The organism is Glutamicibacter sp. X7, from assembly GCF_054889245.1.
On sequence record NZ_CM142678.1, the window covers coordinates 2,902,670 to 3,129,423 of the forward strand.

Annotated in this window: 217 protein-coding genes, 2 tRNA genes, 4 pseudogenes and 1 riboswitch (2 of these 224 running past the window's edge); of the genes and pseudogenes, 124 read left to right on the forward strand and 99 right to left on the reverse strand. The window is 61.4% G+C overall.

What is annotated here, in order from left to right:
* On the reverse strand, positions 1-1,835 hold the 5' portion of the coding sequence (locus ACYU0X_RS13825; RefSeq protein ID WP_461901261.1) for a S9 family peptidase. The gene continues 121 nt to the left of window position 1, outside the view; 1,835 of the gene's 1,956 nt are visible here — the first part of the coding sequence; it begins with the start codon at positions 1,833-1,835; its stop codon lies off the left edge, out of view.
* Between the two features lie 75 nt (positions 1,836-1,910).
* Between ACYU0X_RS13825 and ACYU0X_RS13830 the strand changes: the two genes are divergently transcribed.
* Together ACYU0X_RS13830 and ACYU0X_RS13835 are read left to right on the forward strand one after the other, a co-directional pair.
* A complete protein-coding gene (locus ACYU0X_RS13830) occupies positions 1,911-2,432 on the forward strand; it encodes a DUF1697 domain-containing protein (protein ID WP_461901263.1) in 522 nt (173 codons plus the stop codon).
* A gap of 47 nt (positions 2,433-2,479) precedes the next feature.
* Positions 2,480-3,133 carry a trimeric intracellular cation channel family protein gene (locus ACYU0X_RS13835; RefSeq protein WP_309410515.1) on the forward strand — a complete coding sequence of 218 codons (654 nt, stop codon included), beginning with the start codon at positions 2,480-2,482 and terminating at the stop codon, positions 3,131-3,133.
* On the opposite strand, the gene ACYU0X_RS13840 is transcribed toward ACYU0X_RS13835, so the two are convergent.
* Together ACYU0X_RS13840 and ACYU0X_RS13845 are read right to left on the reverse strand one after the other, a co-directional pair.
* Complete coding sequence (locus tag ACYU0X_RS13840) at positions 3,130-4,389, reverse strand: MFS transporter (RefSeq protein WP_461901265.1); 1,260 nt, start codon at positions 4,387-4,389, stop codon at positions 3,130-3,132. The genes ACYU0X_RS13835 and ACYU0X_RS13840 overlap by 4 nt on opposite strands.
* 17 nt (positions 4,390-4,406) lie before the next feature.
* The gene (locus ACYU0X_RS13845) at positions 4,407-4,958 is read right to left on the reverse strand and encodes a TetR/AcrR family transcriptional regulator (protein ID WP_461901267.1); all 552 of its coding nucleotides are present in this window, start codon (positions 4,956-4,958) and stop codon (positions 4,407-4,409) included.
* A 117-nt stretch (positions 4,959-5,075) separates the two neighbouring features.
* Between ACYU0X_RS13845 and ACYU0X_RS13850 the strand changes: the two genes are divergently transcribed.
* From ACYU0X_RS13850 to ACYU0X_RS13860, 3 genes are all read left to right on the forward strand, one after another.
* Complete coding sequence (locus tag ACYU0X_RS13850; RefSeq protein ID WP_461901269.1) at positions 5,076-6,593, forward strand: MFS transporter; 1,518 nt, start codon at positions 5,076-5,078, stop codon at positions 6,591-6,593.
* A gap of 284 nt (positions 6,594-6,877) precedes the next feature.
* Positions 6,878-7,081, forward strand: coding sequence for a cold-shock protein (locus ACYU0X_RS13855; protein ID WP_309410511.1), 204 nt, complete (start codon positions 6,878-6,880; stop codon positions 7,079-7,081).
* A gap of 119 nt (positions 7,082-7,200) precedes the next feature.
* The gene (locus ACYU0X_RS13860) at positions 7,201-8,184 is read left to right on the forward strand and encodes an LLM class flavin-dependent oxidoreductase (protein ID WP_461901271.1); all 984 of its coding nucleotides are present in this window, start codon (positions 7,201-7,203) and stop codon (positions 8,182-8,184) included.
* Positions 8,185-8,433: 249 nt separating this feature from the next.
* Here the strand turns inward: ACYU0X_RS13860 and ACYU0X_RS13865 are convergent, their stop codons facing one another.
* Positions 8,434-9,684 carry an MFS transporter gene (locus tag ACYU0X_RS13865; protein ID WP_461901272.1) on the reverse strand — a complete coding sequence of 417 codons (1,251 nt, stop codon included), beginning with the start codon at positions 9,682-9,684 and terminating at the stop codon, positions 8,434-8,436.
* Positions 9,685-9,889: 205 nt separating this feature from the next.
* On the opposite strand from ACYU0X_RS13865, the gene ACYU0X_RS13870 reads away from it, so the two are divergent.
* The 6 genes and pseudogenes from ACYU0X_RS13870 (at position 9,890) to ACYU0X_RS13895 (ending at position 14,093) form a co-directional block, all read left to right on the forward strand.
* Positions 9,890-10,354: an Lrp/AsnC family transcriptional regulator gene (locus tag ACYU0X_RS13870; RefSeq protein ID WP_309410508.1), complete on the forward strand. Its 465-nt coding sequence runs from the start codon at positions 9,890-9,892 to the stop codon at positions 10,352-10,354.
* Between the two features lie 111 nt (positions 10,355-10,465).
* A complete protein-coding gene (locus ACYU0X_RS13875; RefSeq protein ID WP_418907392.1) occupies positions 10,466-10,699 on the forward strand; it encodes a hypothetical protein in 234 nt (77 codons plus the stop codon).
* A gap of 33 nt (positions 10,700-10,732) precedes the next feature.
* Positions 10,733-10,888, forward strand: a pseudogene (locus tag ACYU0X_RS13880) (helix-turn-helix domain-containing protein); the annotation flags it as partial.
* Between the two features lie 24 nt (positions 10,889-10,912).
* Entirely contained in the window at positions 10,913-11,626 is a 714-nt protein-coding gene (locus tag ACYU0X_RS13885; protein ID WP_461902812.1) for a LysR substrate-binding domain-containing protein, read from the forward strand.
* On the forward strand, positions 11,595-12,662 hold the full coding sequence (locus tag ACYU0X_RS13890; protein WP_461901274.1) for an enoyl-CoA hydratase/isomerase family protein: 1,068 nt from the start codon (positions 11,595-11,597) through the stop codon (positions 12,660-12,662). The genes ACYU0X_RS13885 and ACYU0X_RS13890 overlap by 32 nt, the downstream gene beginning before the upstream one ends.
* A gap of 270 nt (positions 12,663-12,932) precedes the next feature.
* Entirely contained in the window at positions 12,933-14,093 is a 1,161-nt protein-coding gene (locus ACYU0X_RS13895) for a hypothetical protein (RefSeq protein WP_461902833.1), read from the forward strand.
* A 38-nt stretch (positions 14,094-14,131) separates the two neighbouring features.
* Here the strand turns inward: ACYU0X_RS13895 and ACYU0X_RS13900 are convergent.
* The 4 genes and pseudogenes from ACYU0X_RS13900 to ACYU0X_RS13915 all read right to left on the reverse strand — a co-directional run.
* Positions 14,132-15,055 (reverse strand): annotated as a pseudogene (locus ACYU0X_RS13900) (choice-of-anchor A family protein); the annotation flags it as partial.
* A 594-nt stretch (positions 15,056-15,649) separates the two neighbouring features.
* Positions 15,650-17,407 carry an FMN-binding glutamate synthase family protein gene (locus tag ACYU0X_RS13905; RefSeq protein ID WP_461901276.1) on the reverse strand — a complete coding sequence of 586 codons (1,758 nt, stop codon included), beginning with the start codon at positions 17,405-17,407 and terminating at the stop codon, positions 15,650-15,652.
* Positions 17,408-17,447: 40 nt separating this feature from the next.
* On the reverse strand, positions 17,448-19,190 hold the full coding sequence (locus ACYU0X_RS13910; protein WP_461901278.1) for an amino acid ABC transporter ATP-binding/permease protein: 1,743 nt from the start codon (positions 19,188-19,190) through the stop codon (positions 17,448-17,450).
* Positions 19,187-20,950: an ATP-binding cassette domain-containing protein gene (locus tag ACYU0X_RS13915; protein WP_461901280.1), complete on the reverse strand. Its 1,764-nt coding sequence runs from the start codon at positions 20,948-20,950 to the stop codon at positions 19,187-19,189. The genes ACYU0X_RS13910 and ACYU0X_RS13915 overlap by 4 nt, the downstream gene beginning before the upstream one ends.
* Positions 20,951-21,023: 73 nt before the next feature.
* Here ACYU0X_RS13915 and ACYU0X_RS13920 point away from each other — a divergent pair.
* Positions 21,024-21,980, forward strand: a pseudogene (locus tag ACYU0X_RS13920) (acyl-CoA thioesterase); the annotation flags it as partial.
* A 24-nt stretch (positions 21,981-22,004) separates the two neighbouring features.
* A pseudogene (locus tag ACYU0X_RS13925) lies at positions 22,005-22,592 on the forward strand (phosphoribosylanthranilate isomerase); the annotation flags it as partial.
* On the opposite strand, the gene ACYU0X_RS13930 reads toward ACYU0X_RS13925, so the two are convergent.
* Positions 22,589-23,137, reverse strand: coding sequence for an acyl-CoA thioesterase (locus ACYU0X_RS13930; RefSeq protein WP_459274039.1), 549 nt, complete (start codon positions 23,135-23,137; stop codon positions 22,589-22,591). The pseudogene ACYU0X_RS13925 and the gene ACYU0X_RS13930 sit on opposite strands and share 4 nt — an antisense overlap.
* A gap of 143 nt (positions 23,138-23,280) precedes the next feature.
* Here ACYU0X_RS13930 and ACYU0X_RS13935 point away from each other — a divergent pair, with 143 nt between their 5' ends.
* From ACYU0X_RS13935 to ACYU0X_RS13955, 5 genes are all read left to right on the forward strand, one after another.
* A complete protein-coding gene (locus ACYU0X_RS13935; RefSeq protein WP_461901282.1) occupies positions 23,281-24,651 on the forward strand; it encodes a sensor histidine kinase in 1,371 nt (456 codons plus the stop codon).
* Positions 24,648-25,304: a response regulator gene (locus ACYU0X_RS13940; protein WP_461901284.1), complete on the forward strand. Its 657-nt coding sequence runs from the start codon at positions 24,648-24,650 to the stop codon at positions 25,302-25,304. Before ACYU0X_RS13935 ends, ACYU0X_RS13940 begins: the two co-directional genes overlap by 4 nt.
* Before the next feature lie 87 nt (positions 25,305-25,391).
* Positions 25,392-26,273, forward strand: coding sequence for an ABC transporter ATP-binding protein (locus ACYU0X_RS13945; protein ID WP_461901285.1), 882 nt, complete (start codon positions 25,392-25,394; stop codon positions 26,271-26,273).
* A complete protein-coding gene (locus ACYU0X_RS13950; RefSeq protein WP_461901286.1) occupies positions 26,270-27,436 on the forward strand; it encodes an ABC transporter permease in 1,167 nt (388 codons plus the stop codon). Before ACYU0X_RS13945 ends, ACYU0X_RS13950 begins: the two co-directional genes overlap by 4 nt.
* Positions 27,437-27,459: 23 nt before the next feature.
* On the forward strand, positions 27,460-28,059 hold the full coding sequence (locus tag ACYU0X_RS13955; RefSeq protein ID WP_461901287.1) for a hypothetical protein: 600 nt from the start codon (positions 27,460-27,462) through the stop codon (positions 28,057-28,059).
* 8 nt (positions 28,060-28,067) lie between these two features.
* On the opposite strand, the gene ACYU0X_RS13960 is transcribed toward ACYU0X_RS13955, so the two are convergent.
* Positions 28,068-28,319 (reverse strand): hypothetical protein, encoded by a 252-nt coding sequence (locus ACYU0X_RS13960; RefSeq protein WP_309409229.1) that lies wholly within the window; start codon positions 28,317-28,319, stop codon positions 28,068-28,070.
* Positions 28,320-28,642: 323 nt separating this feature from the next.
* Positions 28,643-32,164, reverse strand: coding sequence for a proline dehydrogenase family protein (locus tag ACYU0X_RS13965; protein WP_461901289.1), 3,522 nt, complete (start codon positions 32,162-32,164; stop codon positions 28,643-28,645).
* 338 nt (positions 32,165-32,502) lie between these two features.
* On the opposite strand from ACYU0X_RS13965, the gene ACYU0X_RS13970 reads away from it, so the two are divergent.
* From ACYU0X_RS13970 to ACYU0X_RS13980, 3 genes are all read left to right on the forward strand, one after another.
* Positions 32,503-33,411, forward strand: coding sequence for a LysR family transcriptional regulator (locus ACYU0X_RS13970; protein WP_461901291.1), 909 nt, complete (start codon positions 32,503-32,505; stop codon positions 33,409-33,411).
* Positions 33,412-33,513: 102 nt separating this feature from the next.
* Positions 33,514-35,019 (forward strand): sodium/proline symporter PutP, encoded by a 1,506-nt coding sequence (putP, locus tag ACYU0X_RS13975; protein WP_461901293.1) that lies wholly within the window; start codon positions 33,514-33,516, stop codon positions 35,017-35,019.
* 106 nt (positions 35,020-35,125) lie between these two features.
* Positions 35,126-36,544, forward strand: coding sequence for an NAD-dependent epimerase/dehydratase family protein (locus ACYU0X_RS13980; protein WP_461901295.1), 1,419 nt, complete (start codon positions 35,126-35,128; stop codon positions 36,542-36,544).
* On the opposite strand, the gene ACYU0X_RS13985 is transcribed toward ACYU0X_RS13980, so the two are convergent.
* Genes ACYU0X_RS13985 through ACYU0X_RS14000 form a run of 4 tightly spaced genes read right to left on the reverse strand, consistent with a single transcriptional unit; the run spans position 36,541 to position 41,681 of the window.
* Positions 36,541-37,494 (reverse strand): AsnC family transcriptional regulator, encoded by a 954-nt coding sequence (locus ACYU0X_RS13985; protein ID WP_461901297.1) that lies wholly within the window; start codon positions 37,492-37,494, stop codon positions 36,541-36,543. The two genes, ACYU0X_RS13980 and ACYU0X_RS13985, sit on opposite strands and share 4 nt — an antisense overlap.
* A 28-nt stretch (positions 37,495-37,522) precedes the next feature.
* Positions 37,523-39,043, reverse strand: coding sequence for a carboxyl transferase domain-containing protein (locus ACYU0X_RS13990; protein ID WP_461901299.1), 1,521 nt, complete (start codon positions 39,041-39,043; stop codon positions 37,523-37,525).
* Positions 39,040-40,251, reverse strand: a complete 1,212-nt coding sequence (locus ACYU0X_RS13995) for a CaiB/BaiF CoA transferase family protein (RefSeq protein WP_461901301.1) — start codon at positions 40,249-40,251, stop codon at positions 39,040-39,042. Before ACYU0X_RS13995 ends, ACYU0X_RS13990 begins: the two co-directional genes overlap by 4 nt.
* A complete protein-coding gene (locus tag ACYU0X_RS14000) occupies positions 40,248-41,681 on the reverse strand; it encodes an amidase (protein WP_461902813.1) in 1,434 nt (477 codons plus the stop codon). Before ACYU0X_RS14000 ends, ACYU0X_RS13995 begins: the two co-directional genes overlap by 4 nt.
* 215 nt (positions 41,682-41,896) lie before the next feature.
* Between ACYU0X_RS14000 and ACYU0X_RS14005 the strand changes: the two genes are divergently transcribed.
* The 6 genes from ACYU0X_RS14005 (at position 41,897) to ACYU0X_RS14030 (ending at position 49,739) form a co-directional block, all read left to right on the forward strand.
* Positions 41,897-42,643, forward strand: coding sequence for a DUF5058 family protein (locus ACYU0X_RS14005; RefSeq protein WP_461901303.1), 747 nt, complete (start codon positions 41,897-41,899; stop codon positions 42,641-42,643).
* 18 nt (positions 42,644-42,661) lie between these two features.
* On the forward strand, positions 42,662-43,411 hold the full coding sequence (locus ACYU0X_RS14010; RefSeq protein ID WP_461901305.1) for a hypothetical protein: 750 nt from the start codon (positions 42,662-42,664) through the stop codon (positions 43,409-43,411).
* A gap of 30 nt (positions 43,412-43,441) precedes the next feature.
* Positions 43,442-44,647, forward strand: a complete 1,206-nt coding sequence (locus ACYU0X_RS14015; RefSeq protein WP_461901307.1) for an amidohydrolase — start codon at positions 43,442-43,444, stop codon at positions 44,645-44,647.
* Positions 44,648-45,732: 1,085 nt separating this feature from the next.
* On the forward strand, positions 45,733-47,361 hold the full coding sequence (locus ACYU0X_RS14020; protein ID WP_461901309.1) for a biotin carboxylase: 1,629 nt from the start codon (positions 45,733-45,735) through the stop codon (positions 47,359-47,361).
* Positions 47,362-47,443: 82 nt separating this feature from the next.
* The gene (locus ACYU0X_RS14025) at positions 47,444-48,631 is read left to right on the forward strand and encodes a serine hydrolase domain-containing protein (RefSeq protein WP_461901311.1); all 1,188 of its coding nucleotides are present in this window, start codon (positions 47,444-47,446) and stop codon (positions 48,629-48,631) included.
* Between the two features lie 76 nt (positions 48,632-48,707).
* Positions 48,708-49,739 carry an LLM class flavin-dependent oxidoreductase gene (locus tag ACYU0X_RS14030; protein ID WP_461901313.1) on the forward strand — a complete coding sequence of 344 codons (1,032 nt, stop codon included), beginning with the start codon at positions 48,708-48,710 and terminating at the stop codon, positions 49,737-49,739.
* A gap of 53 nt (positions 49,740-49,792) precedes the next feature.
* Here the strand turns inward: ACYU0X_RS14030 and ACYU0X_RS14035 are convergent, their stop codons facing one another.
* Entirely contained in the window at positions 49,793-50,371 is a 579-nt protein-coding gene (locus ACYU0X_RS14035) for a nitroreductase family protein (RefSeq protein ID WP_461901315.1), read from the reverse strand.
* 93 nt (positions 50,372-50,464) lie between these two features.
* Between ACYU0X_RS14035 and ACYU0X_RS14040 the strand changes: the two genes are divergently transcribed.
* The 4 genes from ACYU0X_RS14040 to ACYU0X_RS14055 are packed head-to-tail and all read left to right on the forward strand — an operon-like array spanning position 50,465 to position 52,988.
* Positions 50,465-51,415, forward strand: a complete 951-nt coding sequence (locus ACYU0X_RS14040) for an aldo/keto reductase (RefSeq protein WP_461901317.1) — start codon at positions 50,465-50,467, stop codon at positions 51,413-51,415.
* 54 nt (positions 51,416-51,469) lie between these two features.
* Entirely contained in the window at positions 51,470-52,042 is a 573-nt protein-coding gene (locus ACYU0X_RS14045) for a hypothetical protein (protein WP_461901319.1), read from the forward strand.
* Positions 52,043-52,083: 41 nt separating this feature from the next.
* Entirely contained in the window at positions 52,084-52,293 is a 210-nt protein-coding gene (locus ACYU0X_RS14050; protein WP_418907417.1) for a hypothetical protein, read from the forward strand.
* A gap of 8 nt (positions 52,294-52,301) precedes the next feature.
* On the forward strand, positions 52,302-52,988 hold the full coding sequence (locus tag ACYU0X_RS14055; RefSeq protein WP_461901322.1) for a hypothetical protein: 687 nt from the start codon (positions 52,302-52,304) through the stop codon (positions 52,986-52,988).
* Positions 52,989-53,005: 17 nt separating this feature from the next.
* Here the strand turns inward: ACYU0X_RS14055 and ACYU0X_RS14060 are convergent, their stop codons facing one another.
* The 3 genes from ACYU0X_RS14060 to ACYU0X_RS14070 all read right to left on the reverse strand — a co-directional run bounded on the left by ACYU0X_RS14060 (position 53,006) and on the right by ACYU0X_RS14070 (position 55,801).
* Positions 53,006-53,818, reverse strand: coding sequence for an ROK family protein (locus tag ACYU0X_RS14060; protein ID WP_461901324.1), 813 nt, complete (start codon positions 53,816-53,818; stop codon positions 53,006-53,008).
* A 103-nt stretch (positions 53,819-53,921) separates the two neighbouring features.
* Entirely contained in the window at positions 53,922-55,079 is a 1,158-nt protein-coding gene (locus ACYU0X_RS14065) for an ROK family transcriptional regulator (protein ID WP_461901326.1), read from the reverse strand.
* Entirely contained in the window at positions 55,076-55,801 is a 726-nt protein-coding gene (locus tag ACYU0X_RS14070) for a tyrosine-protein phosphatase (RefSeq protein WP_418907421.1), read from the reverse strand. The genes ACYU0X_RS14065 and ACYU0X_RS14070 overlap by 4 nt, the downstream gene beginning before the upstream one ends.
* A gap of 138 nt (positions 55,802-55,939) precedes the next feature.
* On the opposite strand from ACYU0X_RS14070, the gene ACYU0X_RS14075 reads away from it, so the two are divergent.
* A complete protein-coding gene (locus ACYU0X_RS14075) occupies positions 55,940-56,974 on the forward strand; it encodes an alcohol dehydrogenase catalytic domain-containing protein (protein WP_461901329.1) in 1,035 nt (344 codons plus the stop codon).
* An 8-nt stretch (positions 56,975-56,982) separates the two neighbouring features.
* Here ACYU0X_RS14075 and ACYU0X_RS14080 read toward each other — a convergent pair whose 3' ends face one another.
* The 3 genes from ACYU0X_RS14080 to ACYU0X_RS14090 form a co-directional block, all read right to left on the reverse strand.
* A complete protein-coding gene (locus ACYU0X_RS14080) occupies positions 56,983-57,441 on the reverse strand; it encodes a universal stress protein (protein WP_461901331.1) in 459 nt (152 codons plus the stop codon).
* 68 nt (positions 57,442-57,509) lie between these two features.
* The gene (locus ACYU0X_RS14085; RefSeq protein ID WP_461901333.1) at positions 57,510-58,721 is read right to left on the reverse strand and encodes an NAD(P)/FAD-dependent oxidoreductase; all 1,212 of its coding nucleotides are present in this window, start codon (positions 58,719-58,721) and stop codon (positions 57,510-57,512) included.
* A 189-nt stretch (positions 58,722-58,910) separates the two neighbouring features.
* The gene (locus ACYU0X_RS14090; protein ID WP_461901335.1) at positions 58,911-60,770 is read right to left on the reverse strand and encodes a BCCT family transporter; all 1,860 of its coding nucleotides are present in this window, start codon (positions 60,768-60,770) and stop codon (positions 58,911-58,913) included.
* Positions 60,771-61,251: 481 nt separating this feature from the next.
* Here ACYU0X_RS14090 and phoA point away from each other — a divergent pair, with 481 nt between their 5' ends.
* The 5 genes from phoA to ACYU0X_RS14115 all read left to right on the forward strand — a co-directional run bounded on the left by phoA (position 61,252) and on the right by ACYU0X_RS14115 (position 65,831).
* On the forward strand, positions 61,252-62,703 hold the full coding sequence (phoA, locus tag ACYU0X_RS14095; protein ID WP_461901337.1) for an alkaline phosphatase: 1,452 nt from the start codon (positions 61,252-61,254) through the stop codon (positions 62,701-62,703).
* Positions 62,704-62,831: 128 nt separating this feature from the next.
* The gene (locus ACYU0X_RS14100) at positions 62,832-63,728 is read left to right on the forward strand and encodes an EamA family transporter (RefSeq protein ID WP_461901339.1); all 897 of its coding nucleotides are present in this window, start codon (positions 62,832-62,834) and stop codon (positions 63,726-63,728) included.
* Positions 63,729-63,809: 81 nt separating this feature from the next.
* Positions 63,810-64,955 (forward strand): S8 family serine peptidase, encoded by a 1,146-nt coding sequence (locus ACYU0X_RS14105; protein WP_461901340.1) that lies wholly within the window; start codon positions 63,810-63,812, stop codon positions 64,953-64,955.
* Between the two features lie 8 nt (positions 64,956-64,963).
* Entirely contained in the window at positions 64,964-65,557 is a 594-nt protein-coding gene (locus ACYU0X_RS14110; RefSeq protein ID WP_461901342.1) for a dihydrofolate reductase family protein, read from the forward strand.
* 22 nt (positions 65,558-65,579) lie between these two features.
* Positions 65,580-65,831, forward strand: a complete 252-nt coding sequence (locus tag ACYU0X_RS14115; protein WP_461901343.1) for a hypothetical protein — start codon at positions 65,580-65,582, stop codon at positions 65,829-65,831.
* 5 nt (positions 65,832-65,836) lie between these two features.
* Here the strand turns inward: ACYU0X_RS14115 and ACYU0X_RS14120 are convergent, their stop codons facing one another.
* Positions 65,837-66,226: a VOC family protein gene (locus tag ACYU0X_RS14120; RefSeq protein ID WP_461901344.1), complete on the reverse strand. Its 390-nt coding sequence runs from the start codon at positions 66,224-66,226 to the stop codon at positions 65,837-65,839.
* Positions 66,223-66,510 carry an ArsR/SmtB family transcription factor gene (locus ACYU0X_RS14125; RefSeq protein ID WP_461901345.1) on the reverse strand — a complete coding sequence of 96 codons (288 nt, stop codon included), beginning with the start codon at positions 66,508-66,510 and terminating at the stop codon, positions 66,223-66,225. Before ACYU0X_RS14125 ends, ACYU0X_RS14120 begins: the two co-directional genes overlap by 4 nt.
* A 102-nt stretch (positions 66,511-66,612) precedes the next feature.
* Between ACYU0X_RS14125 and ACYU0X_RS14130 the strand changes: the two genes are divergently transcribed.
* From ACYU0X_RS14130 to ACYU0X_RS14155, 6 genes are all read left to right on the forward strand, one after another.
* Positions 66,613-66,685 (forward strand) — tRNA-Ala (locus tag ACYU0X_RS14130).
* 263 nt (positions 66,686-66,948) lie between these two features.
* Positions 66,949-67,386: a hypothetical protein gene (locus tag ACYU0X_RS14135; protein WP_461901346.1), complete on the forward strand. Its 438-nt coding sequence runs from the start codon at positions 66,949-66,951 to the stop codon at positions 67,384-67,386.
* Between the two features lie 201 nt (positions 67,387-67,587).
* Complete coding sequence (locus ACYU0X_RS14140) at positions 67,588-68,688, forward strand: serine hydrolase domain-containing protein (RefSeq protein ID WP_461901347.1); 1,101 nt, start codon at positions 67,588-67,590, stop codon at positions 68,686-68,688.
* Positions 68,689-68,933: 245 nt separating this feature from the next.
* On the forward strand, positions 68,934-69,488 hold the full coding sequence (locus ACYU0X_RS14145; RefSeq protein WP_461901348.1) for a TetR family transcriptional regulator: 555 nt from the start codon (positions 68,934-68,936) through the stop codon (positions 69,486-69,488).
* A complete protein-coding gene (locus ACYU0X_RS14150; RefSeq protein WP_461901349.1) occupies positions 69,481-70,197 on the forward strand; it encodes an ABC transporter ATP-binding protein in 717 nt (238 codons plus the stop codon). The genes ACYU0X_RS14145 and ACYU0X_RS14150 overlap by 8 nt, the downstream gene beginning before the upstream one ends.
* A gap of 32 nt (positions 70,198-70,229) precedes the next feature.
* Complete coding sequence (locus ACYU0X_RS14155) at positions 70,230-70,967, forward strand: ABC transporter permease (protein ID WP_461901350.1); 738 nt, start codon at positions 70,230-70,232, stop codon at positions 70,965-70,967.
* A gap of 250 nt (positions 70,968-71,217) precedes the next feature.
* Here the strand turns inward: ACYU0X_RS14155 and ACYU0X_RS14160 are convergent.
* Positions 71,218-71,290 (reverse strand) — tRNA-Ala (locus tag ACYU0X_RS14160).
* A 193-nt stretch (positions 71,291-71,483) separates the two neighbouring features.
* Between ACYU0X_RS14160 and ACYU0X_RS14165 the strand changes: the two genes are divergently transcribed.
* Both ACYU0X_RS14165 and ACYU0X_RS14170 read left to right on the forward strand, forming a co-directional pair.
* Positions 71,484-71,909, forward strand: coding sequence for a VOC family protein (locus tag ACYU0X_RS14165; protein WP_461901351.1), 426 nt, complete (start codon positions 71,484-71,486; stop codon positions 71,907-71,909).
* 174 nt (positions 71,910-72,083) lie between these two features.
* Positions 72,084-72,680 (forward strand): VOC family protein, encoded by a 597-nt coding sequence (locus ACYU0X_RS14170; RefSeq protein ID WP_461901352.1) that lies wholly within the window; start codon positions 72,084-72,086, stop codon positions 72,678-72,680.
* On the opposite strand, the gene ACYU0X_RS14175 is transcribed toward ACYU0X_RS14170, so the two are convergent.
* Entirely contained in the window at positions 72,677-73,870 is a 1,194-nt protein-coding gene (locus ACYU0X_RS14175) for an MFS transporter (protein WP_461901353.1), read from the reverse strand. The genes ACYU0X_RS14170 and ACYU0X_RS14175 overlap by 4 nt on opposite strands.
* 142 nt (positions 73,871-74,012) lie before the next feature.
* Between ACYU0X_RS14175 and ACYU0X_RS14180 the strand changes: the two genes are divergently transcribed.
* From ACYU0X_RS14180 to ACYU0X_RS14200, 5 genes are all read left to right on the forward strand, one after another.
* Positions 74,013-74,954 (forward strand): endonuclease/exonuclease/phosphatase family protein, encoded by a 942-nt coding sequence (locus ACYU0X_RS14180; RefSeq protein ID WP_461901355.1) that lies wholly within the window; start codon positions 74,013-74,015, stop codon positions 74,952-74,954.
* Between the two features lie 14 nt (positions 74,955-74,968).
* Entirely contained in the window at positions 74,969-75,439 is a 471-nt protein-coding gene (locus tag ACYU0X_RS14185; RefSeq protein ID WP_461901357.1) for an SRPBCC family protein, read from the forward strand.
* Positions 75,436-76,212, forward strand: coding sequence for an IclR family transcriptional regulator (locus ACYU0X_RS14190; protein ID WP_461901359.1), 777 nt, complete (start codon positions 75,436-75,438; stop codon positions 76,210-76,212). Before ACYU0X_RS14185 ends, ACYU0X_RS14190 begins: the two co-directional genes overlap by 4 nt.
* 121 nt (positions 76,213-76,333) lie before the next feature.
* Complete coding sequence (gene cobA, locus ACYU0X_RS14195; RefSeq protein ID WP_461901361.1) at positions 76,334-77,128, forward strand: uroporphyrinogen-III C-methyltransferase; 795 nt, start codon at positions 76,334-76,336, stop codon at positions 77,126-77,128.
* A complete protein-coding gene (locus tag ACYU0X_RS14200) occupies positions 77,125-78,249 on the forward strand; it encodes a uroporphyrinogen-III synthase (protein WP_461901363.1) in 1,125 nt (374 codons plus the stop codon). Before cobA ends, ACYU0X_RS14200 begins: the two co-directional genes overlap by 4 nt.
* A 78-nt stretch (positions 78,250-78,327) precedes the next feature.
* Here ACYU0X_RS14200 and ACYU0X_RS14205 read toward each other — a convergent pair whose 3' ends face one another.
* Positions 78,328-79,305, reverse strand: coding sequence for a GNAT family N-acetyltransferase (locus ACYU0X_RS14205; protein WP_461901365.1), 978 nt, complete (start codon positions 79,303-79,305; stop codon positions 78,328-78,330).
* 217 nt (positions 79,306-79,522) lie between these two features.
* On the opposite strand from ACYU0X_RS14205, the gene hutU reads away from it, so the two are divergent.
* Both hutU and ACYU0X_RS14215 read left to right on the forward strand, forming a co-directional pair.
* Positions 79,523-81,196, forward strand: coding sequence for a urocanate hydratase (hutU, locus tag ACYU0X_RS14210; RefSeq protein WP_461901367.1), 1,674 nt, complete (start codon positions 79,523-79,525; stop codon positions 81,194-81,196).
* A 158-nt stretch (positions 81,197-81,354) separates the two neighbouring features.
* The gene (locus ACYU0X_RS14215; RefSeq protein WP_461901368.1) at positions 81,355-81,870 is read left to right on the forward strand and encodes a hypothetical protein; all 516 of its coding nucleotides are present in this window, start codon (positions 81,355-81,357) and stop codon (positions 81,868-81,870) included.
* An 81-nt stretch (positions 81,871-81,951) separates the two neighbouring features.
* Here ACYU0X_RS14215 and ACYU0X_RS14220 read toward each other — a convergent pair whose 3' ends face one another.
* Positions 81,952-84,522 (reverse strand): aminotransferase class I/II-fold pyridoxal phosphate-dependent enzyme, encoded by a 2,571-nt coding sequence (locus ACYU0X_RS14220; RefSeq protein ID WP_461901369.1) that lies wholly within the window; start codon positions 84,520-84,522, stop codon positions 81,952-81,954.
* 496 nt (positions 84,523-85,018) lie between these two features.
* Between ACYU0X_RS14220 and hutH the strand changes: the two genes are divergently transcribed.
* The 5 genes from hutH (at position 85,019) to ACYU0X_RS14245 (ending at position 89,926) form a co-directional block, all read left to right on the forward strand.
* Positions 85,019-86,563 (forward strand): histidine ammonia-lyase, encoded by a 1,545-nt coding sequence (gene hutH, locus ACYU0X_RS14225; RefSeq protein ID WP_461901371.1) that lies wholly within the window; start codon positions 85,019-85,021, stop codon positions 86,561-86,563.
* Positions 86,564-86,740: 177 nt separating this feature from the next.
* Positions 86,741-87,163, forward strand: a complete 423-nt coding sequence (gene panD, locus ACYU0X_RS14230) for an aspartate 1-decarboxylase (protein WP_309409301.1) — start codon at positions 86,741-86,743, stop codon at positions 87,161-87,163.
* A gap of 115 nt (positions 87,164-87,278) precedes the next feature.
* A complete protein-coding gene (locus ACYU0X_RS14235) occupies positions 87,279-88,346 on the forward strand; it encodes a GTP-binding protein (protein WP_461901372.1) in 1,068 nt (355 codons plus the stop codon).
* Positions 88,343-88,465: a type B 50S ribosomal protein L36 gene (ykgO, locus tag ACYU0X_RS14240; RefSeq protein ID WP_309409303.1), complete on the forward strand. Its 123-nt coding sequence runs from the start codon at positions 88,343-88,345 to the stop codon at positions 88,463-88,465. Before ACYU0X_RS14235 ends, ykgO begins: the two co-directional genes overlap by 4 nt.
* Before the next feature lie 264 nt (positions 88,466-88,729).
* On the forward strand, positions 88,730-89,926 hold the full coding sequence (locus tag ACYU0X_RS14245) for an IS110 family RNA-guided transposase (protein WP_418908024.1): 1,197 nt from the start codon (positions 88,730-88,732) through the stop codon (positions 89,924-89,926).
* 350 nt (positions 89,927-90,276) lie between these two features.
* Here ACYU0X_RS14245 and ACYU0X_RS14250 read toward each other — a convergent pair whose 3' ends face one another.
* From ACYU0X_RS14250 to ACYU0X_RS14260, 3 genes are read right to left on the reverse strand one after another with little or no spacing between them, the layout of a single operon-like run.
* Positions 90,277-90,912 (reverse strand): class I SAM-dependent methyltransferase, encoded by a 636-nt coding sequence (locus ACYU0X_RS14250; protein WP_461901374.1) that lies wholly within the window; start codon positions 90,910-90,912, stop codon positions 90,277-90,279.
* Positions 90,902-91,714, reverse strand: coding sequence for an oxygenase MpaB family protein (locus ACYU0X_RS14255; protein ID WP_461901375.1), 813 nt, complete (start codon positions 91,712-91,714; stop codon positions 90,902-90,904). The genes ACYU0X_RS14250 and ACYU0X_RS14255 overlap by 11 nt, the downstream gene beginning before the upstream one ends.
* An 8-nt stretch (positions 91,715-91,722) precedes the next feature.
* The gene (locus tag ACYU0X_RS14260) at positions 91,723-92,499 is read right to left on the reverse strand and encodes a GntR family transcriptional regulator (RefSeq protein WP_461901376.1); all 777 of its coding nucleotides are present in this window, start codon (positions 92,497-92,499) and stop codon (positions 91,723-91,725) included.
* Positions 92,500-92,646: 147 nt separating this feature from the next.
* Here ACYU0X_RS14260 and ACYU0X_RS14265 point away from each other — a divergent pair, with 147 nt between their 5' ends.
* From ACYU0X_RS14265 to ACYU0X_RS14305, 9 genes are all read left to right on the forward strand, one after another.
* Positions 92,647-94,083 carry an MFS transporter gene (locus ACYU0X_RS14265; RefSeq protein WP_461901377.1) on the forward strand — a complete coding sequence of 479 codons (1,437 nt, stop codon included), beginning with the start codon at positions 92,647-92,649 and terminating at the stop codon, positions 94,081-94,083.
* A gap of 6 nt (positions 94,084-94,089) precedes the next feature.
* The gene (locus ACYU0X_RS14270; protein WP_461901379.1) at positions 94,090-95,061 is read left to right on the forward strand and encodes a nucleoside hydrolase; all 972 of its coding nucleotides are present in this window, start codon (positions 94,090-94,092) and stop codon (positions 95,059-95,061) included.
* Positions 95,062-95,097: 36 nt separating this feature from the next.
* Positions 95,098-95,778: a metal-dependent transcriptional regulator gene (locus ACYU0X_RS14275; protein ID WP_461901380.1), complete on the forward strand. Its 681-nt coding sequence runs from the start codon at positions 95,098-95,100 to the stop codon at positions 95,776-95,778.
* A 331-nt stretch (positions 95,779-96,109) separates the two neighbouring features.
* A complete protein-coding gene (locus ACYU0X_RS14280) occupies positions 96,110-96,496 on the forward strand; it encodes a hypothetical protein (protein ID WP_461901382.1) in 387 nt (128 codons plus the stop codon).
* Positions 96,489-98,006, forward strand: coding sequence for a sensor histidine kinase (locus ACYU0X_RS14285; protein ID WP_461901384.1), 1,518 nt, complete (start codon positions 96,489-96,491; stop codon positions 98,004-98,006). Before ACYU0X_RS14280 ends, ACYU0X_RS14285 begins: the two co-directional genes overlap by 8 nt.
* 17 nt (positions 98,007-98,023) lie before the next feature.
* The gene (locus ACYU0X_RS14290) at positions 98,024-98,683 is read left to right on the forward strand and encodes a response regulator transcription factor (protein ID WP_461901385.1); all 660 of its coding nucleotides are present in this window, start codon (positions 98,024-98,026) and stop codon (positions 98,681-98,683) included.
* Positions 98,680-100,161 carry an SLC13 family permease gene (locus ACYU0X_RS14295; RefSeq protein ID WP_461901386.1) on the forward strand — a complete coding sequence of 494 codons (1,482 nt, stop codon included), beginning with the start codon at positions 98,680-98,682 and terminating at the stop codon, positions 100,159-100,161. The genes ACYU0X_RS14290 and ACYU0X_RS14295 overlap by 4 nt, the downstream gene beginning before the upstream one ends.
* Positions 100,162-100,171: 10 nt before the next feature.
* The gene (locus tag ACYU0X_RS14300; RefSeq protein ID WP_461901388.1) at positions 100,172-101,383 is read left to right on the forward strand and encodes a glycerate kinase family protein; all 1,212 of its coding nucleotides are present in this window, start codon (positions 100,172-100,174) and stop codon (positions 101,381-101,383) included.
* A gap of 40 nt (positions 101,384-101,423) precedes the next feature.
* Positions 101,424-102,854 (forward strand): mycothione reductase, encoded by a 1,431-nt coding sequence (locus tag ACYU0X_RS14305; RefSeq protein ID WP_461901390.1) that lies wholly within the window; start codon positions 101,424-101,426, stop codon positions 102,852-102,854.
* A 1-nt stretch (position 102,855) separates the two neighbouring features.
* Here the strand turns inward: ACYU0X_RS14305 and ACYU0X_RS14310 are convergent, their stop codons facing one another.
* The gene (locus ACYU0X_RS14310; protein WP_461901391.1) at positions 102,856-104,061 is read right to left on the reverse strand and encodes a cation:proton antiporter; all 1,206 of its coding nucleotides are present in this window, start codon (positions 104,059-104,061) and stop codon (positions 102,856-102,858) included.
* A 181-nt stretch (positions 104,062-104,242) separates the two neighbouring features.
* On the opposite strand from ACYU0X_RS14310, the gene ACYU0X_RS14315 reads away from it, so the two are divergent.
* The 3 genes from ACYU0X_RS14315 to ACYU0X_RS14325 are packed head-to-tail and all read left to right on the forward strand — an operon-like array spanning position 104,243 to position 107,252.
* Positions 104,243-105,313 (forward strand): efflux RND transporter periplasmic adaptor subunit, encoded by a 1,071-nt coding sequence (locus ACYU0X_RS14315; RefSeq protein ID WP_461901393.1) that lies wholly within the window; start codon positions 104,243-104,245, stop codon positions 105,311-105,313.
* Positions 105,313-106,020 carry an ABC transporter ATP-binding protein gene (locus tag ACYU0X_RS14320; protein ID WP_461901394.1) on the forward strand — a complete coding sequence of 236 codons (708 nt, stop codon included), beginning with the start codon at positions 105,313-105,315 and terminating at the stop codon, positions 106,018-106,020. Before ACYU0X_RS14315 ends, ACYU0X_RS14320 begins: the two co-directional genes overlap by 1 nt.
* Entirely contained in the window at positions 106,017-107,252 is a 1,236-nt protein-coding gene (locus tag ACYU0X_RS14325) for an ABC transporter permease (protein WP_461901395.1), read from the forward strand. Before ACYU0X_RS14320 ends, ACYU0X_RS14325 begins: the two co-directional genes overlap by 4 nt.
* A 90-nt stretch (positions 107,253-107,342) precedes the next feature.
* Here the strand turns inward: ACYU0X_RS14325 and ACYU0X_RS14330 are convergent, their stop codons facing one another.
* From ACYU0X_RS14330 to ACYU0X_RS14350, 5 genes are all read right to left on the reverse strand, one after another.
* A complete protein-coding gene (locus tag ACYU0X_RS14330; protein ID WP_418907463.1) occupies positions 107,343-108,215 on the reverse strand; it encodes a metal ABC transporter permease in 873 nt (290 codons plus the stop codon).
* Positions 108,212-108,952, reverse strand: a complete 741-nt coding sequence (locus tag ACYU0X_RS14335) for a metal ABC transporter ATP-binding protein (RefSeq protein WP_461901397.1) — start codon at positions 108,950-108,952, stop codon at positions 108,212-108,214. Before ACYU0X_RS14335 ends, ACYU0X_RS14330 begins: the two co-directional genes overlap by 4 nt.
* Entirely contained in the window at positions 108,949-109,866 is a 918-nt protein-coding gene (locus ACYU0X_RS14340) for a metal ABC transporter substrate-binding protein (protein ID WP_461901399.1), read from the reverse strand. The genes ACYU0X_RS14335 and ACYU0X_RS14340 overlap by 4 nt, the downstream gene beginning before the upstream one ends.
* 92 nt (positions 109,867-109,958) lie before the next feature.
* Positions 109,959-110,906, reverse strand: a complete 948-nt coding sequence (gene hutG / locus ACYU0X_RS14345; protein ID WP_461901401.1) for a formimidoylglutamase — start codon at positions 110,904-110,906, stop codon at positions 109,959-109,961.
* 68 nt (positions 110,907-110,974) lie between these two features.
* Entirely contained in the window at positions 110,975-111,628 is a 654-nt protein-coding gene (locus ACYU0X_RS14350) for a peptidyl-tRNA hydrolase (RefSeq protein WP_461901403.1), read from the reverse strand.
* Positions 111,629-111,698: 70 nt separating this feature from the next.
* Here ACYU0X_RS14350 and ACYU0X_RS14355 point away from each other — a divergent pair, with 70 nt between their 5' ends.
* Positions 111,699-112,175: a hotdog fold thioesterase gene (locus ACYU0X_RS14355; RefSeq protein ID WP_461901405.1), complete on the forward strand. Its 477-nt coding sequence runs from the start codon at positions 111,699-111,701 to the stop codon at positions 112,173-112,175.
* 33 nt (positions 112,176-112,208) lie between these two features.
* Here the strand turns inward: ACYU0X_RS14355 and ACYU0X_RS14360 are convergent, their stop codons facing one another.
* Complete coding sequence (locus tag ACYU0X_RS14360; RefSeq protein ID WP_461901407.1) at positions 112,209-112,982, reverse strand: hypothetical protein; 774 nt, start codon at positions 112,980-112,982, stop codon at positions 112,209-112,211.
* A gap of 88 nt (positions 112,983-113,070) precedes the next feature.
* The gene (locus ACYU0X_RS14365; protein WP_461901409.1) at positions 113,071-113,730 is read right to left on the reverse strand and encodes an SDR family oxidoreductase; all 660 of its coding nucleotides are present in this window, start codon (positions 113,728-113,730) and stop codon (positions 113,071-113,073) included.
* A 386-nt stretch (positions 113,731-114,116) separates the two neighbouring features.
* Here ACYU0X_RS14365 and ACYU0X_RS14370 point away from each other — a divergent pair, with 386 nt between their 5' ends.
* Positions 114,117-114,893 (forward strand): MerR family transcriptional regulator, encoded by a 777-nt coding sequence (locus ACYU0X_RS14370; protein WP_461901411.1) that lies wholly within the window; start codon positions 114,117-114,119, stop codon positions 114,891-114,893.
* Between the two features lie 67 nt (positions 114,894-114,960).
* On the opposite strand, the gene ACYU0X_RS14375 is transcribed toward ACYU0X_RS14370, so the two are convergent.
* Positions 114,961-115,170 (reverse strand): helix-turn-helix domain-containing protein, encoded by a 210-nt coding sequence (locus tag ACYU0X_RS14375; RefSeq protein ID WP_309409349.1) that lies wholly within the window; start codon positions 115,168-115,170, stop codon positions 114,961-114,963.
* Positions 115,171-115,374: 204 nt separating this feature from the next.
* On the opposite strand from ACYU0X_RS14375, the gene ACYU0X_RS14380 reads away from it, so the two are divergent.
* A complete protein-coding gene (locus tag ACYU0X_RS14380) occupies positions 115,375-115,854 on the forward strand; it encodes an Lrp/AsnC family transcriptional regulator (protein ID WP_309409351.1) in 480 nt (159 codons plus the stop codon).
* A gap of 13 nt (positions 115,855-115,867) precedes the next feature.
* Here ACYU0X_RS14380 and ACYU0X_RS14385 read toward each other — a convergent pair whose 3' ends face one another.
* The 6 genes from ACYU0X_RS14385 to ACYU0X_RS14410 form a co-directional block, all read right to left on the reverse strand.
* Positions 115,868-117,055 carry an MFS transporter gene (locus ACYU0X_RS14385; RefSeq protein WP_461901412.1) on the reverse strand — a complete coding sequence of 396 codons (1,188 nt, stop codon included), beginning with the start codon at positions 117,053-117,055 and terminating at the stop codon, positions 115,868-115,870.
* 10 nt (positions 117,056-117,065) lie between these two features.
* Positions 117,066-117,473: an arsenate-mycothiol transferase ArsC gene (locus ACYU0X_RS14390; protein ID WP_309409355.1), complete on the reverse strand. Its 408-nt coding sequence runs from the start codon at positions 117,471-117,473 to the stop codon at positions 117,066-117,068.
* Between the two features lie 58 nt (positions 117,474-117,531).
* Positions 117,532-118,278, reverse strand: a complete 747-nt coding sequence (locus ACYU0X_RS14395; RefSeq protein WP_461901414.1) for an ATP-binding cassette domain-containing protein — start codon at positions 118,276-118,278, stop codon at positions 117,532-117,534.
* Positions 118,275-119,042, reverse strand: coding sequence for an ABC transporter permease (locus ACYU0X_RS14400; RefSeq protein ID WP_461902815.1), 768 nt, complete (start codon positions 119,040-119,042; stop codon positions 118,275-118,277). The genes ACYU0X_RS14395 and ACYU0X_RS14400 overlap by 4 nt, the downstream gene beginning before the upstream one ends.
* 50 nt (positions 119,043-119,092) lie before the next feature.
* Entirely contained in the window at positions 119,093-119,875 is a 783-nt protein-coding gene (modA, locus tag ACYU0X_RS14405; protein WP_461901415.1) for a molybdate ABC transporter substrate-binding protein, read from the reverse strand.
* Positions 119,876-120,091: 216 nt separating this feature from the next.
* Positions 120,092-121,513 carry a flavin monoamine oxidase family protein gene (locus ACYU0X_RS14410; protein WP_461901416.1) on the reverse strand — a complete coding sequence of 474 codons (1,422 nt, stop codon included), beginning with the start codon at positions 121,511-121,513 and terminating at the stop codon, positions 120,092-120,094.
* Positions 121,514-121,611: 98 nt separating this feature from the next.
* On the opposite strand from ACYU0X_RS14410, the gene ACYU0X_RS14415 reads away from it, so the two are divergent.
* Positions 121,612-122,256, forward strand: coding sequence for a TetR/AcrR family transcriptional regulator (locus ACYU0X_RS14415; RefSeq protein ID WP_461901417.1), 645 nt, complete (start codon positions 121,612-121,614; stop codon positions 122,254-122,256).
* 9 nt (positions 122,257-122,265) lie between these two features.
* On the opposite strand, the gene ACYU0X_RS14420 is transcribed toward ACYU0X_RS14415, so the two are convergent.
* The 9 genes from ACYU0X_RS14420 to ACYU0X_RS14460 all read right to left on the reverse strand — a co-directional run bounded on the left by ACYU0X_RS14420 (position 122,266) and on the right by ACYU0X_RS14460 (position 127,739).
* The gene (locus ACYU0X_RS14420) at positions 122,266-122,454 is read right to left on the reverse strand and encodes a hypothetical protein (protein WP_459274129.1); all 189 of its coding nucleotides are present in this window, start codon (positions 122,452-122,454) and stop codon (positions 122,266-122,268) included.
* A 118-nt stretch (positions 122,455-122,572) separates the two neighbouring features.
* Positions 122,573-122,902 (reverse strand): hypothetical protein, encoded by a 330-nt coding sequence (locus tag ACYU0X_RS14425; RefSeq protein WP_461901419.1) that lies wholly within the window; start codon positions 122,900-122,902, stop codon positions 122,573-122,575.
* A 228-nt stretch (positions 122,903-123,130) separates the two neighbouring features.
* Positions 123,131-123,373, reverse strand: coding sequence for a hypothetical protein (locus ACYU0X_RS14430; protein WP_309409382.1), 243 nt, complete (start codon positions 123,371-123,373; stop codon positions 123,131-123,133).
* A 220-nt stretch (positions 123,374-123,593) separates the two neighbouring features.
* Positions 123,594-123,878, reverse strand: a complete 285-nt coding sequence (locus ACYU0X_RS14435; RefSeq protein WP_461901421.1) for a DUF1540 domain-containing protein — start codon at positions 123,876-123,878, stop codon at positions 123,594-123,596.
* Positions 123,879-124,006: 128 nt separating this feature from the next.
* Positions 124,007-124,495 carry an Lrp/AsnC family transcriptional regulator gene (locus ACYU0X_RS14440; protein ID WP_309409386.1) on the reverse strand — a complete coding sequence of 163 codons (489 nt, stop codon included), beginning with the start codon at positions 124,493-124,495 and terminating at the stop codon, positions 124,007-124,009.
* 47 nt (positions 124,496-124,542) lie between these two features.
* Positions 124,543-125,022, reverse strand: coding sequence for a DedA family protein (locus ACYU0X_RS14445; RefSeq protein WP_461901423.1), 480 nt, complete (start codon positions 125,020-125,022; stop codon positions 124,543-124,545).
* Positions 125,022-126,278 (reverse strand): MFS transporter, encoded by a 1,257-nt coding sequence (locus ACYU0X_RS14450; RefSeq protein ID WP_461901424.1) that lies wholly within the window; start codon positions 126,276-126,278, stop codon positions 125,022-125,024. The genes ACYU0X_RS14445 and ACYU0X_RS14450 overlap by 1 nt, the downstream gene beginning before the upstream one ends.
* Complete coding sequence (locus ACYU0X_RS14455) at positions 126,275-127,420, reverse strand: NAD(P)/FAD-dependent oxidoreductase (RefSeq protein ID WP_461901426.1); 1,146 nt, start codon at positions 127,418-127,420, stop codon at positions 126,275-126,277. Before ACYU0X_RS14455 ends, ACYU0X_RS14450 begins: the two co-directional genes overlap by 4 nt.
* Position 127,421: 1 nt before the next feature.
* Positions 127,422-127,739: a bifunctional 3-phenylpropionate/cinnamic acid dioxygenase ferredoxin subunit gene (locus ACYU0X_RS14460; protein WP_461901428.1), complete on the reverse strand. Its 318-nt coding sequence runs from the start codon at positions 127,737-127,739 to the stop codon at positions 127,422-127,424.
* Between the two features lie 129 nt (positions 127,740-127,868).
* Here ACYU0X_RS14460 and ACYU0X_RS14465 point away from each other — a divergent pair, with 129 nt between their 5' ends.
* On the forward strand, positions 127,869-128,303 hold the full coding sequence (locus ACYU0X_RS14465; protein WP_461901430.1) for a MarR family winged helix-turn-helix transcriptional regulator: 435 nt from the start codon (positions 127,869-127,871) through the stop codon (positions 128,301-128,303).
* Here ACYU0X_RS14465 and ACYU0X_RS14470 read toward each other — a convergent pair.
* Positions 128,284-128,415: a hypothetical protein gene (locus tag ACYU0X_RS14470; protein ID WP_461901431.1), complete on the reverse strand. Its 132-nt coding sequence runs from the start codon at positions 128,413-128,415 to the stop codon at positions 128,284-128,286. The two genes, ACYU0X_RS14465 and ACYU0X_RS14470, sit on opposite strands and share 20 nt — an antisense overlap.
* Positions 128,416-128,559: 144 nt before the next feature.
* On the opposite strand from ACYU0X_RS14470, the gene ACYU0X_RS14475 reads away from it, so the two are divergent.
* A complete protein-coding gene (locus ACYU0X_RS14475) occupies positions 128,560-129,810 on the forward strand; it encodes an ATP-binding protein (protein WP_461901433.1) in 1,251 nt (416 codons plus the stop codon).
* Between the two features lie 81 nt (positions 129,811-129,891).
* On the opposite strand, the gene ACYU0X_RS14480 is transcribed toward ACYU0X_RS14475, so the two are convergent.
* Positions 129,892-130,479: a helix-turn-helix domain-containing protein gene (locus ACYU0X_RS14480; RefSeq protein ID WP_461901434.1), complete on the reverse strand. Its 588-nt coding sequence runs from the start codon at positions 130,477-130,479 to the stop codon at positions 129,892-129,894.
* Between the two features lie 95 nt (positions 130,480-130,574).
* Between ACYU0X_RS14480 and ACYU0X_RS14485 the strand changes: the two genes are divergently transcribed.
* On the forward strand, positions 130,575-131,693 hold the full coding sequence (locus ACYU0X_RS14485) for an aminotransferase (protein WP_461901436.1): 1,119 nt from the start codon (positions 130,575-130,577) through the stop codon (positions 131,691-131,693).
* Positions 131,694-131,823: 130 nt separating this feature from the next.
* Positions 131,824-133,188 (forward strand): FAD-binding oxidoreductase, encoded by a 1,365-nt coding sequence (locus ACYU0X_RS14490; protein WP_461901437.1) that lies wholly within the window; start codon positions 131,824-131,826, stop codon positions 133,186-133,188.
* A gap of 21 nt (positions 133,189-133,209) precedes the next feature.
* On the opposite strand, the gene ACYU0X_RS14495 is transcribed toward ACYU0X_RS14490, so the two are convergent.
* The 8 genes from ACYU0X_RS14495 to ACYU0X_RS14530 all read right to left on the reverse strand — a co-directional run bounded on the left by ACYU0X_RS14495 (position 133,210) and on the right by ACYU0X_RS14530 (position 141,548).
* Positions 133,210-133,761 carry a hypothetical protein gene (locus ACYU0X_RS14495; RefSeq protein ID WP_461901439.1) on the reverse strand — a complete coding sequence of 184 codons (552 nt, stop codon included), beginning with the start codon at positions 133,759-133,761 and terminating at the stop codon, positions 133,210-133,212.
* Between the two features lie 724 nt (positions 133,762-134,485).
* Positions 134,486-134,902, reverse strand: coding sequence for a hypothetical protein (locus ACYU0X_RS14500; protein ID WP_461901441.1), 417 nt, complete (start codon positions 134,900-134,902; stop codon positions 134,486-134,488).
* Between the two features lie 315 nt (positions 134,903-135,217).
* The gene (locus ACYU0X_RS14505) at positions 135,218-136,264 is read right to left on the reverse strand and encodes an NAD(P)-dependent alcohol dehydrogenase (protein ID WP_461901442.1); all 1,047 of its coding nucleotides are present in this window, start codon (positions 136,262-136,264) and stop codon (positions 135,218-135,220) included.
* Between the two features lie 124 nt (positions 136,265-136,388).
* Entirely contained in the window at positions 136,389-136,850 is a 462-nt protein-coding gene (locus ACYU0X_RS14510; protein ID WP_461901444.1) for a MerR family transcriptional regulator, read from the reverse strand.
* A gap of 167 nt (positions 136,851-137,017) precedes the next feature.
* Complete coding sequence (locus ACYU0X_RS14515) at positions 137,018-137,725, reverse strand: hypothetical protein (protein ID WP_461901445.1); 708 nt, start codon at positions 137,723-137,725, stop codon at positions 137,018-137,020.
* Positions 137,722-139,104: a flavin monoamine oxidase family protein gene (locus ACYU0X_RS14520; protein WP_461901447.1), complete on the reverse strand. Its 1,383-nt coding sequence runs from the start codon at positions 139,102-139,104 to the stop codon at positions 137,722-137,724. Before ACYU0X_RS14520 ends, ACYU0X_RS14515 begins: the two co-directional genes overlap by 4 nt.
* Positions 139,088-140,020: an alpha/beta fold hydrolase gene (locus tag ACYU0X_RS14525; RefSeq protein WP_461901449.1), complete on the reverse strand. Its 933-nt coding sequence runs from the start codon at positions 140,018-140,020 to the stop codon at positions 139,088-139,090. The genes ACYU0X_RS14520 and ACYU0X_RS14525 overlap by 17 nt, the downstream gene beginning before the upstream one ends.
* Entirely contained in the window at positions 140,013-141,548 is a 1,536-nt protein-coding gene (locus tag ACYU0X_RS14530; RefSeq protein WP_461901451.1) for a flavin-containing monooxygenase, read from the reverse strand. The genes ACYU0X_RS14525 and ACYU0X_RS14530 overlap by 8 nt, the downstream gene beginning before the upstream one ends.
* 171 nt (positions 141,549-141,719) lie before the next feature.
* On the opposite strand from ACYU0X_RS14530, the gene ACYU0X_RS14535 reads away from it, so the two are divergent.
* The 3 genes from ACYU0X_RS14535 (at position 141,720) to ACYU0X_RS14545 (ending at position 146,247) form a co-directional block, all read left to right on the forward strand.
* Complete coding sequence (locus ACYU0X_RS14535) at positions 141,720-142,952, forward strand: PucR family transcriptional regulator (protein WP_461901453.1); 1,233 nt, start codon at positions 141,720-141,722, stop codon at positions 142,950-142,952.
* A 303-nt stretch (positions 142,953-143,255) separates the two neighbouring features.
* Positions 143,256-144,605: an NAD(P)/FAD-dependent oxidoreductase gene (locus tag ACYU0X_RS14540; protein WP_461901455.1), complete on the forward strand. Its 1,350-nt coding sequence runs from the start codon at positions 143,256-143,258 to the stop codon at positions 144,603-144,605.
* A gap of 256 nt (positions 144,606-144,861) precedes the next feature.
* Positions 144,862-146,247 (forward strand): flavin monoamine oxidase family protein, encoded by a 1,386-nt coding sequence (locus ACYU0X_RS14545; protein WP_461901456.1) that lies wholly within the window; start codon positions 144,862-144,864, stop codon positions 146,245-146,247.
* Between the two features lie 539 nt (positions 146,248-146,786).
* Here ACYU0X_RS14545 and manA read toward each other — a convergent pair.
* Genes manA through ACYU0X_RS14575 form a run of 6 tightly spaced genes read right to left on the reverse strand, consistent with a single transcriptional unit; the run spans position 146,787 to position 154,608 of the window.
* Positions 146,787-147,980, reverse strand: coding sequence for a mannose-6-phosphate isomerase, class I (manA, locus tag ACYU0X_RS14550; RefSeq protein WP_461901458.1), 1,194 nt, complete (start codon positions 147,978-147,980; stop codon positions 146,787-146,789).
* Positions 147,981-147,991: 11 nt separating this feature from the next.
* Complete coding sequence (locus ACYU0X_RS14555) at positions 147,992-148,954, reverse strand: N-acetylglucosamine kinase (protein ID WP_461901459.1); 963 nt, start codon at positions 148,952-148,954, stop codon at positions 147,992-147,994.
* Positions 148,954-151,431, reverse strand: a complete 2,478-nt coding sequence (locus ACYU0X_RS14560) for a glycoside hydrolase family 2 protein (protein ID WP_461901460.1) — start codon at positions 151,429-151,431, stop codon at positions 148,954-148,956. The genes ACYU0X_RS14555 and ACYU0X_RS14560 overlap by 1 nt, the downstream gene beginning before the upstream one ends.
* 43 nt (positions 151,432-151,474) lie before the next feature.
* The gene (locus tag ACYU0X_RS14565) at positions 151,475-152,284 is read right to left on the reverse strand and encodes a carbohydrate ABC transporter permease (protein WP_461902816.1); all 810 of its coding nucleotides are present in this window, start codon (positions 152,282-152,284) and stop codon (positions 151,475-151,477) included.
* A 5-nt stretch (positions 152,285-152,289) separates the two neighbouring features.
* Positions 152,290-153,231, reverse strand: coding sequence for a carbohydrate ABC transporter permease (locus ACYU0X_RS14570; protein WP_461901462.1), 942 nt, complete (start codon positions 153,229-153,231; stop codon positions 152,290-152,292).
* Positions 153,232-153,285: 54 nt separating this feature from the next.
* A complete protein-coding gene (locus ACYU0X_RS14575) occupies positions 153,286-154,608 on the reverse strand; it encodes an ABC transporter substrate-binding protein (protein WP_461901464.1) in 1,323 nt (440 codons plus the stop codon).
* Positions 154,609-154,865: 257 nt separating this feature from the next.
* On the opposite strand from ACYU0X_RS14575, the gene ACYU0X_RS14580 reads away from it, so the two are divergent.
* From ACYU0X_RS14580 to ACYU0X_RS14595, 4 genes are all read left to right on the forward strand, one after another.
* On the forward strand, positions 154,866-155,870 hold the full coding sequence (locus tag ACYU0X_RS14580) for a LacI family DNA-binding transcriptional regulator (protein WP_461901466.1): 1,005 nt from the start codon (positions 154,866-154,868) through the stop codon (positions 155,868-155,870).
* Between the two features lie 199 nt (positions 155,871-156,069).
* Positions 156,070-157,266 carry a cellulase family glycosylhydrolase gene (locus tag ACYU0X_RS14585; protein WP_461901468.1) on the forward strand — a complete coding sequence of 399 codons (1,197 nt, stop codon included), beginning with the start codon at positions 156,070-156,072 and terminating at the stop codon, positions 157,264-157,266.
* Positions 157,267-157,475: 209 nt separating this feature from the next.
* The gene (locus ACYU0X_RS14590) at positions 157,476-158,543 is read left to right on the forward strand and encodes a glycoside hydrolase family 5 protein (RefSeq protein ID WP_461901470.1); all 1,068 of its coding nucleotides are present in this window, start codon (positions 157,476-157,478) and stop codon (positions 158,541-158,543) included.
* 112 nt (positions 158,544-158,655) lie between these two features.
* Complete coding sequence (locus ACYU0X_RS14595; protein ID WP_461901472.1) at positions 158,656-159,663, forward strand: LacI family DNA-binding transcriptional regulator; 1,008 nt, start codon at positions 158,656-158,658, stop codon at positions 159,661-159,663.
* A 152-nt stretch (positions 159,664-159,815) separates the two neighbouring features.
* Here the strand turns inward: ACYU0X_RS14595 and ACYU0X_RS14600 are convergent, their stop codons facing one another.
* Positions 159,816-160,898 (reverse strand): LacI family DNA-binding transcriptional regulator, encoded by a 1,083-nt coding sequence (locus ACYU0X_RS14600; RefSeq protein WP_461901474.1) that lies wholly within the window; start codon positions 160,896-160,898, stop codon positions 159,816-159,818.
* 162 nt (positions 160,899-161,060) lie between these two features.
* Here ACYU0X_RS14600 and ACYU0X_RS14605 point away from each other — a divergent pair, with 162 nt between their 5' ends.
* The 6 genes from ACYU0X_RS14605 to ACYU0X_RS14630 all read left to right on the forward strand — a co-directional run bounded on the left by ACYU0X_RS14605 (position 161,061) and on the right by ACYU0X_RS14630 (position 166,736).
* Positions 161,061-161,927 carry an ABC transporter substrate-binding protein gene (locus ACYU0X_RS14605; RefSeq protein WP_461901475.1) on the forward strand — a complete coding sequence of 289 codons (867 nt, stop codon included), beginning with the start codon at positions 161,061-161,063 and terminating at the stop codon, positions 161,925-161,927.
* A gap of 60 nt (positions 161,928-161,987) precedes the next feature.
* Positions 161,988-162,767, forward strand: a complete 780-nt coding sequence (locus tag ACYU0X_RS14610; RefSeq protein WP_461901476.1) for an amino acid ABC transporter permease — start codon at positions 161,988-161,990, stop codon at positions 162,765-162,767.
* The gene (locus ACYU0X_RS14615; protein WP_461901477.1) at positions 162,764-163,510 is read left to right on the forward strand and encodes an amino acid ABC transporter ATP-binding protein; all 747 of its coding nucleotides are present in this window, start codon (positions 162,764-162,766) and stop codon (positions 163,508-163,510) included. The genes ACYU0X_RS14610 and ACYU0X_RS14615 overlap by 4 nt, the downstream gene beginning before the upstream one ends.
* Positions 163,511-164,548: a Gfo/Idh/MocA family oxidoreductase gene (locus tag ACYU0X_RS14620; protein ID WP_461901478.1), complete on the forward strand. Its 1,038-nt coding sequence runs from the start codon at positions 163,511-163,513 to the stop codon at positions 164,546-164,548.
* 54 nt (positions 164,549-164,602) lie between these two features.
* The gene (locus tag ACYU0X_RS14625; protein WP_461901479.1) at positions 164,603-165,778 is read left to right on the forward strand and encodes an NAD(P)/FAD-dependent oxidoreductase; all 1,176 of its coding nucleotides are present in this window, start codon (positions 164,603-164,605) and stop codon (positions 165,776-165,778) included.
* A gap of 266 nt (positions 165,779-166,044) precedes the next feature.
* A riboswitch (SAM riboswitch) is annotated at positions 166,045-166,166 on the forward strand.
* 33 nt (positions 166,167-166,199) lie between these two features.
* Positions 166,200-166,736 carry an OsmC family protein gene (locus ACYU0X_RS14630; RefSeq protein WP_461901480.1) on the forward strand — a complete coding sequence of 179 codons (537 nt, stop codon included), beginning with the start codon at positions 166,200-166,202 and terminating at the stop codon, positions 166,734-166,736.
* A gap of 65 nt (positions 166,737-166,801) precedes the next feature.
* Here ACYU0X_RS14630 and ACYU0X_RS14635 read toward each other — a convergent pair whose 3' ends face one another.
* Both ACYU0X_RS14635 and ACYU0X_RS14640 read right to left on the reverse strand, forming a co-directional pair.
* Complete coding sequence (locus ACYU0X_RS14635; protein ID WP_461901481.1) at positions 166,802-169,996, reverse strand: SNF2-related protein; 3,195 nt, start codon at positions 169,994-169,996, stop codon at positions 166,802-166,804.
* 123 nt (positions 169,997-170,119) lie between these two features.
* The gene (locus tag ACYU0X_RS14640; protein WP_461901482.1) at positions 170,120-170,827 is read right to left on the reverse strand and encodes a FadR/GntR family transcriptional regulator; all 708 of its coding nucleotides are present in this window, start codon (positions 170,825-170,827) and stop codon (positions 170,120-170,122) included.
* Between the two features lie 161 nt (positions 170,828-170,988).
* On the opposite strand from ACYU0X_RS14640, the gene ACYU0X_RS14645 reads away from it, so the two are divergent.
* The 4 genes from ACYU0X_RS14645 (at position 170,989) to ACYU0X_RS14660 (ending at position 174,433) form a co-directional block, all read left to right on the forward strand.
* Positions 170,989-171,753, forward strand: coding sequence for a (Fe-S)-binding protein (locus ACYU0X_RS14645; RefSeq protein ID WP_461901483.1), 765 nt, complete (start codon positions 170,989-170,991; stop codon positions 171,751-171,753).
* Between the two features lie 17 nt (positions 171,754-171,770).
* Positions 171,771-173,222, forward strand: a complete 1,452-nt coding sequence (locus tag ACYU0X_RS14650) for a lactate utilization protein B (RefSeq protein ID WP_461902817.1) — start codon at positions 171,771-171,773, stop codon at positions 173,220-173,222.
* Positions 173,219-173,851, forward strand: a complete 633-nt coding sequence (locus ACYU0X_RS14655) for a LutC/YkgG family protein (protein ID WP_461901484.1) — start codon at positions 173,219-173,221, stop codon at positions 173,849-173,851. Before ACYU0X_RS14650 ends, ACYU0X_RS14655 begins: the two co-directional genes overlap by 4 nt.
* A gap of 93 nt (positions 173,852-173,944) precedes the next feature.
* On the forward strand, positions 173,945-174,433 hold the full coding sequence (locus ACYU0X_RS14660; RefSeq protein WP_461901485.1) for a MarR family winged helix-turn-helix transcriptional regulator: 489 nt from the start codon (positions 173,945-173,947) through the stop codon (positions 174,431-174,433).
* 26 nt (positions 174,434-174,459) lie between these two features.
* Here the strand turns inward: ACYU0X_RS14660 and ACYU0X_RS14665 are convergent, their stop codons facing one another.
* From ACYU0X_RS14665 to ACYU0X_RS14680, 4 genes are read right to left on the reverse strand one after another with little or no spacing between them, the layout of a single operon-like run.
* The gene (locus tag ACYU0X_RS14665; RefSeq protein WP_461901486.1) at positions 174,460-175,242 is read right to left on the reverse strand and encodes an IclR family transcriptional regulator domain-containing protein; all 783 of its coding nucleotides are present in this window, start codon (positions 175,240-175,242) and stop codon (positions 174,460-174,462) included.
* A 45-nt stretch (positions 175,243-175,287) separates the two neighbouring features.
* A complete protein-coding gene (locus tag ACYU0X_RS14670) occupies positions 175,288-175,941 on the reverse strand; it encodes a 3-oxoacid CoA-transferase subunit B (RefSeq protein ID WP_461901487.1) in 654 nt (217 codons plus the stop codon).
* Positions 175,938-176,612 carry a 3-oxoacid CoA-transferase subunit A gene (locus ACYU0X_RS14675; RefSeq protein WP_461901488.1) on the reverse strand — a complete coding sequence of 225 codons (675 nt, stop codon included), beginning with the start codon at positions 176,610-176,612 and terminating at the stop codon, positions 175,938-175,940. The genes ACYU0X_RS14670 and ACYU0X_RS14675 overlap by 4 nt, the downstream gene beginning before the upstream one ends.
* Positions 176,613-176,644: 32 nt before the next feature.
* Positions 176,645-177,853 carry a thiolase family protein gene (locus ACYU0X_RS14680; RefSeq protein ID WP_461901489.1) on the reverse strand — a complete coding sequence of 403 codons (1,209 nt, stop codon included), beginning with the start codon at positions 177,851-177,853 and terminating at the stop codon, positions 176,645-176,647.
* A gap of 237 nt (positions 177,854-178,090) precedes the next feature.
* On the opposite strand from ACYU0X_RS14680, the gene ACYU0X_RS14685 reads away from it, so the two are divergent.
* From ACYU0X_RS14685 to pcaC, 8 genes are all read left to right on the forward strand, one after another.
* A complete protein-coding gene (locus ACYU0X_RS14685) occupies positions 178,091-179,302 on the forward strand; it encodes an MFS transporter (RefSeq protein ID WP_461901490.1) in 1,212 nt (403 codons plus the stop codon).
* Positions 179,303-179,312: 10 nt separating this feature from the next.
* Positions 179,313-180,062 (forward strand): IclR family transcriptional regulator, encoded by a 750-nt coding sequence (locus tag ACYU0X_RS14690; protein WP_461901491.1) that lies wholly within the window; start codon positions 179,313-179,315, stop codon positions 180,060-180,062.
* A 156-nt stretch (positions 180,063-180,218) separates the two neighbouring features.
* A complete protein-coding gene (locus ACYU0X_RS14695) occupies positions 180,219-181,415 on the forward strand; it encodes a 4-hydroxybenzoate 3-monooxygenase (RefSeq protein WP_461901492.1) in 1,197 nt (398 codons plus the stop codon).
* Between the two features lie 35 nt (positions 181,416-181,450).
* The gene (pcaH, locus tag ACYU0X_RS14700) at positions 181,451-182,299 is read left to right on the forward strand and encodes a protocatechuate 3,4-dioxygenase subunit beta (protein ID WP_461901493.1); all 849 of its coding nucleotides are present in this window, start codon (positions 181,451-181,453) and stop codon (positions 182,297-182,299) included.
* The gene (gene pcaG / locus ACYU0X_RS14705) at positions 182,300-182,878 is read left to right on the forward strand and encodes a protocatechuate 3,4-dioxygenase subunit alpha (RefSeq protein WP_461901494.1); all 579 of its coding nucleotides are present in this window, start codon (positions 182,300-182,302) and stop codon (positions 182,876-182,878) included.
* The gene (locus ACYU0X_RS14710; protein ID WP_461901495.1) at positions 182,878-184,266 is read left to right on the forward strand and encodes a lyase family protein; all 1,389 of its coding nucleotides are present in this window, start codon (positions 182,878-182,880) and stop codon (positions 184,264-184,266) included. The genes pcaG and ACYU0X_RS14710 overlap by 1 nt, the downstream gene beginning before the upstream one ends.
* Entirely contained in the window at positions 184,248-185,054 is an 807-nt protein-coding gene (locus tag ACYU0X_RS14715) for an alpha/beta fold hydrolase (RefSeq protein ID WP_461901496.1), read from the forward strand. The genes ACYU0X_RS14710 and ACYU0X_RS14715 overlap by 19 nt, the downstream gene beginning before the upstream one ends.
* A complete protein-coding gene (gene pcaC / locus ACYU0X_RS14720) occupies positions 185,051-185,449 on the forward strand; it encodes a 4-carboxymuconolactone decarboxylase (RefSeq protein ID WP_461901497.1) in 399 nt (132 codons plus the stop codon). Before ACYU0X_RS14715 ends, pcaC begins: the two co-directional genes overlap by 4 nt.
* On the opposite strand, the gene ACYU0X_RS14725 is transcribed toward pcaC, so the two are convergent.
* Complete coding sequence (locus ACYU0X_RS14725; RefSeq protein ID WP_461901498.1) at positions 185,403-186,353, reverse strand: EamA family transporter; 951 nt, start codon at positions 186,351-186,353, stop codon at positions 185,403-185,405. The two genes, pcaC and ACYU0X_RS14725, sit on opposite strands and share 47 nt — an antisense overlap.
* A 79-nt stretch (positions 186,354-186,432) precedes the next feature.
* Here ACYU0X_RS14725 and ACYU0X_RS14730 point away from each other — a divergent pair, with 79 nt between their 5' ends.
* On the forward strand, positions 186,433-187,314 hold the full coding sequence (locus tag ACYU0X_RS14730; protein WP_461901499.1) for a LysR family transcriptional regulator: 882 nt from the start codon (positions 186,433-186,435) through the stop codon (positions 187,312-187,314).
* Between the two features lie 290 nt (positions 187,315-187,604).
* On the opposite strand, the gene ACYU0X_RS14735 is transcribed toward ACYU0X_RS14730, so the two are convergent.
* Together ACYU0X_RS14735 and ACYU0X_RS14740 are read right to left on the reverse strand one after the other, a co-directional pair.
* Entirely contained in the window at positions 187,605-188,693 is a 1,089-nt protein-coding gene (locus ACYU0X_RS14735) for a hypothetical protein (RefSeq protein ID WP_461901500.1), read from the reverse strand.
* Positions 188,694-188,725: 32 nt separating this feature from the next.
* On the reverse strand, positions 188,726-189,388 hold the full coding sequence (locus ACYU0X_RS14740; RefSeq protein WP_459274170.1) for a LysE family translocator: 663 nt from the start codon (positions 189,386-189,388) through the stop codon (positions 188,726-188,728).
* A gap of 129 nt (positions 189,389-189,517) precedes the next feature.
* Between ACYU0X_RS14740 and ACYU0X_RS14745 the strand changes: the two genes are divergently transcribed.
* Positions 189,518-189,949, forward strand: a complete 432-nt coding sequence (locus ACYU0X_RS14745; protein ID WP_461901501.1) for a hypothetical protein — start codon at positions 189,518-189,520, stop codon at positions 189,947-189,949.
* 64 nt (positions 189,950-190,013) lie between these two features.
* On the opposite strand, the gene ACYU0X_RS14750 is transcribed toward ACYU0X_RS14745, so the two are convergent.
* The 4 genes from ACYU0X_RS14750 to ACYU0X_RS14765 all read right to left on the reverse strand — a co-directional run bounded on the left by ACYU0X_RS14750 (position 190,014) and on the right by ACYU0X_RS14765 (position 194,283).
* Entirely contained in the window at positions 190,014-190,562 is a 549-nt protein-coding gene (locus tag ACYU0X_RS14750; RefSeq protein ID WP_461901502.1) for a YceI family protein, read from the reverse strand.
* An 86-nt stretch (positions 190,563-190,648) separates the two neighbouring features.
* Positions 190,649-192,283, reverse strand: a complete 1,635-nt coding sequence (locus tag ACYU0X_RS14755; protein WP_461901503.1) for an amidohydrolase — start codon at positions 192,281-192,283, stop codon at positions 190,649-190,651.
* Between the two features lie 11 nt (positions 192,284-192,294).
* Positions 192,295-193,539, reverse strand: a complete 1,245-nt coding sequence (locus tag ACYU0X_RS14760; RefSeq protein ID WP_461901504.1) for an MFS transporter — start codon at positions 193,537-193,539, stop codon at positions 192,295-192,297.
* Between the two features lie 117 nt (positions 193,540-193,656).
* A complete protein-coding gene (locus ACYU0X_RS14765) occupies positions 193,657-194,283 on the reverse strand; it encodes a TetR/AcrR family transcriptional regulator C-terminal domain-containing protein (protein ID WP_461901505.1) in 627 nt (208 codons plus the stop codon).
* Positions 194,284-194,482: 199 nt separating this feature from the next.
* Here ACYU0X_RS14765 and ACYU0X_RS14770 point away from each other — a divergent pair, with 199 nt between their 5' ends.
* Complete coding sequence (locus ACYU0X_RS14770) at positions 194,483-195,346, forward strand: fumarylacetoacetate hydrolase family protein (RefSeq protein ID WP_461901506.1); 864 nt, start codon at positions 194,483-194,485, stop codon at positions 195,344-195,346.
* Positions 195,347-195,349: 3 nt separating this feature from the next.
* The gene (rraA, locus tag ACYU0X_RS14775) at positions 195,350-195,817 is read left to right on the forward strand and encodes a ribonuclease E activity regulator RraA (protein ID WP_461901507.1); all 468 of its coding nucleotides are present in this window, start codon (positions 195,350-195,352) and stop codon (positions 195,815-195,817) included.
* Between the two features lie 45 nt (positions 195,818-195,862).
* Here rraA and ACYU0X_RS14780 read toward each other — a convergent pair whose 3' ends face one another.
* The 4 genes from ACYU0X_RS14780 to ACYU0X_RS14795 all read right to left on the reverse strand — a co-directional run bounded on the left by ACYU0X_RS14780 (position 195,863) and on the right by ACYU0X_RS14795 (position 199,271).
* A complete protein-coding gene (locus tag ACYU0X_RS14780; protein ID WP_461901508.1) occupies positions 195,863-196,435 on the reverse strand; it encodes a GNAT family N-acetyltransferase in 573 nt (190 codons plus the stop codon).
* A gap of 148 nt (positions 196,436-196,583) precedes the next feature.
* Positions 196,584-197,429: an HpcH/HpaI aldolase/citrate lyase family protein gene (locus ACYU0X_RS14785; protein ID WP_309409479.1), complete on the reverse strand. Its 846-nt coding sequence runs from the start codon at positions 197,427-197,429 to the stop codon at positions 196,584-196,586.
* A 70-nt stretch (positions 197,430-197,499) separates the two neighbouring features.
* The gene (locus tag ACYU0X_RS14790; protein WP_461901509.1) at positions 197,500-197,883 is read right to left on the reverse strand and encodes a DUF4262 domain-containing protein; all 384 of its coding nucleotides are present in this window, start codon (positions 197,881-197,883) and stop codon (positions 197,500-197,502) included.
* Positions 197,884-198,101: 218 nt separating this feature from the next.
* A complete protein-coding gene (locus ACYU0X_RS14795; protein ID WP_418907532.1) occupies positions 198,102-199,271 on the reverse strand; it encodes an NAD(P)-dependent malic enzyme in 1,170 nt (389 codons plus the stop codon).
* A gap of 368 nt (positions 199,272-199,639) precedes the next feature.
* Between ACYU0X_RS14795 and ACYU0X_RS14800 the strand changes: the two genes are divergently transcribed.
* Together ACYU0X_RS14800 and ACYU0X_RS14805 are read left to right on the forward strand one after the other, a co-directional pair.
* Positions 199,640-200,026 carry a helix-turn-helix domain-containing protein gene (locus ACYU0X_RS14800; protein ID WP_461901510.1) on the forward strand — a complete coding sequence of 129 codons (387 nt, stop codon included), beginning with the start codon at positions 199,640-199,642 and terminating at the stop codon, positions 200,024-200,026.
* A gap of 128 nt (positions 200,027-200,154) precedes the next feature.
* On the forward strand, positions 200,155-201,393 hold the full coding sequence (locus tag ACYU0X_RS14805) for an aminotransferase-like domain-containing protein (protein ID WP_461901511.1): 1,239 nt from the start codon (positions 200,155-200,157) through the stop codon (positions 201,391-201,393).
* Here ACYU0X_RS14805 and ACYU0X_RS14810 read toward each other — a convergent pair whose 3' ends face one another.
* Genes ACYU0X_RS14810 through ACYU0X_RS14820 form a run of 3 tightly spaced genes read right to left on the reverse strand, consistent with a single transcriptional unit; the run spans position 201,394 to position 204,902 of the window.
* Positions 201,394-202,167, reverse strand: coding sequence for an IclR family transcriptional regulator domain-containing protein (locus ACYU0X_RS14810; RefSeq protein WP_461901512.1), 774 nt, complete (start codon positions 202,165-202,167; stop codon positions 201,394-201,396).
* A gap of 18 nt (positions 202,168-202,185) precedes the next feature.
* Positions 202,186-204,027, reverse strand: a complete 1,842-nt coding sequence (locus ACYU0X_RS14815; protein WP_461901513.1) for a bifunctional sugar phosphate isomerase/epimerase/4-hydroxyphenylpyruvate dioxygenase family protein — start codon at positions 204,025-204,027, stop codon at positions 202,186-202,188.
* 2 nt (positions 204,028-204,029) lie between these two features.
* Complete coding sequence (locus tag ACYU0X_RS14820) at positions 204,030-204,902, reverse strand: shikimate dehydrogenase (RefSeq protein WP_461901514.1); 873 nt, start codon at positions 204,900-204,902, stop codon at positions 204,030-204,032.
* 157 nt (positions 204,903-205,059) lie between these two features.
* Between ACYU0X_RS14820 and ACYU0X_RS14825 the strand changes: the two genes are divergently transcribed.
* The 6 genes from ACYU0X_RS14825 to nikE all read left to right on the forward strand — a co-directional run bounded on the left by ACYU0X_RS14825 (position 205,060) and on the right by nikE (position 212,520).
* Complete coding sequence (locus ACYU0X_RS14825) at positions 205,060-206,400, forward strand: MFS transporter (RefSeq protein ID WP_461901515.1); 1,341 nt, start codon at positions 205,060-205,062, stop codon at positions 206,398-206,400.
* Positions 206,401-206,765: 365 nt separating this feature from the next.
* Positions 206,766-207,374: an NAD(P)-dependent oxidoreductase gene (locus tag ACYU0X_RS14830; RefSeq protein WP_461901516.1), complete on the forward strand. Its 609-nt coding sequence runs from the start codon at positions 206,766-206,768 to the stop codon at positions 207,372-207,374.
* A 122-nt stretch (positions 207,375-207,496) separates the two neighbouring features.
* Positions 207,497-209,164: an ABC transporter substrate-binding protein gene (locus ACYU0X_RS14835; RefSeq protein ID WP_461901517.1), complete on the forward strand. Its 1,668-nt coding sequence runs from the start codon at positions 207,497-207,499 to the stop codon at positions 209,162-209,164.
* Positions 209,165-209,183: 19 nt separating this feature from the next.
* Entirely contained in the window at positions 209,184-210,116 is a 933-nt protein-coding gene (locus tag ACYU0X_RS14840; protein ID WP_461901518.1) for an ABC transporter permease, read from the forward strand.
* Positions 210,113-210,919 (forward strand): ABC transporter permease, encoded by an 807-nt coding sequence (locus tag ACYU0X_RS14845; RefSeq protein ID WP_461901519.1) that lies wholly within the window; start codon positions 210,113-210,115, stop codon positions 210,917-210,919. Before ACYU0X_RS14840 ends, ACYU0X_RS14845 begins: the two co-directional genes overlap by 4 nt.
* Complete coding sequence (gene nikE / locus ACYU0X_RS14850) at positions 210,916-212,520, forward strand: nickel ABC transporter ATP-binding protein NikE (RefSeq protein WP_461901520.1); 1,605 nt, start codon at positions 210,916-210,918, stop codon at positions 212,518-212,520. Before ACYU0X_RS14845 ends, nikE begins: the two co-directional genes overlap by 4 nt.
* A gap of 8 nt (positions 212,521-212,528) precedes the next feature.
* On the opposite strand, the gene ACYU0X_RS14855 is transcribed toward nikE, so the two are convergent.
* The gene (locus ACYU0X_RS14855) at positions 212,529-213,383 is read right to left on the reverse strand and encodes an AraC family transcriptional regulator (RefSeq protein ID WP_461901521.1); all 855 of its coding nucleotides are present in this window, start codon (positions 213,381-213,383) and stop codon (positions 212,529-212,531) included.
* A 145-nt stretch (positions 213,384-213,528) separates the two neighbouring features.
* Between ACYU0X_RS14855 and ACYU0X_RS14860 the strand changes: the two genes are divergently transcribed.
* Both ACYU0X_RS14860 and ACYU0X_RS14865 read left to right on the forward strand, forming a co-directional pair.
* Complete coding sequence (locus tag ACYU0X_RS14860) at positions 213,529-214,086, forward strand: mycothiol transferase (RefSeq protein ID WP_461901522.1); 558 nt, start codon at positions 213,529-213,531, stop codon at positions 214,084-214,086.
* 130 nt (positions 214,087-214,216) lie between these two features.
* Positions 214,217-215,167 carry a beta-ketoacyl-ACP synthase III gene (locus ACYU0X_RS14865; RefSeq protein WP_461901523.1) on the forward strand — a complete coding sequence of 317 codons (951 nt, stop codon included), beginning with the start codon at positions 214,217-214,219 and terminating at the stop codon, positions 215,165-215,167.
* A 97-nt stretch (positions 215,168-215,264) separates the two neighbouring features.
* Here the strand turns inward: ACYU0X_RS14865 and ACYU0X_RS14870 are convergent, their stop codons facing one another.
* Positions 215,265-215,582, reverse strand: a complete 318-nt coding sequence (locus ACYU0X_RS14870) for an EthD family reductase (protein ID WP_461901524.1) — start codon at positions 215,580-215,582, stop codon at positions 215,265-215,267.
* Positions 215,583-215,838: 256 nt separating this feature from the next.
* Here ACYU0X_RS14870 and ACYU0X_RS14875 point away from each other — a divergent pair, with 256 nt between their 5' ends.
* The 7 genes from ACYU0X_RS14875 (at position 215,839) to ACYU0X_RS14905 (ending at position 222,206) form a co-directional block, all read left to right on the forward strand.
* Complete coding sequence (locus ACYU0X_RS14875) at positions 215,839-216,402, forward strand: hypothetical protein (protein ID WP_461901525.1); 564 nt, start codon at positions 215,839-215,841, stop codon at positions 216,400-216,402.
* 153 nt (positions 216,403-216,555) lie between these two features.
* Positions 216,556-216,723 carry a hypothetical protein gene (locus ACYU0X_RS14880; protein WP_461901526.1) on the forward strand — a complete coding sequence of 56 codons (168 nt, stop codon included), beginning with the start codon at positions 216,556-216,558 and terminating at the stop codon, positions 216,721-216,723.
* A 147-nt stretch (positions 216,724-216,870) separates the two neighbouring features.
* A complete protein-coding gene (locus ACYU0X_RS14885; RefSeq protein ID WP_461901527.1) occupies positions 216,871-217,482 on the forward strand; it encodes a hypothetical protein in 612 nt (203 codons plus the stop codon).
* Between the two features lie 60 nt (positions 217,483-217,542).
* Positions 217,543-218,247: a FadR/GntR family transcriptional regulator gene (locus ACYU0X_RS14890; RefSeq protein ID WP_418907548.1), complete on the forward strand. Its 705-nt coding sequence runs from the start codon at positions 217,543-217,545 to the stop codon at positions 218,245-218,247.
* Positions 218,244-219,224, forward strand: coding sequence for an asparaginase (locus ACYU0X_RS14895; protein WP_461901528.1), 981 nt, complete (start codon positions 218,244-218,246; stop codon positions 219,222-219,224). The genes ACYU0X_RS14890 and ACYU0X_RS14895 overlap by 4 nt, the downstream gene beginning before the upstream one ends.
* Positions 219,225-219,258: 34 nt before the next feature.
* Complete coding sequence (locus ACYU0X_RS14900) at positions 219,259-220,665, forward strand: aspartate ammonia-lyase (protein WP_461901529.1); 1,407 nt, start codon at positions 219,259-219,261, stop codon at positions 220,663-220,665.
* Between the two features lie 20 nt (positions 220,666-220,685).
* Positions 220,686-222,206 carry an amino acid permease gene (locus tag ACYU0X_RS14905; protein WP_461901530.1) on the forward strand — a complete coding sequence of 507 codons (1,521 nt, stop codon included), beginning with the start codon at positions 220,686-220,688 and terminating at the stop codon, positions 222,204-222,206.
* Positions 222,207-222,295: 89 nt separating this feature from the next.
* Here ACYU0X_RS14905 and ACYU0X_RS14910 read toward each other — a convergent pair whose 3' ends face one another.
* The 5 genes from ACYU0X_RS14910 to ACYU0X_RS14930 all read right to left on the reverse strand — a co-directional run bounded on the left by ACYU0X_RS14910 (position 222,296) and on the right by ACYU0X_RS14930 (position 226,055).
* Positions 222,296-222,643: a DUF202 domain-containing protein gene (locus ACYU0X_RS14910; RefSeq protein ID WP_461901531.1), complete on the reverse strand. Its 348-nt coding sequence runs from the start codon at positions 222,641-222,643 to the stop codon at positions 222,296-222,298.
* Complete coding sequence (locus ACYU0X_RS14915) at positions 222,640-223,020, reverse strand: YidH family protein (protein WP_461901532.1); 381 nt, start codon at positions 223,018-223,020, stop codon at positions 222,640-222,642. The genes ACYU0X_RS14910 and ACYU0X_RS14915 overlap by 4 nt, the downstream gene beginning before the upstream one ends.
* A 28-nt stretch (positions 223,021-223,048) precedes the next feature.
* On the reverse strand, positions 223,049-223,762 hold the full coding sequence (locus ACYU0X_RS14920; RefSeq protein WP_461901533.1) for a hypothetical protein: 714 nt from the start codon (positions 223,760-223,762) through the stop codon (positions 223,049-223,051).
* 140 nt (positions 223,763-223,902) lie between these two features.
* On the reverse strand, positions 223,903-224,439 hold the full coding sequence (locus ACYU0X_RS14925; RefSeq protein WP_461901534.1) for a methylated-DNA--[protein]-cysteine S-methyltransferase: 537 nt from the start codon (positions 224,437-224,439) through the stop codon (positions 223,903-223,905).
* Positions 224,436-226,055 (reverse strand): DNA-3-methyladenine glycosylase 2 family protein, encoded by a 1,620-nt coding sequence (locus ACYU0X_RS14930; protein WP_461902819.1) that lies wholly within the window; start codon positions 226,053-226,055, stop codon positions 224,436-224,438. The genes ACYU0X_RS14925 and ACYU0X_RS14930 overlap by 4 nt, the downstream gene beginning before the upstream one ends.
* Before the next feature lie 161 nt (positions 226,056-226,216).
* Between ACYU0X_RS14930 and ACYU0X_RS14935 the strand changes: the two genes are divergently transcribed.
* Positions 226,217-226,754, forward strand: the beginning of a protein-coding gene (locus tag ACYU0X_RS14935; protein ID WP_461901535.1) for a S9 family peptidase. 1,487 nt of this gene lie beyond the right edge of the window; 538 of the gene's 2,025 nt are visible here — the first part of the coding sequence; its start codon is at positions 226,217-226,219; its stop codon lies beyond the right edge, outside the window.

Below are 226,754 nucleotides of genomic sequence, written 5' to 3' on the forward strand. Positions count from 1 at the left end.
TCCCCCTTGAACAGTACATATGCGTACGGGATACCTCGCTCGGCGAGCGCGTCTGCCACCACCTGGGATTGAGCCGGCGGTACCACCTTGTCCTCATCTCCCTGCAACAACAGCACCGGGCACCCGATCTGCGCGACGTGGTTAATTGGTGCACGTTGCGCATATAGGTCGGCGGCTTCGGGGTAAGGGCCCACGAGCGAGTACATATAGTGCGACTCAAAGTCGTGAGTATCCTCGACAAGTCCTACCAGATCGGAGACCCCATAGCGGCTGATCCCGGCGGTGAAACGCTGCGTATTGGTCAACGCACTCAGCACGGTCCAGCCGCCGGCGCTGCCGCCTTCGATGCCGACGCGGTTGGGGTCTGCAATCCCTTGTTCAACCAGCGCGTCGATGACGGCAACGGTGTCGTCGACGTCCACCACACCCCATTGGCCACGTAAGCGATTGCGATAGGCCCGCCCATAGCCAGTGGAACCGCCGTAGTTCACATCAACCACCCCGATACCGCGCGAGGTGTAGTAGGCGATCGCAGTGGAGAGTTTGGCTTGAGCTTGAGCGGTAGGGCCACCGTGAACCATGGTGACGAAAGGCGGTAACTCGCCGTCGAGTCCGGTATACCCGGCATTGCGCGGCCGGTAGAGCAGTGCGTGTACGGGCTGGCCGTGGGCGTTGCGGCACTCGAACTCTTCCACGGCGGGCAGCAGGGAAGGCTCAGGCAACCGCTCAATGCTGTGCGCCAGCGGTCGGTGCTCGAGGGTTTCGAGATTGAGCAGGGTGATTTGCTCGCCAGCTGACATCGATGAGGTGGCCGCTAGTAACCAATTGTCGCGAACATCTAACGGGCGAAGGCCGGTGAACGGCAGCGGCAGCTCGTGCAATCCGCCGGTGTCCACATGCAACCTGGCCAGTGCTCCGGTGCCGCGCCCATAGGTACACAGCAGTTCATGACGAGACTCCACCAGATACCAGCGTGTGCCGACCTGCCACAGCGGTCCGGCGAATTCGCTATCGCGAGCAATGAGTCGCGTGGTTCGCCCGCTGGAAACTTGGTAGAGGTACGGGTTCCACCAGCCGGACATGTCGGAGATGAAACCGATACGATCGGCGTCGACCCACTCGGGTTGCATAATCGATTCGGCCGGGCCTCCGGCGATCACGGTATCGGGAAGCACTCCCCCATCCGCCCACTCCGCTAGGTGTAGCTCGGTGCCGTCCCAGGGCATGTTCGGGTGCTCCCAGCTGATCCAGCAAATCTTTTCACCGGTGGGGTTCAGGCGTGGATAGGCTACAAATCGCGCCGGGGCGCTGAGCCTGCGTATTTGCTCGACCTGATCGGAGGCACTCCCATCCAGTGGTAGCTGAACGATATGGCGCACTGGTTCGGAAGATTGATCCTCCATGATGGCCAGCACGCTTCCGCTGGGGCCAATACTGAAGTCGGCGAATCGCAACAGTGGTTCCCCGTCGCGTCGACTCTCGGGAGTGAGCACCTGTGTGGTTCCATCGGCCAGAGAGAGACGGTAAACCCGCTGGTCAGCGAAATTACTGAAGATAACCGCGTTGGCCTCGTCAATCAGCAACCAGCTGGCGCCGCCATATTCGTGGACCCGGCTACGTACGTTGAATGGTGCGGGCACCAGTTCTTTTTCGGTGCCGCCTTCGGCCAAGGGCTGCTGCACCAGGGTGACACGCCCGCCCTCGCTGGGGCGCCCTTGTTGGATGATGGCGGAGTCTTGGTAGAAGCATGCGCCACCGAGCGGGATGGTCCCGGCAGCTACGTCGGCGGCGGTGATGGTCGATGGCCATGAGCCATATGGGCGCTGAGTGAGCATAGTCCCGATCCTAGCGAGTCTTCGGACCGTCATGGAATCTCGACAAACCCCGGGGCATCGGCTTCGATGGGACTCATGGAAAGCTATGTGGTGTTTTTGCGCGGTATTAATGTCGGTGGAGTGAAGGTTCTCATGAAAGAGCTGGCACAGCTTCTGAGCGACGGTGGTTTCCACTCGGTACGTACCGTGTTGGCCACTGGCAACGTGCTACTCGAGAGTTCACTAGCCACGGCGGCCGAGGTACAGGATCGCTGCGACCAGCTGCTGGCCGAGAAGTACGGGCGCCCGCTGGAAACTCTCGTTTTCGCAAGCTCGCAGGTGTTGGACTTGGCGTCGGACTTTCCGCTGTCGGCCGACGGCACAGAACACCGGTACTTAACCTTGTGCGCAGAAGATGCCGAAGTACTAGGCGAGTTTCTGCCCCCCGACAATAGCTGGCAGGCGAACGGACCATACTTGTACTGGCTGGCGCCCAAGGGCGGCACCACCGATGCCCCGGTGTCCAAGGCACTGACAAAGGCCGCCCGGCGTCACCTCGTCACCACCCGCAATTTCAACACTATTGAGAAACTCGCCGAACTGATCCGTCAGCAATAGGCGCAGCCACTGTCCATACATTTTCTCTTACGCCAGGATATTCAAGCATGATGATCACCATGGAACTCGTGGGCATTTTCTTCTTTGCCGTCGCGGGTTCGTTGATGGCTGCACGCCGCGGTTTCGACATTCTCGGTTCGGTATTTCTTGGAGGGGTATGCGGTCTCGGAGGCGGTGTAGTGCGCGACCTGATCCTGAATCAGGCACCGGCAACGTTTCAGAATCCGGTGTATTTCACCCCTGCTATATTGGCTGCGCTCTGCGTTTACGCACTGACACCGTCGGTACAACGGCTCCACCGTCTTATCCTCGTCTTCGATGCCGGAGGCCTGGCGCTATTCAGCATGACCGGCACCCTCAAGGCCTTAGACAATGGCGTCAATCCAGTCACGGCAATTTTGCTCGGAGTGATCACCGCCGTGGGCGGTGGACTGTTGCGAGATGTGATTTCCAATGTGACACCGGATCTTTTCAATCCCGGTGATATCTATGCGATTCCCGCGATTCTCGGAGCCGCACTCTCGGCGCTGGCTTGGCACCTTGAAATTTTTCAGCCTGCGGTGGCGATTGCCATCGGCAGCACCACATTCCTGTTGCGCCTCTGTGCCCTGCGCTTTAACTGGCGCATTCCGATGGCAGCCGGGCACTGGTATCGCCAGCAATCACCACCACCGATGGGTGGGCCGCAGCGGCACTTTTAGTCAATCTCCTGCAGGCTGGGTTCGCGCTGAGCACCCTCTGCGACATCCTCAATGGTGCGCGGCGCGTTGATCATGAGAGCCCCGGTCAGCATGACAATAATGCACAGCCCCATCATGGCAAACGCTACCGCCCAGGACCCAGTCGCCTGCTGCACAATACCGAAGAGCAGGGGGACGATTCCGGCCCCGGCGTAGCCGATACCCTGCGCGAAACCAGAAAGTACGCCGGAGCCGTAGGTGGTACGCGAGCGAAGGTTCATCATCAACAACGCAATAGCGAAAGTTCCCTGCCCAAGCCCCGCCATCACTACCCACAGCGCAGTGCCTTGTGTCGGTGAAAGGTAAATCCCAAAATGCCCGATGATCCAGCAACAGGTGAAGATCAGCACCGCAGCAAGCGGTCGCTTAAGCCGTGGTACCCACAGCGGCACGAGCAGGCTTACCGGGAGTCCAAGGATTGCGAAAAGAGCCAGCATGTTCCCGGCGGTCGCTTCGCCCACGCCCATGGTGTGCAGGTAGGGAGGTAGCCAGGTGAAATACACGTATGTCTGTGCGGAGTTTCCCGCTAAGTAGATAGCCAGTCCCCAAGCAACCTTGTTGGTCCAGGGATTTATGCGGCGTTCCGGTGCTACCACTTGGGCGGTGCCAGCTGCTGGATTCGCGACGCGCGCGTGCTGTCGATTGGCGGCGAGTTGAATGACCCAGGGCACCAACACCATGGTCGAAAGCAATGCCCATGCTCCCACCGAATACCGCCAGTTACTGGCATCGGCCATCGGCACGGAAAATTGCGGTGCTACCCATGTCCCCACCGCGATCAGCGTGACATACCCGCTCGTGACGAGCCCAATGTGGTCGGGAAAGTACTTCTTAACCAACGGTGGTAAGACGACATTGCCAATACCGTAGCCGCAGAGAGTCACAATCGACAGCGCCAGAAACGTGTACACGTCGGCCATGAACGCGCGAGCTACTTGCCCGAATACCGCTAACGCCACGGAGAGCAGTAGCGTGCGCTCAAGTCCCAGCGCCCGGATCAAGCGCGGGGTCAATAGGCCAAAGATGGCAAAGGTTAGTGGGGCCAGCATGGCCAGTAACCCAGTTGTGAACTCGGTGAATTCTAGGTCTACCCCGATCCTGCCGAGCAGCGGGGGAACCGAAACGACGGCTGCACGAAGGGACAGGGCCATGAGCAAGATTCCCAACAGTGCTCCGATACGCCCACGCATCTGCCCGGAAGATCTAACTGCGCTCACGTGCCACGGTCCCTTAACTAGTTGCCACGACCCAACTTTTTGAGTTCTGGGATCAACTCTAGTAACTCCCCTAGCTGCCCTTCCAAATTCTTTTGGTACCAGCCGCCCGGCATTGCGCAATGCGTATAGAGACCTTCACCAATCAGCATGACCATATTGGCAATACGCTCATCCCCGAGATGCTTGGTCAGCATTTCGTACCAGCGTTGCTGGACCGTACCCAAGTGAGCGATGGCCGCCTCATTGCCGTCCTGCGCCAGACGCTGGACAGCGATGAATTGACGATCGAATTCGCCATTCACGGTCGCGGAGGTTCTTACGTAGTATGTGGCCGCACCTTCAGGCGCCTCGTCCATAAGGCGCAAATCTTCTTGGATGACTTCTTCACTGAAGTCGATGACGGCTTGGGCTAGCGATTCCTTCGAAGCAAAGTGATAGAGCAGGCCGCCTTTGGAGACACCAGCTCGGGCCGCCGTGGCCTCCATGGTGGCCGAACCTACCCCGTCCGTGCACAGCAGATCAATGTAGGCTTCCAAAACTTTCCTGCGGGCTAGCGCCGGGCGTGCCATGCGGGCTCCTAAGCAAACGAGTATCAGTGATCAACTGAACAATACTTCAATTGTAACTGTACCGTCCGGACGGTATAGTTATGATCGTTCCTACAACACTAAAGGCTGATATCCATCATGAGTTCCCCTACCATCGACGCAATCCCCACCCTGGGCCGTGCCCGTCGCTGGGCGGCCTTGGCCGTTCTCATGTTCCCGGTCCTCTTGGTTTCCGTGGACAACACGGTCCTGTCCTTCGCCGTCCCCGCCATTTCCGCTGCGCTGGCACCCACCGGCACGCAATTATTGTGGATTATTGACATTTATCCACTAATCCTTGCTGGTCTATTGGTTCCCATGGGCTTCTTCGGGGACCGTATCGGCCGCCGAACTGTCCTGCTCATCGGCGCCATTGGGTTCGCCGCAGTTTCAGCGCTGGCAGCATTTGCCACGGATCCAAATCAATTAGTGATCGCACGAGCCCTTCTGGGTATTTTTGGCGCCATGCTCATGCCGGCCACGCTCTCTTTGATCCGCAATATCTTCCTCGACGACCGGGAGCGTCGCGTAGCCATTGCCATCTGGGCTGCCGCGTTCTCTGGCGGCGCGGTCCTCGGCCCCATCATTGGCGGTCTACTGCTTGAGCATTTCTGGTGGGGTTCGATCTTCCTCATGGCCGTGCCGATGTTGTTGCCCTTGCTCATCGGCGGGCTACTGCTACTCCCGAATTCCAAAGACCCAAAGCCAGGCCGTGTCGACCCGGCGTCTATTGCCCTCGTGGTGCTGACGCTGCTGCCGTTCGTCTTTGCGATCAAGTCCTTCTCGAGCGACGGGTGGTACGTTTCCGTCGCCGCCATCGCCGTGGCGGTACTTTCGGGCACTGCATTCGTTCGACGCCAGCTGGCCACGGAGAATCCAATGTTCGATGTTCGACTTTTCACCAATGGCGCCTTTTCCGGCGCACTGTTGGTGAACCTCATCGGAGTTTTCTCCCTAGTTGGATTCATTTATTTCGTCTCTCAACACCTGCAGCTAATCGCCGGATATAGCCCGTTGGAAGCCGGCCTGATGATGACTCCTGGCTTGGTGTTGACCATGGCCTTCGGCCTGATCTCGGTGTACTTCTCAAACCGCTTTGGGTCACCGAACGTCATGATCTGTGGGCTCTTGCTCTCGGCGACCGCTTATGCACTCGTGATGTTTGCCGGCTCCAACGGTAACGTCGCCTGGATTATGGTCGCATTCTGCGTTCTTGGTTCCGGCGTGGGTATGACCGAGACGCTGTCTAACGACATGGCCCTCGGGGCGGTTCCACCAAGCAAGGCCGGTGCCGCATCGGCCATCAGCGAGACCGCTTATGAAGTCGGCTCCGTACTTGGCGTTGCAGTGCTCGGCACGATCTTGAACGCGGTCTACGCAGCCCGCGTGGTCATTCCGCAAGGCGTCAATCCGGACCAGGATTCCGCCGCTCGTGAAACCCTGAGCGGCGCGCAGACCCTCGCCGAACAGCTCCCGGAAGCTCAAGCTCTATCGCTGATGGAGTCGGCGGCACACGCGTTCGATTTTGGGGTACTTATCACATCGTTGATCGCCGCCGCACTGGCCGTGCTCGCCGCGCTCCTAGTGGTACGTGTAATCAAGCCTTCACTGCGGTAAACGTGTCCCAACCCTTTACCAAAATTTAGATTAACTAGGGAAAAGTTATTCCCAAGTGGCTTGGGAGCAAGTAAGCTAGAGACTGTAGTTCCTAAGTAATTCGCGAAGTACCCGTTAGAAGTTTGTGAATGTCCAACCTTTCCGGTTGACGCTAGCCCCTTCTATGACGTGAAGTGAATGACTTGGCTGCTTCTCCAGTTCGTCAAGATTTCTTGATGAGCTGAAACAGAGTCAACCAAGATCACCGTCAGGTGGCAGTACGTCTGAAAGGACACCCTATTAATATGGCAACCGGAATCGTCAAGTGGTTTAACGCTGAAAAGGGCTTCGGCTTCATCGCTCCGGACAGCGGCGACCCCGATGTATTCGCACACTTCTCCGCCATCCAGACCAATGGTTTCCGCACCTTGGACGAGGGCCAGAAGGTTGAGTTCGAGGTAGTCGAGGGCCCGAAGGGCCTGCAGGCTTCGGACATTCGCGCACTGTAACTTACACAGCGCTTAGCTAGGCCGGGGCAACCGTACGGTTGCCCCGGCCTTTGCATATGCAGCCGCGGGTGTGACCTGATTATCGGAATACCGCGGCGTACTTATGGGTTGTCAAAAGTGTGAAGCTTTCGATCTTAGACCTAGCCCCCATTTCCCCCGAGTCGACGATCGCCGATTCATTTCATTCCTCGGTGCGGCTAGCCCAGCTGGCCGAACGTTCTGGATACGAACGAGTTTGGTACGCCGAACACCACAACATGTCGACGATTGCCTCGAGCGCCACATCGCTGCTCATCGGCCACGTAGCGCACCACACCGAGCACATCAGGCTCGGTTCCGGAGGCGTCATGCTTCCAAACCACTCCCCACTGGTCATTGCCGAGCAGTTCGGAACACTCAAGGAACTCTTCGGCGACCGCATAGACCTTGGGCTGGGCCGCGCCCCCGGCACCGACATGAACACTCTGCGCGCATTACGTCGGGACCCGAGCGCCGCAGATTCATTCCCCCACGATGTTCTGGAACTTCAGGCTTACCTGGCCGGCGAATCACGCATCGCCGGCGTGCGCGCCATCCCCGGGGATGGAACGAAGGTACCTCTCTATATTCTGGGCTCGTCTCTCTTTGGCGCGAAGTTGGCCGCGCAGCTTGGCTTGCCCTACGCCTTCGCCTCTCACTTCGCCCCGGCGGCATTACATGATGCAGTCGCCGCGTACCGCTCTGAGTTCCGCCCATCCGCGCAGCTGGCGGAACCATATGTCATCGCCGGAGTTGGCGTCATCGCAGCAGATACCCCAGAAGACGCTCACCGACTACGGACAGAGGCTGAACGTCACCGAGTAGCAGCGTTCCTTAACCGCAATAAGGATCGTTCCCTGAGTGAAGCAGAAATCGACATGCTCATGCAGACGCCGCAGGCCGAGCAGATTATCGACATGATGCGGTACACCGCCGTGGGAACAGGCGAAGTCGTCGCTGACTACCTCCGACACTTTGCCACCACAGCCCAAGCCGATGAGTTGATCACCGCGCATCACCCAATTCGGGAAGAGGATCGGCTTAGGTCGGTGCATGTAACCGCTCAGGCTTGCGCTCTGGCTTAGACGTGGGACGTTGCTCGTGAAGCTTGCCGGAGGCTCCGGCAAACTTTACGAGCAATACCAAGTCCTCTGCGCTGGCACGATATCTGGCCGGATTCCGGATTTCCGTGTGGACCGAGATCGTCTGCTGGTAAGTTTCGCGTCAATTAGTCCGCACTGCCCTGATGAGGCAGTGAACGTGGACGGCTTGAGCCGTGGCTCTGGCTGTCTGGGGCCGGTGCCGATCCGCCCCCAGTATTCTGCTCTTAGGGCTTAACTCTGACGCACTTTTTCGGCCGAAAGCTGACGCTTCGCTGCGATTGCTAAACCTAGCGCCAATACGGCACATGCGACAGAGAATGTCATAGTGCTGGGGACTAATCCAAAGACGCCAGCTGCCCAGCCCAAACCGATCACTGGAACCGCACTGCCGAGATAAGTCACCACGTAAATCGTTGACACAGTGCGTGCATGCCATGAGGTTTCGACAGCGTCAACGGCGCGGGAAAAGGCCGCTCGGAAAGAAATACCTTGTCCAACACCAATCAAGATCATCGCGAAAACAGCCAACCCTAGGATCTCGGCTTCAGCGGCAAATGCCAAGAGAATAACGCCGCCTCCGAGGATCAACAATCCGCCCGGTAGTTGCCTGTCGCCACCACGGACGAACACCTGCGTTAACGCTGCAACTCCCAACGGAAGGCCGGCAAGCAGCCCGATCGCCGGGAGCGAATGTAGCCCAAACGCCTGGGCCATGTAACCTGGGGCCAGCGACAGCACGAATCCAAACACCGCGAAGCTCAGGAAACCCACCATGCAGGCGATCACGGCGCGCGGACGAGCCTCAGCCGGGACGCCTAAGCCTCGTGGGGCCAAGGCACGCTTACGCTCCCCTGCCGAGGCTATGGCAATCGCCGGTCGTGCCTGTAAAAGACTTAGTGGCACCAAGATAAGTAGCAGTAAAACTGCCTGCACCATAAACACTGAATGACGGCCTCCAGGAAGCAACGCAAGCAGGCCTCCGAGTAGCGGGCCAACGGCTACTCCACCGGAGGATGTCAGCAGGGTAAAACGTGAGGCCCACTGAGGCTTGGAAGGCAATAGCTCGCGGAGCGCTGCCGAGCTGGCTCCGGTTGCCAGCGCTACACCCGCTCCTTGCAGACCACGCCCTAGACACAATTCGGTCAATGAATCAGCCGAAGCAAAAACCAAGGTACCGGCCAACGAGAGCGCCACCGCTAACACAAGCGCTGCTCTGCGTCCGATGTGATCCGACCAGTGTCCAACGGTGCAAAGAAAAAGGATCAGACTACATACGTAGCTGGCGAATGCGACAGTCGTGCCCATGGGCCCAAGCGACAGTTGGCTCTGCAACTGCGGATAAAGCGGCGTAGCCAGGTTGGCGCCAATAAGGAGCAACGACATCGCCGACATAGTGATCACCAGTCGGGTCGTAAAACCAGGATTCCAGGTGAGGTTACGCGGCACGGCAGGGCGCATACGCAGTTCACTGATGACGGACACAGCGGCTCTTCCATGATGGTGAGTGGAACGGGAACCCTCTGAACCGGATAGGCCAAAGGATTTGAGCGTTCTGTTTCGAATGATGGCTCGATACAGATCTTTCTCTCACTAATATGCGTGATAGCCGAGCAATGAGGCATAATCTGATGCTGTACTTGAGCACGATAGTCAAAATAGCTAGCTTGAACGGTGTGTGATTGGGCAGATGTTGCGATTGGACGCAGTCGACCGAAAGATCCTTCTGGCGCTCATCGAAGATCCGCGGATCCAAGTTTCGGAGCTTGCGGACAAGGTAGGAGTCGCTCGTAACACAGCACAAAGCCGACTTCGACGCCTTGAAAATGCGTCGGTGCTTCGCCACGGAGGCCGAGATGTTGATCTCGCCAAACTCGGCTATGACGTACTTGCCTTCGTCACCTTGGAAGTCAACCACCGCGAACTAGACTCAGTAATTACCGCACTGCGCCATATTCCCAATGTCTTAGAGATTCATGAGACCTCCGGCCAGGGCGACGTGTGGGTGCGCCTAGCGACAACCGATACACATCAGCTGCAGTCCGCGTTGCGCCACATTCTACGAATCAAGGCAGTGACTCGATCCTCAACGACCTTGGCGCTGCACACGCACCTTCCCTACCGCACAGCTCCACTCCTAGAAAATGCCCCCTGAAAATACCTTAATGTCAATGCTTTAACTTCCGCTTCGCGAGGCCTACTGTAGAGCTAACGAGAACCCGTGGGGCCTTCTCCTAGCCGGTCCCACTTGGCAAAGGAGAACGCCATGAGCAGGGAATTTGAACCATTGGACTTTGCCCCGCAGTACGGCAACGACATCTATGAGCCGGATGACGGACGCGACTCACAGGCTTATGAAGGATCCAGCGACATGCCCGAAACCATGCGCAATATCGATCCATTGTCCACGCGTAGTTACCTCCTCGATGACGAGCTAGAGAGCGAAACCGATCTAGACAATGAATTTACCGAGGAAGAGAACAACGATGTCGATGAATGATGCCTCGTTAGACTTGTACACGTGATTAATCCCGTGCACCTGCGCACACTGCTTGAAGTAGTTGCCCACCGGTCCTTCGCCACCGCCGCCACGCGGCTGGGATACACCGCGAGCGCGGTGTCCCAGCAAATGACTGCGCTAGAACGCAGTGTCGGTACCACCCTCTTCGTTAGAGGTGCGCGTTCTATTAGTCCGACCCCCGGGGCCCTACGCATGGTCCGCCATGCCAAGCGCGTTCTCACCGATCTCGACGCTCTTATGGCGGACGTGGCCACAGCCGCTCACGGATCGCAGGACCGGGAAGAGATCAAGCTCGGTATCTTTCCGTCGCTGGCAACCTATGCACTTCCTCAAATTCTCACGGCCGATGATTGGCCGGGCTTGGGAATCAATTTGCGCCTGTGGATCGGCGAACCCCAACAAACCGTCGCTGGCTTGGGCAGCGGAGGCGATCTAGACCTCGCCCTGATCTTCCAAGTTGGACCAGGCGGTTTAACCTGGCCAGCGTCGCTCGAACGCACTTGGCTGGGCGATGACAATTTCCGAGTTGTAATCCCTGCGTCATGGCCGATAGGCGACGATTCCCAACTCACGGTAGATCAGTTGGCCGAATGGCCATGGATTCTGCATCACCCGGGAACCTCAGACGCTACGCTCATCGCGCGACTTTTCGCTTCCTATAACATCCATCCCCAAGTAGCCGCCTACTGCGATGATTTCAACGCGTCTCTACATCTTGTTTCTTCTGGTTTAGGTGCAGCACTCGTACCAGATCTAGCAATGGCTCAAGCACCTGCGGGAATTCGCGTCGTAGACGCCCCGGAAATCCGATTGGCGCGATCGATCTTCGCGCTGAAACCCGAAAACTCCAAGAAGCCAAAGGCCAATCTGGTGCTTGACCGCTTGGCTCAAATACTGGCTAATTAACGAGAGACGAATATTGACTGACTTGGTGCGCGCTACCGTCCGTGACCGTATCGGACACTGCGAATTGAATCGTCCACACAAACTCAATGCCTTGAACTTCGAGATGTTGCAGGCACTCGACGAAGTACTGCATCGCTGGGCTGATGACAGTTCAGTCGAGATGGTAGTTCTAACTGGCGCAGGAGAACGTGGGTTCTGCGCTGGCGGGGACATCGCGGATTTTCACAGAGCTGTGACGACGGGACACCACTCGGATTTTATAGAGCTCCTGGCCCTAGAGTTCAAAGTTGATCTGCTTCTTTCAAAGTATCCAAAGCCACTTGTAACGGTGGCTCACGGCATAACCATGGGCGGAGGAATCGGTCTAGCCAGCCACGCTCCAGTGCGCCTAGTGACTGCCACGGCACGAATGGGCATGCCCGAAGCCAAAATCGGATACACCCCTGACGTTGGAGGAAGCCATCTCCTTGCTATGGCACCAGGTCACATGGGCGAGTACTTTGCGATGACAGCAAACTCATTTACTGGAGCCGATGCGCCCTATCTTGGCTTTGCTGATGCGGTTGTTAGCGAAACATTTGCCGAGAATGCGCTGGACGAGCTAAGTGACTTTGTGGGTCTTGGCAGCGCAGAAATTACTGCAGCCGTTGAAGTCCTCCACGGTGCTCCGGAATCACATCGCATGGACACGGAGTTGGGATGGATCGATCATGCTTTCAGTGCCGAAAGCCCTGTCGAAGTGGTTGACCGGCTTAGGGACATGGCGCATCCCAATGCCGCTAAGGCGCTGGCTATGATCGAGGCGAACTCTCCCACGAGCGTGTCATCGGCTTTCTACTCCGTCCGTGCCGCCCGTGAAGAAGCTAATCTGCAACTCACGCTGGATCGTGAACTCCGCCTAGCTGGCTACCTCATGCATCTACCTGATCTCGCCGAAGGTATTCGAGCACAAGTAATCGACAAGGACAGGAACCCAGCGTGGACTCCTAGTTCGTTACAGGAAGTCGACCGCGAATCCCTCATGCAACCAATGTAATCTCGCGCTGCCACCACTAGGGCTTTAAACAAAGGCGCCAACCGACTTTTACACATCCTCTGGCGGCTTCGACTAGCCAAAAGGTTGATCGTGAAAGTATAAATGCGACAAAGCTGACAGGCACCGAAGATGCCTGCCAGCTTTACTATCTACAGTCGTGATTTCTTACGATGACGCACTACCGTCACAATCCCCGCGGCAAAGAGCAGAAGTCCGGCTCCGAGAATCGGCAAACCAGACATGCCAGTGTCGGCTAGGCCTCCGCTACTAATGCCATTCGAGCTCCCCGCGTTCGGGTTTTCCGAAGGTACTGGCGACTCCGAAGATTCAGGCGAGTCGGTCGGCTCAGGCGAATCAGTCGGCTCAGGCGAGTCGGTTGGTTCCGGCGACACCGACGGCTCAGGCGAATCAGTCGGCTCAGGCGACTCCGACGGCTCAGGAGACACCGACGGCTCAGGAGACACCGACGGCTCAGGCGAATCAGTCGGCTCAGGCGAATCAGTCGGCTCAGGCGACTCCGAAGGCTCAGGCGAGTCGGTCGGTTCCGGCGACTCCGAAGGATCCGGCGAGTCGGTCGGCTCAGGCGACTCCGACGGCTCAGGAGACACCGACGGCTCAGGAGACACCGACGGCTCAGGCGACACCGACGGCTCAGGCGAATCAGTCGGCTCAGGCGAATCAGTCGGCTCAGGCGACTCCGAAGGCTCAGGCGAGTCGGTCGGTTCCGGCGACTCCGAAGGATCCGGCGAGTCGGTCGGCTCAGGCGACTCCGAAGGCTCAGGCGAGTCGGTCGGTTCCGGCGACTCCGAAGGATCCGGCGAGTCGGTCGGCTCAGGCGACTCCGACGGCTCAGGAGACACCGACGGCTCAGGCGAATCAGTCGGCTCAGGAGACACCGAAGGCTCAGGCGAATCAGTCGGCTCAGGAGACACCGAAGGCTCAGGCGAATCAGTCGGCTCAGGCGAGTCGGTTGGTTCCGGCGACTCCGAAGGCTCAGGCGAGTCGGTCGGTTCCGGCGACTCCGAAGGATCCGGCGAGTCGGTCGGCTCAGGCGAGTCGGTCGGCTCCGGCGACACCGAAGGCTCAGGCGAATCAGTCGGCTCCGGCGACACCGAAGGCTCAGGCGAATCAGTCGGCTCCGGCGACACCGAAGGCTCAGGCGAATCAGTCGGCTCCGGCGACACCGAAGGCTCAGGCGAATCAGTCGGTTCCGGCGAGTCGGTCGGCTCAGGCGACTCCGACGGCTCAGGCGAGTCGGTCGGCTCCGGCGAGTTCGTTGGCTCAGGCGACTCCGAAGGCTCAGGCGAATCAGTCGGCTCAGGCGAGTCGGTCGGTTCCGGCGACTCCGAAGGATCCGGCTTTTCAGTTGTTTCTGGCGTTGGAGGCTCGGTGCAGGTGGATGTCGGATCGCCTATAAACGGGAAGTTGTGAAACTCGGAGCCCGCACGATCCTGCACGAGGTTACCCGCAACCCAGATACGGCCGTTTAGGCCAGCTGCAGCCATGGTGGTCGTAGCGGACGAATTAGGAACGATGACGCTACCGGGCACCTGTGCCCCTTCGAGTCGCACATCCTGAGCATCGGGGAAAACCCAAAGAATCTGCGCGGCGAGTTGGCCGAAACGCTGAGAATTCTCCAAGATCAAGCCATTGGCGCTGTCGAACAGGCCTTGGATATTAATGCGCGGAGAGGCTCCCCGGACCTTGATAATGATCGGATCAGCTGGCTCGATGTTGTCACCGATCTGCAACGAGAACTGTGACAAGTGCTCAGCATCGATATCAAACAAGTGGCGTGCAGCGCCCGCGGCACCGTTGAGGCGTAGCGTTCCCCACGAGTTCGTGTACGTACCCTCGGTGTTCAGCTCATGGTTGACATTGTTTTCCGCGAATTGGCGAAGCACCGAGAAGTTATTCTGTGGCCATCCAGCGAAATTCGGCGAGTCCAGCGCACTCTCTCGACCCAGATCTGATTCGACTGTACTGCCGGGTCCTGTCGCAGTGATTTTGCCTGCACCTTGCTGCGCACCGCCAATCGCAACATGTGTCTCAAGGAAGTCACCGCTTGAGTTAATTAGCGACGCTTCGAGCTCACCTGGTCCGCCAAATACGGCCGATCCGCCTACGCGAATGACATCTGAACCAGCGGACGGCATCATCCCCGACCCTGCTCCAACACGGCCTACCGAGTAGGCGCCACTTCCGAAGTTCGCGTCGCCGTTAACAACAAGCTGCCCTTCCAATTCGGCACCTTTGACACGGGAAAAATTGCCGCCAGCATAGACGTTTACGTTCTTGTCGATTGGCTTCGGTTCAACTGTGCCGTTGCCTGCGACAATCCCTAGGCCGCCGCTGGGCATGCACTGCCCGGTCCCTCCACTAGCAGGATCCATCACGGGAACTGCATAGCTCGGGGCTACTGATATGACTAAGGTACTGGCGGCCACCAACGCCGCCAAAGTGCCCCCTAGCAGTTTCTTCGGGCTCACTAATTTAACTCCTTGAGAACGCTCATCTGGGAAAACCTACTGATCGGTAGGAAAGAATGCTAGAAACACTAACAGATCGGTTCTAAGGGAGCCTGAGAGGGCGCTAGTCGACCGGAATTCACTCGGGCCGTTAATTAGCGCCGATCTTTAGATTCCGCGGGGCCTGGCACAAGAATTTGAGGTCACCCCGGAGGTGAAAATAACTCTTGACTAGTTGTTTTAATGACGAATGGGTCACTGATCAGCAGGCGAGCAAATCGCACTTGGACGCGAAGAATCCAACCAATGACTAGTGATGTGGCGTCGATAACGTGGCCAACTACACTCGAATCGTTCGCAGAACGATAAAGAAACTAATCGTGATTAATGCACCCTCGAAGTGCATTTTCTCGCCACTTTTAAGTGCTACTGTGACCGTATTGTTACTTTCGAACAATTCGGTATGCCGAATCATTGAGATGGAGTGATGGCCGTCGCGATTCAGCTGGCCGGGTCGGCTCACTTCGCACCAGGTTTACTCTCCGGTCGAGTTGCATCGGAGGAGATAGGTACGACCTTCGTGGAGTCTTTCGGCTCGATGCGTGTGATTCTTGCACCTCGGTCTGGCTGCTCTGGCGGAACAATGGCCACGGACAGAGGCATGCCGTGTCGGACCGGCGGAAACTCTCCAAAGTGGTCTGGATCCGCCTCGTCCCAATCTTCCTGCCAATGAACTGGTGGATCGGTAAGCAGTTGACCCGGCGTAAGCCAGTGGAAAAGGCTCGCATACGAACGCGTGTTTTGCATGTTCACGCGCCTGCGCAACATACGGCTCGTCAACTGATGCGGGCTCGTCAGACCCATCGAAGCAATGATTTGCTGGGCCTCGGTGACCGTCAAGCGATGATAGTTATAGACCCGATGTCCCTTGTCGGTCACGTCCAACGCACGCATGCGACGCTTGGACTGGGTCGCCACACCCACGGGACAATGGTTCGTATGGCAGCGCTGGGCTTGAATACACCCCGTCGCCATCATCATCGAACGCGCAGCAAAGGTGAAATCCGCTCCCTGAATGAGTCGCTTGACGATGTCCGATCCGGTGGCGACTTTCCCGGCGGCGGCCAGGCGCACCTCGTCACGTAAGCCAGCTCCCACTAGCGCGTTGTGCACGATCATCAGACCTTCGGTAAGTGGCGTACCGATGTGATCTTCGTATTCGAGCGGTGCAGCTCCCGTGCCTCCCTCGGCACCGTCTACCGTGATGAAGTCTAAGAGGATCCCTGTTTCGATCATTGCCTTACAGATGGCCAGAACATCGGTACGTGAGCCAACGCAGAACTTCACCCCCACGGGCTTGCCGCCTGACAATTCTCGAAGTCGCGCAACGAATTCCAAAAGCTCTCGTGGGGTCGAGAACTCGCTATGGCTCGCGGGCGAGATACAGTCCTCGCCCATGGGCACGAGCCGCGTCTCTGCAATTTCAGCGGTAACTTTTGCACCTGGTAGCACGCCGCCGAGACCGGGTTTGGCGCCCTGCGACATCTTGATGGTGATGCCCTTGATCTGCTCCAGCGTAGCCTTCTTGGCGAATGTCTCGGGATCAAAGCGACCCTCTTCGGTCCGGCATCCGAAGTAGCCTGACCCAATTTCCCAGAAGAGGTCTGCATCGCTGGCGAGGTGATATTTGCTAAGGCCCCCTTCACCTGTTTCTTGCACGAAGTCGCCCATCCGAGCTCCGCGGTTCATTGCCAGTACCGCGTTAGCCGAAAGCGCCCCGAAACTCATGGAAGAAATGTTGAGTAGCGAAATATCGTAGGGCTCTGTGCATTGGCTCGATCCCACACGCACCTTGAACTGGCTGGAGACCGGCGCAACGGGCGCCGAAGAATGGAGTAAGTATTCGTGCCCTTCTTCGTTGACCAGACGCTCGGTACCGAAGGCCTTGTGGCTGTCGACACCCTTTGCTCGCGCATAAATAAGGGAGCGTGTGTCACGATCGAAGGGGCGACCGTCGGTGTTGCGTTCGATGAAGTACTGCTGAATTTCGGGTCGGATAAATTCTAGGAAGTACCGGGCGTGGCCCAGAATGGGGTAATTGCGCAGGATTGAATGGCGCTTCTGAACCATGTCGTAGATTCCTACACTGGCCAACCCCACGGTCAGCAGCAACAACACCCACCATGCGGCGCTTCCGTATTGCGAAGCAAGCACCGCGGTTAGTATCAGGCCAGTGGCGAGGGCTGTTAGAAATAGAACTACAACTAAACGCACCATGGTGCGAGCCTAACGCGAGCACCTCGGTGAATGTAAGAGCTCACAGGTTTCCAGCTTCACGCTGAATCATGGCTCGCAACATCGAGTCGGAACGCGCAATAAGAGTCGGTGGTGCCGCGGTTTCGACGACGCGTCCGTCGTGCATCACGAGCGCCGTGTCAGCGTATGGCAACACCGAAAGTCGATGGCTGATCATGATGGCCGCCATCCCGCTGTGTAGTCGGCGCTGCAGGGCTTGGAACACTAGGCTCTCGCTCTCCGCGTCGAGTGCGCTCGTAGCTTCGTCGAGGATCAGCACCTGCGGTTGGCGTAGTAGCGCCCGGGCGATCCCCAACCGTTGTCGTTGCCCGCCGGAGAGCCGGCTCCCACGCTCGCCCAACCGCGTATCGAGCCCGGACTTTTGCGCGGCGAGCCAGGAGGCCAGTCCCAGTTCCTGTAGCACCTCTCGAAGTTGCTCCTCTGCTATGTCATCCCTGCCCAGGAGCAAGTTCTCACGTACGCTACCGCGAATGAGCACGGGTGTCTGAGCCACGAGAAGAATTCGCTCACGTAGCTGGTCCAATGGCAGAGCTCGCAGGTCGACTCCCCCAAGCTGCATCTGTCCGTCGGATTCGATGCTGCGGACCAGAGCCGCGGCAACGGTCGACTTGCCACTACCGGATCCGCCGAGAACCGCAAGCAGGCCGCCGCCTGCTATGTGGAAATCGACATCCTGCACGACCGCGCCTTGTGCGTATCCAGCGCTGAGCTGTCGCACGACAAGGCTTGTACCCTCGACGGCAGGGGCCTCAGTACCCTCGCTGATCGTCACCGGCGCCGTGTCAACGTCGTAGAGGCGGCGCGCACTGGCCAGTGAATCTTGCAGGCTCAGCACGAATCCTTCGACGGCTCGCACCGCTTCAAACGAGGGAACGCACAACACCAGTACCAGCACCAGCTCCCCGGGCTGCACGCTGCCAGGTCCAACCGCCAAGACAACGATCGCGCTGAGCCACGGCACGATGGCCACCAGCGCCGATCTCACACCGCTCATCCAGGCGGCTTTGGACGCGATCAGGCTATCCGGTCCGCGTTGCATCACCCGGCGTAGCATCGCTCGCTCGGCCCCATAATCAGCAATCGTCTCGGCTCCGCGCAGCGTCTCCGCCAGCGCTTGGCTCTGCGCCGTGCGCGCACGTGCGGTATCAGCTACCGCCCGCTGCACGGTGCGTAGGCCTAGTCCGGGTACGACCAAGCCCAACATGATGTACCCGGCGGCAAGGGCCGCTGCGGGTGTAGAGCCGGCAATCGACCAAACGAATAGGCTCGAACCCACACTGACCACAAGGGCCGCAACGGCCGGCGGAAGCGTGTGAGCAAAGAACACCTCGACCCGGTCGATATCGCTGGTGGCTTTCGACAGCATCGCCCCCGAGCGCCGGTTACCGCCAAAGGGCGCCTGCCGCTCATAGGCCCGGTACATCACCGAACGCAGCCGAGAGAGCGCAAGGAAGGCAACCCGGTGACCCACGTACTGTTCGGCATAGCGCACAAGACCTTTGAGCAGGCCCAGGCCAACCAATAGCGCCGCGGACAGAACCAGAGTCGGTTGAGGAAGCCACGAGGCCACGGACAGGCCCAGGACCCGAAGTAACCCGAGGCCAGCTACGAGATACATCGCAAGCGACACGAATCGGGTGATGCACGCCAGCAGGCAGGCCAGCACCATCGCTGAGCGAAGCCCCGAAGCGACGCCGAGCAACCAACGAGTGACGCCCGGAGGCGAAGTGTGCAGTTCGCTCACTGTTCTCCTCCCTGGGTGCCGAGGGCGCGGTAGAGCTCGTTCGTCTTTCGCTGGTAGGCGTCCATTGCGGACTTCAAATACCCCGGTGTCGCCAGGAGTTCTTCGCGCCGGCCGGCTTGAACAACGTGCCCGTTCTCAAGCACCGCCACGTAGTCATAGTCTTGCAGAAGGCCCAGTCGGTGCGTCACGGTGACGGTGGTCAGCCCGGCGGTGACCCGTCGGATCGTGTCAAGAACCTCGGCCTCGGTGCGCACGTCGAGTGCGCTGGTCGGTTCGTCGAGGAGCAGCACCGACCGGCGAGCCAATAGTGCCCGGGCGAGTGCCATGCGCTGTGCCTGTCCTCCGGATAGCCGGGCACCGGCCTCCCCGAGCTTGGTATCTAGTTTCCGCGGTTGGTCCGCGAGCCAGGGACCCATTCCCACTGCGGAGAGGACCTCGATCATCTCCTCATCGCTCGCCTGTGGTCGGCCCAGCCCGAGGTTGTGCCGCACGCTGCTTCCAAAGAGCTCGGCGCCCTGGTCGAGTACCGCGGTGTTGGCCCGCAAGGTGGCCGGGCCCAGGGTGCGGTGTCCGTCGTGGATGGTGCCCGAGGATATTTCGAGCTGTCCCTGCAGTACCCGCAACAGCGTGGTTTTTCCACTACCGGAGGGGCCGATGATCGCCGTGCGCGACCCGGCGGGGAAGCTGAGCGTGATCCCGCTAAGCGCCGGTAGCGCGTCCTCGTCCTGGGCGTAGTGGGCGCTGATCTCTTGGAGTTGTAGTGCGTGATCTCCCAACGACGCCCGTGCGGGATGCAGCGAGGCACGGTGGATGGGCTCACGCAGAACTTGGGTAATTTTTTCCTCCGCGGCACGCCCGGTCATCCCCACGTAGAAGAAACTGCCAACGTAGTTCACCGGTGCCAAGGTCAAGAAGCTCAGCGCGATCAATGCCACGGCCGAGCCGGGGCTGATGGCCCCGGTGGAGGTGCGCCACCAGGCCAGCAACGCCGCGCTGGAGAGCAGCAGGACGGCAAAGCTGGAATCAATGACCAGAAGCACCAGCTGGTTCCGCGACAACAGCTTCATTACCTGTTGCCGCACCCGCTCTGAGGCTCTGGCGATCCGTTGCCCCATCCACTGCGAGGCGCCATTGAGTTTGAGCATATCCAGCGAGCGTAGGGCCTCGAGGAAGGTTGCGGCCAAGATCCCCTGGGACCGTCGGTATTCACCGGAGGAGGCTCGGAAGCGGCGCTGGAAACCGATCACGATCAACGGCACCAAGGGTGTCAGAATCAGCAGGAGCAGGGCGCTGAGCGGGTCGATAAACACGGCGATAAACCCGAGGACGAGTAGTGGCGTGGCTACCGCGGAGAGCGCCGGACCAATGAATTCGGTCCGGTAGCGTGCCGCGCGTTCCACGGAGTCCATGGCGATGGACACGAGTTCGCCTTCGCCTAAACGGCGCAGCCGCAGCGGGCCGATGGCCAGATAGTGTTGCAGGAGGTTTTCGCGTTGTTCGCGGGTGGAGATGTCCATATCGCGAGCGATCACTACCGGCGTGAGCACGGTACTGAGCACGATCACGAGGGTTTCGGCGGCCACCGGCCAGTACCAGTTGCCGGGCAGGCTGCCGCCGGACAGGAGCAGGTCGAGGCCTCGGCCAAGCATGATCGCTAATCCCGCGGTGGCCGAGGCGGCCGCAAGGCTCAGTACGATCACTAGCGTCGTCGCTACCGAGAACAAGCCGAAGAGTTTACCCACGGTATACATCGTAGTCATCAGGGTGCCTCTTGCCAGCCGGGTGTACGTCGCAAAGTTTGTTTGACCTCGCCCGCTGGCGGAGACTAGCACCATGAGCACTAGCACCCGACGCGATTCGATCACCCTGCGATTTCTTGCCGCCCCCACAGATGTAGGCGTTTCCGGCACGGTTGAGGCCGGCACCGTCTTGGAGTGGGTGGATAAGGCGGCCTATGCCGCAGCGGTGGGCTGGGCCGGGAGCTACTGCGTCACCGCCTACGTTGGCAACATCCATTTTGCCGACCCGGTGCACTCCGGGGACCTCGTGGAAGTCACCGCCTCGGTCGTATACACCGGCACCTCCTCGATGCACATCCGAACCGAGGTGACCTTCAGCGATCCGCGCGAGCGTCGCTCGGTCACCTCGACAACCTGTTTGGTGATTTTCGTGGCCGTCGACGAGCAGGGTAAACCCACGAAAGTGCCCTCCTTCGAGCCGCGCACGGCATGGCAGCTGGAAATGCGCGAACGTGCCATTGCGCGCATCGGCATCCGCGAGAAGATCGTGGCGGCGATGAAGGATCAGGAATATACCGATGCGGGAACCGCCGAGCGCGTGGTGTTGCGATTCCTCGCCGCACCGACGGATGTGAACTGGGGCGGCAAGGTGCACGGCGGCATCGTGATGAAGTGGATTGACGAGGCCGCCGCACTTTGCGCCGCACGCTATTGCCAGCGTGAGACGGTCGCGGTGTTCTCCGGTGGGGTGCGCTTCTACCGGCCCCTGTTTATCGGGGATCTGGTCGAGGTGGAGGCCCGCTTGGTCTATACCGGCACCAAGGGCATGCATGTGGCCGTGCACGTGCGCTCGGGTGACCCCAAGGGAACCGAAATGAACCTGACCACCTACTGTCTGACGGTGATGGTGGCACGCGATGAAACGGGCACCGCGGTACCGGTACCGCCATGGGTACCGGTAAGCGCCGAGGATCAGCGGCTCAGCGAGCACGCTCGTGAACTGCTGGCCATCCGCGCCGACGCCCCGGGTGGCTACCAGCCGAAGCACCTGCGTAGCCCGTTTGCCAAGATTTGCGGCCTGAGCACCGAGGCCGACGTGCAGGTGGCCGTCGAGCACGGTGCCCGAGCCGTGGGGTTTGTGCTCACCGAAAGCCCCCGCCAGGTGAGCGTCGAACGTGCCCGGCAGCTGGCCCAGGGCCTGCCGGAGCATGTCCCCGGGGTTGCAGTCTTTCGGCATGAGGAGGTTCGGCAAGCCATTGAGCAGACCAAGGCGGCGGGGCTGACGTGGATTCAGTTGCACGGCGAGCGCACCTCCACCGAAGTAGCGCAGGCACAGCGAGCCGGGTTGACGGTGGTGCGTGCGGTGCGGATCTCCGATGCCGCCCAGGTGTTTGAAGATCGTGGCGAGGATTGGCTTCTGGTCGACGCCTCGGTGCCCGGCAGTGGTGAGGCGTGGGACTACGCTGCGGCGCGCAAGTTGACCGCGGGGCGTTCGAATATTCTGCTGGCCGGCGGTTTGGATCCCGAGAATGTGGTGCAGGCTTTGGAGCTATCGGGTGCTGCGGGCGCCGATGTGTCCTCGGGGGTCGAACGCAGCCGTGGGGTAAAGGATCCGCAGAAGATCGTGGCCTTCCTCGACGCGGTTCATGCCTTAGAGGTCTAGCGTCCGAGCCAGGTGTGCGGGGCGGGTTTGCGAGCTCCAGGGAGGGCACTGGCTTCGCGCCATTGACTCACCCATTCGGGTACCACCCGATCCTCGGGGACCGTTAGGCCCACGGCCTGCATAATCTCCTCATTGGATACGGCGCCCTTGCGACCGCGCATCCGCGTGGCGATATAGCCCTGTGCGTAGATTTCCCCGTCGCAGACGATGCGCTGTTCAAAGTAGATGCACTTTTCATCCAGGCCAAGTACGCGGGTCTCTTGGGTGAATTTGGCGCCTAGTTTGACCGACTTGCGGCAGGTGATGGTCTCGGCCTGTACCACCGGAGTCCACTTGTTCTTGCGAATCACGTCCCAGACTCCGGAGCGGAACATCAGGTCGAAGCGCCCGAGATCAAAGATGGAAAAGTACATGCCATTGTTGATGTGACCGGCGAAGTCGATATCCGTCAGCGTGGCGCGCATGGGTAGCGAACCGGTGTCGAACATGGAGAGCTTCGAGGCTTTCTTGCTCCGCAGGTAGGTGAGCAGAATTCGGAAAATCATGTGCATGCCATCACATTACCGGCTAGTAACTTGTGCTGCCAAGCACGGCATCGCGCACCCACAACGATCGCGTAGCCACCTGTTACCTCCGAGCGGGTACAGTCGAAGACACCGAGCGTGCACCGCCGAGAAAGGACCTGCCCATGAGCCGCATCGTGGACCTCGTGCACCGGCATATGCCCTCGCTGCCGCCCAAGGACTGGGAACGACCGTCCCCTAACCGCGTCGGACTGCGCCGCGATATCGTCGCGGCCTTGGGGTTCTTGGTGCTGGCCCTGGCCCTGCAGGAGCTCGTGCTCTCTATGGTCGAGCGCGACGAGATGGCCGATCGGCCGGTAGCCTTTGCGCTCATCGTCGCCCTGATCGTGCCGCTGATGTTTCGCCGTCGCTGGCCGGTGAGCATGATGCTGATCGGTTCGGCGGTCTTCATGCTCGGTGGGAGTCAGCCCACCGCATCGGTGCTGATGCAGTTCTGCCCGCAGGTGGCCTATTTCCTAGGCCTCTATACGGCGGTGGCTTGGGCCCGGGACCGCCGGGCGTTGTGGACCGCCATGACCCTGGTACTGCTTGCCATGGCCGTATGGCTGATCGTCTCCTTCTTCACCAGCGACCTGCTTGAAAGCATGGACGTACCCATGGTGGAGAACTCGCTGGGTTCGGTGGAGCCGCGGGTAGCCTTTCCGCTCTATACCTTCGCCATTAATATTCTCTATTTTGGCGGGGCGATCTTCCTCGGGCTAACCAGCTGGTCCAACGCCTATGCCGGCGAGCTGGTGCGAAGCCAGGCACAGCGCATCGCCGAACAAGCCGACCAATTGGCCGCCCAAGCGGTCAGCGAAGAGCGTCTGCGAATTGCCCGCGAACTACACGATGTGATCGCCCACCATATCGCCTCGGTGGGCGTGCAAGCCTCAGCTGCCCGGATGGTCCAGGGAAGAGATCCCGATAAGGCCAGCGAGTTGATGCGTGGCATCGAGTCTTCGGCACGCAGCGCCGTTTCCGAAACCCGTGCCCTGCTCGGGGTGCTACGCTCCACGGAGCATGGTCAGGATGCCGATCCGGCGGACGGTGATCGGCACCCCGAGCCCTCGCTCCAACAGCTCGATCGCCTGATACAGCAGAATGCGGATCTGGGGTTGCGCGTTGAGCTGTCCACCGCAGAACACCGTGCGCAGTATTTCTCTGGGCTGCCTTCTGGACTGTCGCTGGCGCTTTACCGTATTTGTTCGGAGGCTCTGGCCAATGTGCGCCGGCATTCCACGGCACGTAGCGCGCGTCTATCCCTGCGCTCTGGCACCGATGAAGGTGGCACCTGGGTGGAGGTCGAAGTCACCGACGAAGGAACGGCACGTCCCGACAGCGCCGGTGGCGGCTATGGGTTACGCGGCATCCGCGAGCGTGCGGCATTGCACCACGGTCTGGTCGAGATTGGGCCACGCACTCCGCGCGGTTGGCGCACCCGAGCGCGACTTCGCGACGTTTCTGACAGCACACCAGATAAAGTTCAGACATGACCCCAATAACCGTGGTGATCTGCGACGACCAACCATTGATTCGTTCGTCGTTGCAATTGATTCTGGAAACCGACCCGCAAATTCGGGTGCTGGGGACCGCCGCCGATGGGGCCGAAGCGCTGGAGCTGGTCGAACGGCTCGATCCCTCCGTCGTACTCATGGACATCCAAATGCCCCGCCTCGATGGCATCGCGGCCACCGCCCGGCTGACCGCACAGAGCCCGCGCAAGATCATCGTGCTCACCACCTTCGATCGCGACGACTACCTCTTCGAGGCGCTCGACGCCGGGGCCAGCGGATTCCTGCTGAAAAATACGGACCCCGAAACACTGATCGCCGCCGTCCATCAGGTAGCCGCGGGGTACGGGTTGCTCTCTCCGGAAGTCACGCTGCCACTGATTCGTCGTCATGTCGCCGAGCAGAGTACCCGCCCACGCGCCGAACAGCAGCGGCTCCTCGAAGGCCTTTCCGAGCGAGAACTGCAAGTGCTGCAGGAGCTCGCCACGGGGAAGAATAATCAGGAAATCGCCGTTGCGCTTGGCCTGAGCGAACCGACGGTGAAGACGCACCTATCGAATCTGATGGCCAAGGCCGGACTTCGCGACCGGGTGCAGGCGGTGTTGTATGCCCACCGCGCCGGGCTCATCCAATAGTTTCATTCTTAAGAGCGAGCCCACCGAGGAAAAAGCTCCCTAAGCTGGTGCACAGAACATGCGACCGTCACCGGAAAGGACCTCGAGATGCTTGAACTTGAGAACATCACGCGTGCCTTCGGTGACCGCACGGTGCTCGACGAGGTCAGTTTTTCGGTGCCCGCTGGAACCCTCACCGGATTCGTCGGAGCCAACGGTGCGGGAAAAACCACGACCATGCGCATCATCATGGGCCTGTTGGCAGCACATGGTGGCTCGGTGCGCCTAGATGGGCGCAGCTTGCCGGTATCGACCCGGCCTGAGTTCGGCTACATGCCCGAAGAACGTGGGCTGTACCCAAAGCAACCGGTGTTGCGTCAGTTGATGTATCTGGGCCAACTCCATGGCCTTTCGCGCGCCGACTGCCGCAGGCGAGCCTTGGAGCTGCTGGACCGCTTTGGGCTGGCCGAACGTGCCACAGCGAAACTCGAATCGCTGTCATTAGGGAATCAGCAACGCGTGCAGGTGGTCGCCGCCTTGCTACACCGCCCTAAGGTATTGGTCCTCGACGAACCATTTAGCGGACTCGACCCCTTGGCGGTGGACGCCATGAGCTCGATCCTGCGCGACTACGCGGCGCAGGGCGTTCCGGTGCTCTTTTCTTCGCACCAGCTGGATCTGCTCGACGCGCTGGTCGACCACCTGGTGATTATCCAAGAGGGTCGCATCCTGGCCGACGCCCCGGCCGAGCAACTACGCGCCGAACAAGCACATCGCCACCGGCTACATTTGGGGTCCGATGCCGGGTGGCTGCGCGAAGAGCCCGGAGTCGAGGTTATCGACCTCTCCGGCCCCGAGGCACTGGTAAGTTTTGCCAACCCCCAAGAAGCTCAACGAGTACTCGGCTGCGCGGTGCGGCGCGGGGCCGTGCACGAATTCGCCGTGTACCGGCCGTCGCTGGCCGATATCTACCGAGAGGTTATCCAGTGAACCCACGCACCGGGTGGCGCCTCGTGGCGCTTCGCGAAATCGAAACCAAAGTACGAGATAAGGCCTTCGTTCTCACCACCTTGGGCACCCTCGCTCTGATTATCGGCTCGATCGTAGTCGCCGGGGTGCTATCGTCCCGGACCGCAAGCTATTCGGTGATCGCCACCGACGAAACCAGTTTCCAGGTGCTCACCGAAGCCCGCGATACCCAGCCGGAGGGGATTGACCTCTCCATTCTTCGCATGGCGCAGTCAGCCGCCGAGCAGCGACTCGAGCAGGAGCAGGTCACGGCGTTACTCGGCACTGATGACCAAGGGCGCTACACGCTCACGGGCAAGGACGCGGTACCCGGCGAGCTACGCGCACTCATTGGCGACTCGCTGAGCACCGTACTGACCGAGCAACTACTCCAGCAGCAGGGCGTTGCGGATGCCGAGTTGCCGCGCGCCTCGGACCTACGCGTTGCGCAACTGCATGGTGATGCCGACCGTAGCTCGATGGTGCGCGCCATGGCGCTTATTTTCTCCTTCCTGTTCTATATGGCCTCGCTGATGTTTGGTATGCCCATCGCCAACTCGGTGATCGAAGAGAAACAGAACCGTGTGGTGGAAATCCTCGCCAGCGCGATCCCGTTACGACAGCTATTGGCCGGGAAAATCCTTGGCAACGTGGTCCTGGCGTTGCTGCAACTATTGTTGTTCCTCGCGATCGGACTCGCGGCGGCCTACCTCTCCCCCATCGAGCTACCATTCCTTGGCGTGGTCTCGCAGGTAGCCGGCTGGTTCGTGGTGTTTTTCCTCGGTGGGTTCCTGTTGCTGGCCGGTGTCTGGGCCGCACTGGGATCCTTGGCCACACGCACCGAGGATCTTCAGCAGTCCTCCGGCCCGATCATTGCGGTGCTCATGGCGGTGCTGTTCCTTGGACTATACGCCTCGGGGCAGTTGTTGGTCATCGCCTCCTATATCCCCATTGCCTCGTCGGTGGCCATGCCAATTCGCTTGCTCTCCGGCGAAGTTCCGTGGTGGGAACCGGCCCTCTCCTTAGGGATCATGGCGCTAAGTTGCTGGGTCGTTTTACGTTTCGCCGAGCGCATCTACCGCCGCGCGGTGATGCATACCGAAGGCACCCTGTCGATTAAGAAGGCCCTGCAAATACAGCTCTAAGGAATGCTGGCTAAACTTCTATGGTGACCGAAAGCCGTAACCGCATTCACCTGCCCGCAGCGACCGTCATCGTCTGGCTCGCGACATTGGTTGGGTTAGCTGGCTCAACCATGCTCGCCATGGCCCACATCGTCTATGGCCCGAGCCCACTGATCATCGGTTCCCTCTGGACGGTGCGCTGTCTAACCTTGGCCGCCATGTGGCTCTTACCTGCCAGCCGCACCCAGAAAATCGCCGGTACGGGTCTGATCCTGCTGTCGTTGCTACTCGATATCGCGTTGAAGGCACCGGTGCTTGGCACCGTGGAATACGGTGACTGGTTTGTGGCCGCGGCCTTGGATCTGTCGGGGGCCTATGGCGGCTACTTCACCACCTGGGGCCTGTTGCTTCCACTGCTGAGCTTGACCGGATGGTTCATTGTGCGTGGACGATCGCTGGCCGGGTGGCTCACGGGCCTGGCCAGTGGACTGGGCATGGGGTTCGTTGTGCTGGCGCTGACCGCTTCGGCCGGAATGTCCTTGAGCACCTTCACGCTGATCACGATGGCTCGTTACATCCTGCCGGCGCTACTGGCCGGGTTGGCTGACGCGCTGGTACGTCGCCGAACCACCATGCAAGAGTAGCCGGCCGGTTACCGTCCGACCCGGTTCTCCGGTCCCAGGTTGGGTTCATTGGCGCTGTAGGCAACCTTTTTCCATCCGCAGGTCGGGCAGCTCCACAGCATCTCACGCATCGTCACACGCAGATCTTGACGCTGTTCGGCGTCGTGCTGAGCATGTTGATCCCAGCGCTGGTCTTGGTTCTCGTCGTCAATATAGCGTCGGGTTTCGGTTTCAACGATTGGCTGTCGGTAACAGCGCGGGCACTGGGTGGGCTTGTCCATGGTTCCTTCTTCATCGCGGCGGCGTTCACCGTGGCCACGCGAGTGACGGACTCATCGGTGCCCGGCGTACGCCGCTGGCCCAACAGATCGTCCAGTCGCCAGCCGTCGAATACGGTTCACGGAACGAAAATAGTGGTCGGTGTGGTCGATCCAGCACGACCTTCCCTTCTTCAAGGCCAGTGGAACCACCTAGTCGAAGTGTACGCCCGTTACCCACTAAAAGATGTAGGGCGTAGGCAGAAGACAAAAGCCGATCTCCGGCCGGTGCGTAACCGGCCGGAGATCGGCTTTCAGCAAGTGCGCGCGAGGCGCAGTAAGGGAACCTAGATCAGCTCATCGCTGAGGTGGTTCGGGGTACCGAAGCGGTGCGCGGTGATGGATACGGCCTGCTCGTGCAGGAACGGAAGCATTTCCACGCGGCCGGACCCGGTGACCGGCGAAGCGTAGACGGCCACATCTGGCTTGCCGTCGGTCGCCTCGGCCACCGCAGCGGCGGAACCACCGATGAGGCGGATCCGGGCGGCCGAGTCCGGGCCGGTCTTCGCGGCCAGGCCGGCGGCGCGGGCGGCGAATGCCTCGGCATCCTCGACCACCACGGTCACCGAATGCTCGCTCAACAGGTTACGTACCGTGCCCGGCAGCTCGGTGGAGCTGGAGAGCACGACCTGGGAACCTGCCTGCACACCGGCGGCGGTAACGCGCAGGGCCTCGGCGATACCGTGATCGCTGCTGGCCTGCTCGTAACGCACGGTGACGTCCATCGGGCGGTAGCGGAAGACGTTGCGTTCGGCCAACAGTCCGGAACGGTCCTTCGCGGTGTTGAACTCCTCGGCCCACCACTTGGCATCGCTGCCCAGAGCGGCACGCAGCCAGGCCTCGTCCTCGGCCGGCAGTGCGGCGACCTCGAGCAGGCGCTGGGCGAAGCCGGAGAGCGCGGCGGTTTCGGTCACCTCGGCGTCGCGCCAGCTACCCATACCGATCAGGTAGTTCGGGCCACCGGCCTTGGTGCCGGCGCCGATGGCCGACTTCTTCCAACCACCGAAAGGCTGACGCTGAACGATGGCCCCGGTGATTCCGCGGTTCACGTAGAGGTTACCGGCGTGGATGTGCTCTAGCCAGTAGCCGATCTCATCGGCGTCCAGCGAGTGCAGGCCACTGGTCAGGCCGAAGTCGACCTCGTTGACCATCTCGACGGCTTCTTCCAGGGTCTCGGCGGTCATCACACCGAGGATCGGTCCGAAGTACTCGGTCAGGTGGTACTCGCTACCGCGCTTGACGCCATAGCGCACGCCCGGGGAGTACAGCTTGCCCGAATCGTCCAGGGCGCGAGGCTTCAGTTCCCAACGCTCCCCCTCGCCGAGGGTGGTCAGCCCGCGCATCAGCTTCTCGCCCGGCTTGTCGATGACCGGACCCATCTGGGTTTCCGGGTTCCACGGGTAGCCGACCTTCAGCGACTTGACCGCGTCGATGAGCTGGCTGTTGAAACGGCGCGATTCGGCCACGGAACCAACGAGGATTACCAGCGAGGCGGCCGAGCACTTCTGTCCGGCGTGGCCGAAGGCAGATTGCACCACGTCTTTGGCGGCGAGATCCAGGTCGGCGTTCGGGGTCACGATCAGCGCGTTCTTGCCCGAGGTTTCCGCCAACAGCGGCAGATCCTTGCGGAAGGAGCGGAACAGTTCCGCGGTCTCGTAGCCGCCGGTGAGGATCAGGCGGTCCACACGCTCATCGGCCACCAGCTGCTTGCCCAGGTCGCGGTTGGCCACGAAGACCAGCTGCAGCACGTCCTTAGGTACGCCGGCGTCCCACAGTGCTTGCACCATCATGGCGCCGATACGGGCCGCCTGGCTGGCCGGCTTGATGATCACGGCGGATCCGGCGGCCAGCGCGGAGAGCGTGGAGCCGGCTGGGATGGCCATCGGGAAGTTCCACGGCGGGGTCACCAGGGTCAGCTTCGAGGGCACGAAGGTGGCACCGTCGACCTGCTCAAGTTCGCGGCCACGCTCGGCGTAGTAGTGCGCGAAGTCGATGGCCTCGGAAACTTCCGGGTCACCCTGGTCGATGGTCTTGCCGCACTCGGATCCCATGACCTCGAGCATCAGCGAACGACGCTGCTCGAAGATGCGTCCGGCGTTGTGCAGGATTTCGGCGCGGCGGTGCGCACCGAGCTCCTGCCAGTCTGCCGAAGCATCCACACCCATGGCGATGGCTTCATCCAGTTCGGCGGCGTTGTCCAAGGTGTTGGCCTTGACCAGGTCGGCACCGAGGGTGGAGTTTTCCATCTTGGCGAGGATTTCGCGGCCCCAGGCACGGTTAGCGGCCAAATCCGGATCAGTGTCCGGGGTGTTGAAGAAGGCACCTTCGCCGGCGGCCAAGGCGTCGACCTTAGCCTCGATGATCTCGTCACGGGCGTTGCGGTTCTGCACGCGGTTGGAGCTTGGCACCCGGGTGGTCAGCGCGGCCAGCGAGGAGCGGAAGCGGTTCTTCTCGCGCTCGAACAGGGCCTCGTTCTTTTCCAGTTCGAACACGGCCGACATGAAGTTCTCCTGGCTGGCGCCTTCCTCGAGGCGGCGAATCAGGTAGGCGATAGCCACATCGAACTCGTTCGGGTGCACAACAGGGGTGTAGAGCAGGAGGTCACCGACGTCGCGGCGTACGGCTTCGGCCTGGCCGGTAGCCATACCGAGCAGCATTTCGAATTCGATGCCGTGCTGTACCCCGCGGGCCTTGGCCAGCAGCCAAGCCAGCGCAATGTCGAACAGGTTGTGCCCGGCGACGCCGATGCGCACGTTTTCCACGTGGCCCGGGCGCAGCGAGTACTCCAGCACGGCCTTGTAGCTGGTGTCGGAATCCTGTTTGGTGCTCCAGGTGGCCAGCGGCCAACCGTGGACGTCGGCTTCCATGGTTTCCATGGGCAGGTTGGCGCCCTTGACCACGCGCACCTTGATCGGGGCTCCTCCATCGGCCACGCGGGCGGCGGAGAATTCCTGCAGCTGCATCATTGCGCCCAGCGCATCGGGCAGGTAGGCCTGCAGGACGATGCCGGCCGATAGCTGCTTGAATTCGGGCAGCGAAAGGATCTTGGTGAACACGGCGATGGTGAGTTCAAGGTCCTTGAACTCTTCCATGTCCAGGTTGATGAACTTCTTCTTCGGGTGGTTGTTGGCCAGCTCGTAGAGCGGGCGCAACTTCTCCACGATGTGCTCCACGGCTTCGTTGAATGCCCAGTGGTTATGCGGGGCCACGGTGGAAGAAACCTTGATGGAGACGTAATCCACGTCGTCACGCGCGAGCAGCTTCTTGGTGCCCTCCAGACGGCGGGAAGCTTCGCCCTGGCCCAGAATGGCTTCGCCGAGCAGGTTCACATTCAGGTTCACGCCTTCGCGCTTGATCTTGGCGATGGACTTGCCAAGCTTTGCGTCCGAGGCGTCAATGATCAAGTGCCCGACCATTTCGCGCAGCACCTTGCGGGCGATCGGCACGACCACGCCGGGCATGATCGGCGCCATGGCGCCTCCCAAGGCCACGGCCTTACGCATGTACCACGGCAGGAAGCCCGGTACCTTCGGAGCCAGAGCCTTCAGGTTGGCCGCGGCCACCTGCAGGTCCTCCGGGCGAATGACCCCGTCGACGAAGCCGACGGTGAAGTCCAGTCCATTCGGGTCCTTCAGCACGCCAGCCAACCGGGCGCCCGAGGCGTCGGCGGGGATCTTGGCGGCTTCGGTGAGCCAATGGCGAACCAGTGCGATGGCCTCATCGGCCAACTCGGCGGGAGCGGTCAATGGGTTGCCCTCGGCGTCGAGGGCCGGGGGAACGCTCTGGTTCTCAGCGGAGGTCGCGGACAATTATGCGCCTACCTTTCTTTGCGTATTCGGGATCTGTGGCACCGGGGGCGTCTTGCGTGACTGGCGGGTTTCGATTGCCGTGCATGTGCCGTGCTGATGACCGGTATCCATCGTGGGCATCCCGGTTTTTCCTTGGCCATCAACTGCAAAGAAGCTGTGTGCTGATAAGAGTATGAACCCCATGCTAGGTTTAGGAAAAGTGAACAAACCTGAACGATTTCGTTCGGGATTGCTAAAGTGTTTGACCTAGGCGTGTTGCCCCGCGAATCTGCGCCAAATTCGCGCCATCGAAGCGCTAAATTTTGCCAGTCCGACTAGTAAAAAGAGGTATAGATCACATGCTGGAGTTAAGACGCCTGCGCCTTCTGCAGGAGCTGAGTGTCCGCGGAACTATTTCCGAGGTGGCCGACGTGCTGAGCTATTCCCCTTCCTCGGTCTCGCAACAGCTAAGCCTGCTCGAGGCCGAAGCCGGCGTTCCACTTCTGCGTCGCGCCGGACGCACCCTGCAGTTAACCCCGCAGGCGCAGGTTCTCGTGGCGCACACCGAACAGCTGCTGGATTCCATGGAACGCGCCGAGTCGGATCTGGCCGCCACCCTCTCTTCGGTGGCCGGTACGGTACGCCTCGCGGCCTTCCAGACCGCCATGCTGGCGATCATGCCCCCGGTGCTGACCCAACTGGCGATCGACCACCCCAATCTGCGGGTAGAAATGACGCACCACGAGCCAGCTAAGGCAATGCGCGAAACCAGTGCGCGAAATTTCGATCTGGTGATCGCCGAGCAGTACCCGGCCCATGCCGCACCGCATTTCGAGAATCTGGATCGACGCACGCTGACTCACGACCCCTTGCGTCTGGCCCTGCCACCGCAGGCCTCGGCTGCCAAGATCACTTCGCTGGCCCAGGCCTCTGGCATGCACTGGGTTATGGAGCCGCGCGGCACCTCTAGCCGACACTTCGCCGAGGAGGCTTGCCGCACCGCGGGCTTCGAACCGGAGGTGCGGTATGAGACGGCCGATCTGCAGGCACATGTGCAGCTGGTCGAGTCCGGACTGGCCGCCGCTTTTCTGCCCGACCTACTGACCGCGCACCGGCCCGAAGCAGTGGGTCGGCGCCCGGCGCGGCTCGTGGATTTGCCCGGCGCGCCGGTGCGTACGATCTTCACCGCCATGCGCCATTCCTCGGAGCGCTCCCCCGCCATCCAGGCGGTACGCGAAGAGATCCACAATCAGGTCACGAAATGGTAACGAAGTATCTCCCTCGGCGAGACATTCGCTGTGATTGGTGCCATAGTAGGTTCTCGCACACTTTTGCGGCGTGCCTCACGCTATCCGCCAACAGAGGGAATCATGTCCGACTCCACATTCCAGATGATTGCGATTGTCATCTATATGGCCGCAATGCTCGGCATCGGCTACATCGCATATAAGCGCACCAACGACATTGACGACTACATGCTCGCCGGCCGTGGGCTCAGGCCTTCGGTAGCAGCGCTGTCCGCTGGCGCCTCCGATATGTCCGGTTGGCTGCTCATGGGTCTACCCGGCGCGGTCTACCTTGGCGGCATGCACGCCGCCTGGATTGCTATCGGCCTGATCATCGGTGCCTGGCTGAACTGGAAGTTCGTCGCCCCACGGCTGCGTTCCTACACCGCTATCGCTCAGGAAGCCATTACGATCCCGAGCTACTTCGAAAAGCGCCTGAAGGATCGCTCGCACCTGTTGCGCATCACCTCCTCGTTGGTCATCTTGGCCTTCTTCACCTTCTACGTCTCCTCCGGTATGGTCGCGGCGGGCAAATTCTTCGAGTCCACCTTTGCCTGGCCCTACCTCTCGGGAATGTTCTTCGTCGCGGGCATCACCTTGCTCTACACGCTCTTCGGTGGCTTCCTCGGTGCCTCGCTCACCGATATGGTCCAGGGCATTTTGATGTTTGCCGCCCTGATCGCGGTGCCGGTCGTGGCCTTCTTCCGCAGCGGCGACATTGGTTCGCTTGCCGATCGCATCACCGGTGCCAACCCGATCGCCTTCGATCTGTTCTCCTCCTTCCATGACACCAACGCCCTCCTTGCCGTGGTGGCGATCTTCTCCACCGCGGCCTGGGGCTTTGGCTACTTCGGTCAGCCGCACATCCTGGTGCGTTTCATGGCATTGCGCACCCCGGGTGAAGCAAAAACCGCACGCCGTATCGGTATCGGTTGGATGCTCCTGACCACCCTGGGTGCCGTGGTCACCGCTCTGGTCGGTATCGCGATCTTCTCCGATGACCCGCTCGACAAGAGCAGCAGTGAGACCGTCTTCCTGTTGCTCTCGCAGACTTTCTTCCACCCGTTCGTGGCCGGTTTGGTGCTGGCCGCGGTGCTCGCCGCGATCATGTCGACCATGTCTTCGCAGCTAGTGGTCTGCTCCTCGGCTCTGGTCGAGGACCTCTACAACATCGCCGGCCGCAAGGCGAGCCAGAAGACCCTGGTGCTCATGGGCCGCGCCTGCGTGCTGATCATCGCGGTCATCGCCGCACTGCTGGCGTTAGATTCAAGCTCCTCGATTCTGAAACTTGTTTCCTTCGCCTGGGCCGGATTCGGCGCCGCCTTCGGACCGATCGTGCTGCTGAGCCTCTACTGGCGCAAGCTCACCGCCGTGGGCGCCTTCGCCGGTATGATCACCGGTGCCGTGGTGGTCTTCGTCTGGGGCAATATTGCCGCTCTGTCCGGGGCGATGTACGAAATCGTTCCGGGCTTCGCACTGAACCTGTTGGTCACCTGGCTGGTTTCCAAGGCCACCTGGCGTGAAAACGCAACCATCGACGAGGAGTTCTCGGCTATGGAACGCGAAGTCAATGGCACCGTGCGCGTCTAGTACGTAACGCACACTGCAACGATTCGGCCTCGGGGAGCAATCCCCGAGGCCGTTTCTGTTCCTGCACAGTAGGCTAGGCAGTGGACCTACGATGAGGGATGGTGACATGCGATACCAGCTACCCGAGGCGCTGAATTCCTTCACGCGCACCGCTACACAATTTGTCGCGCTCGAGCCCGATGCGGTCTTTGCCGTGGTCGGGGACCTGGCACGCACCGGTGAATGGATGAAGAGCTTCAATGGCTTCGTGGTCCATGACGCCGGGCATCTGGCCGGCAACAAGGTCGATCTGCTTCCTCCGGGGCGCCTTTTCGGTCCGCTCCATACGTCCACCGCCCCGTCCGGCTCCATTACCCGGCGCAATGAACGCGAACGCCTGGTGGAATTTACCCAGCCGCAGCCCGGCGGACGGATGATTTTGCGCTGGCAGGTAGCCGAGGAAACCGGTGGCGCACGGCTGTCCTTCACCGTGGCGCTGTCCGGTCCGGGCACCAGCGTCTTCAAACTCACCGTGGCCAACGCCCTGTGCCGCGACTTCTCCGTGGCGGCCGCCCGGCTCTACCGCATGGTGCCCTCGGCGGCGCGTACCTCCACCGACGGCGAGCAGGTGGTCATTGCCGGGGGCCGTGGCTTCCTCGGGCGCAACCTTGCGGCGGATTTGATCTGCCGCGGGCACCAGGTTCGAGTACTCACCCGAAGCCTCGAAGAGAATTTTCCGGCCGAGCAGCTTCCCTGGGATGGAGCGCACCTCGGTCCGTGGGCCCATGCGCTACATGGCGGAGTGCACCTGGTTAATCTCGCCGGCGCCCGCGTGGATGTGGCCAATACGGCGGAGAATCTCGAACTTCTGCGCAACTCGCGCGTGCGCGCGACACGCGTCTTGGCTGAGGCTGCCGCGGCCGCGGAGCAGCCGTTGCGCACCTGGGTGCAGGCCAGCACCACCGCGATCTTCGGCAACGGGAAACAAAACCGCTACACCGAGCGGTCGACCCCACCGCGCACGGCGGCCGAAGGCGCCCTCGACGAGATGACCGAAGTGGCCCGCGACTGGGAAGCGGCCTTCAGCGATGCACGGATCAACGCGGAATCAAAGCACATTGTGCGCACCTCGCTGGTGATGCACCCCGATGCCCCGCTATTGACCCCGCTGCAAGCCCTGGTGCATACCGGAATGGGCGGCGCCCTGGGCACCGGCGAGCAGTGGATGAGCTGGATCAGCCTGCCCGACTGGTTGCGTCTGATCCGCACCCTGCTCGGGCTTCAATCCACCCGGATCGAGGCCGAACTGATCCACGCCGCAGCCCCGGAGCCGGTGCGCAACGAACAGCTGATGCGGGTGCTACGCGAAGCCGCCGGACTACCGGGATTGCCGGTCCCGGCCGCGCTAGCCACGCTCGGGGCCAAGGTCTTGGGCACTAACCCACGGATCGCTCTCACCGGGCGTTATGTCACCAGTGAGGTACTGTCCCCGGCCGATTTCGCCGATACGACCTTGGAGCAGGCGCTGGGCTTAGGCGCGAACTAGACCAGCTTCCGGCCACCGCGCTTGCGGGCTTGGACCACCATCGAGGTCTTCACCTGGGCGAGTTGCTCTCCCCAGGTAGCGTGCGAGATGAAGCGATACAGGTCGGCCTGCGACCGCACGGTGACATCCACGATGAGCTGGCAGTCGCCGGCCACGGCCGCGGCGTAGCGCACCTCGGGGAGCACGGCCAGACGCTGACCGAGATCCTCTAAGTGGCGCGGCGAGGTCTGCACCCAGAGCAGGGCCTCGACCGGACGGCCCAGCAACGCCGGCTCCACGAGTGCGCGAATGCTCAATTGTCTGCTGCGCAACAGCCAATCCAGGCGCCTCGAGACGGTGGATTCACCGAGTTTGACCTGCCGAGCGATGGACTCGATGCTGGCCCGCCCGTCCTGCGCCAAGGTGGAAATAATGAGGTTGTCGGTGGCCGAGAGTTCTTCGAAGTCCGGTAGGTTGCGGGGCTCGCCGGTAACCTCTGGCGCCAGCGCACGGCGCTGCGTTTCGGTCAGGTCCCCGGCCGTCCACGCGCGGATGGTTTTGAAGAACTTCAGTACCGGGTAGGCCACGTACTGCCTGACCCCTGGTGTGGCAGGCAGTTGCAAGGTCAGTGTTTCGGTCACGTCCCCGTCGTAATGCAGTTCGGCCACCACGTCGTTCTGCCCGGTGAGCATGTAGCTGTAGCTCGTGTCGTTACGCTGGGCTAACGATTCGCACGCCAGCTGGGCGGTGCCCGGGGCGCATTTGAAGGCCACGATCATCGCCGAAGAGTGTTGCCGCATGGCCGCGACGACCACCTTGCGTTCGGCCAGCAGGCTTGCCCCGTAGCGGGCCACGGTGCGTTCAGGTTCCCCGAGTACGGTGGCAATCTTGCGCCAGGTGGCCCGGCCATCGACCTGTAGCGCGGCAATAATATTGCGTTGCAGGTCGTTCAGTTCCGGCTCCCGGGGCATGCGTTTCACCTTTCACCACCACTGCGTGCTATCGCACCGAAGCATACTTCAGTGCACGCGCCGGGGCCCGCATTGCCGCAGGAGTTGCTGCGGCATCGGCCAACGCTCCGGCCAGCGCGGCCCCGATGCGCTGCGCGAAGTGGCGTGGGTAGCGGGTGGCCGGTTCCGGCTCGGCAATAATGCGTTCGACGATGCCGGCCCGGCGCAGGGCGAAGGCATCGACTTTTTGTGCGTGTGCCAGTTCGGCGGCATGCTCGGTGTCGCGGTAGAGGATCGCGCTGGCCCCTTCCGGCGGCAACGGGCAGAGCCACGCGTGTTCGGCCGCGAGGGTGATGTCGGCCGGGAGCACCGCCAAGGCGCCGCCACCGGTTCCCTGCCCGAGGAGCAGGGACACGCTGGGTGCCTCGAGTCCGATCAGTGCGCTGATCGAACGGGCGATCTGCCCGGCCAGGCCTTCTTCCTCGGCCTGTTTGGATAGTGCCGCACCCTCGGTGTCGATCACGGTCAACAGCGGTAACCCCAGACCACTGGCCAGCTCGGCCCCGCGGCGGGCCTCACGCAGGAAGGCGGCACCCAAGGGTGCGGCGGTGCTCGGGTCGCGATCCTGCGCCACCAGCACACAGGGTTGCCCATCGAATCGGGCGAGCCCCAAATACATCCGGTCGTCGTGCTTTCCCTGCCCGGTGCCCGAGAGTTGCAGGGCGTCGCTGGCTGCGTATTTGATGACATGGCGCACGCCCGGTCGTCGCGGGTGGCGGGTGTGTCCGACGCTGCGCCACACGGCGTCCTGATCCAGCTCCCGGTCCACGGATTCGTCAATCAGCAGATCCGCCGGGTCCTGCCCGCTGCGGGCCGTGGCCGGGGCGAGAATGCGCAGGATTCCGCGCACGATCTCGGCCAGCTGCTCGACCGGAAGCACCGCGTCGATCAGCCCCTGTGCGTAGAGATTCTCGGCCTGCTGCACACCGCTTGGGAATGGCTCATGGTAGATGGTTTCGTATACGCGCGGGCCGAGGAAGCCCAGCAACGCCCCGGGCTGGGCCACGGAGATATGCCCCAGGGTGCCCCAAGAGGCCATTGCCCCGCCGGTAGTCGGATCCCGCAGATACACGAGGTAGGGCAACGAAGCCTGCTTATGGGCGCGCACGGCCGCGCAGATACGCACCATGGCGACAAAGGCCGGGGTGCCCTCCTGCATCCGGGTGCCGCCCGAGGCCGGGGAAGCCAGCACCGGCAGACCCAGCGAGGTTGCCTTGTGCAATGCCGCGACGATCCGATCTGCGGCGGCGTTGCCGATCGAACCGGCTAAGAAGTCAAAGACGCTGAGCACCACGGCAACCTGCTGCCCGGCGATACGCCCGGTGCCGGTGATTACCGATTCGTCGTGCCCGCTCTTGGCAGCAGCCGCGGCCAGCTGGCTGGCGTACTGACTATCCGCGTAAGAATAATCCGCGGGAGCATCCCAGCTTTCAAAGGACCCAGGGTCGAGCACCGCGTCGATCATGTCCCGGGCGCTAATCCGCCGAATGCGCTGGCTGGTTGCGTTCATGACCGCTCCCCCGGCCGGTTGCCCACCGCCGCGGTGCCAGCGAGCCACTGTTGGATCTGGGCGGCATGTTCGTTCAGGCCGGGAGGTGGCGTGTGCTCACGACGAGTTTGCTCTTCGCCGTCGCGGAAGAAACGCAGTGGTGGACCCGGCAACTGCACCTGTCCGAGAACCGGGTGGGCCACATCCAGCAGCAATCCCTGGCTGCGGACCTGATCCCAGGCGTAGACCTCATCGAGGCTACGCACGATTCCGGCGGGAATGCCCGCGGCGCCCAGCCGTTCGAGCAGCGTCGCGGTGTCGAGGGTCATGAAGACCGCTTCCACCGCCTGAATCAGCTCGGCACGCCGTGCTACACGGTCGGCGTTGGTTTCGAACCCGGCGGTAGGGATCTGGAATTCGGTGGCAAAGGCCGCCCACAGTTTTTCGCTACCCACCGAGATCTGCACGAACCCATCGGCGCTGCGGAATAGTCCGTAGGGTGCGATCGAGGGGTGATGATTTCCCTGCGCTGCCGGGACTTCACCGGCCACCGTGGCCCGCGTACCTTGGAAGGCGTGGACACCGACAACGGCGGCCAGCAGCGAGGTGCGGACCACTTGCCCGCGCCCGGTGCGTTCGCGCTCGAGTAGCGCGGCGAGCACCCCGAAGGCACCATACATGCCGGCCAGCAGGTCGGCGATGGGTACGCCCACGCGTTGCGGGTCCTCGGGTGAGGAACCGGTCAGCGACATCAAACCGGCCTCACCTTGCAAGATCTGGTCGTAGCCACTTCGCCAGGCCTCGGGCCCGTCGTGGCCGAAGCCGCTGATGGAGAGCACCACGAGGCTCGAGTTCAGCTCGGTGAGGCGTTCTTCGGTGAATCCGAGCCGGTCCAATACCCCGGGACGGAAATTCTCCAAAAGTACGTCGGCGCGGCGCACCAGCTCGGCCAATTGCTCGCTGCCCTCGGGTGACTTCAGGTCGAGGGTGATCGAACGCTTATTGCGGTTGCAGGACATGAAGTACGTGGAGATGCGCTCATCCTCGGGCCCGACGAAGGGCGGACCCCAACCTCGAGTGTCATCGCCGGTGGCCGATTCGACCTTGATGACATCGGCGCCGAGGTCGCCGAGCATCATCCCGGCGTGCGGTCCGGCGAGCGCCCGGGTCAGGTCGATGACGGTGTACCCGCTCAGTGGCCCGCTGTTGTTGGTCTTCTCCGGGTTCATTGGGCGGCCTCCGTATCGAGCTGGGCTAGCGCCGGGGCGCGATCGGCAAAGTGGGTGGCTTCTTCATAACCGGCGGCGGCATTGAGAAGTTCGACATCGCGGTAGTGGTTTGCGGCCAACTGCCAGCCCACCGGCAAGCCGGAGGCCGTGAAACCACCGGGCATGGCGATCACCGGCAGACTCGTGGCCGAGAGCAGGCAGGCCGAGCGCATCCAATCCAGGTATGTTTCCGAAGGGACCGAGGCGATCTGTTCGGGGTATCGCCAGCTGGCGTCGAAGGGCAGCACCTGGGCGGCCGGCGAGAGGAAGAAATCGAAGCGTTCGAAGTAGCTGCCTACCGCCTCGCCCAACCGGGTGCGAGCCGCGGCTGCGCTGATCATGGCATCTGCATCCAATGCCAGCCCCTTGTTGACGTTCCAAATCACCTCGGGCTTGACCAGCTCCGGATGCTCGCGCACCAAGCTGCCCAGCCCGGTGGCGAAGTCGAAGGCTCGGGTGACCGAGAAGACCTCGTCGGCATCGCTGAAATCGATGGTGGCTTCCTCAAGGATGGCCCCGGCCTGTTCGAATACGGCCAGTTGGCCGCGCAGCACCTCGATGACTTCCGGCTCCACCGGGACGTTGAGACCGAAGTCGAAGCTGTACCCGATCCGCGCGCCCTTGAGTTCGGGGTGAAGGGCGGCAAAGTCTTGGCCGCTGAGGGTGTTGCCCGTGTGGATCTTGTCGTTACCGGCGCTAGCTTGCATGAACAGTGCCACGTCGGCGACCGTGCGGGCCATCGGGCCGGAGCGGGCGAGCCAGGCATGTGCGTTATTCGGTGCGCTCAGCGGGATGACGCCGTAGGAGGGCCGGAAGCCGAAGACGTTGCAGAAGCTGCCCGGGATACGCAGCGAACCGCCCATATCCGATCCATCGCCCAGTGGTTGGATCCGTGCGGCGATGGCTGCCGCCACGCCTCCGGAGGAGCCGCCGGCGGACTTGTCGGTGGCGTAGGGGTTGGTGGTCGTGCCGAAGACCTCGTTGAAGGTGTGTGAGCCGGCGCCGAACTCCGGGACGTTGGTTTTACCCGTGCGGATGGCCCCGGCGGCCTTGAGCCGTGCGATTTGCAGGTCATCGCGTTCCGGTACGTTCTCGGCGAGGGCGGGCGAGCCCTGGGTGCTGCGCAGCCCGGCGGTGTTAAAGGTGTCCTTATGGGTCATGGGCAACCCATGGAGCAGGCCAAGTTCTGCGCCGCGGGCTTGGGCCTCATCGGCGGCGGCGGCCGCCTCGGCGGCACGCTCGAAGTCCGTGATGACCACAGCGTTGATCGGCTCGTTGACCTTCTGAATCTGGTCGATATGACTGGCCAATGCTTCTCGGGCCGAGAGCTGGCCGGAGCGGATCAGCGAGGTTATTTCCACTGCGCTTAGCGCCTGAAGCTGGGACACGATGCCTCCTGTGGTCTGTGGGTTGTCACACCATCGTGAACCCGGGTGACCACAAATGGAATAAGGACCGGAGAAAACTCCCATTTTGGGGGATCTGGCCAATTTTCTGTCCAAAACCACCAGTCCTTGCCGTTGCCTGCTGCATGAATCATCGTAGAGACACGACGTGAGCCACCTCACACCGCAACCATCGATCCTCACGATCAGGAGCATCCGACATGCAGACGCCATCGATACTGGCGCAGGCCAACCCGTCTTCCACAGACATCTGGGCCGTCGCCAACTCCCCTTTCCTCTGGATCTGCGCGCTGGGCGTTTTCGCCACCATCTTCGTGCAGACCGTCCTCTACGTGCGGGCCGCCAAGGCGGCAGCACCGCATGTCGATATGCCGCTACGTGAGGTCAAGGAATCCTTCCGCGCCGGCGCAGTGGCCTCCATCGGACCGTCGCTTGCCGTGGTGCTGGTCGCCATCGCACTGCTGGCCCTGTTCGGCACCCCGGCGGTTCTGGTACGCATCGGCTTGATCGGCTCGGCCTCCACGGAGACCGCCTCGGCGAGTATCGCCGCCCAGTCCATGGGCTCGACCCTCGGCGGCGACGACTACACCCAGCAGGTTTTTGCGGTCGCTTTCATGGCCATGACCCTGTCTGGCGGCATGTGGATGCTGGCCACCTTGATCCTGACCCCGATTCTCAAGCGCGGCGGCAAGACGCTGGCCAAGCGCAACCCGGCCGCCATGGCGTTGATTCCCACCGCGGCCCTGCTCGGAGCATTCAGCATGCTCACCGTGGCCGAGATGCCCAAGTCCCAGATCCACTTGATTCTGGTGCTGACCTCGGCCGGTGTGATGGCCCTGTGCCTGCTCCTGGCCAAGATCCTGCACGCTCACTGGCTCAAGGAATGGGCCCTGGGTTTTGCCATCGTCATTTCCATCACCGTCGGCTACGTGCTGCACACGGCCTAAGCACCACGGGAGATCACCATGAACACCCACACACCAGTCACCAGCAATTCCGATGCCTCGATGGCGCGCTTCGAAAAACAGACTACGCGCTACGGTTCGGCCACCATGGCCGCCGGACTTCTCTTCTCGCTGCTTGGCCCGCTCTACCTCTTCTTCTTCACCGACCTCGAACTCACCGGAGATATGATCTGGGTGGCCTTCTTGGCCGTGGCCGCAACCTTCGGCGTCTTCTGGGTAGTTGAACCGCTGACCTACTTCCCGATCCTCGGCTCGGCGGCCATGTATCAGGCCTTTATGATCGGCAACATCTCCAATAAGTTGCTGCCGGCCGCGATCGTCGCCCAGTCCTCCATCAACGCCAAGCCGGGTACCAAACGCGGGGACATCGCCGCGGTGATGGCTATCTGTGGTGCCGCGACGGTACACCTCAGTAGCCTGTTGATCTTCGTCGGCATCTTTGGGTCCTGGCTTGTGGCCCGCATCCCGATGGAGGTCATCGAGGTCGCCCGCCTGTATATCCTGCCCTCCCTGATGGGTGCGGTGCTCGTTCAGGCCATCGTGGCCATGAAGCAGTTGCGTACCACGATCGTGGCCATCGCACTGGCGCTGATCATGTACTTCCTGATCATTCCCGTTGCCCCGTCCCTGGCCCTGTACAGCACCGCCTTGGTCGTGGTGGGATCGATCATCATCTCCTGGTTGGTTCGGGATCGTAAGGCGCACGTCGCCGAGCAGCCGGCCACCGAGAACGACATCGAGCCCAACTAGTTCCGCCCAGTAACCCCAAAGGAGCCGAGCATGGTCACCACCACCTTGAACGACCACCAGACAGAACGCCTACACGCCACCTACAAGCACCTGCACACGCACCCGGAACTGTCCATGCAGGAGCACCAGACGGCCGCCTTTATCGAGGCCAGACTGGACGAGTTGGGGCTCGAGCACTTCCGGTGCGGCGGAACCGGTGTCGTGGCGCTACAGCGCAACGGTGAGGGACCGGTGGTCGCCTTCCGTGCCGACACCGATGGTTTGCCGATCGCCGAAGATACCGGGGCCGACTACTCTTCCACGGCCACCGGGAAACTTCCCGACGGCACCGAGGTTCCGGTCATGCATGGTTGCGGGCATGACACCCATGTGGCGGCGGCGCTGGCCGCCATCGAGGCTCTCGCCGGCCAGCCCAGCGCATGGGCCGGTACCATCGTGTGGATCTTCCAGCCCGGCGAGGAGACCAGTCAGGGCGCGGCGGCCATGGTCGAGGACGGGTTGTGGGATCGCGCCCCGCGCCCAGAGGTGGTCTTTGGGCAGCATGTCTTCCCGTTCCTCTCCGGGGCGTTGGCCTTTACCTCAGGCAATGCGATGGCCATGGCGGACTCGTTGAAACTGACCCTGTACGGCAAACAGTCCCATGGATCGCAACCGCAGGATTCGGTGGATCCGATCGTGCTGGGTTCGCACATCGTGACCCGTCTACAGAGCATCGTCTCGCGTGAGGTCTCACCGCTGAGTAGCGCGGTGGTCACCTGCGGTAGCTTCCATGCGGGCCTGAAGGAAAACATCATTCCGGACCGCGCCGAGCTGACATTGAATGTACGCACGTTGACCCCCGAGGTGCGCCAGCAGGTGTTGGCCGCGATCACGCGCATCGTCAATGCGGAGGCCGCCGCTTCAGGCGCTCCGCAGCCGCTGATCGAGGAGCTCTACACGTTCCCGCAACTGTATAACGATCCCGAGCACACCGAGGTTGTCGCCAAGGTACTTCGCGAAGAACTGGGCGAGGCGCAGATCCACGAGGTACCCCCGGCCATGGGTTCGGAAGATTTTGGTGCGCTCGCTTCGGCCATTTCGGTGCCCAGCGTGTATTGGTTCTTCGGAGGCACCGCCGCCAACGATCCAGCTCCGGCGGTCAACCATTCCCCGCATTTCCTTCCGACCCTCGAACCCACGCTGAGCACCGGCGTGCGGGCCATCCTAGGTGTACTGGGGCACTACATCGGGAAGTAACATCTCCTAGCCGGAGAAGAACTAGCGGCAACCAGTCCCCCGCAGTGCCTGCCGCACCCCATGGTATCCATGGGGTGCGGTCGGTTGGTTAAGCCGCTCCTACCATCGCACTCGCACGTTCACCGTTCCTGCGCACTGATCGGCCTAATAGTCGTTGAAGCGACACCTTGTCCCAGGGTTCCCGGCCTTGCGATAGTAAAATATGCGCCCACCTCGATTGGTTCAGCTCCTCGGAGGGATTCTTTTGGTCCTTGCGGGAATCCTCGTCATGAGCGGGTTCAAGGTGGGGACGTGCTTGGACGGGCCCACCTACAGTTCATGCACCAGCACCGCGGATCCGGGGGCTCTCGCACTCGGCCTCGTTTGCATAGCGCTGGGAGCACCGATGGCGTTCAGATCTCTTCGTCGTGGCGAGCAGCGTCGGTGATGCTCAGCAAAGGTCGGTAAGCATCGCCCCCTTGGGCGCAACCCTGCTCTGCCGTGCCGCAGCGGCAGGATCCAAGCATCTTTGCCAGCCGGCCCGCAATCTTTCCACACGTGCCAGACTTACTGCCGACCCCGGCTCCTCCACTGCCGCAGGTAACAGCGGTGCCTTGCGCCTGCGGCCCTCAGACTTTCAGCCTAGTGAGAATCGAACTCACGCATGATTCGAGCGCCTCAACAAAGCGGATCAAATACGATTTCATAATCGCATTATTTGTTGAAAAATTTCACAACCACGAGCAATCTCGATGACACCTCAATTACCCCCGAGTATCTATGTGCTTTTACACGAAATCTTCTTAGAATTCACATCCTCCGAACCACTTCTCGTCATGTGCAATTAAGTATCGCAACATTCGTCCATGGATGTGGATTTATTGCCTGCGGCTCATATGATCGATGCGTGAGCTACATCACTCGAGCGTGACCTGCCTGTGCAAGCGGTGCAGCACCGGTCGTTTGAAAAATGTTCACAGCGCGTTCAAGTCGCCTTGATGGCTACCTCACCGGCAAGAGCGACGATGGTTCGGGGCGAAAATCGCACCGAATCGTCAGCACGCGACAGACCGAATATTCTGAGTATTTTCCGTGAGGGTTGAACAATGGCCAAGACTGTGGAATCCATAAAGAAACCAACAAACCGCATACCGAAACCCAGCGATCTAAATCCTCGCCGTGCGGCGAAGGCCGAGCTGGAGGATATGACGGCCAACGGGGCCATTGACGCCGCCTACAATGACGAAGACGACGTCGACACCAACAACACGCGACGCGTCGACTTTACCGGTCAAGGTCCACTGAAGAATATGAGCGAGGTGCGTCATTTCTTCCGCACCAATTCGACCCCCATCTACTTCTTTGGCGCCACCCCAGTGAACCTGCTGGGCCTTGACCGCTGGGTTCGTAAATTCAGTTACATCAGTTACTACGACGGCTGGGACGGGCACCACCCGCGAGTCTTCACTCCTAGCGAGAAGCCGTACATCGAGTTCCAGTCGGCCGAAGAAATCAATAACTGGTTGCTGGAAAACCCCGAGGTGCGCGAGTACATCGATGCGCGACGAATTCCCGGTGGACCGCGCCCCAAGGTCGCCATGGTGTTTTTCGACGAGGAAACCGAGGCGATCTGCGAGGAGCTTGGCTACGATCTCATCCTCCCACCGGCCTCCTTGCGCAATCACCTCGACTCGAAGATCGTCACCACGGAGCTCGGCAACGCAGCCGGTGCCCCATCCGTCCCCAATGTGCTGGGGACCGCCGATAGCTACGCGGAACTGCAGAAGCTCGCCGACGAGGCCGGGCTTGGCGATGACCTCGTGGTACAGACCCCCTATGGCGATTCGGGTAAAACGACCTTCTTTATCACCAATGAGTCCGACTGGAATCAGTACGCCAAGAACATCATTGGCGAACAGCTCAAGGTGATGAAGCGAATCAACAACCTGCCGGTGGCCGTCGAGGCCGTGCTCACCCGTTGCGGCACGGTGGTGGGTCCGATCCTGACCGAATTGGCCGGCTACAAGCAGCTCACGCCATACAAGGGTGGCTGGTGCGGCAATGAAATGCATCCCGAGGTGGTTACCGAGACGCAGCGGCACCGCGCTATCGAGCTCGTCAAGGCCGTCGGCGACGGTCTGAATCAGGCCGGGTACCGAGGCTTCTTCGAAGTAGACGTGCTCATCGATACCGACACCGACGAGGTGTACCTCGGCGAACTGAACCCACGCATCTCGGGCGCCAGCGCGATCACCAATGTGACCGCCGGAGCCTACGCCGACGTGCCGCTGTTCCTCTTCCACCTGCTCGAATACCTCGATGTTGACTTCAAACTCGATGTCGACGAGATCAACGAGCGTTGGGAGCGACTTAGCGGGGTCGACATCTGGAGCCACATGATCATCAAGGAAACCGATGACATCGTGCAGTACATCACCCACGCCCCGCGCACAGGTAACTACTATCTCGATGCGCGTGGCAAGCTGCAATTCTCCCGCCACGCTCTGGACTGGCACCAATTGCAGAATCACAAGGAAGTGTTCTTCCTGCGGATCTATGGTGCCGAGGACTACCGCTGGAAGGGTGCCGACTTGGGTGTACTCGTCACGAAGGCGAAGCTACAGTACGAGTCCAAGGGCAAGAAGCGCCTGTCGATCGATGCACGGCACTTCATCTCCTCCATTCGCGCACTCTACAAGGGCATAGATGTGCCCCCTGCGAGCTCGGGCGAATAGCGCGAAATCAGGGATGCTCAATTGAATGGTATTCTCCATACTTTGAGCATCCCTGACTTCATCTCTCGAGGAGACCCCGTCCATGAACAGTGAGCAACCGGTAGCCGCCGTTACGGCAGCGAACTGGCAGCTACCCGAAAACATTCGGTACAGCTTCCAGAACCTCGCCGAAGTTCTGCCCACTGTGAAGGTCTCCCGCGGCGACGACCACATCGCGAAGCTACCGCGTACCGAGATGGACCTGGGCTCGATTCAACTACCGCGCCGCATGGGCGAGCCCTCGATGACGGTGCGTGGTGTCATGAATTCCACGGATACGGATGCCTGGCTCGTGATGCAGGACGGACGCATCCTGACCGAGAAATATCTCGAGCCGATGACCGCGCTGACCGATCACCTGCTGATGAGCGTGAGCAAAACTCTTGTCGGCACGGTCGCCGGCACCTTGGTTGATGCCGGGAAGCTCGATGTCAATGCGCCGGTCACCGACTACGTCCCGGCCCTCTCGCGGAGTGGCTATAACGGGGCCACGGTGCGCCACCTGTTAGATATGCGTTCCGGCATCAAGTACTCCGAGGAGTACTTGGATCCCGCCGCCGAGGTGCGCCTGCTGGAGCAGGCCATCGGATGGGCCGAGCTCGAGGGCGATATGAAGCCCATCGGTCTCTACGACTACCTGCTCACACTCAAGGCCGAAGGCCCCCATGGCGGGCCCTTTGACTACCGCTCCTGTGAAACCGATGTCCTCGGCTGGGTCTGCGAGGCCGCTGGCGGGGCTCGGATGCAGCAACTGCTCTCGGAGAACGTGTGGGCAAAGATCGGTGCCCAACAGGACCTGGTCATGGGTGTCGACCAATTCGACACCGGCATGTTCGACGGTGGCTTCAACTCGACGTTGCGCGACCTGGCCCGCTTTGGCCACCTGTTCATCAACAACGGTATTTCACTCACCGGCGAGCGCGTGGTCTCTGAGGCCTGGCTGGCAGATGTCTTCACCGAGGATGAGGAACTCGTCGAGGCCTTCGCGGCCTCACCGGGAGACAATATGATGCCCGGTGGCCACTACCGCAATCAGATCTGGTTCCCCTACCCGGGCACGGGTGTTGCCCTAGCCCTGGGTATTCACGGTCAGATGATCTACATGAACCGCGCGACCGGCATGGTCGGAGTAAAGCTCTCCTCATGGCCATTGCCGCAGGACGCAGGGAAGTTATTCCCGACCATCCGGGCCTTCGACGCCATTGCTAATCACTTGGCGGATCTGGACTAGTCGCTCCGCCACTGGGTTGGGGGTTGTAGCGTAGCTGGCCAGGAATAAATCCCTGTCCAATATAGTTGACGCGTACATGAACTCACCTAAGCGCATCGGCTTCCTGTCCTTTGGACACTGGACGCCGCATCCCACCTCAGCGACCCGCTCGGCCTCCGACGTCCTGTTGCAAAGTATCGATCTGGCGGTGGCGGCCGAAGAACTAGGCGCCGATGGGGCCTACTTCCGAGTCCACCATTTTGCCCGCCAGCTCGGTTCTCCCTTCCCGCTGCTCTCCGCGGTGGGTGCGAAAACCGACCGCATTGAAATCGGCACCGGCGTCATTGACATGCGCTACGTCAATCCCATGACCTTCGCCGAGGACGCCGGAGCCGCGGACCTGATCTCCGCAGGTCGCCTGCAGCTCGGTGTTTCGCGAGGTTCGCCCGAACAGGTCATCGACGGCTGGAAGCACTTTGGGCACACACCCTCCGCCGGACAGAGCGACGCCGATATGGCACGTCAGATCACCACACAGGCTTTAGAGCTGATCTCCGGGATAAAGTTTGCTCAGCCCAACCCGCGGCCGATGTTCCCGAATCCCCCGGGGCTTCTTGGGCTCGAACCTCAGTCGCCGGGTCTGCGCGAGCGCATCTGGTGGGGAGCCGGCTCGGACGCCACCGCAATCTGGGCGGCACAGCACGGTATGAACCTGATGTCTTCGACCCTAAAGAACGACGAGTCCGGTGAACCGCTGCATATCCAGCAGCGTAAGCAGATCGAAGCGTTCCGCGCCGAGTGGGCCAAACACGATCATGGCTTCACCCCGCGCGTTTCCGTCTCGCGTTCCATCATGCCGATCGTCAATGATCTGGACCGCCGGTACTTCCTAGGCAGCGGAGAACGACGCGATCAATTTGGAAATATCGACGAAACCACCCGTGCCGTTTTCGGACGTAGTTACGCCGATGAACCCGACGCCCTGATCGAGCAACTTGCCGCCGACGAAGCCATCGCCGCGGCGGACACGATCTTGCTCACCGTCCCGAACCAGCTCGGCGTGGACTACAACGCACACCTACTGGATTCGATCCTCACCCACGTGGCCCCGGGTCTCGGCTGGCGCTAGAGACTCGACGTCAGGAAGCATCTATTGTCAGTACCCAGCGGCCTCACGACGCCTTAGTGAGCGTCGCGGCTCCAGACGAGTTCCTCGGGGCCAAGCCGTTCACGGCTCGTCCCGGCCGATGCTACTTGGCCGGGACGGTGGGCCGCGATGCCGAAGGCCGTCATTGATGTGACCTGCCAGTGCGCCGGGACGTCGAACTCCTCGGCCACTGCTTCGCGGTCGAAGGCTCGGAACTGGTGCGCATCCAAGCCAAGTGCTAGGCCTTGGACGGTCATATGCGCGACAGCCTGACCCAAGTCGTAATGGGCGAACTCCGAGTACTCCCATCCCGGCGCGTCGGCGACCCCGATTTGGGCCAGATTAACCACAAGTAGCGAAGCATCTGGGACCCACTGCGCGGCGCTACGCCTTAGATGGGGCAGAATCCGTGCGTGCACGTCTCCCCCGCGCTTCCCCACAATGAATCTCCACGGTTGCGAGTTACCAGCGGAAGGGGCCCGGCGGGCCGCCTCGATCAAGGTTTCCACCTGTTGCTTCGTGACCACCGCATCGGGTTGGAACCGCACGGGGCTAAACCTTCGGAGTAGGGCAGGATGCAACGACTGGTCACTAGGGGCCTCGCAACTTGTCATGAACCCATTATGGGCCGGTGCACGGAAGGGGCACGGGTTGCTCCAATATTGGGACTTGCCTGTGCGCGCAATACCCTATGAGAGGATTCACCCATGAAAACCGTGCAGCTGGGCCCCAGCGAAATCCAAGTCCCCAACGTCATTTCCGGCATGATGCGCATCGCCGATGCCAGTGACGCCAAGATTCGCGAACTCTATGACACCGCCCGCTCCTCCGGAATCGACTACTTTGACCATGCCGACCTCTACGGCTTCAACCATCCCGGCGGCGGGACCCACTGGTGCGAACATCGCTTCGCCCAAGCCTTGGGGCTCTCGGCCGCGGCGCGCGAGCAGATCATGTTGCAGTCCAAAACCGGAATCACCACCGACCCGCTCAGCTACGACCAGTCCTACGAGCACATTGTGTCTTCCGTTGAGGGCTCGCTGCGCGCGTTGAACACCGACTACCTCGATGTCTTGCTCCTGCACCGGCCCGATGCCCTCGTGGAGCCCGAAGAGGTCGCACGGGCCTTCGATGATCTGGAATCTCGCGGCATGGTCCGTGCCTTTGGCGTGTCGAACCATACGCCGCGACAGATCGATCTGCTCAAGACCGCGGTTCGCCAGCCGCTGGTCGTAAATCAGGTACAACTTTCGCTCACCCATGCCTCACTGATCACCCAGGGCATCACCTCGAATACGGCAGGGGCCGACAATGCGATAACTCGTGATGGCGGCGGGTTGGTGGATCATGCCCGGCTGAATAAGATCACCTTGCAGGCGTGGAGCCCCTTCCAAAGCGGCACAGCTGCCGGCGTCTTCTTGGATTCGCCCGACTACCCCGAGCTCAACGCCGAACTATCGCGCTTGGCCGAACGCTACGGGGTCACCCCGCTAGCAATTGCGGTCGGCTGGATCACTCGGCACCCGGCAGGTATGCAGGTGATTTTAGGCAGCACCACTACGCAACGAATCATTGACGCGAGCGTCGGCTCCGAGGTGCCGTTGACTCGTGGCGAGTGGTACGGGCTACTCCGCGCCGCCGGTCATCACATACCGTAAGTGGGAGCGTAAGCTCCTAGCCCTTAGACCACTGCGTGAATTAGGCTCATCGGTGTGAAGCACCAGCAAATTCTGGACAAGCTCGCCCTCGGCGTGATTCCCTCGTTGATTCAAGACGAGACGCATATGCTCGCCCGGCAGAGTTTCTACGAGGCCAAACACGCTGGTCACCGTGGTGCCAGACATTCGGAGGTCGTCCCACCGCTGCTTCGTCGCTGGGGTCCGCTCATGGAGCGTCATGGCGACCGATGCGAGCTGATGACCGGGCACCGGGTCGCGATTGCCTTAGCGACCTGCCTGCACAAGGTAGGTCTCGCCGACCCTAGTCTCACCGAGCGGGCCCTGCGTGGGATCGACGAGCTAAATGACGCCGTGTGGCTCAGTGATGAATTTGCCCGTCAGTCCCCGGCTTACTCTGATCTGCTGCGTTCCACGCCGCCTGCTCTGGGCAAAACTCCAGCGGTGCGTGAGCCGGTGACCTTCACTCGGCCCGGAGATTTGCTGGCATCCACACCGCTCGTGGCTATGTGCTGGCCCACGTGCACGGCGATACTGGCACAAACGAAGCGCCCATACTTGAGTTGTATCGGCAGATTTACCAGGTCCTACCCGCGGCTGATCAGGTAGTTGGCACTCAGGCTGCCGGCGAACAACTCGGCAACGGGCCGGTGACGAACAGCCACATCGCGGTCGTCGGTCTACGGCATATCCCCGACCCGGCGGAACAGATTGTGCTCCTTGCCAGCGGCCAGAACCGCGCGCCAGATACCTCGCACCTCGCCGCGAAGGATTATCTGCACACTCGGATGAGGCTTTATGAGTTTCTCGACTACATCGAATCGCCGGTCGCCCGATTGATACCCACCCCTACCGCATAGGACAAGGCATGCCGAGCAGTCGACCCGCGGAGCTTATCGCCGCACAACAGCGAGAGTTTCGCGAGCTATGGCGGTCAGGCCCGTTGCCCGACTTACCGGGCCTGACCGCGCGAGGCACTTCCCGTGCCATCCGCTACGCGCACGCCGGCCAGCTCGCCGTGAGCGTCGAGGTCAGTTTCGTCAATAATCAGCGACTTATGGAATACGGGGCTCTCTGGGCTCTTGAGCTGATCGGAGAATGTCACCACAGCATCTTCGACGCATGCCTGACGTCGTTGAATGATGCCCTTGGCCCGGTCCACACGTCAGAGGGCCAACCCGCGCTTCTCCGGGTGGCTTCGCGCCACGATCCGCAGTACATGCCGCCCCTACGCCGCGATGGAACCCTGAGCTTCGTCGCGGACAGTGACATCGCGGTAGCGCACGCTCAAGTTCTCACCTGCCTGAACCAGCAGGTGCTTCCACTTCTCACTCGGCTGCACCGGGCTGAGTCGGATGCCATCGAGGACATCTTGGGCCGCGACGGGCAGGGATATCAGACACCGGCGCGACTCGTTGCAGCACTGTGTGCACACGCTGGCACCCCGGACCGCTTCGACGAATTAGCCGCAAGTGGACGTCTGAAGAAACTGGCGCGGCGTGAAGACACCTCGGTAGCGCGGCTACGCGACTGGGTACATTCGTACTGCGCCTAGCCGCCGACTAGCAGCTCCTAATGCGCCAGTAGAGCGCGGTGGGCAGCGCCCAGCACACCGGCAGCGTTGTTATTTTCGGCCGGGATGATCTTCGCGCGCAGCTCTAGGCCGGGCAGGAATTTCTCGTGCTCCACCGAGATCGCCCCGCCGATGATGATCAGATCCGGGCTGCACAGGAACTCAACATGGGACAGGTAGCGCTGTAGACGCTCGGTGTACTGCTCCCAAGTCAGATTTTCTTCACGGATCACGCGTGCTGCGGCAGCCAGTTCGGCGGACTGCCCATCCATGATGAGGTGGCCGAACTCCACATTGGGGAATAGCACCCCGTCGCGGAACATCGCCGAACCAATTCCGGTACCCAGCGTCAACACCAGGGTGCTCCCCGGAGCCGGTAGCCCGTCCGCGCCTCGCCCTGCCCCGGCGTAGACTTCGGCGATACCGGCGGCATCGGCGTCGTTGAGCACATGCACCGGGCGTCCGAGGGTTTCGGTGAGCAACGCCTCGGCGTTAAGCCCACGCCACTGCGGGTCAATATTTGCTGCCGAGTGCACCACACCGTTGGTTACGATGCCGGGCACGGTGACGCCTACTGCCGCGCCGTCCAGTGCCGATCCAAATTGCTCATTCAGGGTGGCGAGAACGCCCGCCATGGCCTTGGCGACCGCCTGCGGCTGAGCGCCCTCTGGGGTGGGCACCTGCCCAAAGGATGATTCGATCAGGGCCCCGGATGCGTCGATAACACCGAATTTAATGGCAGATCCGCCCAGATCCATGCCAATGGCCTGCGGATTGGTGGCACCGGACGTGTCAGTGATGTTAGCGAGCATGATTCCCCTGAAGCTCAGCGTTCTCTGCACCATCACGCGGACAGCACGACAGAACGCACATTAATTTAGGATTCTTTACGATAACTTTTGCGGGTGCACCGCGTCAATGCTGTGACGCTCCGGTGCGATACTTCTGGAAGATCACCTCGGCCGCCGCAGAGCGGGCGGCAGCCACCGCTCCAAAGAGCTGTGCCTCATCGCCCAGTTGCGCGGCAAGGATTTCATCGGTCCCCACGCTGCGGTGAGCCGAAAGTCCTGCGCGCACCTGCTCAACGAATCCAGGCACCTGCGCCACTGGCCCGCCGATAAGTATTCGTTGCGGGTCGAGGAATCCGGCGGCGTTGCCCAACACCTCGATCACCGGCGAGAGGAACTCAGCGCGCCGTGCGGCCTGCTCTTGGTTGGCCGGCTCCCCTTCGAAGAGCTCTATCACCTCGGGCACCGCCACACGTCCCTGTCCGGGAACCGTGAATCCAACCTCCATCAAATGCTCAATGAGGTTGCTCTTGCCATAGGCCTGATAGCTCAGCTCCGCCGCGGTGCCACGATATCCGCGGTACACGGCGCCATCGAGCACTAGACCGGCGCCAATGCCCGGCCCGAAATAAACCAGCAAGAGGCTTGAGGCCTGCTGGCCCGCACCAGCCATATATTCACCCAGCGCCATCCAGTTCACGTCGTTGTCGACCAGTAGCGGGGCGCCGGTGACCCGTTTGCAGACCGTGGCCAGGTCAGCCTGGGCCGCGGGCAAGACCGGGTTAGGTACCGTCAGCGTGCGATTGCTGTCGCGCAATACCGGGGCGCTGACGCTGAGCGTCGCGTAAATGCAGCGACTACCGACCCGCCGGATCATCTGCTGCAACTCGGTCTCGAGCAGGGCTTCAAGTTCATCGGCGGATATATCGGCGGGCAACGGCGCGGCCGCACGTTCGAGCTTCGCTCCGGCCACATCGCTGGCTTGCAGCACCAGCGAGCCGGCATGCACGAATACCGAGAGCAGGTGCCCATACCCGGGGTTGAGCGCGTAGTACTCGGGGCTGGGCCCACGCTGGGTGGGCACATCGGCCGGTGCCGGCACCACATGAACCAGTTGCGCGTCGAGCAAACGCCCCATGGCTTGGGAGGCGGTGGGTTTGGAAAGCTTTAGTTCACGAGATAGTTCGCTACGGCTACAGGTGCCTTGCTCGAGCAAGTGTTGAAAAATCAGCCGGTCGGTCATGACAGCCACGGTTTGGGGCCCCAGCGGCGCTGCGGGATTCATCGGCTCACCAGCTTCTGCTCGAGGGATCGTAGATCCGCGGCGGATAGACCATGGTCGCGAAGGTAGCCAACGACGCTTCCATGTTGTGTTTCAATGCCTTCAATCGCGGCATTCAGCCCGGCAATGGTGGTGCCCACCAGCAACTCACGCGACCGTTGCCCAAGGGTGATGCCCTGCGCCTTGGCGTTCTTGGTGACCAGACTGAACCACGCGCCGGAGAGTTCATCGGTGGAGCGGGCGTAATCGGCAAAGACGGCGTGACGGTTCGCGCCCACGGCGAGCAACAGCAAGGCAACGGCCACTCCGGTGCGGTCCTTGCCGGCGGTACAGTGCACGAGGGTCGGTCGCTCGGCGTGAGCGACATGTTCCGCGATCCGCACCCACACCGGTCCGTGCTCGTGAACTAGGGTGAGGTAGATTTCCTCGAGGCCCGGCATGTCTGCCGGATTGCCGATCGCGGCTTCCAACAGCGGGATGCGCGTACGGGTGCTGTGATTCAAGGTTTGCGGAAACCCGGGAAAATTGGAGGCTTCGGATTCGCTGCGAAGGTCAAAGATCTCCCCGACCCCTGCGGCGCTCATCCAGTCGGTTAGTGACTGGTCGATGTGAAAGGGTGCGGCGCTGCGAAACAGTACATTGTCGCGGATGACTCCCCCTTGCACGGGTATGCCACCGGCTTGGCGCAGATTGGCGATAACCGGCATCGTGGGCAGGGGTCCCATCGCACTCCTTCGCTCTAAGAATGGTCCCTTCCACATTAGTGCACCGTCGAGGCCGGCGAATATAACCCAGCCACGGACAGAGCTCGATGACAGTGACCCGATGTTAGAGTCGCAACAAGCCAATCTCAGGGAGTGAGCATGAAAGCAACATTTCTGCACGGTCAGGGTGATATCCGTGTCGAAGAGGTCCAGGACGCACGGATTGTCGAACCCAGCGACGCACTGGTACGGGTGGTGCGCAGCTGCATCTGCGGCTCTGATCTGCACCCCTACCGCAGCGACCGGGCGCTAGAAGAGCCAGCGGGCATTGGGCATGAATTCATCGGTGAGGTCCTCGAAACCGGCTCCGAGGTTTCTTCCCTGCGCGCCGGGGATCTGGTAATCGGTCCCTTCATGGTCTCGTGCGGCAACTGCGAAATGTGCGCGGCCGGTCTGTTTACCTCCTGCCTGCACGGCGGCGGCTACTCGTCAATGACCGGCAACGGCTGTCAGGCCGAACTCATCCGGGTACCGTTGGCCGAAGGCACATTGGTCCCGGTGGAACCCGGAATTTCGCCCGAACACTATGCCAGCTTGCTCACCCTGTCCGATGTCTACGGCACCGGTTTCCATGCCGCCCACACCGCAAAGGTGTCCGCCGGTGACACGGTGGCTGTTATCGGTGACGGTGCCGTGGGACTTTTGGCCGTGCTGAGCGCCCAGCAGCTCGGGGCCGAACGCATCATTTTGATGGGACGTCATCAGGCGCGCACCGACTTAGGGCGCCAATTTGGTGCCACCGATGTGGTGGAAGAGCGCGGCGCGGAGGGCATCGCCCGCGTGCGTGAGCTCGCCGGCGGTCTCGGAGTGCATGAGGTGCTCGAGGCGGTGGGTCATATGCCGGCCTTTGAACAGGCGCTCGGGATCGTGCGACCGGGCGGAACCATCAGCCGGGTGGGCGTGCCGCAGTATTCGCAGGGCCATGTGGGACGCAAGTTCTTTGGCAATAACATCACGCTGACCGGTGGAGTCGCGCCGGTGCGCGGCTATGTCAAGCGCCTGCTGCCGGGCATTCTCGATGGCTCGGTCAACCCCGGACTGGTCTTCGATGCCGAGTTACCGCTGGAACGTGCCGCGGAAGGGTATGCGGCCATGGATCAGCGTCGCGCCCTGAAAGTCATGCTGGTGCCCTAAGCGTGCGCTCAGGGCGCGGGGGTGACCTCCTGGGGCACCACCATCACCGGGATCGGCTGGTGGTGTGCCAGGTAGACGGCCACCGAACCGTCGAGTAGTTCGGCGAACCGGCTGCGCAGCCCCGCGTGCCGGGTACCAACCACGATCACCCGCGCGCCAACCTCTTGGGCCACGGCCGCCAGGGCTTTCCCTGCATCGCCCGAGACCATCCGAAGTTCGGTGGGCACGGAGGTCTGCTCGGTGACCGCGGTGATCCGCTGGGCCAGTTCAGCATCGAATTCCGGGGGCTCGTCGAACGGGTGCGCGGCCGGTGGGTTGACTAGGCTATCGGCCACGAGCCGGCCGGTCTGCACTTGAACGCACAGCAACCGGGCGGAGAGGCCCTGCGCAAGGCTCAGCGCCTGCTCCAGTACAACCGGTGCTTGATCCGAGTCGATGCCCAGCAGGATGACGTCGGCGGTGTCCATCTTCGGCCCTCACTTTCGCAGGCTTGGTACCTCACAGTATGGCAGACAGACACCGCCGCGCCCAGAGCCTAAAGGGACTCGAGATCGATCTGCGGATCGCGGAGTCGTTCGGGCTCAATGGAACGTCCGATCAGGCCCCGCAAGGTGTCGTTGACATCCCACAGGTTCACGTTCATGGCCGCACGAATCACGCCTTCACGCAGGTAGAACACGATGAATTCGTCGTCCCCACCGCGGAAGACCGCCTCATCGCCGGACTCGGCCTGCCCGACGAACTCCATGCCCAGATCAAACTGGTCGGTGAAGAAGTACGGGTACCAGTCATACTCATCATCGCCGCCGGTCAATGTGCTGGCCGCTAGGGCGCCCTGGCGGGCCGCGTTATCCCAGTGTTCCACGCGCAGCTGGCGCCGCAGGGTGGTATTGAAGGCCTGAGCCACATCACCGATAGCCAGAACGTTCGGGTCGCTACTGCGTAATGATGCATCGACAACGATGCCGGATTCGGTTTGGATCCCGGCCGCGACGGCCAACTCGGTGTTGGGCACGGCACCGATGGCCAACAGAACGTGATCGGCACGGACCGGTTCGGCGTCCGTATCGACCAGTAGTTCCCCATGATCGGCATGGATCGAGCGAACCTTGGTCTGCAACTTGAAGTCGACTCCCTGCGCCCGGTGCATCTTCAACAGGTGCTCGCCGAAGCGCTCGCCGAGCACGGCAGCTAGGGGTACGGCATCCGGGGTGATGACGGTGACCTTCGCACCCAGCTGGGTGGCGGAGGCGGCGACCTCCATCCCGATCCAGCCCGAGCCGACGATGGCCAGGGTGCTCCCCTCGCCAAGGTTCTCACGTAGGGCCTGGGAATCTTCGATGCTCCGCAGCAGGTGCACCCCGGGGAGCTGGGCCCCTTCAATCGGAGCGGATCCCCCGGTATTCGGCCGGGCACCGGTGGCCAGCACCAGCTGGTCGTAGCCGAGGCTCGTTCCGTCCGAGAGACGCACCACCCGTTCGGCCCGGTCTAGGCCGGTGACGGTGACCCCGCGCTGCAGGGTGATGTCGTGCTCGGTGTAATACTCTTCCTCGCGCACGGTGAAATCCTTGACCGCGCTCTTGCCCTGCAGAAAGTCCTTGGATAGCGGCGGACGCTCATAGGGAAGATGCTCTTCGGAGGATATGAGGGTGATTTGGCCAGCGTGGCCGCGCTTGCGTAGTTCGATGGCGGTGGTCGCGCCGGCTAGACCGCCACCGACAATCACAATATGTTCGCTGTGGCTCATGTTGCTCTACCTCCTAGTTATTGGTTCGAGGCGTCACAATCCCGATCCAAACATCCATTGGGCCTTACTGGCAATGCCTTGGCGGCACATGACGTAGCACAAGGGCAACCTGCCCAGCCCCGAACGAACAAACGGGCCGCTTGCAACACTTCGTGGTGTTGCAAGCGGCCCGTTGGCGTGTCCGCGGAACTACTTCGTGGGTTTCTTTCCCGTACCGGTGTCGCGGCGCAGACCACCGCGGGTGCGTGAAATGCGGTAGTCGATACGGTCATCGACGTAGCGCCGCAGTTCGGGCATGTCTTCCACGTTGTTCATCAGCTCGCCGGAGACGTGCTCGGTCAGCGCATCGAGGTGACGGCGCTGGTCGTGGTAGTCCAAGACCCGCGACTCGTAGCTCAGTCCGCGAATCGTCGCGATCGCCATCAGGATCATGATCACGCTGAAGGGCAACGCGGTGGCCAGCGAACCGGCCTGCAGGGTACTGAGACCACCGGCCAGCAGCAGCCCGATAGCGAGCAGACCCTCGAGGACAGCCCACAGTACACGCGACCAGGTCGGTGGGTTCGGGTGACCACCCGAGGCGAGCATGTCCACCACCAAGGAGCCGGAGTCGGAGGAGGTGATGAAGAAGATCGCGACCAGGATAATGGCCACCACGGAGAAGATCTGCCCCAGTGGTAGGCCGTGGAGCACGGTGAACAGCGAGCCTTCGGCCGACACCTCTCCGTCCTGAACCAAGTCGCCCTCGCCGAAGAACTGACGGAAGATACCCGAACCACCCATGATGGAGAACCACAGGAAGCCCACCAGGGTCGGCACCAGAAGGACGCCGAAAACGAACTGGCGCACGGTTCGACCTCGCGAAATACGGGCGATGAAGATGCCGACGAACGGTGCCCAGGCGATCCACCAGCCCCAGTAGAACACGGTCCAGGAGGAGAACCAGCTTTCGGCCGCTTCGCTGTGCTGGAAGGCTCCAACGTCGAAGGTCATGTTGAAAATGTTGGCCAGATATACGCCTAGGGACTGCACGAAGTTCTGCAGCAGGAACAGCGTCGGCCCGAGGATGAGCACCGAAATCATCAACAGACCGGCCACGGACAGGTTGATGTTCGACAGCCACTTAATGCCGGCGCCCAGACCACTGATCACCGAAAGCGTGGCGAGGAAGGTAATCACGACGATCAGAATGACCAGCAGGGTGTTATCCGCGGTCTCAACGATGCCGATGGCCTTCATACCGGAGCTGATCTGCTGAACGCCCAGGCCCAGCGAGGTCGCCACACCGAAGACGGTGCCGAAAATGGCTAGCACGTCGATGACGTCACCGAGCCAACCCTTGACGCGATCGCCCAGGATTGGTTCCAACGCCCAGCGAATGGACACCGGACGACCGCGACGGTGGATGGCGTAGGCCAGGGCCAGACCGATGACGGCGTATACGGCCCACGGGTGCAGGCCCCAGTGGATGAAGGTCTGTGCCATGGCCAGACCGGTCATTTCGGCTTGGGATCCGTCCCATCCCGGCTTCGGGTCGACGGTGGCGTAGATCAGCGGTTCACCGACGCCGTAGAAGACCAGGCCGATGCCCATACCGGCGGCAAAGAGCATGGCGAACCAGGAGATCAGGCCAAATTCGGGTTTCTCGTGATCGTGTCCGAGGGTGATTCGCCCCAGCTTGGAGAAGCCGATGACCAGCACGAGGGCCACGAACAAGCCGATAATCAGCATGTAGTACCAGCCCAGGTTCTTCACGATCCAGCTCTGGGTGGTGGAGAAGACGGTGCTGGCCCCGGTCGGGGAAAGGATGGCAAAAATAGCCACGCCCAGGATCACGAGCAAGGCAGGCCAGAAGACGGCCGGGGCGATACCGCCCTTGCCAATGCGCACACCTTGACGACGCAGCTTGGCGGTGATCTGCGCATCGCTGTCGTCCTCGGCGATATGCATATGCACCGGAATTGGTGCCGTGTGTGGATGGGCAGGCTCTAGCAGTAAGCCCTGCTCATCTGCGCGGGGTTCTTCCCCGTTCGTCTCTATATTCGTCATTGTTCACAATCTTTTCGTTATGACCACTCTCGTTCTTTCTTTAATAGCCTTGTCGCTCGTCGTTGATCTTTCAACCTGAGAATGCGAAAATATGGATTTTTTCTAGGCTAAGGGCCGCCGGTCCGCGCGAGACTATCGCGGGCAGTTTTTTGCGCACGGCACCTCCAGCCAAAAATCGCAGAATCGACATAACCTCAGTTCATCCGCGTTATATGAGCCGATTCGAGGCGGCTCCAGCGCTCTTCGAGTCAGCCTGCATAGCCAACGGCAAGCCCTCTAGGTCACAAATTGTCCCTTGAGACCTATTTCACGAAGATCTGTTGCGCCCCGCAACCATGCGGAAGCCTGACACAAGGCCCCCTGCGGTTCACCCATCGGTCGCTTTAGCTTCACCAACCGGAAATCATCACAGGTCAACCTCGGGATCAAGCGACGCTTTAGAACCTGTGAAGCGAGACTTCGACCCTCGATAGGACTGATGATGACTGCACGGATCAAGAAAATTCTGCCTGCTACCGCGGCGCTCGCCTTGGGCCTCGGCGCGCTGAGCGGATGCGCAATTGCCGCGGGAAACGCCGCCGCTGAGCCAGCCCCATTACTCGACCGCCCGGCAGCTGGTGAACTGGCCGAACACGGCGGGGCCCGCCGCTTAGGTGGCGACACCACGGATGCCGTGCGCCAGGCGGTGCAAGACTCGGGTGCCAAAAACGTCATCCTGCTCATCGGCGATGGCATGGGAGACTCGGAAATTACCGCCGCACGCAATGTGGCCAAGGGCGCCGGTGGATTCTTTGCCGGCCTCGACGCATTGCCACTGACCGGTCAGTACACCCACTATTCGCTACACAAGGACGGCAAGCCTGACTATGTCACGGACTCGGCGGCCAGTGGCACTGCATGGGCTACGGGTACCAAAACCTACAACGGCGCCATCTCGGTGGATATCAACGGCGCCAAACAACCCACGCTCCTGGAACTAGCCAAAGAGAAGCAGCTGGCCACCGGGGTGGTCACTACCGCCGAGATTCAGGATGCGACCCCGGCCGTGCAACTGGCGCATGTCACCGAACGCAAGTGCTACGGCCCCGAGGTCACGAGCACGAAGTGCGCATCCAATGCCCTCGAAAACGGGGGCGAGGGTTCAATCACCGAACAGTTGCTGAACACGCGCGCCGATCTGGTCTTCGGCGGCGGTGCCGAAACCTTCGCCGAAAAGGCCAAGGCAGGGCCCTACAAGGGCCAAACGCTACGCGCACAAGCCGAGTCTCGTGGCTACACCACCGTGGATGATGCCCAGGCGCTGCAACAGACGACGGTCGCGAACCAAGAATCCCCGGTGCTGGGCCTTTTCGCGCCCGGGAACATGGAGGTGCGTTGGACCGGTGAGCACGCAACGAAGAATGGGATCGAAAAACCAGCGCAGAAGTGCACCGAGAACCCGGCACGCGATGAAAGCAAGTCCCCGGATCTCAAGACGATGACGGCCAAAGCCATCGACCTACTCAAGGGTAATGAGCAGGGATTCTTCTTGCAGGTCGAAGGCGCTTCCATCGACAAACAAGACCACGCGGCAAATCCCTGTGGCCAGATTGGCGAAACCGTTGATCTAGATGAGGCGGTGCAACAGGCTCTGGACTTCGCCAAGCAGGACGGTCAGACGCTCGTCGTGGTCACCGCCGACCACGCGCACACCAGTCAGATTGTCGCACCGGATACCGAATCCCCGGCCCTGACCTCCAAGTTGGTCACCGCTGACGGTGGGGAAATGGCGATCCTTTACGGCACCGGCGAGGAAGATGCCGCACAGGGACACACCGGCACGCAGTTACGGATCGCCGCCTACGGGCCGGGGGCAGCCAATGTCGTTGGGCTCAGTGACCAGACCGACCTGTTCTTTACCATCCGCGACGCGCTCTCCCTCAGTAAGGGCTAGTGTGCACGTGCGCTCCGCCATCATCAGTAAACAGAAGGCGGAGCGCACCGGCTCCAACCCTCATAATGGACGGTAGCGGCGAACTGAATCTCGTTCGACCGCTCAACCGACCCTCGAGGAGTAGCTTCGTGCCCGAGACCGCCCGCGGCACCTCAATTGGTGTGGCCCTGTCATTGGGTGCTTCGGCGCTATTCGGTCTGATCTTCCTGGTCTCCGGTTGGGTGCACGCCCCGGCCGAAGTCGTCTTAGCCTGGCGCGTGGTAATCACCTTCGGTTGCTATGCGCTCCTGTTGCTCGGACAATCGGGCCGAAAGGCCCTGACCGAATACTTGAATGTTGTGCGCTCGATACGCGGCGGACCACTACTGGTAATTGCCCTGGCGCTGATGGTCTCCAGCCAGTTGTGGGTATTCGTCTGGGCCCCGGCCCATGGAATGGCGCTGGATGCTTCGCTTGGCTTTCTGCTATTGCCGATCACCCTGGCGCTCGGTGGACGGTTCATCTTCCACGAACCGATCTCTCGGGTGCAGTGGGTGGCCATCGTCGTGGCCTGTCTTGCGGTGACCCTCAAGGTACTGCTCGTGGCCGAGTTTTCATGGGTCACCGCGCTGATCTGCTTTGGGTATCCGGTCTACTTCATGACCCGTCGCCACACCGGCCTAGGTCACCGGGCGGGCTTCGGTGTAGAAATGGGGCTGCTCACGCCGGTAATGGGGTTGCTGCTTCTCACGACTCCGACTGGGAGTCCCGCCCTGACAACCATTGCCGGTGTTGGCATCATTGCTTTCTCAGGAGCGGCGGCCATGGCGGCCTACCTTGGAGCTTCGACCCGGCTGTCGCTCCCGGTCTTCGGTTTGCTTTCCTATGTCGAGCCCTTGTTGCTCGTGGCGGTTTCGCTGTTGCTGGGCGAATCACTGACCGTAAGCGACTACTGGATCTACGGCCTCTTGGCAGTCTCGCTGGGCATTCTTGGGATGGATGCGATGCGCGCCGTGCGACGCACGCGTGGTTTACGAAATACATAGACGCGCCTGCGGCCCGGCGATAGTGTCGGTACTACTTCATACACTGGCACCACAAAGTGAAGCCGTTCGAAGGAGCAAGCGATGTACCAGCCAAATACTCTGCACACGACCGAAGCCAGTAGCAATCGCTTTGTGGTGCTGTTCGATACGACCGACGACGAGCAACGCAATGTTTACGCCCCGCGCCTGCTCAGCGCGCAGGGTTTCACCACAGACACCTATTTTCCGCGGCTGGGAATCGGCGTTGTCGACGGTGAACCCACGCAACTGCAGGCGCTTCAAGTACGCGCCAGCGACGAACGTGCCGCGCTACGTTTCGTTCCCGAGCTGACCTACCACGTGCTTTCGGAAGCGCCTTCGACCTCCTTCGCGGATACCGACGAAGCAACATGGGGCCTACAAGCCGTGCGGGCCCTCGATTCCGAACTAAGCGGCAAGGGCATCAGGGTCGCGGTGCTAGACACCGGTTTCGATGCCGCGCATCCAGATTTCGCCGACCGTTCGGTGACGACCAAATCCTTCGTTTCCGGTGAGGACGCCAGCGACGGACACGGTCATGGAACGCATTGCATCGGTAGCGCCTGTGGACCGCGGACTCCACAGACCGGTCCGGGCTACGGCGTGGCCTATGAAGCAGATATTTTCGCTGGAAAGGTGTTGGGGACGAATGGATCGGGTACCGATACCTCGATCCTCGCCGGAATCGACTGGGCAATTGAAAACGAGTGCCACGTCATTTCGATGTCCTTGGGCGCCGACGTCCGCGATGTTCATCCCCCTTATGTACAGGCCGGTAGGCGTGCCCTGGATCAGGGTTCGCTCATAGTCGCCGCGGCAGGCAACAACGCACGTAGGGCCCAAGGAGATCCAGGTTTCGTCGGCACCCCGGCCAATAGCCCCTACGTTATGGCTGTCGCCGCGCTGGACAGCGACCTACAGATCGCGGATTTCTCGGCCCAGTCGCTGGCTGCCCGGGGCGGGCAGATCGACGTGGCGGCCCCGGGGGTCAACGTATATTCCTCGTGGCCCGGCCAGAAACGCTACAACACCATTAGCGGCACCTCGATGGCGACACCGCATGTGGCCGGTCTCGCCGCGCTATTGGCCCAAGGCACCGGTTCGCGCGGTCGGGCGCTGTGGGCTGAACTGGTACAAGAGGCCCAACGACTCGAACTATCCTCGCTCGATGCCGGTACCGGGCTAGGTATCGTCGCGGCCAAGCTCTAGGACGAATCATGGCGGTTATCGCAGACATCTCAGTGTCACTAGACGGCTTCGTCACCGGACCAAACCCCGGCCTCGAGAACGGTCTTGGTGATGGGGGCAGTGCTTTGCACCGCTGGGCATTTTCCGATAACCCACAGGAACAAGAGCTTGTGGCCCGGGCGACCGAACGCTCAGGGGCCGTGGTGCTGGGCCGCAAGCTCTTCGATATCGTCGATGGTCCAGGCGGCTGGAACGAGGACGTTGGCTATGGAGCCTCGCTGGCGGCCACCCCGCCATTTGTGGTGGTGACCTCCCAGCCCCCTCGGTCGGTACGTTTAACGCAACTCGATTGGACCTTTTCCACCGGGGGTCTTGCCGAGGCGATATCCATGGCCGCCTCCCGCGTCAAGGATTCGGCCCAGGATGTGGTGTTGATGGGCGGCGGACTGCTCATCGGCACGGCACTTCAGGCGGGCCTCATCGATCAGTTACACCTGCACCTGGCGCCCGTACTGCTCGGGGCGGGCACCCCGTTGTTCTGCGGCGGCGGACTGCAGCACTTTGCCCAGCGTGAAGTACGGGCGACCGAGAATGCGACCCATTTGGTCTACGAGCCGGTCTAGACAGGCGGCGTATGCTGGGCATATGGAACACGAAGCTGGACTAGTGACGTGGATCGTAACCGTTGAGGAACGAAAAATCGAAGTCATCGACGCGGTGGCAGCCGAACTAGGATCGCAAGGATTGCATGTGCAATCGATATTGCGATCTCTCGGTCAGGTCTGCGGTCAAGGCTCGTCAGAATGCCGGGCCCGGCTGGCCGCGGTCGATGGCGTGCAGTCGGTGGACGCCGAACGCGAGTTCCGACTCCCACCCCCGCACAACGACATTCAGTAAAGCTGCTACTTCTTGGTTTCGATCAGCTGAATAAGATTCCCACAGGTGTCATCGAGCACGGCGATAAGCGCCGTGCCGATGTCGGTTGGTGGTTGCGTGAAACTCACGCCCAGACCAGTCAGGCGCTCATGCTCGACAGCCAAGTCGGTCACCTCAAATTGGGCCAGCGGAATTCCGTCGGCCATAAGCGCGTCACGATACGGTTTGACCGCTGGATGATTCGACGGCTCCAACAACAGTTCCGGCCCGTCGGGCATTTCCGGCGAAGTAACTGTCATCCAGAAAAATTCGCCAAGCGGGATGTTGTGCTTGGGTTGGAACCCCAAGACCTCCGTATAGAAACGCAGTGCCGTCTGTTGGTCGTCGACAAATAGCGAAAGCATGTTAATTTTCATGCCTGATCTCCTTCGATTGTTTGCGGCCAACGCCGCGTAATTTCAGCCAACGGCCCGGGAGTGAAGTAATGGAATTTCACGCGTCCTGCACGTTCGACCCGTATCAGACCCGCTTCTTCAAGTAGTGCCAAGTGCTGCGAAATTGACTGTCGCGATTGGCTTACGCCATGGTTCATGGTCAATGTCCCGCACAGCTCAAAGAGCGACTGGCCGTCGCGCTCGGACAGCACATCAAGAATCTTCCGTCGCGTTGCATCGTCCAACGCCCGGTAAATATCGGTCACAAGAACATGATATGCAAGTGTCTACTTGCATATCTAGGCATCTCGCGGGAAAGTTCTGAAATTTTGCAGTCTGTTCCTAAATCAGTAGGCTGAGGTGTATTCGGGGCTATAGCTCAGTTGGTAGAGCGTTTCGTTCGCAATGAAAAGGTCAGGGGTTCGATTCCCCTTAGCTCCACAAAAATTCCCGGCCGATCGACAATCTCACTTTGCCGATTCAAACACGCACTAAATCCCTATAACTGGCTTCCGCCCATACTTTTCATGAACGCTCGATGAAGAACATTGCGGTCGCTTCCCCCTGCGGATCGCTCCCGGCCAACTATCTTTCATCCCGTGTTGAAGTCTCGGCTGCGTTCAAAGAAAATTCGGCCGCGTGTGCCCCAGCAGGTGGAACCCAACGAAGGTACACTCAGACTGTCCAAGGGAAGGGACGCTGACATGATCTCGCGTAGCTTGCTCGCCGGCAGTAGCGCAGTTTTGCTGACTGTGTTGGTCGGTTGTGCTCCAGTCAGCGTCGAAGAGCTGCAAGAGACTGCCCCCGGAAGTGAGCCTAGCGCCTCGAGCACCGAAGACTGGCAACCATGGGCCGATAGCGTCATGAAACCTTACCTGCGCCAGAACCCCGACCTCTCACGCATGACGACCCCCAATGCCCCGCACCGGCAAATCCTTGGATGGGGCGCTCTCGCCCACGGCGAGTTGCAAGTCATCGTCTCCGGCGAGCGCTGGCAAAACGGAACGGATCTCGATGCGGTTGCCACAGGGATTCTGGCAGATCTTGAAGGCAATCACTCGGTCGTTTCGGTCGAGGTCTGGACCATTGCCCGGGACGCCAAGGGTGAGGCCTCGGGAGCGGACGCGCAAAGCACTGCCTAGCCTTCACTTGCCGCAAACTCTCCCTCCAACTATCGCATCCAGAGTCTTTTGCGGAAGATCTGCGCATCCTACGGATGCTCGATGGCACCTGTTTATGTAGCGTATCGAACGAGTTGCGACCCCGTGAGATCGAGGCATAGATTCGGGGACCTGTCACTTTAGGCCTAGCTGTGCGTACATCTGTCGTGTTAAGGTCACGGCATGACCTCCGAGTTACAGCGCGTCATCGACCGCCACGTTGCACAGGGCACGGCTCCAGGAATTGTGGTTGCGACGGGCAACACGGAGGAGCCTACACGCTTTCTGCGTGCCGGCGACTTGTCGATTGATGTCATCGCCCGAATCCAGTCGATGACTAAACCCGTGTTGGCCGTAGCCACCCTGCGGTTGGTCCAGAGCGGGATGCTGACCCTCGATGATCCGGTTGAACGTTGGGTCCCCGAGTTGGCCAACCGGCGCGTCCTGCGTAGCCCCGCCGGGCCTCTTGAAGATACGGTTCCAGCGGAACGATCCATCACGGTACGTCACCTCCTGACCAATACCTCGGGCTACGGCATGATGACCAGCGATTGTCCACTGCAACGTGCGATGATCGCTAACCAGACTCAAGCCGGGCAGGAGCCGGTCGCCTTGGGAGCGCAAGAGTGGGTAGCGGCACTGTCCGACTTACCTCTGGCATTCCAGCCGGGCAATGGGTGGCGTTACCACCACTCCTTCGGCCTGCTCGGGATACTACTTTCTCGATTGGTAGGCGGAGATCTCGAGAGACACCTACGTGAAGACATTTTCGCGCCCTTGGGGATGCACGACACCGGCTACACCGTGCCTGCCGCGCAGGCTCACCGTTTACCGGCGGCTTATCGCCACCTGCCCGATGGGCCACTTGTCGAAATCGAACCGGCGGGGTCGGGCTTCTACGTTGCGCCAGCAGACTTCGATCTGAGCCACGCGGAGTTGGTCTCCACGGTTAGCGACTATGCCGCATTTGCCCGAATGCTAGCCGCATCCGGATGGCATGGTGGGCAGCGTCTGCTCGAACCAGAATTGCTAGAGCTAATGCGTAGTGACCAGATTCCGGAGGAACTCAAAACCGCGGACAGTTTCTTCCCGGGCTTCTGGAACGAGACCGGCTGGGGGTTCGGCGTGGCGGTACAAACCTCCGGCGCGCAAGCTGGCCGATACGGTTGGTCCGGAGGCCTAGGCACCAATGTGCACATCGACCCCGACGGTTCGTTTCAGGTGTTGTTTACCCAAGTAGAAATGGGACCTGAACTCATGGGTCTGCTGGCCGATGTGCAGTAGCGTCGGCCACGAACTGTACCGGATCGGCTGATCCTCCGGGCGTTGAACGTAGTTCCCAGTACAAAGGGACCGCGCATTGGCGGAACCCAGTAGTATTCGGCGTTCTCCTGCAGAAGATATTCGGTGAGGCGTCTTCGATCAGGTTAGAACCAGCACGTCGCTTCTTCACCGACCCAGATGCGCCCTTGGAATTATCACGAGCATATACATTGACCCACGCAAATGTTAGTGACTAACATTCTGGTATGTCATCCAGGCGAGAACGTACCCACCAACGGCTACTGGAATATGCACTAGATCTTTTCGAGGAGCGCGGTTTCGAGCAGACCACGGTCTCTGATATCGCCACCGCCGCGGGCGTAACCGAGATGACGTTCTTTCGCCACTTCAGTAGCAAGGACCAGGTGGTCCTCGCTGATCCGTACGACCCAGTCATTGCGCAAATGATCGCCACGCAGCCCGAAAACGCCCCAGCGTTGCTTAGGGCTACTGCCGGCATACGCTCGGCACTGGGCCAGATGCCGGATGCAGAAACAAAGATGCTCCGACGTCGAATCCAAATCATCGCTGGCTCAACGTCCCTGCGCGCCTCGACCCATGCCTCCAACATAGCCACGGAAGTACGTATCGCTGATCAGCTTCATGCCGACGGTGCGCCGGCACTCATCGCCCGCGTCGCCGCGGCCGCCGTAATGTCGGCGCTCACTGCAGCGCTATTCGAATGGGCCGAAGCGGAAGGTCTTGCCTTGCCCGAGGCCCTAGACGTAGCCCTTGACGTTTTAGAAGGAAACGATGGCTGACCTACTCAGCGTTCGCGGGGCAACACGCGACTTCGGGGATTCTCAAGGCATTTTTGGGCTCGATCTGAGCGTTGCTTCCGGGGAGATACACGCCCTCATCGGCCTGAACGGCGCCGGCAAAAGCACGCTCATGCGCGTGATCTTGGGAATGCTAAATCTCGAGGAAGGATACGTTCGCATAGCAGGGGTCCCAGTTGATCACATGCCAAACGACGCGTGGCGCGGCGTCGGGCATCTGGTGGAACGCCCCTTTGCTTATCCCGATCTCACCACTCGCGCCAACCTCACTCTCGCGGCACGCCTTCACGGGGTTACTCGCGCTCGCATCAAGCCAGTTGTCGAAAACGCACTCTCTGAGTTTGCACTAGACCGCTACGAGAAACTACGGACCCGTCACCTGTCCCAAGGCAACCGTCAACGCCTTGGGATCGCTTCAGCGGTGCAACATGCGCCCGCGCTAATCCTGCTCGACGAACCTACCAACGCGCTCGACCCCGCCGGGGTGATTCAGTTGCGCGAACTCCTACGGCAGCGCGCGGCGCAGGGAGCGGGCGTGCTTATTTCTAGCCATTTCCTGGACGAAGTGGCGCGTGTGGCCGATCGGATTTCCGTCCTCAATCATGGCAGGATCATTGGTGCCCTACGCCCGAATGGCCCTGACCTAGAACGCGCCTTCTTCGAGCTGATCCGAAACGACGACGAACTATGAACACCATGCACCCTCTAGGAATTGCGTGTCTTGTGGAGCTTGGCAAAGCCTTGGCATCGCGAACATTGCAGGTCACCACGATTTTACTCATCGGGGGAATCTCACTCCTAGCGTGGTCCATGGTCGCTGCCGCGAACGCTGGCAATGAACGGATCATCGCTCAGCTCGGACCGCTCGCCGATGAGTCGAGCTGGAACTTACTGCTCGGCGTCACCGCACAAATCACGGCCGCAGGAGCTCTCATAGCCTTCGGAGTAGCGACAAGTTGGGTCATTGGACGAGAGTTCTCCGAAGGAACAATTTCGGGTTTGTTCGCCCTACCTGTTCCGCTGGCCACCATTGCGATGGCCAAACTACTTGTCTACCAGCTGTGGGCTTCCTTCATCGCGCTGGCACTTACCGCAACCTTATTCGTCACTGGCCTTTGGTTCGACCTTGGACCCGTCGACTCCTACGTGCTCCACGAATTGGCACGCCAAACGATCCTGACGTTTTTGACCGGACTACTTGCTATTCCCGCCGCTTGGGCCTCAACAGTGGGGCGCGGACCACTTGCAGGCATTGCGGTGACCCTGATGCTCGTGGTTTCGGCACAAGTGACCGCCATTGCATATCCCCTGCTTGCCCCGTGGCTTCCCTTCTCAGCACCGGCACTGTGGGCCCTCCAACCGGAACTAGTGCACCCCGGGCAGCTGGTCACCGTTTTGGTCATTCCACTCACCTTCGGTCTCCTTACCGCCAGCGCTTGGAAGAGATTGCAACTCACCTAATGGACACTGTCCTCGTCGCGCGCTTCCACGCGACCTAGGAGTAGTTTCGAAGTGCTGACATTCAGCCTGTAGCGGCAGGTTTCCGCGAGCCGCCAAATTGGTCAGGCAGTTATCGCCGGGCATATCGCGTCAATTGGCTCGAATGTCTCCCTCATGCCGCGCACCAAATGACTGCGTTGAGTGCTGCAAATCTTGGCCCGACGCAAAAATCCCGAAGCATCAAAAGTCGATGCTTCGGGATTTTAATCTGTGGAGGTAAGGGGATTCGAACCCCTGACCTTCTGCATGCCATGCAGACGCGCTACCAACTGCGCCATACCCCCAGATGAAGGTTTGGTTTAGGGCTTCTTTCGTTCCCCTGAACCGATATAAAACTCTACACGAGGGTTGTTGGAAAAAGCTAATCGACAAGGGGGTGACTCTGTTCACACAGGCTCTTCCATTGTGTCGGCTCATGCTGGAACAATGCGACGTGGGCCCACTTCAAGCCCGCGAACCCTAGAAAGGTGATCGACAATGGCTATTGGTTTGACCCCATACCTACGCTTTGCCGGTGTAGCCCGCGAAGCAATGGAGTACTACCACTCCGTGCTGGGCGGCGAGTACAGCGCCATGACATTCCGTGAGGGCGCCGGAGAGGAAAATCCTCAGTTCGCCGACAACATCATGCATGCTTCGCTCTTCGTGGAACGTGGCGTGCATTTCATGGCCTCCGACGTGCCTCCTACAATGAACGCGACGCCCAACGGCGTCATTGCGTTGAGCAACGACGGCAATGGTGACGGCGCGGCGGATGCAGACACCCTGCGGGGATGGTGGGATAAGTTCGCCGCCGACTCGACGATCGACATTCCGTTGGAAACCGCCCCATGGGGCGATTCGTTCGGCCAGCTCACCGACCGCTACGGCGTCACCTGGATGTTCAACATCGGCGCACAGTAGTTCGTACGAAGAGATATTGCGGTCCCGGCAGCGGTGACGATTTCCGTTCGCCGGGCACCGCGCTGTGTAGCCAGCCAGAGGCATTCGCTCTCAGCGCCGCATCGCCGGCAGGGAGCGGTCTGCCCGCAATATTTGCCAACCCATAGTCCTCGACCTGTAAGTAGCCTAAGTTCCATGACAACCATTGAGCAGATTCAGATTCGCACCGACGATGCCGAACAGGCCATGACCTTCTACAGAACCGTATTCGGTGAAGAGTCTCCCGTCTCCGCCATCCCGGGAGGAGTACGCCCCGGAGGGTTCGACGGTTTCGCTCTGTCTGCTCTCACTGCCCAACCAGGGGATGTCGATCTAGTGATCGCCCATGCCGCAAACAGCGGGGCCACAGTTCTAAAGCCAGCCAAAAAGTCCTTGTGGGGATTCGGTGGAACGCTCAGCGCGCCCGATGGCACCATCATCCATGTTGCCTCCGAAACGAAGAAAGACAGCTCCCCCGCGCGCCGGAATATCACCGCTCTAGTCCTGCAGCTTGGTGTCGCAGATGTGCCTGCCAGCAAGAACTTCTATGTTTCGCAGGGACTGGACCTGAGTAAGAGCTACGGCAAACGATATGCCGAGTTCGCCACACAGAACGTGAGCGTCATCCTCAACCGACGTAGCGACGCCGCCAAACAGGCCGGGGTGCCCGACGTTGCACCACAAACCCATCGCCTCGTGGTTTGCTCCGACGCAGGTAGCTTCACCGACCCCGACGGTAATGAGTGGCGTTAGCCGATCTGCAACCCGGTCCGCTTCGCGTTCCATTGTGCGAGCAAGGCCAGAATCAGCCCCAAGGCAGCCAACAAGGCACCGACGAAGGCCGGCGCCTGATAGCCAAAGCCCATGGTGATGACGGCCGCGCCAAGGGCGGCACCCAACGCGTTGGCCACGTTAAGCGCCGAATGATTAAGCGACGCCGCCAATGATTGTGCGTGGGGCGCGGAATCCATGAGGAGCGTTTGTAGCCCCGGAATGAGCAACGATCCGGTCGCACCCATCACGAACACCATAATCAGCGTCGGAATGAACCACTCGGAGATCAACCCGAAGGTGAGCATCACGACGATCATGATGGAGGTGGCCAGCTTGATCGCGCCAAATACGGACCAGTCGGCCAGCCGGCCACCGATCAATGAGCCGACCACCATACCAATGCCATAAAGTGCCAAGACCAGCGGAACCAGGTTGATATCAACACCAGTCACATCGGTTAACGTCGGGCTGATGTAGGAGTACACGGCGAAAAACCCGCCAAAGCCAACAATGCCGGTCAGCATGGCCAGCCACACTGAGCCGCTACGCAGGGCCGATAGTTCGCGCCGCATGGACGCTCCCTCGGCGGCCTTATGCCATGGCACGAAGAACGAAATCAGCGCCAAGGTCAGTAACCCGATAACGCCCACGACGATAAACATCGAGCGCCAGCCTAGAGATTGGCCCAGTCGGGTCACCAACGGCACACCGACGACATTTGCCACCGACAGGCCCAGCATCACCCACGCGATGGCTCGTCCACGCATGGTTGCGGGCACTAGTGAACCGGCCAATACGCCGGCCAACCCAAAGTAGGCACCGTGCGGCAGCCCGGAGAGGAAGCGGGTGAGGATCATGGAGCCGTAGTCCGGGGCGAAGGCCGATGATAGGTTCGCGATGGCGAAGAACACCATCAGATACTGCACAGCGCGCTTGCGCGGAATCTTGGCGGCCAGTGCGGTCAGCAAGGGTGCACCGACAACCACACCAATGGCATAGGCACTAATCATCAAACCCATCGCCGAGTTTTCTACGCCAAGGTCGGCGGCGCCTTCCTGCAACAAGCCCATGATCGAAAACTCGGTAACGCCGATACCAACACCGCCCATGGCAAGGGCAATAACGGCCCAAAATAGCGCACGGCCTTCTAAGTACTTGGAGGTGCTCATGAAATCCTTTGAGGTGATGAGTGCGGGGTTAGGACGATGCGGCGTCGCTGGCACCCTCTAAGCCTACGGTTCGAGAGTTTCCAGATAAAGGCCGTGGCACTGCCACCTTGCTCACAGGACACTGTGGCAATCTTAGAGCCTGATGTCTCTGAATCCCGTTGCCCGGGTGGGCCTCGGGCGACGTATCGCCCGAGTCGTTTTCTCGCTTGCTCTGCTCGCACTCGCAGGCTTACTCATTTTTCATCATTGGGTACCTGATGTTTTCGGGCTGGGACTGATTGCCGATAATCTCGCACCGTGGCTTGGCGTCCTCGTGTTGTTAGCCATCGTGCCGCTAGCGCTTATTCGTGGAAAACTAGCACTGGTCAGTTGGTGTGTTCCCGCCATTGCGTGGACCCTGATGTTCGGAACCGCAGTGCTCCCCGCTACTACCCCACCGGCAGATTCTTCCCTCATTATGGCGACTCAGAATGCCTATGTGACCACCAACGGGCTGCTGGAGTCCGAACTCGCCGGCGGGTCGGTGGATGTGCTCTCGGTACAAGAAATCTCCCCCGAGCAAGTCGACGATCTGCAACGTGAGCTGTCCGATGTTTTTCCGCACTACGTCCATGTCGGCACCGTGGCGGTGTTCAGCAAGTACCCGCTACGCAATACCCAAGCCTTGGATTTGGGGCTGGGTTGGAAACGCGCCTTGCGCACGGATGTCATCACCGACCAAGGCCCGCTTCGTCTTTACGCGGTACACGCGGCCTCGGCCCGGCCAGCGGACCATGCCTCACGTGACCGGATGCTGGATCAACTGGAATCAACCATTGCGGCAGACTCCGCTGCCCGGATTGTCGCGATGGGCGATTTCAATGCCACCTCCACGGACCGCAATATGTCAGGGCTCCTCAAATATCTACGCGACACCCCAAGCAGTCACTGGGGGCTGGGCATGACGTGGCCGGACCGCCCCTTCCCCGTAATGCGCTTGGATCATGTACTTATTTCGGACTCGCTGACCGGCTCCTCGCGGACCATTAGCGTCAAGGGCAGCGACCATAGAGGCGTCATCGCCACCCTTGCACCTGTGGAATAGGCAATACTGGTGAGATGGCCGTCCAATTTCAATGCGTTACGAGAAGCGCACTTCCCATCCAGGAACTCTTTGACCGGTCGCTGAGCATTGACGCGCACACCGCCTCAATGCGGCATTCGGCGGAGCGGGCCGTCGCCGGCGTCCGAAGCGGCCAAATTGGTTTGGGCGAGCAGGTCACCTGGCAGGCACGACACTTTGGCCTCCCAATCCGAATGACCTCGCGTATCACCGCACTGGAGTCCCCACGATTCTTCATAGATGAACAAGTGACCGGGCCCTTTGCCACCTTTCACCACTTACATGAGTTTCGTGTTGAGCAAGGGCAAACCGTCATGGTGGATACGGTTCGTTTCCGCGCCCCCTTCGGAGCCTTGGGCTGGCTGGTCGAAAGACTTATTCTGGGCAAGTATCTGCGAAAACTAATCGAAATACGCAACCAACATCTGGTGTCCAATGAAGCCGCAGGCGGGAAGGAGCCCCGATGAACGTCAAGGTGCCCGCAGCCCAACATACGCTCCGCATCCTGACCCTGCTGGCCAGCAGGAAATCGCCGACCCCAGCGGCCATGATCGCCAAACTCCTCGATATTCCACGCTCGAGCGTCTATCAGATTCTCGCCATCATGGTGGAGCAAGGCTACGTAGCGCACTACCCCGAAGAACAGTCCTACGGCCTAGGTATTTCCGCCTTCGAGCTCTCGAGCGCTTTCACCAGACAGGAACCACTGGCACGTCACGGTGCGCCACTTCTTGCCAATCTGGTGGACCGCATTGGCGAAAGCGCCCACCTGGCAGTGCTCCACGGAAATGACGTGCTCTATATTGTCGAGGAGCGCGCGAAAGGCCGTCCTTCGCTGGTTACCGACGTCGGGGTGCGTCTACCGTCTCACCTAACAGCCTCGGGACGCGCCATTCTGGCGGCCCTGCCCAAGTCTCAGGTGCGAGCGCTCTACCCGCGTGCCTCAAGCTTCACGGTACGCGAAGGGGCAACGACGTCAATGCGTAGCTATGCAACGCTACGCACCGAGCTGGAGCACACCGCAACACGCGGGTACGCGCAGGAAACCGGGGATGTTACCCCCGATTTCCACTCGATTGCCGTGGTTGTGAAAGACACCCGAGATTGGCCCGTTGCCGCAATCGCCGTGACGTTCCTGGCTGGACGATTCACCGAGGAAAATATTCGCGAGCGTGTAATTGAGCCACTGCAGGAGACCGCCGGTGCTCTGGCGGATCGCTTTTCAGGACGTCGCCGCTAGCCCGGTCGGGCCAATAGTCCGATTTATCATGCTTGAAACATTCAAGAAACTCGGGGGCAAAGACCCTTGCATAGGGTTTTTTTATTCCCAGATTTCACGAATGAAAGCCGAGTTGGTTCCCATGAGCACCGAACCCTCTAAACAAAGCCGCGGAGGTCGCCCTTCTGGGCGCATCTCCCTCGTCGGGGGTGGCCCCGGCGCATTGGATCTACTCACCCTGCGGGCCGCGCGGGTACTGTCCGAGGCCGATGTGGTGTTCTTTGACCGGCTGGGACCGGGCAAGCACCTCTCCGAATTGGCGCCTCAGGCGCGGCTGGTGGATGTCGGGAAGACCCCCGGCCACCACAAGGTCTCGCAACGCGAAATCGAACAGCGAATGATTGAGGCGGCCAGCGCTGGGGCTCATGTGGTCCGTCTGAAGGGCGGTGACCCCTACGTATTCGGCCGAGGCTACGAAGAAGTTCATGCCGCACGCGCCGCTGGGCTGGAAGTCGACGTCATCCCCGGGCTGAGCAGTTCCATCGCGGTTCCTGCCGCCGCCGGAATCCCGGTGACTTCGCGCTCCGTAACGACCTCATTCACCGTCATCTCTGGGCATGACCCGCTATCCGACGAGCAACTAACTCACCTCGCCGCGCTGGGCAGCACGATCGTGGTCCTCATGGGCATGGGTACCTTGGAGCACACCTGCGCCGGTTTGCTGCGCCGCGGTCTTGTAGCGAGCACTCCCTGCGCCATCATTGAACAAGGATGCACCGAATCGCAGCGAACGCTGCACAGCACCCTAGGCTCGCTGGCAGCAGATGCTCGCGCACATCACTGCGCTAACCCCGCCGTCATCGTCATCGGTGAAGTAGCAGCGCTTCCCTTAGCATTGCCAGAGATCCAGCCGGTCCCAGCCATGGAGGTGGCATGAACGCCCCGAGTCCGCAGTCCACGCTTCAGGCGGCGCCCCTTGCCGGCTTTCGTATCGCGGTGACCAGCGACCGACGTTCTCAGGAACTTGTCGAGGCGCTGGAACGACGCGGCGCACTGGTTGAACACACGCCTCTGCTCAAGCTCGCTCCGCTCGATAACGAAGAACAGCTTCTGTCCCAGACGCGACAGGTAATTGCCCAACGACCTCACCTTCTTCTGGTAACCACCGGTTACGGCTTTCGCCGGTGGTTCGACTCAGCCGAAGCCGCCGGTCTCGGCGAGTCCCTGACTCGAGTGTTGAGCGACGCGCAGATTCATGTGCGTGGTGCAAAGGCGCTCGGGGCGGTGCGTGCACTGGGATTCACGGCCGCATCGGTGGGATCGGACGGCCTTACCTCCACACTCTTGCGCGACCTTGCCAGCGACATCCGGGGCAAGAAGGTGGCGATCCAGTGGCACGCCGATAGCGACCCGGACCTTATTGGTTCGCTACACCGGCTAGGCGCCCGCGATTTGGTTGAGGTCGAACCCTACCGCTGGGTGGACTCGGCGCGCGAAGAATCGATGACCGAACTGGTACATTCGCTGATTGCTGGTCGTCTTGACGCCGTCACTTTCACCAGTGCTCCGGCGGTGCATGCGCTATTTGCGGTGGCTCGCTCCCGAGGTTCCTTCGACGCCCTTACCCGCTCGCTGCGTGAACGGGTGACCGTCGCTACCGTCGGACCGGTGACCGCCGCCCCCTTGCAGTCCGCTGGCGTAGAACCGCTCATTCCCGAACGTCACCGCATGGGTGCCATGATTTTGCAATTGATTGAGCACCTGGGCACGCACGGAACCTTGAGTTGCCAGACCGCGTTGGGGGCCTGCCAGCTTCGTGGGCACACGCTGTATGTTGAAGATCAGTCCATCGAACTCGGGCAGGCCCAAGCCGAGGTCTTCCGTCGCCTGCTCGATGCGGGCGGTGCCGTAGTTTCCCGCGCCGAACTGGTGTCATTGCTTCCATCGGTCAGCTCCAACCACGCCTTGGATATGGCCGTGAGCCGACTGCGCAAATCACTCCCCGATCCGACGTTGGTCTCGACTGTCATCAAGCGCGGTTACCGGCTGAACGTCTAGGGAAGGCTTGGGATCCCGCGTGGCCACAGCCTAGGCCACGCGGGCCCGTCAACTACTTTGAGGCACGCTCTGCAGCGGTCATACGACCGCCGTGCCCTTGTGGAATATTGCTTCGGTCTCAACGGGGAGAAATCCCAGCGCACTATTGATCCGACGCATCCATTCGTTCTTCTCATCGCTACTGGTTCGCACAGTGGCTACCGGGGTCGTCCGTGCTGCCTGAGCAAGATTCTCCTGTTTCACGGCCTTCCCGAGCCCTTTTCCACGGTACTCTGCACGCACGATAGTCCCTTCGATCTGTGCGGGACGATCGGGCTCCGCGGGAACGACGAGACAGGTCAAAGCGACCACGGTGCCGTCTTGGGTTACCGCAATAGATTCAACGACCGTGGCACCTCGCGCGGTCCAGTTTTCAATTTCGCGGACGTACTGAGCGGGAGTTACCGGGGCGTCTTGCCAATCCAGTGCACCGCTTGGCGCTTCCGAGTCGACTAGACCCTTCAGATAGCCAATCTGCTCCTGAAATCTCTGCGGGACCCCGTTAAGGAAACTTGCGATGGTGTACCCGGCAATCTCTCCCGGCGTGAACGGCCCCGCGCTACGAAGGTCCAATTCAACGACCGTTTCCGTGGTTGCCACGGCATACCCTAGCGGTAGGGCGAACCGCTGTGTCAGCACATCTATTTCGTGGGTTGTCGCACCATACGCACTAGCAATCAGGCGGCGTGTGTCGGCAGGGCTGGTGGCTTCCACTGCGCGCACGAGCGAGCTGCCAATCCCCCTTCGCTGGTACTCGGGTGCGACCCAAACCAACACCCACCGCTCCGCGGCGGAAGCTTCCTCATGCAATCCAGCGGCGAAGCCGCAGAGCCGCGTCCCGTCCCACATCCCGACGAGATCTTTATGCCAGCCATCATTGGCGCGCCACGTTGCGATGCGGTTTTCCGCAGAGGGTGCGATCCAGCCGGTTCGTACTGCCGAGGTTGCTGCAGTTTCGACCGCATATGCCGAGATCATGTGCCGTTCGTCAGCAAGATCGAGGGAACCCATATCCATAACGTCATACTAGTCGCCGAGGGCCGTCTAAATTCCCTCGCTGACCGGTGGTTTCCCAGATTCTGCCCGGCGCGGATGCCGCGAGATCAGCACGAGAGAACCCTTGAATCTGAAATACCAGACACATCGAGCAAAATTGCGCTACCGCCCGAGCCTTGAGTGACGAATCATTAAATCAATCGCAAAACACTGCTTGATTCCACCCAAGGAGCCACACATGTCGACCTCGACCTCACGTGTAGTCCGCGCCCCACGCGGCACCGAACTAACCGCAAAGTCCTGGGCCACCGAGGCCCCGCTGCGCATGCTGATGAACAACCTCGACCCCGAGGTTGCCGAACACCCCGAATCGCTGGTCGTCTACGGTGGCACCGGCAAGGCCGCCCGTAACTGGGAAGCATTCGATGCCATCGTCGAGACCCTGAAGGACCTCGAAGAAGACGAGACCTTGTTGGTTCAGTCCGGCAAGCCGGTCGGCGTCTTCAAGACCAATAAGTGGGCACCGCGCGTACTGATCGCCAACTCGAACCTCGTGGGCGACTGGGCCAACTGGGAGTACTTCCGCAAGCTCGAGGCCGAGGGCCTGATGATGTATGGCCAGATGACCGCAGGTTCCTGGATCTACATCGGCACCCAGGGCATTCTGCAGGGCACCTACGAAACCTTCGCCGCGGTCGCCAAGAAGCGCTTCAACGGCACCCTGGCTGGCACCCTGACCCTCACCGGTGGTTGCGGTGGCATGGGCGGCGCCCAGCCACTGTCCGTCACCTTGAACGACGGTGCTTGCCTGATCGTGGACGTCAATGAGTCGCGCCTGCGCCGCCGCGCCGAGAAGCGCTACCTCGATGAGGTGGAGCTGGATCTAGACAAGGCCCTGGAGAAGGTACTGGCCGCCAAGGCCGAAGGCCGCGGCCTGTCCGTTGGATATGTCGGCAACGCCGCCGAGGTCTTCCCGGCACTGCTCGAGCGTCACAAGGCCGGCGAGTTCACCATCGATATCGTCACCGACCAGACCAGCGCCCATGACCCGCTGTCCTACCTGCCGGTGGAATACACCATGGAGCAGTGGGATGCCGAGGCGAAGTCCGATCCGGTGGGCTTCACGAAGAAGGCCCAGGCTGCCATGGCCGCTCAGGTTCAGGCCATGGTCGAGTTCCAGGATGCCGGCGCCGAAGTCTTCGACTACGGTAACTCGATCCGCGACGAGGCTCGCAAGGGCGGCTACGAGCGTGCCTTCGAATTCCCGGGCTTCGTTCCTGCCTACATCCGCCCGCTGTTCTGCGAGGGTCTTGGCCCATTCCGCTGGGTTGCTCTTTCGGGTGATCCCGAGGACATCCGCGTCACCGACGAGGCGCTGAAGGAACTGTTCCCGGAGAACGAGCACCTGCACCGCTGGTTGGACGCCGCTCAGGAGCGCGTGGAGTTTGAGGGCCTGCCGGCACGTATCTGCTGGTTGGGCTACGGCGAGCGCCACAAGGCCGGTCTGCTGTTCAACAAGTTGGTCGCCGAGGGCAAGGTCTCGGCTCCGATCGTTATCGGCCGCGACCACTTGGACTCGGGTTCGGTGGCTTCGCCGTACCGCGAGACCGAAGCCATGAAGGATGGCTCGGACGCCATCGCTGACTGGCCGTTGCTCAACGCATTGACCGCAACCAGCTCGGGTGCCTCGTGGGTTTCACTGCACCACGGTGGCGGCGTTGGCATCGGCCGTTCCATCCACGCCGGACAGGTCTCCCTGGCCGACGGCACCGAGTTGGCCGCGGCCAAGCTTGAGGCGCTACTGACCAACGACCCGGGCATGGGCGTTATCCGTCACGTGGATGCCGGCTACGACCGCGCGGTCGAGGTAGCCAAGGAGCGCGGTGTGCGCGTTCCGATGATGGATCAGTAAGCACTGCCACCACTCGAGGGTGGGTACCGGCAATGGCGCCGGTACCCACCCTCAACTGGTTAAGCCTTGCCAGTGCCATTATCGAAGCGTCGGCGTTTAGCCATTGCCACGGCTGCGGCCTAGGGTGGGTAGTTGGCAAAGAAACCGAAAGGATTCTGATGACGAACACCATGCGATCCCTTACCGCTTCCGTGGCACTGAGCCTGTCTCTCCTAGGGCTATCTGCCTGTGCCGGGCCGGAGGTGTCATCCGAGCCGCCGCAGGGCGAAGGCTCAACCCCCAGTGCTTCGGCCAATAATGCGTCACCTTCCATGGACGGTGATGGGCTAAAGGCGGCCTTCACCCAGATCACCACACACGGCCGGAAGGTAACCTGCTCCGAAGGTCCTACCGTCATTCGTCGCGAAACCAGCGGAGAAATCGTCGAACTCACCGGCGACTGCACCGAGGTCGTAGTCAAGGCCAATGGACTGAAGTTGGCAGCCGAAGAAATCGGCACACTTCGCGTGCGTGGCCATGGAAACATCATTGCCCTCGGGACTGTAGAGACCCTTGAACTATCCCGCGATGGAAATATGGTTGGCTTTTCGCAACCACCACAGACAATTAGCGACACCGCGCACGGCAACCAATACGGCACCGACGCCCTGGCTAATATTCATTTGAATTTCTGACTTCAATTACCGTGAATACGTACGCAAAACAAATGCTCGGCACATCCATTTAGGAACGTGCCGAGCATTTGACTTTACGAACTATTTCTCGAGAATCTTGGCAATCGCGGCAGGGGTAAATACCTGATATCCACGACGGCGGTCATAGCCGTGTATCTCACGGGTATCGAGCACGTCCATGTAGTCCAAGATCTCCGCGGTAATAACTTGGCCCGGCACGAGCACTGGGAATCCTGGCGGGTAAGGTGTCACGAAGGCCGCCGATACCACTTCTTCGCCTGCCGCAATGCGTTCACGGATCTGCCTGGAGAACAGGAAGTGGCTCGAGCCCTCTTGGTAGGTCAAGTAATAGGCCGTGCGCATGTCACCACTGCCCCCGCCCCCGCTAAATGCTTCGGAGAAGTAGCTGAAGTCCGGCATGGGAATGCCCGCCGCCGGGTCAACCACCGGCGCCATGGCACCGTTTAGTCGGCGTTTGTGGTCAAGCTCTTCAGCGATCTTCACGAGCACCTCAATGAGGTGTGCCACGGCGGAACGATTAGTACCGATATTGGTCATCAGCAGCACGGAAGTGCGGCTGGTCTTGTTGACCTGGATTGCGTGCCCGTCCATCAGGTAGGTGTGTTTGAACGTATCCCCGTCCACACCGGTGGCACTGATGTCGAGGGTCAGACGGCTGGGGTCAACCACGAACTCGTCTTCGGCCCAGACCGTATCCCACGTCCCCAATCCGTCCCGAACCGGATCTGGAACCCTGGCACTACGAAATTCTTTTGGAATCAGATCGAAGGTGTTCAAGACACGGAAGTACTTCCGGAGCAGCTGATGACGGTTGACTGCGCGAGCTACTGATTGCGCCAAGTCCACCTGGCGTTGGATCAAGGAATAACCCTCGAGCTCGACCTGTCGACGCCCGATGTCCAGCGACGCCAGAATTTGGTAGTTCGGCGAGGTTGAGGTGTGCGTCATGTAGGCCTCACGGAACGCGGCAACGTTACGCGTGGCGAAGTCTTGATCGTAGACGTGAATCATCGAGCCCTGACGTAACGAGGTCAGGGTTTTGTGCGTGGACTGCGTGGAGTAGACGCGCAGGCGCGCCTTGTCCGGGTCCGGAATCAACCGGGTGTCGAGCCATGCCTGATCATTATCGGGACTCTGCGCCGATCCGGGAGCCGGAAGCCGATGCGTCTGATCACGGTAGGCGGCACGGTACTGTGCGGTCTCGAAGTCGGCCTCCATACGCGCCGCCGAAGCCATACCGGTGCGCTGCCGGTAGATCGGGTGGAATCCGGCGAAGGCAAACCACGCTTCATCCCACAAGAAGACCAGGTCGGGCTTGATGGCCAGGCACTCTTCCATCACGCGGCGAGCGTCATAGACGATGCCGTCAAAGGTGCAGTTGGTCAATGCAATCATCTTGACCTTATGCAGCAAACCTTCGCGACGCAGCGCCAGCAGACGTCCCTTGATTTCGCGGAGCGACACGGCCCCATACATGGAATGCTCATCGAGCGGGTAGGCCTCTAGGTACGAGACGTTTGCACCTGCCAGCACCAGCGAATAGTGGTGCGATTTGTGGCAGTTCCGGTCCACCAAAACGATGTCACCGGGCGCGATGATCGACTGGTGCACGATCTTATTCGCCGTGGAGGTGCCGTTGGTGACGAAGTAGGTGCGGTGGCTCCCGAAGGCTCGGGCCGCCAGCTCATGGGCCTTCTTGATTGACCCGTGCGGGTCGAGCAAGGAGTCAAGACCGCCGGAGGTAGCCGACGTCTCGGCCAATAGGAGGTTCATGCCGTAGAAGTCGACGAGGTCGCGAGCCCAAGGCGAGTTTTGCACGGATCCGGCCCGCGAAATGGGCATGGCGTGGAAGACACCGCCGGGTCGTTTGGCATAGCGTTGCAGCGCCTTGAAGAACGGCGTGTCATAGCGCCCCATGATCTCGGCAATCAGCGAGAGGTGAAGATCTAGCCCATCGTTGCGGGAGAAGATGCGCTTGAACCGCCCGGTGATTTCATGGGCGAGCGATTCGAGTGCCACCCCGGCAATCAGGTACACCGGAATCTCAGGTCGAATTTCGTCCAGCGCCTCTTCGAGGTCGAGGATCTGCTGGATCTGACGGGCCGAGGAGAAAAGCCTCTTGGTCCGACGGTCAATGTACTGCCGCAACTTGGAGCTGAGCTTACGGCGCGTGGAAAGTTCGAATCGCGCGGTGATCACCACGGCTTGGATACCGGGGTTAATCACCACGGCGGCCAATGCATCTTCGACGCTTGGCACAACAACGAAGTTGTAGTTAAACGGATCGGTCCGCACCCGCATTGACAGCATTTCTTCTTTGAAACGCGCAATCTCATCTGCCGGTCCATTATCGACCAGAAGAATTTCGACGTTCGGCGTGTGCGAACCGTGCTGATGCTCCTCGTCGTGCTCACTGCCATTATGGTGACCCTCTAGGTCAACGTATTGCGTTTGTGTACGAAATGATTGGTTGGCCTGATAGATCTTCTCTAGGGCCTCGGGGAATCGCTCCTCGAGTATGAGGTCAAGCACTCCGTGGAAGTATTCGATACCCGGATTGGCCCAGTAAGGCTCCATGCTCTCGAGCAAGCCCAGAAGCCGACGCACCTCACTGCGGTGCAGTTTGCACACTTCGGCTTCCTCCGACTCACGGATAATTTCCCCTAGTACATAGCCCAGGTGTTCCCATGCGTCTTTGCGCTTTCTCCATGCGCTTTCTGGTGTCGCAGTCTGCGGCACATCTTTCGTTACTATTCCCGTGGACACCTTGGGTGGTCTTCCTCTGTGTGGTGGCGCTACGCCGTTAACCTTGCGGACAACGGTCATCGGGGCACATCGTCGTGACCCATTTCTCGAGGGTATTCCACTTCGACAGAGAATTGATCAATAGTGAGAGATGTTACAGAAATCCGCGAAATATTGGCCCACAATGCGCCAGGCTCGCGACCTTTGCATTAAATCTTTTCAAACTATTCACGCGCCAAGCAAGCAAAATGAATGCCATTCAATAGCAAATGCCGGGCTGTCTGAAATCCCGGATACCAGCTCGTGGAGACCCTAGGTAAACCCGCCCGCGTACCCAACAATGGATGGTAGGAACCGAACTGACTCAACCAAAAGGATTGTCATGACTGCTACCACCACCGGCGTGACCTTGAATGTCACCGGCGTCACCGCCGAAGACGTCATCAACGTGGCCCGCCACAACGCGCAGATCACCATCGCCCCGGCTGTTATCGAACAGCTCGCAGAGGTCCGCGCCCACATCGATGCCCTCGCCGCTCAGGAAACCCCGGTCTACGGCGTTTCCACCGGATTCGGCGCACTGGCCACCCGCCACATCCCGCACGAGGACCGCGCTAAACTGCAGCGCTCGCTGATCCGCTCCCACGCCGCGGGTATGGGCACTCCGGTGGAGCGCGAAGTTGTTCGCGCCCTGATGTTCCTGCGCGCCAAGACTCTGGCCTCGGGCCGCGCCGGCGTGCGCCCCGTCGTGCTGCAGACCATGGTCGACCTGCTCAATGCCGGGATCACCCCGCTGGTCCGCGAGTACGGTTCGCTGGGCTGCTCCGGTGACCTCGCCCCGCTGTCCCACTGCGCCCTCGTGCTCATGGGCGAAGGCGAGGCCGTAGACAAGGACGGCGTACAGCGCCCGGTGCCCGAACTGCTCGCCGAAGCCGGCATCACCCCGGTGGAGCTGCGCGAAAAGGAAGGCCTCGCACTGGTCAACGGCACCGACGGCATGCTGGGCATGCTGGTCATGGCCCTGGCGGACCTGAACGAGCTGGCAGATCTGGCCGACGTTACCGGCGCTATGAGCGTCGAGTCGCAGTTCGGCACCGATCAGGTGTTCCGTGCCGAGCTCCACGAACCGCTGCGCCCGCACCCGGGCCAGAAGACCAGCGCCGCGAACATGTTCAAGGCCCTGGCCGGATCCGAAATCGTCGCCTCGCACCGTGACGGCGACGGCCGCGTACAGGACGCCTACTCGCTGCGCTGCTCCCCACAGGTCACCGGCGCGGTCCGCGACACCATCGCCCACGCCACCACCGTGGCTACGCGCGAACTGGCCGCCGCTATCGATAACCCAGTGGTGTTGCCAAGCGGCGAAGTTACCTCCAACGGCAACTTCCACGGCGCCCCAGTGGCCTACGTGCTGGACTTCTTGGCCATCGCCGTCGCCGACCTCGGCTCGTTGGCCGAGCGCCGCACCGACCGTGCGCTAGACCCGGCCCGCAACCGCGATCTGAACGCCTTCTTGGCAGACGACCCGGGCGTGGACTCGGGCATGATGATTGCTCAGTACACTCAGGCCGGCCTGGTGGCCGAAAACAAGCGTCTGGCCGTCCCGGCCAGCGCCGATTCGATCCCGTCTTCGGCCATGCAGGAAGACCACGTGTCGCTGGGCTGGCACGCCGCCCGCAAGCTTCGCACCGCCGTGGCGAACCTGCGTCGCATTCTGGCCATCGAGCTGGTGGTATCGGGCCGCGCACTGGATCTGCGCGCTCCGTTGAAGCCAAGCCCGGTCACCGGCGCCGCCCTCGAGGTGCTGCGCAGCAAGGTTGCCGGCCCGGGCCCGGACCGTTTCCTCTCGGCCGACCTGGAAGCGGCCTATGAGCTGATCGCTTCCGGCGAGGTTACCCGCGCCATCAAGGACGCCGCCGCTAAGTAGTTCTGCGTTTCTGGCCTAACCGCCGTAGCCCGGTAAACTCGGGCTGCGGCGCTTTTGCTTGTCCGCTGTCGCTGCGGGCGCTTTGTTATCGTCGTCTCCACACGCCCACTGCGCTGAGCGACCGGCGTACACTGGATGAGCGTAAGACCCCGTAGATACCCTCAGGACGGTCACCCCATGCAGCGGACCATGTTCAAGTCCAAGATCCACCGTGCCACGGTCACCCAAGCCGATCTGCACTACGTTGGCTCTGTCACCGTTGACTCCACCCTGCTCGAAGCAGCTGACATCCTGCCTGGCGAGTTGGTCTCGATTGTTGACGTCACCAATGGCGCCCGCCTTGAAACCTACACAATTGCCGGCGAGCCCGGCAGCGGCGTGATTGGCATCAATGGTGCCGCCGCCCATCTGGTGCACCCCGGCGACATTGTGATTCTCATGAGCTACGCCCAGATGGAGGATGCCGAGGCCCGGACCTTCACCCCCTCCGTCGTCCACGTCAATGAAGACAACGCCATCATCCACTTGGGCGATGACCCGGCGGTGGCCGTCTCCGATTCGGTAATGACCCCGCCTTTTGCTCAGGTCACTGGCCACTAATCCAATAGACTCGGCGCGGCCGCGTACTTCCCTTCGGAGGTACGCGGCCGTTTCGTTAAGCCGATACGTGACCCAGACTTGCTAATGCGAATGATTCTCATTTAGAGTTCTCTCGATGGAACTTCTAGTGATTTCAGCTCTCGAACAACAGGCGCGTTCTGCAGCGCTGACCCATGCGCGAGCCATCTACCCTGACGCGACCGTCGCGACCTACGATGCGCTCGAGGGGCCGCGTTTGCTGCGCCAAATTCAACGCCCGGGTGGAGCAGGCGAACGCGCCGAAAGCACCTTCGAGCACTGGTGCCAGGGCTGTGCCTTTCGCTATGACATCCTGCCCACGCTCTTACGCCTACGCACCGAGGGGACGCGCTTTATTCTTGCGCTCCCCACCGGATGGTCCCTCGCCACCGTGGAGCACTATGTCGGCTCCGAATTGCGAGCCAAGGATATTCGCGTGCGGTCGGCCATTCTCGGCCTCGATCCCGCCTCTTTCGAGGATCATCTTTGGGACACCCGACTGCTATCCGAGGCGGGCTTTGGGGTCGACGACAGCGACCCGTCACGTCCCGGAGAATTCTTGGTACAGGATGCCGCTTGGGCCGATACGCTCGTACTCGCCCACGGCTTGGACAGCGCCTTGCTCGAACACGACGCTGCTGAGCATCACGAGTGGATGACCGGGCGCCATCTCGTGGACTTGCTCGCACCGCACGCCGTCCGCGTTCAGGTCGGCCACGATCTCACGTTGGGAAACTTTGACCTGCCCTCCGCCCTGAAACGCACTCGGCCCGGCCAACTACCGGCGCTTAACGCACAAGCCACGATTCCGGGAGCCGGTGGACATCGTTGCCTCCGACTCCAGGCCGAGCGCCCGTTACACCCTGAGCGCTTCCGCGAGGCCTTGCCGCATCTCGCTTCCTCATGCGCTTGGATTCGCGGCACGCTCTGGATGGGAAATTCGCCCGGATCACGCATTGCTCTCGGCGGAGTTGGCCCGCGCGTCTGGATGCAATCCACGGGTAGTTGGGGTGCCGAGACGGCATGCACGCAGCTCGTGCTGACCAGTGACGAACATGAGGCCGAGGAAGTCAGTGCGCTCTTGCGGCACTGTGAACTCAACGATGCCGAGCTAGCCGATTTATCAACCGGTTTAACGCCACACACAATGGAGGAAAACTCATGAAAGTTCGCAAGTCGATCCGCTCACTGAAAAATCAGCCCGGCGCTCAGGTGGTGCGCCGCCGGGGCAAGATCTATGTCATCAACAAACAGAATCCGCGGATGAAGGGCCGACAAGGGTAGTCCCGTTATCTTTTTGATAGCCCCCAACAAGAGGATCATGGGGGCTGTCGGCCGACCAGCCTCGGCATGGTGTCTTGCCCCTGTCTAATCAATGATCCGGGGGGTGTTGCCACCGAGGCTGGGAGGGCAGTGAGGTGATTGCTAATTAGGGGCACGACGCCACGCACCACCGGTGCACGGACGTCAGTCATAACGTGGATGTAAGACTTTGCTCCCGCAGGTTGGCCGACCGAATGAGGGACCAAGCGCAAAGGAGCCAGCCTCATGAAAACCGACGACATCCAGATCTTCCTCGGCCTCGATGTCGGCAAGACCGACCACTGGGCCTGTGCTGTCTGCACTGACGGCACCAAGATCTGGAACAGAACGTTGCCCAACGACGAAGCCAAGCTCACCAAGGTTTACCAAGAACTCAGCGCCAAGGGCACCATCCTGGTCGTCGTAGATCAACCGGCAACCATTGGCGCCCTGGCCGTCGCTGTCGCCCAGAATCTCGGTATTCCGGTGGCCTATCTGCCCGGACTTTCGATGAGGCGTATCGCAGATATGTATCCTGGCGCGGCGAAAACAGACGAAAAAGATGCCTTTATCATCGCTGACGCTGCCCGCACCATGCCGCACACGCTACGTAGCATCCAAGTCTCCGACGAGGACGAAGCCACCCTGGGCATGCTCACCGGCTTTGACCTGGACCTAGCCCGTCAGATCACTCAAACCAGCAACAGGATCCGCGGGCTATTCACCCAGATCCACCCGCCACTAGAACGGATCCTCGGTCCCTGGCTGGAACACGACGCGATCTTGGAAGTCCTCGCAGCCTGGCCCACCCCAGCTCAACTGAAGCACGCAGGCAAAGCCAGGATCGATGCGAAGTTCAAGAAGCACGGAGCCCGCCGCCACACCGCCTGGGCTTCAACCATCATCGCGGCCCTAGATGAGCAGACCGTCGTCGTGGTCGGCACCGACGCCGCAGGTCTGGTCATCCCGCATCTGGCCCGGCAACTGATCTCGTTGCATGCCCAGCGCGTGGACGTGGCCACACATTTGGAGGCCATGGTGGAGGCCCACCCTCTTTACCCGGTCCTGACATCCATGCCCGGGGTTGCCGTCAGGACCGCTGCGATCATCATTGCCGAGACCTCCGGCAAGACCTTCACCAGTGCTGCATCCCTGTCTTCTTACGCCGGCCTGGCACCAACCACGCGCCAGTCGGGCACGTCGATCAAGTCCGAGCGCGTTAGTCATTCAGGTAACAAGAGATTGAAACGAGCGCTCTTCCTCTCGGCGTTCGCCTCGATCAGGTTCGATCCGACTTGCCGGGCCTATTATGACCGGAAACGGGCTCAGGGCAAACGCCATAACCAAGCTCTGATCGCGTTGGCTCACCGGCGTCTCACCGTCCTGTTCGCGATGATCCGTGACGGATCGCTCTATGACGTTCCGGAGCTGAAAATTGCTTGACACAGAACATAGGGGCACCCCCCGGTCCTCCGCCGACATACTCGAGCACATTCTGTGGGCCGCGCTGAGCTTCCCTTTGAAGCTTAGCGCGGCGCCGTATTACAGCCCCTGTGCACTGAGTTGTTGGCCGATCACCTGCGCACCGTGTATGAATCCCGCGGGGTCGGTTCCAGAGTAATTCAGCCGCAGGTAGCACCCGGCCGGCTCCGCAGGGAACCACTCGTCGCCTCCAGCGATGGCCACTTGTTGAGTTAGGCATTCAACACGTGGTCCGCCGAGCTTGCGGCACATATTCATGCGCGGCCACGATCAGCTGGTCTCGCCGATGCCACAAGTCAGCCCGAACTCCTTTAATGCGAGTTGTCCGCCCGGGCCGGGTCACCACAATCTACCTTCTGCGCGATCAGTGCCGCGTGGGCTCGCACCGCCGGGTCTTGGCGCGTCTCGCTGTGCGACACGCGAAATCCGGCGCGCTCCAATCTCACGGTGAGATCTGTGACCCGGTGGTAGTAGGCCAAGGTGACGGCATGTTCGAAGGGCTCCCCCTCCGGCCCATCGAAGAACCCCATCAACAGAGAGCCACCGGGGCTCAAACAACGATTAAGCTCCCTGAGCATTTGATCCAGGGTGGCCGAGTCTGCGTGGATGAGGGAGTACCAGGCCAATGCGGCCCCAAACGACCCGTCTGGGAACGATAGCTCACGCAGATCTGCGCGTTCGAAGGCTAGCTCGGGGTGTCGCTGCCGCGCGGAAGTAATAAAGCGCTCGCTGACATCCACTCCCAGAGTTTGGTGCCCCTGCGCGGCAAGCCATGCCGACCAGTGCCCTGGGCCGCAACCGGCATCGAGGATCCGCCCGTGGCATTCCGCCGCCCAGAAGCTAATCAGCCGACGGTCCTCGGCGGCCAGTCGTTCGACGTCCCCGAAGAGTTCGGAGTAGCGTTCCGCGATGGCGCAGTAGGCCGTGGATTGTTGTTCAGCGCTCACCGTTGACCTCCCTAAATGTTCGGTGCACGTACCGCAACGACAGAAAGAGTGGGATCCTCCGGATCCTACGCGGTAGCCATCTGGTGGCCCAGCGAGCGCCGGCAAGGCAGGCCCTCGCCCGCCGCTGGGTCGCCCTCGTGCTGCGCAACCCGAAGCCTAGGGCCAACGCCGGTGGAAGAGTTTCGATGGTCACGGCCCGCACCGTGGGCATTGCTACACGAATCCACCACGGAGCGTTCTGGGCTGCGAAGAGCTGCTGGGCTAGGTGCCGTGCCTGCTCAGATACCTGCACGGAGTGTGTGGTGGCGCGCAGGTAGTCTTCAAAGGTGCGACGGGACTCCGGCCAGTTCTGTTCGGGCATTTGCAGCGCCGAGCCCAGCCGATGGTAGAAACGATAGATGCTTTCCTCGGCGGCAGAACTCAATGGCGGCAGCACCTGCTGGGCCACCGTGTGGGCCGAGTCGTACAGCGTGGCGGCCACCCACAATTGCAGGCGGGGGTCACGCGCGGAGTAGGCCGCCTGCCTACCATTCCGTGAGCCGCGAACCGGCCGATGCTCGGCATTTACCCGCTCAATTACCCAAGCGCGTTGTTCGGTGGTACCGGCCAAGACCGCGTAGACATAGCACAGGGTGTGAATCAGCCGCCGCTCGGGATGCTCGTCAAAGGCCGAGTGCCGGGCGATAGCTCGCGCGATGTCGGGATGGGCCAGTTGCATCAAAATGGCCCGGCCACCACCGAGCAAAAGCGCCCCTTCGGCCACAAAATCCTGAATGACCTTGTCCTCATCGTTCACGGTCATTACGCTACCTAGGTTTGTTTCAGTAGCAGGTGCCCGGCCCGGGCTGGCACAACGCATTTCGCGACATAGCGAGGCACCGAGGAGAAGGCGACACTCTGGGTGAGTACCAGAATTGGATCTTCGACCTCCAGCTCTAAAAGCGGTGCGCGCGTTTCACGGGCCTGTGAAACAGAGATCTCGCATTCGCCAGGGCCAAAGTCGGAGCCCAAACGCTCCTGCAGGCGTGTCAATAAGGTGCCAGTGGGCTCCGTGGCAGGCTCGTCGCTTAGTTCCCGTGCCAACTGGCCGATCTGCTCATCGCTCACCGCCACATGCTCCTGAAGGAGAGCCACCGGCTCGCCCTCGCGAAGAAACACGGTTTCAAACAGATGGGTCGGTGCGTCGATGTCCAGGCCGAGGCGCGGGGCAATAAATTCGGAGGCCGGCTGCTCCGAGACACTGGTACGGCGCAGTTCTAGCTGTTGATTCGGCGCGGCCAGCAAGCGTTCATAGGGCTGGATTTTCTCGATGCCGATGCGCGGTAGTTCATGGGACACGAACCGCCCAACCCCTCGCCGAGCCCGCACCAGACCATCTTCTTCGAGCAGCATCAGCGCTTCGCGTACCACGGTGCGTGAAACATGAAGTAGCGTCCCCAGCTGACTTTCCGTGGGCAGTAGCGCACCGGGTGAAAGCTGGCCGGCGCGGATCGCTTCGGCAATGCGTGAGTAGGCGGCCACCCTTAAGGGCACGCCAGGGCGCGATTCGACTTGGGTAGCCCACGGCCACTGCGTGATCTCCTGCATGAACATCCACCTTTGGATTAGAAACGCTCCTGCCGCGATTCTACAGGTTCGTCACATTTACCTATTGTATTCAGTTGTCATTCATGGTTGTATAACAACTCGTAACCAAGGGCTGCCCATCACCTGCAAAACAAGGGAGTTTCTGTCGTGACTGCTCTGTCCTCTGACGCGCCACAAAGCGTCTCTGCCGCGCCCACCGGGGCACGCCGCCCCGGCCCGATCCTGCTGGTCACGGTGCTTCTGCTCGGCGTGATCTCTTTCCAGCTCAACGCCTCGATGCTGACCCCAGCCCTGCCCGCCATCGGCGCGCATTTCGGGGTGGATGCCGGCCAGGTGGCCCAGGTGCAATCCTTATTCTTTCTCGCCGGCGCCATCTCCGGCCCACTGATGGGACGCTGGAGCGACTTCATTGGTCGACGCACCGCACTGCTCATCGTCATCGGCATTATGGCCACCGGCACGGTGCTTTGCCTGCTGGCACCAAGCCTGCCAATCCTGCTCACCGGGCGCTTTATGCAGGGCACCTCCAGCGCGATCTTTGCGCTGAGCTATATCGTGCTCCAAGAAAATCTCTCGCGCGCCGCCTTCGGCACCGCGGTGGGTGTGCTCGCCTCGATCAATGGCGGCGTCGCCGGATTCGACGGCTACCTCGGTGGCCTGATGACCGAGAAGCTCGGTTTCCACTCCATCTTCTGGGTCGTGCTGGCCCTAGCCCTCGGTGCCGCCCTGGCAATTCTGCGTGTGGTTCCTGCCCGGCACGCGGCCGTAGCCACCGGGCGCATGGACTGGTGGGGCGCCGCACTGCTCTCGACCTTCTTGGTTCTGCTGACCTACTTCGTGCAATCGGGCTCCGAGGCAGGTTGGGCAGCCGTGCCAACCTTGCTCCTTGGGGCGGGAACGCTGCTGAACTTCGCGGTATTCTGCCTCGTGGAAAAGCGCCGAGCCACGCCTCTGGTTGCCGTGCACCACCTGCGCTCGCGTCCGGTGCTGACCGTGATTCTCTCCACCGTACTCACCTTGGCCGGCGTCTTTGCCGTCATGAACTTCACCGTGATCGTGCTGAGCCAGGACAGCGAACACGGCTTCGGCCTAGATCCTTCGCTTTCCGCGCTGCTCTATCTGACCCCCGCGGCACTACTGGGCGTGCTATGCGCACCGTTGGCCGGCTGGCTCACCGGAAAGATCGGCTGGCGTCTGGCGCTACGTATCGGTTCCGCCTGCTCGTTGCTTGCTCTGATCGGCGCGGCGTTCTTCGTCGAGAACCGCTGGCTGGTGCTCGCGATGATCGCATGCCTCGGGATCTTCTACAATGGATTCTTCCTGACCTCCATCAATGGACTGTCGGTACTGCTCTCCCCTAAGGAAGCACCCGGCACGCTACCGGGAATCAACGGAGCCTCCTTTGGCCTCGGCGCCAGCCTCGGCGTGGTGCTCGTCGCCCCGTTGGTGGCCCGTGCCTCCGAGATTGGCTACGCAACCGGACTGTGGCTCTCGGCAGGAATTGCCGCCGCCGCGCTACTGGTCAGCCTCATGGTCCCAGCACCCACCGACGACAGCACTACCACTACTCCCGAAGGGAACTAACACTCGATGTCTGCACGACCCATCTACTTCGACTGCGATACCGGCGTCGATGATGCGCTGGCGCTGGCCTACCTCATCGCCAGCGACAAGGCCGAGTTGCGCGGCATCGGCACGGTCAGTGGCAACACGGACTCTGCCACCGCGGCACGGAACACCCTGGACCTACTGCAGTTGGCTGGAGTGACGAACGTGCCGGTCGCCATTGGCGAACGTGATTTCATGACACGCAGTTATGATGGCGGCGCTCCGCACGTGCACGGTGCAAACGGCATCGGCAACATCGTGCTGCCCAAGTCCACCACCGCGCCCAGCACGGAATCCGCTGTCGATCTGTTGCTTCGGCTGGCTCACGAGGCAGAGGGAAAGCTCCATCTCATCGCGGTCGGTCCGCTGACCAATATTGCCCGGGCGTTGGAGCGTGAGCCCCGACTTCCGGAGCTGGTCGACGGGATCACCATCATGGGTGGCGCCGCGGAGGTGCCGGGGAATATCACGCCGGTGGCCGAGGCCAACATCGCCAATGATCCCGAAGCAGCGGCCGCCGTATTTGCCGCAGGCTGGACGGTCACCATGGTGCCCTTGGATGTCACGATGACTCAGGTGCTCGAGGCCGAAGACCGCGAGCGTTTGGCCGCCTCCGGGAGCGAGTTCGAGCAGGCGCTTGCCCAAATGCTCGGCCACTACTTCGAGTTCTACCGGGAAATCTATGGTCGTGCCTGCTGCGCCATGCACGACCCATTGGCCGTCGCCGTGGCCCTGGGCGATGTCGAGATCACTTCCGCCCCGTTGGTGCGGGCCCAAGTCGACACCACCAATGGTCCGGGCCGCGGACAGACGATCTGCGATCTGCGGGCCAAATACCGCGGCTACCCCGATCAGTCGCGCGCCAACTGCCGGCCGGTACTTGGCATTACCGGGGACTTCCCCAACCAGTTAACGCAACTGCTACTGGAGCAAAAGGCGCAGGTCCTTTCCTGAGTCGACGAATCCAGCATGGGGGCGTGGCCGACTAAGATGGATACCGTGTCGATCTCAGAGCTTTCGGATAGCGCACAGAACTACCTCAAGATCATCTATGGTCTGCAGGAATGGTCCAGCGACCCGGTCACCCCCAGTAGCATCGCGCAACGCGCCGGCATGAAATTGTCGACCGTCTCCGGTGCGTTGGCCAAATTGCGTCAACAGGATTTGTTGGATCACTCGCCCTACGGCGAAGTGGCCCTGACCGAACGCGGCCGCGACTTTGCCGTGCAGATGGTGCGCCGCCATCGGTTGATCGAAACTTTCCTCGTGAAGATGCTCGGCTACCGTTGGGATCAGGTTCATGAAGAGGCAGACAGTCTCGAACATTCCGTCTCCGACTTCATGATTGAGCGTATGGATCAAACCCTCGGGTACCCCACCCGCGATCCACACGGTGACCCGATCCCGGCGGCCGACGGAACGATCAGCTTCCCCGAGGCCTACCTATTGGCCGATGCCGTGGTGGGCAGCTCGGTAGTTATCGAGCGCATCTCCGATGCGGATTCTGAGCTGTTGCAGCACCTGCAAGAAAATGGTGTGGTGATCGGCGCGGAAGTCGAAATTTCGGGGATGGATAAGTTTGCCGAAACCGTCGAGGTACACGCGCAATGCGGCAATACCGTGGCCCTAGGAGTGGCTGCTGCCCAGGCGATTTGGGTCTCTAACCCCTAGCGCTACGGGGCCGGAAACCGGATACCCCACGTCAGCGCCGTGTAACTATTGAGTTTTACCAGACGTGCAAAGTCCGCGCCCGCACCCCGGTCGAATGCCTGAGCCGTCATTGCTGGGTGCGGTTGCCTAAAGTTGGCACCTGCCATGTCATCGAATTTCCGCGCCTGAGGCTATCTGCATCTATTTCTCCGGCAGATGGCCCTCCCGGGCATGAAGTGAAAGAAATTCGAAACTTATCCTGTCCTTCGAAACGGCCGATGACCTGTAACTATGAAGAAACCCTTAGACGTCCTTCACATCGGTTTCACATTCATCTACCAAGATGAATTCTGTGAGGAAGAAAGTAACGACCGCGCTTGTCATCGGGCTATTGCTGATTCCGGTGACATTCCTTGTCGGGAGCCAGCTACTACAGGTCAGCGACCAGAATCCGGCTGTGCCGCAGTCCCCGGTAGTCGTCGAGAACACCCCGCACCCCTCGGTGCGCCCCAGCCAGTCGAGCACAAGCCAACGCGAAAACTCTGAGAGGCGCAAGTCCGATCCGGTGACGACAAGCGAGTCGGCGAAACCATCGAAGCCGGCCAAGGAGCAGTCGAAGACGTCAGTGGAACGCGTGTCTCCCTCCCTCCAGCCGAGCAAGACGCCAACCCACAAACCGGCACCGAAACCAGGAGATGGGTCCGTCGACGAGGACGACGAGGATGATGACGATGACTAAGCGCCGTTTCCGCTTCCCCGCTCTCTCCGCCCGGCTTCGCATCACCGGCTGGATCCTACTCACGACAACTGTCGCCCTGGTCGCTGTCTCCACGACCGCGCGTAGCATCTCTCAACTCGAAATCGCCCAGAGCGCGAACGAAGCGGTGACCCAAGAAACCCAAGAGTTTGTGCGCTTCGCCGAAACCGGAAGCAACCCACGCACGGGTGGCCCCTTCGAGACCGTGGCTGACCTTCTCCGTCAATATATCCATCGCCAGTCACTGACCACCGGCGAAAGCCTTGTAGCCATCGTGGGTGACACCGTAGTGTCGGCCGAAGGTGCATCCACCGCATCGGTAGAGGCTGGCACACCGGTCTCCGCGCTCTCCCTGCCGCTCCGAGAAGTGGCAAACGCGTCCGCTACCTCTGGGATTACCGCAACGTCCGATGGCGCTCTGCACTGGGCCCGCATCGATGTAGCCTTTGGCGCACAGAACGCCACCCTGGTGATCACCCAGGCCACCGACCAGGCGGTGGCCTCGCTACAGCGTTCCACTCTGGCCATGGCGTGGGTGGGCCTAGCCGGACTCGTGCTGACCTGTGGAATCGCATGGCTGGTCGCGGGGCAGATCCTCAAGCCCATCCGTCAGGTCCAACGCGTCGCCCAGGACATCTCGACCAAGGACCTCTCGGGTCGAGTACCGGTGAATGGCAATGACGATATTGCAGCCGTGGCGACCACATTCAATCTCATGCTCGATCGACTGCAGGCGATCCACGATACCCAGCAACGTTTCGTGGATGATGCCGGGCACGAGCTACGCACTCCCATCACTATTGTGCGTGGCCATCTGGAATTGCTTAGCGAGGACCCGGCCGAACGCGCCGCAACGTTACGCCTTGTCGACTCCGAACTGGCACGCATGGGACGCATCGTCTCGGACCTGCTGGTTCTTGCACGCTCCGAACAGCCGAACTTCGTGAACCCCGCCGAGGTGGAGCTGACTGAGCTCATGCTCGATATCGAGGCCAAGGTGCAGGTACTGGGCGACCGTCGTTGGCAGCTAGTGCAGATCGCTGAGGGCGAGCAAATGCTCGATGCTCAACGCATTACCCAGGCATTCCTGCAGCTGGCCACCAATGCCGTGCAGTACACGCAGCCCGGTGACAAAATCCGCATGGGCTCGAGCCTCGAAGTTGACGGCCACGGTCAGATCCTACGTTTCTGGATCCACGACTCGGGCCCCGGTGTTTCGCAATCCGACGCCGCCCATATTTTCGAGCGCTTCGAACGCGGCGACGGCCACCGCTCGGGGACCTCGCCACATGAACGGGCCGGCGCGGGATTAGGACTGGCCATCGTTCGAGCGATCGCCCACGCCCACGGCGGAAGTGCATGGGTCTCCAGCACCAAGGGAGACGGGGCGCGCTTCGGCATTGATCTTCCGGCGGAATTCCCAGATCGCAGCGAGTCCTCCGGCGAAGAACCGGTCACCACCACCCCGCTCCATGTCCTTCCCTCAGCATAAATCCGAGAGGATCACCCATGCATATTTTGATTTGCGAGGACGATGCCCACATCGCCTCTTTCGTCAGCCGCGGCCTGCAGTCGGCCGGCTACCAGACCAGCGTCGTGGGCGATGGTGCCTCCTGCCTGCTGATGGCCCGCCAGGGTGAAATTGACATGATCATTCTGGATATTGGGTTGCCCGCCATGAACGGCTTCACCGTGCTCGAAACCCTGCGCGGCGAAGGGGTGCGTACCCCTGTGATCGTGTTGACCGCCCGCGATTCGGTGTTCGACACCGTGGCCGGGCTGGAAGGCGGAGCCAACGACTACATGACCAAGCCCTTCCAGTTCGCCGAGTTGCTGGCTCGCGTAAAATTGCGCATCGGCGACTCCCCGGTTGAAACCGCCGGCACTTCCCTACTAACCCACCGCGACCTGAGCGTAGATATACGCTCGCGCCGTGTCACCACCGCGACCTCTGAAGTGGACCTGACCACCCGGGAATTCTCGCTGCTCGAGGTCTTCATCGAACACCAGGGCCAGGTGCTTTCACGGGACCAACTCATTGCCCATATATGGGGGCTGGATTTTGATCCGGCGTCCAATGTTGTTGACGTGTACGTGCGCAGCCTGCGCAGCAAGATCGGTGCCGATCGCATCGAAACCATACGCGGGGCGGGATACCGGTTGAAATGAGCCAGGTTTTCTACTCAACACGCCCGGCACCGAACGGTCCGCAACCTCCACAGCGCAAGGCCTCGCTTCGCTGGCTGTGGCCAGCTTCCATCATCGGTGCCACGGCACTGCTGGTCCTTGCCCCGGGCGGACCCGGAGCCCTGGGAGGAGCCACCCTCGGTATTTTCGCACTCGCGGTATGGGCGTGGGTGGGCACTAGGCTCTCCGACACCTACGTGGCCCTCTGCGCGTGTCTGCTCTTACTAGCGGTGGGTTCGCTACAGACCACTGAACTGTTCTTGTCGCTCGCCGACCCGACCATCTGGTTGCTTATCGGTGCTTTCCTCGTGGCCGCCGGGGTGAGTGCGAGCGGCCTTGCGAACTACGTGGGTCTGCGCATGGTGGCCCGGGCCCGCAGCGTGCGACAGCTGTTCTATCTGCTCACCTTGGCACTGTGCGTCACCGCCTTTGCCATCCCGGCCACGAGCGGACGCGCGGCCTTGGCCTTGCCGATTTTTACAGTACTAGCAGGAATATTCGCCGCACAGCGATGCATCGTGGTGGGGCTGAGTCTGCTAATCCCCTCGGTGGTGCTGCTCTCTGCGGTCGCCTCACTGATCGGTGCCGGCGCCCATCTGGTGACCAACCAACTGCTGACCACCGCCGGATACGCTCCGATCGACTTCATGTCCTGGCTGATTCTAGGTACCCCGTTGGCGTTGCTAAGCTCCATTGCGGCCTGCGAGCTGATCCTGCGGCTGCAGGTGCCATCAGCACAGCGTGGACGTCTGGAACCAGAGGTGCGGACGCAGTTGTTGCAGCGTGCCACGGGCGGCATGAGCCCGGCTATGTATCGCGCCGGAGGCGTCCTAGTGACGGTCGTGCTAGCCTGGGCCGCTGGCCCGCTTATCGGAATGGACCCTGCGATTGCCGCGCTCGGCGGAGCTGCCCTCATGAACTTCCCCGGGCTGACTGGGGCCAAGCTGTCCACTAGCGTGAAGAACACGCCGCTGAATATCCTGATGTTCCTGGCCTTCACCTTGGCGCTGGGCACGGCGTTGAGCAATACCGGGGCGGCCAACTGGCTGACCTCGTTGCTGTTCGCACCCATAAAATTGCTCGGGACGGGCGCCTCGGTTATGACTCTGGCGCTCATCGCGGCCCTCTCATTGGCAGCGCATCTTCTCATCCAGTCCCGATCAGCCCGATCGGCCGTACTAATCCCGTTGGTCATTCCGCTCGCGATTGAGCAAGGAGTGAATCCGGTCGCCGCAGCTTTTCTCTCGACCGCCGCAGCCGGCTTCTGCCACACGCTGACCAGCAGTGCCAAACCTGTTGCGCTTTTCAGTGACTTGCCCGATACGCCCACATTTACCCCTGCCGACCTGCGTCGCTTCGCGATCTGGTTCGCCCCGCTGATGTTCGTCCTACTAATGATCTTCCTCTGGATCGTCTGGCCAGCACTCGGCCTTCACCCATTGATGACCCACCAAAACTAGGAGCACCACCATGAGCATGATCGTTCCGCAACGCATTTTGATTGCCCCCAGCGGGTTCAAGGAATCGCTGGACGCGGGCACCGTCGCCTCAGCCATCGCCGCGGGCGTGCGCCGTATTCTTCCCGGTGCCGACCTGTTGCAGCTACCCATCCCCGACGGCGGGGAAGGCACTGTCGCTGCCATCGCCGCCTCCGTCGGCGGCACCGTGCACACCACCATGGTCACTGGACCGGTTGGCCAACAGGTCGCCGCCGGTTGGATCATGATCGAACGCGACCAACAGCGCACCGCCATATTGGAGATGGCCTCGGCCGCAGGGCTATCACTGGTACCCGTCGATCGGCGCAACCCCACCGCAACCACCACCTACGGAGTAGGCGAACTGCTTATCGCTGCGCTCGAAGCCGGGGCAGAGCACATCATTCTCGGCTGTGGCGACTCGGGGACCAGCGATGGCGGCGCCGGTGCGTTGATGGCTCTGGGAGCTACGGTCCTCGACGAAAACGGCAAACCAATCGGACTCGGTGGCCGCTCGCTACGTCGCGCGGCCCGTCTCGACATCACTGGCCTGCATCCCTTGTTGGCCGACGTGCCGATCACTCTGGCCTGCAATATCCACAACGTACTGTGCGGCGAGAAGGGTGTGGCCCGCGTCTTCGGCCCTCAAAAAGGAGCGACTAGCAAACAGGTCGCCAAGCTCGAAGCTGGGCTGGAAAACTGGGCAAAGCTACTGAACGAGCAGGCACCCCACGCGGCAGGCAAAGACCTTCGTTTGGGCCCGGGAACCGGGGCTTCAGGAGGACTCGGTGCAGGACTGACCGCGGTGCTCGATGCCCGTTTAGGCAGCAGATTTGAGGTGCTATTGGATTCAGGCATGGCCGGCATCGATTTGGACGCTGCAATGCGTGCTGCGGACCTGGTGATCACCGCCGAGGGCGCGATAGATTTCCAGACGCCTCACGGGAAGGTACCTGCAGAAGTCGCTGCCCGCGCCCAACGAGCCGGCGTGCCGGTGCTAGCCATCGCAGGTTCACTGGGGCAGGGCGCACCCAGTGTGCACGAGATTGGAATCTCGGGGCTGGCGTCAATTTTGACTGTTCCAATGCCGCTGTCGCTGGCCGTGGAACGCGGTGAGCAACTGTTGATCGATGCTGCCGAGCGCACCATGCGACTAGTTCTCCTCGGTTCCGCAGTGGCGGCGCGCAGCGCGCGAGTTGCATGAGCTGTTATGGTGTGGCCCAGAGCAACCTAGAGGAGCGAGCGTGGAGCATTTCGATCTGATTATCGTCGGTACCGGTTCGGGGAATTCGATCCTCGACGACCGCTTCAAAGATCTCAAGGTGGCGCTGGTCGAGCGCGGAACATTCGGCGGCACGTGCCTGAATGTCGGGTGCATTCCCACCAAGATGCTGGTTCATACCGCCGATCTGGCACGCACCCCGTCGCGGGCTGCGGACTTCGGGTTGAGCGAACGGCTAGAGCAGGTACGTTGGGCGGAGATTCGTGAACGGATCTTTGGCAAGCGCATTGATCCGATCTCCACGGCAGGACGCGAGTACCGGGCTGCGCACGCCGACAATGATCACGTTCGTTTGTTCGAGGCCACGGCGCATTTTGTTGGGCCGCGCGAGCTGGCGTTAAACCCCAGCGATGGTGGGGCGGAACAGGTCATCAGCGGCGATCAGATCATTCTCGCCGCAGGTTCGCGCCCCAGCCTGCCACCGATCGACGGGCTCGATGACGTCGCGGCGCACACCAGCGACACGATTATGCGTCTGGATTCACTCCCCGTGTCCATGACCATTCTGGGCAGTGGCTTCATCGCCGCAGAGTTCGCCCATGTTTTCTCCGCGCTCGGGGTGTCGGTTACGCAGATCGCCCGTTCGGGAGCGCTGCTCCGCTCGGAAGATCAGGACATCTCGCAACGCTTCACCGACGTAGTTTCCGCTCGGTGGGATGTGCGGCTCAATACCCAAGTCCATCGCGCCGAGACACTCTCGGACGAGTCCATTCGGCTACATGCCAAGACGCCACAGGGCCCGCAGACCATTGACGCAGAGGTCTTGCTCGTCGCCACCGGACGCACCCCGAATGCCGATATCCTCCAGGTGGCGGCCGCTGGGCTGTCCACTGATGAGGAGGGGCTGCTCCACGTCGATCAATACCAGCGGGCCTTGCGCGGCGGACAAGTAGCCGAAGGTATTTGGGCCCTGGGTGACCTGTGCTCGCCCTACCAGCTGAAGCATGTGGCAAACCACGAGCAACGGATTGTGCAGTACAACGTGCTGCACCCGGCGGACCCAAAGCCTGCCGATCACCGGTTTGTACCCCACGCGGTGTTCTCCTCCCCGCAGATCGCCTCGGTGGGCCTGACCGAGGCCCAAGCCCGGGAACAAGGCGTGAATTATTCCGTAGCCCACCAAGACTATGCAGACATCGCGTACGGATGGGCCATGGAGGATTCCAGCGACTTCGCCAAACTCTTGGCCGACAAAGACAGCGGACTACTCATCGGCGCCCACATTATCGGACCGCAGGCGTCCACACTGATCCAGCCGCTAATCCAAGCTATGAGTTTCGCTCAGCCCGTCTCCGAATTGGCCCGCGGACAGTATTGGATCCATCCGGCCCTACCGGAACTGATTGAAAATGCGTTGCTGAAGCTCGAGGTACCCGGTCCACGTCCGCTGTAGTTTAGGCGGCCGTGGAGCTCGGTTTGCCTCCAAGAAGTTTCGCCACGGCCGGGAAGACCAGCACCGTTAGCGCCCCGCCGGTAACCATCACGGAGACGGCGACCTCCGAGAGGATGCCACTGGATCCGGCGATCTGCGTGACCGCAACGATGATTGGCAGACCCGTCGCGGCGTAGAACCCTAGGGCCAGGCGTTCACGTACGCTACCGAGCTCGGATGACTGTGCAGCAAACTGCTCACGCAGAAAGACCGGTAGTCCACGCACGAGGATGATCAGCCCGACAAAGGCCAACAGCAGTGGCCATTGGGCAATGACCTGCGAGAGATTGATGTTCATGCCGCTAGTCACGAAAAACACGGGGATCAGGAAACTGAAGCCCAGCACCTCGACCTTATGCATGACCTCGCTTGCGTGTTCTGCTTTGATGGCCTTCAGAACCGCGTTGGCCAGAATACCGGCGGCGAAGGCCCCTAGGGCCACATCCAGATCGAACACGGCGGTGACCAACATGAGCGTCACCAACAACAGCACGGTCATGCGCATCATGGTTTGCATCGTGGAATTCGATGCCTGGGATAGGGCGCGGGCCAACAACGGCACCCGGCGGAAGAAGCGCGCTGGGACGGCAATGGCCAGTACGGCCAACACCGCGAAAAGCACCAAAAGTGCCGCCGAAACACCGGTGCCACGGGTCGAGAGCAACAGCGACATCGCCACAATGGGTAGCAGCTCTCCGTAGGCGCCGTGAACCAACACCGCCTTGCCCAACGGTGTGCTCATCGTCCCAGAATCCTTCAGGATGGGCAGTAGCGTGCCCAAAGCCGTCGAGGTGGATGCAATACCGAAGGCCACGGCGGCCTGCCACTGCCCGTGCACCAAGAAGAACGACGCACCGATGCCCAAAGCCGCACAGATCAGCCACGTCCATGCCGCACGGCGACCGGCTTTCGCCCGCATGTCGGAGGTATTCACCTCAAAACCAGCGAGCAAGAACAGGAAACCCATGCCCAGTTCACGCAGGAACTCCACGGCTTGGGTTTGCTCGGCGAGACCCAGAAGATTTGGTCCGATCAATGCGCCAAAGGCCAACAGCCACACCACATCGGGTACGTAGCGCCGGGTGATCAGTGCCAGGATCGGCGCTAGAGCCGCCACTGCGGCAATCCACCATACGGATACGAGGTTTTCGACGAGCTGATGATGCATATCGCCAGCTTAAGCGATTCTCCTTCGTTCCATGCAGATTCCGTTTGTCCAACTATCTCCTTGCGGCCTCTTGGGAAGTAAATGTCCAATAAATTTCAATTAATTGTGAGTGTTAGCGGAAAATAAGCTTGGTATTAGCTGAGTGGTTTGATAATCATGGAAGGATGAAAAGAGTCACCACATGAGCCAACGCCGCGTATTCCGCCGCATCGTCCTTCCCACCGCCTGGCTAGTGATTGGCGCACTGATCGCCATCAGCCTAGTCAAACTGGCCTTTGCCGGGAGTAATTCCGTAGCCGACGATCAGCTACACCCGACCGGAGAGATCCCGGCCGAAACCATTCTGGCGGAAACCTCCACCGTGGAGAACACCCTCTCGCTCTCCGGCTCCATCAAGCTCGATGACGCGCAGAGCGTCAATGCTCCGCTAGACGGCGTGGTGAATTGGTCCTTCGTCAAGCCGGGAGACCATGTCAGCAAGGGTGACCGGATCTTCCAGATTCGCGCCGAGAGCCAGCCCGAGGCCGATCCGGTGACTCGCTCAACCGAAGACAGCACCGCAGACAGCGAGCCGATGCCAGCGGCCCAACCGGTTGTGACCTACCACGACGTCCGTTCCCCGGCCACCGGAAAAGTGGGAACTTTCGCCATTGAACTAAATGACGAGGTCACCAAGGGCGCAGATCTGGTCAAGGTGCAACCACAGGAGTTCAAGGCTGTCGGCACCATCAGCCCGTTGGATCGCTACCGCCTGGTGGATGAAACGCTCGAGGCCACCATCAGCATCGAAGGTGGCCCCGAACCCTTTACGTGCAAGGGGCTGAGCGTCGGAGACGTCGCGTCGGAAACCGTGGATTCGACAACGGACGAACAGGAAATGAATATGGGCATGGGGCCCATGCCGGGTGAAGAGCAACCCGCCTCCGGCTCCGGTAGCGAAATTTCCTGCACGGTCCCCGAGGACATCACCGTCTTTGATGGATTGCCTATGAGCATGGACATCGACGCTGGCACCGCCGAGAACGTTGTGACCGTGCCGGTCACCGCGGTCCGCGGCCTGGTGGGTCAAGGTACGGTTTGGACGCTCAACGAAAACGGCGAGCAAATCAAGACCGAGGTCAAGCTCGGAATCACCGACGGCAAAGTGGTTCAGATACGCTCCGGTCTGAAGGAAGGGGCCGAGGTCCTGCGCTATGTACCTGGCTCGGATCCTCAGCCGATGCAGGAACCGGGTATGGAGATGTACCCCTGATGAGTGGGGCCCAGCTACTACAGCTTGAAAACGTCACCCGTAGCGTCCTGCTACCCGATGACAGTGAACTTCATATCCTCAACGGGATCGACCTGACGGTCTCCGAAGGCGATCACATTGCCATTGTCGGACGCTCAGGTACCGGAAAGTCCACCTTGCTCAACATCCTCGGGCTCTTGGATCGCCCCACCTCGGGCACCCTGAGCTGGCGGGGAAAGGATGCCACTCGGCTCAGTGCACGACGGGCGGCGCTGGCTCGCGGACGTGATTTGGGCTTCGTCTTTCAGCAGTTCAACCTGCTGCCCGGACGTACCGCGCTCGAGAATGTTATGGCGCCGCTAATGTACGCCTCGGGCCGCGACTTTTGGCAGCGGCGTCGGCTAGCGGCCGAATCCCTCGAACGCGTGGGACTTGGCGCCCGCCTAGACTCCATGCCGCAGACCCTTTCCGGCGGCGAACAACAGCGGGTTGCCATTGCCCGTGCCCTGGTACGGCGTCCCCGCGTGGTGCTCGCGGATGAGCCCACCGGTGCGTTGGATGTGACCACTGGGCGCGCCGTAATGGAGCTCTTAGACGCGGCGACCGTCGAATCCGGTGCCGCGCTGATCACCATTACCCACGACGCGAATGTGGCTGCGATTGCCCGCGAGCAGTTCCGCCTCGAAGGAGGACGGCTACAGCCACTTATGCAGGAGGTTGCGCGATGAACGGACTCGGAGGATTGGCCACCGGCTTCGTCGCCGCGCTACTCGAAGCGTGGCAGGAACTGCGGATCCACAAGTTACGCGTCCTGCTTTCGCTGATCGGCGTCACCATTGCAGTAGCCTCGCTAACCACCGCGGCAGCTGGTGCCGGAATGGCCGAGCAACTTGTTAAGGAAAGGCTCGAACGCCAAGGGCGGCCAGCGATGATCAGCACCTACGTCATCGATAACTCCAGGCAGGGACCGCCGCAGAGCTCAGACCTGATCAGCAAGGCCTTTGAAAAGACCAGTCAGCGCTTCAATATCGAGTACACCTCAATGGTCGGACGGACCTTCGGTGCTCATGCATCCCGTCAGGGGATGAGCGTGGATGCCGATATGCAGATTGTCGACCCTGACTATGCGCCCATGCATCGCATCTTCGCCCAGCGGGGACGCTGGTTGGAAGCCGCTGACGCCGAGAATCTCTCGCCGTCGGTCGTAGTCGATAAGACCGCGATCAACGCGTTGGGCCTGAAGGACGAGTCGCTACCTGCCACCATCGAGCTTCGCAACGGTGCTGAGAAAGTGTCGGTCACCGTTATCGGTTCCACCTCGACACAGGATTATGGAAGCACCGGCCAAATGTGGATGTTGCCCGAAACCTACGAACACTGGTTCGCGGCCAGTAACCCGCTCAGTGACGTCACCTACCTGATGTGGGTGCCCATCGAGGGGTCCGAAGAACTCGCCAGTCATTTTGCGCGGCAATTACAGGCAGAATTGCCGGGATTCCACGTTGAATCGCAGCGTCAGGATTATCTGGCGTGGGGCGCAGAGACCGGATTGAAGGAACTAGCTCTCGTCGTCGGCGGCATCGCGGGAATCATCTTGCTCCTCGGTTCGCTGAGTTTGCTCAACGTCGCCATGGTGACTATGAAACAACGCATCCGCGAGGTGGGTATTCGGCGTAGCTTTGGAGCCACCACCGGACGGGTGTTTTTCTCCGTCATGATGGAAAGCGTGGTCGCCACCGCCGTCGCCGGTGGCCTAGGCGTGCTTATCTCGGTGGCGCTGGTCTCCAACCCAACTCTGATCAATATGGTGGTGTCCGCCGGCCTGGATGAAATGCCCGGCTTCCCAGTGGGCGCCGCACTGTTGGGCATGGGAGTCTCTGTCGCGGTCGGGGCACTGACCGGCGTGCTGCCGGCGCTGGTGGCCGCGCGAGTGCGTATCGTGGATGCGATCCGCGTCTGAGCCTAGACAGTGGAAGGGGCCGGCACCGATGGTGGCGGCCCCTTCGTGGTTCCTGCGCTAGCCGGCCCCCAATACCCGGCCAGCGCAGCCTCAGCGTGCTGCGAGTGCCACACGCCGCCGACGGGCCGCCCAGCGGGTGGCCAGCTGTCCATGTTTCGGGCTGAACAGGTAAACCAGTACGAAGAGGATACCCTGAGCGAGCACCACCATGCCGCCGGTCGCAGCATCGAAAAAGTAACTGGCGTAGACCCCGGCAACAGCGGCGACTGCGGCCAAGATCGGTGCGATCAGCAACATCTTGGAGAATCGATCGGTCAAAAGGTAGGCGCTCGCCCCCGGGATGATGAGCATGGCCACCACAAGGATGACTCCCACCGCCTGCAGCGCCACGACGCTGGTCATGGCCAGCAGACCCAACAGGACCGCCCCGATTAACCGGGGGTTCATCCCCAGCGCGTGGGCATGGGTGGGGTCAAAGGCGTACAGCGTGAAGTCCTTGCGTTTGGCGATGAGAATCCCCAAGGTCAGGGCGCCGAGGATCAGTACCTGCCATAGGTCGGCGGTGGAGACGCCTAAGAGATTGCCGAAGATGATGTGGTTCAGATCCAAGTGGCTCGGCGTCACCGAGATTAGTACCAGTCCCAGCGAGAACAGGGTGGTGAACACGATTCCGATCGCGGCATCTTCCTTGAGCTTGGAGGTGTCACGTACCCCTCCGATCAGCGCCACCGCAAGCAAACCAAAAGCCACCGCACCGACGGCGAAGGGCACGCCGAGAATATAGGCGAGCACCACGCCGGGAAGTACCGCGTGCGAGACGGCATCGCCCATGAGCGACCAGCCGATGAGAACCAGCCAACAGGACAGCACCGCGCAGAGCACCGCGGCCAGTACCGTCACCGCCAGCGCCCGAAGCATGAATTCGTAGCTCAACGGCTCGAGCATCAGATCGATCAGGTTCACGCTGCATCTCCTCGGTTCATCGGGTCCAACCCGAAGGCTAGGGCTAGGTGTTCGGGGCGAAGCACTTGGTGTGGGTCGCCGTGCATTAGCACCCGGCGCATGAGCAACACCGCTTCGTCGGCGAGTTCGGGTAAGCCATGCAAGTCATGAGTGGAGACCAGCACGCTGCCGCCCTCCGCGCTTAGCTCGCGTAGCAGGCGGGTGATAGTTGCTTCGCTACGCTTGTCGACCCCGGCGAAGGGCTCATCGAGCAGGAGGATGTGTGCACCCTGAGCCAGCCCGCGCGCCACGAAGGCGCGCTTTTTCTGTCCGCCGGACAGCGCCCCGATCTGCCGGTGGGCATAGTCGGTCAGTTCCACGCGCTCCAGTGCCTCGGCCACGGCCTGCCGGTCGGCGCTGCGTGCCCGGCGTGTGAAACCCATATGTCCGTAACGACCGGTCATGACGACTTCTCCGACGGTAATCGGAAAGTCCCAGTCCACCGCCTCGTTCTGTGGCACATACCCAACGAGTCCACGCTTGCGTGCCTGCTGTGGGTCCATGCCACCGACCCGTACGCACCCGGTGTCGGGTTTAAGCAGCCCCATAATCGTCTTGAACAGGGTCGACTTGCCCGAGCCGTTCATGCCCACCAGGCCGCAGACCCGCCCCGCCTCAAGTTTGAGGCTCGCCCCGTCCAGGGCGCGCACCGGGCCATAGTGTACGGTGACGTTCTGCACGTCGACGCTGAGGTTCATGGTGTGGCTCCGTTCAGGGCGTTGGCGATGGTTTCGGTGTCGTGGGTGATCAGCGTGAGATAGTCGGGCACCGGGCCGTCGGGCTCGGAGAGTGAGTCGACATAGAGGGTACCCCCGTAGCTCGAGTTAGCCGATTCAACGACCCGCTGCATGGGCGCGTTAGAGACGGTGGACTCGCAGAACACGGCGGGAACGCGCTGTTCACGGACCTCGTCGATGACCCGTGCAACGGCGCGCGGAGCGGCTTGACCGTCGGTGTTGACTGCCCACAGGTAGCGCTCGGTGAGTCCGGCATCGCGCGCGAGATAGGAAAAGGCTCCCTCGCAGGTGACCAGGTAGCGTTGCGCGGCAGGCACCTCGTTGATCTGCTCGAGCAGTCGCTCGTGAACCCGTTGCAGCTTGCGCTGATACTCCTGCCCATTTCGTTGGTACTCGGCGGCATGTTCCGGGTCCAACTCGCTGAAGGCCTTCACCATATTTTGGACGTAGACCTTGACGTTGAGCGGTGACATCCAAGCGTGGGGGTTCGGGTGTCCCCCGGCTTCACCTTCGGCGATGGCGATGGGTTCTATACCTTCGCTGACGGTGACGTGGGGAGCGCGGATATCGCGCACGAATTTTGCGAACCAGGCTTCGAGGTTCAGCCCGTTATCGAGGATGAGGTCGGCGCCTGCGGCCCGTCGCAAGTCGTCCGGGGTTGGTTCATAACCGTGGATCTCCGCCCCGTATTTGGTGATGGATTCGACGCGCAGGTGATCACCGGCCACGTTCTGGGCAATATCGGCGAGCACCGTGAAGGTGGTGAGCACCATTGGGCGCTTATCGGCTACCGGTTGCGGATCCGTTGCCGAACAACCAGTAATTAGCACCAGCAGTATTGCCGCCAGCGACGCGGTAACCGCGCGAAGTTTCATTGACCCGCTCCATTGCATGATGAGGTGACGCCGAAGAATTCTTCGACGTCACCTCATCATAATGTTTGTGGGGTCAAACATTCAATTCCGAGCTACCCAACACTTGCCAGGGTGTGAATCAGACGCGCCGCGCTCCGTGCGGTGCGCGCATCCACATCGAAGTGCGGGTTCAGCTCAACCACATCCACGAGCCCCAACTTGCCGCTGGCAGCCACCTGTCGGCAAATACCGTGGATGACTTCATAGGGCACCCCATAGCCCGCCGGTGCACTGACTCCTGGTGCCACGCTGGCCGGCAACACATCAAGGTCGATGGTCAGGTAAAGCACGTCGATCTCCGCTAGGAAGTCGGCGACGAATCCGCTGACCTCGGACAAACTCTGGCTCTCTTCGTCCAGCAGGTAGCGCACCGAAAGCTGCTCGGCCTTATCGAAGAGGATGCCGGTGTTATTCGGGCGGCTAATGCCTACAATCGCGTAGTTGAACGCCTCACCGGTTCCCTGCAGGTGCTGGGCGATGTCCAAAAATGGGGTGCCGCTACTGCGCTGAGGGGCGCTACGCAGATCAAAGTGGGCATCAAGGTTCAGGATGCCGATCCGCGCTCCGTCTACCGCGGCATGTAGTCCCATGAAGGACCCGTATGCGGTTTCGTGTCCGCCGCCGAGCACAATCGGTAGCGTGCCACGACGGTGCAACGCCGTGACTGCCTCGGCCAACCGGTGCTGCCCGGATTCCAATTCATCGCCCTGCACCACGACATCACCGGCGTCGACGATTCCTCGTGGGACGTGAATAGCCATCGAACCCAGTGCGGCGCGCAATGCGGCAGGCCCCTCGGCGGCGCCGGGGCGCCCTGCGTTGCGCTTCACCCCGGCATCCGAGGCAAATCCCAGCAGCGCCACGGCGCCCTGGGCGGTGTTTTCGTCCAGCGCGGCCACCTGCTGATGCCAGCGCAGGTGCTCGGCGGTATCGCCATCGATACGCCCACTCCACTGGTTAGGGGCACGATCAACATTCACGGGTGCGGCAAAGTTCTCCATAGTTCAAGAACACCAGCAACCGCGCGGAAATAGGGGCCCGCGACACACCCAGCGTCCGAAATCCCGGATCAGGTCTCGGTCTGCAGTACGTAGGCGGTGGAAGAGCCAGGCTCAATCTCGGTGCGCCCGGCATCTTGGATCACCGGCCCCACGGCTCGTGAGGCGACCGCGGCAAACTCCCGGCGCTCCAGCCACAAGATCCCCACCGGCGCGTGTGCTTTCAGCCACGCTTCTACTTGGGGTGCTGGCGCCTCGGCGAGCCATGCGAACAGGGCGTGGGCAGCTTGAGCCGCCGCCTTGCCGGTCGACATCCCCAAGCCGAGATTCAGCGCAATCGTCACCGGGGCGCGAAGTCCTTGTTCATCGGGCTCTAGTTGCGTACCGGAAACTTGTAGCTTGGAAATCAGCTTGGGCAACCCCGCCGCGGGTAATGGCAACAGCCCAACGGCTTGGGCTTTACCGACCTCGCTGATCATTCCATGCTCGGTTTCCTCAAGCACTCTCGCGAAAAACTTCGGATTGGCGCGGCGTACCGACTTCGCGAAGGCCTGCTGCGCCCAGAGCTGCCAGCGTTCGTCTTGCGGCGCCGAGAGGTAGGCCAAGACCGCAGCCCGCGCCACGGCGCTAATTGCCTCCTCGGCGGAAGGCGGATCTTGCTTGTCGATACGCAGAATAATGGGCTGCACTAGTTCCAGCGGGTCACGCTCGTTCTCGGAGATCACCCCAACAGTGTAGTGCCCATGCCAGAAGCTAGGATTGAGCCAACGGGTTATCTCTCGAAAGGCAGCAAGTATGGCTGATCGGCAAGACTCCATATGGTTCTCACCGGAGGCGGCCGCGCACCTGGCCACCATCAGCGGTGGACTGGGTGAACAGTTGGGCATCGAAATCACCGAACTGAAAGCCCAATCGATTCACGGACGCATGCCGGTCGATGAACGCACCATCCAGCCAGCCGGCGTACTGCACGGCGGCGCCTCCGTAGCCTTCGCCGAAACGTTGGCTTCCCTCGGCGGCCACCTAGTCGTGGACAGCTCGATCTACCAGGTCATGGGTCAAGAGATCAACGCGAACCATTTACGTCCCGGCATTCGTGGCGAATGGGTTTATGGTGCGGCCAGCCCGGTCATGATCGGACGCCGCTCACAGGTATGGTCCATTGAGATCAGCAATGAACAAGGCAAACTCATCTGCCTCTCGCGCTGCACACTAGCGGTCATCGAGATCCCATCCCGCCCGCTCACCGCGTCGGATACGCGCGCGCAGTAACTGCCCGGCGGCGCGGGCCCTCCGGCTCGTGCCCTAACGCCGTGCCTTGACCTTGCGAACGATCAATAGCATCACGCTCAAAAGCATGGCCACCGCCAAGGTGGTCACCGCTGGCCACAAGGGTTCTTGGTCGCGGACGAGCTGCGCGCCGGTGTTCCACAGCCGAGCAATGCCCACATCCTGATGTTCGGTGGCGCCACGTAGCACCCAGAGGGTGGCACCAAGCACGCCGGGCATCAGCCACTGGATAAGCAATGCGAGCGCCCAGATGACGAGGTTGGCTACGCGAAGGAATCCCAGCACGCCCAGCGCGATCCCCAGACACAGCGGACCGGCCAGCTCCAAGTAACCCTGTACTCTCACCGGCGCGTGCAGCACGGTACCCATTGCTACAGCCCAATAGCTCGGGGCGAATCCCAGCACCGCGACGGCCAACACGAGAGAGATCATGGTGCCACGTGCGATAGACCACAGGGCAAGTTGACCCAAGAGCAGACACACCCCGACGGTCCATAATTGCACGGCGCTCAACACCGGCAAGGGTGAGGCCAGCGCCTTGGACGAGGCACCCAGTAGCGCACCAAATGTCAACGCCAGCACGCCAAGGCAGAACACCACGTCCACCACCACGGTGAAACGCAGAACCCCATCGCCCACGGTCCGGGCGAGTACGGCCACCAACAGAAGGGCCATGCCCATGGTGCCGAGCAGAGCCAGCGGCGCGGTGACGGCATGCGGCCAACTCTGAAATTGTGCGGCGCCGCCTTGAGCCAGCCACCACGGGCCAAGGGCCACAACTAAGGACATGAGCGCTGCCACGACTTGGACCCACCAAGAGTGCCATGCGCCGTGCGCTGAGTACGAAAGCGAAGCTGTTCCCACGCGCCTTATTCTGTCAGAAGGACTCGATGAGCTCACGCATCGCGGCGGACACTGGCTTGTCCCCGTCCACCAGCTCGATGACGCGGCGACGCAGGGCAGGGGTATAAATAGCCTCATGGATGAACTCGGCAACGTTATCCCGGGACACGGTCCCGTACTGAAGCGCCGGACCGGCGGCCACCAGGCCGCTACCCTCACCATCGGTCAGTCGACCGGGCCGCACAATCACCCATTCCAGATCTGTGGCGGCCAAATACACGTCGGCTTCGCGTTTGACGCGTATATAGTTCTCGAATCCGTCCGTGGATTGCGAGCCCCGATGCGCGTCCATAAACACCGAGACCAGAATGAAGCGACGCACCCCGGCACGCAGGGCAGCGTCCACCGCTTTTTCTAGACCTTTTCCGTCGATCAAATTGGTTTGTTCCACGCCGGTTCCATGAGCGCCCGCCGAGAAGACCACGAGGTCGTGCCCTGCAATCAGTTCCGCCAAGCGTTGCACCGAGTCTTCAATCAGGTCACCGCGCACGGCAGCCGCCCCGGTGCCCTCAATAACGGCGGCCTGTTCTGCCCTGCGGTGCATCCCCGTAACACGAGCCCCGGACCTGACGAGCATTTCGCTGAGTCGGCGACCAATCCCGCCAGCTGCACCGATCTGAAAAATTTTAGCCATGCGCGTTTCTTTCTCTACGTTTGATTGTCCTCGATACTACGCACTGAGGCGGCCCGCGCTCATTCTTTGACCAAAGAATGACCGCGGGCCGCCTCAAAAGTATGTCTAAGTCATCCGGCATGCTTGACCGGCGCTGTCCTCGGTGGCAGGTGGTGTACTGTCAGCCTCGGCGACGATGACCTCTCGGCGGTAGCCTCAAAGTCATTTTCTGGTACTAGATAACAACACACCCAACAGACTGCGCAACCGACTCACTTTGCACCGGTCATATTGATCAATTCGCTGCGATTTTCTTCTACACGGACGGGCATTTTGATCGTTCCGGTCCGTGGGCTGCGAATGAGCCCCTTGACCTTGACGTAACGTCAACCAATATCGTGGAGTCCATGAACGCTCAAGACCAGAGTCACGTGGCCGTACATTCGATCAATGAGGTCGCTCGGGCGGCCGGAGTCACCAGCCGCACCCTGCGTCACTACGATCACATCGGTCTACTGGAACCGGCGTTCACCGCGCCGAACGGATACCGCTACTACGAACAGCCACAAATCCTGCGCCTGCAACGGATCATTTTGCTCCGGCAACTCGGGCTCAAACTCGAGGTCATCGGCGAAATCCTCGACAACCAACGCGACCAAGTGCAGGCCTTGCAAACGCATATCGAGGATCTACGGCAGCAACGCGAGCTCCTCGACCGGCAAATATCCGCGCTGCGCACCACCATCGAGACCATCGACACGAAAGGAACGCTGGACATGAATAAGACATTCGACGGTTTCAACGAGCAATACAAGCACGAAGTCATTGCCCGCTGGGGAAAGGAGAGCTACGAGAGCTCCAACACCTGGTGGAAGGCCCAAGGACCGGAAGGACAACAGCAGATGATGCAGCGCGTCGCCGAGTTGAACACACGGTGGGCAGAACTTGGTGCCGCAGGAGCCGATCCGCAAGGAGCCGAGGCCCAAGAACTGGCTGCCGATCATGTCGACTGGTTGCGCAGCATCCCTGGCACGCCGGCCCACGATTCACCGCAGCACACCGCACAGTACGTGCGTGGCCTAGCGGACATGTATGTGGATGATCCCCGCTTTGCCGCGAACTATCAGGGGCAGGCTGCCTTCGTGCGTCAGGCGCTGATTCACTTCGTAGACGCCGAGGGCTAGGCCCCGTGCGCCATTACTTCTGTGGGCCCGTCGAGAGCATAGCGCTCCCGGCGGGCCCACACGGTGCTCAGTCTTCGCCGAGGCCCTTCGCGATTTCCTCTCGGGCTTCGCTGTACCGGCGCTGGATGTAGTTCTCCAGTTCCACACGTTCCACCCGCCACATCCCGCGACCACCGATCTGAATCGCGGGTAGCTCCCCGCTTTTCACCAGGGACCTGACCTGCGGGAGCTTCACGTTAAGCTCCTCGGCCACATCTTCCAATCGCAGAAACCTCATATACGAAAGCGTACTGCCCACCGGGCCGCAGAGGGGCACATCCGCGCAACTGTGGACATTTCGCGCTCGAATGGCACCCAGCATTCCGCAATAAAACCAGTCATAGCGTGCAATAAGGTTGGGGTTCGCTGGTCATATTGCCTAAAATTTTCTACGGGCCTTCACCTTCGGGTCACACGGATCTCAATACAGGAGACAGCAGCGATGAATCAGGATACGTACCAGCTCGATGAAACCGATCGGCGTATTCTGCTGGCTCTGGATAACGACCCGCGTGTTCCAATTATGATGCTGGCTCAGCAGCTCGGTTTAGCCCGCGGCACCGTTCAGTCGCGCCTCGAACGGCTCGCAAATTCCGGTGCCTTGCGTCCCAACACCGCACGGGTACGCCCCGCGGCCCTTGGGCGTGGCGTCTCGGCAGTGGTTAGCGCCGAATTGGATCAGGCCCGCCTCGACGATTCCATTGAAGCGCTGCGGCAGATCCCCGAAGTGCTCGAATGCGTCGCCCCGGCCGGCGACACGGATCTGCTCCTGCGCGTCGCGGCCAAGGACCCCGATGACCTTTACCGCGTTAGCGAGGTCATTCGACTCTGCCCCGGCATTACGCGAACCTCGACATCGATGATCCTGCGCGATGTAATCCCGTACCGCACCACCGCGTTGTTGCAGCACGACACCCCGTAGCTCCGCGAACGGCTCAGTGCTCGACCACCCGCAGGCCGCCGCGCCCGGGCAGGAAACGGCGCCCGGCAAGTACCAGCACAAGACACAGCCCGCAGGCCAGCGCCAAAAGCAGCACGAAATACAGCGAATCACCAAGATTTCTGAATAGGGCCATCAACGTCGGGAACAAGAACCCGACGTAGCACATGGCGTAAAAACGCCCGGTCAGCTTGCCGGCCTCCGCCTCGGCGGCCAGATCCAGCACCTGGGTGAGACCACCCTTGAGTAAGATCCCGTTCGCGCACCCGGCCGTAAACGAGCCCAAAAGTCCAACGAAGACCTGACCGGTCAGAGCGGCAAGGACGATGAAGGCGTAGGCCACTAGCCCCACGACGAGACCCAGCACGATCATCCGCACCGAATCCGGTCGATTAAACCGTTCCACTAAAGGCTGCACCAACACACCCATCCCCATGGTGAGGGCAACGGTAGCGGTGCTCACCAGCAGCGAAGGACCCTGAGAGTTATTCACGAGCGCCGGAACGATGGCGAAACCGCTGGTCGCAAGCCCGAAAACCCATGGTGCCATCGGTAGCACGAACCAGGTGAAGCGGCGCATATTTTGCGCACTTGTACCGGGCCCCGCGGCGACAACCACCTGGCGCGTGTCCGCCTCGGCGGCCAGTAGCCACAGCGGGATAAACCACAGCAGGGTGCTGGCGGAATGCGCCGCGTAGGCAACTTCCGGGCTGCCGCTCATCCCCACAATCGCTGCAGAGAGCACCGGGCCAAGTGCGAAGCCTAACGAGGTACTCAACCCCGCGCGGCTCGCTCCCTTCGCTCCGGCGCTCTGCTTGACCCAGGTAGTGGCCGCCACCATGGCCAACCCCATGCCCAGCCCGGTGAGCACGCGCCCGGCGTAGAGGCCCAGCGGATCAAACTGGCCCAGCATCATCACCAGCGATGCGGTCAGCGAGCAACCCAACGCCACCAGGGTGAAGGGTTTTCGGCCATAGCGATCGGCCCAGTTCCCGCCAAAGAGCAGGGCCGGCAACAGGCCGATCACATAGCTAGCCAACACCAGGGTGCTGGCTAGTTCGCTCAGCCCGCGCTCCTGCTGATACCAGCCCATCAGGGGCACATACTGATTGGCGCACCAGCCGGTCAGCACTAGGGCCACGGCCGGGAACCACCAGGCCGAACGCGATCGGCGCGAAACCATCGTGCCGATATCAGGCCTCGTTGAGTTCGTGGAACAGCTCGGTGACGCGCGTGGCGATTTCGTCGCGAATCATGTTCATGCGTTCGGCCCCGGTTACCCCGTCTTCGCTCGGTTCGTAGGTCACCCAGCGTTCGACGTTCACCTCCGGATCCAGGACCGGGCGTGCTTCGGAGCCGAGGATTACCACGCGGTCAGCCTCGGCGACCACGGCCGGATCGATTGCCTTGGGTACCCCGCCGGACATATCGGCGCCGGTTTCGGCTAACGAGGCCACCGCCTCCTGATTGATCCCCGAGCCGGGGTTGGTTCCGGCGGAGTAACTGGTAACCGTCCCCTTGGATATCTGGTCCATGAGGGCCGCAGCCATTTGCGATTTTCCGGCGTTACTGGAGCATATGAAAAGTACTTTCGGTGCCATGCTCACATTCAACCACCGATTGCGCGCACCACCACCGGCCGATACCAGATTGTTGCGTTCAACCGCGGGCCGGGTCATCGGCCGCGGGCAGGGTGGCGGCCACGGCGCGGACGAAACGCGTCTGGGGTTGTGCCAGCACGTGGCGCACCTGACCGCGCTGCACCACACTGCCGTGTTCGATCACGATCAGCTCGTCGGCCAATTCGACGGCGTCCACGGCCGAATGCGAGATGACGATGGTGCGGGTTTTGGTGCGGTCCAATTCGTGGCGCAACAGCGTGCGCATATCCGCGGCCGCTTCGACATCCAGGGATACAAAGGGCTCGTCGACCATCAGCATGCGCGGTCCGGCGGCCAAGGCTCGGGCCAGGGCCACGCGCTGACGCTGTCCCCCGGACAGCTCCGCCGGTTTTCGAGCGGCCATGTCCGGCAGGCCAATGCGTTCGAGCCACTGCTCGGCCAATGCCAATGCCGCGGCCTTAGCCATACCCGCGGCTCGTGCGCCAAAGGCGATATTCGCCCGCGCGTCCAGGTGCGGGAAGAGGTTCGGTTCCTGCCCGAGCAGGCCAATGGACCGGCGGTGCGGGGGCAGGTGCACGCCGGGGCTGGCCAGCACCGTGCCATCGAGGCTGATCCGCCCGGCGTCGATACGTTCGAGCCCGGCGATGGCCGAGACGATGGTGGACTTACCCGCACCGCTGGGCCCCATGAGGGCCAGCACCTGTCCCTGGTGCAGCTCAAGTTCAACGCGCACCTCGAAGGCTGCCCGTTGCACGGTGAAGTCTGCGAGAAACCCGGGGCTCATTTCAACGCTCCTGGGCGCCAGGCACGCACCGAAAGCAACACCAAAATGGCGGTGGCTAAGAGCAGCAAGGACAGTGCCACGGCCGATTCACGACCGGTGCCGGCCCCGTTGAACGCGGTGTAGATGGCCAGGGGCATGGTTTGGGTGACCCCCGGGGCATTGCCGGCGAACAGTGCGGTGGCCCCAAATTCGCCAATGGCCCGAGCGAAGCACAGGATGACCCCGGCCACCAATCCGGGGGCCGCGAGCGGCAGGGTGACCCGGGTGAGCACCATCCACCGTCCCGCCCCGAGCGTTGCGGCGCTCTGCTCGTAGCCGGCGCCCACCGAACGCAGGGAACCTTCCACGGACAGTACCAAGAAGGGCAGAGCCACGAACGCCTGCGCCAAGACCACCGCGGTGGTCGAGAAGGTCAGGCTCACGCCCCAGAGCGCTTCGATCCAGGCACCCACCGGGCTGGAGCGTCCGAAGAGGAAGAGTAATGCCACACCCCCAACCATGGGCGGCAAAACGAGCGGCACGGCCACCAGGGCGCGCAGCAGGTGCGCGACGCGTGCCGGGCTGCGGGCAATCACCAATGCGAGGGGCACTCCGAGCAGCACGCATACAGCCGTGGAGGCCAGTCCGGTGCGCAGTGAGAGCGAGAGGGCATCTAGCGCTTGCTTGCTGGTGACGTCCGAGAGCAAGGTGCCCCATGAGGCACGCGACACCAAGGCGATCAGCGGCAGCACCAGCAGTGCCAGCCCGAGCAATGCCGGGAGCATGGCAATCACCGGGGCACGGGTGCCCACATCAACCGGGACTCGGGCCACGGTTAGTTCTCGCTCGGTTCGGCCCGAGCACCAAAACCGTAGCGCGCCAGGATCTGCTGCCCCGGACCACCGGCGACAAAGTCGACGAACCGCTGGGCGGCCTCTTGGGTGCTTTGCTCCCCCACCGTCAGCGCGGCGGCCGGGTAGTAGTTCACCACCTCATCGGCACCGTCGGGGCGGATGGATTCCACCGCGTCGTCTCCGGCCACATCGGTGGCGTAGACCAGCCCCGCTTCGGCTTCACCGGCGGCGACCTTGGCCAACACGGCGGTGACGTTCTGCTCCATACTGGCGGGGGTCACCTTGACCGAGGCGTTGCGCAAGAGTTCCTGCGAGGCATGTCCGCAGGGCACCTGCGGGGCACAGAGCACGGTGGTGGCATCGGACAAGTCCGCCAGCGAGGTGATATGTCCCGGGTTTCCCTTCGGGACGGCGATCACCAGCGTGTTGGTGGCGAAGATGCGTGGCTCGGCGGTCAAACCGGCCTCCTGCACCGAGCGCATGTTGCGGGTGTCGGCCGAGGCGAAGACGTTGATCGGCGCGCCTTCGAGGATCTGCGTAGCCAAGGTGGAGGAGCCATCGTAAATGATCGACTCAATACGAATATCGGGGTTGGCCTTCTCGAACGACTGCTGCATATCCCCAAAGGCCCGCTGCAAGGAGGCCGCCGCGGCCACGGTGATCACCGTGGGCTCTTCGCTCGGCGGTGCCGATTCTTGCGGTGCGCACGCGGACAATGCCAATAGCCCCGCCAGCAGCAGAACGGTGGCTCGAAGTGCACGCATGCGATGTTCCTTTGTTCGGTTCTCCCTCGACGATGCCATGCTATCGCCCCACCCGGGTCCCGGCGAACACGCGTCACGTACCAAGTCATACGGGACTCTTGGCGGCTACCGGTGATACAGAACGGCGCGGGGGGCTGCCATGATCATGGCAGCCGCCCCGCGCAGCGCTTACCCCCGGATGAGGTGGCAGTGCGCTCGTCGTTCCGTGCTCGGTGGTTACTGCATAACCAGCGACGCGATCGACTTTTCGCCGTCGTAGGACTCGTCGTACGCGGTGCCATCCAATTCGGCGACAATGCGTGCGGCGGTGCGGCGGCCCATGCGGACCGCGCCGTCGACGTGCTGGTAGCCGGCGCCGGCCAAATCCGAGGAGGAGAAGTAAATCGGCCCCACGTTCTCGTTTTGGCTCGGCCCGAAGCGGTACAGACCGCCAAGGTCGTAGCTGGTGGCGTAGGCGCCGCGGGTCCATTCCTCGGAGCCGAAGTCGGATAGGTAGAACACCTTCGGATCGAGTGCCTTGTCGCCTAGGAATTCGGCGATGGCCTTCAGAATCGTTTCCTTGCGCTCTTCTTCGCTATCCATGGCCCAGATCTTGTCGGCTTCCACATCGGAAATGAAGCCCACAAGAGTACCGGTGGATTCGCCGTCGAAGGTGTTGTCGTAAATTTCCTGCACCAGGTGGTTCGGTCCGAAGCAGGTACCCGAGAGGCCTTCTTCGCGCCAGAACGGGGTCTCGTAGACGGCGTGCACCTTGATGACCAGACCCATCGACTGGTGCTGGTGGGTCACGTGCTGCCAGCGCGGCAACGGCGGGAAGTAGCTGATGCGGTTGTAGAGGTTTGGCGGAACGGCCAAGATGACCTTCTTGGCGCTCACGGTCACGTCCGTACCGTGGGCCACCACGCCGTCTTCGGACCATTCAAGCTTCAGCACCGGGTTGTTCAGGAAGAGCGTCTGCTCGTGGAGGCGCTCGGCCACTGCCTTGGACACACCCTGCATGGTGGACTTCATGCGCCGATCCAGGATGAAGTCTTCGTCGACGAGGTTGTCGAACGAGCCGGCGGAGGCTGCCATCAACACGGCCTGCAGTGCCGAGAAGGTGTGGGCTGGCTTGGTGAGCATGCCGCCGGCGATGAACAGGCCGACGTTCAGGCAAGCCAGCTCGTCATCGGACTGTTCGCGTAGCCAGTGGTGGAAGGAAATCTTGTCCAGCTCGGCGGCCTGCGGGTGATCCCAGGGCTTATCCGGGTTGGTCGCGGTGGCCAACTCGTTCATCAGGCCGATGAGCTTGTTCATTTCGGCAACCGTGTGCTCGGAGACCGGGAAGTCCGCCCCGTCATATACGGTCACGGTGCCATCGGTGGCACGGTAGACGCTCTTGCCCTTCTTGTAGCGTTCGAAGGTCTCGATCCCGAGCTCGTCGATCAGGTCGTAGAGAGCGGTCTGGTCCGGGCTGATCCACTGTCCACCGATCTCGATGGTGGCCCCGTCCATGACGTCGGTCCACGTGCGCCCGCCAACGCGATCGCGGGCTTCCAAGACGGCCACGGTCTTGCCGACCTTTTGCAGCTCATAGGCTGCGTTCAAGCCGGAGGGGCCGGCGCCAACGACCACAACGTCGCGTTCCAGATGCTTCATGAAGGGATTCTCCTCGTTCAAAATGAATTGAGTTCATTTATCTTTGAATCCAGCATAGGGTATCGTGACGGTTTTGTGAAGTAGTCGACGTCAGGGAGATGATCGTGGTCGAAAATAGCCACCGCAAGGCGGGTCGTCCGCGTACCAGCGTGCTCGATCGTGAACGCATTACGCAGCACGCGCTCGAATTGGTCACCGCCAGTGGCTATGAGGGGTTAACCATGCAACGCCTCGCGAAGTCCTTGGGTGTCTCTCCGTCGGCGCTCTACAACCACGTTGATTCCAAGCAGGATCTATTGCAGTGGATCCAGGAAAGCGTGATGACCCAGGTCGACAGCTCCGGCTTCGATACGCTGCCGTTGCGCGAGGCGCTGGGCCATTGGGCCACGAGCTACCGGGACACCTTCTCCAATCACATTCCGCTCATCCCGGTCATCGCGGTGCTGCCCGTTGCCGATTCGCCCCGAACCTTGCGCATGTATGAGCGGGTCGCGCGCGCACTGACCGAGGCAGGTTTGGCTCAGGAACAGGTCGTGCCCACGATCGTGGCTCTGGAATCCTTCATCTTCGGCTCGGCAATGGATACCTCGGCACCGCATGACATCTTTGATGCCGGCGCACACCATGAGGAAACACAGAATTTTACCGAGGCCATTGAGGCACAGCGGCGTACCGAAGTGCCAACCTCCGACGCGTCTTTTCAGCGTGGACTACGGGCACTAATCGACGGTATGGTGCCGTAGCTTCGGCAGTTAGTCGTCGAGCAGGGCCCACTCCCCGACGCCCTCTTGGCGGGTATCGAATACTTCACCCTCTACGCCGTGTTCCATGGGATACAGCTCAATATGGTTGGCCAACGACCTGAGCACATGCTGCAGCTGCTCCAGCGGTTGCTCCTGCATGGTTTCGGTGTCGAAATTAACCTCTAGTACGAAACGCATTGCCTACTCCCCTCGGTGGAATTGTGCTCATCCTATGCGTTGCCTCGCCGAAAAACGAGGCTGCAATGTACAAAATCCCATGCACCTTTCGGTACATGGGATTAGCGAGGTCGGCGCGTTAGAAGCTGTAGCTCGTCAGGTACTGCAGGCTGTCGGCACCGCCGACGTGATAGAGCGCTAGGAGTAGGCCGCCGAAAACGACACCGGCCACAATGCTGTAGCCCAGCGAAATCTTAGCCAGGGTCCGTGCCTCACGGCGTGAGACGGTTGCCTCGTCGTTCAGGAAACGTTCGGCAGCGCCTCGCATGGAATCTGCTGGAGTGAGCGCTCCGACGCGGGCCACAAGGTTGGCTGCCGTATCGGTCTGACCGTTGCGCAGGTAAGCCACCGTGCGACCATTCTTGCGGTCTTGACGGAACTTGATGATGTTCGCGCCATGGCGCGCCAACAAAATATCTTCCCCCCAACGGAATGGTGCTCATGCGTGTTCTCCCGATTCACTAAGTCTGTGCACCATCTAGTAAATCCTGTGCCGCATGTTCGGTTGACCAAAACCCGCCTCTAGGCCAGCAAGCTCACAGCCCCATGTGACTAACCGGGCATCCGCGCGCCCCTGACGGCTGGCCTGGCAATGCAAAACGGGCAACCCTTCGCTACGAAGGATTGCCCGTTCACGCTATGCGGTTTTCAGATGCTTTTCTTGCTTCTGCTGTTTCTTGGCCTCACGCACCCGACGCTGGAGCACCTTTGTCTCTAGGTCCTCGGGGGCGGCCAGGCCCAGCTTCTTCGCCTGCTTCACTAGGTTCTTGCGGATTTCCTCCGCCTGCGTGCGGCGATAGGCCAGCACCAAGAACACACTGATCACGGCCAGCACCAATAATGTTGCCAACGCGGTAGCCACGGTGAACTCGATATTCATGGTTCGACCTCCTGATTCTCTCGTCCATAGGTCTTCGTCGGCGACCTGCCGCAAAGACCGTGGTCCATGAAAGGATCATCAAGTCTAGCATTTTTCTTCGAATAAATCGATTCCCCGCCCTGCATACTCGCTGGTACGTCCCCGCATTCGAAGACCTGCAACATGGTTTTGGGCAGAACAAACGGGACGTGGTTACACGTCCCGTTGGCTCTTGAATTCTTTACTTATGTTCGTAGGTCAGACAGTCGGCGACATCGGCCCCCGGTCCGACCTTTACCTGCGGTGCGTTGCACATCAGGTGATCGTTGTGTGCGCATTCGGATCGCTGGCAGGCGCCGACGCTGGCCAGCACCTTTGGCAGTCCACCATTGACTCCAATGTCAATAAAGGTGGCGCACTGAGCGTGTTCGGAGGCACCGGCGATCGTAATACCGGAAGCATTGCAGTGCGTGTGATCGTTAAACGAACAATTCTCGACGCTACATTCGGTGACTTTCGTTTCCATTTTCCCTCCAACGGGTCGGGCTCTAGGAACTTGGTGAGCCCAGCGTAACCCCAAATGGTCCGAGCAAATTAGTGCTGATTTTATGGCCCATTTAGCCGCCCACGTGTGGCGCGGACCGCAGGGCCGGCTCAGTACTCGTCGGTGCCGATGCTGTGCTCGAAGACGATGGAGGTCTGAGTGGTGGCCACGGCGGGGTTGGCCGAGAGGTTGTCCAACACGAATTGGCGCACATCGGCCGAGTTGCGCACGGCCACGTGCAGCACGAAGTCATCGGCCCCGCCGAGGAAGAACAGCTGTCGCACCCCGGCCTTGCGCCGCATTTCGGTGGCAAAGCTCGACATTAAATGCCGCGCCCCGGGCCGAATGCGCACAAAGATCAGCGCTTCGAGTTCACGGCCGAGGACCTGCGGATCGACTTCCACGGTAAAGCGTGAAATCACGCCGCTTTCACGGAGGGCATTGAGCCGCGCCAGGCAGGTCGATGCCGCAATACCCAGTTCCTCGGCCAGCGAGTTATTGGTTCGCCGCGCATTCTCGGAGAGCAGTCGCAGAAGTTTACGATCGAGATCGTCGAGTTGCGCGCGACGCGGTTCTCGCGCTGGTTGGCTGGTCGGCATCGGCTAGGCCTTCCGTCTCAAGGGTGCAGTGCTGATGAATGGAGAGTTTATTCTGGCACACCCGCGCGTCGGCGACGGCCACGCAGAATAACGAAGACCGTGATCGCAATAACGACCGTGCCAAGGACCAACCACTGCCATTCGAGGGCCAGCCACGCATACACCACGGCCATCCCCACCGTGGTGTACACCAGCGCCCAGAGGAGGCATCCAACGACCACCGCCGGGAGGTAGCGGCGTAGCGGCATCCGGCTGATGCCGGCCGAGGCGTTGACCGCGCTCTGTACCCCCACGGTCAAAAAACTCAGTGGCACCGCCAGCACACCCCAGCGGACGATAAATCGTTGGGCCCTCTGATAAACCGGCCCTTCGAGGTGACGCTGAAAGCGGGTATGCTCAACGCCCTTGGCCACACCGCGGCCGATCCAATAGGTGGTGTTGGCCCGGATCATGGCACCACAGAAGAAGAATACGAAGGTCACACCCCACGGGGCATCGTTCAGCAGCCACTGCAAGGCCTCGCCCATTAGGGCACGCTCCTGACCTTCGTAACCAGCCAGGCCCCGGCGAGAGACACCACGGCGGCGGAGAGGAACAGCGCCGGGTAGCCCCCCAGCCAGGTCACCGAAATCCAAGCCACCACGGGGGCCACCACCTGCGGCAGCGAATTGGCAATGTTGATCACGCCCAGGTCCTTACCGCGCGAATCGGCATGTGGCAGCACCTGCGTCAGCAGTGCGAAGTCCACCGCTAGATAGGAGCCAAAGCCCACACCCAATAGCATGGCGCCGATCACGGCGACCCAGAAAACGCTGCAGAACGCCATCAGTACCGCGGCCGCGGCGACAATGAGTGAGGAAAGCACCACATAGCGTTTACGCTTCCCGTCACGGTCGGAGAAGCGCCCGAAAAGCACCGCGGAAAAAATCACGCACACCGCATAGACGGCGGTGAGCACCAGCACGCCCTGGGCCGGCTCCGGGTGGTGCAACTTATCCTGCAGGAAGTACAGCAGGTACACCAGAATCAGTTGCGATCCAAGATACAGCAGGAAGCGAGCCAACCAGGCCCACCCGAAGTCCGGGTACCGTGCCGGGTTGATCCAAAAGCTCCGCAGAAACTGTCCGAGGCGCAGGGGTTCAAGGGCACCGGCCGGCAGCACCACGTCTCGGCGCATCAGCACGAAAGGTACCGCACACAGCCCCACGCACACCGCCACCAACGCATACCCAAAAACAAGATCCGCGGCGGCCACCATGCCAATGGCGGCACCGATCAAGGCACCACCGGTTTGCCCCAGCGCAACCAGGCCACCGACCAGCCCGCGTTGTTCGACCGGCACCTTATCGGGCACTACCGCAAATATCGCGGCCAAGGCCGCGTTACCGGCGGCCTGCACGAGCGCCCAGCCGACCACGAGCCCGGACACCGAATTGGTGGTGGACATGAACAGCAGCGCGGCCGCAACGGACAAGGTTCCGACGAAAATCCAAGGCACGCGCCGGCCAAAGCGCGAGGTGGTGCGATCGCTCAGGGCACCGAAAAGCGGATTAGCCACCATCGAGACCGCGGCGCCCACGGCCGTGACCAGGGAGAGAATCGCGGCCTTAGCGGAGGCGTCGATCTGCTGGGCATGTAACCCCAACAGCACCTGCAGCGGGGCGAAGAATCCCACGTTGATGCCGACATGCACCACCACGATGGCGGCAATAAACCCGGCCCCGACGCGGGCGGTGGGCACACGTAGCGCCTCGGGCACTTGAGGCGGCGGCAAGGTGCTCATGCGCGGTCCGCCTTAGCTAGTTCACGCGGTCCAACGCTCGGGTCGGCCAGTTGCTCGGCCGTGGGGCTCACTCCGGCGTCCATCAGTCGGCGCAGCGCCTTGGATAGCAAACCACCATCGACCATCGAGGCGGCTACCAGATTCCCGGCGCTGTCCAACCCGAAGACGGCCTCGAGATTTCCGCGTCGCCCCGGCCGGGAGATGTGGGAGCTGGCCCGTGAGAAATCACCGAGGACCTCGACATGCTGGTCGTGACGATCGGACCAGAACCAGTCGACCTTGCGGGCTGGCGCCGGTTGCCCGGTGATCACCGCGGCGGCAATGGCCGCATCGTCCATGGCCGCTTCCCAGTGCACCGCGCGCGGATGATCGAGCCGACGGGCCGCATCACCGATGGCGAGCACCTGGCGCTGGCCAAGCACCTGCTGCGCGTCGTCAACCAGAATTCCATCGTCCACCGCAAGGCCAAGCCCTTCGGCCACGGTGGTGTCGGCTTCGGCCCCCACTGCGGCAACGATCAGCGCGGCCTCATGCCGTTGCCCGGCGGCCACCACGTAATCCGGCCCGACCTCGGTCACTGCGGCGTCCACGCAGGTGACTCCGTTGCGCCGGTGGGCGGCGTGTAGTTCGCGCGCCATCTCGTCGCCGAGTACCCGGGCCAAGGGGGCACTGGAGGCCGAAAACAGCGTCACCTGCGCGCCGGCCTGTCGGGCCGCGGAGGCGAACTCCGCGCCCACAAGGCCGGCCCCGATAATGGCCACGGGCATCGCGAACATGCCCTGATCCAGCCGCCGGGCAATGAGTTCGGCCTCGTCGGCGGTATGCAGGCTCAGCGCATGCTCGGCGCCGGGCACGGTCAGCTTCTTGGCCCTGCTCCCGGTGGCCAACACCAGCCACTCGTCGGCGGCTTCGGGCAGCGCTGGATCATTGATCGCCTCGGCGCGCAATTGCACGCCGTGCTCCGCGTACCAACTGGCGGGCATGAAGTACTCGCGGCGCAGCGCCTTGCTCAGCGGCGGCCGGTCATAGGGCAAACCCTGCGGGTCGCTGAGCACGATCTCGCCACGGTAGCCGCGTTGGATGAGCTCGCGGGTCAGCGTAAATCCGGCGACACCGGCGCCGACGATCTGTACACGGGCCATGCTAGATATCGAGTTCGAGTTGTCCATCGACGACCTCGACCTTATAGGTGCGCGCGTCTACGGTGGCCGGCATGCACAGGGCCTTGCCGGTCTTCAGGCAAAAGCTGGCCGAATGCAGCGGGCATTCAACCTCGGTTCCGTCGATCCATCCATCCGCCAAGGAGGCGGTTTCGTGGGTGCATTCGTCTTGCAGGGCATAGAAATTGCCGTCTTCAGCGTGGAAGATCGCAATATCCTCGGCCGCTCCACTGTCCCTGGAATCGACGAGCAACGCCTCTCCCTCGGGGATTTGCTCGGCGGGGCCCACCTGGTAACTCACGCTCTCTCCTTCGAATATGCAACGCTTCTGGTGCCATTTTGTCACTATCCGCGCGGGCGGATGTAGCGGCTGGGTCACGTTTCAGGTTTCGAGAACCCTATTTCTGCTACGGGAACCTAGAATGGAGCAATGCACGACGAGAAGCTGTACCAGCAGGTGGAGGAAGAATTCACCGCCACATTGATTCGCGCCCGCCGCACCTTGCGTCGTCGCGCCCGGCAAATCCATCCGGAATTGCAGCCGGCCGGTTACAAGGTTTTGGCCTTGCTCGTGAAGCGCGACGGGCAGCAGCAGAATGAGTTGGCCGAGCACCTCGAACTGGACAAGGCCACCGTTTCGCGCATCATCAAGCAGCTGGAAACCCAGGGGCTGATCACTCGCATCAGCGATCCGGCCGACCGCCGGGCGCAGTTGGTCTCCATCACCGATGAAGCGCGTACCTCGTGGATCGCCACGGGCACCGAGGCGCGGCAAAACCTGCGTCGCAAACTCGATGAATGGTCCGACGAGGACGTGCAGCGTTTCGCCGAGTTGCTTCACCGACTCAACGTGGCCGAGGACTGAGCACCACGGCGGCCGAGCGCGCCCCGACCACTGCGCAGGCTTCCGCCCCTTCGGAGAACGCGGCCTCGTCGCGGACCTCGGGCCAAAGATCTGGCAGCGGCTTGGGCCTCATTGCGGCAAGCTCACGCCCTCCGAGTAGGCCGAGCGACACTCGGTCCGACTGCACCATAGCGATTCACAAACGTGTCGCTAAATCATTCATAAATGTGTCGCTAGATTATTCACAAACGTGTCGATAGAGACGTAGCATAGGCACATGGAATACCTTCCGAGAGTTGTTGACCAGGAAATTTCTGAACTCCAGGCGATGGCTGGCGCCATTCTCATCGAAGGCGCCAGAGCTTGTGGCAAGTCCGCAACCGGCCGGCACCATTCCCGCAGCCACATCCAACTCGATATCGATCAGAATGCTCGAAGGCTCGCCGAAATCGACGAGTCGCTGATTCTCGACGGCGACAAGCCCCGGTTCATCGACGAATGGCAAGTCATCCCGGGCGTGTGGAATCAGGTGCGCGCGTCGGTCGATAGCGCACAGACTCCGGGTCAGTACGTGCTCGCCGGCTCTGCCGTACCCGCAGATGACCACACTCGCCACTCAGGCGCAGGCAGGATCCTGCGGATGCGAATGCGGCCCATGTCTCTCTTCGAGAGCGGCCACTCCAGCGGTCAAGCGTCGTTGAAGGAAATCATGGCTGGCGGGCTCTTGAAGCCACAGCGAAGCCCGCTGACCGTTCGCGCGCTTGCGGAGAGGATAGTCATAGGCGGCTGGCCTGGTTTACAACGCCTTGGCGCCGACCAAGCCCAGCGATTCCTGCGCTCTTACTTGGCGGATGTCGCACGTGTCGACCTGCCCGCTCTTGATGACGAGCCACGTCGCGATGCAGCGCGAACTGGCTTGCTCATACGCTCGCTGGCTCGATCGGTAGGCACCGAAGCCAGCTTCAATACCATCTCCGCCGATATGGGGCCGGTCGGAGGACTGAGCGCGAGATCGGTTTCGGCGTACCATCAGGCCCTGGAACGCATTTTCGTGGTCGAAGACCAGCCCGCTTGGTCCCCGAAGCTGCGCTCGAAAGACCGCATTCGGGCCGCCGTCAAGCGGCACTTCGTCGACCCGTCCTTGGGTGCCGCCGCCCTGGGTGCGGGACCCGATCGCCTCCTCGGCGACCTGGAGTATTTCGGCCAGCTCTTCGAGTCACTTGTCGTTCGGGACCTACGCATATACACCCAAGCCAGCAGCGGGCACGTCATGCACGTGAGGGATTCGCGAAACCGGGAAATCGACGCCATCATCGAGTTCCCCAATGGACAATGGGCCGCGGTCGAGATCAAGCTCGGCGCGAATGCCGAGGACAAGGCGGCGCAATCCCTCACCGCATTCATCGACAACGTGGATCAGGGCGCATCTGGACCGCCTCTCGCCAAGATCATCGTGACCGGCGGAGAATTCGCATATACTCGCCCGGACGGAATCCACGTGGTCCCCATCGGGTTGCTTGGCCCGTAGCTCCGGCACAACCGCACCAACCACAGGGCCCGGCTCGCATCCGATCGGCACCAGCCATCCGCCCCGTAGAGAGGCCACGGCTTAACGCCCCGAATTGATCACCACGATCCTCACGAACCGCACGTCCTGGGCACCTTCATTCAGGTAGCTGTAGTGCCGATCACTCGGGATGCGTAGCACCGTACCGGTCGGCACCTGCACCCGCTCGGCGTCGAAGCAGACCGTTAACGTGCCCTGCTGCACACCCAGCAATTCCTCGGATCCCGGTGCATCGGGCTGGGCTTCGTAGCGCTGTCCTGGCGCCAGCGACCAGTCCCAATACTCGGCTCGCCCGACGCCGCGCGTGGACAGGAACATCCGTCCCAGACCGCCCTCCCCAGCGGCGCGCCACAAAACCGAGGCCTGAGCGGCGGACACGGACTGCACCGGGGTGCCGCTGCGCGCACCAACCAGATCGGCGAAGTCGACACCCAGCGCCGCCGCCAACTTGTCGATGGTCACCAGCGACGCGTTGGCCTTGCCGCCCTCAATGGAAGCCAGCATGCTGCGCGAGATCCCGGCCGCCTCACACAGGGCCACCATGGACAGTCCACGCTGCATCCGTAGATCGCGCACGGCCATGCCAACCTGCTGCAAAAGCCCCGCGCTCCCGCCCTCGGGTTCACCCACGGCGTTTCCTCCTCACCACCAACGTGTTTGCCACACAGGACACCATGTGCATTATATTAGACAAAACCGAACACTGGCAACGACAGAGGAGCCCCATGAAGATCGAAGACTTCGGCGTCGAAATCTGGATGAACGAGTACGAGAACAACTGCACCTACAACCTCGCCGAAACCTGCGTGGACTCGCTGACCGTCGGCGAACTGCTGAACCTCGCCGGCGAGCGCGAGAGCATTCTCGACGAGCTTTCGGCCATGCGGCTGAGCTACGGGGCCATTGCCGGTCGCGAGGATCTACGGGAACTGATCGCTGCGCTCTACACCGAGCAGAAAGCCGCCAACATACTGACCACCCACGGGGCGATCGGCGCCAACTCCCTCGTTCACCACACCCTGGTCGAACCCGGAGATCATGTCATCGCCGTCGTCCCCACCTACCAGCAGCACTATTCGATTCCACGCAGTCTCGGTGCCACCGTGGATTTGTTGCCACTGCGCGAAGAGAACGGTTTCTTACCGGACCTCGACGAGCTGGCTGCGCTCCTGAAACCCACCACCAAGCTCATCGCGCTGAATAACCCAAATAACCCCACCGGCGCACTGATCGATGCGACGACCCTCGAGAAAATCGCCGCACTCGCCGCGCAGAGCGACGCCTGGGTGCTCTGCGATGAGGTCTACCGCGGCATTGACCAACACGCACCACACGTAACCGCGTCCATCGCCGATCTCTACGCGAAGGGCATCAGTACCGCGAGCATGTCCAAGTCGTTTTCCATGGCTGGACTCCGCCTGGGCTGGATTGCCGGACCCGAGGAACTGCTCGAACGCATCATGATCCACCGCGACTACAACACCATCAGCGTGGGCATGATCGACGAGGCTTTTGCCTCCATGGCGCTGCGTCATGCCGAGCAGATCCTGGAGCGCTCGCGTGCGATTACCGCCGAGAACCTGCGCATACTCGACGCTTGGGTGCAATCGGAGGACCACATTGACTACGTCAAACCTGCCGGGGGTACCACCGCGCTGCTGAAATACAGCGTCAAGACGCCATCTCATGAGTATGCGGTGGAAATCCTGCGGGGCTGCGGGGTGCTCTTCACCCCGGGGTCGGCACTGGGCATGGAAGGCTACCTGCGCATCGGCTACGCGAACGAAACGCAGGTACTCCGCGACGGGCTCGCCGCTTTCTCCAAGTTCCTGGCCAACGGTTAGGCCTCCACAGAAGCCGTCGGCGGTAACCACGTCGCCGCGGCAGTAAGCGGCGGTAACCTGTCACGCTGGACCTGCATCTACCAGTAGACTCGCTTCAAAGTGCAGTCGAGCGATGCGATGGAGTCCGCCGATGTCTACCGATTCAGTCGAAAACCTCACCTCGTTAGCGGATCACCCGCATTACGACACCGATCTCAGCGCACGCACGGCGGCCTGCACCGATCGCTCCGGATACACTCCGGCGACCCTCCCCGATGCGGTGGTGCATTGCCATAGCGTCGAGGAGGTTCGCGCGGCCTTGCAGGCGGCGCATCGTGAAGGTATTCCGGTGGTGCCGCGTGGGGCCGGGACCGGGCTCGCCGCGGGAGCGAGCGCCGCCGCCGGTCAGGTGGTCATCGATGTCTCGGCGATGAATCAGATCCTCAGCATCGACGAGGTGGAGATGCTGGCCGTGGTGCAACCCGGGGTACTCAACGCAGAGGTGAACGCTGCCGCGGCGGACTACGGGCTGTTCTACGCCCCAGATCCCGCCAGCACCGCCATCTGCTCGATCGGCGGAAATATCGCCACGAATGCCGGCGGCATGTGGTGCGCTAAATACGGGGTTACCCGTGAATCCATCCTCTCCCTCTTGGTGGTGCTACCCGACGGTCAGCTTCTGCGGACCGGCCGCAACACCATCAAGGGCGTGACTGGTTATGACCTCAACGCATTATTCATCGGCTCCGAAGGCACCCTGGGCATCGTGGTCGAAGCAACCCTGCGGCTACGACCCAAACCCGTGCGCACCGAAACCGCGGCCGCCTATTTTACTGATGTCGAAATGGCCGGGCGGGCGGCATCGGCCATCACGGCCGCCCGCATCCAGCCCTCGATCCTCGAACTAATCGACGGCCCCACCCTCGAGGCCATCGATCTGGCGCAAGGCACTTCCCACCGCGCCCAAGGTGGCGCCTTCCTACTGGCCCAGACCGACGGGTACGGAGCCCATCTTGAGTTGGACGAGATTATTCAGGCCATCTCGCCTTTCGCAACCTCGGTGCACACCGCGGCCGACGACGCCGAAGCACAGGCACTGGTGCAGGCCAGGCGGGATGCGATCCCTTCGCTGGAACAGCTCGGACGGGTTTCCATTGGTGATATCGCGGTGCCACGCAACCGGTTAGCGGAAGCCTTCGCCGGTCTGGAACGCATCGCCGAACGCACCGGCGTGCGGATCTTCTCGGTGGCCCATGCCGCCGATGGCAACCTGCACCCGATGATCGTCGTGGCACCCGACGAATCCATCACCAGCGGCCCTGCGAAGGAAGCGCTTGGGGAAATGTTCCAGCTCGCCAAGCAGCTGGGCGGAACGCTGACCGGCGAACATGGGGTGGGTCTCCTCAAACGCGAATGGGTGCGCGAGGAACTCGGCAATACGTCGGTGCAGTTACACCAACGAATCAAAAATGCTTTCGACCCGCTGGGCATCTTGAACCCCGACAAAGCATTCTAGCTCGGCAGATTTTCTCCGATGTTAGCGCGGAAAATCAATTTCCCGGCCGCTTTCATAGTCGCGGAAGACCAGCGATTCGGTCACCGCGTCAGCATCACCCATGTAGAGGTTGTCGCGAATCTTCTCAAGTTCGTTCGGCACCTTATCTAGTACGTAGCCTTCTGGTACGAGGAAGTAGCCCTGCTTCCGGGATTCATTTCCGTGCGAGCTCGTGATTGCCCCGAATTGTCCGTGCATAGCGAACTTTTCGGGTGTGCGGCAGCTAGATCCACCCCCGACCTCACCAGTAAAAGAGATCGTCACACATATGTTGTCCTCGGAATCGAGCGTGGCCCAAACACCTGCTTCTTCGTTTCCACCGAGAAACCGCGAAGATACCAGCGGTTTACCCTCGGGACTGGTCTGCGAATCCAGCCCTTCGGGTAGTTTGTCTTGGGATCCGCCGCTTTCCGAAGCGAAGGTTGGTAGCAACTCGTTGACATCGGTCGTTGCCGGCGAGCATCCACTGGCCACCACTACCACGGCCATAGACGAGCAGACGATTAGCAGGCGGCGTCGAATTTTCTGCACCATTGACTTAAGCACTCCGTGTCATCGAGTTATTCGTATGAATCTCGATGCTACGTGAGCGGGTGGATGGCGGCAATACAGTCCGCTGTTCCGAATATAAGGAAAGGCTCAATTCCTTGGGGGACGCTAATCGGCCCATTCATTGTTGAGCGTGAAGGCCTTGGTGACCAAGTAGTTTTGCACAACCGAGACTAGTCTCGCGCACGGGCGACGTTTCCCCGCTGCCTCAACTACTTCGGTGTTAGTCGCTGTGCCATCGCCGTAGCAAGAATCCAGAGTCGTACATCCAAAGCCCTCAACTGGGCAAGCCACCCGAGGTTAATTGCCTTCCGGGGGTCGCCGACGAGATTGGCTGCGGTCAAATCAGTAGCTTCGGCAATCGCCGAACAACGCACGTTGAATGTTGACACCACTGTTGGGCCTTAGGCCATAGTCTGCTTCTACAGGAGGCCTACCCACGATTGCTCTTTCCTGCAAAGTCTTTTCTCTGCCTTGAACCAAATTGCTCAGCCTCAGGTCGGTGGACTTCGCAAGGCAGTCCAAGCAATAACAAAGCACGATATGGCCAACCGTAGTTCTCCCCCAATTGGAAAACTACGGCTGGCTCTCCCCCACACGAACCCGCCTATGGGATCCGAGCGATCTCTTCCATACCGGCTCCGCGCGAAAAGCGGTTTCGCACAAACAATTGGGCACGGTGAACAGACTTCAACCTCCATAGAAGCGGTCATTGCATGAACGCTATTTCACGCCCTGTTGCCTTGTTGTAGAACCTCACTGGGGTGTCTAGTTGGCTGAAATCTCCCGCGTAGAAGTTGTCGAGAATCTTTTCGAGACCACGCGGCACTTCATCCAGAACATAACCTTCAGGTGCAAGGAAGAAACCTTGATTCAGTAGGTGCCCTCCGTCATTTCTTGTGAATCCACCGTGGGATCCATGTTCCGCAAACAGTTCCGTCGGCAGACACATCGAACCACCACTGCCTTGATCCTGAAGCATGTCATAGAACACACAGATAAAGTTCTCTGCGTCTACTCCCACCCATATGGTTACCACATCATTTTCGCCGAGAAATCGTACGAGTTTGGGCTGCAGGCTGTCCTCGTCGAGCCAGTGAGCGAACTCCGGCGGCATGGTCTCCATGCTCTCATCTGCTGTGGCAAGTATCGGGAGAAGGTCGTGAGGCTCAGGCGCTGGCGCCGAACAGCCCGTGGCGCCCAGCCCAAGAAGTAGCAAGGAGCCCATCGCCAGCAACCGAATGCTTCTATTACAAGGCCTAGACATAAGGCTCCCCAGTCAATGAAATTAGATAAGTAGAGCCGATACTTGGCTAAGCACTCGGATACGGCAATGCCGCTGGCGTGGGGTCACCAGTATGCAAAAGCCGCCACCGCGCCGAACTACTGACTAATGCTGCGCTACGGATGCTAGTTCGGCGCGCACGACTCGGGCGAACTCTTAGTTCAGCGTGGCGGTATCGATGACAAATCGGTAGCGCACATCCGAGGCGAGAACTCGCTCATAGGCCTCGTTAATCTTTGCCGCTTCAATGACCTCGATATCCGCTCCGATGCCGTGCTCGGCGCAGAAGTCCAACATCTGCTGTGTTTGGGCAATGCCACCAATCATGGAACCGGCGAACGAACGTCGACCGCCGATCAATGCCATCGCATGCACGGGTAGCGGCTCTGCCGGCGCCCCGACGTTGACCATGGCTCCTCCAACGGTCAGCAAGCCCAGGTAGGCGCTGACGTCAATCGGCGCGCTGACGGTATTGATGATCAGGTCCAAGGATCCGGCTAGGTCGGCGAAGGTGTTTTCATCACTGGTCGCGTAGTAGTGATCCGCGCCGAGACGCAATCCATCCTCGCGCTTCTTCAGCGACTGCGAGAGTACCGTAACCTCGGCACCCATAGCATGGGCGATTTTCACCGCCATGTGGCCCAGGCCCCCGAGGCCCACCACGGCGACTTTCTTCCCGGGTCCGGCGCCCCAGTTCTGCAATGGCGAGAACGTGGTGATTCCTGCGCAGAGCAGTGGAGCGGCGACGTCGAGCTCGATTCCCTCCGGAATCTTCAAGACAAAGTCCTCGGTCACAACCACGTGGGTGCTGTAACCACCCTGCGTAATGGTGCCATCGCGGTCCGTGGCACCATAGGTACCCACCATCCCTTGCGAGCAGTACTGCTCGTCTCCGGCAAGGCAGTTGGTGCAGTTTCCGCAGGAGTTGACCATGCAGCCAACCCCGACACGGTCACCGACTGCGTGCTTTGTCACCTCGTCGCCCACCGCGGATACGATGCCGGCAATTTCATGCCCCGGGGCCAAGGGGTACCTTTGATCTCCCCAGTCACCGCGGACCGTGTGGATGTCGGAGTGGCAGATGCCCGCAAATTTGATTTCGATCAGCACGTCCTTCGGACCAACTGCACGCCGCTCAATTTTCGTGGGGATGAGGTCGGCGCCAGCGGCTGGTGCTGCATAGGCGTTAACAGTCATGGACATGTATTGCTCCTTCGTTCCTAAAAGTGTGTGCGGGCGCAAGGTAACCGGTCGTCCTTAAAATGGACGAAGCTCTACCGCGGCACCCATCCCGCAAAGCAACCGATGCTTATCGGTTGCGCCCAGTTCAGCCCTTGGTGCTTTTCGTCAGTTCGGCGGCCATTTCGATCGCCTCCAATCCGATGCTCTTTGCACGTTCGAGGTCTTGAGCCGCGACGGCCTCCCAGTACTCGATCTTGAGAGCGACGTACCGTCGACGGACCTCGAGCTGCCGGGCTTCGGCGGCCAATTGCTCGCCTTGAGCCCGCAATAGCTCGATCTGTTGACCGGCCGCTTCGGGACCGACACGGTTATTGGCAATGTAGTGCCGCATATCGGCCACCGACATCCCCGTCGCCGAGAGACATGCAACAGCGGTCAACACGTCCAGATCTTGTGGGGTGTATACCCGGTGGCCGCTACTTTCGTCCCGGCCGATAGGCTCAATAATGCCGATGGATTCGTAATACCGCAGGGTACTGGCCGGCAGTCCGGTTAAGGCGGCCGCTTCCCTAATCGAATAGCGTTGCCGAATGGTTGATGAGCTCACCTATTCAACGGTAGAAACTTCAAGCACTTGAAGACAAGCGTTCCCCAGCGCAGACTTTCTGATCATCGGCGATAGCCCACACAAGCGGAGCCGCCCCGACGCATTCGAATGCGTCGGGGCGGCTATCGGCCCGCCAATGACTCACGGCCCGAGAAGAACCGTCCAGCTCAGGCCGTTCGATGATCGGGCAGCGGAACCGTGCTATCCACACTGATGTTCCCACCGGCTAGATTGTGCTCATGTAACGCACGATAACCGAGGAAGTAGACCAGACCTTGGGCGCCCCAGGTAGTCAACGCCGCGGTGTAGAAGTAGGTGCGGTTGACGTCGTCGAAGGGGAACGGGAAGAAATCGTAGGTCAGTGCGATAACCATGGCCGCCACGGTGACGATTCCGGTCCAGATCGCTACGGCCCGTGCCCCGGCACGCCAGAGTCGGGTAGCGAAGTAGATCAAGAACACCGAGGTGGCCAGGTTGGTCACCACGAAGAAGGTTGCTGGTGCCACATACAGGGTGCCGTCATCGTGGAACTGCCGCAGGTACAGACCACCGACAAGAGCTAACGCCAACGCCCCGATCTCGATCGCCGGGCGAGGCTTATAGCGGTGCGTGACGGCCATCAGACCAAGGACGAGTACGAGGGTAATCCCGAAGGACCGCGAGAACGCGTCAAAGAAGTAGGCGATGGCATATAGCGGACTACTTTCATCACCACCGAGCAGTGACCAGAGCAAGAAGTTAGTGCCCGAGGTCGCCACGACCAGCCATTCGATGCCGAGCAGATGATTACCGTAGCGTCGAAAGAATTTCACCCCGCAAACTAATCCGACGGTAATCATCCAGAGGTCGGCCACGAGGAAGAGAATCTCGATCATCGTTCTAAGTCCTTTCTGAGACGCGCGATAACCCGTTCAGCCGCGCGTTGACCGGTGAGCACGGCACCGTTCATGCAGCCTGCCCATTCTCCGGCGGTTTCCGTTCCTGCCCATTCGACCCGCCCATGTGGTGCGGTGAGTGCGTCGCCAAAGGATGTGGTCGCATAGGGTGCTACCGCAGGATTTGGCCCGCCCGGGGCAAAGGACTCGGCCGACCATCGGTGATCGACATAGTCGAGTGGCCTAGCGGCCTGCTCGCCATAGAGGTCGACGAGTTGGCGTAGCACGCGCTCGCGTCGCTCGGCGGGTTCGAACGCGTCGAATACTCGCGGATCACAGAAGGCCATCAGGATGCCGGGGCCCGTCGGGTCCGGAGAAACATCGAAAGTAATAAAGACGGTTCCGGTGTCGGTGACGGCTTCTCCCGAGAGTCCCTCGCTTCGCCAAAACGGCTGCTCGTATGCGATAAAGGCTTTACTCAGAACGCCCATCCGCCACGTGCGCGCCAGCCCTTGAGCCTGTGCAGGTAGTGGCGGTTCGAACTCGATGCCCACCCGATCCGATGGGGCCGCGGTGACGATGACATGATCGGCGGAAATACGGAGGCCGTCCCCGTAAATGGTCAAACAGTTCTCATCCTCGACGATCCTCCGCACGGGGCACTGCAGTCTGAGCCGGTCCCCGAGACGATCACCCAGCCGCCGGGCGATCTCTTGCGTGGTTTCGGTGATGCGGTCCTGTTGTTGTCCTCCATCGACATCGAGCATATGATCGATGCCTCCGACCGCCCGGATATAGCGCAGCACGTGGAGTAAGGACACATCCGCCGGAGTGGCACCCCATTGCACCTTAGCAACCACCGTCATCAGCGCCCGGGTACTGGCCATTGCACGTTTACTATCTAGCCATTCACCGAAGGAAATGCTGTCCAGCTCGGCCGCATCCGGCGAGCGCCAAGCCGCGCTCACGTCGATCGTGGACAATAACCGTTCCAACGCCAGCTGAATGCGAGCCATGTCCGCGACCCCGGCGATAGAGACCGGCGGGATAGTGCCGCTATAGGTGCGCCGCTTACCCAGTAGCCACTGGACGTTACGGCCGCGGGCGAACTGCGGGGTCGTGGTGCAACCGACTTTCATGGCTAGATTGCGGATTGCGGTATGTCGTGGAGAGACCCATGTGGCCCCGAAGTCCACTTTGACTCCGGCTACCTCGCCTGTGAACGAACGGCCGCCAACACGATCTTTGCCTTCGAGCACCAGTACGGACGCCCCGGCACTCGACAGTCGCTCTGCGGCACTGAGCCCGGCGAACCCTGCGCCAACGATCACGGCGTCAACCGATTCCGTCTGGAGTGAGTCTTTAGACCTGCGCGACATGCGAGCCTCCTTGCACGACGCGGCCCGCGTGCTCCGCGATATGTTCAACAAGGGTGGCAATCAGCGTCTGCGGCACGTGGTGACCCATACCTGGAATCACAATGTGCCTCGCGCCGTGGATCGCTGCCGCGGTGGCGCGCCCTCCGCTCGGGTCGATCATCAGGTCGCGGTCGCCATTGATCACTAGGGTCGGGGCGGTGATCCGGCGTAGCTGTGCGCTCCGGTCGCCGGTGGCCTTGATGGCTTGGATCTGCCTAGCGACGCCCGCCGCCTGGTTGCCCGCGCAACGGTCCCATCCGGTGGCCGCGATCGCCGCCTCGGCGACTTCGTCCAGTGGGTGTGCGGTGCCCGCGACGTGTCTGGTGATGCGCAGGTGATCGATCACCGCCTGCGTCCGGTTCTGTGCGGCCTGTGCGGCCAAAATGCCTAAGGTCGAAAGGGCCTGTCCGCCCACGCCCTTCGCTCCGGTGCTGGAGTATAGAGAGCATAGCGAGAGCACACGCTGTGGTTCGGTGGCCGCGATGATCTGGGCGATCATCCCGCCCATGGACCGACCGACAAGATGGACCCGCTCGAGGCCCAAATGGTTGAGCACTCCGAGTGCATCCTGCGCCATATCCTTCAGCGTGTAGGCGTCCGGCCGCGGCAGCCCGGCCAATTGACGCCAGACGGGTGGGGCTGGCTGCTGGACGAAACTGGAGCGTCCCACATCGCGATTGTCGATCGCGATAACCCGGAATCCGCGGTCTACTAGGGCATCGAAGAAGTCGTCGGTCCAGAAAGTTAGGTCCTCGCCGAGCCCGGCGAGCAGCAGTAGCGCCGGGCTAGAGCTCTCGCCCATGTCGCGATAGCAGATCCGCGTTCCTTGTGAGGTCTGTGCAAACCTGTCGATGCCTGATGCTTCGGTCTTAGACATGAGCCGACTGCCTCGCGTTGATGGGTCTCGCGGCAGGATCGGTGGAAGCAAAACGCAGATTCGCATCCACCACGTCGCCACGCAGGGCCTTGGAGTCTTCCGGATAGGACATGGCCATCCTCCAGGGGCCGCTGGTTCCCTGTTTCGGCAACTTGCCCTCGGCGCGCTTGGCATACCCAGAGGCCAAGTCCATAATCGGTCGCCGTGACATGCCTGGTACTGCCACCGGCACCACCATGTCGTGACCGTGTTCATCCATATATCGAAGCAGGTCGACGAAGTAGCGGCAGAGTAGTCCCACTTTCAGGGTCCATGACGAGGTGGTGTAGCCGATCGCCATCGCCCAATTGGGCAGGCCACTAAGCAGCGTCCCACGGTAGGCCACTGAGTCAGTGATATCTACCGGTTCACCGTCAATGGTCATCGGCATCCCATCGAAGAGCTGCAAATTGAGTCCGGTTGCAGTGACGACGATGTCGGCTTGGAGCTCTTCACCCGAGGTCAATACGATCCCCTTCGGGCTGAAGCGGGCAATGGAATCGGTGACCACCGTGGCCCCTGACGTGGCGATGGCGTCAAAGAAGTCACCATCCGGTGCCAAACACAGTCGCTGATCCCACGGATCGTAGGGCGGGTTAAAGTGCTTATCGACGTCGAAGTTCTTACCGAGGCGTTTGATGGTTTCGCGGCGGATAAGCTTACGCCCTAGCTTTGGGAAGGTTCGTAGCCCCTTGACGATGCCACGGTCTATCCAGATGTTCTTGAAACGGGTGGCCTTGTAGCCACGCTCCTCACCGAGCAACCTAGTCAATACCTGCCCAAGCCCGTCGACGCGCGGTGCAGAGAGCACATAGCTGGGGGTGCGCTGAAGCATGGTCACATGTGCTGCAGCTTTGGGACCTTTGAGCATGGCTGGCACCATGGTGATGGCCGTGGCGCCACTTCCGATAATGACGACTTTCTTGCCACTGTAATCAAGGTCCTCGGGCCAGTGTTGTGGATGCACCAGCTGCCCCTCGAAGGCATCCTGGTCCGGGAAAGTCGGCGCGTATCCCTGGTCGTACCGGTAGTAGCCGGTAGCGGCGAAAACCCAACTAGCCTTGATGTGGCGCACCTCGGTGTGCCCCGTGGCGGGATCCGTCGCGTCGACTTCCAGAGTCCATTTGGCCTCCGCTGATGACCAGTGCGCTTGCCGCACCCGGTGTCGAAACCTGATGCGTTCCTCCAGTGCGTTCTCCTGCACCGCTTCACGCAAATAATTGAGGATCAGATCGGCATCGGCAATAGCATGCTCATGCCGCCAAGGCTTGAATTCATAACCGAAGGTATGCAGATCAGAGTCGGAACGTATACCCGGATAGCGGAAAAGGTCCCACGTACCGCCGAGGCCCTCACGGGCTTCGAGAACCGTCAGGGACTTCCCGGGAAGCTCCTTATCGAAGTGAATCGCGGCCCCGATCCCGGAAATTCCCGCTCCGATTACGACGATGTCGAGCTCCTCGAGAATATCTGCCCTGCCGTGCGTCATCGTTTTCTCCTCGCTAGTGGTCGGTATCGATCCAGTGTCACGGCCAGATGGTGATGCGCGCCACAGCAGCAAGCACTCGCTTTGCCGCGTCGTGGTGCACAGTGCACTTTGCGTGGCGCAGGACATCAACGCATCCGTGACTGTTGCGGCGCGGTACGGCAGACTACCGATATGGAAGAATTGTGGCCCCCGCCCCGTCCGGCCGCCGCGGAGATGATCCGTGCGCTCTGCGAGCGACTGCTCGCCGATGTGGACGCGATGGCAGACGCTATCGCCGAGGCGTCGGTGGCCCCCTTCAGCGACCCCGGCATGCTCGCCGACGGATCCTTGCAGAAGGAGACCCGCGAACACAACCGCTCGGATCTTGTGCAGTGGTTAACCTCGAATATCCAGCGCCCCGGGGCCCGGGTCGAGCCCTACGTGGGACGTCGGATCGCCGCATATATTGAGGATCTTTCACGCCGTGGACTGGCCCCAGATCCCACGGCGGGCTGGCGTGCGGCCCTCGGCGTGGGTTGGAAACGATGGGTCGAGGCGTGTATCGAGTACAGTGCAGAGCCCGAGGTTCTTATCGAGGTGCTGGACCGCTCGGCGCACTCCTTGGTGCAGTATGCTCTCGATCATGTCGCGATGCTTCGCGAGGCGAGTCTCGATGCGGCAATCGATCATGCCAGCGCACAGGCGGTGGCTATGATTCAGCTCATCGCCAGCGGCGCGCCGATCAATCAGTATCTGGCTGAAGAGCGCCTAGGTTATCGGATGGCCCGCGAACATTGCGCACTGCTGCTCTGGACCGACGGCCCCGAACAGGCCGAGGAACTTGAACGTGCCCTCACTGCTCTGCGCGCCGCGACCCGTGGCCAGCCGCAACTTGTGGCCCGGGCCAGCACTGCCTCGCGCTGGCTCTGGTTCTCCGGCCCGACTCGCCCCGACCGCAGCTTACTTGAGCAGACGTTGAAAGAGTTTCCACGGGTGAGCGCTGCCATCGGCCGGACGTCGAACGGGCTCGAGGGGTTTAGATCCAGCCATCAAGAAGCCTTAGCGGCCCAGTCAATGCTGGTTCGGCTGGGTGCCTCGCGACGCTTCACCGAGTACGCCGAGGTGGAGCTTGTCGACGGGCTGACCAAGGATCGGCAAAGCGCCCAACGATTTGTGCTCAGCACCCTAGGGGAATTGGCCGCGGCGGATGCATCGCTGCGCCAGGCCCTGTTGACCTACATTCAGTGCGGTTTCACGGCCACCCGTGTTGCCAGCAAACTCTTCCTGCACCGGAACACCGTCGAACGCCGCGTAGCACGGGCCAATGAGCTCTCCGCCACCAAGGTCGAAGACAATCCTGTGCACCTAGCTGCAGCACTACTCGTGCTCGATCTCGTGCCGGAATTCGCGACCTCCAGCGATTAAATCCCGCCACGGCAACCCCGGTTGCAGTCCCAAAAATGCGGGTGAAGTATGCACTTGAGACATACCCCCAGAGTGCATCATGCACCGACTTGTGCTCTTTTCAAGGTGACACCGCAGCATCTCGTTGACCTGGCCCCGTCGTAGCCCACAGACTGAGATTCTTCCCTGGAACGCCCGCAAAGGTAGCGCGCCATCGGTCGCTCTCGCTCTGACCCGTCACAGACACACGTAGTAGCCGAGTGATCCCGGCCGTGCTTGCTCGGGCCCAGGGTCCAAGCCCTACCCGAAGGAGATCAGCACATCATGAGAACCGACACCACGAAGTACAGCAACTTCAGCGGCTGGATCGACCGACCAGAAGATCTGCAGCCCGCAGTAGACGGAGATCTCACCTGCGACATCGCCGTCATCGGTGGGGGTATGGGCGGCATGGCAACTGCATTACGTTTGGCCGAACGCAACCATGATGTGGTTCTGCTCGAGGGCGAGTTCTGTGGTTTTGGTTCCGCCTCACGCAATGGCGGCCAGATCGCCGGGGCACCAGGCGGAGACCTGCGTATGCTGGCCTTGCAGTCTCCCTCAAAGTTACAGGTCATGGTGAAGCTTGCCGAGAATGCGGGCCACTATGTTGAGAATCTGATGAATAAGCACAACATCGACTGCGACTATGTGCCCAATGGCCTGGTATGGGGCGCGGTCTCTCCTATGATGATGCTTCGTGTACGCACTCAGGCCGCACTACTGCGCACCTTCGGTGGCCACGGAACGGTCGGCAATCGCAAGGAGTTGGGCCTGCCGGCCGGCTTTGTCGGTGGGATGCGCGAGTCCATCGGCGGAATGCTCAACCCGGGCAAGCTCGCCCGCGGTGTGCGCCAAGGGCTGCTGTCTTCCTCGGCACGAGTCTACGAACAGTCGCCGGTCAGCGACGTGAAGCGCACCGGTGGCGTGGTGGAGATCAGCACTCCCGGCGGTACGGTACGAGCCAACAAAGTCGTGCTCGCGACCAGCGCCTACAGCGGCGAATGGGAGATCACGCCCAAACACCTCTCGACTCCGCTCTATGTCATCGAAATCGAAACCGAGCCCATCGCGCCCGAACGGCTCGCCGAGCTGGAGTGGACCAGTCGTTGCGGCATCATCACCCAACACCAGTTGATGACCCACTACCGACTCACCGAACGCAACACCATTGTCTGCGGCGTGCGCCGCGCCGAACGCGCCCCGGGATATCCACTTCCAGAGCGCGTTCCGAGCCCCGAGCTCGTGCAAGAAATGGGCAAGGACCTCTCCGATCGTTTCCCCTCGCTCTCCGATGTGGCCATCGACCGGGCTTGGGGCGGATGGATCGGGTTCAGCCCCGACTGGCTCGCGGTCGCCGGTCAGGTGGGCGACAACGTTTACTACTCAATGGCGTGTAATGGTCACGGGCTCTGCCAAGTGCCGTACGTGGGTGATCAACTCGCCGACTACATTATCGACGGGGAGATGTCGGCGGATCTGGCCGGAATTTGGTCCGATGCCACAGAGTATCCGGCGTCCATGTCGAAACTGCTCAATCCTTTCGTGCTACGGGCCGTCTGGGCCTTGGATCGCTTCAACGACCTGTTCAACGGCAGCAAAAGCTTGGCCCGACGGGCAGGGAAGCGGCACTAATCTGTTCGTTGACGTTGTGGTGAACTCTCTTGCCCGTCCTGCCTGCGCTAACCTACCGAGAAAGATAATGGGCCCTTCACTTGCCTCACACTCGCGTGCACCGACGAAAAGTAGCGTGCTAAGTGCAGCGTGCACCCCGGCATTCTAGAACTGGGGCACAATTCCGTAGCCTCAGTCAACGGTCCCCCGATAGTTTGAAAGTGCAGCAATTCTGAATTCAGAAACACTGAATCAGGGGAATATCGAGGAGGCGCAGATGACAAACTTCGCTACGGAACAGCTCGACGGGACTACAGTCGATGTCGCAATCGTAGGAGCCGGATTCTCAGGCCTGGTAGCGGCCGATCGCCTGGCCAGCCAGGGCCGTTCGGTCCTAATCCTTGAGGGCAGGGACCGCATCGGTGGGCGTGTTTACTCGGGCGAGATCGCGGGAGTGACAGTTGACTTAGGTGCCACGTGGGTGGCTGAACGCCACACCGCTGTCCACCAGCTCATGGAGCGCTTCGGAATCTCCACCACGACTCAGTTTCACGATGGGGATAATCTGCTGAAGATGGCTGGCGACATCCAGAAGTATGTGGGCACCTTGCCCATCGGAGGCGCCGTGGATGCCGAGGATCTCGGACGGATTCAGCAGCAAGTAGATGAGCTTGTCGAGAGCATCGATGTCGACGCGGCATGGGATTCGCCTGGTGCCAAGGAGCTCGATGAGCTTTCCTTCGGCCAATGGCTCGATGCCCAAGGCGCCTCAGTGAGCACGCGGGCACTTCTAGAGGTCGTTGCCAAGGTCCAGTGGGGCTGCAGTCTGGGCGACGTCTCACTACTGCATGCCTTGCGCTACCAGCGGGCCGCCGGTGGCCTCGAGCATATGCTCGCCGTCGAAGGCGGGCAGCAGGAGGCTCGTGTCACGGGAGGATTCCAGTCGATTGCGGCAGAACTGGCCGCCGAACTCGAGGACCGAATTCACCTGAGCACCCCCGTCACGCGGATCGATCAGAACGAGAATGGGGTGGATATTCAGACCCCGAAGGGCACCGTCCACGCGAAGTATGTTATTTCGACGACGGCTCCGGCACACCGAGCACATATTGAGTTCGAGCCGGAGCTTCCGGAGCAAGCCCAGGGCCTGAGCCGCACCTGGCGCATGGGTTCGCTCAGCAAGGCCTTTCTGGCCTATGACAAGCCATTCTGGCGCGAGAATGGCCTGTCGGGGGTCGCGATTTCGGATGCAGGCGCCGCCTTCATCACCTTCGATGTGACGGTTGACCCCGCCGGCCCGGGTGTACTGGTGGCCTTCCTGGATCCTCGCGTCTATGACCGGTTCAATCTGGAGGATCGTCGTGAGCGTGTTATCGAACAACTCGTGGAGCTTTACGGTGACCAGGCAGCTACGCCCGTGGACTACATCGATCACTGTTGGGGCGAAGAGGACTTCGCGCCGGGAGGGCCCAATCCCGCCGTCGCACCCTATGCCACCACCAGCTACGGTCCGTCTTTGGCGGCTACGCACGGGCGAATTCACTGGGCTGGCACCGAAACGGCGGCCGAGTGGGCCGGCACGCTCAATGGTGCTGTGCTCAGCGCGCACCGAGCCGCCGATAGTGTCGAGCGAGAGCTAGCAGGAGTTTCCACTCCTGCTTGATGTCATAATCGCTAGGGTCAGGGGTTCATCTGTGGTTATTTGAGATGTAAGCCTGTTCCGTTTTGCGATGCTACTTCACCGAAACTACTTCCGGTCGCCCCGTATACCCAAGCGGAAGATCGGCCGCAAGAATGATTTCGTACCGTGATCCTGCCTCGACACTCCGAGGCAGGGTCACAAATCACTCGAATTTGTTTTCCGGAGGTCTGCTCGATCAGAAGGAAAATTTTCACCTACGCGGATTGCTTCTCTAGCTACTACCGCCGAGGTTTCCGGCTAGCCCTCAGAAATCCCCGAGCACAGTGAAACGCTAGAAGCGCTAGCTTGCCAGCCTTCGTGAAACACGAACCATTGTGAGGACGATACCGGCGTTGGAAAGTCCGCTACTACGTGGAATTTTCCCCCACGCACCGCTATTCTCGGCCTTTACCAAATGCTCCCGCGGGCCCGAAGTGGTGCGGCAGAGCATTCTTCCAGTTGTGAAGAATGCTCAACCGGAGAACATGGTGACGTTAGGATTCCAGATCGAAGCCCGCCACCTATTCTTTAATTTCTGCTGGAGTTCCGGTCGCTAACCACAAAGCGCCATCTCCGGATACCTCAACCCGCTGATCGGCAGCAGTGACGAAGAACGCTTGTCCTGACTTTACTGTCCGGGACTCCCCCACCTCACGCATCGTTAGCTCCCCAGATTCTCCAATTACAATTCCCGCTCCATGCAAGGGCAATGTTGCAATCCCAGTGACTCGGTGTAGCGAAAATCCAGTGTCTTGAGGCAGGTAGCTCGTAATATTCGCAGTCTCTTTGCGTGGGGGTAGAAACGGAATAGGACCGGCTCTGAAATCCAATGCGGCTAGAAGCTCGGGCACGTCTACGTGTTTATTAGTCAGGCCGCCGCGCAGCACATTGTCGCTGGGCCCCATCAGCTCCACGCCCAATCCACTGAGATAGGCATGAATATTGCCTGCCCTTAAATACAGTGCTTCACCACGGTTAAGCGTCACCCTGTTGAGGAGCAGGGTAAGCACAATGCCAGGATCGCCCGGGTGGTTGGTAGCCACGGTGGCCACGGTTGCTAGAGCATCCGCAAAGCGACTATGGTTCACATCGTTAGCCAAGCTCACCACCGTCTTGGTCAGCTCCGTCACTTGATCACGATGTTCGCCATTTAGCAGTACAGACACCGTGGTACGTAGCGGTTCCTCACCGGCTAGAAGCCCGCAAAGAAAATCCAGGGATGCGCACTGCAGCTCGTTGGCATTATGCCTGAGCTCAGCAACCATCTGCAATACTTGATCGATTTCACGGAAGCCACATAGTGCCTCAAACTTCTCGCTCAACGCCACGATGATTTCCGGTTTGGCGAAACGATCCTTGTAGTTCCGATGCGGAGCATCTAACGGAATTCCTGCCGCGTTTTCTCTGTCGAAACCGACCTGAGCCTGCTCCGTCGTAGGGTGAACCTGAAGGGACAGTGCAGTGTCTGCGGCTAAAATCTTCATTAAGTACGGTAGGCGCTCTTGCTGTCCCAGCGCTGACTCCGACTCACAAGCAATAAACTCTGCTAGATCGCTGTACCCTTCCTCATCAATACGCGCAGGGTTCGACGGATGTGCACCAAGCCAGAGTTCGGCTTCAGGAGCACCGCTAGGTTCGAGTCCTAGAAAGTCCGCAATGGCGACTTTCGACCCCCACGCATAGTCACGTGGCGTGTTTGAAATTCTTAAGAACAAAGACGGTGCTCCTACTCGTTGCTGTCGATTCCGGCTCGGGACACCAACTGCATGAGCGGATGGTTCTCGACCAACTCGGCTAGTCGGGCCGATCCCTTGAGGCCATTTGCCTGTGCCGGGACAATCACGGCATTAGGGCGTAGGGCACTCAGCTTTTGGGAGAAGGCGCTGGCTACAGCGCTGCTGCCGAAAACCCCGCCCAAGGTAGCGACGTTACCTCCACTAGCGCTTACCCTGCTAAGGGCGGTGTGCACCGACAGTGCTAGTTCCGCCCCGGCCTCGGCGCAGATCTGCGCAGCGACACGGTCCGTCCCGGCCAGTTCGGAGACGACTTTGGCAAGCGCGGCTACTTGGGCTACGCGTTGCGGGTTGGACTGCAAATGAATATAGGCTTCTTCCAGATCCTCCCAAAGCCGCTGCACCACGCCGGTTAACTCGGTGGCATCGCCTCTTCCGTCATAAGCGCGCATGACCGCGATTAAGGCCTGCTGGCCGACCCAGTATCCGCTGCCAGCATCCCCCATGACATGACCCCAGCCGTCGACCCGGGCAACCGAATCGGCGCCTACCCCAAGGGTGACAACCCCGGTTCCGGCAGCCACCACGGCACCGGGTGCATCGCCCAGTGCGCCGAGGTAGCTCGTGACAGAATCGTGCGCTAGTAGCACCCGCCGAATGCTCGCAGAACCACAGAGCAGCCTCGAGGCATCATGTTCAGCTCGAGTCAGTCCGGTGCTGCCTACCGTGACGGTATCGAATCCGCCGCCAGCGTGTTCGGCCGCCCGATCAATGGCCGCGGCAATCTGGGGCAGTATCGGTGCGTTGGTGAGCACGCCTGGAAGAGTGAGCTCCTGAGTTTGGCCGTATTGCGTCCAAGCAAGTTTGATCCCAGTCTGACCTGCATCGACTGCCAGTAACTCGTGCTGCACCAAAGATTCCCTCGTATTCAAGTGATGCTCCTGCAGATATGCCATTAGCCGAAGCACACGAGCTGGTTCGCGCTACGCAGCACCCTAGGGTCAGTGAGTCCGCCGGCGAACTGCGCCTGTAGCCCGGTGATGGTGAAGCTGGTGCTTTCCCCCGGCAACAGGGTGACCAGTCCCCGGTCCACCCGGGCTGCGGGATGTAGCTTGTCCACCAGTAGGCTCAGATCTCGTACAAAGTTCCCTGAGGTAACGTTCAGAACCAGTTCGTGGCCGCGCTCGTGCACGCTAGTTTCGACATGGGCGGGGGCCAACCTCGAATCGCGCGGCTCGGCAAAGTACCAGTAGCCTCGTGTCGCCCCCAATGTCGCGGCCAGCAGTTCCTCGCCTGGTGCGGTGCTGGAGGATAGTTCCGCGCTCAGTTCAATACGCACGTTGCCGCGAGCAGGCACCGAAATCTGCTGCTCCGCCTGGTGGGCAACCACCCCAGAATAGCTGCGGCGTTCAATTAGTGCGGTGCCTTCCCACTCCTCTGCACTGTCGTTGCTGAACACCACGGACAGTCCGTCGGCGTTGGGTGAGAAGATCACGCGACGAGGCGCGAAGGAGTTCTTCAGCGCATGGAATAGCGGTTTCTCAATGCCGTCCCCGTCAATGGCAGCCCAGCTGGTCACCGGCCAGCAGTCGTTCAATTGCCAGACGATGGCCCCGGAGTTATGCGGGGCGATGCTGCGGAAATGATCCAAGGCACAAGTAATAGCGTTGGCCTGATTCAACTGCATGGCCCAGTGCCACTGTTCCATGTCGCTAGGCACCTGGTAATGCCCGACCAAGCCCACGGTGAGCTTGGTGTTACCTTCCATTGCCTTTTGGTGCACCACCATGCCAGGTGATTCCGGGGTAAGCGGCTCATCGCTGATGGAGCGGGTCAGGGTGGACCATGCAGCCGGGCCTTGCCACCCGAATTCGGCTGCGAATCGTGGACGGTAGGTGCGATAGTCCGGGTAGTCTCGGTTGTTCCATAAATCCCAAATGTGCATGGTGCCGTGTTCTTCGGCGTTCGGATGCTGCCCGTGCGGACTGAATGGGCTACCCGGTGAATACGGAACGTGGGCGGCTAGTTCTTCAACGATGCCCGGCAAGATCTCATGGTAGTAGGCCCCGCCCCAGCTCTTGGAATCCAGGTACCGCTTCCAGTCCCAATCCTCATAGCCCCAGAGGTTTTCATTGTTGCCGCAGAACATTACCAGCGAGGCGTGGTGGGCCAGCCGGGCTACATTGTCGCGGGCTTCGGCGATAACCTCGCTGCGCAACGGTTCTTCTTCGCTGTAGGCCGCACACGCAAAGAGGAAATCTTGCCAAGATAGCAGGCCCAGCTCATCACAGGCGCTGAAGAAGTCGTCAGATTCGTAGATGCCACCGCCCCAGACGCGGATCAGGTTCAGCCCTGCGTCCTTCGCTTGGGTTAGCCGTTGAGTGTAGCGCCCGGCGTCCACGCGGGAAGGGAAGGCGTCGTCCGGAATCCAGTTCGCGCCTTTGACGTAGACCGGTTGCTCGTTGACTATCAGCTGGAAACGGGTTCCTGCCTCGTCCACGGTGGTGTCCCAGCGTACGGTGCGGAAACCGACGGTGCGGGCCGCTTCATCCAGCTGCGTAGCGCCGGCGCGAAGGGACACCGATACTTCGTAGAGCGGTTGCTCCCCGTATCCGGCTGGCCACCAAAGTTGCACCTCGTCTAGGTGCAACATGCCATTGATGCTGTTCGTCTCGGCGGGAACCGGGATGACTGTTTCCTGTCCGGCGCAGCTGATCAACAATTCGAGTTCGACTGCTTCGGTGCGCTCAATCTGCGCGTTCACGCTGATCACACCGCCGGTGCCCCGCGGAGCAGCGGAAATGAGGAGTCCACCGAGCTTGGCAGTGGACCACGAGATCAGACTGACCGGCTTCCAGATGCCGCTGGAGGCAGTTTTGATGCCCCAGTCCCAACCGAAGCTACACGCGGACTTACGAATCGCATCGTAGGGTAACGGGTAAGGTCGCGGACGCATGCCCAATATGCTGGATTGCTCGTTGGCATACTTCACCGGACTGGAGAAGTCGACCACTAGGTCGTTCGCGCCTACATGCAGCAACTCGGTGACGTCCACTAGGTAGCGGCGGTGCTGGTTAGCAGCAGACAGGATGGTAGTGCCATTCAGGCTGATGGTGGCCACGGTGTCTAGGCCTTCGAAATCCAATTCATGGCGGGCTGTTTCCAGTTGCTCCTCAGTGACCTCGAAACTGGTGCGGTAGCTGAAATCAGAAAGGCCGATCCACGACTGCAGCGCTTCGTTATCGTCCAGGTAGGGGTCTTCGATCAACTGTGCGGCCAGCAAGTCGAGGTGGATCACACCGGGAACGGTGGCCGGAACGACTCGGTTTTTGATCTCGTCGGGGACCGGTCCGGCGGTGGCGCGCACGCTCCAGCCAGTATTAAGGGCGCGGCGGGTCAACGCGCTGGCGATGTGCTGTTCGGTATGCTGCATGGTTCAAGCTCCCGTTTAGGTAGTTTCGGTCTGTAGCTGATGTTTATTTGACGGCGCCGGCCACAAGGCCGCGGTAGATCCAGCGCTGCAGGAAAATGAAAGCGATCAAGGTCGGCAGGATGACCAAGATGGTGCCCGCTGCGATAACCTCCCACTGTGCTCCGAACGGCCCCTTGAATTGGAACAGCGAGGTGGAGATTAGGCCTTCGGAAGGTAGATAGAGGAAGGGCAGATAGAACTCGTTGTAGATTGCGATGCCTTTGATGATCACGACTGTCGCGATGGCAGGCTTTAGTAGCGGCAGGATGATTCGCCAGTAAATGGTCCAGTGGTTCGCGCCGTCCAGCTTGGCAGCTTCATCCAGCGACGTGGGGATACCGGCCATGAACTGCAGGAAGATGAAAATCGCGATGATGTCGGTGCCCAGAAATAACAGGATCAGCGCGGACTTGGTGTTGAACAGTCCCATCTTGGAGATCAGCTGGAACGTTGCAACCTGGCTAGTCACCGAGGGGATCAGGCTGGCCACCAGAAACAGGCCCATGATTAGCTTTTTACCGCGGAAGTTGAATCGGTCGATCGCGTAGGCGGTCATCGTGCCGATCAAAATGGTGCCGGCCAGCGCGATGGCCAAGATGACCGTGGTGTTAATGAAGCCTTCCACCATGCCACCCTGATTGAAGGCGGTGATGAAGTTCTCGAAATTGAACCAGTTCTCCGGCAAGGTCAGCGGTCCGGAGTTGGCGTATTCGCTGCGGGTCTTGAAGCTGGCTAACAGCACCACGGACAGCGGCAGCAAGACGGCAACTGCAGCGACAACGAGCGAAACATACTTTAACGTGGTCGCGGTCATCTGTTTCACGAGAGGTCTACCTTCTCATCAGGGAAAATCTTACGTTGGATGGCGGTAACCACCAGGACGATCACCAGCAAGATCACTGCCATGGCCGAGGCCAAGCCCACAGATCGGTAAGTGAACGCGGTTTGCAACGTTTGGATCACGAAAGTTGCTGTGCCGTTGGCTCCGCTGGTCATGATGAACGGAATTTCAAAGACCGACAGGGCGCCAGAAACCGCCAGAATGAAGGACAGTCCGATGATGCGGCGGATGCCCGGGAAGATGATGTGGGCGAACTGTTGCCACGCGCTTGCTCCGTCGATCTTCGCCGCTTCATACAATTCCGCTGGGATTGATTGGATAGCGCCTAGGAAGAGGATGAAGTTCAATCCGGTGTAACGCCAGACGGAGGTTCCTGCCAACGAATAGTTAGCGATGGAGGCATCGCCCAGCCACTGAGGCGGTTCGGTGACTCCGAACCAGGACAGTACGGTGTCCAAGGTGCCATCCGGCTGGAAGAGGTAGAGGAACACAAAGCCGATGGCTACACCGTTGATCAGGTAAGGGAAGAAGATCACACCACGGAAGAAGGTGGAGAATCGGGTGTTGAAGCTGAGGATCACTGCAAAGTACAGGGCGATGGCCATCTGCACAAAGGTGGCGGCAAAGTAGTAGAGGCTGACGCCGAAGACCGCGAAGATCCGCGGGTTGGTGAAGACCTCGATGTAGTTCTCGAATCCTACCCAGTCCCCGACCGGTCCCAGACCGTTCCAGTCGGTGAACGAATACCAGATCATATTCACCGCAGGAACGTAGGTCAGTAGCACCAGCAATCCGACGCCCACCAACAGGAAAAGGTAGGGAGTGAACTTATTGGTGCGTCGGGATTTGACCGACTTGGCGGCCTTCGTTGCGTCGCGTGCTGTTTCTATGGCCTGAGAACGGGCCGATGAGACTGTCATGATAAAGCTCCTGGAGGGATGGGCCAGCCTGCCGGCTGGCCCATCGGCGAGGTCTTACTTATTGGCCAGTTCGCTGACTGCTTGTCCCCAAGAGTCATTGAGTTCCGCGAAGACCGAGTCCTTGTCGCCCGCAGCCTGGCCGCGGGCGACGTCGATCAGGCGTTGGCGGTAGATGTTGCCCCAGATGTCCACTTGAGACTTGTCGGCAAGGTCGCTGAGCAGCGATTCTTCCCCTTCGGCGGCCGGGCTCAATTCCAGCAGTTCAACATTGTTCTCTTCCAGATCCGACAGATTTTTGGGGAGCTCGTCGGTCTTGACCGCCGAGATCATGCCTTCGTCTTCGGTAAAGCCGGAGTCCTGAATCAGGAAGTCCAGCCAGGCGCGTGCCGCGCTCTGGTTCTTAGAGTTTTTGTTGATGCCCAGATAGTAGTCGCCAACGATGGTCGAGGCTTGCTTGCCATCGACGTTGGCCGGGAACGTCATGAAGCCAATGTCTTTCGGATCTGCCCCGGCGTCTTCAGCTGCGTTGGCCAATTGACCCAGCGCCCAAGAGCCGAGCACCATGGTGCCGATCTTGCCGTTGGCGAGGTTCGCCTTGGACTGCTCCCAGTTCGTGGTCAGCGGATCCTCTTCAACGAAGCCCTTGTTTACTACGTCGAAGAGCATGGAATCCAGCGCGTAGATGTCGGTGCCTTCGGTCCATGGGGCCGGGTTGTGGGCCATCTCGTTCTGAGCTTCGGGGTTGGCGGTCACCGCACCGATGATGTTGGTCCACTGTCCACCCAGCGGCCAGCCGTCCTTGTAGTTTGTGTACAGCGGAGTGGCGTCGGTCTTCTCCTTGATCAGCTGCAGGTCGGCCAGAAATTCCTCTTCGGACTTCGGCAGGTCGGTGATGCCTGCCTCCTTGAAAACTTCCTTGTTGTAGACCACACCGTTGGCATTACCGCCTAGTGCTAGGCCATATTGCTGTCCGCCCACGGACTTGGCGTTCAAGAAGCGGTAGTCATTGCTAAAAGAGCTGGTCTCGCCCAGAGGGGTGAAGAAGTCGGCGTACTGGGACTGCGGAACACCATTGGGAATCAACAGTACGTCGCCGTAACCGTTGGGGGTGCTCATGCGGGTTTTGACGTCGTCCTCATAGTTGGTGATCGCTTCGACGTCGACGGACGCATCAGGATACTTCTTCTGAAATTCGGCGATGTACTTATCCCAGGTTCCGTCCTGATTCAGGTCGGTGCGGTTGGTCAGGAAGGTGATCTGCCCGGCAACCTCCCCGCCGGTTGCTGTTGGTCCGCTACTGCCCGAACCGCAGGAAGTCAGAGCCAGGGCTGCAGCCGCGGCGACTGCGACTGCGCTTAGCGCCTTGAAACGTGCCATTTCATCTCTCCTTTGAACTTGAACGACCACCTGCTGCGAGCGCTCGGTGGTAGCTGAGCTGAAGATAGCCTACGTCACATTTTTCTTAACTAACAACCCTTTCTGACAACGCTGTCTATATCTGTACTCAGCGCCGAAATAATAGATAAATCGGGTATGACAAGGCTATATTGCAAGTTTTCAAGGAGCGAAAGGGTGGACAATGTCCACATAATGTCTTACGTTGTCATAGCTAGACATTCGGTAAGGAGCTTGCCTTGAAGATTCAACAACGCGCCACCCTAGACGACGTGGCGCGGCTGGCCCATGTCAGCCCCAAGACCGTTTCTCGAGTCTTTTCACAGCGCCACCTGGTCGCCCCGCCCACCGTAGAAGCGGTGCTCGCCGCTGCCAAGCGGTTGAAGTTCCGCCCCAACTCACTGGCGCGAAACCTACGCGGGGGTGGCTCGAACACCATCGGCTTTGTCATCGGCGAACTGCTGAACCCGTTCTATTCACGAGTCGCCACCGGCTTGGAACAGGTACTATCCGAGCACAATAAAACTCTGATCGTAGCCACCACCGACGACACCATCGCCGGCGAGGAAAGGGCGGCCGACACCCTGCTTACCCAGCGCGTAGCCGCCCTGTTGATGATTCCCGTAGGCGACGATCAGTCCTACCTTGAGGGCGAACGCCAACTGGGCTCCCCCGTGATCTGCATCGACCGTCCAGCGCGGAATCTTGTCGCCGACTCGGTGGTTCTGGAAAACCGGGCCGGCGCTTTTGCAGCGACTACTTCCCTCATGAAGCACGGTCACACCAAAATCGCTTACCTATGCAATCCCTCGAATATCTACACGCAGCTCGAACGCCTTCAGGGCTACCGCGACGCCATGGCCACCACCGGGGCGCCGGTCCCCACCCCGTGGGAGCGGCGGTTGGATGACTTGAGCATCGATCCGACCGAGGTGGTGCGCGAACTTCTGCAGAGCACCGACCCACCCACCGCCATCATCGCTGGCAACAACCGAATGTGCGTCGGGGCGCTGCATATCCTCAACACCATGGATGAGCCCCCAGCGCTAATCGGCTTCGACGACTTTGACACCGCAGACATCCTCGGCGTCTCGGTAATCAGCCACGACGCCATCGACATGGGTCGACGCGCAGCCCATCTGACCCTGGAGCGCATCGCCGACCCCACCGGCTTCACCCGCCAGCTCATCGCACCGACGCAGCTCATCGCCCGCGGCAGCGGAGAGCGCCCACCATGGAGCTAAATCTGTCCCGGCCTGTCCACTAATGTCCTAAATGTCCCAATTTGTCTCGAAAAGTGTCCAGATTAAAAAGATAATTTCCGTTGCATAACTTTTCCTTTCCTCCCTAGGATTCTGAGAGCTAGCTCACACTAGCGGCGACGAATCACTAGCGATCCGTTGCGGCTCCACGGACAATCCCCGTGGCGCGGAAAGGTCCTCAATGAAGAAACGATCATTGGTCACTGCGGCCGCGGTTGCGGCCTGCCTTGGCCTTGTCACTCTCCCGGCCCAGGCCGCCGACGAAGGCTTCACAGTGGAGAACGGAACCATCTACGATGCCAACGGCCAGCAGTTTATCCCCCAAGGAGTGAATCTGCCTTACGCCTGGTACACCGATGAGTCCCAGTCCTTTGCAGATGCCCGAAATGCAGGAGCCAACGCTGTACGCGTAGTGCTTTCCGGTGGGCGCTGGGGCACCACGAGCGCCAGCGAAGTCAGTAGCATCATCCAAAAATGCAAGGACAACCAGCTGGTTTGCATCCTAGAAAACCACGACACCACAGGCTATCTGGAAGATTCCTCGGCCACCTCCCTATCCGCCGCAGCCGACTACTGGAGCTCCGTGGCATCGGCCATCGAGGGCCAGGAAAAGTACGTGATGATCAACATCGGGAACGAACCCTACGGCAACACCGACACATCAGGTTGGGCCAGCGACACCATCAGCGCCGTGGACAAGGTCCGCACCGCCGGGATCGACACCACCTTGATTGTTGACGCGCCGAACTGGGGCCAAGACTGGAGCTACACCATGCGGGACAACGCCGCCGCAGTGGCAGCCGCCGACGGCAACCTGGTCTTCGATGTGCACATGTACGGGGTGTTCGACACGGCGAGCGCGGTGACCAGCTACCTCGACTCCTTTACCCGCCAAAACCTTGCAGTGATGGTTGGCGAATTCGCCAACCACCACGCCTCGGGCACCCCGGACGCGGACACCATTATGTCGTACACGCGCAGCCAAGGAATCGGACTTCTCGCTTGGTCCTGGTCCGGTAACAGCGGTGAAGACATACCGCTGGACCTGGTCGCCAACTTCAACGGCTCGACGCTTACCCCCTGGGGCGAACGCTTCATCAACGGTGCGGACGGGCTCAAACAGCGCTCCCCGCAGACCGCTTCGGTCTACACCTCCACCACGTACCCCACCTGCAGCACCTCTTCCTCCGACCCGGATGGCGACGGCTGGGGTTGGGAGAATAACGCCTCCTGCAAGGTGGCTGACGCTACCAGCGGGTCTACAGCACCTAACGGATACCCGTACTGCTCCACCGCGTCAGCAGATCCCGACGGGGACGGCTGGGGTTGGGAAAACAGCGCCTCCTGCGTTGTCTCCGGGTCTTTGGCCGACGCCTAGTAGTACTGGACACAGGTTGCCTCTGCGCTACCGGCCACTGACACACTAAGTTGCCTAGACTTGGGCTCTTCCACAAGGGCGCCTTTGGCTTGTTGCCGCTACCACCGTTCCCCTTGTTTTCAAGGGCCATTCCACATCTAGCGCATTTCTGCGCAGAGTTCTGACGCTCTTCCCCGAGGCGACGCCGCCCGGCTTAGAAAGGTACACCCATGATCAAACACGCCCTCGCCGCCTGCGCATTAGCAGCCGTGGGACTTTCAGCTATCTCCCTACCCGCCGCCCACACGGACTCTCAGGTCTCCGGCTTTAGCGTCCACGACGGCAAAATCTACGACGCCAATCAGAAGCAGTTTGTCCCTCAAGGCATTAACCTGCCCTACGCTTGGTTCAAGAATCAGGACCAGTCCTTCGCCGACGCCCGCCAGGCCGGCGCTAACACGGTACGCGTTGTGCTCTCCGGCGACCGCTGGGGACCAAACACCGCTGAGGAAGTCTCCCACGTGATCGAACTGTGCAAGGACAACCATTTGGTCTGCATCTTGGAAAACCATGACACCACCGGATTCGGAGAGGACCCCGCAGCCACATCGCTTGCCGAAGCAGTCGAGTACTGGACTTCCGTTGCTGAGGAGGTCAAAGGCCAGGAAGGCTATGTCATGATCAACATCGGTAACGAGCCCTACGGGAACTCCGATACTTCTCGATGGGCAGACGACACGATTAGCGCGGTGCAAGAGCTGCGTGCCGTCGGCGTCAAAAACACGCTCATTGTCGACGCCCCTAACTGGGGCCAAGATTGGAGCCTCACGATGCGTGATACTGCCGAGCAGGTCTCCGCGGCCGATGACAACCTGGTCTTCGACGTGCACATGTACGGGGTATTCGACACCCCACAGTCCGTTACCGACTACATCGACTCCTTCACCAGCAGGAACCTAGCCATCATGGTCGGAGAGTTCGCCGACTTCCATACCTCCGGCATCCCGGCGGTAGACACCATCTTGTCCTACACGCGGTCCGAGAACATCGGCATGCTCGGCTGGTCTTGGTCCGGCAACGGCGGGGCGGATGCTCCCTTGGATCTGGTGAAGGATTTCGATGCCACACAGCTCACGAGCTGGGGCGAACGCTTCATCAATGGCGCAGACGGGCTCAAGGAACGTCGGGCACTTCCCGCCTCGGTCTACACCCGCAAGCAGTGCCATAAGAACTCGCAGAAACGTGCGGATCGAGATCACCCCGGCTCTAGCCGGGCGCTCAGCCGCAGCTGCCGCTAGTTGCAACAGGTGGATCCACCGGGAAGCTCGGGTCCACCTGTTGCCTCGTTAATGGTGAATTATCATGAGTGGGATGGCTTTTACTGCGGCGTAGGGACCTGGACCAACCACCATGAACATTCAGCAACGCGCAACACTTGATGATGTTGCACGGCTCGCCAACGTCAGCCCGAAAACTGTATCCCGGGTGTACAGCCAGCGCGAACTGGTCTCTGCTGCCACCGTGGATAAGGTCCTGGCCGCTGCGAAGAAGCTGAAATTCCGTCCGAACAGCGTAGCCCGCAACCTACGCGGAGGAGCCTCCAATACCGTGGGCTTGATCATCGGCGAGATGCTTAACCCCTTCTATTCCATGGTTGCCAGTGGGGTGGAGAAGGTCCTATCCAACAACGGCAAAACGCTGATCGTTGCCACCACCGATGACACGCCCGAAGGTGAAGAACGAGTAGCAGATACCTTATTGTCCCAGCGAGTCGGGGCACTTCTGATGATTCCGGTGGGCGACGACCAGTCTTACTTGGAAGGTGAGCGCCAGCTGGGTTCTCCGGTCATCGCCATTGACCGGCCAGCCCGCAACCTCGTCGCAGACTGCGTCGTGTTGGAAAACCGCCGAGGCGCTTACGACGCTACTAAACACCTGCTTGCACAGGGGCACACTAAAATCGGCTACGTCTGCAACCCCTCCAACGTCTACACGCAGATTGAGCGTCTCCAAGGCTATCGCCAGGCGATGGCCGAAGCTGGCTACCCCCAAACTTCTCAATGGGAAAAGACGTGCGACGACATAACCGTTGATGCGGCGGTGATTGTCACCGAACTTCTTAGTCGTGAAGACCCTCCCACTGCACTAATTGCAGGAAATAACCGCATGTGTATTGCTGCCATCCGCGTTTTACACCAGACAGGCGCGAACCTCGCTATTGTTGGCTTCGACGATTTTGAGACTGCAGATATCTTGGGGATCAGCGTGGTTAGTCACGATGCGATTCTTATGGGCATGAAAGCAGCCGACCTCGCACTTGAACGGATGTCGGATCCAACAGGGATTCCTCGTCAAGTAGAGCTTCCTACCAAACTCATCCAACGAGGAAGTGGCGAGCGCCCGCCCACTATTCCCTAGTTCCTCGCTTGCCCATTGAGCCATCTACCGCCAGCTCAAGGAAACCTCCGAAATTTTGCGGTCGCTGCGAGGAGCAAGGTGATGAAAATAAGACGACCCTCGCAGCCTCCTCACGGGGTCGGAAGTCAACTACAGACTCGTCATGGGCGAATTTAGCCGATCGGCTTCATATGAAGCGCCGGGGCGGCCACCGAGGCGCGCTGCACGAGCCGTGGGGTAAGCCAAAGTTCACGTCCGCCGGGAGCACCTTCGATACGTTCAAAGAGCACGGTTGCCGCCTGCTCCCCCAACTCGTAGGCCGGCTGGAATACCGAGGTGATCGGTGGTTCGACCAGCTCGGCCCAGGGCTGGTCATCGAGCATGACCACGGATAGGTCGGCGGGCACTCGCAGCCCGCGACGCTTGAGGCAGAGCAGCAGATCGAGAGCTACCAGAGAGTCCGAGGCAACCAGCGCGGTGGGCGGTTCGGCCAGCGCGAGCAACTCGCCCACCAGTCCATCGACGGTCTGCCGATCCGTAGCGCCGAAGCGGAAGAGTTCGGGATCCACGACAATCCCTGCCTCCGTCAGGGCCAAACGGATCCCGTCCACACGTTGTGTCACCGTCGATAAATCTAGATCCTGTCCGGGCGTGAATTCTTCGGTAGTGAGTTTCAACGTGGAGATGTAGGCGATGCGCCGGTGCCCGGATTCGATGAGCGAGCCCACGGATTGAGCGGTCACCTCGGCGATCCGCATCTGCACCACGTCCAGACCGGTGGCCGAAATTTCACGGTCAAAGAGCACCACTGGGCGCCCGGCGCGTTCGGCATCGAGGATATGTTCGTGTGCGGAGCGCGAGGTCGGGCAGATCAACAGACCATCTACCCGCTTATCGAGCAGCATCTTCACGGCCTTTTCCTCATCGTCCAGCGACTCCCCGGTGTTGGCCAGCACCACATCGTATCCGTGCTTGCGTGCCACATCGCTAATACCGCGGGTGACCTGTCCGAAGTAAGGGTTCTCCACATCACCGACCACCACACCAAGCGACTGAGATTTCCCGGTGTTGATGCTTCGAGCCAAGGCGTTGGGGCGGTATCCGAGTTCCTGCGCGGCCTGCTCGACACGTTGCTTAACCTCGCTGCTGACCGATCCGTAGCCGCCCATGGCACGCGCCGCCTGAGCCTTGGAGACCCCGGCCTGTCGTGCCACGTCGGAAATGGTGACCTCACCGGTCCCCTGTCGTCGAGCCATTTAACTTTTCCTCAACCTCTTGACGTCGCTTCAAATTGAAGTGTAGCTTATTTCACAACGAGATTGAGACCGGTCTCACGAAACAAATTGAGACCGGTCTCTAATCATCGGCCAACATCTTCGGGCGGCCCTCACTCGCCCAGCACCGAACGGAGAATCCCCATGAAAAATCGACTCGGCTTCCGCGCCTTGGCGGCCACAGCGGCATTGGCGCTCAGCGCCCTGACAATGACCGCCTGTGGTGGTTCCGGCAGCGCTTCGGCAGAACAAGATAACCCCTACAATCTCATCGAGCCCGGCACCATCCGCGTGGCCAGCATCGGTGACAGCAAGCCTTACACCTTCACCGACGCCGAAGGCCAGTTCACCGGCTTCGACGTTGAACTCTTCACCGACGTAGCCCACCGCATCGGCGTCGAGAACGTCGTCTTCACCGGTCAAGACTTCTCGGCCCTTCTCTCGGCAGTTGCCAACGGCCAATTCGACGTAGGCGTGGCCGCCATCGGCATCACCGAGGAGCGCCAGCAGACCGTGGACTTCTCCGACGGCTACCTCGCCGGATACCTGACCGTCCTGGCCTCCCCGGATGAGAACATCGACGACAAGGGCGACCTCGCTGGCAAGCGTCTGGGCGTCGTGCAGGGCAGTCTGCAGGAGGCCTACGCGGTCAAGAACTTCACCGACACCGACATCGTGCGCTTCCCGGATAACAACACCGCGGTCTCGGGGCTCAACGCCGGTTCGGTTGACGCGCACTTCCTGGACTACGAGGCCGCCAAGGACTACTCCAAACAGTACGATCTGGAAAACGCCCTCGATGTGCCCTCCTTCGACGCACCAGCCGGTTTCGCCATTGCCCCCGAAAACGACGCGCTACGCGAAGCCTTGAACAAGGCTCTGGCCGAGGCCATGGAAGACGGCACCTGGAAGAAGCTCTACCAGAAGTGGTTCCCAGGCTCCCCGATGCCCGAGCAGTACCTGCCTAAGGCCGAGCAGACCGGCGCCGAGTCCACCGGCGACGAGTCCTAACTACCACCGATAGTGGGGGCCGGCGAAGCGCCGGTCCCCACTAGAGGGCAAGGAACATCTATGGAATTCTTCGACAGTATCGCCAAGACATTTCTGGACTTCGACTCCATGCTCGAAGTCCTCCCCCAGCTCCTGAAGACCGGCCTAACCAACACCCTGATCATCTCGATCAGCGCCACCATTATCGGCATCGTGCTCGGCATGGTGATCGCCGTGATGGGCATCGCCCAAACCCGCTGGCTGCGCATCCCGGCGCGTATCTACACCGATCTATTTCGCGGGCTGCCGGCCATTCTGACCATCCTGCTGATCGGGCGCGGCTTCACCGGCATCTCCCAAGATATCTTCGGCCCTTCCCCCTACCCACTGGGCATTATTGCGCTCAGCCTGATCGCCAGTGCCTACATCGGTGAGATCTTCCGCTCCGGAATCCAGTCGGTCGAAAAGGGGCAGCTCGAGGCCTGCCGCGCACTGGGCATGTCCTATGGCCGGGCCATGGTGCTGGTCGTGATCCCACAGGGTATCCGCCGCGTGCTACCGGCCCTGGTCAACCAGTTCATCGCCATCGTCAAGGATTCCTCGCTGGTGTACTTCCTCGGACTGCTGCCCACCGAACGCGAACTGTTCCGCGTGGGACAGGATGCCGCGGTGCTGACCGGCAACCTTTCACCGCTGGTAGCCGCCGGTATCTTCTACCTGATCATCACCGTCCCGCTGACCCACCTGGTCAACTACATCGATCAAAAATTCCGCACCGGACGCCGCAAGGCAACCGCACCGACCAGCGGGTTGAAAGAAGTTTCGGAACTGGAATCCTCGACGCAAGGAGAGCGAGCATGAGCGCGACCAAGGAATTTCACGGTTCCTCTCTCGAACTAACCGATATGGCCATGGCATATGGCGATGTGGAGATCCTGCACAATATCAATCTGAAGGTCGCCCCGGGCACGACCACCTGCATTATCGGTCCCTCCGGCTCGGGTAAGTCCACGTTGCTCCGTGGCATCAACCGGCTGCATGAGCCCAAACGCGGCGACGTCATTGTCAATGGCTCCTCCATTCTGGGCGACCGTCCGGACGATGTGCGCAAGCGCATCGGCATGGTGTTCCAGCACTTCAATCTCTTCCCGGATCACACGGCCCTGCAGAATGTGGCCCTGGCCCCGTGGAAGGTCAAGGGTCTGAACCGGAAGAAGGCCGAAGAGCTCGCCGCTGCCCGTTTGGCCGAGGTGGGTTTGGCCGAGCGCAGCGATCACCGCCCACGAGATCTTTCCGGCGGCCAGCAGCAACGCGTGGCAATCGCCCGTGCGCTGGCCATGGAACCAGAGATCATGCTCTTCGACGAGGCCACCAGCGCACTGGACCCGGAACTGGTCAAGGGCGTCCTGAACCTGATGGCCGACCTCTGCCAGCGCGGCATGACCATGGTGGTGGTCACCCACGAGATGGGCTTTGCCCGCAAGGTCGCAGATCAGGTGGTGTTCATGGATGAAGGCGAAGTGATCGAATCCGGCCCGCCGGAGGACCTGTTTAATAACCCCAAATCCGACCGTCTACGCCGATTCCTGGACGAGGTGCTCTAAATGTCCGCAACCATCCGTACCGCCATCATCGGCTTCGGCGTCTCCGGCAAGGTGTTCCATGCACCCCTGCTGGCAGCCAACCCAGACTTCGACATCTCGATGATCGCCACCTCGAATCCCGAACGGCAGCAGCAAGCGGCCGATGCGTACCCGCAAGCCCGCATTGTGCCCAGCTACCGGGAGGTACTCGCCTCGGCGGAAGAGCTGGATCTGGTGGTGATTGGCACCCCGCCACCGACCCACTTTGAGATTGCCCGTGCGGCACTCGAGCGTGGGCTGAACGTGGTCATCGACAAGCCCTTCGTGGTGCACAGCGCCCAAGGTGAAGAGCTCATCGCCCTGGCCGCCGAGCTCGGGCTGACCCTCACCGTCTATCAAAACCGGCGCTGGGACGGTGACTTCCTCACCGTCAAGAAGTTGCTGGCCGAAGAGACGCTGGGCGCCGTGCACGCCTTCGAGTCGCGCTTCGAATGGTTCAAACCCCAAGGCATGCGCAGCTGGAAGGCCGAGCTAACCGCCCAGCAGGGCGGCGGCATCCTCTTCGATCTGGGAACCCACCTCATCGATCAGGCCATCGAGCTTTTCGGACCGGTAGATAACGTGCAAGCCAGCCTGAGACCGCTGACCGAGCACGCCACCGCCGAGGAGGACGCGCACGTGCTGCTCCGGCACAGCTCGGGCACCGAATCCCGATTGACCATGAGCAGCCTGAACGCGGCGGCCGGAGCGCGCTTCCTAGTGGCCGGTCAGCGCGGCGCCTACACCAGCTTTGGACTCGATCCACAAGAACCTCAGCTGGCCTCGGGCATGAGCCCCACGCAAGCCGAGTACGGTCAGAAACCCGAAGCCCACTGGGGCCAGCTGGTCACCGGGCAGGATACCCGTGAAGTGCGAACCCTGCCCGGAGACTACCCGCAGTTCTACCGTGCGCTGGCCTCCTGCCTGCGCCGCACGGGGCCGGTCCCGGTCGACCCCAACGACAGCCTGGCGGTCTTGCGTTTGATCGAATCCATTCATCGGGACACGGCCACCGTCTAGCCCCGCATCGTCGGGCCCACAGATTCACCCCAATTCTGAAGAAAGTACACACTCATGTCCTCATCTTCCTCTGTCAAGCACGTCGCCGTTATTGGCGGCGGTATCCTCGGCGTCTCCACCGCCATGCACTTAGCACGCGACGGTGCCAAGGTCACGCTGGTCACCTCCGGTGCTCTGGCCGACGGGGCCTCGAGCCGCTCCATTGCTTGGCTCAATTCCTCCGGTGCCCGCTCCGCCGAATACCACTACCTGCGCATGCTGGCCATGGACCGCTACCGCACCTGGAGCAACCGGCACCCGGAAAGCCGCGAGTATCTGCGCTTCAATGGAGCGCTGAAATGGGCCGCCCCGGGTGAAAGCTTCCGCGACACCTTTGCCTTCGAGCGTTCCGGTGGCTACGACTCCCGCTGGATCACCCGCGAGCAGATCAGCGACTTCGCCCCCGATGTTGACGCTGCGGCGGTTGCCGAAGAAGGCGCGATTTACAATCCCGGCGAAGGCTGGGTCAACTTGCCAGACTTCGTGCCGGCGCTGGCCGCCGAGGCGGTGGCTGAGGGAGCACAGATCATCGAGAATGCCGGGCACGCGACGGTCGCGGTCCGCGAGGGGCGCGCCGTGGGCGTCACCCTCGCCGATGGCCGCACCATCGATGCCGATGAGGTCGTCCTTGCCACCGGTGGCGAGGTCCCGGCCCAGCTCGCAGACCTCGGTATCAGCGTGCCGGATGCTACCCCGGCGGCCTTCGTCCTCTTCACGGAGCCGGTGGATCTGCAGGTGCGCACCGTGCTGAATACCCCGCGCGTCGCGGTACGTCCCACCCCCGACGGCCGCCTTGTCTTGGACGCCGACTGGTCCGAGCAAATGGTGGTTGCCGAGGAGGATGGTAGCTTCACCGTGCCGCAACGGGCGGTGCAGGGTCTCCTCGAGGAAGCCTCAAAGGTGCTGGCCGGAAACCCGGTACTGACCGCCCAGCGTATCGGGGCCGGGCTCAAGCCCATCCCGGGTGACGGTGAACCGGTCGTTGGGCCGGTACCTTCGGTCGAGGGGCTGCATACCCTCTTCACCCATTCCGGGGCCACGCTGGGCTTGATCCTCGGTGAGCTGCTGGCCGAGGAGATCGTCAGCGGAGAAGCAAGTCCGGTTTTGCGTGCTTTCCGCCTCGACCGTTTCCACGAGGGTGCCCTGGAAGGCAGCGTGGGAACCGGTGCGTGGGAACCGGTAAAGCAGTAACGAAGACGCTGCGCAAGAAGGAACCCTATCCCGGCACCGGGAGCGGTTCCCCGGTGGCTGGTTGGTCCGACGTGGCTGAACCACCCGCCGCACTAAACTCGATGCCTGGCTCACCGCCCGCGACGCGGGCTAGCTAGCATCGTCGCCGGAGCGTGCCGGCCACGTGCGAGTCGTGGCCCGGCACGCTCCGTTTGTTTGGGGCAGATGACGAATCATGAACTGGGCCCTACCCACGGCTCCTGCTACCTGCGAGCATGGAGCCACAGAATCACGAGCGTCGATCATTTGCAGCCCTGGCTGATCGACCGGCAACCCTTCTCGCGCCATGCGCGGGGTGCCCCAGGTGACGATTCGACGGTGCCGAACGTCGGCATCGTAAGCGATGGCGCCTTTGTCTGCGCCGGAAAGGGGGATCTTCCCCATGAGCAGTAACCTCTCCACCGTCGAGGACCGTGCCGCACGACTGGTAGCCGCCGGCGAGGCTTGGAGCGAACGCATCGCCGAAAACACCAATCACGCGAAGCTAACCTTTGCCGTATCGGGTGCCGGGTTCGGTGCGGTGGCCAGCAAGATCAGTGCCGGTAAGCACAGCTTCATCGTGGATGAACCGGCTGCGCTCGGCGGCGACGATGCGGCGGCCAGCCCCGTGGAGTACGCGCTGGGTGCCCTGATTTCCTGCCAGGTGGTGGTGTACCGGCTCTACGCCCAGCAGTTGGGCCTGCAGGTCGACGATGTGCAGATCACCGCCACCGGGCGCCTGGATGTCCGTGGCCTGTTCGCCGTCGATGAGGCGGTGCGCCCGGGCTTCAGCGATATCGAGATCGAGGTGACCGTTTCGGGTCCGGAAAGCGACGAGCGTTATGCCGAGCTGCAGCGCACCGTGGATCGGTACTGCCCGGTGCTCGATCTGCTGTCGAACCCGACCCCGGTGAACACCGCGCTGAATATCGCCCGGTAGAACCAATTAGATAGTCCTAGGCCGCCGTGGACGAACCCCTCCGGGGGTGTCGTCCACGGCGGTTGTCATTGAACCAGTTCGAGGAAGTCCTGCGCCGAGAGCGTGCTCGAACCGGCCGTGTCCTGCTGCTCGCCGAGCACGTCGTTGAACAGTTCGGTCTTCTTGGCCTGGAGCGATAACACCTTGGATTCAATGGTGTTCTGCGAGACCAACCGGTAGACATACACCGGCCGGTTCTGCCCGATGCGGTGGGCACGATCGATCGCCTGCGCTTCAGCGGCAGGATTCCACCAAGGGTCCAGCAATATGCAGTAGTCCGCCTCGGTGAGGTTGATGCCGAACCCGCCGGACTTGAGCGAAATGAAGAACACCGGGAATTCCCCGGCGGAAAACCCTTCCACCAGGGTTTTTCGGTTGGTGCCGGACACCGACCCGTCGAGGTACCCGTGCGCAATACCCAGCTCTTCGGCCACCGCTCGTGCTTTCGATAGAAAACCAGTGAATTGGCTGAACACCAGGATCTTGTGCCCCTCGGACACCCCATCCTCCAGCAGGTCGCGCAGCAGATCGAGTTTGGCGCTCGGCGCGTCGCCTTCGTCGACGAGCGAAGGATCCAGAGCCAGCTGACGGAGCAGGGTGAGCGATTGCAGAATCTTAAAGCGGTTGGAATCCACATCATCCTGCACCAATCCCAAGACTTCTTGCCGGACCCGTTGGAATCGGCGATCGTAGGCGCGCCGGTGTGCCGGATCGAGCTCAACCTCGAGCACCTGTTCGGTCTTCGGCGGCAGCTCGGGCACCACCTGTTCCTTGGTGCGGCGCATAATAAATGGCCGAAGTCGGCGTTTAAGCCGCTGCAGTTTCCCTGCATCCCCTTCGGTGATGGGCTTGAGGTAATTGTCCTTGAAGGCCTTCAACCCACCGAGCAGTCCCGGCGCGGCCAGTGAGGCCAGCGCCCATAATTCGGTGAGGTTATTCTCCATCGGCGTGCCGGTGACCACGAGCTTGGTCGGCACCGCCATCTGCCGGGCCTGTTTATAGCCCTTGGACACGTGGTTCTTCAGCTGCTGGGCCTCGTCCAGGATGAGCACGTCAAAGCCCAGCGCATCGAACTGCTCGAAATCCAATCGGAAAATCGCGTAGCTGGTCAGTACGAGTTGCGCCGCGCCGACGGTGTCGGCCAGTGGACGCTGTTGCTTCTTCGCGGTGCTCAGGACCGTCGCCGTGCGTAGCTCCGGGGTGAAGCGAGCCGCTTCGCTGGCCCAGTTGCCCACCACGGAGGTCGGAGCGACGACAAGGTAACGCTGCTCAGGATGCTGGATCCGTGCCCGTTCGAGGGCGGCGAGGAGCTGCACGGTTTTACCCAGCCCCATGTCATCGGCCAGGACCCCGCCGAGCTGGTGCCGTCGAAGGAAGTCGAGCCATGCGACCCCTTGGCGCTGATAGCCGCGCAGGGTCGCGGTGAAACTCTCCGGTAGCTCGACCTCGGCCAGGGTTTCGGTGTCGGAGAGTTGACGCATGGCGTGTAGCCACTCGTTTTCTTGGGCCTCGATGATCCCGAGGGCCACCAGTTCCTGCCACCAGTCCACACTGAGTTTGTGCATGCGCACGCCCTCGGGCGTGACCTTGGCCAGTTCTCCGGCCTCGGCGATCAGCGCCCGCAGCCGCTCCATTTCTTCGCCATCGATCTTGAGCACCCGGTGTCCATCGAGGTCTAGGTAGCTATCACCGCGGGTGAGTGCCTCGAATAGCTGCACGAAGGGGACCTTCTGACCGTCGATCTGCACTTCAATGCCCAGATCGAACCAGTCGTTGCTGCTCTGTGGCCGCTGGATGTGCACCTGGGCGGCCCCGGCGGCCATCTTGTAGTCCGGCAGCTGCTCGTCCTCGAGCACCCGCACATCGCGGTGCGCGCGAAATACCGGTAACGCATGCAGGACGAAGTCGATCTTCTGGCTGGGATTCAAGGTGGCGGACGGGAAGCGGCGGTGACGCACCGGCCCCAGTTCGACCTCTGCCAGGTCGGCGGTGAGCTCGTCGAAAATCTCTTGCTCGAGTTCGGGGTTGGGGTCGACATGCTGCGGGTAGACCCAGCGGTAATCAACGCTCAGGAACTCTTCGCGGGTTGCCAACGCCACCTCGAGAACCGGTCGTGGCGGGGCGGGAATCGCATAGCTGTGATCCGGGCTGGTCAGCGGGCCGGTTTGCTGCACCCGTGGCAGGAAGCTGCGTTCGAACTCCGGGAGCGCATCGTCGGGGATGGTGATCGCTCCTTGGCGGGCGAGGGAGCGCAGGGAGGCGTGTAGCGGCGCATCGAACTCGGCCAGTTCGAGGGTTTCGGATTGATCCAGTGGGGCGCTACCGACCAGGGTGAGCAAGGCCGGACGTCCCAGCGGGGCTAAGTCCTGCGATTCGTCGCCGGGGGCCTCGATCCGTGCCGTGAGGCGTGCGTGCCCGTCGTGGCGGGTCAGTTCGTAGCCGGCGTGGGCCTGCTCGGCACGGTAGCCGATGATTTGGCGGGATGCGGCACCCGGCTTAATGAGCGGCACCTCGGCGGCGCGGATGCGCTCGAAGATGCTTCGAAGTTTTTCCCCGGGCAGCCCGTTGAGCACAACCCAGTCATCTCCGTAGTAGTTGCCGTAGCTGTGGTTGCCGCCGTGGTGGTGGTTCTGCAGGGTGACCAGAGAGAAGACGGCCTCGCGTTGTGCTTCCTCGAACCGTTCATCGAAGGCCAGCCCGCGCCACGAGACCCCGCTTTGCACCCAGTTCGTGCCGCGGGCCCCGGGGTGTACCGGACGGGCCTTGACCTCGTAGCCACTGTCGTCGATGTAGTTATTCGGGGTGACCTTAAGCAGCAGACCGAGCGGCTCGAGTTCCGGAATGTCGACCGGGGCGCTGTGCGGGAGCAGATCGCTTAGTTGGATCCGCCAATGTGGTTCGCGTTGTCGCGGGCTCCCCGGTCGAGTGAAGAGGTCTGGACGTTGCTTGGTGGCGTCGAGGAGCAGTGCGGCCACATGCTCACAGCTAAAGCCGTGCACGTCGGCGGCGCAGTAGGCGGAGGCCGACACGGAGCGCCCCTCGAAGGCGAAACGAGCCATGGCCCGCACCCCGTGCACCGACCCGTCGAAGGTCATATAGGCGTCTTCAACCTGTGCCCGGAGGTTTTTAACCTGCCGTTGTAGCACCAATAGTTGCCCCTTGGCGACATCGGTGGTGCTGAGCAGGGAGGAGATCTGCGCGAAATTCAATTCTCGTGCCACGAACACCCGGCCTTTATCGTCATCTGCTGGTTCCCTCGATGCTCTAGCCTAGCCAGTTCCCGGTGTCGACCGGAGACGCCATGTCGCGTCACCGGTTAATTCTCAGCTTGGAGCTCACACCGGCTAGTGGGTCTGCCCGTAGAACCACGTGATGTGCTCTTCAAGAAGTTGGGCGGCGCGTTCTCGGTGCCCGTTGGCGTAGGCGTGATGGATGGCCTTATGTTGTCGCCGCAGGATTTTCACGACCGACTGCCAGGTCTCGTCGTCGGTGATGGCGGCCGACACATAGTCACTGATGGCGTTGCGCAGCGATTCCATCATGGTGGCTACCACCGCGTTTCCGGACATCGAGGCCAAGAGCACGTGGAATTCGGCATCGATGCGGTGGAACTCTTCGCGGCTGAGTTCCGGGTCGTCCATGCGCATGATCAGCACGGCGGTTCGGGCAATCACCTGCTGGGCGTAGCGCGGATCGCGCGGCTGCATCTGGGCCGCCCATGTTTCGAGCAGAATGCGCGATTCGACGATCTCGGCGACTTCGATTCCCTTGGCCGCCACATGAAGTCGGAGCGCCTGCGAGATACCGGCAGCGGGATTCGAGATCACCACGGCTCCGGAGTTCGGCCCCGACCCGGTGGAGGTGCGCACCACCCCCATGACGTCAAGAATGCGAATGGCATCACGGACCGACGCACGCGAGATCCCGTGTTGCTCGGCCAATGCCCGTTCCCCCGGCAGCTGCGATCCGAGTTCAAGTTTGCCCGAGCGCAGGTCATTTTCGATGGCATCGAGGACAACCTGATAAGCGCGCGGAGCTGAATTTGAAGGCATAGTGCTACCAGTTTAGCGATCGGCCCCCTCATGGGCACCCGCATCCTGCAGCCGCGCCCGATGGTCTGACCATAGGGACGCTGAGGACCCCGGCGCTCCTTGACTTTCATTTTCACGTGGATCTAGCATGGTCTGACCACACATCGAAAGAACCAACACCCATGCGAATTGCGCTCTTTGCGACCTGCATCGTCGACGCCATGTACCCAGATACGGCGCATGCCACGGTCAAAATCCTCCGCCGCCTCGGACATGAGGTCATCTTCCCGGAGAACCAGGCCTGTTGCGGCCAGATGCATATCAACTCCGGCTACATGCCCGAGGCCCTGCCGGTCGTCGAAAACCACATCAACGCCTTCGATACCGAGGACTACGACGTGGCCGTGGCCCCCTCCGGCTCCTGCGTCGCCTCGGTACGCCACCAGCACGGTTTCCTCGCCGACCGGCTGGGACGCCCAGGCCTCAAGGAACGCGCAGCCCGAGTCGGCGCGCGCACCTATGAACTCTCCCAATTGCTCACCGATGTACTGGGCATTACCGACGCGGCCGCCGAGCTGGGTAGCTACTTCCCGCAGAGCATCACCTACCATCCCTCCTGCCACGGCATGCGGTCGCTGAAGCTTGAGGACCGGCAATTGAATCTGCTCAAAAGCGTTGCTGGGATCACCGTAAATGAGTTACCGGAAGCCGATCAGTGTTGCGGATTCGGCGGAACCTTCTCCATCAAGAACTCCGAAGTTTCCAGCGCCATGCTCGAGGACAAGGTGAAGAACATCTGTTCCACCAACGCTTCCTTGTGCGCCGGCGGCGATGCATCCTGCTTGATGCATATCGGCGGCGGCCTCTCGCGCTCCGGAGCCAAGCCCACCACGCTACACCTAGCCAATATTCTGGCCAGCACGAAAGACGAGGTGCTCCTGCCGTGACTCAAGTATTTCTCGGCATGCCGGCCGCCGGGCAAGGAAACCTGCACGCGAGCGAACCTTTCCCGCAAGCCGCCCATCACGAACTCGGCAACACACAGCTACGGGCCAACCTGCGCCACGCCACCCACACGATTCGCGACAAGCGCCTGAAGGTCGTGGGCGAGCTTCCCGACTGGGAGCAGCTGCGCGATGCCGGTGAGGCGATCAAGAATTTCTCCATGGCCACGCTCGAGCATCGCTTGGAGGAGTTCGAAAAGAACTTCACGGCCGCCGGCGGAACCATCCACTGGGCCCGTGACGCGGCCGAAGCGAATGAGATCGTCACCGCACTCATCCGCGAACAGCAGGTCGACGAGGTGGTCAAGGTTAAGTCAATGGCCACGCAGGAAATCGGGCTCAATGAGCATCTCGAGGCGCAGGGCATCGACGCCTACGAAACAGATCTCGCCGAACTCATTGTGCAACTGGGCCACGATAAACCCAGCCATATCCTCGTCCCGGCGATCCACCGCAACCGCACCGAGGTGCGCGATATCTTCCTGCGTGAAATGCCCGAGGTCGATCCCGAGCTCACCGATGATCCGCCGCGGTTGGCCGAGGCGGCGCGCCGCCACCTGCGTAAGAAGTTTCTCTCCGCCAAGGTGGCCATCTCCGGGGCGAATTTCGCGCTGGCGGACACCGGAACGCTCGGCGTGGTCGAATCCGAGGGCAATGGGCGCATGTGCTTGACCCTGCCCGAAGCGCTGATCACCGTGATGGGGATTGAGAAGGTGTTGCCCTCGTGGCGCGACCTCGAGGTCTTCATGCAACTCCTTCCGCGTTCCTCGACCGGTGAGCGGATGAATCCCTACAGCTCACTGTGGACCGGTGTCACGCCCGGGGACGGACCGCAAAATGTGCACCTGATCCTGCTGGATAACGGGCGGACCCGCGCGCTGTCCGATCGCGTCGCACGCAGCGCACTGAACTGCATCCGCTGCTCGGCCTGCATGAATGTCTGCCCGGTGTATGAGCGCACGGGTGGCCACGCCTACGGCTCGACCTACCCCGGACCGATCGGGGCGATCCTTTCGCCACTACTGACCGGCATCGAAGCCGAAGAGAACAACTCCCTCCCCTACGCTTCCTCGCTATGCGGTGCCTGCTATGAGGCCTGCCCGGTGAAGATCAACATCCCGGAAATCTTGGTGCATTTGCGCGCCGAGGACGTCGATGCCCGACGAGGCCAGGCCAGGCTCCCCTCGCAGATGGATCTGCTCATGAAGGGCGGATCCTGGGCGCTGGGTTCGGGCAAACATTTGGGCCTTCTGGAAAAGGCGCTACCGCTGGGCCGGCTTGCCGCCGGCCGACGCAAGAAGATCAAGAAACTTCCCGGAATCGCTGCGGGCTGGACCGCTAGCCGCGACATTCCCGCACCACCGTCCAAGTCTTTCCGCGACCAGTGGAACGCCGAAAAGAGGAGCCAATGAGCGCCAAAGAGGAAATCCTCGGCCGCATCCGAAGCGCGCTGGGTGACGGCCCCGTCCCCGCCGAGATACCCCGCGCCTATCGCACCGGCTCGCTGCTGCCCGACGACGAAGTGATCGAATTACTGGTGGACCGGCTAGTCGATTACAAGGCCGGCGTTCGGGTGCTCGACGCGGCGCAGGCTCCGCAGGCAGTGGCCGACATCCTGCACGCTGCCCGCACGGTGGTGCACCCGCAAGGCTTGGACACTCAGTTACTTGGCGCCCTGCCCGAGACGGTCGAACTGATCGCAGATGGAGGGCAACGACAACTAAGCGTGGCCGAACTGGACAAAAGCGATGCGGTGGTCACCAGTTCTGCGGTGAGCATCGCCGAGTCCGGCACCATCATCCTCGACGGCAGTGCCGATCAGGGACGTCGGGCTATTTCGCTGGTACCGGATCATCACCTGTGCGTGGTGCCTGCCTCGACGATTGTGCAGTTGCTTCCCGAGGCCATGGAGCGATTGACCATCACCCGCCCGCTGACCTGGATCTCCGGCCCGAGCGCCACCAGCGATATTGAGCTCGAGCGCGTCGAAGGAGTCCATGGGCCGCGCACCCTCGATGTGCTGATTCTGCGCGACAGGTAAAGTCAGGCGGCGTAACGGGCCATAGTGCAACTGCTGCCCTACGCACTATGACCTTGGCTCGCTGGGAGCCTGTGAACAATTTATGCTGGATAGGTGACTACCCCTGGTGCCCTTCCGAGTGGCGTTCCCGATCCCGAGCCGGGAGCTTCGGATCTATCGGAGCATATTCTGACGCGACTGAGCACGTATGTGCGGCTGGCCGCGCAGAATCTGACGACGCAACGCGCCGAAGCACTCCGGCCCTTCGGGCTGACACCAATGCAACACTTCGTGCTGATGCTGCTCCACGACTCGCCAGGGCTGTCCTCCGTGGACTTGGCGCGTCAAGCGGGGGTCACCCCGCAAGCGATGAGCCTGATTCTCGACCGGCTCACCGCAACGGGCCTGGTGAAACGCGAACCGTCGAAGACCAACCGGCGGCGATACTCGGTCAAGCTCACGCACGAAGGCGAATTGCTGGTGTTGCGCGCGGACCGCGAGATGGCCCACATGGAGCACCTGCTCAGTTCGTCGCTGAGCGCCCCGGAACGCTCCCAGCTAGCCGAGCTCTTGCGGCGGCTGACCGACGGGCAGGACGACTAGGCCACAAGCACTACCGGCGACGGCTCTCAGCGTCGTGCGGCGAGGGCCTGCTCCACACGCTGCGCGGCCCGCTGCAGCGCGGGTAGGACGGTCGCCAACGCCTGCTCTGGGGTGCGCGAATCGGCGACGCTCAGTGAGACATTCAATGCGCAGACGATCGTGCCATCGGGGCCGTGCACGGGCACGGCCACGGATCGCAGTCCCAAGGAGAGCTCCTGGTCCACGAAACAGTAGCCCTGCTCGGCCACCTCACGCAGAATCTCACGCAAACGCTCCGGGTCGGTGACGGTCAGCGGGGTGAGCGCCGGCAACGGCCCGTCGAGTAGCTCCGACACAACCTGAGCCGGTGCCCCGGCCAGGAGGACCCGACCCATCGAGGTGGCGAGCGCCGGGAACCGCGTGCCCACCGAGATTCCTACCTGCATAATTGCGCGCGTGTGCACCCGGGCGATGTAGACGATCGAGTCGCCCTCCAAAACCGACGCCGAGGCCGATTCGCCCATGGCCGCCGAGAGATCCTCGAGTACCGGAGAGACCAGTTGCGGCAAGGGGGCGCTCGAGAGATAGGAGTAGCCCAGCTGCAATACTTCGCTGGTCAGCTCGAAAATCTTGCCGTCCGAGCGCACGTAACCCAAGTCCCTGAGGGTTAGCAAGAACCGTCGGGCGGTGGCTCGCGAGAGCCCCGTGCGGGTGGCGACTTCTGAAAGGGTCATCCGCGGGTTGTCGGCGTCAAAACTTCGAATCACGGCTAGCCCACGGGCTAGGGATTGCACGGATCCCGCGCTTCGTGTCTCACTGCTCTCGCTCACGCACGCTCCTGTCGATTGGTCAATAGCACCAATCTACCCGCTGGCTTACGCGTTGAGCGGGACCGGCACCAGCTCACGCAGGTCAGTTAGCTCAATGCCATGGACGGAACGAACGCGGACCTGCCCGGCGGAAAGCTCAAAGACCGCCCGTTCGGTGTACACCCGCGAGACACAACGCAGCCCGGTGACCGGATAGCTCAGCGTACGCACCAACTTGGAGGCGCCCTCCTTGGTGCATAAGCTCATCATCACCCACGTTTCCTTGGCCCCGATGGCTAGGTCCATCGCACCGCCGACCGCCGGAATAGCCTCCGGCGCTCCGGTATGCCAGTTGGCCAGATCGCCCTCGGCGGAGACCTGGAAGGCCCCGAGCACGCACACGTCGAGATGCCCGCCGCGCATCATGGCGAAGGAGTCGGCATGGTGGAAATAGCTGGCCCCGGGTAGCTCGGTGACCGGAATTTTCCCGGCGTTGATCAGATCGGGATCGATCTGCTCGCCATGCGCCTCGGGCCCCATCCCGAGCATCCCATTCTCGGTATGCAGGGTGACACGCTGTTCGGCGGCCAAGTAGTTCGAGACATTCGTCGGCTGACCGATGCCGAGGTTTACATAGGCTCCGGTCGGGATATCGGCGGCAACCATGGCCGCCATCTCATTGCGGCTCAGCGGCTGTGCGGTGCTTATCGGTTGGCTCATGCCTCGGCTCCTTCCAGGGCCACGAGTGTGTTCACGTAGATTCCGGGGGTCACCACATGCTCGGGATTCAGCGCACCGACGGGCAGGATCTTTTCCACCTGCACGATGGCGTTGCGGGCCGCGGTGGCCATAATGGGCCCGAAGTTTCGCGCAGTTTTGCGATATACGAGATTGCCGTACTCGTCGGCGTGCAGCGCCTTGATCAGCGCGACATCGGCGTGGATGGGGGTCTCGAGCACATAACCGCGCCCATCGATCATCCGCGTTTCCTTCCCCTCGGCCAGCATGGTGCCGTACCCGGTGGGGGTAAAGAAGCCGCCGATGCCGGCACCTGCGGCACGGATGCGCTCGGCAAGGTTGCCCTGCGGGACCAATTCGAGGTCGATCTCACCCGCACGGTAGGCGGCGTCAAAATGCCACGAATCGGACTGCCGAGGGAAGGAGCAAATCACCTTGGCCACCCGGCGCTCCTTAATCAGCAGGGCCAGTCCGGTATCGCCCTGTCCGGCGTTGTTGTTCACCACGGTGAGCGAACTGGCTCCGGAGTCCAGCAACGCGTCGATGAGTTCCATGGGTTGCCCGGCGTTACCAAAACCACCGATCAGCACGGTGGAGCCGTCGCTAATTTCGGCCACCGCTTCGGCGGCGGTGCGCACAATCTGAGGTGCCACGTTATCTTCCCTTACTTGAGTTCTTTGATCGGCTAGGCGGCGTTCGGGTTCTCTAGAACCACGGCCAGGCCTTGGCCTACGCCGATGCAGATCGCGGCCACGCCATACCGTTCGCCGCTGGCCTGCAACCGGCGCGCCAGCGTGCCGAGAATCCGTAGCCCGGAGGCCCCGAGCGGGTGACCAATGGCGATGGCCCCACCCCAGGCGTTGACGATCGCCGGGTCGATATTCCACGCTCGAACGCAGGCCAGCGACTGCGCGGCAAAGGCCTCATTGAGCTCCACGGCGGAGATATTCCCCCACGACAGCCCGGCCTTGGCTAGGGCCTTATTGGCCGCTTCGACCGGGGCGAAGCCGAAGTACTGCGGATCTAGGGCGAAGGCTCCGTTCGAGACGATGCGGGCGATGGGCTCGGCCCCCAATACTTCGCCGGCACGCTCGGAGCCGATAAAGGCCGCCGAAGCCCCATCGGACATGGGCGAAGCGTTACCGGCGGTCACGGTGCCAGTTTCGGTCGGACGGAAAACGGTGCGCAATGCCGCGAGGCTGGCGGCCGAGGATTCCGGGCGAATGGTTTCGTCACGCACCACCGCGGTGCCTCGCGCGCTAGCTGGCGGTACGTCGATGACGAGATTCTCATAGTCGCCCCGTTCCCAGGCCGCCGCGGCGCGTTGGTGCGAGGTGGCGGCAAAGTCGTCTTGATCTTCACGAGTCACCGCGTACTTCTCGCGAAGTTGTTCGGTGGCCTCGCCCAGGGAAACCGACCATTCACCGGGCATCTTGGGGTTGACCAGCCGCCAGCCAAGGGTGGTGTTGGCTAGCTCGAGGTTGGCCATCGGGTAGGGGCGCTCGGTTTTCGGCAATACCCAAGGGGCGCGCGACATAGACTCCACACCGCCGACCAGCACCAGCTCGGCGTCATCGGTGGCTATCTGGCGGCTGGCGGCTATGGCCGCGTCCAGCGATGAGCCGCAGAGTCGATTCATCGTGGTGCCGGGAATGGAGGTGGGTAGGCCTGCCAGCAAGGTCGCCATGCGTGCCACATTGCGATTCTCTTCGCCGGCCCCGTTGGCGTTCCCGAATATCACTTCGTCGATCGCTTCGGGCTCCAGTTTGGGGGCACGAGCAACTAGCTCGCGCACCACATGGGCAGCGAGATCGTCGGGACGATGCCCGGCGAGGGTGCCGCCAATCTTCCCGAACGGGGTCCGGATCGCATCGTATAGATAGGCCTGCCGCATTAGTCACCACTCCATCAACAGTTCGTTCGCATTGTGAACCATAGTTCACACAACGAACGATACAGTGAGCCGAGCGCGGTTTCAAGGTTCTTGATGCAGCCAAGCGCCAAGGGAAGGGGGCTTCACTTGTGCGCCATACGCACAGTTGTGCGACAAGTGGCTATCGCGCTAGTATCTCGGATCACATGACACACCTCACTAGATGGCATGCACCGGCACCCGGAAGGACTAACGGCATTGAGCACATCGCCCGAGAACACTAAGACGCTGAGAATCAGCGGTTGGATCGCCACCCTATGTTTCCTGATTGTCGTCTTTGAGGGTTACGACATCGTGGCCCTCGGAGCCACAATTCCGGTACTTACGGACCCGCAGGTCGGTGGCTATTCGGTCAGTTCCATGAACTGGGTCAACACCTTCTCCCTGATCGGTGTCGGAATCGGCGCGGCCATTATGGGGCGCCTGGCGGACCGCTTCGGACGACGCCGCCCGCTACTGATCGCGGTGCTGGTATTTTCCGTTTTCACGCTGGCCTTTCCCTTCATGCCCTCGGCGATGGCAATGGGAGCCGTACGACTTATCGCCGGCCTAGGCCTCGGCGGTTGCATGCCGGTTGCTCTGGCACTCATGCAGGAAAATGCACCCGTGGGCCGTCGTGCATTAGCCAATAACCTGCCCATGGTCGGTTATCACCTCGGCGCCGTGCTCGCCTCGCTAGCCGGAAAGTACGCCGGCATCCATTGGTCGCTGCTCTACTACCTCGGTGGCGGACTCGGCCTGCTATTGCTGGCTCTGCTCTGGTTCAAGCTACCCGATAGCCCGGTCACGCCCTCGGCCGAACGGACCGGCATCGCCCAAGTGCTCGCCCCGCGCTACCTGCGCAGCTCCATCGGCCTGTGGATTGCGGCCTTTATGGGCTTGGTGCTGGTCTACGGGCTCAATGCGTGGCTACCTAAGATCATGTCCGGTGCCGGCTATCCCGTGGCCGACTCGCTGACCATGCTGTTTGTGCTGAACCTCGGGGCGATCACCGGCCTGTTCATCAGCGCCTTCGCGGCCGATGCCAAGGGCATCAAGCTGGTTTCGGTCCTCTGGTTCGCCGCCTCGGCCGTGCTGTTGGTGCTACTGGCCATTCCATTCGGTAGCCAGATCGTGCTCACCACCGTGATCTTTGTGACCGGCATATTCGTTTTCAGCGCCCAGTGCCTGATGTATGTGTATGCCGGGCATATCTATCCGCGCGATATGGTGGCCACCGGCATCGGCCTAGCCTCCGGCATCGGTCGCTTTGGCGCCATTATCGGCCCCTACCTCACGGGCCTGATGGTTGCCGCGGGCACCGCCTACCCCGGAGCTTTCTTCCTCTACGGCGGTGCAGCTCTCGTCGCGGTCGTGGTCATCGCCCAGATCCCCAAACCTTCCCGCGACGTGGCGGCTCCAGTGTCTTAGGGTTGGAGCCATGGCCAATTCTCGTAGCGGGGATTCGATGCTGGATCGCCTCGTGCGGATCCTGGACGCCTTCGACCGCGACAACTCGTCGCTGAGCGTCGCTACTTTGGCTCGCCGCGCCGAAATTCCCCTGGCCACCACCTATCGACTGATTGAGGACCTCTGCGGTCACGGGCTCCTGGCCCGTGACCGTCAGGGTCAAATTCGGCTCGGGTTGCGCCTCTGGGAACTTGCCAACCGCGGGGCGGTCACCCAGGATCTGCGCACGGCGGCGCTGCCGTTCATGGAAGACATCAATCAGCTTTTGCGCCAGCACACCCAGCTGTCGGTGCTGCACCAAGACGAAGTACTCATTATCGAGCGTCTTTCGCGCCCCGGCGCGGCGGTCAATCAGGCCAATGTGGCCGGACGCATGCCGGTGCACCGCACGTCCATGGGCATGGCCCTGCTGGCTTTTTCGCGCCCAGAGGAGATCGCGGGCTTTCTCGAGCGGCACGGGGAAATCATGCGTTCCACCCACCCGCACCTGCGCGCTGAAATGGCCGAGATCCGGCGCCGCGGCTACGCGTCAATGGATGGCTACATCGACGAGGACACCACCGGTGCCGCCGTGCCCGTTACCGATGATGCCGGCTACCAGGTCGCAGCGCTCTCGGTGGTGGTTCCACGCTCGACCGCCAGCCTGCAGCCGACGATTATGGCGTTGCGGACCGCGGCCCGCGGCGTCTCACGCACGCTGGGTTACCGACGCGAAGCCTAGCTAATAGACAGGTTTTCTCATTCATTGAGAAGGCAGCTGATCTGTGCCATGGGTCACCGGCAAGCTAGAGGAAATCCACTCATCCCGACGCCAAGATGAGCCTCGATTGGTCCTCGACCGTCCCGGCCCACCTGGCCCCACTCGAAGGAACCCTCAATGGCGCAGGAACCTCGCATACTTCGCACCAAGGTCGGTATTATCGGCGGCGGTCCGGCCGGCCTGATGCTCTCGCACCTGCTCTCCGGGGCAGGCATCGAGAACATCGTGGTCGAGAAAAACGACCACGAAACCATCCGCAACACCCACCGCGCCGGGATCCTGGAAACCCAAGCCGTGCGCATGCTCACCGACTCCGGGGTCGAAGGGCGCGTACTGAGCCACGGAGACGAGCACTCCGGAATCGACCTGCGCTTCAACGGAGAATCGCATCCATTGGATTTCCGCGAGCTCGTAGATGCCACGGTGACCCTCTATGCGCAGAATGAAATCTTCGTGGATCTGGCGGCGGCGCGCGCCCGGGACGGCGGGGATGTCCGCTACTCCTGCGAAGTCACCGAGATCCTGGATGTTGAAAGCAACAACCCGAAATTCCGTTTCACCGATGCCAACGGAGCGGTCTACGAAGTCCACGCGGACATCCTCGTCGGGGCCGATGGCTCACGGTCCTTCGCGCGTCGTCAGATGCCCGAATCAACCCGGCAAGATTTCAAGGTCAGCTACCCCTTCGCCTGGTTCGGCGTCCTCACCGAGGCCCCCAAGTCGGCACCCGAGCTGATCTACGCGAATTCACCGCATGGCTTCGCACTGATCTCCCAGCGTAGCGACAGCGTTCAGCGCATGTACTTTCAATGCGACCCGAACGAAAACGTCGAGGACTGGAGCGATGATCGAATCTTCGACGAGCTACAGCGCCGCGTGGCCGGTCCGGATGGCTTCGAACTAAAAACCGGCCCAATCTTCGACAAGACGGTGCTCGGTTTCCGCTCCTTCGTCCGCGAACCGCTCTCCCACGGTCGGCTTTTTCTCATCGGCGACGCCGGACATACCGTGCCTCCCACCGGCGCGAAGGGTCTGAACCTGGCTTTTGCCGACGTCAAGGTGCTCTTCGAGGCCCTCGATTCCTACTACTCTACCGGCGATGACAAATTGCTCGGTGGCTACTCGCAACAGGCACTGAAGCGCGTATGGAAGGCGCAGAACTTCTCCTACTGGATGACGTCGATGCTGCACACCCCCGTCGGCGCCGACCCCTTCATGATGCGACGGGCCCTTGGCGAGCTCGACTCGGTGACCTCCTCTACGTACGGCCAGCAGTATTTGGCCGAAGCCTACACCGGCTGGCCAAACTCCTAGACACCCCTCGCCACCACCCCCGAAAGGAGCACCTCATGCGCACCGAGCCTACAAGCAGCGATCGCAGTACCGCCGAAGCCTTCCAGAACGCCCACACCCTCGACCCGGCGGCCTCCACAGCATCACAGGAGCAAGTCAGCGACGAGATCGCGCAGATCCATGACGATTACCGCCAGTGCCTCGTGGCCGGCCAAGACACCGAAACCCAGCCACGCCTGGATTTCGCGCCATACCGTTCCTCGTTGCTTCGCCACCCCACCAAAGATTTGCACCATGCAGATCCGGAAACCATTGAACTATTCGCTCCAGCCTTCGGCCAGCGCGATGTACACGCTCTCGAATCCGACCTGACCATCCAGCACAACGGCGAGCCGATCGGCGAGCGCATCGTGGTCGCCGGACGAGTGCTCGACGGTGATGGCCGCCCGGTCGCCGGACAGCTCATTGAAATTTGGCAGGCCAATGCGGCTGGCCGCTACGTGCATAAGCGCGACCAGCACCCGGCGCCCATCGACCCGAATTTCACCGGCGTGGGACGCGCGATCACCGGCCCGAATGGCGAATACTCCTTCACCACCATTAAGCCGGCCCCCTACCCGTGGAAGAACCACCACAACGCTTGGCGCCCGGCGCATATTCACTTCTCGCTATTTGGCACAGACTTCACCCAGCGTATGATCACCCAAATGTACTTCCCGGGAGATCCGTTATTCGCACTGGACCCGATTTTCCAGTCGATCACCGACCCACAGGCCCGCGAGCGGTTGATCGCCACCTACGATCATTCGCTGACCTCGCACGAGTGGGCCACCGGATACAACTGGGATATCGTGCTCACCGGCAGCAACCGCACCTGGATGGAAGACGAAGAGGCAGAGCATTAAATGGCACAACACCCAGCATTGAAGCTAGCCCCCACTCCGGGGCAGACCGTTGGCCCCTTCTACGGCTACGCCCTACCCTTCGAACGGGGCGGGGAACTGGTGAACCAAGCGCACCCGGCCGCGGTGCGTTTGCACGGCACGGTGTACGACGGGCAGGGCGAAGTCATCCCCGACGCCCTGCTGGAGATCTGGCAGGCCGACGAACACGGTCAAGTGATTGCCCGCGAAGGCTCGCTTGTGCGCGATGGTTACACCTTCACCGGTTGGGGCCGCGTACCGGTCGATAACGCGGGGCAATACAACTTCACCACGGTGAATCCCGGTCCCACCGAACCGGGCAAGGCCCCGTTCATCATGCTCACAATCTTCGCCCGCGGCTTGCTCAATCGCTTGTTCACGCGAATCTATCTGCCCGAAGTTACCGCCGCGTTGGCCAACGATCCATTGCTCGCCTCGCTGCCGGAGGAGCGTCGGCAGACGCTGATCGCCACCCGCGATGATGATGGCGCGTTGCGCTTTGATGTGCACCTACAGGGTGCGCTGGAAACCGTGTTCCTCTCCTACCCGCGCGCCAGCTGATGTCCGCCCGCGACTATGGCCTATTGGCTCCGGCGTGGGCTGGCACCGAAGCGGCCGAACTGACCGACGATACCGCCTTTGTCCAGGGCATGCTCGACGTGGAGGCCGCCTGGGTCCGCGTCCAAGGCGCCGCAGGGCTCTGCCCCGCGGAACAGGTGCAACGGGTTCAGCGTGCCGCCCAGGTTCGGCACTACGATCTGCACGAATTGGCGCAGGCTACGCCGGCCGGAGCCAACGCGTTGATTCCCCTGCTGGGTATGGTGCGCACCCGGCTAAGCGACGAGGGCGCTCCGGTCCCGACGGCCTTGCACCGTGGTTGCACGAGCCAAGACATTATCGATAGCGCACTGATGTTGTCGGCCGCGCGAACGGTACCGAAGATACGCGCCGCGGTACGGCGTACCGCCACGGCGCTCGCCGCGCTGGCCGAGGAACATCGCCATACCCTGTGCATTGCCCGTTCGCTGACCCAGCACGCACTGCCCACAACCTTTGGATTACGGGCCGCCAATTGGCTCGCCGCGCTACGCGCGGCCGCCCAGCGTCTCGATACGCTGAGCTTTCCCCTGCAATTTGGCGGTGCCGCCGGGACGCTGGCCTCGCTGGATCAGTTCCTGAGCGAGGACCACGATGCCACCAGTGCCGAGCTAGGTGCGGCGTTGGCCCAGGAGTTGGGTCTGGAATATCCACTGACGCCGTGGCACACCAACCGCCAGCCCATCCTTGATCTGAGTTCCGCGCTCGGCGGCGTCCTGGCAGCGCTGGGCACCTTCGGTGCCGATGTGCTCACCGCGGCGCGCCCGGAAGTCGGTGAACTCTCCGAACCGCACGCCGCGGGCGCCGGTGGCTCATCGGCCATGCCGCAAAAACGCAACCCGGTGCATTCGATCCTGTTGCGTGAGGCCGCCCTGAGCTCCCCGGGCCTGATCTCCACCCTGTTCACGGCCGCCGGCACCGCGGTGGATGAACGACCCGACGGTAGTTGGCATGCCGAGTGGTCGGCCCTGCGCGAGCTGTTGCGGTTGACCGGCGGGGCTGCCGAGCACGCGGCCACCCTGGCCGAGGGGCTTGTGGTCCACCCGGATAAGTTAGAGCAGAATCTTCGGCTTGGCGGCGACGCGGTGCTCTCCGAACGCATGGTGACCGTTCTGGCTGACCGCTATCCCGGAGGTGCCGCCGCTATTCGCGCGGAGGTGGTCAACGCGCTCGACGGTGGACCGACGCTACGCCAAAGACTCCGGCGCAACCTTCCGGTCGAGCAGTTCAGCGACGCCGCATTGGACGCGCTGTTTGACCCCGCCGGTTACCTCGGCTCCGCCGACCGTTTCATCTCCAACACCCTGTCCGACTTCACGACGTGGAAAGAATCATGGCAGTCCCTTTCCTAACTCCCTCGCTACTTCACGCGGCTCCCGGTAACCCCACGCTGCTTCTCGGCCCCTCGCTGGGCACCGGCGCATTGCAGCTTTGGGCTCCGAGCGTGGATTACCTGAAACAGCATTTCCAGCTGGTGGCCTGGGACCTGCCCGGCCATGGCCACAGCGCCCCCAGCACCGAGCCTTTCAGCATGTCCGAACTCGCCACGGCAGTGCTCAATCTGGTGCACACGTTACAAGCCGATGGGGTGATCGACTCCGGCTCTGGACTGCTCTACGCCGGAGTTTCCGTCGGCGGTGCCGTGGGGTTGCAACTTGCCCACGATGCGCCGGGCACCTTTCAGGCCCTGTCGGTGATCTGTACGGCCGCCAAGATCGGTGAAACGGAAGGCTGGCAGCAGCGTGCCGAACTCGTCTCCCGCGCCGGGACACCCACCATGGTTACCGGGTCCGCACAGCGCTGGTTCGCCCCGGGCTTTATGGAACGTAATCCGGTGATCGCCACCAATTTATTGCATTCCTTGCAGGTGGCCGACCGTTTCTCCTACGCCCATGTCTGCGGCGCGCTAGCAGACTTCGATTTGCGTGAGGCACTGCCCACGCTCACCGATCCGCTGCTGGCCATTGCCGGGGCCCACGATGCGGTGTGCCCACCGGCCGAAGCCGAACGAATCGGCACCCAGGCGCCGCATGGGCGTTGGGCGGTCGTGGAATCCGCGGCCCATCTGGCCCCCGCCGAAGCACCCGAAGCCACCGCCAAGCTACTGCTGGATTTCTTCACCCCTAAGGAACAACGATGAGCACTACACCGCAAGCCAACGACCCCTACCAGGACGGGATGACCGTGCGCCGCGAGGTCTTAGGCGATGCACATGTCGACCGGGCCACCGAGGCTTCAAACGAGTTCACCGACGAGTTTCAGGAGCTGATCACCCGTTACGCGTGGGGCAGCATTTGGACCCGCGAGGGGTTGCCGCGCACCACGCGTAGCGCCATCACGCTGACCGCCATGATCGCCGGTGGTTATTGGGAAGAGCTGGAGATGCACGTGCACGCCGCGCTTCGCAACGGCATGACGCCGAATGAAATCAAGGAAGTCTTCTTGCAGACGGCCATTTATTGTTCGGTGCCGGCCGCCAATGTGGCATTCAAGATCGGCAAGCAGGTACTGGCTGAATACCAGCAGGATCACTAGTCCTCCGCCGTCGCGGTCCGGGGAGCTGTCCGGCAACTAGGGCGGCAAGGGCGAGCGCAAATCCGATCAGCTGGAGTGGATTGAGCGACTCACCGGCCACTAAGGCACCCAGCACGGCAGCCATCAGCGGCGAGAGCAGACCCAATAGTGCAGTAGCCGTCACCGGTAGACGGCGCAGGCCAGCGAACCACAGGGTGTAACTCACCAGTGCCCCGGCGAGTCCCAGCCACAGGTAACCAGCGATCGCTTTGCCGTCAATTCCCGCCGGCACCCCGTCAATGAGCAACGCTGGCACGAGCAGGAGGATGCCCGCTGCGCTCAATTGCCATCCGGCGTACCCCAGCGCACCGACCGATTCGGGACGTCCCCACTTTTTACTCAGCACCACCCCTAGTCCCATGGACAGCGCGCCGGCCAAGCCCGCTAGGATGCCGGTCACGTCGAAACCGGCTCCGGGGCCCAGCACAACCAATCCAACACCGATCACCCCGATCATTCCCCAACCAATGCGCCACGCCGAGAAACGCTCACCGAGGACAAGGACGGCGAGGAAGGCGACCACCAGCGGTTGCGAGGCCCCCAGCGTTGCGGCCACTCCTCCGGGCAAGCGTTGCGCGGCGACGAAGAGCAGCGGGAAGAATACTGCGAGGTTCAGCGCGCCGAGCACAAAGCTCCTCCACCACCAGTGACCATGGGGCAGGCTGCGTGAGAAGAGCACGGCCAGCAGTCCGGCCGGTAGCGAGCGCATCAGCGCCGCGAACAGCGGGTGTCCGGCCGGCAGCAGTTCGGTAGTCACGAGGTATGTGCTCCCCCAGATCAGTGGGGAGATGGCCGTTAGCGCGATCCATCCGATACGGGCGGGCGCTGGACCGGCAGTGACCGGGGCGGGGCTGGTGGTAGTCATGTAGTTATCTTCGGCGCGCCCGGTTCAATGAGTCCAACACATTGTTGTCATGAAAACAATGAATGTAGATCATAGTTCTATGGAACTTCAGCAAATGCGCTACGTGGTTGCGATCGCCGAGGAACGAAATTTCACGCGCGCCGCGCAACGATGTCATGTCGTGCAATCCGCGCTGAGTCACCAGATCAAGGCGTTGGAACGCGAACTAGGAGTGCCGCTCTTCGTGCGCAACAGTCGCCGGGTCGAGCTCACCTCCGCGGGTGAGCAGTTTGTTGTCAGCGCCCGAGCGAGCCTTAGCGCCGCCGAACGCGCCGTGGCGGATGCCACGGGCGTCAGCGGCGAGCTGCGCGGAGAACTCCGTCTGGGCCTAATCCCCACGGTCAATGCGCTTAACGTCCCCGCCACCCTCGGCGACTTTCATCGGAAGCACCCCGCTGTCAGCATCAAGCTCGTTAGCGGTAGTAGCGATAACTTCATGGCCGCCATCGCCGAAGGGCACATGGATCTGGCGGTGCTCGGCCTTCCGGAAAGCGTGACGCCGCGGGGTGTGCAAACCACGGCTTTGGCTCGTGAACCTCTGGTGGCAGTTCTTTCCGCCGAGCACCGGTTGGCGCCTCGACCACGGGTGAGCTTGGAGGAGTTGGCTCGTGAGAGTCTGGTCGATTTTCCAGCCGGCACCACCGGGCGCTCCCAAACCGATATCGCCTTCGAGCGTGCTGGGCTAACGCGCACGGTGGTCTTTGAGGCCATGACCACTCCCCTGATCCTCGACCTAGTTCGTCACGGCCTAGCCGTGGCCATTTTGCCCGGCTCCGTGGTGCCCGAAGATCCGCAGTTGGTGTGCCTTCCCATTGGCGAAGGCGGTCCGGTACGTGTCGAATATCTGGCATGGAGGGATTTCAACCCGTCGCCAGCCGCGCAGGTCTTCCTAGAAATGCTGGTACCGCATACGGAAATTTAGTAGTAGGTTTATATTTAACGCGAGAGGCCAGACGCCTACTACAAGCAATTTTCTTCTACGGAAGGCCCACACATGCCACAGACTTTGCGCAAAACATCTCGCCGAACGCTGTGGCTTGCAGCCCTAGCCCTAGTGATAGGCAGCTATTTGGCTTTAGGCGCGACACTGGGAACGAGCGAGAACTCGCCCCTAGCAGGGTCGGTCTGGCAATTTGGGGCACTTACCGTCGGCATTCTCCTGACCTTAGGTGGCCTTGGGATGATTGCGGGAGCCGTCTTCCGCCACCGCCATTAGCTCACAGCCAGCTCCCAATGTTCGCCCACGCCCTCCACATCGCGTACGGACCAGCAGTGGATCGGTTCGCGAATAATCACTCGGGGATCAAACCAATAGGTCACGTCCGGGGCCCAGCCGGCCACCATGCTGGCGGCCTCAGCACCGACGTCGATCACCTCACCGGCACAGCCAAGGTACCCAGCAACACTCAGGTGCACGCCCATGTAGTCGCGGGCGACCTGCTGCCAGTTTGGGATGACCCAGCGCCCGTCACGTCCGGTGCATTCCCACCAGACCCGGCGCATATTGGCACTAACCTCCAGTGGGTAGCGCCGGCATAATTCGGCCCAGTCTGCTGGTTGGTGCACCTCATATACAGCGCCGTCGTCGGGGATGTGCAATGCCGCGCTGTGCGCTTCGGTCCATCCGAAGCCGTCTTCCTGACACCACAAGGCCAAGGGGGCGGCATCGGCAAATGTAGCACTAGATTCGTAGAGGCCAGGACCCGGCGTGACCCACCATTTGCCGATGGAGCAGTTCTGGATCGGACGCACCAGATTCTTTCGATTCCGCTGCTCGTCCGCCGTGACCTGCTCGTGCCACCGCCCGAGCACTTCCGCCGGGGGCCTCGTTCCATAGGCATAGAGATCGATGTCGCTATCGTGAACGAACGCGACTTGGAACTGGTCCTCCCGCTGGACCGGCGCCGTAAAGCTCGCGGGCCAATGCTGTGCAAGGCGACGCGCCACTCGGCGAAGCGCGGGACGCACCTGCTTGTGGCCCAGCAAAGTATCCACGGAGTCAGCTGGCTGCCAATACGCCGCACATTCCACCGAGGCATAGAGCGCTCGGCGCCAGCTCGCCGCACTGGGCTCAGGTAACGCGCACTGGCCCAGAGCCTCGCCCAGTCCCTCGGCGCATGTAGTCCAGACCTGCCCTGTTCCGGGACCAAGGCAGTCGACCTCGGGGTGCCGGAGCATCCACGCAAGCAATGGGCCGGTGCCTCCGGTGGCATTTAGCGTTCGATCCTCATGCTCGCGCACCATCTCGAACAATAGGCGACGTCCTCGTTGACCAGAGGAAAGAATCTCCACAATGTCCATGGAATGAGCTTATCGGGTCAGTGGCAACGCCCCTAGTGGCTCGGCAATACCGCGGAGAGCAGCACCACTGCGCCCATGATCATCAGGGCAGCACAGGACACCCATTCGAGGCGTTGTGCGATCTGCGGTTTCTTGAACCAGCCCACGGCTCTGGCGGCCGCCACGTTGAGCCCAGTGAGGTAGAGGCAACCCACCAGACCAAAGGTGGCTCCTAGCACCATCCCCCAGAACAGGGTGTTGGACCCATGCGGGATGAAGGTGGGCATCATGGCCAGAAAAAGTAGCCCTATCTTGGGGTTCAGCGCCGACGACAACACCCCGGCGATAAAGGCCTGTCGAGCACTGGTGGTCGCCGCCGGCAGTGCTCCGCGTTCGGCGCTGCGGGCTATGGCACTGTCGGTCGTGGCCACACGGCGCGACTTGATGAGCCCGCTCAACCCGAGATAACCCAGATAGAGTCCGCCGAGCACCGCAATCACCGTTTCAATCACTGGATAGCGTTGGAGCAAAGTGGCCGCTCCCGCTCCAGCCACGAGAGCCCAACCGAGAATGGCGACGAACATTCCTCCAATGGCCATCAAGCCCAAGCGTTGGCGAACCAGTGAAAAGCGTAGCGCCAGAAAGGTGTCGGGGCCTGGCGATAAGGAAACCATCAGGCACACGCCAAGGTAACCGATGAACGAAGCGAGGGTCATAATTCCCATGATAAAAACGGGGTTTCATAACGAATAATGCGTGACCCCAGCGCGTCATCATCGTGCGTCGAGATCCATTCTGAAATACGGCTAGAATTTGGTTGAACTACCCCGGTGGAAGGAACTGGAATGTCGAGCCAGCACAACGAGCCCAATAACCCCTACGCAAACCAGGGGCAGGGCGGTTACCAGCAGCAGCCCAATGGCTATTACCAGTCGAGTGCACAGCAGCCCAATGGCTACTATCAGCCCGGTGCGCAGCAGCCCTACCCCGGATACATCAACACTCCGCAGCAGCTTGAGGGTGCGCAGCTGGCGCAGACCTCGATGATCCTAGGCATCATCTCGTTGTTCGTGGTCGGCATCATTCTCGGACCAATTGCCATCGTTAAAGCTAACCGCGCCGAACGTGAATTTAATACGGCCGCTACCGTAGGCAAGGTCACCGGATGGATTGGCACCATTTTCGGCATTCTGGGCGCACTATATATCGTCTTTTTGATCATCGTGCTCTTTACGGCCACCAGCGCTGGCTACTCGGAGTTTTACGATTACATGTAGCACTGCGCGCAAAGGCGCCCGAGAAACTTCGGTTTCTCGGGCGCCTTTTGCGTTGCGGTGAGGATTACTCGGTCGGCAGCACGAAGGAAGCCTCAACTTCGATAACGACTTTGTCGGAGACCAGCACACCGCCGGCTTCCAGCGCAGCGTTCCAGGTCATGCCGAATTCCTTGCGCGAGATCTTGGTGCTGGCCGAGAAGCCTGCACGGGTTGCCCCGAATGCGTCCACTGCCTGGCCACCCAGCTCGACATCGAGCTCGACCTGCTTGGTCACGCCATGGATGGTCAGATCGCCAACGAGCACGAAGTTCTCTTCATCGCCCTTGACGCCGGTGGAGCGGAACTCCATGGTGGGGAACTGCTCGACGTCGAAGAAGTCTGCGCCCTTCAGGTGCCCATCGCGGTTCGCATCCTTGGTGGTGATGGAACCAACCTGCACCGTCGCTTCTACCGACGAGGCCTCGAGGGTATCGGCGACGACCAGCGTGGCGTCGAACTCGGTGAAGTTGCCACGGACCTTGGAGATGCCGGCGTGACGTACGGTGAAGCTAATTTCGCTGTGCGCGGCGTCCAGGGTCCAAGTGCCGGCGGTCAGTGCGGTGGTTGCAGCCATGGTAAAGATCCTTTCAGGAACGCCAACGTTCATTGACGCTTCAACTTGTTTGATAGAACCACTATGGCACAGGCTAAGTTGAAGCGTCAACTAATTTTGGAAGATTCTTTGGAAAACACCACTTCCCCGGCCACCACGGTCATCCGCGTCCGCACCGATAACAGCTCTCGATCCCGAGCTTGATAAGGATCTATATTGATAACGCTAAAGTCCGCAGCCATCCCGACCGCCAGCGTACCAACCTCGTCTTCCCAACGGCAGGAATATGCAGCACCGGCGCTAAAGGACGCTAACGCTTCGGAAAGCTCAAGTTTGAGCTCTTCCACATTGGCCGGTAGCTCCGGATCCAGTGCGGAACGGCGCGTGGTGGCGACATACATGTTGTCCCACGGCTCGTAGGGCGCCGTCGGCGCATCCGTACCAAGGGCCATGCGCACGCCGGCATCGCGAATTTCACGCCAGGGGTAACCTCGCTCCACCCGTTCATCGCCCAAGTTCTCTCGCCAATGAGCCTGAATTGCCGGGTCGGCATGCACCGGCTGCACGGAGGCTACGAGCTTTAGCTCGGCCAATCGCTGGATACTGCGCGGGCTAACCACCTCTAAATGCTCTAGTCGATGGCGCCGGGGCAACGAACCGTTGGTTTCGAAGGCCGCCTGAAGTGCATCCAATGCAGTATCGGATGCGCGATCGCCAATTGCGTGAATCGCGATTTGTAGCCCGGCCGCATCGGCGGCGGTGACCACCGGGGTCAGTGCCGCGACATCCCAGATGGGTTCCGCCTGCGTGCCATCGGCAAATGGTTCGCACATGGCCGCGGTGCAACCATCGATCACCCCATCCGCGATGATCTTGATCCCCACCACCTTCAGCCACGATTCATGCTGTTCCTGCGCCAGGGCGACCGCACGCTCTACTTGGGCGAGGTTCAGCTCGTCTCTGGCCTCGCGGTGCACCAGCCAATGTGCCGCGATGCGGAACGGAGGAATCCCGTAGCCGGACATCACCCGGCGCATGCTGGCCAACTCGGCCTCGCCCAGAGCCATATCGATCGCCCCGGTCACTCCGTGAGCCAGGTAAGTTTCAATGGCGGTGCGCAGGTAGGCATCGCGTTGTTCATCGCTGGTCAACCGCTCAAGGGTGCCCCACACGTACTGTTGCGCCGCCGTTTCCTCCAGTAGGCCGGTCGCCTCGCCGGTCTGCTCGTCGCGCACAATGCGTCCACCGAGAGGATCTGGACTTTGCGCGGTGATTCCCATTTCACGAAGCGCGGCAGTATTTACCCATACGGAGTGCAGATCGTTGGCGTCAAGATACACCGGAATATCGGCAATGATCTCATCTAACATCGCCGCCGTGGGGCGTTCCGCACCGACTGCAGCGTTCAACCATCCGGCACCTAGGAGTCGTTCGGCTTGCGGATTCTGGGCGCGGGCGGCCAGCAAGGTCTCACGCAATTGCTGTGGCGAGGTGACCTGGCGCAGCTGCACCTTGGCAAGGTTCTCCCCCATCATCACCAAGTGGCTATGGGCATCGATCAGCCCGGGAACGACCACATCTCCCGAGAGGTCAACCGTCGGGGCGTCTGGGGCCAACGCAGCCGCCGAGGCTGCGTCCCCGATATGAGCGATCTTGCCGTCTGCGACCACGAGATGGCTGGCCGCTTCGGCTTTTCCGTCGGCCAGGATGCGGCCGTTGGCGTAGATCAACGTGTCGGTCATGGATGTTCCTCCTATTTGGATGGGTGAAGGTCAGCCTGTTCGGCCGCGTAATGCTGCCGCTGAATGGATTCGGCCTGAGCGGAGAGCCGCGCCGCGTAAAGCAGTGGAATAAAGAGCGCCATGGTGATGCCAGCCAGAATCCATCCCAACGCCGCGTAGCCCAAGGTGCTGGCGATACCGGTGCCAACCACCGGGGCGAAAGATGACCCGACCAGGTACACGCCGAGCAACGGGCCGGACCAGCGTCCGGTGACATCTAGGGCTGCGGCGATAGCCACGATGTACATGAAGGCCGCGGCGTAGATGGTGTTCCAGGCGATCACCACAACGAGGTAGCTACTTTCGGTGTGCACCTGAGCGGAGAGCACTTTCAACACGGCCCCAAGGATCAACAAAATGGCCAGGGGCAGCGTGCGACCAAGTCGATCGCCCAGGGCCGCCATCACGATGGCAACCACAAGCCCGCCAGCGGAAGATGCGCTAAGCACCAACGACATCCCGCCATCACCTAGCTGCGCTTGGGCCGCCCCCATGGTTGCCGCGACAGCCCAGAGCGAATCTTCGCCCACAGCCCAAAGAGCGAAGCACACCAGAAGCATCCACCCGGCCACGGTAAATTTACGGTCCGCAAGCGGGCGGACAGGCACGGCACCGGCGGCGGTGAGCTTCTCCGGATCGGGTTGCGGGGCGTTCGGGAGCCAGCTACTGGTGAAGAGGGCAGCTAGGCCAAGGCCCGCCAGCAAACCAAAGGCACCGAGCATGAGTGTGGCCACCAGAGGCGCCACCGCCAGCACCACGGTCACGATGGCGCGGTTCACCAGCCCGGAGAGCGCCGCCACACGGTTCGGATTACTCAGCGCGGCCAGCGCCGCTCCGCCCGCGGAAACTGCGCCACCGGCACCAATGCCTCCAAGAATAATGCCGGCCACAGCCAACGGGGCACTGGTGGTCAGGGCGGTAGTGCCGAATCCGAGTACGACGAACAGTAGGCCTATTCGCGCAACTAGCCGCCGCTGTGAGCCCTCGGTAAGTTTCGTCGTGGCCAACGCAACCAGAGCGGTGCTGAGCAGGCCGAGGGTTACCACGAGGCCGGCCGCCGCCTCAGGCATGCCAGTTTCGGTCACCAGCGCCAGAATCATCAGTGGCGCAAGGTTGGCCCCCATGAAGCCGACGACACTGATGCCAAAGGTCGAGGTGCCGCGCGGGATATTCAGCGGCAGGCGCCCGGTGGCGTCGGTATGTGGTGCGTTGGACATAAGATCTCCGCGAGTATCGATGGTGCATCTGCTTCTCGGTGCGAGTACCGAGCCATAAAACGAATGCCTTTCGTTTTATAGTGTGGAGCAGATCACCCTTTCACGCAAGGAGAATTTTTAGCAGGTACGCTCCGTTGGCGCGGGGAGGTGCCGCGCCAGCCCATCCAAGATCAGGTCAAGGCCAAAATCAAAGGCATCGCTGGCGCGCGCCTCGCGATCTGGCATTAGTTGTAGCGCTCGCGCGAACTGCGGATAACGCTCGGCGTTGATCGACCACGCCACTTCCGGCGACCCGACGTCGAGCGCGGCCCCCAGCACGAAGTCATCAATCACGGAAATCATGTGGACGGCCCGCTCCTCCCCCAGACCCGCGCGGAGCAAGACCTCGATGATTCGGGCGTAATAGTCGATCACCACTTCACTGCTAACCGTCTGGCGGATCAGCAGCGGCACAAGATTTGGATGCGCGGCAAGCGAGTGCCAATAGGCCTGGATCAGAGCGCGCAACGCCTCACGCCACGGCAAGTCCTGATAATTCGGGACCACCAGGTCCTCGATGCATCGAGTACGCACCAACTCAATGACGCCCTCGCGCCCGTTGACATGGTTATACAAGGAGGACTGTCGCACCCCTAAGGCACCGGCCAGCTTGGGCATGGAAAAGTCTCCGGCGCGGTCGATGAGTCCGATCGCCGCCTCGGCAATTGCCTCGCGGGTAATTAACGGGCTACTCGGCCGGGCCATGGACACTCCTTTGAAATTATCTAGCTGACTACCAGTTTGGCGAACATCCAACAACGAACCAAACGCATGCCACGACAACGCCACCACGGGAGCAGTTATGCAATCGATGGGCCACCCAAAGAATCCGCATCACGAAAATTTTGTTTCACAATGTGGACTCATGGTGACGTGCGGCACATCAATGTAGTGAGATGGAGTCATGAAGTTAGCTACCCTCCGCCTGAGCAGTGAACCAGGACAGACCACGGCAGCAGTCATCGACAATGGACGCGCCTACTACCTGGAGAACGTCAAGAACCTCAACAAGTTCCTCGAGCTCGACGAAGCCACCCGCCAGCAGGTGATCGAGCGCGCCCTACTCGGCGAGTCCATCGCCGAGGGTGAGGCCGATTATGCCCCGCTGGTACCCAACGCGGCCCACGTCTTGTGCATTGGGCTGAACTACCCTAAGCACGTTGCCGAGGTCGGCGCCGAATTACCCACATACCCCACCGTGTTCGCCAAGTACGCCTCGACGCTGGCGGGGGCCAACGACCCCATCAGCATTCCGGTCGAAGATCACCGCGTGGACTATGAAGCCGAGCTGGCCGTGATCATTGGCAAGTCCGGGCGACGCATTGCCGTGGAGAATGCCATGGAACATGTCGCCGGGTACTCGATGGCCCAAGATATCTCCATGCGCGGCTATCAAGGACGCACCGCACAGTGGTTCCAGGGCAAGGTTTGGGACCGAAGCACGCCGTTGGGTCCGTGGCTAGTCACCCCGGACGAGTATGTTCTCGGCGGTTCGATCAGTAGCGCCGTCAACGGTGAAATCATGCAGCAGGACACCACCGATGGGCTGGTCTTTTCCATCGCGGAATTGATCAGCTACCTCTCTACCTTCTGCGAACTGCAGCCCGGCGATGTTATTCTGACCGGCACGCCCTCGGGTGTTGCCATGGGTCGCCGCAATGAGCATGGCCGCCATCCCTGGCTGAAGAACGGGGATGTGCTCGAGACGCGCATCGATTCACTGGGTGTGGCCACCAACCACATCCTCGGACCCGACACCGAAGGATAATCCATGAGCTTCTCCACCTGCGATCTCTTCGACGGGGACCCCACGCTACAGTCCGACAATTCGCAGATGCGCAACTTCGGAGCCCAGCACAAGTTCTCTGGACCAATTCGAACCGTGCTGTGCTATCAGGACAATTCCCTGGTCAAACGAGAATTAGCCACCCCGGGCAACGGTGCGGTGCTCGTGGTCGACGGCGGTGGCTCATTGGACTGCGCGCTCCTAGGCGATATGGTCGCGCAGCTCGCGGTGGATAATGGCTGGGCCGGGCTGGTAGTCAATGGCGCTGTCCGAGATAGCGCGGCGTTGGCACAGATGCCCTTAGGCATCAAGGCGCTAGGCACTAATCCGCGCAAGTCGGCCAAGACCAATTCCGGGTCCGTGGGTGTGGAGCTACGTTTCGGTTCGGTGATTTACCGTCCGGGACTCATGCTGCATTCCGATGAGGACGGCATTGTCGTAGAAGCCATCTAGGTTGCGCGGACGTACCGGCGCTCATCGGCCGGTCACGTCCGCGCATCAGGCATCCACCTGGGTGTTGCGCTGGTGCCATTCCTCGGCCAACATCGCGTAGTGCAACCCATCAATCCAGCCCAATTCAGCGTGCCATTCCTCGGCGAGACGGCGGGCCTCCAGCCGCATACCGACACCCGCCAACAAACGTGCCGAGGCTACATTCGGCGCGCTACAGGTAGCCGTCACGCGACGCAGCCCCAGCACGCTAAAAGCAACCTCCAGCAGGGCTGGTACCAAGTCCGAGCCAATACGCTGGCCCCAGTACTCTGGGTGCACCAGATATCCAATCACCGCCTCGGTACCAAGCGGTTTTCCCGGTTGCCCCACCGCATCGTGCAACTCTAAAAACCCAATGGCCACGACGGTATCGCCGCGCACCGCCACGCAGGAATAGTCGCGCTCCGACGCGGCCACGTCCTGCAGTTCACGGCGCAGTTGTTCGGGCTCCACCGAGGTTCTAATCATGAAGCGGTTCACCTCGGGAAGGTTCCGAAAGGCCAGCACCTGCTCTATGTCTCCGGTGGTGGGATAGCGCAGGGTCACTGAGTCAAGCTCTACGGGCCATGGTGAAATCACGTGGGAAAGTCTGCCGTCTGAGCCCCCATCCGTCAACGCCGAGCGTGCCATGCGCCCACCGCCGGGCGCCTATGCACCGCTTAGAAACCGACGCCGCCGATTCGCGCATTGTTCGAATCGGCGGCGTCGAGAGTTGTTGAGAAAGCTTCTAGGCGTTCCACAGTCCATAGGAGTCGGCCAGATCGGCGATCTTCTGGGCACGAGCAAGACGCGGCAGGTAGGAACCATCGCCCACCGAGGCTCCGGCGGCGTGTGCGTCCAGCAATTCCTTGGCCCACGACAGTTCGTCCTCGCTGGGGGCCAGCGCCGCATTGATGTGATCGACGTGGTCGCGCGACAGCGAAAGTTTGCCGGTCATGCCCATGGAGGCGGTGAGCAGTGCTTCCTTGGTGACCTGCTCCGCGGGGGCACCTGCCGCCGGCGGACCATCAATGGCGCCGGGCAACTGACCAACACGCGAGGCCACCACGAGCTTGCCGCGGGCATAGGCCAACGCCATCGGGTCGTCCGATACGCCGGTGTCTTTGCGGAAATCGTTCAGTCCGAAGGCCAGGCGGAAGGTGCCGGGAGCCGAGGCGATCGCGGTGGCGTTTTCAATACCCACGGCGGATTCGATCAGGGCCAGCACCGGGGTTCCTGCACGCAGTCGCATCGCCGTGTAGGTCACCTGTTCGGGCTTTTCGGTCATGGCCAGCATGACACCACGCAGACCCGAGACTTTCGAGAGAGCGGCCAAGTCGTCGGCCCAAAAATCGGTGTCAATGCCGTTCACGCGAACCCAAGCGGTCATCCCCGAGGAGAGCGCGTCGCTGACGTAGCCTAGCGCTTCGGCCTTTTTGTCATCGGGCACCGATGCCTCAAGGTCGAAAATTACCGAGTCGGCTTCGCTCGCCAGTGCCGGCGCAAAATCCTCGGGTTTAGCCGCGTTAACCAGCAGCCAGGAACGAGACAATTTTGCAGGTAGAGCCGCAGCACGGCGATTTCGGAATGCCATACTCTCACATTACCTAGCTTTGCCACCGCGCTTCCACTTAAGACACTGCTTCGGGGCATGTGACCGTTGACTAGTTCTGTGTTGGATGGAACCCTCCGCACGCGGCGGGAAAGCCTTCGGGCATCAAATGTATTTCCAGTACCCGGGCGCGGGAGCCATAGCGGCTGTAAACGCCAAGGGCATAGTTTCTCGCCCCACGCATCCGTGCGAAATACAGAATGCGATTTTCCTTCCATGCGGCGGTATGTCCGGCGGCATAGAAGTCTCCGCGGTGCAGGATATCGGTGGCTACACCGTTGAGAATGATGCCCGAATCCTCCATGGTCATCCCCCGCACACAAAATTCGGGCTGCCCAAAATCGGTTAGCCCAATGGTGTAGGCGAAGCAGTCGCTTGTCTCTTCAGCCTCCACATATTGGATCGTGAACCCGTACTTTTTGATCCGTTCATTCATGGCATGTCTGACCTGTTCGAAAGACATGCCATCGCAAATCTGGCACATTCAGACCATCTCCCGTTTCGATACCGAGCTGCGCTTATGCGCTCAGTGTCAGACACGGAAGGTTTCAGAAGCGGCGTGCGACCGCAGCGTGTGGAGAACCTGCCAGATGGCATGCCACGAGGCGGCACCCCCGAGTCTCGGGGATGCTGCCTCGTGCGGTGTACTCGTGCCTACTTAGCGGCGACCGCTGCTACGGCGGCCGAGACCGCTGGCATCACGCGCTCATCCAACGCCGAAGGGATGATGTAGTCGGCGCTGAGATCCTCACCGACCAGGTCGGCGATGGCGTGGGCCGCGGCGACCTTCATCTCCTCGGTGATCGCGGTGGCCCCGGCATCCAGCGCACCGCGGAAGATCCCCGGGAAGGCCAACACGTTGTTGATCTGGTTCGGGAAGTCGCTACGTCCGGTGGCGACGACGGCGGCGTGACGGGCGGCTACATCCGGCATAACCTCCGGGGTGGGGTTCGACAGTGCGAAAATGATCGCGTCCTTGTTCATCTTCGCCAGCGCCTCTTCCGGGAACTGCGAGGAGGACAGACCGATGACGGCGTCCGCGCCGTCGAGGGCCTCGGCCAGGCCGCCGATGACATCATCGCGGTTGGTACGGCTAGCCAGCTCGGCCTTGGTGGCGTTCAGGTCGTCGCGCTCACGGTGAATGGTGCCGCGCGAGTCCAGCACGATCACATCGGCCACACCGGCCGAAAGCAGCAGGTTCGTCACGGCCACACCGGCGGCACCGGCTCCGGAAACGACCACGCGCAACGAGCTCAGTTCGCGACCGGTCTGGCGGGTGGCGCCAATCATGGCGGCCAAGGCCACGACGGCGGTGCCGTGCTGGTCGTCGTGCATCACCGGCATATCCAGCGCCTCGATGAGCTTGCGCTCGATCTCGAAGCAGCGCGGGGCGGAGATATCCTCGAGGTTCACCGCACCGAAGCTCGGGCTCAGACGCACGATGGTTTCGACGATTTCATCAACGTCGGTGGTGTTGAGCACCAGCGGAATGGAGTCCAAGCCGGCGAATTCCTTGAACAGGGCACACTTGCCTTCCATCACGGGCAACGATGCGCCGGCGCCGATATTACCCAGTCCGAGCACGGCGGTTCCGTCGGAAACCACGGCCACCAGACGCGAAGCCCAGGTGTGGGTGGCGTGCTTGGCCGGATCGTCGGCGATGGCCTGGGAAACCTTTGCAACACCCGGGGTGTAGGCGATGGATAGATCGCGCTTGCTCCGCAGTGGGGACTTGGAGACCACGCTGAGCTTGCCGCCCTCGTGGGCTTCGAAGATTTCGGCGTCGGTGATGGTGGAAAGATCTTGGGTTGACTCGACGGTCATTTGAGTTGTCCTTCGGGGAAAGTCTGATGACGGTACACGTATCGCCCGCTGAACGGGTTTTCTCACGCGGCAACACGCAACACCAACTAAACGGCCACGGGGCATGGGCGCAGTCCCCTCGTTGGGGCGGCCCTCGTCGCTTCCGCACAAAGACGGCTCCGCCGTTACCAGGTAAGGCACAGGCCACGTTGCCGCACGCCGAGACGTTGGGTGGTCAGTACTTTCTTTAGACCGTGATTTCCACCATACGGGAATGGTTGACCGAAAAACAAGCCGTAATGTCCAGCATTCGGAAACTTGACCTTCCGCCCTCCGGGGAGGACGGCCACCGGCACCCATGTCGCGATCTTCTGGGGCAGAATGGCAGTATGTCCGCCGGAACTTCCTCTTTTAGCCATGCGCGCACCTTTGAGGCACTGCCTGAGAAGGACACCGCACGCCTGAATCGCGCGCTCGCCGAATCCGATGACACCACGGTGTTCGTCAACGGCACGGCCCTACGCCTCCCCGAGGGCGCGCAGGCCGCATTACTTGAGGTGCTCACGCGTTTTGCGCGCGGAGAGTCGGTTACCATCGGAACGAGCGAAACACTGCTGAACACCTCCCAAGCCGCGCAGATGGCCGGCATATCCAACTCGTACCTGCGCAAACTCGCCGATAGTGGCCAGATCGAGGTCGAGTACCGCGGCACGCATCGGCGTATTCGCCCCGCCGCGATCCAGGCCTGGCTCAATTCGCGCGAAGCGCAGGACTAGCTGACCTTTTCCGCCATGCGGGACCCAATGCCCCAGCGGCGCCGAAGATTGGTGCACCTCGGCCCTTTTTGCCACGCGTAGAAAGGGAGGAAAATACTAATCAAATGCACCGCGAACATCGGAGAACCATGACGGCTACACCCCTGACCGATATCCACGCCAATCTTTTCTCGGCTCGTGCCGCTGGCATTAAGCAGTCTGCGGTGCGCGATGTCTTCGAGCTTTCGCTCGATGAATCGCTGGTCTCCCTGGCCGGTGGCAACCCCTACTTGCAGCTCCTGCCGCTGGAGAAGCTTGGCGCCATCGCCCAGCGCATCATCGTCGAGCAGGGCCCGGTCGCCCTCCAGTACGGCTCGGGCCTAGGCACCGAGGAACTGCGTGAACAGATTCTTGAGGTGATGGCCGCCGAGGGCATCACCAACGTGGCGCTCGAAGACGTGGTGGTCACCAACGGTTCGCAGTCGGCTCAGGACATGGCCTGCAAGGTCTTCTGCGACCCGGGCGACACGGTTCTCTGCGAGGACCCCACCTATGTCGGGGCCCTGAACACCTTCGAGGCCTACCAGGTCAAGGCCGCGCCCGTAGCGACCGATGAGCACGGGCTGATCCCAGAAGCCTTGCGCGAGCGGATCCACGAGCTGCGCGCCGCCGGCGAGCGCGTCAAGTTTCTCTACACCATCCCGAACTTCAACAACCCCTCCGGCATCACCCTGGCCGCCGAACGCCGTCAGGCCGTGGTGGACATCTGCCGCGAAGAGGGCGTGCTGATCCTCGAGGACAACCCCTACGGCATGCTGCGCTACGAGGGCGAAGCGGCACCGACGCTGCGCAGCCTGGACGCCGAGAACGTGATCTACATGGGCTCGTTCTCCAAGATCCTCTCCCCCGGCCTGCGCATCGGCTGGGCGGCGCTGCCCACCCACCTGTTCCGTCGCTTCTACCTGGCCGGCGAAGCCGTCGCGCTCTGCCCGCCGACGCTGAACCAGATGATCATCAGCGCCTACCTGAACGAGCATGACTGGCGCGGACAGATCGCCAGCTACAACGAGGTCTACCGTTCGCGTCGCGACGCGATGCTGAAGGCCTTGGCCGAGTACCTTCCCGAGGGTATTCACTACACCCGCCCCGAGGGTGGCTTCTTCATCTGGCTCACCCTGCCGGAGGGAATCGACACCTACGAGCTGCTGCAGGAAGGCGTGCAGGCCGGGGTCATCTTCATCCCGGGTGCCGCCTTTAGCCCCAATGGTCAGGGCGCAAACACCCTGCGCCTAGCGTTCTGCGCGGTGGATGAAGACACCATCACCGAAGGCGTGCGCCGCCTCGGCGCTTTGCTCGAGAAAGCTACCTCTAAACGCAACGCGTCCTAGTCAGGAAGCCAGCCGGCCGCCAAAGTCATCGGCGATGTCTTTGGCGGCTTGCTGTAGCCGCGGCAAAAGTACCGAACGAATATGTTCCGGAGCGGTCTGCCCGCGTTGCACCGAAATGTTCAGAGCACCTAGTAGCGTTCCGCCGCGGCGCACGGGTACCGCGAGGCCGCGTAACCCTTCGTCCAATTCTTGGTTTACTAATGCCCACCCTTGAGCCACTACGGCATCCAATTCAGCGCCAAGGCGCTGCGGATCGGTAATAGTGCGCTCGGTATAACTTTGTAGTTGGATCGCACCGAGGAACTGTTCTCTTTCCGTCGAAGGCATAGCCGCTATAAGCACCCTGCCCATTGACGTGACCCACGCCGGCAGTCGATTGCCGATGGATACGCTCATCGAGTGCAAGCGAGGCGCGAGAACTCGCTCGAGATATAACACGTCCTGCCCCTCCAACACACACAGTGCGGCGGTTTCGTCCAACTCACGAGCCAGCCTTTGAAGATGTCCGCGAGCGATCTTCGGCAACGTCAATCCCGAAAGATAGGACGAGCCGATGTCGAGCACACGCGGTGTCAACCGGAAAGTTCCGTCCTCGTTCTCTAAATACCCGAGGTCCACTAGGGTCAGCAGAAAGCGCCGTGCTGAAGCACGCGTCTGCTCCGTTGCTGCGGCCACCTGGGACACGGTCATATTTGGCCCGCCACGGTTGAAGGCCAGCAGTACCGCTAGTGTCTTCTCGGTAGATTTAACGAAGTAGTCTTGTCGCTGCTCCACCGCTTAACTCTCCAATAACTAGTGTGTTCCCCAGCGGTTTCGCTCAAACTGCGCGGCTAGCCGGACTGGGGCATTCGGTGCCCCATAACCATCGTAATCATTGCGCCGTTCAACAACCTCGAGAAACATGGTACCGACCGTCTGGGTATAGAAATGTAGGAATTCGCCTCGTTCATCGCGGTCATACAGGAGGTTGAGCTCTTCTAGCTCGGCCAAAAGGCCATCGTCCAAGTCGAATCGAGCGGCCAGATCTGCGTAGTAGTTGTGCGGGATCGGCAGGAATTCCATACCCGCTGCCACCGCGCGGCGGGCCAGCGAGATGATGTCATCGGTCCGCACTGCGATATGGGCCGGGTATTCGTGATGGCGTTCCATCGTCGCTTCTAGCCCCTGCGGCACAATATTCAAGGCAAGGCGAACCGATCTATCCGACGTGGTCAATACCTGTGAACGGACTAACCCCATGGGGCTAGGCACTTCGGTACCCGGCAATGCATGAAGATTAAGGACGCTCGTGTAGAACAAGACAGACTCATCAAAGGAACGCCACGGCTGAGCGAGGTTGATATGGTCTATCCCGGTGATACGACCCGACGGTGCAGTGTCGGCCGTAGCATCGGCCCCACTGAATTCGCCCTCCCATTCGCTGTGGGGGCCTCTGAAGAAAACCTCGGTCTCGTCAGGTGCTCGGAAGCCGGGTAGATCCTGTTCGGAGTCCACCTGTAGTCTCGGCACTGGGCTGGCTAGGAGCTTACTCGCTCGTTGCTGGGCGGCGCCCTGGTCGGGCACCTGCACGCCAAACCCGGAGACTTGGGCCTGTATTTCTCGACTACGCTGAGCATTGATGACGATCCGCGCCCCTCCGGCGGCAAATAACTGTACCGGTTTTCGCCTGTGTTGACCTTGGAATCGGAAGCCCAACTGGGTGAGCAACCGGGCCACCAATTCTGGGTCCTCGGTGCGCACTTCGGCGAAGTCGAATCCCGTGGCCTCTCGCTGCCCGGGGAGAGATTGAAGGTCGAGGTTATCGGTCTCGCGCTCCGAAAGAAGTGCAGCTGTTTGCGACTGTAACCAAATCAACGAGCGCAAGCCATCGGCCGAGGTTCGTCGCACATTTGATTGACGGAACACGTCATTGAAAATTTCAAGAGAAATGGTGCCCGCATATCCCGAACGGACTAGGTAGCCGAGAAACTCGTCGAGCTGGAAGCCGCCTTGCCCGGGAAAGAGCCGATGGTGGCGCGACCAAGACAACACGTCCAGAGATAAATCCGGCGCGTCGGCCAGTTGCACAAAAAAGATCTTCTCCCCGGGAATTTCTGCGATCTGCGCCGGATCATCGCCACGAGAAAGGATATGGAAACTATCGATACATAGCCCCACGTTGGAACGATCAACTCGACGCACGATCTCCCAGGAGTGCTGGTAGGTATTGACGAAAGTGCCCCACGCCAAGGCCTCATAGGCGATGCGGATTTGGTATTTCTCGGCAAGTTCGGCAAGCCGCCGTAGCTGCTCGACAAAGAGGTCATCGTCGTTGATGGTCGCGGTTCCGACATTCGAGCACAACAAAATCAGGTCCATTCCTAGGCTCTGCATGAGCTGGAATTTAGCCTCGGCGCGACGTAAGTTGCCTAGCAATAAGGACTCGGTGACTCCCTCGAAATCACGGAACGGTTGGAACAAATCCAGGGTGAGACCTAGCCGATGCGCCAAGGCACGGATTTCCTCTGGAGACATCGGGCTGACCAGAAGATCCTGCTCAAATATCTCAATGCCGTCAAAACCCGCCGCGGCACAGGCATACATTTTTTCCTCGAGGCTACCGGAGAGGCAGACGGTGGCAATTGATGTGCGCATGGTTAGAGTCCTTCTTCCAGCATGTTTAACAGATGGGCCCGCATGCGCGTCACATCCGGTTTTCGACCAGTAAAAATTTCGAAGGCGTCGACCGCTTGACCAACGGCCATATGCCCGCCATCAAGTACCCGGCAACCCAAAGCATCGGCCGCCCGAACTAGTTCAGTATCGACGGGTCGGTAGATACAGTCGGCCACCCAATGGCGAGTCTCGAGACCGGCGAGATCCATCGGAAGGCCCGGATGCTGATGCATGCCGATGGGTGTTGCATTCAGCAACCCGTCCACTTGAGCCAGCAGCGACGGCGCCTGTGCCGCGGTAGCAGGAATAACGTTGGCCTGCGGGAAATGCCTTTGAAGTTCCCCAGCTCGCTGCTCGGCACGCTCAATCTGCGCGTCCACTAGATAGAGCACCTTAACCCCCGAATCAAGCAACGCGTAGGCTACGGCGGATCCAGCCCCACCAGCACCCAGCTGCAACACCGATTCACGTGGGACACCCGCTAGGCCGTGCGCGAAGCCACGGGCAAACCCGGAGGCATCGGTGTTGTAACCGAAGAATTTTCCGTCGCGAATGACCACCGTATTGACCGCACCAATGTCCTGCGCATTGGAAGAGATTTCATCCAGATGCTCCATGACCAGCTGCTTGCATGGATGGGTGATATTGAATGCATTAAAGCCAAGTTCGGCCCCGGCTCGCAAAAGTTGCGCCACATACTCCGCTGGACGCCCCAGAAGACTCAGGTCGATTGGGCGGTAAAGATAGTGAATCCCATGGGCGGCGGCTTCCTTTTCATGCATCGAAGGGGTTAGCGACGAGTGCACGCCCTCGCCAATAAGCCCAACCAAATAGGACTGCGCTGTGGTACTCATCGTTTTCCTCGCGTTCTATCGCAATTGCGGCAAGGTATTGCCCGAAGTGTGATTTAGCTCTACTCTAAACCTAGGAACGCAATACGAACAAGTGGTCGCATAGCGAACAAATGAAAATCACTTACGCGCCTCTTCACGGACACCAAGGGAGTTATCAATGCCACGAATAAGCACGCCCGGCGACAATCCGGCAGGTCCCACGGGGCAACGCACGCCCGTCAAGGCTGCATTAGCAAGTTTCATGGGTAGCGCCGTGGAGTACTACGATTTCTTCATCTTCGGCTCGGCCGCAGCACTGATATTCCCGCACATCTTCTTCCCGGATGCCGACACCAATGCCGCAGTCATGTCGTTGGCCACTTTTGGCTTCGCCTATGTGGCGCGCCCGGTTGGCGCCATTATTCTTGGGCACTTTGGCGACCGCATTGGACGCCAGAAAGTCTTGATGTTCACGCTAATCATGATGGGTGCCTCGACCTTCGCGATCGGTTGCTTGCCGACCTTTGATCAGGTCGGTTGGCTCGCTCCCATCCTTCTTGTATTGGCCCGGCTGTGTCAGGGACTTTCGGCCGCTGGTGAGCAAGCAGGGGCTTCATCGCTCTCACTCGAACACGCCCCGGATAATCGCCGAAGCTTCTTCACTTCGTGGACACTGACAGGCACTCAGGGTGGCCAGATTCTGGCCGCCATGATCTTTATTCCAGTAGTCGCACTACCGGATGAACTCAAATACGGCATTGGCTGGCGCATCCCGTTCTGGCTGTCGGCAGTCGTAGTGGTCATCACCTTTTTTATCCGCCGCTCGCTACACGAAACCCCAGAGTTTGAGGAAGCCAAGAAGAACAACGAGATCGCTAAGCTTCCGCTGGCCGTGTTGTTGCGGTTCCATTGGAAAGATGTGTTGCGTGTCGTGCTCTGCGCTTTCATCGCTGCGGTCTCCACTGTTTACGGCACGCTAGCGATCTCTTATGGCAAGACCATCGGCAATTTGGATGAATCAATTACGCTGTGGCTCGTCGTCGCCGGCAATATCGGGGCGCTAATCAGCCAGCCGCTCTTTGGAATGCTGGCGGACAAGATTGGTCGCAAACCAGTCTTCATATACGGGGCCCTGGGTTCAGCCGCGATTATGCCTTTCTACCTGCAGTCCATGGAAACCAGTAATACGCCGCTGCAGTTCCTACTGTCGCTACTGGTTTTCTCCTGTGCTTACGCCGCTTCCAATGCGGTGTGGCCCAGCTTCTATGCAGAGATGTTCTCCGCCCAGGTACGATTCTCCGGCTTAGCCATCGGCACTCAGCTTGGCTTCTTGATGGCGGGCTTCGCCCCATCGATCGTTGCCGCGCTAGGTGGTCTCGAACCCGGCGGTTGGGTACAAATCAGCCTATTCACGGCAGCAATCTGCGTGGTTGCTTCACTCTCGGCGCTCACCGCACGGGAAACTTTCCGCGTCCCTACCCACCAACTAGGTCATAAGGTTTACAAGGTCGTTTCCTAGGGCATCGCTTTAACCCGTATAGCACTCGCGGAAACAATTGGTCGAAGCGGGGTCACGGCATGTAAGAGCGATCCTGTTTCGGTGGATGTTCGACGCGAAGCAAACCCTGTAGCCCGCTAATCATGCTGTAGTCTGCCCCAAAGTCGGCGCCAGAACCCAGAGACGACCCACGTATTCTTGGGCGCCTGATACGTGCGCCTGTCTTTTCCTCGACGCCCGGTTTCATAACCCCTCGCCTGTGACAGGCAACGTGGGAATGAAGCCGGGCGTCTGCGCGTTCAGTACAGTGCAACCGGAATCATTGGACCGCTTTGCTCGCATCGCGGCACGTCCCACCCGTTGATGTTGTCGAAAGGACACACCTTATGAAGATCGCCATTTACGGTGCCACCGGCATGGTCGGTAGCCAGCTTGTCGCCGAAGCTCTCGAACGCGGTGACGAAGTGACCGCCATTTCGCGCAACGGCACCGAGGTGCCCGGCACCACCGCTCTGGCCGCCGAGCTCTCCGACATCTCGACCTACCTCAAGGTGGGCAAGGAGCACGATGCAGTGGTTATTTCCGTGCCGCCTTCGCGCACCGGAGGCGACCACCAGGAGTACCTGGACGCCTTCGAAGAGATCACCGAAACCCTCATTCCGGCCCGTCTGGTCGTAGTCGGCGGCGCAGGCGCCACCGAGGTCAACGGCACCCGCCTGCTGGATATGCCGGACTTCCCTGAGATGTACAAGGCCGAAGCCACCACCGCCGCGGCCGTCTACGACATGTTCACCTCCGTCTCCGGCATCAGCTGGACCGTGGTGGCCCCGGCCCCGGAAATTGCCCCGGGCCGCCGCACCGGTAACTACACCCTAGGAACCGATTCCCCGGCCGGCGACTTCGTCTCGAGCCAAGACTTCGCGGTCGCTATTCTCGATGAGCTCCACGAACCGAAGCACGAGAATCGCCGCATGACGGTCGCCAGCGAAAAGTAAATCTTTCGCCCGCCAGCCGAGGCCCGGACGCCCTGTGATTTGGGCGACGTCCGGGCCTCGGTCTGCGCCGACCTCGCTATGGTTAGATGCATCAACTCCCACAGTTCAAGGTAAAAGTTCGCATGCCCTCAGTTTCTCGCGCCCGTCGCGTGCTCTCCCTATCCATCGGCTTGCCGGTAGCCCTGACCCTGCTCGCCGCCTGCGCCCCGAGCAACCCGGAGTCCGCCGCCAGCCAGGCGTCCGTCGACCCGGTTGCCGGCGGCACGCTGGTGTACGCCTCGGGCGACGCCGAACCGACCTGCCTGGACCCGCATGTGGGCGGCAACTACCCGCAGGCGCTGGTGGCTAGCCAGTACCTCGAAACGCTGTTCACCAAGGACGCCGAGGGCAAGATCATGCCGTGGCTGGCCGAATCCACCGAGCTGAGCGACGACGGGCTGCACCGCACCATTACGCTGCGCGAGGGCATCACCTTCCATGACGGCACCAAGCTGACCGCCGAGGCCATCAAGGCCAATATCGAGCATCTGCAGGACCCCAATACCGCGTCCTCCACCGGCTACCTGGCCGTCGGCAAGATCGAAAAGGTCACCGTGACCGACGAGCTAACCGCCGAACTGACCTTGGCCTCGAAGGACAACGCCCTGCTCGAATCGCTGTCCATGCCGTGGACCGCCATCGAGTCGCCGAAGGCACTCAAGCGCCCCAAGGCCGTGAATTGCACCTCGCCGGTCGGTACCGGCCCCTTCAAGGTGGAGTCGTGGCAGACTCAGCAGGCGGTTAACCTGGTACGCAACGAGGACTACCAGCCACCGGTGGCCCAGCCCGAGCGCAGCCAGCCCACCGCCTACCTGGAGGGCATCAGCTGGCGTTTCATCCCGGAGGCCGCCACCCGTTACGCGGCCCTGCAGTCCGGTGAGGTCGACATCATCGACAACGCCCAGCCCGACACCATCGCGACGGCCGCCACCTCCGGCGCATTCGGACACCTCGACGCACCGCGCCCGGGTGCCGCCAACCGCTTGGAGCTGAACAGCTCCAAGGCACCCTTCGACGACCAGCTGGTGCGCGAGGCCTTCATCCGTTCCCTGGATGTGAATTCGGGCATCAATGCGCTGCTGTTCAACACCGCGCAGCGTAGTTACTCCCTGCTCTCCAGCGTCGAACCCTTGGGCATTTCCGAACCGGATCTGTTCGCCCACGACGTGCAGAAGGCCAATGCGCTGCTCGACGAGGCGGGCTGGACCGAGCGCGACGCCGAGGGCTACCGGGTCAAGGACGGGAAGCGTCTCTCGCTGACCTTCCCGGTCTCCACCAACCAGTCGGTACCGGCCGAGCAGTCCCTGTTCGAGCAGATGCAAGCCTCCGCCAAGGAGGTCGGCTTCGAGGTCAAGATTCAGCTGTTGGATCTCTCCAGCTGGTATGGCGCCCTGGCCGAACACGAGTACAACCTGGTCTCCGCCCCCTACACCAAGGTGGGCCCCAGCGTGCTGCGCATCCTCTACCACTCCGATTCGACGGTACCGGCCCCGAGTGGCTACTTCGCGAATAACGCACAACTGAAGAACCCGGAACTGGATAAGCTGCTGACCCGGGCGGAAGAAACGAACGACGAGGCCGAACGCGCCGAGCTGTACGCACAGGCCCAGCGTTTGGTGCTCGAGGGCTACTACGTGCTGCCGCTGTATGACCAGCAGAACCACTTCCTCTACGGCAAGCAGGTGCATCAGGTCGGCGACACCACGGCGGTTTCCTCCCCGGTCTACTACAACACCTTCCTGTCCAAGTAACTGAGCTCCGGCACGGCCCATGAAGCTTCTGGCTCTCGTCGCACGGCGCCTCGGCGCCGCCCTCGTGGTGCTCTGGCTGGTGGCCAGCGCCATTTTCCTGGCCATCCGCGCGGTGCCGGGCGACCCCGCCGAAGCGATTATGGGAGGTCCGGGGTCGCAGGCCTCGGAGCAGGCCCTCGCCGAGGCACGGGCCGCCTACGGCCTGGACCGGCCGGTGCCCGTTCAGTACGCGATGTTCCTCGGGCGTCTCGCGGTCGGTGACTTTGGCACCAGCTACTCACTCAAACGCCCGGTCGCCGAGGTCATGGGCGAGGTGCTGCCGCCCACCTTGCTCCTGGCCAGCTGCGCCCTGCTGACGGCATGGCTGCTAGCCACCATTGGCGGACTGCTCGCGGTGCGGGCCACCGCGCTGGGCAGTGCCCTCGGATCGCTGGCCGAAATCGTGGCCGCAGCGCTGCCCCATTTTTGGTTAGGGAGCGTGCTGATTATGCTCTTCTCCACCGCACTGGGTTGGCTACCCGCGGTCGATACCGGTACCCCGGCCGGCATGCTGCTGCCGGTGCTTACGCTCGCACTGCCCTTGGCCGGATTCCTCACCCAACTATTGCGTGATTCGCTGGCCACCACGCTGGGTAGCGACTTCGTGCTGGCCGCCCGGGCCCGTGGCGAAAGCAAAACCTCGGTGTTCTTCCGCCACGCGCTACGCCACAGCATGTTGCCGGTGCTCTCGCTCAGCGGCTGGGCCTTTGCCTCGCTACTCTCCGGCGCGGTAGTGGTCGAGGCCGTGTTCGCCCGCCCCGGGCTGGGCCGCGCCCTGCTCTCGGCCGTGCTGGCCCGCGACATCCCCATGGTCACCGGCATCGCGTTGTTCTCCGCGGCGGTCTACATGCTGTTCATGACGCTGGCCGATGCGATCGCCTCAGTGCTCGGCGGGCGGGTGCATGCGGCATGAAAACTCGTCGTCTATTTGCCCACCTCGCGGCCTGCCTGTTCCTCGCCGTACTGGCGCTGTGCGCGCTGGCGCCGGGACTGCTCGCCCCCGGCGACCCCTTGGCCATCGACCCGGCCGCCGCCTTCACCCCGCCGAACCTGACGCATCTGGCCGGTACCGACGAATCGGGACGCGATGTGCTCACCCGGATCGTGCACGGGGCCCGCCCCTCGCTGGTGATCGGCCTGGCGGCCACCGGATTGGGCATGGGCTTGGCCCTGATCCTCGGCACGGCCGCCGCCTTGGCCCCGCGCTGGCTCGACGGGATGCTATTGCGCCTGCTCGATGCGCTCTACGCAATTCCCTCGCTGCTGATGGCGTTGTTGATCATTGCGCTGACCGGCCCCGGGGTGGGGCCGGCCATTATCGCCGTCGGGTTGTCCACCGCACCGGGCTACGCCCGCATAGTGCGCACCCAAATCCGCACCCTCAAAGACTCGGCAATGATCGAAGCGGCCACCGTGCTGGGCCGTACCGGCACCCAACGCACCGTGCACCACCTGCTGCCGAATGCGCTTCGTCCACTATTGGCCCTGGTGACCTTGGGAATTGGCCAGGCCGTGATCTGGGCCTCGGCGTTGAGCTTCCTCGGTTTGGGCACCGCCCCGCCGGCCCCGGAATGGGGCGCGATGCTGGCCGCCGGACGCACCTACCTGCACCTGGCCTGGTGGATGAGCCTCTTCCCCGGGCTGGCCATCGTGCTGGTTGCCGCCGGGGCCACCGCCATCGGCCGTGCCCTGGGCGGAAAGGTACGTGCCCTATGAGCCGCTTACTGACGGTGGAAAACCTCAGCGTGGATTTTGCCGGCACCGAAGCGGTGCGCGGGGTGCAGCTACAGCTGGACGCCGGTGAATGCTTAGGGCTGGTGGGCGAGTCGGGCTCCGGCAAATCGGTCACCGCACGCAGCCTGCTCGGGCTTTCCGGCGGCACCGTTCGGGCCGATACGCTGCGCATCGCCGGCACCGACGCCCGCGCGCTGAATGAACGCGGCTGGCGCACCCTGCGCGGAGCCACCGTGTCCATGGTGTTGCAAGATGCCCTGCTGGCGCTGGATCCGCTTCGTCCAATCGGCAAGGAAATCGCCGACGCGCTGCGCGTCCACGGACGCCACCACCGGGCCGAGCGGCGCCGGCTGACCCTGAACCTGCTCGAGGCGCTGGGCATGGACGACCCGGCCCGGCGCATCACCGCCCGCAGCGGTGAACTCTCCGGAGGGCAACGCCAGCGCGCACTGATCGCCCAGGCGCTCATTGCCGAACCGCAGCTGGTTATCGCCGATGAGGCCACCACGGCACTGGATACGCGGCTGGCCGCCCTGGTGCTCGAGCAACTGCGCGCCGTTAAGCAGTCGGGGCGCGGTGTGTTGATGATCAGCCATGATCTGGCGCAAGTGGCCCAGGTCGCGGACCGGATCGCGGTCATGCGGCAGGGACGCATCGTGGAAACCGGGCCCACCGCCGAGCTGCTGCATAACCCCACGCACGAATACACCCGGATGTTGCTGCGGGCCATCCCCGCCGGGGTGCCGCGCCACACCCCGCTCTCGCAACTCGGCGAGCGCATCACACTGGCCCCACGAACCGATAAGCTGCCGGCGGCCGCCAGCGATCCCTCACCGGCGCTCCGCGTGGAGAACCTGAGCAAGTCCTTCGATGGCATCCCGGCGGTACGCGAGGTGAGCTTCGAACTACCCAAGGGCCAGAGCCTGGGACTGGTCGGGGAATCCGGTTCGGGGAAGACCACCACCGCACGCATGGTGCTGGGCCTGACCACCCCCGACGGCGGCCAGGTCCGGGTGAATGGGGAACTCTTCGCCCCCTTGCCGGAGCGCGAGCGGCGCACCGCGCGGCCACAGTTGGGGGCCGTCTACCAGAACCCGATGGCATCTTTTGACCCGCGGTTCACCGTCGGCATGCTACTGGCCGATGCCCTCTCGAAGGGCAGGAACCTGCGCGTTGCCGGGCAACGCAGGGCCATCACCGAGCTGCTGGACACGGTCCGGCTGCCGGCTAGGCTGGCCGAGCGTTACCCCTTCGAACTCTCCGGCGGGCAGCGCCAGCGGGTGGCCATCGCACGCGCCTTGGCCCCGGAGCCGAAGGTGTTGGTGCTCGACGAACCGGTTTCGGCCCTGGATGTTTCGGTACAGGCTCAGGTGCTGGACCTGCTCGACGAGATCCAGCGGGCGACCGGCACCAGCTACCTGTTCATCAGCCACGATCTAGCGGTCATCGAACACGTCAGTGACCGGGTCGCGGTTATGCGTGGTGGGCAGCTTGTCGAGCAGGGCACCGCCACCCAGGTCTTCACCCACCCGCAGCACGAGTACACCCGTTCCCTGCTCCAGGCGCTGCCGCGGCTTGGTTAACCGCGGAATTACTCGCGTTCGATCGGGATCCACAGTTCGCCGCTTCCGGAACGTCCGCCGGCATCGCTGGTGACCTTCAGCAGTTGCGGGCCCGGTATCCAGCGGTAGGGGTTAGCCGGGAAGAACTCGGTGGCCGCGCTCGCCCACAGGTTCTGCAGTACCTCGGGGAATGCTCCGTGCCCCTCGAAGACGACCCAGAGCCCCTGGGGAATCGGCCGGGAGTCGAAACCCTCGGGGACCGGGCCCTGCCCTGCCACCGCGTGCCAGTACTCCACCGGCGAGCCTTCGACCGCGTCCGGGCCCTGCGTTTCGGTGGCGGTCAGGCGCCCCTGCGGTGTCGTATTCGACAGCGGCAGAAGCCGGTCATCCAGATCCTTGGGTAGCGACCGTTCAAACTCTTCGATGGCCGGGTTGGCCCCCGAATAGACCAGCGGCACGGTGGTCTTCGCCCCAATCAGGAAAAAGCCCGGCTTGTTTTCAATGCGGTGTGTCATTTCATGTGTCCCTTCCACCGTGAGGTGAAATCGCAGTTGCGGTTGACTATGTAGCGTGGCGCCGGGTTCTCGGGCCTGAGAGGGCGTCATGCCGTGCATGGCTTTGAAGGCCCGGCCGAAGGCCTCGGCCGAGTTGTACCCATAACGGATGGCGACCTCGAGCACCGGCTCTCCGGCCACGATCTGCGCGGCCGCCACGGTCAGTCGCCGGCGCCTGATGTATTCGGAGAGCGGCATCCCGGCCAACGAGGAGAACATCCGACGGAAGTGGTATTCACTGGTGGCCGCATAACGGGCCAGCACCGCCACGTCGATCTCCGTCGCCAGCCGCAGCTCCAGTTCTTCGAGCGCCTTGTTCCACTGCTTCATTTCTCATCCCTTCCACACCTAAGCCTAGAAAGCGCGGCGAGCCGCCCGCCCGATAATCCGTGCCCGATATTCTCGGGTCTCAGCCAGCGGCCGCTTCGACTGACGCTCATAGGGTGATCCCCACGACCGCCGAGGAGACAACGAGATGAGCCAATCGCCGAAACGCTGGACACAAGCCACGGTATACCCAGACATGTGGGTCAACCCGGATCAAGATCCGCGGGAGACCGAGCAGCCAATCGAGGGCGAGCGGGCCACCTTAGAGGATTTCCTGCGCAACTACCGTCTGACCCTGCTGATGAAATGCGAGGGGCTGAGCCCCGAGCAACTGGCCCAACGTTCGGTGCCGCCCTCCACCCTCTCCCTGTTGGGGCTACTGCGTCATTTGGCCGAAGTGGAACGTGACTGGCGCGGATGGGTGACCCCGGGCGGCCCGGAACCGAAAATCTACGGGCCCAAGGATGCGGACTTCAACGACGTGCGGCCCGACCCGCAGCTGGTCCAAGACGCCTACGCCGATCTGGAACGCGAGCAAGAAGCCACCGACGCCCTCCTGGCACAGTTCACCGACCTCGGAGCGCGACTGGATCCTTCCCAGGTTTCGCTACGCGAACTGATGGTGCACCGCGTCGAGGAATACGCCCGCCACTGTGGGCACGCGGATCTGCTCCGCGAGTGCGTAGATGGCCGCGTGGGGCAGTAATTCCGGTACTCACCGCCGAGTCTCCAGCACCTGGTCAGAACGTGCGCTTCGTCATGTGCGACGCACGCACGGCGCAAAGCAACTAACCTTGATGCTAAGAACTATCCTGATCCTTTCAAGGAGCAACAGCATGTCCGCAAGCAAAGTCGTCTCGTTTGGCCATTTCCAGCCCGAGCGCATCGTTCCGAATTCCGAGCTGGAAAAGCTGGTTGAGACGAGCGACGAGTGGATCACCCGTCGTGTGGGAATCGAGCAGCGTCGTTGGGCGTCGGCGGAGGATTCGGTACAGTCGATGGCCACCGCCGCGGGCACCATGGCCCTCGATAACGCCGCCGAGGTCGATGCCTCGATGATCGACCTGGTCATCGTCGCCACCTGCACCGCGCTGGACCGCTCGCCGAATATGGCCGCCCGCGTGGCTCAGGCCCTGAATATGGATCAGGGCCCGGCCACCATCGACGTCAACACCGCATGCTCGGGCTTCGCCCACGCCGTGGCCCTAGCCCAGCACAGCATCGCCGCCGGTAGCGCCACGCACGCCCTGGTGATCGGTTCCGAGAAGCTCACCGACATGACCGACTTCACCGACCGCACCACCTGTGTGCTCACCGCCGATGGCGCCGGCGCCATGGTGATCTCGGCCTCCGCGGAGTCCGGCATTTCCCCGGTGGTCTGGGGCTCGGTTCCTTCGCTGTCCGATGCGGTGCGCATCGAGCGCGAGAACGGCGATAAGTTCGCACAGAACGGGCAGAGCGTGTACCGCTGGACCGTGACTCAGTTGCCGAAGATCGCCTCCAAGATCATCGATCGGGCCGGGCTCGATCCGGAGGAAATCGGCGCCATCGTCTTGCACCAGGCCAACCTGCGCATTATCGAGCCGCTGGCCAAGCAGGTCGGCGCTCCCAACGCCCGTGTCGCCACCGATGTCGTAGAGTCCGGCAATACTTCGGCGGCTTCGGTGCCGCTGGCACTGTCGAAGATGATGGCTTCGGACGAACCACTAGCCTCGGGTACCAAGGCGCTGCTCTTCGCCTTCGGCGGTGGCCTGTCCTACGCCGGTCAGGTCATCACCATCCCGTAACCCTACCCACAACGACGTTAGCCGAAGCCTGCCGCCATCTGGTGGCAGGCTTCGGCTAGTTTAACGCCAGCGATCTGCCCCTATGCCACCGCTCTGGCTAGGAAGCGCTGGAACCGGTTGGGGAAAAGTCCAGTGTGATCGCGCCTCCGCTGGCATAGTTCGGCACATCCTGGGCCACCTCTTGCCCTTCGGGTGAAGCCATGGCGGCGGTAAAGCTCTGCGCATCGGCGAATTCGGCTTCAAACACCGCAAAATAGGGTGCGCTACCTTCCGGGCCGCCAGCAACATCCAGCGCATAGCTCCAGGACTGGAGCCCGGGCAGTTTGGCGACCTTCGGCAGGTGCGTCGAGGTGTAGTAGTCGATGAAGGCCGCGCGATCCGCGGGTTCTGGGTAGAGGACCATAAGTTTGTGCATTGTCTGTCTTCCTCGCGTTGTGCTTGGCCGCGCGGCGAGACTTTGCGGCGCCGCCGATCTACCAAGTGCACATGACCGGATGTATGCGTCACACTACCCGCGAAAGACCACTCTGGCACCTGGCCAGCAATTCGCGGTGGCCGATTCTTGGGATGCATGGGGCCAGAGGCTGTTGCATGGGTCAAGGCAGTACGCGGAGTCGCTGCAGGTATCGCGGCCTGTTTCGAGGCAAACGCGCGAATAGGTAGGGTGAAGTATGGCTACAGAAGAGATTAGATTCCCCTCGCTTGGCCAATCGATTGGCGGCCATCTCATGACCGGAGCCGTGAAGGGCATAGTAGCCTTCGTACTCGTATGGTTATGCACGCTAGTATTCGGGCTCGACGCCAGACTCGACCAATTGGCAACGGCCCTCTTCTTCTCCTACATCATCGCGGAAGTCATGAGCGCTGTCATTGAACGACCGCTCGTCGTGCAGAGCAATCGAAGCCAACCGGGCGGGCCTGCATACGCGCTCCTACCATTCTCGGCCGCCATACTGGTTACCTTTGTCGTCAGCTTCGGAATCACCAGATCTGCACCCTCAGCAACACTGCTTGTTGCGGTCGTTGCAGTCCTTAACGCGGCAGAAATCATCTTCACAAAAAGCTGGATACCTGGCCCTTGCCCAGCAGAAGAACAGAGGGCGTTCGATGAGTTCAAGAGGATGTCTAAAGAACACTTTTCTGGTGATATAGAAAGAATCAGATCGCAAGCACGCGAGAATACGAGGAAGAAATACCTTGGCAAGAAAAGACGGGGAGACGGTAGGGATGAGTAATAGGTTCGCGTAACCTGCCACGCACTCATGTCTTAGTCGCTATTTCCTTCTAAGTACGCGCAACAGCGCGTGCACGTGGTTTCATTCCAGAGCCCTAGAGACCGAGTAATCAATGAATAGTGAAAGAGTGGCGCCAACAACTAGGTAAGCGGCTTGGAGCATTCTCACGAGCCGCAAGAATGGTCTGACCAAGCTGGGCATGCCTACGCCATCAACGCGATCGCGCGCGGCACCTCGTGGCTGCTGGTGGGGCCGGTAATCCTCGCCATTAGCACCCGCGGATTGAGGTCGCAGCCGCGGCAGATGGATGTCGAGAAATAGCAAAAAGTTGGAGGCAGCGAACTGAATCTCCCTTACAAACTAGAGCCTGCCACCACCTCACATTCCACCTCGCGCATCTAACCTCGGCAGGAATACGGGGTGGTGACATATCGGCATTTAAACCGTAGGGTGGACAAAGGAGGTCTAGTGAAAACTTCAACGCACGGCTTTAGTCGTCAGGCAGCAGCCGCCTTGCTCCTCACAACGCTGGCCCTTAGCGGGTGTAGCGCCCCACAAGATCTTGATAGCGGCCCCAGCCCTAGCGACCCGACCGCGGAGGGACCCTGCCAAGAGCTCGTTGCCGAACTGCTGAACACCTCGTCCCTTGAACCAGAACTTATTCGCGCCGATCTAACGGCCACCGAGGGCGACACTCCCAGCACGAAGTTCTATGGTGGCTTCGAAAATTCCTGGTCGTGGACCGGAGATACCCCGTACCTCGATCACTTCAAGGTACCCGCCGCGCTCGAGGCCAGTGCCCGGGACAGCGGTTATGAATTGGAAGTAGGCTCGATGGCCGGCGAGGAGCTCTCCCCCACCGCGGAGAACGATCAGCCAAGCTTCGTATTTCAGGTCGCGGAGCCCACCGAACTGACCTTCGATGTCTCCTGCATGGGTCGAGAGCCACGCGGTGAGGCCAAAGCGATCCATTACAACACCGCGGTCAGCGATGTGCTCCCCTGCCGGGCTCCTGAGCCCACCTCGCGCTACCCCGATCTCGAACAAGAGGTCCGCTCGGATCTCTGCTCCGACACCTAAGCTACGCCCTCTCACTAGGGAAGTTGACCTACGTCACCTTGGCTTGCGACACTTACTCTCGTGAACCTGTCAGACAGCTGGACACCCGGACAGCAACCCATTCAACGACGCTCCGCCGCCGAAGCCGTCTTTTATGCGCTCCGTGGCGCCATTGAAGCCGGCGAAATTCCGCTGGGCACCAAACTTGGCTCCGAGGCCTCCCTCGCCGCCGACTACGGGGTAAGCCGCTCGGTGATTCGCGAGGCGCTGCGTTCCTGCGCCGCACTTGGCCTCACCCGGACCGAAACCGGACGCGGCACCTTCGTCATCTCTCACCAGCCGCCACGCGAATTGAAGCTCGGCACGTTTTCCTCCGAGGATCTGCACGAAGCCCGCCCGCACATTGAAATTCCGGCCACCACTCTGGCGGCAACACGGCGCACCACCGAGGACCTCGAACGGCTTAGTGGGCTCATTGAGCAAATGGAGCAGGAAGATGACCCGGCCGCATGGGTGGACCTCGATACCGCCTTTCACGCCGCCATTGCTCAAGCCAGCGGCAACTCCGTGTTCGTCAAAGTCGTCTCCGACATCCGCGAGGCTATGGCCCGGCAGTCGGAAACCGTCAACCTCGTGGCCGGACGCCGCGGACCGTCCAACGCCGAGCACCGGGCCATCTATCAGGCCGTGGCCGCCCAAGATGCTGCGGCAGCCACCCAAGCCATGACCGGACACCTGTCCGCCGTCCAGGACGCCGTCTCAACCATCGTCAGGAGCAAGAAGTGACACACGCAGATTCTCAACCTTCCCTCGCCACGCTGGCCGCCGCCGGCCTGCCGCATCACGTCCCGCTGGTCGCCGCGACGCGCGGTGAAGCCATCGAGTCCATTCACTATGGTTCGGCGGTGGTTCTCGACTCCAACGGGCAGATCCACTCCGTGCGCGGGGACGGACAGGCGGTGTTCTATCCGCGTTCGGCCCTGAAGCCACTCTTTGCCGTGGGAATGCTGCGCGCCGGCCTCGAGCTGACCGACGAGCAGATAGCATTGGCCGCCGCCAGCCACTCGGGCTCGGTCCGCCACCAAGATATCGCCCGCTCTACGCTGACCGCGGCCGGCCTCACCGAAGCAGCCTTAGGCAATTCCACCGACCTGCCCTACGGAGTTGCCGAGCGGGCTGCGCATCTGGCCGCCGGTGGCACGGCCACCCAGCTGGCACAGAATTGCTCGGGCAAGCACGCCGCGCTGGTGGCACTCAGTGAGCTCAAAGGCTGGGATACCGCCAACTACTTGGCCGACGCTCGCCTGCTGGACCTGCTACAGGAGACCGTTGAGGAATTGACCGGCGAAAAGGTCAGCGGTCAGAGCGTGGACGGGTGCGGCACCCCGGTCTACCAATTGACGCTGGCCGGGCTGGCCCGCGGATTCGCACGCCTGTCCACCGCCGCAGCGGATACCGAAGAGGGCCGCGTGGCCGCGGCCATGCGCCGCTACCCCGAGCTGGTGGCCGGCGAGGGGCGCGATGTCACGACGCTCATGCGCGAAGTACCCGGCGCCGTCGCCAAGGACGGCTTCGAAGGTATTCAGGCGGTGGCGCTGGCCGACGGCACCGCAGTGGCGGTCAAGATTGCCGATGGCACCGACCGAGCCCGCATGCCTATCACCGCGGCGCTGCTGGCCGAATATGTAGACGTGCCCGCCGCACTGCTCAGCACTCCGGCCCTCGGCGGTGGCAAGCCCGTCGGGCAGCTAGCCGCACTCTGAATTTCACACATATCTACTAAGGAGAATCATCCCCATGGGAGAGCTCACCGCGACCCGCGTAGAGCATGACTTAATCGGCGACCTCGAGGTACCGGTTGAGGCCTACTGGGGCGTGCATACCCTGCGCGCCAAACAGAACTTCGATATCACCGGAACGCAGTTGTCGGGCAACCCCCACCTGATCCGTGCACTGGCGCACGTGAAGCAGGCGGCGGCGCGCGCCAACCATGAGCTCGGATTGCTCGATGCACAGCGTGCCGCTGCCATCGACGCCGCCTGCGAGCGCATTGCGGCCGGTGAACTTCACGACCAGTTCATCATCGACCCGATTCAGGGCGGGGCGGGCACCAGCACGAATATGAATGCCAATGAGGTGATCGCCAACCTAGCGCTGGAGATCCTCGGGCATGCTAAGGGTGAATACCAGTACCTGCATCCGAACGATCATGTGAACCTGTCGCAGTCCACCAACGATGCCTACCCCACCGCGGTGAACGTGGCCACCTACTTCGCCACTCAGCCTTTGCTGGAGGCCATGAAGGTGCTCGAGGATTCTTGCCTCGCCAAGGCCGCCGAGTTCCGCACCGTGGTGAAGATGGGCCGTACTCAGTTGCAGGATGCCGTCCCCATGACGGTGGGTCAGGAGTTTCGCGGTTGGGCCGTGACGCTGGGTGAGGACCGGGCTCGGTTGACCGAATCCTTGAGTCTGGTCACCGAGATCAATCTGGGAGCTACCGCTATCGGCACCGGGCTCAACGCCCCGGCCGGTTACGCCGAGGCCGCCTGCCGCCACCTGGCCGAGCTTACCGGCCTGCCGCTGACCACTAGCCCAGATTTGATCGAGGCCACCAGCGATGTGGGCGCATTCGTGCACCTGTCGGGCGTGCTCAAGCGCGTTGCGTTGAAGATTTCCAAGATCTGCAACGATCTGCGCCTGCTGTCCTCCGGGCCGCGTGCCGGGCTCAACGATTTGAATCTGCCGGCAGTGCAGTCCGGTTCCTCGATCATGCCGGGCAAGGTAAACCCGGTCATCCCCGAGGTCGTCAACCAGATTGCGTACCAGGTGGTCGGCCACGACCTGACCGTGACCATGGCCGCGGAAGGTGGTCAGTTGCAGCTGAACGCCTTCGAACCGGTCATTGCCCACAGCATCGGACTGTCGTTGAAGCATTTGACCAACGGCTGCCTCACCTTGGCCACACGCTGCATCGACGGGATCACCGTAGACGAAGATGCGCTGCGTCGCGAGGTGGAGAACTCCATTGGTTTGGTCACCGCGCTCAACCCGCGTCTGGGATACGCGCAGTCGACCTCGATCGCGCTCGAGGCGCTACACACCGGCCGCGGCGTGGCCGAGCTAGTTCTCGAAGGAGGCCTGCTCTCCGCAGCGGATCTCAATGAACTGCTCTCCCCCGAACGCCTCGCAAACCTCACCGACTAGTTTTCCCGCAAAGGATATTGATGGATCGCACTTCCTCCACGGCTAAGGGCCCGGCACCGGCCGCCGCGCTCACCGCCGGTGATAACGACTACCACAAGGGCCTATCCTCCCGACAGATGCAGATGATCGCCATTGGCGGCGCCATCGGCACCGGGCTGTTCATGGGTGCTGGCGGCCGTTTGGCCGAGGCTGGCCCCGGCATTGTAATCAGCTATGCCATCTGTGGTTTCTTCGCCTTTCTGATTCTGCGCGCGCTGGGCGAGCTCGTGATGTATCGCCCGTCCTCGGGTTCGTTTGTTTCCTATGCACGCGAGTTCTACGGCGAGAAGGCGGCCTTCGCCACCGGCTGGCTCTACTGGCTGAACTGGGTGATGACCGCCATCGTGGACATCACTGCGGTCGCGCTGTATATGAATTTCTTCGGCAAGTACGTTCCGTTCATTGCCGCAGTTCCGCAGTGGCTCTGGGCCTTGGTGGCCCTAGCCTTGGTGCTGGGCATGAACCTGATCTCGGTCAAGGCTTTCGGCGAGGCCGAATTCTGGTTCGCTTTGGTCAAGGTCGTGGCCCTGGTGGCGTTCTTGATCGTCGGTTGCTACTTCGTCATTTTCGGCACACCGGTTGACGGTCACGAGGTCGGGCTCTCGCTCATCACCGAGGGCGGCGGGCTGCTACCCAACGGCGTCTTGCCGGTGCTGGTTCTTATGCAGGGAGTGGTCTTCGCCTACGCATCGATCGAGTTGATCGGTACCGCGGCTGGCGAGGCGAAGAACCCGGAGAAGGTCATGCCTAAGGCCGTGAACACGGTGATCATCCGCATCGCCGTGTTCTACCTCGGCTCCCTCGTGCTGCTCTCACTGCTTCTGCCTTACACCGCCTACAAGGCCGGTGAGTCGCCCTTCGTGACCTTCTTCGGTTCCATCGGTGTACAGGGCATGGATGTGGTGATGAACCTCGTGGTGCTCACCGCGGCGCTGTCCTCGTTGAACGCTGGCCTCTACTCCACCGGGCGCATCATGCGTTCGATGTCGCTCTCGGGTTCGGCACCACGCTTCGCCGGGCGTATGAACCGTAGCGGCGTACCCTACGGAGGCATCGTGATCACCGCGGCCGTTGCCGTGTTCGGTGTCATTCTCAACGCCATCGTCCCGGCGAAGGCTTTTGAGATCGTGCTGAACCTGGCGGCCATTGGCATTATGGCTTCTTGGGGCATGATCGTGTTGTGCCAGATGGCGCTCGTGAAAAAGGCGCGCCGCGGAGAGCTGCAGCGGCCCTCCTTCCGGATGCCGCTCGCTCCGATCTCCGGTTGGGTTACGCTGGCCTTCTTGGCGGCCGTTTTGGTGCTCATGGCGTTCGATAACCCGGTAGGTACCTGGACCGTCGCTTCGCTGGTGATCATCGTGCCGCTGCTCATTGTCGGCTGGTACCTGTGCCGCGGGCGCATTACGCAAATTGCGCAGGCGCGGCAGGCCGCGGAGCGCGCGGCCGATCAGGAAATCGCCGAGCTCTTTGCCCGCGAAACCACCGGGCAGGACACGGTCTAGCGTCGCAAGGACCGTCACGTTATTGGCCTCGTACCCACGCCAGGGTGCGGGGCCTTTAGCGTTTGGGCATGGTGCGATGCGTCTTTGTCCTAGAAGGAATTGGTGTAGGTGGCACCTAGTACGGTAGCCATCCCAAACGCGGCGAGCGCACAGACAATCACGCTGAGCACCACCACCGACAGCGGTGCGGGGCTAGAACGTTCATCGCGGATGGAGGCGCTGCCTTGGCGATAACGCACGGTCTGTAGGGCGATGACCAGGAGCGCGCCTCCGAGGCACAGCAGAAGCAGCCCCACGGCTAGATCATTGAGCAGATGCACCCAGCGCAGGCTGAGCAGACCGACGATGGCCATCGAAAAGCCGGTACGTAGCCATGCCTGCGCCGTGCGCTCCGGTTGCAGCCCAGCATCCGCGTGCGGCGGCTGTACGCGCCTCATAGCACTCGGGCAATCACAAGTATCAGTCCCGCCGCTCCCAACGCCGAGGCGAGTGAGACCAGTGGAACGATCAGCGGTACCGGCAACGAGCGACGATGGCGCATCGCCGACTCGACCCTGAACCACCGGACACACGCACCGGCGGCCAGCAAGAAACCGATCATCAGCAGGATAAGCGACAATACGGTCCGTGTGGCGGCCGGGAAGATCTCGGCGGTAAAGGCCTCAACGGCAATGCCGCCACCAATGAACGCGAGTGAGGTGCGGATCCAGGACAGGAAGGTGCGTTCATTGGCCAGTGTGAACCGTGGGTCGGGATCCTGCCCATGCGGGAAAACACGACGGGTTAGTCGGCTACGAGGCTCTTCACTACTCACGGTTCTATCCTAGAACCTCGTCCGCGCGCTACTGGTCTGCCTGCCGTAGGCTCAACAGGATTGCCTCCAAGGTCGCGTAGTCCGAAGTAGACAGGAATTCCTGGGCCTGTTCTTCGCTAAGCTCTTCTCCGTCCGCGGCTATTTCTTCAACGTAGTCGTGCAGCACCCCGAACATCGGAGCCTGCCGATCGTTAAGTTGGAAGTAGCTAATTTCCGGGGCTTCACCCCGTTTGGCGAGCACTTCATCGTCCACCAGCGCGATGTCCAGTCCCGCGCTACGTTCCCCATCTTCTTGGTCTTCCGCCACCCAGTACTCGGCGAATTGGCTCGTCGGCTTGTACTTCAGATTCGGTGCCGGTTGCTTAGTCAAAATGGTTCGTTGGTAGAGATTGGTGTCTCCATCGGGTGAGGTCGCACTGTTGGCCGCAAAATACATGGCATGCTCACCGTTGGCATCGCGGATATCCCACTGCCCATATTCATTGCACTCCCCTTCGCAGTACTCCCCCGGCTCTATGCTCCAGCCTTCGGGCAGCATCAACACGATACCAAACTTCTCCACACGCTGGGTGAGCTCTTCGAGGGTCGCCGAGGCGGGAGCAGAGGACTCGGTTGGCGAGCTACTCGTGGGACTTTCAGATGTTGGGCTTGAGGGTGGGTTCGTGGGACTAGGTGCGGTGCAGGCGGTTAGTGATAATGCGGCAACCGCGCCGATCGCAGTCAACATTGGATACTTAGCCATGGGGTTGCTCCTTCGCTCGGAAAATTTGCACACACCCCGGTCTAGGGACTGCCATGCTAGCCACATGGTTAGTCCAAATCAAGGCCTAAAGACGGAGGTTCTGCGCGGCAAACCGGCGACCCCTCACTACGCGCCGCGAGCTACGCGGTAGGCAAAAACCCCTCGCGCTCGAGCAGGCTGCGCTTGATCGCCAGTCCGTAGCGAAACCCTCCCAAGGAACCGTCTGAGCGACGCACGCGATGACAGGGCACAAACAGTGCCGCCGCGTTCATGGCACAGGCCGAGGCCGCGGCACGCACGGCGGCCGGGCGGTTCGCCCGTTGCGCATACTCCGTGTAGCTGATGCATTGCCCGGCCGGCACCGTGCGCAGCACATCCCAGGCCAGCATGCGAAACTCACCGGACTGCTGGCGCACCGCCACACGCTGAGGCGCGGATAGATCACCATCGTAGTAATCGCTCAGCGCACTGAGCACGGGAGCGAGTCGACTATCGTCGGATCCGGCCGTCACCTGCTGCAACTGGTCGATCGGCTGCCGCAAGCTTGGGTGAATCAGTGCGTTGAGCGCAGCTAGGTCCTCACTAAAGCCCGAGGCCAAGAGGTTCCCCTCGCTCACAATGAGGCTAAAGGGGCCATCGGGGGTGTTGACCGTGGTCGCAAGGTGTTGTTCGGTCATGACTCTGTTCTCCTTCGTCGAGGGGTCGGATTGGTTAGCGCGGCGGACCACAGATGCAAACTGGCATAGGACCGCCAGGGGGCAAAATGCTCGGCCGCGAAGTCGCTGAGTGCGCGATGCGCCGCAGCGGGCTTGAGCGATGGATCGATCAACCCCAAGCTCCGGGCCCCGGCCAGGAGCGCCACGTCGCCGGGCATCCAGGCATCCGGATCGGCCAGCACGCGCAAGGCGATATAGCCTGCGGTCCACGGACCGATGCGTGGCAGGGCCACAAGTTGCGCGGTCAGCTCCCGACCATCCACGGCACAGTCCACGGCTAGCGCTCCGCTGATCATGGCCTGGGCGCTGGTGCGAATCGCGTTGCTGGCCTGGCCGGGAAGACGTAGCACACGTTCCGGGTCGAGCGGCTCGCCGGGGTTTACCTCGGGCACCGCCTGCAAGATCTGCTCATTGGTGGGGAAGAGCCTGTCTAGGCCCATGAAGCGAGAAGAGTAGGGCTCACCGGCGTGGGCCACCAACCGGTTGAGGTGTCCGCGCGCCGCGGCGACGCTGATCTGCTGCCCAATTTGGGCACGCACCACCATCTCTTGGGGATCCGCTGCCCCCGGCACCCGGGCGCCGGGTCGTGCCGCGATAAGTGGTTGGAGCACCGGCACGGCCGACAACGCCTGATCGACGGCGGCCGGGTCCGCGTCGAGATCGAAGACTCGACGCAAGCGTGCCAAAGCCGGAGCTACGTCGGTGACCCGGCTTAGTTCCAGCCGGCCACGCAACTGCCACTGTCCGTCGCGCACCCGCTCGGCCAGTACTTCAAAGGCCCCCGGTCCGCCCGGCAGCCGCAGGGTGCGGGCGTACCGCAAGCGCTCGGCACTCAATTCCACGCTTTCGATGCCTCTCAGCGCACGGTGCGCCAAGAACTCATAGAGGCCCGGCGCATCATAGGGCTGACGCACCGGCAGGTCGATATCCAGCAACACGGCATCGGCCGCTCCAGTGCCATCCGCCGACTCCTCGTTGGCCGGACGACGGTGGGCCCGCGCACGTAATTGCGAGGGCGTGGCATCGAATACCTCGCGGACACAGTCGTTGAACTGGCGTACCGAACCAAAACCGGCGGCAAATGCCACCTGCCCGAGTGGCAGATCCGTTCCCGTCAACAGCGCCCGTGCGGATTGCGCGCGCCGGGCCCGGGCCAGCGCGAGCGCACCAGCCCCCAGCTCGGAGACCAAGAGCCGATTCAAGTGGCGCGGGGTGTAGCCCAGTCGCATGGCCAGCCCCTCCACCCCTTGCCGGTCGATGACACCATCATTGATTAACCGCATGGCGCGCGCCGCGGTATCCGAACGAATATCCCACTGCGGCGTGCCCGGCACCGCCTCGGGTAAGCATCGTTTACAGGCACGGTAACCGGCCTCATGGGCGGCGGCCGAGGTCAGGTAGAAACGCACATGTTCGCGTTTAGGGGTACGCGCCGGGCAGGAAGGTCGGCAGTAGATGCCGGTGGACGACACGGCAGTGTAAAACTGTCCATCGAACCGTGCATCGCGCGCGTCGATGGCCCGATATCGCTCCTCAAAGCCGCGCTCGCCGGGAGCGCAGACGGGGTTTTCGCCCATGATGCTCCCCTGTCCCTTATTGCTGGTCATACTCCATAGAAACACGAGCCCGGGAAATATTCTGGCGGATTTCGGACACGAGGGTGCGTTCGCTCCCGAGTAGCGCGCAACGTTGGGCAAAGCTCTGGAAATACCGAGTCAGCCGTGACAGGATGTGAACCATGGCACATGCTAAGCAACTATTTCACGATTTGGATGACTACGTCGCCGCACCTCGGCACGAAACACTACGCTTGTCCCCCGACGGCACTCGCCTGGTCACCTCGATCAGCTCGCTGGATGACGATGGCACCGGCTACCAAAGCGCGCTGTGGCAACTCGACCCGCAGGGCGTGTTGCCGGCCCGACGGCTGACGCACGGCAAAACCGGCGAATCCCAGCCGCAATTCGCGGCAAACGGCGATCTACTGTTCACCGCCAAGCGCTCCACCGAGGAGAACGCCACCGCCGAACTCTGGCGCCTACCGACCGCCGGCGGTGAAGCCCATGTCGTGGCCTCGCACCCCGGCGGGATCGGACAGGTTCACGCCTGCCCGGCGAACCCGAACACCCTGCTGATTCAGGCGTTAGCGCACCGGAGTCCCGCCGATCTGGAACAGGAGCAGGAACTTCGCGATAACCGTCGAAAGCAGAAGGTATCGGCCATCCTGCACGATGGTTATCCGGTGCGCTACTGGGATCACGATCTGGGTCCGGCTA

What these genes read in the sequence shown, in the direction of transcription:
- ACYU0X_RS13830 (WP_461901263.1), top strand. Translation starts at nt 1,911, where the DNA reads ATGGAAAGCTATGTGGTGTTTTTGCGCGGTATTAATGTCGGTGGAGTG.
- ACYU0X_RS13835 (WP_309410515.1), top strand. Translation starts at nt 2,480, where the DNA reads ATGATGATCACCATGGAACTCGTGGGCATTTTCTTCTTTGCCGTCGCG.
- ACYU0X_RS13845 (WP_461901267.1), bottom strand. Translation starts at nt 4,958, where the DNA reads ATGGCACGCCCGGCGCTAGCCCGCAGGAAAGTTTTGGAAGCCTACATT.
- ACYU0X_RS13850 (WP_461901269.1), top strand. Translation starts at nt 5,076, where the DNA reads ATGAGTTCCCCTACCATCGACGCAATCCCCACCCTGGGCCGTGCCCGT.
- ACYU0X_RS13855 (WP_309410511.1), top strand. Translation starts at nt 6,878, where the DNA reads ATGGCAACCGGAATCGTCAAGTGGTTTAACGCTGAAAAGGGCTTCGGC.
- ACYU0X_RS13870 (WP_309410508.1), top strand. Translation starts at nt 9,890, where the DNA reads ATGTTGCGATTGGACGCAGTCGACCGAAAGATCCTTCTGGCGCTCATC.
- ACYU0X_RS13875 (WP_418907392.1), top strand. Translation starts at nt 10,466, where the DNA reads ATGAGCAGGGAATTTGAACCATTGGACTTTGCCCCGCAGTACGGCAAC.
- ACYU0X_RS13885 (WP_461902812.1), top strand. Translation starts at nt 10,913, where the DNA reads ATGGTCCGCCATGCCAAGCGCGTTCTCACCGATCTCGACGCTCTTATG.
- ACYU0X_RS13895 (WP_461902833.1), top strand. Translation starts at nt 12,933, where the DNA reads ATGCCATTCGAGCTCCCCGCGTTCGGGTTTTCCGAAGGTACTGGCGAC.
- ACYU0X_RS13905 (WP_461901276.1), bottom strand. Translation starts at nt 17,407, where the DNA reads ATGGTGCGTTTAGTTGTAGTTCTATTTCTAACAGCCCTCGCCACTGGC.
- ACYU0X_RS13915 (WP_461901280.1), bottom strand. Translation starts at nt 20,950, where the DNA reads ATGACTACGATGTATACCGTGGGTAAACTCTTCGGCTTGTTCTCGGTA.
- ACYU0X_RS13930 (WP_459274039.1), bottom strand. Translation starts at nt 23,137, where the DNA reads ATGATTTTCCGAATTCTGCTCACCTACCTGCGGAGCAAGAAAGCCTCG.
- ACYU0X_RS13935 (WP_461901282.1), top strand. Translation starts at nt 23,281, where the DNA reads ATGAGCCGCATCGTGGACCTCGTGCACCGGCATATGCCCTCGCTGCCG.
- ACYU0X_RS13940 (WP_461901284.1), top strand. Translation starts at nt 24,648, where the DNA reads ATGACCCCAATAACCGTGGTGATCTGCGACGACCAACCATTGATTCGT.
- ACYU0X_RS13945 (WP_461901285.1), top strand. Translation starts at nt 25,392, where the DNA reads ATGCTTGAACTTGAGAACATCACGCGTGCCTTCGGTGACCGCACGGTG.
- ACYU0X_RS13960 (WP_309409229.1), bottom strand. Translation starts at nt 28,319, where the DNA reads ATGGACAAGCCCACCCAGTGCCCGCGCTGTTACCGACAGCCAATCGTT.
- ACYU0X_RS13970 (WP_461901291.1), top strand. Translation starts at nt 32,503, where the DNA reads ATGCTGGAGTTAAGACGCCTGCGCCTTCTGCAGGAGCTGAGTGTCCGC.
- putP (WP_461901293.1), top strand. Translation starts at nt 33,514, where the DNA reads ATGTCCGACTCCACATTCCAGATGATTGCGATTGTCATCTATATGGCC.
- ACYU0X_RS13980 (WP_461901295.1), top strand. Translation starts at nt 35,126, where the DNA reads ATGCGATACCAGCTACCCGAGGCGCTGAATTCCTTCACGCGCACCGCT.
- ACYU0X_RS13985 (WP_461901297.1), bottom strand. Translation starts at nt 37,494, where the DNA reads ATGCCCCGGGAGCCGGAACTGAACGACCTGCAACGCAATATTATTGCC.
- ACYU0X_RS13990 (WP_461901299.1), bottom strand. Translation starts at nt 39,043, where the DNA reads ATGAACGCAACCAGCCAGCGCATTCGGCGGATTAGCGCCCGGGACATG.
- ACYU0X_RS13995 (WP_461901301.1), bottom strand. Translation starts at nt 40,251, where the DNA reads ATGAACCCGGAGAAGACCAACAACAGCGGGCCACTGAGCGGGTACACC.
- ACYU0X_RS14005 (WP_461901303.1), top strand. Translation starts at nt 41,897, where the DNA reads ATGCAGACGCCATCGATACTGGCGCAGGCCAACCCGTCTTCCACAGAC.
- ACYU0X_RS14010 (WP_461901305.1), top strand. Translation starts at nt 42,662, where the DNA reads ATGAACACCCACACACCAGTCACCAGCAATTCCGATGCCTCGATGGCG.
- ACYU0X_RS14015 (WP_461901307.1), top strand. Translation starts at nt 43,442, where the DNA reads ATGGTCACCACCACCTTGAACGACCACCAGACAGAACGCCTACACGCC.
- ACYU0X_RS14020 (WP_461901309.1), top strand. Translation starts at nt 45,733, where the DNA reads ATGGCCAAGACTGTGGAATCCATAAAGAAACCAACAAACCGCATACCG.
- ACYU0X_RS14025 (WP_461901311.1), top strand. Translation starts at nt 47,444, where the DNA reads ATGAACAGTGAGCAACCGGTAGCCGCCGTTACGGCAGCGAACTGGCAG.
- ACYU0X_RS14030 (WP_461901313.1), top strand. Translation starts at nt 48,708, where the DNA reads ATGAACTCACCTAAGCGCATCGGCTTCCTGTCCTTTGGACACTGGACG.
- ACYU0X_RS14035 (WP_461901315.1), bottom strand. Translation starts at nt 50,371, where the DNA reads ATGACAAGTTGCGAGGCCCCTAGTGACCAGTCGTTGCATCCTGCCCTA.
- ACYU0X_RS14040 (WP_461901317.1), top strand. Translation starts at nt 50,465, where the DNA reads ATGAAAACCGTGCAGCTGGGCCCCAGCGAAATCCAAGTCCCCAACGTC.
- ACYU0X_RS14055 (WP_461901322.1), top strand. Translation starts at nt 52,302, where the DNA reads ATGCCGAGCAGTCGACCCGCGGAGCTTATCGCCGCACAACAGCGAGAG.
- ACYU0X_RS14060 (WP_461901324.1), bottom strand. Translation starts at nt 53,818, where the DNA reads ATGCTCGCTAACATCACTGACACGTCCGGTGCCACCAATCCGCAGGCC.
- ACYU0X_RS14065 (WP_461901326.1), bottom strand. Translation starts at nt 55,079, where the DNA reads ATGAATCCCGCAGCGCCGCTGGGGCCCCAAACCGTGGCTGTCATGACC.
- ACYU0X_RS14070 (WP_418907421.1), bottom strand. Translation starts at nt 55,801, where the DNA reads ATGGGACCCCTGCCCACGATGCCGGTTATCGCCAATCTGCGCCAAGCC.
- ACYU0X_RS14075 (WP_461901329.1), top strand. Translation starts at nt 55,940, where the DNA reads ATGAAAGCAACATTTCTGCACGGTCAGGGTGATATCCGTGTCGAAGAG.
- ACYU0X_RS14080 (WP_461901331.1), bottom strand. Translation starts at nt 57,441, where the DNA reads ATGGACACCGCCGACGTCATCCTGCTGGGCATCGACTCGGATCAAGCA.
- ACYU0X_RS14085 (WP_461901333.1), bottom strand. Translation starts at nt 58,721, where the DNA reads ATGAGCCACAGCGAACATATTGTGATTGTCGGTGGCGGTCTAGCCGGC.
- ACYU0X_RS14090 (WP_461901335.1), bottom strand. Translation starts at nt 60,770, where the DNA reads ATGACGAATATAGAGACGAACGGGGAAGAACCCCGCGCAGATGAGCAG.
- phoA (WP_461901337.1), top strand. Translation starts at nt 61,252, where the DNA reads ATGACTGCACGGATCAAGAAAATTCTGCCTGCTACCGCGGCGCTCGCC.
- ACYU0X_RS14105 (WP_461901340.1), top strand. Translation starts at nt 63,810, where the DNA reads ATGTACCAGCCAAATACTCTGCACACGACCGAAGCCAGTAGCAATCGC.
- ACYU0X_RS14110 (WP_461901342.1), top strand. Translation starts at nt 64,964, where the DNA reads ATGGCGGTTATCGCAGACATCTCAGTGTCACTAGACGGCTTCGTCACC.
- ACYU0X_RS14115 (WP_461901343.1), top strand. Translation starts at nt 65,580, where the DNA reads ATGGAACACGAAGCTGGACTAGTGACGTGGATCGTAACCGTTGAGGAA.
- ACYU0X_RS14120 (WP_461901344.1), bottom strand. Translation starts at nt 66,226, where the DNA reads ATGAAAATTAACATGCTTTCGCTATTTGTCGACGACCAACAGACGGCA.
- ACYU0X_RS14135 (WP_461901346.1), top strand. Translation starts at nt 66,949, where the DNA reads ATGATCTCGCGTAGCTTGCTCGCCGGCAGTAGCGCAGTTTTGCTGACT.
- ACYU0X_RS14140 (WP_461901347.1), top strand. Translation starts at nt 67,588, where the DNA reads ATGACCTCCGAGTTACAGCGCGTCATCGACCGCCACGTTGCACAGGGC.
- ACYU0X_RS14145 (WP_461901348.1), top strand. Translation starts at nt 68,934, where the DNA reads ATGTCATCCAGGCGAGAACGTACCCACCAACGGCTACTGGAATATGCA.
- ACYU0X_RS14150 (WP_461901349.1), top strand. Translation starts at nt 69,481, where the DNA reads ATGGCTGACCTACTCAGCGTTCGCGGGGCAACACGCGACTTCGGGGAT.
- ACYU0X_RS14165 (WP_461901351.1), top strand. Translation starts at nt 71,484, where the DNA reads ATGGCTATTGGTTTGACCCCATACCTACGCTTTGCCGGTGTAGCCCGC.
- ACYU0X_RS14170 (WP_461901352.1), top strand. Translation starts at nt 72,084, where the DNA reads ATGACAACCATTGAGCAGATTCAGATTCGCACCGACGATGCCGAACAG.
- ACYU0X_RS14175 (WP_461901353.1), bottom strand. Translation starts at nt 73,870, where the DNA reads ATGAGCACCTCCAAGTACTTAGAAGGCCGTGCGCTATTTTGGGCCGTT.
- ACYU0X_RS14180 (WP_461901355.1), top strand. Translation starts at nt 74,013, where the DNA reads ATGTCTCTGAATCCCGTTGCCCGGGTGGGCCTCGGGCGACGTATCGCC.
- ACYU0X_RS14185 (WP_461901357.1), top strand. Translation starts at nt 74,969, where the DNA reads ATGGCCGTCCAATTTCAATGCGTTACGAGAAGCGCACTTCCCATCCAG.
- ACYU0X_RS14190 (WP_461901359.1), top strand. Translation starts at nt 75,436, where the DNA reads ATGAACGTCAAGGTGCCCGCAGCCCAACATACGCTCCGCATCCTGACC.
- cobA (WP_461901361.1), top strand. Translation starts at nt 76,334, where the DNA reads ATGAGCACCGAACCCTCTAAACAAAGCCGCGGAGGTCGCCCTTCTGGG.
- ACYU0X_RS14200 (WP_461901363.1), top strand. Translation starts at nt 77,125, where the DNA reads ATGAACGCCCCGAGTCCGCAGTCCACGCTTCAGGCGGCGCCCCTTGCC.
- ACYU0X_RS14205 (WP_461901365.1), bottom strand. Translation starts at nt 79,305, where the DNA reads ATGGATATGGGTTCCCTCGATCTTGCTGACGAACGGCACATGATCTCG.
- hutU (WP_461901367.1), top strand. Translation starts at nt 79,523, where the DNA reads ATGTCGACCTCGACCTCACGTGTAGTCCGCGCCCCACGCGGCACCGAA.
- ACYU0X_RS14215 (WP_461901368.1), top strand. Translation starts at nt 81,355, where the DNA reads ATGACGAACACCATGCGATCCCTTACCGCTTCCGTGGCACTGAGCCTG.
- hutH (WP_461901371.1), top strand. Translation starts at nt 85,019, where the DNA reads ATGACTGCTACCACCACCGGCGTGACCTTGAATGTCACCGGCGTCACC.
- panD (WP_309409301.1), top strand. Translation starts at nt 86,741, where the DNA reads ATGCAGCGGACCATGTTCAAGTCCAAGATCCACCGTGCCACGGTCACC.
- ACYU0X_RS14235 (WP_461901372.1), top strand. Translation starts at nt 87,279, where the DNA reads ATGGAACTTCTAGTGATTTCAGCTCTCGAACAACAGGCGCGTTCTGCA.
- ykgO (WP_309409303.1), top strand. Translation starts at nt 88,343, where the DNA reads ATGAAAGTTCGCAAGTCGATCCGCTCACTGAAAAATCAGCCCGGCGCT.
- ACYU0X_RS14245 (WP_418908024.1), top strand. Translation starts at nt 88,730, where the DNA reads ATGAAAACCGACGACATCCAGATCTTCCTCGGCCTCGATGTCGGCAAG.
- ACYU0X_RS14255 (WP_461901375.1), bottom strand. Translation starts at nt 91,714, where the DNA reads ATGACCGTGAACGATGAGGACAAGGTCATTCAGGATTTTGTGGCCGAA.
- ACYU0X_RS14260 (WP_461901376.1), bottom strand. Translation starts at nt 92,499, where the DNA reads ATGCAGGAGATCACGCAGTGGCCGTGGGCTACCCAAGTCGAATCGCGC.
- ACYU0X_RS14270 (WP_461901379.1), top strand. Translation starts at nt 94,090, where the DNA reads ATGTCTGCACGACCCATCTACTTCGACTGCGATACCGGCGTCGATGAT.
- ACYU0X_RS14275 (WP_461901380.1), top strand. Translation starts at nt 95,098, where the DNA reads ATGGATACCGTGTCGATCTCAGAGCTTTCGGATAGCGCACAGAACTAC.
- ACYU0X_RS14285 (WP_461901384.1), top strand. Translation starts at nt 96,489, where the DNA reads ATGACTAAGCGCCGTTTCCGCTTCCCCGCTCTCTCCGCCCGGCTTCGC.
- ACYU0X_RS14290 (WP_461901385.1), top strand. Translation starts at nt 98,024, where the DNA reads ATGCATATTTTGATTTGCGAGGACGATGCCCACATCGCCTCTTTCGTC.
- ACYU0X_RS14295 (WP_461901386.1), top strand. Translation starts at nt 98,680, where the DNA reads ATGAGCCAGGTTTTCTACTCAACACGCCCGGCACCGAACGGTCCGCAA.
- ACYU0X_RS14300 (WP_461901388.1), top strand. Translation starts at nt 100,172, where the DNA reads ATGAGCATGATCGTTCCGCAACGCATTTTGATTGCCCCCAGCGGGTTC.
- ACYU0X_RS14310 (WP_461901391.1), bottom strand. Translation starts at nt 104,061, where the DNA reads ATGCATCATCAGCTCGTCGAAAACCTCGTATCCGTATGGTGGATTGCC.
- ACYU0X_RS14315 (WP_461901393.1), top strand. Translation starts at nt 104,243, where the DNA reads ATGAGCCAACGCCGCGTATTCCGCCGCATCGTCCTTCCCACCGCCTGG.
- ACYU0X_RS14320 (WP_461901394.1), top strand. Translation starts at nt 105,313, where the DNA reads ATGAGTGGGGCCCAGCTACTACAGCTTGAAAACGTCACCCGTAGCGTC.
- ACYU0X_RS14325 (WP_461901395.1), top strand. Translation starts at nt 106,017, where the DNA reads ATGAACGGACTCGGAGGATTGGCCACCGGCTTCGTCGCCGCGCTACTC.
- ACYU0X_RS14335 (WP_461901397.1), bottom strand. Translation starts at nt 108,952, where the DNA reads ATGAACCTCAGCGTCGACGTGCAGAACGTCACCGTACACTATGGCCCG.
- ACYU0X_RS14340 (WP_461901399.1), bottom strand. Translation starts at nt 109,866, where the DNA reads ATGAAACTTCGCGCGGTTACCGCGTCGCTGGCGGCAATACTGCTGGTG.
- hutG (WP_461901401.1), bottom strand. Translation starts at nt 110,906, where the DNA reads ATGGAGAACTTTGCCGCACCCGTGAATGTTGATCGTGCCCCTAACCAG.
- ACYU0X_RS14355 (WP_461901405.1), top strand. Translation starts at nt 111,699, where the DNA reads ATGGCTGATCGGCAAGACTCCATATGGTTCTCACCGGAGGCGGCCGCG.
- ACYU0X_RS14360 (WP_461901407.1), bottom strand. Translation starts at nt 112,982, where the DNA reads ATGTCCTTAGTTGTGGCCCTTGGCCCGTGGTGGCTGGCTCAAGGCGGC.
- ACYU0X_RS14365 (WP_461901409.1), bottom strand. Translation starts at nt 113,730, where the DNA reads ATGGCTAAAATTTTTCAGATCGGTGCAGCTGGCGGGATTGGTCGCCGA.
- ACYU0X_RS14370 (WP_461901411.1), top strand. Translation starts at nt 114,117, where the DNA reads ATGAACGCTCAAGACCAGAGTCACGTGGCCGTACATTCGATCAATGAG.
- ACYU0X_RS14375 (WP_309409349.1), bottom strand. Translation starts at nt 115,170, where the DNA reads ATGAGGTTTCTGCGATTGGAAGATGTGGCCGAGGAGCTTAACGTGAAG.
- ACYU0X_RS14380 (WP_309409351.1), top strand. Translation starts at nt 115,375, where the DNA reads ATGAATCAGGATACGTACCAGCTCGATGAAACCGATCGGCGTATTCTG.
- ACYU0X_RS14385 (WP_461901412.1), bottom strand. Translation starts at nt 117,055, where the DNA reads ATGGTTTCGCGCCGATCGCGTTCGGCCTGGTGGTTCCCGGCCGTGGCC.
- ACYU0X_RS14390 (WP_309409355.1), bottom strand. Translation starts at nt 117,473, where the DNA reads ATGGCACCGAAAGTACTTTTCATATGCTCCAGTAACGCCGGAAAATCG.
- ACYU0X_RS14395 (WP_461901414.1), bottom strand. Translation starts at nt 118,278, where the DNA reads ATGAGCCCCGGGTTTCTCGCAGACTTCACCGTGCAACGGGCAGCCTTC.
- ACYU0X_RS14400 (WP_461902815.1), bottom strand. Translation starts at nt 119,042, where the DNA reads ATGCTCCCGGCATTGCTCGGGCTGGCACTGCTGGTGCTGCCGCTGATC.
- modA (WP_461901415.1), bottom strand. Translation starts at nt 119,875, where the DNA reads ATGCGTGCACTTCGAGCCACCGTTCTGCTGCTGGCGGGGCTATTGGCA.
- ACYU0X_RS14410 (WP_461901416.1), bottom strand. Translation starts at nt 121,513, where the DNA reads ATGAAGCATCTGGAACGCGACGTTGTGGTCGTTGGCGCCGGCCCCTCC.
- ACYU0X_RS14415 (WP_461901417.1), top strand. Translation starts at nt 121,612, where the DNA reads ATGATCGTGGTCGAAAATAGCCACCGCAAGGCGGGTCGTCCGCGTACC.
- ACYU0X_RS14420 (WP_459274129.1), bottom strand. Translation starts at nt 122,454, where the DNA reads ATGCGTTTCGTACTAGAGGTTAATTTCGACACCGAAACCATGCAGGAG.
- ACYU0X_RS14430 (WP_309409382.1), bottom strand. Translation starts at nt 123,373, where the DNA reads ATGAATATCGAGTTCACCGTGGCTACCGCGTTGGCAACATTATTGGTG.
- ACYU0X_RS14435 (WP_461901421.1), bottom strand. Translation starts at nt 123,878, where the DNA reads ATGGAAACGAAAGTCACCGAATGTAGCGTCGAGAATTGTTCGTTTAAC.
- ACYU0X_RS14440 (WP_309409386.1), bottom strand. Translation starts at nt 124,495, where the DNA reads ATGCCGACCAGCCAACCAGCGCGAGAACCGCGTCGCGCGCAACTCGAC.
- ACYU0X_RS14445 (WP_461901423.1), bottom strand. Translation starts at nt 125,022, where the DNA reads ATGGGCGAGGCCTTGCAGTGGCTGCTGAACGATGCCCCGTGGGGTGTG.
- ACYU0X_RS14450 (WP_461901424.1), bottom strand. Translation starts at nt 126,278, where the DNA reads ATGAGCACCTTGCCGCCGCCTCAAGTGCCCGAGGCGCTACGTGTGCCC.
- ACYU0X_RS14455 (WP_461901426.1), bottom strand. Translation starts at nt 127,420, where the DNA reads ATGGCCCGTGTACAGATCGTCGGCGCCGGTGTCGCCGGATTTACGCTG.
- ACYU0X_RS14465 (WP_461901430.1), top strand. Translation starts at nt 127,869, where the DNA reads ATGCACGACGAGAAGCTGTACCAGCAGGTGGAGGAAGAATTCACCGCC.
- ACYU0X_RS14470 (WP_461901431.1), bottom strand. Translation starts at nt 128,415, where the DNA reads ATGAGGCCCAAGCCGCTGCCAGATCTTTGGCCCGAGGTCCGCGACGAG.
- ACYU0X_RS14475 (WP_461901433.1), top strand. Translation starts at nt 128,560, where the DNA reads ATGGAATACCTTCCGAGAGTTGTTGACCAGGAAATTTCTGAACTCCAG.
- ACYU0X_RS14485 (WP_461901436.1), top strand. Translation starts at nt 130,575, where the DNA reads ATGAAGATCGAAGACTTCGGCGTCGAAATCTGGATGAACGAGTACGAG.
- ACYU0X_RS14490 (WP_461901437.1), top strand. Translation starts at nt 131,824, where the DNA reads ATGTCTACCGATTCAGTCGAAAACCTCACCTCGTTAGCGGATCACCCG.
- ACYU0X_RS14495 (WP_461901439.1), bottom strand. Translation starts at nt 133,761, where the DNA reads ATGGTGCAGAAAATTCGACGCCGCCTGCTAATCGTCTGCTCGTCTATG.
- ACYU0X_RS14500 (WP_461901441.1), bottom strand. Translation starts at nt 134,902, where the DNA reads ATGGAGACCATGCCGCCGGAGTTCGCTCACTGGCTCGACGAGGACAGC.
- ACYU0X_RS14505 (WP_461901442.1), bottom strand. Translation starts at nt 136,264, where the DNA reads ATGTCCATGACTGTTAACGCCTATGCAGCACCAGCCGCTGGCGCCGAC.
- ACYU0X_RS14515 (WP_461901445.1), bottom strand. Translation starts at nt 137,725, where the DNA reads ATGATCGAGATTCTCTTCCTCGTGGCCGACCTCTGGATGATTACCGTC.
- ACYU0X_RS14520 (WP_461901447.1), bottom strand. Translation starts at nt 139,104, where the DNA reads ATGTCGCGCAGGTCTAAAGACTCACTCCAGACGGAATCGGTTGACGCC.
- ACYU0X_RS14525 (WP_461901449.1), bottom strand. Translation starts at nt 140,020, where the DNA reads ATGTCTAAGACCGAAGCATCAGGCATCGACAGGTTTGCACAGACCTCA.
- ACYU0X_RS14530 (WP_461901451.1), bottom strand. Translation starts at nt 141,548, where the DNA reads ATGACGCACGGCAGGGCAGATATTCTCGAGGAGCTCGACATCGTCGTA.
- ACYU0X_RS14535 (WP_461901453.1), top strand. Translation starts at nt 141,720, where the DNA reads ATGGAAGAATTGTGGCCCCCGCCCCGTCCGGCCGCCGCGGAGATGATC.
- ACYU0X_RS14540 (WP_461901455.1), top strand. Translation starts at nt 143,256, where the DNA reads ATGAGAACCGACACCACGAAGTACAGCAACTTCAGCGGCTGGATCGAC.
- ACYU0X_RS14545 (WP_461901456.1), top strand. Translation starts at nt 144,862, where the DNA reads ATGACAAACTTCGCTACGGAACAGCTCGACGGGACTACAGTCGATGTC.
- ACYU0X_RS14555 (WP_461901459.1), bottom strand. Translation starts at nt 148,954, where the DNA reads ATGGCATATCTGCAGGAGCATCACTTGAATACGAGGGAATCTTTGGTG.
- ACYU0X_RS14560 (WP_461901460.1), bottom strand. Translation starts at nt 151,431, where the DNA reads ATGCAGCATACCGAACAGCACATCGCCAGCGCGTTGACCCGCCGCGCC.
- ACYU0X_RS14565 (WP_461902816.1), bottom strand. Translation starts at nt 152,284, where the DNA reads ATGACCGCGACCACGTTAAAGTATGTTTCGCTCGTTGTCGCTGCAGTT.
- ACYU0X_RS14570 (WP_461901462.1), bottom strand. Translation starts at nt 153,231, where the DNA reads ATGACAGTCTCATCGGCCCGTTCTCAGGCCATAGAAACAGCACGCGAC.
- ACYU0X_RS14575 (WP_461901464.1), bottom strand. Translation starts at nt 154,608, where the DNA reads ATGGCACGTTTCAAGGCGCTAAGCGCAGTCGCAGTCGCCGCGGCTGCA.
- ACYU0X_RS14585 (WP_461901468.1), top strand. Translation starts at nt 156,070, where the DNA reads ATGAAGAAACGATCATTGGTCACTGCGGCCGCGGTTGCGGCCTGCCTT.
- ACYU0X_RS14590 (WP_461901470.1), top strand. Translation starts at nt 157,476, where the DNA reads ATGATCAAACACGCCCTCGCCGCCTGCGCATTAGCAGCCGTGGGACTT.
- ACYU0X_RS14595 (WP_461901472.1), top strand. Translation starts at nt 158,656, where the DNA reads ATGAACATTCAGCAACGCGCAACACTTGATGATGTTGCACGGCTCGCC.
- ACYU0X_RS14600 (WP_461901474.1), bottom strand. Translation starts at nt 160,898, where the DNA reads ATGGCTCGACGACAGGGGACCGGTGAGGTCACCATTTCCGACGTGGCA.
- ACYU0X_RS14605 (WP_461901475.1), top strand. Translation starts at nt 161,061, where the DNA reads ATGAAAAATCGACTCGGCTTCCGCGCCTTGGCGGCCACAGCGGCATTG.
- ACYU0X_RS14610 (WP_461901476.1), top strand. Translation starts at nt 161,988, where the DNA reads ATGGAATTCTTCGACAGTATCGCCAAGACATTTCTGGACTTCGACTCC.
- ACYU0X_RS14615 (WP_461901477.1), top strand. Translation starts at nt 162,764, where the DNA reads ATGAGCGCGACCAAGGAATTTCACGGTTCCTCTCTCGAACTAACCGAT.
- ACYU0X_RS14620 (WP_461901478.1), top strand. Translation starts at nt 163,511, where the DNA reads ATGTCCGCAACCATCCGTACCGCCATCATCGGCTTCGGCGTCTCCGGC.
- ACYU0X_RS14625 (WP_461901479.1), top strand. Translation starts at nt 164,603, where the DNA reads ATGTCCTCATCTTCCTCTGTCAAGCACGTCGCCGTTATTGGCGGCGGT.
- ACYU0X_RS14630 (WP_461901480.1), top strand. Translation starts at nt 166,200, where the DNA reads ATGAGCAGTAACCTCTCCACCGTCGAGGACCGTGCCGCACGACTGGTA.
- ACYU0X_RS14640 (WP_461901482.1), bottom strand. Translation starts at nt 170,827, where the DNA reads ATGCCTTCAAATTCAGCTCCGCGCGCTTATCAGGTTGTCCTCGATGCC.
- ACYU0X_RS14645 (WP_461901483.1), top strand. Translation starts at nt 170,989, where the DNA reads ATGCGAATTGCGCTCTTTGCGACCTGCATCGTCGACGCCATGTACCCA.
- ACYU0X_RS14650 (WP_461902817.1), top strand. Translation starts at nt 171,771, where the DNA reads ATGCCGGCCGCCGGGCAAGGAAACCTGCACGCGAGCGAACCTTTCCCG.
- ACYU0X_RS14655 (WP_461901484.1), top strand. Translation starts at nt 173,219, where the DNA reads ATGAGCGCCAAAGAGGAAATCCTCGGCCGCATCCGAAGCGCGCTGGGT.
- ACYU0X_RS14670 (WP_461901487.1), bottom strand. Translation starts at nt 175,941, where the DNA reads ATGAGCCAACCGATAAGCACCGCACAGCCGCTGAGCCGCAATGAGATG.
- ACYU0X_RS14680 (WP_461901489.1), bottom strand. Translation starts at nt 177,853, where the DNA reads ATGCGGCAGGCCTATCTATACGATGCGATCCGGACCCCGTTCGGGAAG.
- ACYU0X_RS14690 (WP_461901491.1), top strand. Translation starts at nt 179,313, where the DNA reads ATGGCCAATTCTCGTAGCGGGGATTCGATGCTGGATCGCCTCGTGCGG.
- ACYU0X_RS14695 (WP_461901492.1), top strand. Translation starts at nt 180,219, where the DNA reads ATGGCGCAGGAACCTCGCATACTTCGCACCAAGGTCGGTATTATCGGC.
- pcaH (WP_461901493.1), top strand. Translation starts at nt 181,451, where the DNA reads ATGCGCACCGAGCCTACAAGCAGCGATCGCAGTACCGCCGAAGCCTTC.
- pcaG (WP_461901494.1), top strand. Translation starts at nt 182,300, where the DNA reads ATGGCACAACACCCAGCATTGAAGCTAGCCCCCACTCCGGGGCAGACC.
- ACYU0X_RS14710 (WP_461901495.1), top strand. Translation starts at nt 182,878, where the DNA reads ATGTCCGCCCGCGACTATGGCCTATTGGCTCCGGCGTGGGCTGGCACC.
- ACYU0X_RS14715 (WP_461901496.1), top strand. Translation starts at nt 184,248, where the DNA reads ATGGCAGTCCCTTTCCTAACTCCCTCGCTACTTCACGCGGCTCCCGGT.
- pcaC (WP_461901497.1), top strand. Translation starts at nt 185,051, where the DNA reads ATGAGCACTACACCGCAAGCCAACGACCCCTACCAGGACGGGATGACC.
- ACYU0X_RS14725 (WP_461901498.1), bottom strand. Translation starts at nt 186,353, where the DNA reads ATGACTACCACCAGCCCCGCCCCGGTCACTGCCGGTCCAGCGCCCGCC.
- ACYU0X_RS14730 (WP_461901499.1), top strand. Translation starts at nt 186,433, where the DNA reads ATGGAACTTCAGCAAATGCGCTACGTGGTTGCGATCGCCGAGGAACGA.
- ACYU0X_RS14735 (WP_461901500.1), bottom strand. Translation starts at nt 188,693, where the DNA reads ATGGACATTGTGGAGATTCTTTCCTCTGGTCAACGAGGACGTCGCCTA.
- ACYU0X_RS14740 (WP_459274170.1), bottom strand. Translation starts at nt 189,388, where the DNA reads ATGACCCTCGCTTCGTTCATCGGTTACCTTGGCGTGTGCCTGATGGTT.
- ACYU0X_RS14745 (WP_461901501.1), top strand. Translation starts at nt 189,518, where the DNA reads ATGTCGAGCCAGCACAACGAGCCCAATAACCCCTACGCAAACCAGGGG.
- ACYU0X_RS14750 (WP_461901502.1), bottom strand. Translation starts at nt 190,562, where the DNA reads ATGGCTGCAACCACCGCACTGACCGCCGGCACTTGGACCCTGGACGCC.
- ACYU0X_RS14755 (WP_461901503.1), bottom strand. Translation starts at nt 192,283, where the DNA reads ATGACCGACACGTTGATCTACGCCAACGGCCGCATCCTGGCCGACGGA.
- ACYU0X_RS14760 (WP_461901504.1), bottom strand. Translation starts at nt 193,539, where the DNA reads ATGTCCAACGCACCACATACCGACGCCACCGGGCGCCTGCCGCTGAAT.
- ACYU0X_RS14765 (WP_461901505.1), bottom strand. Translation starts at nt 194,283, where the DNA reads ATGGCCCGGCCGAGTAGCCCGTTAATTACCCGCGAGGCAATTGCCGAG.
- ACYU0X_RS14770 (WP_461901506.1), top strand. Translation starts at nt 194,483, where the DNA reads ATGAAGTTAGCTACCCTCCGCCTGAGCAGTGAACCAGGACAGACCACG.
- rraA (WP_461901507.1), top strand. Translation starts at nt 195,350, where the DNA reads ATGAGCTTCTCCACCTGCGATCTCTTCGACGGGGACCCCACGCTACAG.
- ACYU0X_RS14785 (WP_309409479.1), bottom strand. Translation starts at nt 197,429, where the DNA reads ATGGCATTCCGAAATCGCCGTGCTGCGGCTCTACCTGCAAAATTGTCT.
- ACYU0X_RS14790 (WP_461901509.1), bottom strand. Translation starts at nt 197,883, where the DNA reads ATGAATGAACGGATCAAAAAGTACGGGTTCACGATCCAATATGTGGAG.
- ACYU0X_RS14795 (WP_418907532.1), bottom strand. Translation starts at nt 199,271, where the DNA reads ATGACCGTCGAGTCAACCCAAGATCTTTCCACCATCACCGACGCCGAA.
- ACYU0X_RS14800 (WP_461901510.1), top strand. Translation starts at nt 199,640, where the DNA reads ATGTCCGCCGGAACTTCCTCTTTTAGCCATGCGCGCACCTTTGAGGCA.
- ACYU0X_RS14805 (WP_461901511.1), top strand. Translation starts at nt 200,155, where the DNA reads ATGACGGCTACACCCCTGACCGATATCCACGCCAATCTTTTCTCGGCT.
- ACYU0X_RS14815 (WP_461901513.1), bottom strand. Translation starts at nt 204,027, where the DNA reads ATGCGCACATCAATTGCCACCGTCTGCCTCTCCGGTAGCCTCGAGGAA.
- ACYU0X_RS14820 (WP_461901514.1), bottom strand. Translation starts at nt 204,902, where the DNA reads ATGAGTACCACAGCGCAGTCCTATTTGGTTGGGCTTATTGGCGAGGGC.
- ACYU0X_RS14825 (WP_461901515.1), top strand. Translation starts at nt 205,060, where the DNA reads ATGCCACGAATAAGCACGCCCGGCGACAATCCGGCAGGTCCCACGGGG.
- ACYU0X_RS14830 (WP_461901516.1), top strand. Translation starts at nt 206,766, where the DNA reads ATGAAGATCGCCATTTACGGTGCCACCGGCATGGTCGGTAGCCAGCTT.
- ACYU0X_RS14835 (WP_461901517.1), top strand. Translation starts at nt 207,497, where the DNA reads ATGCCCTCAGTTTCTCGCGCCCGTCGCGTGCTCTCCCTATCCATCGGC.
- ACYU0X_RS14840 (WP_461901518.1), top strand. Translation starts at nt 209,184, where the DNA reads ATGAAGCTTCTGGCTCTCGTCGCACGGCGCCTCGGCGCCGCCCTCGTG.
- ACYU0X_RS14845 (WP_461901519.1), top strand. Translation starts at nt 210,113, where the DNA reads ATGAAAACTCGTCGTCTATTTGCCCACCTCGCGGCCTGCCTGTTCCTC.
- nikE (WP_461901520.1), top strand. Translation starts at nt 210,916, where the DNA reads ATGAGCCGCTTACTGACGGTGGAAAACCTCAGCGTGGATTTTGCCGGC.
- ACYU0X_RS14855 (WP_461901521.1), bottom strand. Translation starts at nt 213,383, where the DNA reads ATGAAGCAGTGGAACAAGGCGCTCGAAGAACTGGAGCTGCGGCTGGCG.
- ACYU0X_RS14860 (WP_461901522.1), top strand. Translation starts at nt 213,529, where the DNA reads ATGAGCCAATCGCCGAAACGCTGGACACAAGCCACGGTATACCCAGAC.
- ACYU0X_RS14865 (WP_461901523.1), top strand. Translation starts at nt 214,217, where the DNA reads ATGTCCGCAAGCAAAGTCGTCTCGTTTGGCCATTTCCAGCCCGAGCGC.
- ACYU0X_RS14870 (WP_461901524.1), bottom strand. Translation starts at nt 215,582, where the DNA reads ATGCACAAACTTATGGTCCTCTACCCAGAACCCGCGGATCGCGCGGCC.
- ACYU0X_RS14875 (WP_461901525.1), top strand. Translation starts at nt 215,839, where the DNA reads ATGGCTACAGAAGAGATTAGATTCCCCTCGCTTGGCCAATCGATTGGC.
- ACYU0X_RS14900 (WP_461901529.1), top strand. Translation starts at nt 219,259, where the DNA reads ATGGGAGAGCTCACCGCGACCCGCGTAGAGCATGACTTAATCGGCGAC.
- ACYU0X_RS14905 (WP_461901530.1), top strand. Translation starts at nt 220,686, where the DNA reads ATGGATCGCACTTCCTCCACGGCTAAGGGCCCGGCACCGGCCGCCGCG.
- ACYU0X_RS14910 (WP_461901531.1), bottom strand. Translation starts at nt 222,643, where the DNA reads ATGAGGCGCGTACAGCCGCCGCACGCGGATGCTGGGCTGCAACCGGAG.
- ACYU0X_RS14920 (WP_461901533.1), bottom strand. Translation starts at nt 223,762, where the DNA reads ATGGCTAAGTATCCAATGTTGACTGCGATCGGCGCGGTTGCCGCATTA.
- ACYU0X_RS14925 (WP_461901534.1), bottom strand. Translation starts at nt 224,439, where the DNA reads ATGACCGAACAACACCTTGCGACCACGGTCAACACCCCCGATGGCCCC.
- ACYU0X_RS14930 (WP_461902819.1), bottom strand. Translation starts at nt 226,055, where the DNA reads ATGGGCGAAAACCCCGTCTGCGCTCCCGGCGAGCGCGGCTTTGAGGAG.